Raw genomic sequence first — 227,306 nt, forward strand, 5'->3', positions numbered from 1 at the left:
GGATCAGCGCGCAGAGATCGCGTGCGCCTTCCTCGAACACGCCATGCGTCGAGGGATAGGTGAACATCAGCGCTGCGAGATTTTGCGCATGCTCAGTCGCCTTGGCCTTCATGTCGTTCATGTCGATGTTGCCGTCTTCGGTGCAGCGCACGACGACGACGCTCATGCCGGCCATCGCCGCGCTCGCGGGATTGGTGCCATGCGCCGAGGAGGGGATCAGGCAGACGGTGCGGTGGTTGTCGCCGCGCGAGCGGTGATAGCCGCGGATGGCGAGCAGTCCGGCATATTCGCCCTGGCTGCCGGCATTGGGCTGCAAGGTGACGGCGTCGAAGCCGGTGATCTCCGACAGCCAGCCCTCCAGCTCGCCGATCATGGCACGGTAGCCTGCCGAGTGCGCGGCCGGGGCGAAAGGGTGCAGATTGGCAATGCTCGGCCAGCTCACCGGCATCATCTCGGCGGCGGCGTTGAGCTTCATGGTGCAGGATCCCAGCGGGATCATGGCGCGGTCGAGCGCCAGGTCCTTGTCGGCCAGCCGGCGCAGGAAGCGCATCATCTCGGTTTCCGACTTGTTTTCGTGGAAAACAGGCTGGGTCAGGAACTCCTTGCCGCGCGGCTTGCCGGGCACCGTGCTGTCGGCGGAGGCACCAGCCTTGGCGCCGAACAGGGCCGCGATTGCGTCGAGATCGGCCTCGGTGGAGGTTTCGTCGAAGGCGATGCCGATGTGGTCGGCATCGACGGCACGCAGCAGTCTGCCGCCCTTTTCAGCGGCGGCGGCGATCGAAGCTGCCTTGCCCTTCACCTCGGCCGTCACCGTGTCGAAGCGGCTTGAACCGAGCACGGAGATGTTTGCTGCTTTGAGCCCGGCGGCAAGACGATTGGCCAGCGTGTGGATGCGCCCGGCAATCGCCTGCAGCCCGGCGGAGCCGTGCCAGATGGCATAGGCGGTCGCCATATTGGCGAGCAGCGCCTGCGCGGTGCAGATGTTGGAGGTCGCCTTGTCGCGGCGGATATGCTGCTCACGCGTCTGCAAGGCAAGCCGGTATCCGGGCCGGCCCTTGCTGTCGGTGGACTGGCCGACCAGGCGGCCAGGCATCAGCCGCGTCAGCCTGTCGGAGACGGCGCAATAGGCCGCGTGCGGGCCGCCAAAGCCCATCGGCACGCCAAAGCGCTGCATCGGGCCGACGGCGATGTCGGCGCCAAGCTTGGCCGGCGCGTCGGTCAGCGTCAGGCCGAGCGGGTCGGCGATGAAGACGACGAGAGCGCCGGTCGCGTGTGCCTTGTCGATCGCTGCCTTGTGGTCGCCATAGACGCCAAATGTATCCGGCCAGGAGACAAGCAGGGCGGCGGTGTTGTCGTCGATCGTCTCGCCATCGATCTCGATGCCGAGCGGCTCGGCGCGGGTGCGCACCACGTCCAGCGTCTGCGGGTGCGGCGTGCCGGCAAGTGCTACCTTGGTGCGCTTGTCGCGGTGATTGCGCAGCGCAATGCCGACCGCCTCGGCCACGGCGGTTGCTTCATCCAGCAGCGACGCCGATGCCACCGGCAGGCCGGTCAGTTCGGTGACCAGGGTCTGGAAGTTGAACAGCATTTCCAGCCGGCCCTGGCTGATCTCGGCCTGATAGGGCGTGTAGGCCGTATACCAGGCCGGGTTCTCGAACAGATTGCGCTGGATAACCGGCGGCACATGGACGCCGTGATAACCGGCGCCGATGAAGCTCTTCAGCACCGTATTCCCGGCCATGACAGCCGAAAGCTCAGCCAGCGCTTCCGCCTCGCTCGCTGGTGCCGGCAGGGCAAGCGGCCGATCGAGCCGGATCGACTTCGGGACGGACTGGCTGATCAGCGTCTCGATCGAGGGCACGCCGATGGCGGCCAGCATGGCTCTGGTATCGTTGAGGCCGGGACCGATATGGCGGGCCGAGAAGGGGTAGGGTGCTGCGGTCATCTCAATAAGTCCTGATATCAACCGATATGGGCTTTGTAGGCGGCCTCATCCATGAGACCGGCGAGCTGGCTTTCGTCGGCAAGCTTCATCTTCCACAGCCAGCCGGCCCCTGTTGCGGCCGAATTGACCAGTGACGGATCCGACGACAGCGTGCCGTTGGCCTCGGTGATCTCGCCGTCGACTGGTGCATAGACATCGGACGCCGCCTTGACGGATTCGACCACGACGGCGGTGTCGCCCTTGGTCAATTTCTTTCCCGTCTCCGGCAGTTCGACGAAGACGAGGTCGCCGAGCTGCTCCTGCGCGTAATCAGTGATGCCGACCGTGGCGATGCCGCCCTCGACGCGGAGCCACTCGTGATCTGATGTGAAATAGGTCGTTGCCATTGAGATCATCCTTTTCGGTAGCGATGCGGTGTGAAGGGCAGGGAGCTGATATCGACTGGGATTTTCGTGCCGCGCACATCGGCGAAAACCCGTGTTCCGGGCTTTGCCAGAGGTGTCGAGACATAGCCCATGGCGACCGGATGGCCGGCCGAGGGGCCGAAGCCGCCCGACGTGACATGGCCGGCCGGGTTGCCGTCGGCGTCGAAGAGCGCGGCACCGCCACGCACCGGCTGGCGGCCTTCCGGCTTCAAACCGACGCGCTTTTGCGCGGGTCCTCGTTCCACCGCGGCGCGGAGCGCATCGGCGCCGATGAAAGTGCCGGAAGCGCGGATGTCCTTTGGGATTGCCCACATCAAGGCGGCGCTGGCCGGGTCGGTTTCCGGTGTGATGTCCTGGCCATGCAGGCAGAGACCGGCCTCCAGGCGCAGGCTGTCGCGCGCAGCCAGGCCGATCCACAGCACGCGCTCGTCTCCGAGCAGCTTCGCGACGAGGTCGCGTGCATCGGCCTCCGGCAAGCCGATCTCGAACCCGTCCTCGCCGGTATAGCCCGACCGGCTCATGAACCAGTTCTTGCGCGGTTCGACCCCATGCATGAACAGCAGCGAGCCGGTCTCGATGCCGGCGCGGGAAAGGGCGGCCCAGGCTTCAGGACCCTGGATGGCCAGGAAGACGCGGTCGAGCGGCTCGATCCTGGCGTCGAAATCCGCGGCAAGTGCACGCAAATGCTTTTCGTCGGCTACGGCGTTGCCGGCATTGGCGACCACCATGAACCTGGCATCGCCAAGCCTGGTGACGATCAGGTCGTCGAGGATGCCGCCTGCTTCGTTGAGGAAAAAGGACAGTTTGGATTGCGAGATTTCGAGCGCGCCGGCATCCAGTGGGCAGGCACGGTTGAGCAGTGCCGCCGCTTCCGGTCCGCTGACCTCGAACAGCTTCATATGCGAGATGTCGAACAGGCCGGCCTGCTCGCGGGTGTGAAGGTGTTCCTTCATGACGCCGGCCGGATAGGTCAGCGGCATCGACCAGCCGGCAAAGGCGCCGAAGCGCGCACCGGCGGCCATATGGATATCTTCAAGGGGAAGGTGTTTTGTGTCGTCGCCCGTCATGTCGTCTCCAGAGTCGCACGCAATCGGTCGCGAATGGCGACCAGTCCGTGCCCCTCTGTCTGAAGCCTGAGAGACTCGCGCAGCCGGAACTCTGTCAGCGGCGCTTACACCTTCGGCGCGGGGGCAAGCCCCGACTTTCCAGAGTGTCTTTCCCGTCTACGGTTCTTTTGCCTGAGAGATTTCGGGCGATTTCCCCTTCGGCGACAGCTCTCGCTGTTCTCTCCCGCAAACAGGTAGGACTCAAGACCCTGAGTCCTCGACGCGCCATCCATAGCTTGCGCGCGACGGCTTGTCACCTGTCAGCAACATCTAAAGCGCGTGCATGTCGTTCTTCAAACCGCGGCACGCTGTCAGGCGACATGCGTTGGCGACAAGTCTTCACTAACCACGCCGTTTGCCGGTTTTTCAAGACACTGCTGATATGTTGGCTTGTATGACGCTATCGGGCCGGCGCTTGGCGACGGCGGACGGGGACGACAAATGGGCGAATTGATCATGAGCGCGCCGGTGGCCGGGCTGACCTCGAAAAGCCGCATCGCCGCGGAGGACGTGGCGATGTTGCGCCATGAAGTGTTCGGCGACGGCGTCGTGACGCGTGGCGAGGCCGAGGCGCTGTTCGCGCTCGATGCCACGGCGAAGGACAAATGCCAGGAATGGCCGCCCTTCCTCATTGAGGCGGTCACCGACTATATCGTCCACCAGGAAAAGCCATCGGGCTATATCTCGCAGGACAATGCCGACTGGCTGATCCGCACGATCTCGCGCGACGGCATGGTCGACAGCCGGACCGAACTCGAATTGCTGGTGCATGTGCTGGAACAGGCGAAATCGTCGCCGGCCCAGCTTTGTGTGTATGCGCTGGAGCAGGTGGCGCATGCCGTCATTGACGGCAAGGGGCCGCTGATGCTCGGCGGCGCGCTGGCTCCGGGCCTCGTCGCGCAGGCGGAGGTCGAGCTTTTGCGCCGGATACTCCATGCCCATGGCGGCGACGGCAACATCGCCATCACGCGCGCCGAGGCCGAGGTGCTGCTCAAGATCAACGAGCGGACTGCTCAAGGACAAAACGATCCGTCCTGGAACGAGCTGTTCGTCAAGGCGATCGCCAATTTCGTCATGTGCTCGGCCGGCTACGAAGCACCGACGCGCGACGTGGCGCTGCGCCATGACGCCTTCCTCGAACATGCCGATCCGGAAATCGGCGGCTTCTTCAGCCGCATGATCTCCGGCGGGCTTGCCGGCATCATGGAGGCCTACCGATCTCCTGGCGACATCGAAGCCGAATGGGAAGCCAAGAACAGGGCGGCCGAGGCCCTGGCCCGCCGTGCCGAGACGATCGATGCCGGCGAAGCCGGCTGGCTGATCGAACATATCGGCGTCGACAGGCCACTTTACGAGAACGAACGCGCGCTGCTGACCCTGATCAAGCACGCCTCGCCGGAAATTCACCCGGCGCTCAGGCCGCTGCTCGACAAGGTTGCCTGACCGGCCAGGGATTGCTTAATCGGATCCGGGATGCTGGTCAGATCTGATCGACGTCGACGTATATCCGGGCCAGGCCTTCCCGGACGGTCGACATGGCATCGGCGACACTGATGTCGATGTGGTCATGCATGAGCCTTGCGGCCGTGTCGGCATCGCGGGTTACCATGGCTCGGGCGATTTCGCTGTGTTCGGTGTAGGTTGTCGACAGTCGCCGGTGCTTCTCCACTTCGATCTTGCGAACGAAATGGATGCGCGTGTTGATGCCTTCGAGCATGCGCGCCAGTTCGGGATTGCCTGACAGCCTGGCGATGCGGATGTGAAACTCCTCGTCCCTGGCGGTCAGCTCGGCGCTGGAAAACGAGTCGGCGCGCGCCATGGTGAGCGTCCACCAGTCGACGAGCGCGGCGAGCTCTTCATTGGTCGCGCGCTGGATCGCCAGCCTGACGGAGCGCTCCTCAAGCACCGCCCGCACGTCGGAAAGATTGACGACCTCGTCGACATCGAAGCCGCGGCAAAAGAAGCCGCGATTGGTCTGGAAGGTGATGAGTTCCTCCGTGACCAGCCGCTGGAGGGCCTCCCTGATCGGGCTGCGGCTGACATTCAGCCTCGCGGCAAGCGCCACTTCGTTGATGCGCTCGTTCGGCTTGAAGCGATAGTCCATCGCCATGCGACGGATCTCTTCATAGACGCGCGGGCCGGTCTTGATCGGCTTGGATGCCAACGCCGCATCGTCGTCCTGGTTGCTGTGCCTGGTGGGTCGGAGCATGGCGTCGGTCAAGCCTTTGCGGCGCTTGGTTCGGCGAACCGCGCCTGTGTGGGAAGGATACCGTCGAGGGCGATCGGCGCAGCCCGGCCGGCGATCAGGTCGGCGACGATGCGGGCCGATCCATGCGCCATCGTCCATCCAATATGGCCGTGGCCGGTGTTCAGCCAGAGGTTCTTGATGTTGCGCAGGCCGAGGATCGGCAGATTGTCGGGCGTCATGGGTCTCAGGCAGGCCCGCATTTCGGCGCGATCATAGGCGATACCGCGCGGGAACAGGTCCTGCGTGACGCGCTTCATGAAGGCGAAATCCGAAGGCTTGTGGCTGCGATCATAGCCCGCGAATTCCGCGGTGGCGGTGACGCGGATGCGATCGCCCATCGGCGTGATGGCAACGAGATTGTGCTCATCGATGACGGGGAGTTTTGGAGCCAGCGCCGGGTCGACGATGGGAATGGTCAGGGAATATCCTTTGACCGGATAGATCGGCAAACCAAGGCCGATCTTGCGGGCGAGGATCGGGCTTTCGGCGCCGAGACACAGAACGTAGGTGTCGGCCAGAAATTCTCCCTTGTCGGTGACGACCCGGATGATCGCGTCATTCCTGCGTTCGATCCCGACGATCCTCGTGCTTGTCAGGATCTTGCCGCCCCTCGTTTCGACGATGGCCGCCAGCGCGCGCGTGAACTTGGCGGCGTCGCCGGTTTCATCGGTTGGACACATTATGCCGCCGGCAATGCTGCCGCGCGACGAAGCCAGCGCCGGCTCGCGGTCAATGATTTCCTGTGCGTCGACAATGCGGATCTCCTGGCCGTCGGCCTCCAGCAGGCGCATGTTGGCGACGCCCTTGTCGAGCGCCTGACGGCTGCGGTGGAAGTAAAGGATGCCGGCCGAGGTCCTGTCGTACTGGATCGATTCCTCCCTGACGACCGCCTGCAGGACCGATTGGGAATGGACCGCAAGCCGATGTTTGAGGAGGGTGTTGCGACGCGCTTTGGCGGCCGTGCATTCCCTGAGGAAGCGCAGCGACCAGCTGTAGAGATGCGGGTCGGCGGAAAGTTTGAAGCGAAGCGCCTGGTCTTTCAGGAACAGCGACTTCAGCAGGATTTTTGGCGCGGCTGGCGATGACCAGACGAAGGAGTGACCGGGCGCGATCATGCCTGCATTTGCCCAGCTCGCGCCCTCGGCCACCTGCGGTGCCTGCTCGAGAACAGTGACCGCGTGGCCGTCCTTTTGCAACTGATAGGCGGTGGTGATCCCGACCACGCCGCCGCCCAAGATCAATACGCGCATTGCTGTCCCGAAGGGCTGTGTTCCTATTGTCGACAATTCAATAGGAAGACGCCGATCCCTGTCAACGGTGAATGGGTCGGCGACGGACAAGCGATCCGCGCAAGCGCAAAATTCAGGCGTTTACCGGTTCCCAGGATCTGCACAGAGCCCTTGACAGTTTCGGCAATATCGCCGTTTCTATTGTCGACAATTCTGATTGGCATCAGGAAGGGGACTGCGCCATGGACGCCCCGGTTAGCCGCGCCGACGACACGCTCGTCCTCGATAAGGAACACATTCCCTTCAAGACCGATGACGGTATCGGCACGCGCGCCAATCTCGGCCTGCTCGTGCTGCGGACCGACCAGACCATCGAGGATGAATTCCGCTATGCGCTGCCCGCGCGCGACATCGCGCTGTACGAGGCGCGGCTCTACAGCGATGTCGAGATCACACCGGAAAACCTGATGAAAATGTCGGCGGTAATCCCGGCAACGGTGGGACTCTTGCCCGACGTCAAGTTCGATGTGATCGGCTTTGCCTGCACGTCGGGAGCGCTGGTCATCGGCGAGGATAAGGTTGCCGAGCGCGTTCACGAGGTGCTGCCTGGTGTGCAGGTGACCAATCCGGTGACCGCGGCACGCGCCGCGCTGAAGGCCCTGGGGGTCTCGAGGATCGCGCTGCTCACCCCTTACTTGGCGAAAATCAATCATTCGCTGCGGGCATCGCTGATGGCGCGGGGGATGGATATTCCGGTCATGGGCTCCTTCAACGAGGCGGACGACAATGTCGTCGCACGCATCACGCCGGCATCGGTCAAGCAGGCCATCTTGGAAATCGGTGCGTCGAGCGACTGTGATGCGGTGTTCGTTTCCTGCACCAGCATGCGCGTTGCCCGCATCATCGAGGAGGTCGAGAAGGAGTTGGGGAAACCGGTCACCTCCAGCAACCATGCACTTGCCTGGCATATGCTGCGGCTTGGCGGTATTAGCGAGCAGATTGCCGGAAAAGGCGAGCTGTTTCGCCGCTCGCTAGGCTAGCATCTTCAGCGCCGGATTTGCGGTGTGCAGCTCAGATCCCGCCGTACCAGTCATAGCCATTGTCTTCCCAATAGCCGCCCCTGCCACCGCCGACATCGGCAAAGCCGTCGACCAGTTCGATCTTGTAGAGATATTTCGGCATCTTGTAGCCGAGCTGGCGCTCGACGCGAACCCGCAGCGGCGCGCCGTTCTCGACCGGCAGCGGCTTGCCGTTCAGGCCGTAGGCGAGGATCGTCTGCGGGTGACGGGCATCGATGAGGTCGATGGTGCCGTAATATTTGATGTCGCCCGACAGGCTGCGGTCGATCGTGTCGAGGCAATGGAACATGACATAGCGCGCCTGCGGTTTGACCACCGCCTGGTCCAGCACCAGCGACAGCGGCGTGCCGGTCCATTTGGCTATGCAGCTCCAGCCTTCGACGCAGTCATGGCGGGTGATCTGGGTGCGGCTTGGCATGTTCTGGAGCTGCTCGCGGCTGAGCGACAGCGGCTTTTCGACAAGACCCGTCACTTCCAGACGCCAGTCGGCGAAATTGTTGGCGAGCAGGCCCTTGTAGACGTCGTCATCGGGAGCGGTGACGCCGTTCGGCCGCTGCGGCTGGCGGATATCGGCCTCGGTGAATTCCGGCGCCAGCGCGTCGCGTCCGGCCAGCAGGCGCTGTGCGCGGTAGGTCAGGCCATTGGCGTTTTCGAGGAAACTGCGCAGGCCGCTGCCGACGCTTAGCTGGCTGTCAAAGGCGTCGCAGCCCGACAGCATGATACCGGAAGCGCCAAGGCCGGCAGCGGTCAGGAATTTGCGGCGGCTGATCTCAAACTTCGCCATGTCAGGCACTCCTCTCGGCTGTATTGTCGTCCTGTGCGGGAGGATCGGTGCGGTACCAGCCGGTGATGATCGAGCGCAGCTCGTTGATCGGGCCGGCGGCCAGGATCATCAGGATATGGACGACGAAGAAGGCGACCAGCAGCACCATGACGGTGAAATGGATGGTGCGTGCCGTCTGCCGGCCACCGAGCAGATCGTTGAGGAAAGGCAGCACCGAGTTCATGCTTGGCGACATCGCCAGACCGGTGATGATCATCAGCGGCAGCAGCACGAACAGAACCCCGCCATAGGCCATCTTCTGCAGCGTGTTGTATTCGCGCGTGTGATGGAATTTGAGCTTGGCGTGGTCGACGATGTCTTGCGGCAACCGCTTCAAATCGTCGAGGCGTGGCGCGAGATCGCGCCGCAAATGGCCGTTCACGGTGCTGGCGACAAACCAGACGATCAACGTCGTGGTGAGTATCCAGGCAAAGAAGAAATGGATGACGCGCGCAGTGCCGAGATCATAGTAGGACGGGATGGTCGCCCAGGACGGGAAGGCGCGGGACGTCTCCTGGCCGGCCGGACCCGACCAGCCGAGCACCCCAGTGGTGTCGAAGCGCTTGCCGAAGATCTCCGTGTAGCCGCGCGGACCCGCATCGGAGTTCTCGGCGCCGATGGCGAAGATGGTGTTGTTGTAATCGAAGCCCGATTGCTTGCCGATATAGAGCTGCGGACGGGCATTGAAGATCTGCAGGCCTGAGAGCAGCATGAAGAACAGCGAGATGGCCCACAGCCAATGCGTCAGCCGCGTCCAGCGCGACTGCCGGTAAATCAGCGTTTTGTCGTTCGACGCCGAAGCGCCTGGATCGGCGGCGGATTGGCTTCTGGCAACGGATTCCATCGTGTTTCGTCTCCCGGCCTCGCGGCATGGCCTGCGCGCTCATTGTCCTCCTGATACGTCGCGATCCAAACCGATGTTTCATCCGATCACGGATTTATTACGGACCGCCCAGGCTGACGGCGAGATTGACGGCAGCGGCGACGATGACCGTGTTGAAGAAAAACGACAGGATCGAGTGGACAAGCACGACACGACGCATATGCGTCGTCGAGATGTTGGTGTCGGCGGTCTGCGCCGTCATGCCGATCACCGTCGAGAAATAGAGGAAGTCCCAACCCTCCGGCCGTTTGTCGCCCGGAAACAGCAGTCCGCCGACCGGGATTTTCTTCCTGGTCTCGGCATCCATCGCATCGCCATCCATCCAGTAGACATGGGCATAATGGAGCGCTGCCATGGCATGGATGGTGAACCAGCCGAGCGGGATCGACAGCAGCGCGAAGAAGAGCTCGATGGGATGGCTTCTGTCCTTCTGATTGATCAGCAGGAACAATGCGACAACGGCAACGCCGACGACGACAAGCGTCACGGCGAAGATGACCAGCACCGGCTGGTCGGTGGCGCGCGCATTCTTGCTCAGATACCTGCCGGTGAACTTCGGCATCTGGGCGACGACGAGAATGACATAGGCGGCAAAGAACGCGTTGGCGCCGATCGAATAGGCAAGCGGAGCGTGCAGCAGCAACGCCACCAGAAGCGCAAAGACGCCGAAGCAGGCAGACACAGCAAACAGCATGTGGCGCTGCATGGGTTTGTCTATCGGAGCTTCGGCGGCCATGGTGGTTCCAGCCCTGGATAGCGCTAATCCGGTGTGGCCGATTTCATGGCACGCCGCAAGATGCGATCGAGTTCGCCCAGAAACCGCGACCGGTCTTGCGGCGCGAAGCTGGCATTGTAGCCCTTGCTTTCGCCGGTCTCGCGCAGATGCTGCTTCAGGTCGCGCATCGCCACCGCCATGCCGATCGTTTCCGGCGTGAAGGGACGTCCGGTTGGCCCAAGCACATGGGCGCCAAGCGCTACCGCGCGGGCGGCCAGCGGAATGTCGGCGGTGATCACAATGTCGTTGGTGCGTGCATTGTCGACGATCCAGTCGTCGGCGGCATCAGCGCCCTTGGAGACCACGACATTGCGGACCATCGGATCGCGCGACGGCCGCAGGCCGCCATTGGAGACGTAGGTGACAAGGACGCCATGCCGGTCGGCCACTTTTTCGACCTCGGCCTTGACCGGGCAGGCATCTGCATCGACGAGAATGGCGGGGAGTTCGCTCATGTTTCTTTTCTCCTCCCATTGTGAACCACGGAGGCCGCGCGCCGGTTGGACCGCGGCCTGTGATCTTCCTCAGTAAACCACGACGCTTCTGATCGATTTGCCCTCATGCATGAGATCGAAACCCTTGTTGATGTCCTCGAGCTTGAGCGTGTGGGTGATCATCGGGTCGATCTGGATCTTGCCGTCCATGTACCAGTCGACGATCTTCGGCACATCGGTGCGGCCGCGCGCGCCGCCGAAGGCGGTGCCCATCCAGGTGCGGCCGGTGACCAGCTGGAACGGCCTGGTCGAGATCTCCTGGCCGGCGCCGGCAACGCCGATGACCACCGACTTGCCCCAGCCGCGATGCGAGGCTTCCAGCGCCTGACGCATGACCTTGGTGCTGCCGGTGCAGTCGAATGTGTAGTCGGCGCCGCCGATCTGGTCGGCGCCACGCTTGGTCATGTTGACGAGGTAGGGCACGACATCGCCGTCGATCTCCTTCGGATTGACGAAATGCGTCATGCCGAAGCGCTCGCCCCACTCCTTCTTGTCGTTGTTCAAATCGACGCCGATGATCATGTCGGCGCCGGCAAGCTTCAGGCCCTGGATGACATTGAGGCCGATGCCGCCGAGGCCGAAGACGACCGCGGTGGCGCCGATCTCGACCTTGGCGGTGTTGATCACGGCACCGATGCCGGTGGTGACGCCGCAGCCGATGTAGCAGATCTTGTCGAAGGGCGCGTCCGGATTGACCTTGGCCAGCGCGATCTCGGGCAGCACGGTGAAGTTGGAGAAGGTCGAGCAGCCCATATAGTGAAAGATCTTGTCCTTGCCGATCGAGAAGCGCGATGAACCATCGGGCATGAGGCCCTGGCCCTGCGTCGCGCGGATCGCCGTGCAGAGGTTCGTCTTTCTCGACAGGCAGGACGGGCACTGCCGGCATTCGGGCGTATAGAGCGGGATGACGTGGTCGCCCTTCTTGAGCGAGGTGACACCCTTGCCGACATCGACGACGACGCCGGCACCCTCATGGCCGAGGATGGCCGGAAACAGACCTTCCGGATCGGCGCCCGACAGCGTGAATTCGTCGGTGTGGCAAATGCCTGTCGCCTTGATCTCGACCAGCACTTCGCCCTCGCGCGGACCCTCGAGGTCGACCTCCATGATCTCCAGCGGCTTTCCGGCGGCAACAGCGACAGCGGCGCGGGTTTTCATCAGGCGTCCTCCAATGCGAATTTTTTTCCAAGGTTTCAGGTTTTGCCGACACGATCAACTGGCAGCTGGCTCCGCGACTGGGCCACAGCGATGAATTGGAATCGCAAGTCGATTGAAAGGCAGTGAATTGCATGGTCGGCTTGACCCTGCAAGCACAGGCCATAAAAGGAACGGCCGACCCGAGGGATGACATTTCGCATGTTCACCAAGATCCTGATCGCCAATCGCGGCGAAATTGCCTGCCGCGTCATCAAGACGGCGCGCAAGATGGGCATTGCCACGGTCGCGGTCTATTCCGATGCCGATCGCGACGCCGTGCATGTCGAGATGGCCGACGAGGCGGTGCATATCGGGCCTTCGCCAGCCGCGCTGAGCTATCTCGTCCCTGAAAAGATCATCGCCGCGTGCAAGGAGACGGGAGCCCAGGCCGTGCACCCCGGCTACGGGTTCCTGTCCGAGCGGGCGGCCTTCTGTGAGGCGCTGGAAGCGGAAGGCATCATTTTCATCGGCCCGAAGCCCAAGGCGATCAAGGCGATGGGCGACAAGATCGAATCGAAGAAGTTCGCCAACGCCGCCAAGGTTTCCACCGTGCCCGGCTGGCTCGGCGTCATCGAGAATGCCGACCATGCCGAAAAGATCGCCGGCGAAATCGGTTATCCCGTGATGATCAAGGCTTCGGCCGGCGGCGGCGGCAAGGGCATGCGCATCGCCTGGAGCGAAGCCGAAGTGCGCGATGGCTTCGACCGCGCGCGCTCAGAAGCCAAGAGTTCGTTCGGCGACGATCGTCTCTTCATCGAGAAATTCGTCGTCGATCCGCGCCACATCGAAATCCAGGTGCTGGCCGACGCGCATGGCAACGCGCTCTATCTCGGCGAGCGCGAATGCTCGATCCAGCGACGCAACCAGAAGGTCGCCGAAGAGGCGCCGTCGCCATTCCTGGACGCAGCGACACGCAAGGCCATGGGCGAGCAGTCTGTGGCGCTGGCCAAGGCCGTCGACTACCAGAGCGCCGGCACGGTCGAATTCATCGTCGACAATGACAAGAACTTCTATTTCCTTGAAATGAATACACGATTGCAGGTCGAGCACCCGGTGACGGAGCTCATCACAGGCATCGATCTGGTCGAGCAGATGATCCGCGTCGCCGCCGGCGAAAAACTTGGCCTGAAGCAAAGCGACATCGAGCTGAACGGCTGGGCGGTGGAAAGCCGGCTCTATGCCGAAGACCCTTACCGCAATTTCCTGCCTTCGATCGGCCGGCTGACGCGCTACCGGCCGCCGGAGGAAGGACAATTCGGCGATGTCGTCATCCGCAACGACACCGGCGTCACCGAAGGCTCCGAAATCTCGATGTTCTACGATCCGATGCTCGCCAAGCTGTGCACCTGGGCGCCGACGCGTCTGGAAGCCATCGATGCCATGTCGGAAGCGCTCGACAGCTTCGTCGTCGACGGAATCGAGCACAACATTCCGTTCCTGGCTGCCTTGATGCAGCATCAGCGTTGGCGGGAAGGGCGGATATCGACCGCTTTCATATCGGAGGAATATCCCGACGGTTTCGCGCCGGTCGTGCCGAACGACGACGAGAAAGCGGTGCTGGCGTCGATCGCGACCGCAGTGGAACTGCTGCGACGTGATCGGCTTGACCGGCTGGGCGGGCGCCTGGCGCCGCATTCGGGAGCGCTGAAGCGCGACTGGGTCGTGAAGATCGATGATGACTATCTGTCGGCGTCCATCATCGAGGGCATGATTTCCATTCCGATGGAAGTCGATCTGTCGATCGCGGGCGGCAAGGCGCTGACCGTTGCATCCGACTGGCGGCCGGGCGATCTGGTCTGGCGCGGTACGGTCGGCAAGCGCAAGGTTACGGCTCAGGTCAGGCCGGTCGCCAATGGCTTTCGCATCGCCTGGAAAGGCATGTCGGTGACCGCGCGCGCCATGCTGCCGCGCACCGCCGAACTGGAAAGGCTGATGCCCGAAAAGGTGGCGCCGGACACGTCGAAGCTGCTGCTTTGCCCGATGCCCGGCCTTGTCGTGTCGATTGCCGTTGCCGAAGGCCAGGAGGTCAAGGCAGGCGAGACATTGGCGGTGGTCGAAGCGATGAAGATGGAAAACGTGCTGCGTGCCGAACGCGACCTTGTCGTCTCCAAACTCAACGCCAAGCCGGGCGACAGCCTGGCTGTCGACGCCGTGATCATGGAGTTTGCTTAGGGCTAGCCGGGCAGGCAGCCTGCGATCAGCAGTGGTTTGTGCTGGACTGGCATCGCGCGGTCCCGGACAATACATCTCCATCGACTCAAGGACCTTCACGCAGCACCATGGCCGACGAAAAACTCCCCCGCGATCCCTTGAAGCGCGAAGCGGCGATTGCTGCGGCGCGGCCGGAGGCCCCGGCGCGGCCCTTCGTCCATTTGCGCGTGCATTCGGCCTATTCGCTGCTGGAAGGCGCCTTGCAGATCGGCAAGGTGGTGGCTCATGCGGTCAAGGACGAAGCCCCGGCCATCGCCGTCACCGACACCAACAACCTGTTCGGCGCGCTCGAATTCGCGCAGAAGGCGGTGAAGGACGGCATCCAGCCGATCATCGGCTGCCAGACGGCGCTCGCCTTTTCCGGCGAAAACAGCGATGGCCAGCGCGACCGCCGACGGCAAGGTCCCGATATGCGGCCGGTCGTTCTGCTTGCCGCGACCGAGGTGGGCTATTCCAATCTGGTCAGGCTGGTCAGCCGCGTCTACCTCGAAACGCCGCCGGGCGAAGCCGTGCACCTGACCACCGAAATGATGGAAGGCTATTGTGACGGGTTGATCTGCCTCAGCGGCGGACCGCGCGGACCGATCGGCACCGCGCTCAAGGAAGATCGCCGCGATCTGGCCGAAGCCCGGCTTTTGACTCTCAAGGATATGTTCGGCGACCGGCTCTATGTCGAGCTTGACCGGGTTTCCGGTTATGATCGCCTGATCGAAAAATCCTCGATCGATCTGGCCTATGCCCATGAACTGCCGCTGGTCGCCACCAACGAGGCGTTCTTTTCCTCTCGCGACGACTATGATGCACATGACGCGCTGATTGCCATTGCCGAGGGATCGGTCGTTGCCGCCGACAACCGCCGCCGGCTGTCGCCCGACAATTTCCTGCGCAGCCAGGCCGATATGGCAAGGCTCTTTGCCGACCTGCCGGAGGCGATCGACAACACTGTCGAGATCGCGCTGCGCTGCTCCTATTACCCGAAGAACCGCAATCCGATCCTGCCGCGCTTCACCGGCGGCGATGTCGCCGACAATGACGCTGCCGTGCAGGCGGAAGCCGACGAACTGGCCCGCCAGGCCCATGAGGGGCTCGACGCGCGCCTTGCCATGCATGGCCCGACCGCGGGCTATACGGTCGAGCAATACCGCGAGCGGTTGAACTTCGAGCTTGGCATCATCACCAAGATGAAGTTTCCCGGCTACTTCCTGATCGTTGCCGACTTCATCAAATGGGCCAAGGCGCAAGGCATTCCGGTCGGGCCTGGCCGCGGTTCGGGCGCAGGCTCGCTGGTCGCCTATTCGACCACCATCACCGACATTGATCCGCTGCGCTTCTCGCTGCTGTTCGAGCGCTTTCTCAATCCCGACCGCGTGTCGATGCCCGACTTCGACATCGACTTCTGCCAGGATAGGCGCGAGGAGGTCATCCGCTACGTCCAGCAGAAATACGGCCGCGACCAGGTCGGCCAGATCATCACCTTCGGTACGCTGCAGGCGCGCGCCGTGCTGCGCGACGTCGGCCGCGTCCTGCAGATGCCCTATGGCCAGGTCGACAAGCTCTCCAAGATGGTGCCGCAGAACCCGGCCAATCCGGTCAAGCTCGCCGACGCCATCGCCAACGAGCCACGTTTTGCCGAAGAGGCCGAGAGGGAGCCGATCGTCCAGACGCTGCTCGACATGGCGCAGAAGCTGGAAGGCCTCTACCGCCATGCCTCGACGCACGCCGCCGGCATCGTCATCGGCGACCGGCCGCTGTCGGAGCTGGTGCCGATGTACCGCGATCCGCGCTCGGACATGCCCGTCACCCAGTTCAACATGAAATATGTCGAACAGGCCGGGTTGGTGAAGTTCGACTTCCTCGGCCTGAAGACGCTGACCGTGCTGGAGACGGCGGTGAAGCTGATCCGCCGGCGCGGCATCGAGATCGACCTGGCAACCATCCCGCTCGACGATCCCGAGACCTACGCCATGCTGTCGCGCGGCGAAGTGGTCGGCGTGTTCCAGGTGGAAAGTGCCGGCATGCGCAAGGCGCTGATCGGCATGCGGCCCGACTGCATCGAGGACATCATCGCGCTGGTCGCACTGTATCGACCCGGCCCGATGGAAAACATCCCGACCTACAACGCCCGCAAGCATGGCGAGGAGGAGATGGCCTCGATCCATCCCAAGATCGACCATCTGGTGAAGGAGACGCAAGGCGTCATCGTCTACCAGGAACAGGTGATGCAGATCGCGCAGGAGTTGTCCGGCTACTCGCTCGGCGAAGCCGATCTGCTGCGCCGCGCCATGGGCAAGAAGATTCGCGCCGAGATGGACAAGCAGCGCGAGCGCTTCGTCTCCGGCGCGGTCGAGCGTGGCGTCGGCAAGCCGCAAGCTGACTTCATTTTCGACCTGCTGGCCAAGTTCGCTGACTATGGTTTCAACAAATCGCACGCCGCCGCCTATGCGGTGGTTTCATACCAGACCGCCTATCTCAAGGCGCATTATCCGGTCGAGTTCCTGGCGGCGTCGATGACGCTCGACATGGGCAACACCGACAAGCTCGCCGATTTCCGCCAGGACGCGCTGCGCCTCGGCATCGAGGTTCTGGCGCCGTCGGTGACATCGAGCTTTCGCCCCTTCGAGGTCGGTGAGAACCGCATCTATTATTCGCTGGCAGCGCTCAAGGGCGTCGGCGACGCGGCGGTCGAGCACATCGTTGCCCAGCGTGGCGAAAAGCCGTTCAAGAACCTCGCCGATTTCTGCGAGCGGGTCGATCCCAAGATCGTTGGCAAGCGCGTCTTCGAAAGCCTGATCATGGCCGGCGCGCTCGACTGCTTCGGCCACGACCGCGCGTCGATGATGGCGGGCGTGGAACGCATGATGGGGCTGGCGTCGCTGGCGCAGCAGAACGCGGTTTCCGGACAGCACGACATCTTCGGCGCCTCGCTCGGCGCCCAGTCGCAGGCACTCAATCTGCCGGCGACAGAGCCGTGGCTCGCCGCCGACCGGCTGCACCGTGAATTCCAGGTGGTCGGCTTCTACCTCTCGGCCCACCCGCTCGACGAGTACAAGGCGGCCCTGCAGAAGATGCGGGTGCAGACGTGGGCCGAGTTCTCGGCGGCCGTCAAACGCGGTGCCGCCGCCGGCCGTCTGGCCGGCACGGTAACATCCAAGCAGGAACGCAAGACGCGCACCGGCAACAAGATGGGCGTCATCGCCTTTTCGGATACGTCAGGCCAGTACGAAGCCGTGCTGTTTTCGGAAGGACTGGCACAGTATCGCGACCTGCTCGAGGCCGGCCGCTCCGTCGTCATCACCGTTGCGGCCGAGGACAGGCCGGAAGGCGTCAATCTGCGCATCAACTCGGTGCAGTCGTTGGAGGATGAGGCAAGTCGCATCCAGAAGGCGCTGCGTATCTTCGTGCGCAACGCCACGCCGATCAACACGCTGGCCGGCCAACTGACTGTCAGGGGCGAAGGCCAGGTCAGTTTCGTGCTGATCAAGGAAGAAGGCGAGGGTGAAATCGAGATAGAGCTGCCGAACCGCTACCGTATCTCGCCGCAGATCGCCTCGGCGATGCGCGCGGTGCCGGGCGTGGTCGAAGTGGAATTGGTGTGACCCCCGCTCTTTTCGGGGCGCGGCAATCAGCCGGGCGGTCGCTGCCGCCAACGCCGGCGCGGTCAGCATGAAGCCGGCGCAGAGGAATGGGTCGCAGGCGGTTTCAGTCTTGGCGCGGCTGCGTGACCGGCTGCGCAGGCTTTATCATGGGCGCACGCCGGCCGCTTTCCGGTTCCAGCTGGTGGCCGTCGTCATCGACCTCGCCATCATCGCCTTCTTCATCGCGACGCCGGTTCTCCAGGACAAGCCGTCATTCCTCTGGCTCGACTATTCGGCGGCCGCGCTGGTTGCCGCGGACCTCGCTGCCCGCCTGCTTGCCTCCAAGAACATGCTGCGGCTGATGAAGCAGCCGACGTCGTGGGTCGATGTCTTCATCCTCTTGACGCTGCTGATGCCAACGGCGTTCGCCAATCTCGCCTTCCTGCGCATCCTGCGGCTGTGGTCGCTGTCGCGCAGCGGTTCGCTCTGGCGGCATTTCGAGATGCGAGGACTGCGGCCGTGGCGAGAGGCCAGCCACGCGGTCATCAACCTTTTGACCTTCCTGTTCGTCATCACCGGCTTCGTCTACACGTTCTTCTTTCGCACTGGCGCCGGCCTGGAAAACTATATCGACGCGCTTTATTTCACTGTCGCCACGGTGACGACGACCGGCTTCGGCGACATCGTGCTGCCGGGCATGGCCGGCAAGCTGACGGCAATCGTCACCATGATCATCGGCATATCGCTGTTTGTCAGACTGGCTCAGGCGATCTTCCGGCCAGCCAAGGTGTTGTTTCCCTGTCCGCAGTGCGGCTTGCGGCGGCACGAGCCGGACGCCGTGCATTGCAAGGCCTGCGGCCATCTTCTCAACATACCCGACGAAGGGAACTGACGGCCGGCGGGACTACGACGCCGCCACTTCGGCCGGCTTTATCTGCCTGCGCTGCAGATTGAGCAGATTGCCCATCAGGATCAGCAGCGCGCCGCCGGCGGTGAAGGCGTCGATCTGCTCGCTATAGAGCAGCCAGCCGATCAGTGCCGATAGCGGCACGCGTAGAAAATCCATCGGCGAGACGATGGTCGCGTCGGCATAGCCAAGCGCGCGGGCCATGCAGAAATGCGACGACATGCCGGTGAAGGCGATCAGCACGATCCATGGCCATAGCTCCAGTGGCGGGTTGCGCCACGTATAGAGCGCCGGGATGAGACCGACCACCGACTGGACAATCAGCATCCAGCAGATGATGCGTACGACGCTGTCCGTCCGGGTCAGCGACTTGACGGTGACCACCGAGATGCCGAAGCATGCCGCGGCGCCCAGCACGACCAGATGTCCAGGATCGACCGAGCCGACACCGGGGCGCACGATGATCACCACGCCGATCAGCCCCAGCCCGATCGCTGCCAACTTCGGCCGGTTCAGCCTTTCGCCCAGAAAGATCACCGCCAGGATAGCTGTCCAGATCGGAGTGGTGAATTCGATCGAGATCAACACGGCCAGCGGAATCAAGGTGAGGGCGTAGAGCCATGCCGCCTGGCCCGTGTAATGGATGACGTTGCGGGCGATATGGGCAACCGGGCGCTGCGTGCGCATGGCTTGAAAGCCGCCACTCATCATCACCAGCGGCAGCAGGATGAAGAAGCCGATCACGGAGCGCAACTCCAGCACTTGGAAGACGTTGAGCTCCGCTGTCGTGGCCCGGCCGGCGACCGTCATGCCAAGGAACGAGGCGATAGACAGCGCCATCCAGAACGCGGCCTTGGGGATCGAGGGGGTGGGTGCCATTCGCGCTATGTCGCAGGCCAGCACCTCTGCCGCAACCGCTAGCCAAGGCATTCTTCTGGGCCAGTCGCGACTGGCTCGATGTTATAAAACAGTCATGTGGCGGGCGGAACCTGAAACGGTAGGTGGCGTTGAGTCCCGATGGTCAGCCGTGCTCGTGGACCGCCCCGCCTTTTTTCGAAAACGACAAGGAGAGCTTCGATGAGATCCTTCGCGCAATTCGCGCTTACCGGCGGTCTATTGGTTGCGGCAGGCGCAGCACATGCCGACGAGACCCAATTTCTCCAGTCGTTCAAGGGCAATTTCGCCGGCAAGGGCACTGTCCAGGTAACCACGGATGCTCCGAACGTCAGCGTATCGTGCAGCTTCAAGTCGAATGCGACCTCAACCTCGCTATCGCTGGATGGAAATTGCCGCGGTCTCATTGTGGTGTCGCGGGCCATCAGCGCCAATCTGAAAGTTACAGGTGCCAAATACAGCGGCACCTATGTCGGCTCTCGCACGGGGCCGGCGCAACTCAACGGCAGCCGTTCGGGCAATGCGATCAACCTGGGCATTCGCTGGGCCAAGGAGGTCAATGGCGACCGAAGGGCGCAGATGAAGGTCGAGAAACGCGGCGAGAACGGCATGCGGCTGACCGTCATCGACACCGACCCGAAAACCGGCAAGAGCGTGGTGACGAGCAGGATAGACTTGCAGCGCACCTAATCCTCGAGCGGCTCCGGCGGATGGGCATCGCGGCCCTTGCCGAATGTGTAGCCGGTTTCCACCGCCTTGCGGCCGAACTTGTCGCGCAAGGCATCGATGGCGCCTTCAGCCATGGCGCGCTTGCGCGACTGGATGTCGACCAGATCGGGCGGGTCGGCCTTGTCGTCGTCCGAGAGGTCGCTGACGCCGATGCCGAGCAGCCGATACTTCGTGCCGTCGGTTTCCTTGCGCAGAAGCTCCACCCCAGTCTGAAAGATGCGGTCGGCGAGCCGGGTCGGGTCGCCGAGCTGGCGATTGCGCGTGCGCAGCTTGAAATCCTGGCTCTTCAGTTTCAGCACCACGGTGCGCCCGGCAATGCCTGACTTTTTCAGCCGTGCCGAAACCTTTTCCGAAAGCCCCCTCAGCACCGCCACCAGCTCTTCCAGCGACGCGATGTCGGTATCGAAGGTGGTTTCGGCCGATACGCTCTTGGCGTCCTGATCGGGATCGACGCGGCGGACATCCTCGCCGCGCGAAAGGTGGTAGAGCCGGTCGCCCATCGTGCCATAGCGGCGCATGAGGTCGCCGCGATCCATCTGCTGCAGCTGGCCGATGGTGCGGATGCCGTCACGCTCCAGCGTTGCGTTGAACGCCTTGCCGACACCCCAGATCATGGTCACCGGCTGCGCCGCCAGAAAGCCGACCGCCTCGGCTTCGCCGATGACCGAGAAGCCGCGCGGTTTACGAAAGTCCGACGCTATCTTGGCGAGGAACTTGCAGTAGGACAGGCCGGCCGAAACAGTGATGCCGATCTCCTTCTCGACCGCCAGCGCAAAGCGCGCCAGCACCACAGCGGGTGGCAGGCCGTGCAGTCGTTCGGTGCCGGCGAGGTCGAGAAACGCCTCGTCGATCGACAGTGGCTCGACCAGCGGCGTCAGCGCCTGCATCATGGCGCGCACTTCGCGGCCGACGCGGACGTATTTTTCCATGTTGGGGCTGATGACCACCGCCTCCGGGCAGGCTTCGAGCGCCTTGAACATCGGCATGGCCGAGCGCACGCCCTGGATGCGGGCGATGTAGCAGGCGGTGGAGACCACGCCGCGCTTGCCGCCGCCGATGATCAACGGTTTGTCCTTGAGCGCCGGATTGTCGCGCTTTTCGATCGCCGCATAGAAGGCGTCGCAATCGATATGGGCCAGATGCAGTCGGTAAAGCTCGGGATGACGCGCAAGCCGGGGGCTGCCGCAGCGCTCGCAGCGGCGCGTCTGGCTGCGCTGAAGCATCAGGCAGTCGCGGCAAAAACCGTGATCGGGATTGTTGACAGGGGCCGCCATCGCTGCGAACATAAAGAGAACAGAAGCAATGGTACGACAGTGCAAGGCCAGCGACAAGGCTGGCCTGGGGAGAACGCATGAGCACGACCATAGCGCCGCTTGCGCCCGAGCTTTGGGCTGAATTCGAGGACCTCTTCGGCAAGCAGGGTGCCTGCTACGGCTGCTGGTGCACGCATTTCCGGCTGGCGCCGGCGATGCGTCGCGAGAGCAGCCGGGAACGCAACAAGGACCACATCAAGGCGCGCATCGAGGCCGGCCCGCCGCCGGGCCTGCTGGCATTCGAGGACGATCAGGCGGTTGGCTGGATGCAGATCGGACCGCGCGCCGACGTGCCCGAATGGAACAATCAGGGCAGGGGGTCGGCACCGGTCGATCCTGCCGACGCCACGGATCCGGCCGTCTGGGCCATCTCCTGCTTCTTCATCCGCACCAAGGCGCGCGGCAGGGGCATCACGCATCGCCTCGTCGAAGGCGGCATCGATTTCGCCCGCCAGAATGGAGCCCGGCTGCTCGAGGCTTGTCCGATAGATCTGTCTCGCGATTCGCGTTCGATCGGCCTGTTCGTCGGCTCGTCGCGGGTCTTCGAGAAGGCTGGTTTCGAGAGGCTGTTGGAACGCAAGGCCGGTCGGCCGCTGATGCGGCTGGTGCTTTGATCGAGATTGCCTGCCCGGGTGCCGTTGTCGATCTCACCTTGCGGTTGCAGCGGTAATTTCATACCAGACGGACAAAGCCTTTCTTCTCGGTCAAACGGAGAATTCGCGTGAACCGTGCCCTGCCATTCGTGTTCCTTCTTGCGTTGAGTGCCCCTGCTCTCAGTCAGACCGTCGACAGTCAGGGTGCGAAGCAATTGTCCGACGACTTGTCCCGCTATGTCGGCAAGCAGGCCATCGACAAAGGCATTTTGAAGGTTTCGCTGGAAGGTGGTGCCTACAAGATCCTGTTCGATTTCAAGGCACTTGCCGCATCATTTCCGGACCAGAAACTGCTGAAGTTCGACTTCGCGCCCTACGCCCTGATGCTCAAGCCGCGCAGCGACGGATCCTGGGATGTCTCGATGGATTTCTCCCAGAGCGCCTCCTTCGAGTTCAACGGACCCGAAGGCCTGCAAAGCACTCAGTTTTCGATCAAGGACGGCAAGGGCTCGGGCGTCTACGATCCAAATCTGGCGGCCTTCACCAGCGGCACCAGTTCGATGGCCGGCATGACGATGGCGTCGAAGGATGCCAAGCAGCACATGGAGGCCAGCACCGGCGCTGGCATCGCGACCGTTGCCGCGACCAAGTCGGCGACCGGGGGCGTCGATTTCACAACCTCGCAGAAGGTGTCGAGTTTTGTCGAAGCGATCAATTTCGATGACCCCGAGAGCGGGCTGAAATTCCCGGTCACCGTCAGGTCGCCGGAATTGTCGGTCGAAGCCAGCGGCAAGGGCGTGCAGACCAAGCCATTGCTCGATCTCCTGGCATTTGCTGTGGCCAACGAGGACGAGGCGACGCTGAAGGCCAACCAGGCGCAGCTCAAATCGCTTTTGTTCGCCGCCTTACCGCTTTGGCAGCGTATCGACGGGACCTATGGTTTCAAGGATTTCGTGGTGGAAAGCCCGGTCGGCAATTTCGGCGCCACCCAGCTCAGCACCGTGTTCGGCTCCGACGGCGTCGCCCAAAATGGCACGATCACCTACGGCATCAAGGCATCGGGACTGACCGTGCCGACCCAGCTTCTCCCGAGCTGGAGCGTGGGGTTGTTGCCCACCGATGTCGATTTGAACTTTGGCGGCGCCAATATCGATCTCGACAGCATGGCGAAGAAGGCGATCGAAGCCTTTGATCTCAATAAGAATCCGCCGCTGTCTGCCGAATTCGGCCAGCAGCTTAAGGCCGACTTCATGGCCAAGTCGCCGAAGGTCGTGCTTGGCCACAGCACCGTGAAGAACAAGGATACGGAGATCGTCCTGGAAGGCGAGATGACATTCCCAGGCGAAAAGCCCGAAGGTAGCGTGACCGTCGATGTCGCCGGCTTCGACAAGCTTGTCGAAGGCCTGCAGGAAGCGGCAAAGTCGGAACCGGAGGTGGCCCAATACGTGCCAGTCGCTCTCATGGCGAAGGGCTTTGGCAAGACGCTGCCCGATGGCCGGCTGGAATGGATCGTCAACGCCAAGGCCGACGGTTCGGTCACCGTCAATGGCGTCATGCTGAAGCCTGCCGATCCGGCCGTGGACGACAGCGTGGACGATGGTGACGGCGACGATGACAGCGGGGACGACAGCGGCGGCGCAGGTGCGAAACTGAACCCTTGAAGGCTGGAGTTTAGAGCCCCAGCGCGCTTGCGATCTTCGGCGCGGCTTCGTGCCAGTCCTGGACGACGACCACATCGTCCGTCACCGGGGGCAGGAATGCGCGCAGCGAATTGTCGGCCATCAGGTGGAACAGTTCGGCGTCGGCGACCGATTCCCGCACCGACGCCAGATTGTGCGGCTGATCGTCGACGAAGACCACCGGTCGGCCGGCCTTGCCGCGAAGCTTGGCCACTGCCGGTCCTTTGGCCATTTCAGTGGTCAGAAGCGGGTAGCTCAGTCCAAGCGCGTCGAGATGGACACGACGCACGGCACGGTGTTTGTGCGGCATGGCCGTCAGCAAGATGATTTCCGCGCGGTCGCCAAGCCCTGCCAGGGCCTCTGCCGCGCCGTCCGTAATGTTTTGCCAATCGGCTTGCGTGTCAAAGAAATCGCCCAGCAGTGCCGTGACTTCGGGCTGTTCGATCAGGCGGCCGCTGGCCGTCTCTGCGATGTTGCCGGTCAGCCGGAACGAGGCCAGCGTCAGGCCATAGCCACGCGTTTTGAGGAAATTCGGAAACGGGCGGATGAATTCGAGCACGACATCGTCGACATCGAGCACCAGCAACGGCCGGTTGTCGGCTGCCAGTTCTTCGATCTGGCGCGCTGTTTCTGGATCATCGCTCATATGGAATGCTCGTGATTGTCATCGCCCAGCGGCAGCGACCGCAGGGCCTTGCCGACAGCAGCCGGCGGGGTGCCGGTTTCCTCGGCAAAGCGCATCAGCGTCGGCTCGTGGGCGAGGATGAATTGCAGGACACCAGCCAGGAAACCCGGCTCACTGGCGGCTTTGCGGATCGAATGGACCTCTATGCCGGTGATAGCCAGAAAGCGCGGCAAAAGCTCCGGATCGGAGGCGACAAAGCCCAGGGCCTTCACGGCAATCGATTCCGCTTCTTCGCGCATTGACGCTGCGTTTGCCATCACTACCTTCGGTGTGTGGAATGAGTCTCTCCCGCAGTAATGGCAAGAGTTGCTTGCGGCAAGCCATTAGAGCGTGGCGCGCCCTTTGGACGCGCAGGCGACGAGGTGGAATTCGCGCTGTTTTCCAGCCGCGGATTTCCGTTTCGTCAATCATATTGCCGTAAAGTGAAGCAGGGTTTGGTGCGTTCAGACATGGGCGCATGACGGTCGCCTTCGAAGCGGAAGGGCGGCCGGGACGGGATATCGATGCCGAAGAAGGTTATGATCGTCGAGGACAATGAGCTCAACATGAAGCTCTTTCGGGACCTCATCGAGGCAAGCGGTTACGAGACCGTGCGCACCCGCAACGGTCTGGAAGCGCTCGATCTGGCACGCCAGCACCGGCCGGATCTCATCTTGATGGATATCCAGTTGCCTGAGGTGTCGGGGCTTGAAGTGACCAAATGGCTGAAGGAGGACGACGAACTGCACGTCATCCCCGTCATCGCCGTGACCGCCTTCGCCATGAAAGGCGACGAGGAACGTATCCGCCAGGGTGGCTGCGAGGCTTATATTTCGAAGCCGATCTCGGTGCCGCGTTTCATCGAAACCATCAAATCCTATCTGGGCGATGCGTGATGTGCCCCTTCAGCCGAGTCGGAGCGTTATGAAATGACTGCGCGGATCCTCGTCGTCGACGATATCCCTGCCAATGTGCGGCTGCTGGAAGTGCGGCTGCTGGCCGAATATTTCGAAGTGTTGACCGCCACCAACGGGCCGGATGCGATCGAGACCTGCGAGAACGGCAAGGTCGATGTCGTGCTGCTCGATGTGATGATGCCTGATATGGACGGCTTCGAGGTCTGTCGGCGGCTGAAGAGCGATCCGGCGACATCGCACATTCCGGTGGTGATGATCACCGCACTGGACCAGGTTTCCGACCGCGTCCGCGGGCTTGAGGCCGGCGCCGACGACTTCCTGACCAAGCCGGTCAACGACCTGCAGCTGATGACGCGCGTCAAGAGCCTGGTTCGGCTGAAGTCGCTGACCGACGAGTTGCGGCTGCGCGCCTCGACGACGCGCAATATCGGCATCGAGGAGTTGCTCAGCCGCAATTTCGCATCCGAGGACACGACGCCGAAAGTGCTTTTGATCGACGAGCGCAAAACATCCGTCGAGCGCATCCAGAAGATGCTGCGCGACCGGGCCGACCTCGACGTCACGCATGATCCGCATGCCGGTTTCTTCCAGGCCGCCGAGACATCCTATGAATGCGTGATGATCTCGACCGCGTTCGCCGATTTCGATCCGCTGAGGCTCTGTTCGCAGTTGCGCTCGCTCGATCGCACCCGCTTCGTGCCGATTATCCTGCTGGCGGAGGAGGGCGAGGAGGAACGCATCATTCGCGGCCTGGAACTCGGCATCAACGACTATCTCATGCGGCCGATCGACCAGCAGGAACTGACGGCACGGCTGCGCACGCAGGTGCGCCGTAAGCGCTACAACGACCAGCTACGGGCCAGCGTCACTCAGACAATCGAAATGGCGGTGACCGACGGTCTGACCGGGCTGCACAATCGCCGCTATCTGGACAGCCATCTGCAGACGCTGTTCGATCGCGCCGTGGCACGGCGCCGGCCGCTGTCGGTGATGATCACCGACCTCGATCGCTTCAAGGCGATCAACGACGCGCACGGTCATGATGGCGGCGACGAGGTGCTGCGGGAATTCGCACGGCGGCTGCGCAAGAATGTCAGGGGTATCGACCTTGCCTGCCGCTTTGGCGGCGAGGAGTTCGTCGTGGTGATGCCGGATACCGAGGGCGCGGTGGCCGAGAAGGTGGCCGAGCGCATTCGCGCCGAAATCGCCCAGGCGGCTTTCGCCATTGGCCAGGACGGCAAGGCGATCGAAGTCACGGTCAGCGTCGGCGTGTCGTCGGTGCTGAAGGGCGTGGACACGGTGGCGGCGCTGATGAAGCGTGCCGATCTCGCGCTCTACGAAGCCAAAAGCGGCGGCCGCAATCGGGTCGTCGCCAAGGCGGCGTAGTGATCCAGCCCCGATTATCCAGTCAACCCGACAGGGTTACCCGTTTACCTTAATCCAAGCGATTCGCGAGCCTTGGTTAAGAAACTGTTGATTTTTATAAGCTCTTGCGCGACTGTGCAGGCCAAGACGAAGCCGGCACGAGGATAGACCGCCGGCTCCGGTCCCTGGGAATACCCCATGATGCTCAGGTCCGCCGCATCTCCTGGGTCCGTGGGGTCGGCCGGCCGGCGCTGGCACATAGTGGCCTCCTCGTACCGCTGCCAAACGCCGACCGGCCCCCTTCTTTCCAATGAACATCAGAGCTCCGTGCCAAAGCACGGAAGACTCTGGGTTTTTGCGCCTGAAAATCTGGATATCGTTAGGGGAAATTGCCCCGAGCGCTTGTTCCGCGGCAACCAACAGGGGAAACAATACCGTTCCCTTCCATTTCATACATATGGCGCACAAGGGGCTTGCGGCAAGACCCGGCTCCTCCCGTAAAACCGACCCGAACCAAGGTGCGGAAAACGGGAGTGATGACAATGGTTTCAGATCATGCGGTGGTGATCGCCGGGGGTGGTCCGACGGGATTGATGCTGGCGGGCGAACTGGCGCTAGCAGGCGTCGACGTTGCCATTGTCGAAAGGCGGCCGGATCAGAAACTTGCCGGCCTGCGCGCAGGCGGCCTCCATGCACGCACCATCGAGGTGCTCGACCAGCGCGGAATTGCCGATCGGTTCCTCTCGCAGGGCCAAGTGAGCCCGGCCGTAGGTTTTCACATGATCCGCCTGGACATCAGCGACTTCCCAACCCGGCACAATTACCTGTTGGCGCTGCGGCAGAACCACATCGAGCGCATCCTGGCCGACTGGGTCGGCGAGTTGAAGGTGCCGATCTATCGTGAACACGAGGTTGCGGGGTTTATCCAGGACGACAGCGGCGTCGACGTCGAACTGTCCACCGGTCACCGCCTGAGGGCCGCATATCTGGTCGGCTGCGACGGAGGCCGCAGCACCATTCGCAAGGCGGCCGGTATCGAGTTCGCCGGATGGGATCCGACGATGAGCTGGATGATTGCCGAGGTCGCAATGTCGGAAGAACCGCCATGGGGCTTCCGCAGCAACGCCTCCGGAATTCATGCCCTGGGTAAGATCGAGGACGGCAAGAAGGTTGGCGTCGTGCTGACGGAGCCCCGCCTGGAGGCGCGCGGCGAACCGACGCTACGCGAGCTCAGCGAGGCGCTGGCTGCCATCTATGGCACCGATTTCGCGGTCCACAGCCCGACCTGGCTCTCCCGCTTCACCGACATGACGCGCCAGGCTGCCGCATATCGCGACAGACGCGTGCTCCTGGCCGGCGATGCCGCCCACGTCCATCCGCCGATGGGTGGACAGGGCCTCAATATCGGCGTGCAGGATGCGGTGAACCTTGGATGGAAGCTGGCCCAGGTCATCAAGGGGATATCGCCGGAAAGCCTTCTCGACAGCTATCATGCCGAGCGCCATCCGGTTGCTGCCCGCGTGTTGCGTAACACGATGGCGCAGGTCGCGCTTCGCCGCACGGATGACCGCAGCAAGGCCTTGGCCGACACCGTTGCCGAGTTGCTCGGCATGGATGAACCCCGCAAAAAGATCGCAGCCGAGATGTCCGGCCTTTGTGTCCACTACGACCTCGGCGAGGGGCACCCGCTGCTTGGGCGGCGAATGCCCGATCTCGATCTGACCACCGCCGGCGGACCGTTGCGGGTCTTCACCTTGCTGCACGACGCGCGGCCCGTGCTGCTCAACCTCGGTGAGCCCGGCAGACTGGACATCGCGCCCTGGGCAGAACGGGTTCGGCAGATCGACGCCGGTTACGCCGGTATCTGGGACCTGCCGGCTCTCGGGAGTGTCGTTGCGCCCGACGCGGTCTTGATCCGGCCCGATGGTTATGTGGCTTGGGCCGGGGCGGGAACCCAACGGGGCCTTGTGGACGCGCTGACCACCTGGTTCGGGCCGCCTGCTGCCGCAGGTTAGCAGACGCGATCGCGCGACCGCCTTGAGAATATTGCGTCGCTTCCTCCGACAGTGCTCCTGACAGTTGGTTGACAGGAGTTTTCAACTGTGCAGAATTGGTTGGACCATTGGACCACTCGGAGGAAATGTGGACCAGAACAGCCTGCCACCCATTCAAATCACGGCGCGCGACGACGCCGTGTTGAAGGCGTTGGTGGGATTTGTTCGCGCCGAAGCCCTGCAGCTGGGCGACAGACTCCCAACCGAACGCATCCTCGCCGAGCGGCTGAAGGTCAGCCGCAACACCGTGCGCGAGGCTCTGACACGCTGGGAAGGGCTCGGCCTCGTCGAACGCCGGCAAGGCAGCGGCACCTATCTCAAGGCGGCTGTTTCGCCTGATATGCTGCACATGCCGCTGACACTGGCCGGCGGCAATGATTTCACCAGCCTGATGCAGACGCTGGAGATCCGCCGCGCGCTGGAGGCGGAGGCAGCAGCCCTTTGCGCCGAACGCGCCAGCCAAGCCGATATTGCTGAGATCGCACGCAAGCTCGACATCATGGAACAGGCGTTCCGCACGCGCGAGGGCATGTCGTCGGAAGAGGATTGGGAGTTCCATCAGGCGATCTACCGGGTCTCGGGCAATCCGCTGTTCGAGCAGATCATCGCCGCCATGCATGAGCTGTTTCACCGCTTCTGGGAGCATCCGCTCGGCGTGCGTGACTTCGGCCACGCCAGCTTTCCCTACCACCGGACCATCTACGAACGCATTGCTGCCCGCGATCCGCAGGGCGCTCGCGCCGAGGCGCTCAAGCTGATCGCCACCGTCGAGGACGACCTCAAGCGCGGCGCGGCCAAACTCAAACTCTCGAGCCAGACATGAACGAGCATCCATCAGGTTTCGATTACGACTATCTCACCGAAGCGGCCACGCTTTTGGCGCATGACGAACCGTTCCCTGGCGGTGCGGTGGTGCCGCCGATCTACCAGACCTCGCTGTTCACCTTCGCCAACTATGCCGAGATGGCCGATACCTTTGCCGGCAAACGAAGGCAGCCGATCTACTCGCGCGGCGACAATCCCACGGTGATGGAGTTCGAGGCGCGCGTGGCAGAGCTCGAGGGCGCAGAAGCCGCGCGCGGCTTTTCCAGTGGCATGGCGGCGATCAGCGCCACAGTGCTTGCGTTCGTCGGTGCGGGCGAGCGCATCGTGGCGGTGCGCAATTGCTATGGCGATGCCTACCGTTTGTTCGAGCGGCTGTTGCCGCGCCTCAACATCAAGGTCGACTATGTCGACGGCTCCGACCCGGATGCGGTCGCGGCGGCACTTCCCGGCGCCAAGCTGCTTTATCTGGAAAGCCCGACCTCGATGATGTTCGAGCTGCAGGACATCGCGCATCTGACACGGTTGGCCAAGGAACAGGGCATCGTCACCACGATCGACAATTCCTGGGCGACGCCGGTGTTCCAGAAGCCGATCACGCATGGCGTCGACCTGGTGCTGCATTCGGCCTCGAAATACCTTGGCGGCCACAGCGATACGGTCGCGGGCGTCGTGGCGGGTTCGGCTGCCCACATCAAGCACATCAACGAGCAGACCTATTCCTATCTCGGCGGCAAGCTGTCACCGTTCGAGGCGTGGCTTTTGCTGCGCGGCCTGCGCACGCTGCCGCTGCGCCTGCCGCATCACATGAAGAGCGGCTTGACCATCGCCGAACGCCTGAAGGCGCATGCCGCTGTCGAGCGGGTCAACCACCCCGTCTACTCGAACCATCCGGGCAAGGCGACGCTGGCCGGCTATGCCGGTCTGTTCTCCTTCGAGGTGACGGACGATATCGACATCCCCGTCTTCGTCGACGCGCTGAAATATTTCCGCATCGGCGTCAGCTGGGGCGGGCATGAAAGCCTGGTCGTGCCGGCCAAGGCGTCGCTGGAGCAGACGCCGGGCCTGAATTCGATGGCGCGCTTCGGCGTCAGCCCCCGAACCATCCGCTTCAATGTCGGATTGGAGAGTGTCGAAGACCTGTGGGCGGATGTCGCCCAAGCCTTCGAAAAAGCCAGAAAATAACAAGCGGGTTCAAAATGGGAGTCTTGAACATGAAAAAACTGACCGTCATGCTTGCCACCGTTGCGGGACTGGCGATTTCCGCCGGAAATGCTGTGGCCGATTCGACCCTGAAAATGGTCGAAGTCATCACCAGCCCGCCACGCACCGAATTCCTGAAGAAGCAGATCGCCGAGTTCGAAACGGCCAATCCAGGCATCAAGGTCGAACTGATCTCGCTGCCCTGGGGGCAGGCGTTCGAGAAATTCCTGACCATGGTGCAGGCCGGCGATACGCCCGACGTGGTCGAGATGCCGGAGCGCTGGATGGGCCTCTATGCCAACAATGCCCAACTCGAGGATCTCGGCCCGTATATGGCCAAATGGGATGACGCCAAGACGCTTGGCGACCGCGCGAAACAGTTCGGCTCGACCGTCGACAACACCCAGTTCATGATCCCCTACGGCTACTATGTGAACGCGCTGTTCTGGAACAAGAAACTGTTCAAGGAGGCCGGCCTCGATGGCCCGCCGGCGACGCTTGAAGATTTCGTCGCCGATTCCAAGAAGATTTCCGCGCTCCCGGGCAAGTACGGCTACTGCCTGCGCGGCGGGCCGGGCGCCTTCAATGGCATGCACATGTTCATGAACATCGCCGCCGGCAAGGGCGGTTACTTCAACGAGGACGGCACTTCGACGATCAACGAGGAGGGCTCGGTCAAGGGCCTGCAGATGCTGGCCGACATGTACAAGGACGGACTGGCGCCGAAGGATGCGGTGAGCTGGGGTTTCAACGAAACGGTCACCGGCTTCTATTCCGGCACCTGCGCTATGCTCAACCAGGATCCGGACGCGCTGCTCGGCATCGCCGACAAGATGAGCGCCGACGATTTCGCGGTAGCGCCATTGCCGGTCGGGCCGAGCGGCAAATCCTATCCGACACTCGGCTATGCCGGTTGGGCCATGTTCGCCAACTCGCAGCACAAGGACGACGCCTGGAAGCTGATGGCGACCCTTTTGTCGCCGAAGGACAATCTGGAATGGGCCAAGGAAGTCGGCGTCGTCCCGATCCACAACGGTGCCGACCAAGATCCCCATTTCAAGACCGAGCAGTTCAAGGGCTGGTTCACAGAGCTCAGCGACAGCTCCAAATATGAAATGGTCACCCCGCCGACGCATCTGGAGAACCTCGGCAATTTCGTCGACCAGGTGGCGATCAAGAATTTTCAGGAAGTGCTGCTTGGCCAGAAGACGGCCAAGGACGTCGCCGACCAGTGGGCTGCCTTCCTGACCAAGGAACAGCAGGACTGGATGGCGAAGAACAAGAAGTAGTTTTTCTTCCCTTCTCCCCGTTTGCGGGGAGAAGGTGTCACGAAGTGACGGATGAGGGGCGGCGCTATGCCTCGATAGGTTCGCGCTGCCCCTCATCTGCCTGCCCGTCTTCCGCAGCAGCTGCGGAGGGTGGACCGGCATCTTCTCCGCGTGAAACGGGGAGAAGGACGCTTGTCATCAGCCCCGACGCCGTTCCAGGAGCGCCCCCGAGCCAATGACCTACGCCGTGTCCGAAATACGATCCGTCGGCAAGCCGCGTCGCAAGCGGCTATCCCATGCCGCTATCGAGCCATGGCTCTATCTCAGCCCGGCGATCATCCTGCTGGTCGTGGTGCTTCTGGTGCCGCTGGTCATCGGCATCAGCTACTCCTTCCGCAAGTTCTCCGCCTTCAAGTCCGAATATGTCGGGCTCGGCCAGTATCAGGCGATGCTGTCGGATCAGGTGCTGGGCCAGGCGCTGGTCAACACGTTGTGGTGGACGGTCGCCAGCCTTTTCTTCCAGTTCTTCCTCGGCCTTGGCCTGGCGCTTCTGCTCGACAAGCCGTTTCGCGGCCGCAAGGCTGTACAAGCCCTGGTGTTCCTGCCCTGGGCGGTGCCGTCCTTCCTGTCGGGCCTGACCTGGGCCTGGCTGTTCAATCCGATCATCGGCCCGCTGCCGCACTGGCTGTTTGCATTGGGGCTGAAGGCCGAGCCGACCAATGTACTGTCCGATCCGTCAACCGCCATGTGGGGGCCGATCGTCGCCAATATCTGGTTCGGCATTCCTTTCTTCGCCATCACGCTCTTGGCGGCGCTGAAGTCGATCCCGTCGGAACTGCATGAGGCGGCGGCGATCGACGGCGCTTCGCCCTGGCAGCGCTTCACCAAGGTGACGCTGCCATTCCTGGCGCCGACCATCGCCATCACCGTAATGTTGCGCACCATCTGGATCGCCACCTTCGCCGACCTGATCTTCGTCATGACCGAAGGCGGACCGGCCGGCTCGACCAACACGGTGCCGGTCTACATCTATGTCAGCGCCTTCAAATCGCTGGACAAGGGCTATGCCTCGGCGGTGGCCGTGCTGCTATTGGTCCTGCTCATTGCCTATGCGATTGCGCTGATCGGTATCCGCCGCACCCTGGTGAGGCACGTCTGATGATCGCAGGACGCACAGCCTCGCAGCGCTTCTTCGGCGGCATCGGCCTCTACGCGGCAATCGCGGCTTACGTGCTCTTTGCCTTGTTCCCGATCTACTGGACGCTGAAGATCTCGGTCACGCCGGAGCGGCTGCTTTATTCCGAAGGCATCACCTTCTGGCCGTCGCACATGACGCTGCAGAACTTCGTCACCGTGCTCGAGGCCACCGATTTCCCCCGCTATTTCCTCAACAGCGTCATCGTCTCGGTGTCGACGGCGGCACTGGTGACAATCATCGCCACGCTTGCCGGCTATGCCATGTCGCGCTTCACCTTTCGCGGCAAGGCAGCACTGGCGCTGATGTTGCTTTTGACCCAGACCTTTCCGCTGGTGATGGTCATTCCGCCGATCTACCGCGTGATGGGTCAGATCGGCTTGATCAACAGCCTGACCGGGCTGATCATCATCTACACCGCCTTCAACACGGCCTTTGCCACCTTCCTCATGCAGTCCTTTTTCGACGGCATCCCCAAGGATCTGGAGGAAGCGGCGATGATCGACGGCTGCACGCGTGCGCAGGCGATGCGCAAGGTGATTGTACCGCTGACGCTGCCCGGTATGGGCGCCACGCTCGGCTTCGTCTTCACCGCCGCCTGGAGCGAGCTTCTGTTCGCGCTGATGCTGATTTCCAGCGACGACCAGAAGACCTTCGCCGTCGGCTTGCTCACCTTCATCGGCAAGTTCGCCGTCGATTGGGGACAGATGATGGCGGCATCCATCCTGGCGTTGATCCCGGTCTGCATCTTCTTCGCCTTCCTGCAACGCTATCTCGTCACCGGCCTGACCGCCGGCGCCGTCAAAGGATAGATCGATGGCCTCTGTTACGCTCGAGAAGGTCCGCAAGGATTATGGCGCCGTCCGCGTCCTGCACGCGGTCGACCTTGAAATCGCCGATGGCGAGTTCGTCGTCCTGGTTGGGCCGTCGGGCTGCGGCAAGTCCACGCTTTTGCGCATGATCGCCGGGCTGGAGGAGGCTTCCGGCGGCGAGATCCGCATTGGCGAGCGGCTGGTCAATGACGTAGCACCCAAGGACCGCGACATCGCCATGGTGTTCCAGTCCTACGCGCTTTATCCGCATATGGACGTGTCGAAGAACATGGGCTTCAGCCTGCTCCTGAAGAAGGCGGAGAAGGCGACGATCGACTCCAGGGTGGACGGCGCCGCCAAGCGGCTCGGGCTCGACACCTTCCTGCAGCGCCTGCCGCGGCAATTGTCCGGCGGCCAGCGCCAGCGCGTCGCCATGGGCCGGGCGATCGTGCGCGACCCCAAGGTCTTCCTGTTCGACGAGCCGCTGTCGAACCTCGACGCCAAGCTGCGCGTCCATATGCGCGCCGAGATCAAGGCGCTGCACCAGCAACTGAAGACGACATCGGTCTATGTCACGCACGACCAGATCGAGGCGATGACCATGGCCGACCGGATCGTCGTCATGCATGACGGGCTGATCCAGCAGGTCGGCGCGCCGCTCGATCTCTACGACCGGCCGGCCAACATGTTCGTTGCAGGTTTCATCGGTTCGCCCGGCATGAATTTTCTGCCGGCGACGGTTCGCAAGGGCGCTACGTTGGAGGCCGTACTGGCCGACGGCCAGGCGCTGCGGCTGCCGGAAGGCTTGCCACTGACCCACGGTGACGCCATCACCGTCGGTTTGCGGCCCGAGCATATCAAGCTGGCGGACGAGGGTGCGTTGAAGGGCGAGGTGGGTGTGGTCGAGCCGCTCGGCCTTTCGACGCAGTTCTACGTCAAGCTAGCCAGCCAGCAGCTGTGCGTCTTTGCCATGGGCCGTGCCGGCGTCAAGTCCGGCGACGTGGTGCGGTTGGCGGCCGAACCGGACCAGCTGCATCTGTTCGATGCGAAAAGCGGCGAGCGCATCGGCTGAGGGGACGCAGCCGGGTCGGATGCGGGCAGCCGGATCAGGCGCCGCTATCGGGCGGGACATACACGGTAACGCTACATTTCAATTGGATAAAATAGCGGAACGTCCAAGAGACATTTCCGGAACCTAACAGGATCGCTCGGACCTTTGCGTCTAGGGCGCAAGACCTTAGTCCCGCCGTCTTCTCAAAAGAACGGAGGTCATTTTGCCGCGAACTAGGCCACCGTCGGAGTTAGTCAACACCGACGGTGGCCCTTGCAATATGGGCGAGTGGGTTGTGTGCGGATATGGTGTGATCGCGGAAGGCGATTGTAGACCGCTAACCGCGAGGGCTTCTTTTGGACAGCGGCGAGCTGTCCAACGGGTTTTCAGCCGATTTGGCCGATCGCCGCTCCTTCAGCCACAGGGACTTCTTTCTCCTTGCCAGGTTCTCGTCTCGAACGCTGTCTTCGGCGGTCACTCCGCCATGCATCGCGGCAATCACGTAGTCGGCTCTGTTGGTTCGAAAGTCGCCTTTTTGTACGGACATCGTTTTCTCCCAGTGCGAGGCATTTCCCCCCTTTTTGCCTGACGCTGAAACTAACTACCTATCCGTGGTGCAAGTCTACCAATTGGCGATTGTATTAAAACGATACACTCAGATGGTGCGATCGCACGAGAGGAGCCCATCCTGGCGAGGCTTCTTCATTGACCCTGTTGTGATCCTTGCGGGGGTGCCGCGGCGGGAGGTGTCGGAGCCTGCGGTGCGGGTTCCGTGGAAGGCGTACCGGGGCTGTCAGGCTGAGGTGCAGGCGGTGCGGCCTCTTCCTCAGTCAGAACCTGGTCAGTCCTGGCCTTGATCTCATCGGCCGTCTGCTGGCTTATCAGCCCGTTGCTGACGGCAAAGCCAGCAGCCAGAGCGACAAGGGCTGCAATGATTGCAGCTTTCAACTTCTTCGACATCCATAGGCGCCTTATTCGTGACACCCAACCCACGGCCAAGGGTGCCGCAACCATGGCTAAGGGTCAATCCTTTGGCTGGAGTCTCTGCTCGGATGCAACGAAATCAACTGTTACAAACGAAAAACGCCGCCCATTGGGCGGCGTTTCGGCATTGCGGCGGGAAACCCGGATTACTTGATCTTGGTTTCCTTGAACTCGACGTGCTTCTTGGCGACCGGGTCGTACTTGCGGAACGACAGCTTGTCGGTCTTGGTGCGGCTGTTCTTGCTGGTCACGTAGAAGAAACCGGTGTCGGCGGTCGACAGAAGCTTGATCTTGATGTTTGCGGCTTTGGCCATGATATCAGTCCGTTTGTTCGTGGGGTTTTGGCCGCTGGAGCACGGGGAAACACCCGGACGCGGGAAACTTGGCGCGACACATAAAGAACGCGCCCGGAAAGTCAAGCCCGGTAGGCCTTGTGCGACCCACCAGAGCCGGCTCGGGAGCGGAAATCATGCGGTTTCCGTCGCCGATGCCGCAACCTTCTTCCAGTCTCCGGTCGTGTTCCACCAGCGATTCGGATTGGCGCGGTCGTCCAGCCCCTTGGAACGGCTGGCGAGAATCGGCTGAATGCGGATCACTGGTTCCTGGTAGGAGTGCGCCTGGAAAATCGCCTCGACGACGCGGGCGGCCAGCGCCTGGTCGTCCGGCAGTTCGAAGGAAACCTCGACCGTGCCGGGGCGCCGCCGCATTTCGGTTTCGGCGCCGGCGGCCGCACCGTCAAGCGGCCTGTAGCGTTCGATGCCGTGCGCCGACTGATAGGCATTGCGGTCATATTTGCCCATGGCCAGCGGCGCGATCGCCACCACGGCATCCATGATGCGGTCGACGTCGGCGGCCGGAGCCTGGAAGGTCACGAGCAGAAGCAGTGTCATTCGTAGCGATGTGGTTTCAAAGCCGCTGTCGATCATGGAAGTGTCCTCAAGTGTTTTGGGACACCTTTTTAGCCCTGTGCTCCTGACACGGTTCTGTCAGCAGCCTGTCACCGTGCCGTGCCAAATGCATGGCAGGCCGCAGTCGCGCTACAGCAGGATCTTGCGAACCAACCTGACGGCGACCAAAGCGATATAGGCGGCGAAGAACAGGCCGAGCGACCAGCCGAAGCCGGACGGGCCGAACGCATCCATGCCGATGCCGATCGCCTGCGGCCCGAGCACCATGCCGACGCCGTAGCACAGCACGAAGGCGGCATTGGCCGACGCCAGTTCATGGCCGGAAAGCTGCGAGCCGAGATGGGCAAGGCCGATCGTGTACATGGCAGCGACGACGCCGCCCCAGACGAACAGAAGCGCGGCCATCAAATGCCAATTCTGGGCGAAGAAGGGCATGAACACGGTGCCGATAAGACCGACCGTCGCGCAGGCAATCAGCAGGTAGCGGCGATCGCTGACGCGGTCGCTGATCATGCCGATCGGGATCTGCAACAACACATTGCCGAGGCCGATCATGGTCAGCAGAAGGGCCGCATCGGCCTCGGAATAGCCGATTCGGCTGCCGTAGATCGGGAACAGCGCAAAGCCGCCGGTTTCCACCGCGCCGAACACCAGCACGGCAGCGGTCGCCGACGGCACCAGCCAGATGTAGCGCAGGAAATTGCTGGTTTCGCCATCCGAGGCGATCGACGGGCTCTCGTTGCGTGCTGCCAGCACGGGTATGGCCGCCAGCGTCACCAACGCGATGATGACGCCGAACGGCCTGAAGCCGGAACTGCCGAGATGAGCGAACAGCCACGGTCCGGCGGCAAAGCCGAGCGACAGGACAGTGGCGTAGATGCCAAGGACAAGGCCGCGCCGGTGCGGCGGCGCCGAGGTGCTGATCCAGAATTCAGACAGGATGAACAGCACCGTCAGCGCAATGTGCAGCACGATGCGCAGTGGAAACCACATCCAGAAATCGGGTGCGAAATGGAAGCCGACAAAGGCCAGCGCGCCGGCGGCGATCATGGCGATCATGGTCCAGGCAACGCCGAAGCGCATGGCGAGCGGGGTCGCCAGCGGCGCACCGGCGATCGAGGCGAGGCCGGCGACGGCGGTGTTGAGGCCGATCATCGAAGCCGAGTGGCCGCGTGTTTCAAGGATGACGCTGAGCAGCGGCATGCCGAGGCCGATGGCGATGCCGACGACGCTGATCGACGAGATCGCCGCCACCATCGGCAGCCAGTGTACGCGCTCGTCGCCCTTTGGTTGGGTATCGACCGTCATGGATGCTGAATACTCTGTCTGTTTGATCTTACGCAATTCGGACGGAAAACCGCGTCACACTTTCCTGGAATTGCTCTAGAGAAGTTCGCGGATGAAGCGGCTGCGGACCAGCCGGTAGAAGGGCACGGGACCGCCTGGACGCAACAGCGGATCATGGGCGAGGCGCTTTTCCAACTCGTCCAGGATCATTCGGGTGATGTCGGGTATGTCGGCTTCCCTGGCCTTGGCAAGCGGCAGCCAGACCAGCTCTTCCAGTTCGTTGGTCGGACCGCCACCGGGCAGCTCGACCGCGACGTCGTCACGCCAGGCGCTGAAGAAACGGGTGTCGAAGCGGCGCACCCGGTTGGGCGGCGTGATGGCGCGCGCGACAAAGCGCAGCATGTCGAGAGAGGGTTGCACGCCGTGTTCGGCAAAGCCTTGCCAGTCGGATCTGGGGGTTGCGAAAGCACCCTTGCGGCCGATCAGCAGCCCGGCTTCCTCATAGGTCTCTCGGATGGCCGACAGGGCGATGGCGCGGGCTCGTGCGGCGCTTGTGCGCCCCGGCCCGGCGATCAGCTTGGCTTCCTGCTCCGGGTGCAGGGCGGCGACGACCGGTATGCGGCTATCGGCCGGATCGGTGCGGCCGCCGGGAAAGACGAACTTGCCCGGCATGAAGGCGTGGCCGGCATGGCGGCGACCCATCAGAACCAGTACGTCGTCGTCCTTGCGGTCGAGCAGGATGAGGGTTGCCGCGTCGCGCGGGCGAATTGGCCGGTCGCTATGAGCGATCATGCTCCGCTCGATCCTGTCGACTTCCGCCTTGGTCATACCGTCCATGCGCAGGACCTAGCGGAAACTTCTGGCAAGCGAAAGTGGCCTTTCACGGTCGGTATGTTGCGCCAGGCAGCATTCTTGGCTGCGGCCTAGGCTCCGGGATGCGGCTCGATCACGTCGTGCTCGCCGCCGAAGCCGTGCATATAGAAGGCCCATTGCAGTCCGATGACGGCACCCTTGACCGGCTGCAGCAGCGCAACCGACAAAAGGATGGTCAGCGGCACCCAGATGGCGATGTGCTGCCATATGGACAAAGTCGACGTCGCCTCAACGCCCATGAAGGCGCCCAGCACGATGTGGCCGACAATGACGATGACGAGGTAGGCCGGCAGGTCGTCGGCCCGGTGGTGATGCAATTCCTCGCCGCAGACGCCGCATGTGTCGACGGTCTTGGTAAAAGCGCGAAACAGCTTGCCTTCGCCGCAATGCGGGCAGCGGCCGAGCAGGCCGCGCTTCATCGCCGTCCACAGCGGGCGTGCGGCCCGGCCCGAGTGATGTTCTCCGCCGAAAACCTGTTCTTCCATGGCTGTTGTCATCATCGTCTCCTGCCGCGCGAACCCGGTCGCGATTGCGACGCGCGGACGCGGCCCTTGGCCTTGTGAAACGACCGCTTGGAGCCCGGCAGAGGCTTTGGGTCGGTCAACATCTCGAAGCGCATTGCGCCGGCCATCGGCGCCACCTCGATAAGCCGGACCTCGACGCGGTCCGCGAGTTGGTAGCCTTTGCCAGAGCGTTCTCCGAACAGGGAGCGAGCCGTTTCATCGTATATATAGTAATCGCCGCCCAGAGTTGACACCGGGATGAAACCATCCGCGCCGTACTGCGGCAATTGGACAAATAGTCCTGATTTGGTGACGCCGGAGATGCGGGCATCGAAGCGGTCATCGACGCGTTCGGCGAGATAGGCGGCGATCAGACGGTCGACCGTGTCCCGCTCGGCCGCCATTGCGCGGCGTTCCGTGCCGGAGATCAGCACCGCGACATCTTCGAGCCGTGCCGCTTCGTCCTGCGTCAGTCCACCCGGACCCAGTCCGAGTGCGGCAATAAGTCCGCGATGCACGATCAAATCGGCATAGCGGCGGATCGGCGAGGTGAAATGGGCGTAGCGGCGGAGGTTGAGACCGAAATGGCCGATGTTCTTTGGCGAGTATTCGGCCTGGCTCTGCGAGCGCAGCACCACTTCGTTGACAAGGCCTTCATTGTCGGCGCCGCGCACGCGCTCCAAAATGCCGTTGAACTGGCTTGGCTGCATCTGCGCGCCGCGCGCCAGTGACAGGCCCAATGTCTGCAGGAACTCGCGCAGCGATTCCTGCTTGGCGAGCGACGGCGCGTCGTGGACGCGATAGACCAGCTCCTGCTTCTTCGCCTCCAGCGTCTCGGCCGCGGCGACATTGGCCTGGATCATGAATTCTTCGATGAGCTTGTGGGCATCGAGCCGCTCCGGCACGATGACGCGGTCGACGGTGCCGTCCGGCTTGAGTACGATCTTGCGCTCCGGCAGATCGAGTTCGAGCGGCTGGCGGCCATCGCGGCCGCGCTTCAGGATCGCATAGGCGTCCCACAGTGGCTTCAGCACGGTTTCGAGGATCGGGCCTGTCTTGTCGTCCGGCGCGCCGTCGATCGCCGCCTGAGCCTGTTGGTAGGCGAGCTTTGCCGCCGACTTCATCATGACGCGATGGAAGGTGTGCCTGAGCTTGCGGCCCTCGGCCGAAAAGATCATGCGCACTGCCAATGCCGGCCGGTCCTGGCCCTCGCGCAGCGAGCAGAGATCGTTGGAGATGCGCTCGGGCAGCATCGGCACGACACGATCCGGGAAATAGACCGAGTTGCCGCGCTTCAGCGCTTCGCGGTCGAGTGCAGTGCCATAGCGCACATAGGCGGCGACGTCGGCGATTGCGACAGTGGCAACCACGCCGCCGGGGTTCTTCTCGTCGGGATCCGGCGCGGCGAAGACGGCGTCGTCATGGTCCTTGGCGTCGGCCGGATCGATGGTGACCAGCGGCAGGTCGCGCCAATCCTCGCGATGGTCAAGCGTCGCCGGTTTGACGGCTTCGGATTCTGCGATGACGTCGGCCGGGAAGATATGCGGAATGTCGTGCGCATGGATGGCGATCATAGAGACCGCCTTTTCGCTGGTCAGAGAGCCCAGCACGTTGAGCACCTTGGCTCTCGGCAAGCCGAAACGGGAGGCTCGCGCCGGCTCGACCTCGACCAGGTCGCCATTCTTGGCGCCGTTCTGGAATTCCTTGTCGACGATCAGTTCGGGCTGGCGCCGTTCCACCGGTTCGATGCGGAAGGTGCCGTCCTGCAGGATGCGAAAGATACCGAGCACGGCATCGGTACGTTTTTCGAAAATCTTCACCACCCGCCCGGTGTAGGCGGGGCCGCCCAGGGCGACGTTCGTGTCGTCGGCCGGAAAGGTCTTGGCCAGCACGCGGTCGCCAATGCCGGGCGCCGGTCCACTGCCACTGCGCGACAGGCGGATGGAAACGATAGGCGGCGGCCCATTGGCTGTGTGTTCGGTTGGGCGCGCCAAGAGCACGCCATCGGCATCGCGGTCGAAAATATCGAGGACCGTGACATGGGGCAGGGCACCGACGCGGGCCAGCCCCTTGCGCTCCTTGGTGAGGACGCCTTCGTCCTGCAGGTCGCGCAAAATATCCTTCAGCCAGATGCGGTCGTCGCCGCGCAGCGCGAACGCCTTGGCGATGTCGCGCTTGCCGGCGCGATCAGGATTTTCGGCAATGTAGCGCAGGATTTCGTCACGCGACGGCCGATAGTCGTCCTTGACCTTGGCCCTGGTGTCGGCGGTGCGCGGATCGCCGTGGGTTCTGCCGGTGATCTTGCGCGCCACGCTGTCCTACCCTTTTTTCTTCGCGGCCGGCTTCTTAGCAGCCGGCTTCTTGGCGGCTACTTTCTTGGTTGCCGGAGCTTTGGCCGCGGCCGCCTTGCGGAACGGCTTTTTGCCGCCGCCGCCCTTGGCTTCCTTCTCGGCAATCAGCGCCAGCGCATCCTCCATCGTCACCGACTGGGGATCCTTGCCCTTGGGCAGCGTAGCATTGACCTTGCCGAAATTCACGTAAGGCCCGTATTTGCCGTCGCGCACGACGATCTTGCCGCCGCCATCGGGGTGGTCGCCGAGCTCCTTGAGCGCAGCGGCCGTGCCGCCATTGCGGCCGCCCTTGCCCTTCAGCTGCTTCTCGGCGATCACCGACACGGCGCGGTTGAGGCCGATCGAGAACACGTCCTCGATGCTTTCGAGATTGGCATAGGTGCCGTCATGCAGCACGAACGGGCCGTAACGGCCGAGCCCGGCCGAGATCATCTTGGCCGTTTCCGGATGCTGGCCGACATCGCGCGGCAATGACAGCAGCGCCAGCGCCTTTTCGTGGTCGATCGACTCTGCCGTCCAGCCCTTGGGCAGGCTGGAGCGCTTGGCTTCCTTGCCGTCGCCGCGTTGCAGATAGGGGCCGAAGCGGCCGCTGCGCAGCGTGATTTCCTCTGACGTATAGGGGTCCTTGCCGATGACCTTGGTGCCGTCTTCGCCGCCGCCATTCTCACCATTGGGGTTGGCGGCGTCGCCGAGCTGACGGGTGAAGGAGCATTCGGGATAGTTGGAGCAGCCGACAAAGGCGCCGAACTTGCCGAGCTTCAGCGACAGATTGCCGGTGCCGCATTTCGGGCAGATGCGCGGATTCGAACCGTCTTCGCGCGCGGGGAACACCAGCGGCGCCAACTCCTCATTCAGCGCGTCGAGCACGTCGGTGACGCGCAGTTCCTTGATGTCGGCGACTGCGCCGGAAAAATCCTTCCAGAAATCGCGCAGCACGTCCTTCCAGGCGAGCTTGCCGTCGGAAATCTCGTCGAGCTTTTCCTCGAGGGACGCGGTGAAGTCGTACTCGACATAGCGCTTGAAGAAGCTTTCGAGGAAAGCCGACAGCAGCCGGCCCTTGGCCTGCGGCACCAGCCGGCGCTTGTCGATGGTGACATAGTCGCGGTCCTCGAGCGTCTTCAGGATCGCCGTATAGGTAGAAGGCCGGCCGATGCCGAGCTCTTCCAGCTTCTTGATCAGCGACGCTTCGGAGTAACGCGGCGGCGGCTCGGTGGTGTGCTGGGTGGCGTTGATCGCCTGGCGGGCAAGCTGCTCGCCGGCACGGATCTCGGGCAGGCGACGATTTTCCTCGTCTTCCGCATCGTCGTCCTTCTGGTCGGTGTATGCGGCGATGAAACCGTCGAACCGAACGACCGAACCGATGGCACGCAGCTCCGCGGTGCGCGATCCATTGACCGCCTCGATCTCGGCGGTGGTGCGCTCGATTTCGGCCGGCTGCATCTGGCTGGCGATGGCGCGCTTCCAGATCAGCTCATAGAGCCGCATCTGGTCGGAATCGAGATACTGCCTGACCGATGCCGGGGTGCGCATGAAATCTGTCGGGCGGATCGCTTCGTGCGCTTCCTGGGCGTTCTTGGCTTTGGCCGTATATTGGCGCGGCTTTTCCGGCAGGTATTTCGGACCGAATTCCTTGGCAATGGCATCGCGTGCGGCGTCGATCGCCTCGGGTGCCATCTGCACGCCGTCGGTTCGCATATAGGTGATCAGACCGGTGGTCTCGCCGCCGATCTCCATGCCTTCATAGAGGCGTTGCGCCACCTGCATGGTGCGGCTGGCCGAGAAGCCGAGACCCGACGAGGCGGCCTGCTGCAGCGTCGAGGTGGTGAAGGGCGGGCCGGGATTGCGCTTGGTCGGCTTGGCTTCCACCGACACCGCCTTGAAGGTTGCGCCTTCGAGCATCGACTTGATGTCGTCGGCCTGCGCCTTGTTTGAAATGTCGAGCTTTTGCAGCTTCTTGCGATCGAAGGCGGTCAGCCGCGCTTCGAAATTCTCGTTGCGCGGCGTGCCCAGCAGTGCAGCGATCTGCCAGTATTCCTCGCGGATGAAGCGCTCGATCTCGGATTCGCGGTCGCAGACGAGACGCAGCGCAACCGACTGGACGCGTCCGGCCGAACGGGCGCCCGGCAGTTTGCGCCACAGCACCGGCGACAGCGTGAAGCCGACGAGATAATCCAGCGCCCGGCGGGCGAGATAGGCATCGACCAGCGGCGCATCGATCTGGCGCGGATTGGCCATCGCTTCCAGCACCGACGATTTGGTGATGGCGTTGAAGACGACGCGGCTGACCGGCTTGTCCTTCAGCGCGCGCTTCTGCTTCAGAACTTCCAGCACATGCCAGGAAATCGCTTCGCCTTCGCGATCCGGATCGGTGGCGAGGATCAGGCCGTCGGCGTCCTTGACCGCCTTGGCGATGTCGGCGAGGCGCTTGCCGGAGGCGGTGTCGACCGCCCAGGACATGGCGAAATCCTCATCCGGACGCACCGAGCCATCCTTGGCCGGCAAGTCCCTGATATGGCCGAACGAGGCCAGAACCTTGTAGTTCTTGCCGAGGTATTTGTTGATTGTCTTCGCCTTGGCCGGCGATTCGACGACGACGACGTCCATGAGGTCTCATATCAGCTGTGGTGCGGCAGAAGAATTCCGCTGCGCGCGACGAAATCTCGTTCTATTTGTCGCTCACATGGCCGCGCTTTTGCATCCGGTCAAGGGGAAGCGCCCAAATTGCGGGCCGGTCCGCAGCAATACACTCTTAGAGTGTATGGAGAAAATCACAGAATTTGGGAAAGGCAGATGGTGGGCCTGAGTCAGCGGAAACGACCCGATTCATTTTTCCGCCGAGTCGTTGAAATGCTGCCCAAACCGGGACGGGCGACATTCTAACGGGCTGTTCGATGCCGGCCGCCGGTGGCATGGAGATGCCCGGCGACCAGCCCTTGTCCCGCCAGCAGCGGGACTGGCGTGCTTAGTCGGCCTTGACGATATGCCAGACTTCGCCGACGCCGTCGCCGGTCACATCGCCGGGCTTCTTGTCCTTTATGAAGGTGTAGACCGGCTTGCCGTCATAGGCCCACATCTTGGTGCCGTCGGTGCGGTCGACGACGCTCCACTCGTCATCCGCCTTGGCGCCGGCTTCGGCTTTCAGCGGCGGCCAGTTGGTGGCGCATTTGTCGTAGCAGTTGCTCTTGCCCTTCTCGTCCTTGTCATAGGTGTAAAGCGTCATGCCATTGGCGTCGGTGTAGATCTTGGCGCCATTGACCTCGGCTTCCTTCCACGCGTCGGCAGCGAAGGATGCGGCGGTGCTGAGCAGAAGCGCTGCCAGTCCTGCGGTTATGGTTTTCATGGAAATCTCCTGACTGATATCTGGAGACGCGCGGGAAATCGCGGCCTCACAGCATCAACGCCTGCGGGCTGTCGTTTCTTCCTGGCAAGTGCGTCGGGCAATGGATGATCTTGCCAACACAATGGTGATTGGTGGACAAGGCTGCGCGTCGCTATATCGGCGTCACGACATTGGAGTTCTTGGAAATGGCATTGGACATCGGCTATGTCAGCGCGGTCGGGGCTGGGGCGATTTCGTTCCTGTCGCCTTGCGTGCTGCCGCTGGTGCCGCCTTATCTCTGTTATATGGCCGGCGTCTCGGTCGACGATTTCCGTGGCAATGCGGGTGCGACAGCGCGTGAAGGCGCACGCGGCGCGCTGATCTATTCTTCGATCGCCTTCGTGCTCGGCTTCTCGACCGTCTTTGTCGCGCTCGGCGCCGGCGCCTCGACCATCGGCCGGCTGCTGCGCGTCTGGCAGGAGCCGCTGGCCATGGGCGCAGGCGTGCTGATCATCCTGATGGGCCTGAATTTCCTCGGCGTCCTGCGCATTCCGCTGCTGTCACGCGAGGCACGCTTCCAGTCGCAAGGGAAGCCGGCAAGTGCAATCGCGGCCTATGTCATGGGGCTGGCTTTCGCCTTCGGCTGGACGCCCTGCATCGGCCCGGTGCTGGGACCGATCCTGACGCTGGCCGGCGGCCGCGAGACGGTGGGCGAGGGCGCGCTGCTGCTCGCCGCCTATTCGCTCGGGCTGGGCATCCCGTTCCTGATCGCCGCGCTGTTTTCCGGCGCCTTCATGCGCTTCCTCGGCAAATTCCGCGTCCATCTCGGCCGCGTCGAAAAGGCCATCGGCGCGCTGCTGGTGATCGCCGGTGTGTTTTTTCTGACTGGTGGCGTGCAGACCGTGTCGTATTGGCTGCTGGAGAATTTTCCAGTGCTGGGGCGGCTGGGGTAGTCTCCCCCCGCACGGGAACGATGCACACCAGCCCGCATTTGCAGTGCCGTTGACCAACACTTTTTCGAGCCGGGAGGCGAGAATGGTAGCCAAGGCGGATGTGCGAAAATTCTTCAAGGCCTATGAGAAAATCTACAATGACGCGATCGCCGACACCGTCGATCTCAACGACGTCGCGGACATGTATTCGGCGGGTTTTGTCTCGGTGACGCCGGCGGCGGTCATGGTTGGCGAGAATGGCGAGCAGTTGAAGGCCATTATGACAAAGGGTTTTGAGGCCTATCGTGCCCTCGGCAGCAAGAGAATGACCTGCGTCGATGTCTCGGTGATGCCAATCGATCAGGACCATTGCGTGGCTGAGGTAAACTGGTCCGGTGACTATGAACGCAAGGATGGGAGTCTCGTGACCATCGACTTTGCGATCAACTATCTCGTCGAAAAGCGCGATGGCAAGCTGAAGGTGTTTGGCTGGATATCGGGTGACGAGCAGGCGGAATTCAGGAAACACGGCCTGTTGTAGGGGTGCTGACTGCCGAATTCTGTCCTAAGACCCGCTGATTAAGAGTCAGCTGCTCCGCCATCTCACCGGAATTTAACCGCATTGGTGAAGCATGGGCCCACTGCTATCCTGTCTTGATTCCCAACCCTTTCATATGGTTGCCCATCCATGAGCCAGAGATCCTGCCTGTCCGTCATCCTCGCCGCCGGCGAAGGCACGCGCATGAAGAGCGTGCTGCCGAAGGTGCTGCACCAGATTGCCGGGCTGCCGATGGTCGCCCATGTGGTGAAGGCAGCGGAAGAGGCGGGTGCCGGCAGCCAGGCGCTGGTGATCGGCCATGGCGCCGACGAGATGCGCAAGGCGGCGGCAAAGTTCGCGCCCAAGGCTGAGACTTTCGTGCAGGAAAAGCGCCTTGGCACCGCGCACGCCGTGCTTGCCGCGCGCGATGCAATATCAAAGGGTTATGACGATATCCTGGTCATGTTCGGGGACACGCCGCTGATCGATGCAGATGCGCTGACCGTGGCGCGGCTGAAACTGGCTGAAGGCGCTGCCGTCGTCGTGATCGGCTTCCGCCCGCCCAGTCCGACTGGTTATGGCCGGTTGATCGAAAAGGACGGCAAGCTGACCGCCATCCGCGAGGAGAAGGACTGCTCCGAGGAGGAGAGGAAAATAACCTTCTGCAATGCCGGCATGATGGCGGTGGCCGGCGCCCATGCGCTGGCGCTGCTCGATCAGGTCGGCAACAAAAATGCCAAGGGCGAGTATTATCTCACCGACATTGTCGGGATCGCCAGTGCGCGAGGCCTCGATGTCGTGGCCACCGAAGCCAGTTTCGAAAGCGCGCTCGGCATCAACAACCGCGCCGAACTGGCGCAAGCCGAAGCCATCTGGCAGGCGCGCCGGCGGCATGAGACGATGCTGTCGGGCGTGACGCTGATCGCGCCGGAGACCGTGTATTTCTCGCACGACACCGAGATCGGCACTGACACGATCGTCGAGCCCCATGTCTGGTTCGGTCCGGGCGTGAAGATTGCCACGGGCGCCAAGATCCATGCGTTCAGCCATATCGAGGGCGCCACCATTGCGTCCAATTGCGATGTCGGGCCGTACGCGCGGCTGCGGCCGGGCGCCGATCTCAGGAACAAGGCCAAGGTCGGCAATTTCTGCGAGGTCAAGCAGGCGGTTATCGAAGAGGGCGCCAAGGTCAACCATTTGACCTATATCGGCGACGCCCGTGTTGGTGCTGGGGCCAATATCGGCGCCGGCACCATTACCTGCAATTATGACGGCTATTCGAAATTCTTCACCGACATCGGCGAGGGCGCTTTTGTCGGCTCCAATTCGTCGCTGGTGGCGCCTGTCACCATCGGCAAGGGCGGCTACATCGCCTCAGGCAGCGTGATCACCGAAAGCGTGCCCGACGACGCGCTGGCCTTCGGCCGCGCCCGCCAGAAGACCATTCCAGGCAAGGGCAAGGAGTTGCGCGAGCGCTTTGCTTCGGCGGCGGCGGCGAAGAAAAAGTAAGACCAGCCCGCAAACCGAACGATTGCAGTAACCGGATTGCAAGAGCGGCCTGTCATGGTGCATCGACAGAATGAGCGTTCCGTTATACGGGACGAAATGCAATGTGACTTTCCACGGCAGGCTGGCCATCCCTAAATAGCGCTGGTTTTCCGGGGAATCGGGGGCTTTCTGCATGTGCGGTATCGTTGGAATCGTCGGCCACTCGCAGGTTGCGCCGCTCATCGTCGATGCGCTGAAGCGGTTGGAGTACCGTGGCTATGATTCGGCCGGCGTCGCGACCATCGAGCGTGGCGAACTCGCCCGCCGCCGCGCCGAAGGCAAGTTGATCAACCTGGAGCGCCGGCTCAAGGACGAGCCGCTCGATGGCACGATCGGCATCGGCCACACGCGCTGGGCGACGCATGGCGTGCCCAACGAGACCAATGCGCATCCGCATTTTTCCGACGGCGTCGCCATCGTCCACAACGGCATCATCGAGAATTTCGCCGAACTGCGCGACGAACTGGTCCGCGACGGCTATTCTTTTTCGTCGCAGACCGACACCGAGGTCGTGGCGCATCTGGTGGCCCGCGAACTCGCCAAGGGGCTGAATCCGGTCGAAGCCGCGCACCAGGCGCTGAAGCGGCTGGAAGGCGCCTTTGCGCTGGCGATCATGTTCAAAGGCGACGAGGATTTGATCGTCGGCGCCCGCAACGGTCCGCCTTTGGCCGTCGGCCATGGCGATGGCGAGATGTTCCTGGGCTCCGACGCCATCGCGCTCGCCCCGTTCACCAATTCGATCACCTATCTGGAAGATGGCGACTGGGCGGTGGTGCGCCGTGGCGGTGTCACCATCTTCGACATTGACGGCACAAAGGTCGACCGCAAACGCCAGCAGTCGCTGTCGACCAGCTTCATGGTCGACAAGGGCAACCGACGCCATTTCATGGAAAAGGAAATCCATGAGCAGCCCGAGGTGATCTCGCACACCTTGGCGCATTACGTGGATTTCGTCTCCGGAGTGTCGAAGCCGCTCGACCTGCCGTTCGACTTCGCCAAAATTGGTCGGCTGGCGATCTCGGCCTGCGGCACGGCGTATCTGGCCGGCCTGATCGGCAAGTACTGGTTCGAACGCTACGCGCGCCTGCCCGTCGACATCGATGTCGCCTCCGAATTCCGTTACCGCGAAATGCCGCTCTCGAAGAACGATGCGGCGTTTTTCATCTCGCAATCGGGCGAGACCGCCGACACGCTGGCCTCGCTGCGTTATTGCCGCAAAGCCGGCATGAAGATCGGCGCGATCGTCAATGTGCGCGAATCGACCATGGCGCGCGAATCCGACGTCGTGCTGCCGACGCTTGCCGGACCCGAGATCGGCGTCGCCTCGACCAAGGCCTTCACCTGCCAGCTTTCCGTGCTGGCCGCGCTTGCGGTGCGCGCCGGCGTGGCGCGCGGTATGATTTCGAAGGAACAGGAGAAAACCCTGGTGCGCGCGCTTTCGGAAGCGCCGCGCTACGCCAACCAGGTGCTCAAGCTTGAAGAGCAGATCGAGCGGATCGCGCGCGAACTCTCGCGCTACAAGGACGTGCTCTATCTCGGCCGCGACACCAATTTCCCGCTGGCCATGGAAGGCGCGCTGAAACTCAAGGAAATCTCCTACATCCACGCCGAAGGCTATGCAGCCGGCGAACTGAAGCATGGGCCGATCGCGCTGATCGACGAGAACATGCCGGTCATCGTCATCGCGCCGCATGACCGGATCTTCGAGAAAACCGTTTCCAACATGCAGGAGGTGGCGGCGCGCGGCGGCAAGATCATCCTGATCACCGACAGCAAGGGCGCGGCGCAGGTGAGCGTGAAGACGATGGAGACGATCATCCTGCCGGACGTGCCGGAAATCATCTCGCCGATCATCTACGCGCTGCCGATCCAGATGCTGGCCTATTTCACCGCCGTGTTCATGGGCACCGACGTCGACCAGCCACGCAATCTGGCGAAATCGGTGACGGTGGAATAGGTATCGTCAAATCTTGCGCGCAATTGCCAATGCTGCCCAACTGAATGACCTTCGATCGCCGCCCGGAAATCATCTTGAAGCCCTGAACGGGAGCCGAGCCGGACAGCATTCAATTCGCATCAATGACCAGTGGCGCATCTGCTTCAAATGGACCGCTGCTGGCGCTGAAGACGTGGAGATCGTCGATTACCATTGAGCAGGCACTTGCCCTGAACCCTTGAGGACCCTGAACTATGCTCAAGTTCGCACGTCCAGTTCATCCTGGAGAATTCCTGCGTGAAGAATATCTCGTCCCGCTCGGCATGAGTGCAGGCGCGCTGGCGAAAAAGCTCAACCTTCCGCGCACCGGTATCGAACGCATTGCCAAAGAAGAGATCGGCCTGACTCCCGATACCGCTCTTCGCCTCGCCAGATTTTTCAACACCACGCCCGAATTCTGGATGAATTTTCAACAGGCCTATGAGCTTGAAACCGAAGCCAGAAAGCTGGCGCCGGAGCTCGAGAAGATTGAGCCGTTGGAAGTAGCGGCATAATCGGCTCTTTAAAAACTTCGCAGTTCCAAAGCTTCGTCCGGTTCACTAATGTTGCGCTGCAACCCGCGCTCCGGTGAACCATGTCCGATGCTCCCAAGACCTCCGGCATGACCCGGCTGAGGAACTATTTCCTCACGGGCTTCATCGTCTGCGCGCCCTTGGCGATCACCGCCTACATTGCCTGGTCGTTCATCGGCTGGGTCGATTCCTGGGTGAAGCCTTATATTCCGGCCCGCTACAGCCCTGACACCTACCTGTCGTTTCCGGTGCCGGGGTTCGGACTGATCGTGGCGCTTATCCTGATCACGCTGATCGGTTTCCTGACGGCAAACATCGTCGGCCGCGCCATCGTCAATTTCGGCGAGCGCCTGCTTGGCCGCATGCCGCTGGTGCGCGGCATCTACGGCTCGCTGAAACAGATTTTCGAGACCGTGCTGTCGAACAAGGGTGACATGTTCCGCCAGGTCGGGCTGGTCGAATATCCGCGCAAGGGCGTGTGGTCGCTGGTGTTCGTCGCCAGTGAAAAGGAAACCGAGATCAACCAGAAGCTCGACCAGGAAGGCGATCCGCTGATCGCCGTATTCATGCCGTGCACGCCAAACCCGACCACGGGCTTCCTGATGTATGTGCCGAAGTCGGACATCGTGCCGCTCGACATGACGATCGAGGATGGCGCCAAGCTGATCGTCTCCGCCGGTCTGGTGGCGCCCGAAGTAAAGCAAATGGTTGTCGTGAATGGCGAGCCGATCGAAGGGATGCTCGCCAACCCTTCGGTTGCCGCCCTGGCTCAGCCGGCGCGCAGAAGCCGCACGGCTTCGTCGCGACCGAACAAGTAAAGCAGCAGGCGCAACGCCTCACCACGCTGCGATTGCAGTTCCGGATCGCGTGACAGGATCAGCCTGGCATCGTCGCGGGCGGCCTCCAGAAGGTCGGCATGCGCCTCGATGCGAGCCACCTGGAAGCCCGGCGTGCCCGACTGGCGGGTGCCAAGCAATTCGCCTTCGCCGCGCAGCTTCAGGTCCTCCTCGGCGATCAGGAACCCATCCTCGGTCTCGCGCATCACCGACAGCCGGCGTTTTGCGGTCTCGCCGAGCGGGTCCTTGTAGAGCAGCACGCATGAGGAAGGCTTGTCACCGCGTCCGACCCGGCCGCGAAGCTGGTGCAGTTGGGCAAGGCCGAAGCGCTCTGCATGCTCGATGACCATGACGGTGGCGTCCGGCACGTCGACGCCGACCTCGATGACGGTGGTGGCGATCAGGATGCGTGTCTCGCCCTGCTTGAAGGCGCGCATCGCCTCGTCCTTCTCTGCACCCTTCATGCGGCCGTGAACGAGACCGATGCGATCGCCGAACAATGGTTTCAGCGAGGCGAAGCGGTCTTCGGCCGACATCAGTTTGATCTCTTCGGATTCCTCGACCAGCGGACAGATCCAGTAGATCTTCTGGCCGCCGGCGACGGCGTCCACCATGCGGTCGACCAGTTCGTCGAGCCGCTCGAGCGGCAGCGTAACGGTACGGATCGGCTGGCGGCCGGCCGGTTTTTCCGTCAGTTTCGACACGTCCATGTCACCGAAAGCGGTCAGCACCAGGGTGCGCGGGATAGGAGTGGCCGTCATCACCAGCATGTCTGGCGCGTCGCCCTTGGCGGTGATGGCAAGCCGCTGATGGACGCCGAAACGATGCTGCTCGTCGATGACGGCGAAGACGAGGTCTTTGAAGATGACGGTCTCCTGGAACAGCGCGTGGGTGCCGACGACGATGTCGATCTCGCCGCTTGCCAGGCCGGCCAGCGTATCCGCGCGTTCGCGGCCCTTCTCGCGACCGGTGAGGATGGCGATGCGAAGCCCTACCTTGGCGGCAAGCGGCGTGATGGTCGCCAGATGCTGGCGCGCCAGGATTTCGGTCGGTGCCATCAAGGCTGCCTGGCCGCCGGCCTCGACGGCACGCGCCATGGCCAGCAGCGCGACGACGGTCTTGCCGGAACCGACATCGCCCTGCAGAAGCCGCAGCATGCGCTCTGGGTCGGCGAGGTCGGCATTGATTTCGGCCAGCGCAAACTCCTGGCTTGATGTCAGCGAATAGGGCAGTGCGGCCCGCAGTTTTTCGACGATGCGGCCGTCGCCGACCAGGGGTCGCCCGGACAGCCTGCGGACTTTCGCTCGCACCAGCGCCAGCGAGACCTGGCCCGCCAGCAACTCGTCATAGGCGAGCCGCCGCCAGGCGGCACCATCGATGGAGACGTCAATCGGGTCGGCCGGATTGTGGATGCGGGCAAGCGCATCGCCAAAGGCCGCAAAGGTGTGCCGCCGCATGAAGGCGCCGTCCTGCCATTCGGGAAATTCAGGCACGCGCATCAGCGCCTGGCCGATCGCCCGGCGCAGCACCTTGCCCGAGAGCCCGGCTGTCAGGGGATAGACCGGTTCGACCAGCGGCAGGTTTTCCGCCTCGCTGGCCAGCGCAATATGGTCGGGGTGGACCATGCTCGGGCGGCCGTTGAACCATTCCATGCGGCCCGAGACCACGACATGCTCGCCCTCGGGCATCGCCTTTTCGAGATAGGAGGCGTGAGCATGGAAGAAGGTCAGCGCGATCTCTCCGGTATCGTCATGGGCGAAGACCCGGTAGGGCACCGACCTGTTGCCACGCGGTGGCGGCTGGTGGCGGTCGATGCGCACATCGAGCGTGACGATCTGGCCTTCCGCGGATCCCGCGATACCAGGCCGACTGCGCCAGTCGATGACGGTGTGCGGCAGCACGAACAGAAGATCGCCGGCACGCGCCGCGCGGTCGCCGAGATCGGCCGGAACAACCTTCTCGATCAGCGCGCCGACTTTCGGTCCGACGCCCGCAAGCGACGTGATCGGGACAAACAAGGGATCGAGGATGGTCGGGCGCATGATGTCAGCTTATGTTGCGACGGCGGCAGCGCAAGGCTGACAGCCCCTTCTATCCACGCTATATGCGCCGCAGCAAGCAAGGATGCGGTACGATGACCGGAACGACGAGATCAAGCGAGGGGCTGGACGTGCGCCGCCGCAAGCTTCTGTTTCGCTCCTGGCATCGCGGCATGCGCGAGATGGACCTGATCCTCGGCACTTTCGCCGACGCTGAGATCGGCGTCTTGACCAACGAGGAAATCGACCAATATGAGAGGCTCCTCGACATTCCCGATACCGAATTCCTGCCCATGGTCACCGGCGAACGCCCGGTTCCGGCCGATATCGATTGTGCCGTCCTGCGAAAGATCCTGGCTTTCCGCCGCTCTCTGACATTCTGAACACAAGCAATTCCAGGAAAAGTAACGAAGCGGTTTTCCGTTCGGAATTGCGATAAAACAAGACCGTGATTTCATGAGCCTCATTCCCACCATCGGTCTGCCGAAAGGCCGCGCCGGTCAGTTCATCGTCGATGGCGTCGCCGACGGCTACGAAGCCTTTGCGCTGGTGCAGGCGGCGCTCGAGATCGCGCCCGACAAGCCGGTTCTGTTCGTCGCGCGCGACGGTCAGCGCCTGCCGGCGATCATCGAGGCATTGTCCTTCGCGGCCCCCGGCCTGCCGGTGCTGGAACTGCCGGCCTGGGATTGCTTGCCCTACGACCGCGTCTCGCCCGGCTCCGATGCGGCCGCCAAGCGCCTCGATGCGCTGACCGCCATGATCGCTCTGGCGAAGAAGCCGCACCGCGCCGTCATCCTCACCACCGCCAATGCGCTGCTGCAGCGCATTCCGCCGTCCGAGTTGGTCGAGGCGCAGACTTTTCATGCCAGGCCCGGCAACCAGATCGACATGAACGCACTGGTCTCGCGGCTGGAAACGTCCGGTTTCGAGCGTGTGCCGACAGTGCGCGGCATCGGCGAGTTCGCGGTGCGCGGCGGCATTCTCGACCTGTTCGCTCCCGGCTGGACCGAGGCGCTCAGGCTCGATTTCTTCGGCGACACGCTGGAATCGATCCGTGTGTTCGACGCCGCCACGCAGCGCACCACCGGTCAACGCAAGTCGATGGCGCTGCAAGCGATGAGCGAGGTGGCGCTGACGCCGGAAACCATCAGCCGCTTCCGCCGCTCCTATATCGAAGCCTTCGGCGCACCGCAGCGCGACGACGGGCTCTATGCGGCGGTCAGCGAAGGGCGTCGCTTCGCTGGCATGGAGCACTGGCTGCCGTTCTTCTACGAACGGCTGGAGACGGTGTTCGACTATCTGCCTGACACGCCTGTCATCTTCGACCATCTGGCGCATGAGGCGCTGGCCGAGCGCCACACGCTGATCCTCGATCACTACGAGGCGCGCAGGAAGCAGGCCGACGGCGCGCTGAAGGATGCGGTGCCCTATAAGCCAGTCGCGCCGGACCTGCTCTATCTCTCCCCGGAAAACCTGATCACCTCGCTCGGGCCGCGCGAAGCGATCGACTTTACGCCATTCGACGCGCCCGACATTGGCGCCAAGAAGGTCTATCATGCCGGTTCGCGCCACGGCCGCAGCTTCGTCGAGGAGCGCGCCGATCCGAACGCCAACGTGTTCGATGTCGTCGTCAAACACATCGCCGATGAGCGCGCGGCGCGCCGCCGCGTCGTCATCGCCGGCTGGACCGAAGGCTCGCTCGACCGGCTTGGCCAGATCCTCGCCGAACACCATCTCGGCAACCTCAAGCAGGTCGTGACGCTGGCGGAAGCCGAAAAGCTCGAGCCGGGGCAGGCGGCCCTGGCCGTGCTGCCGCTCGAATCCGGCTTCGAGACCGAAAAACTGGTCGTCGTCGCCGAACAGGACATTTTGGGCGACCGGCTGATCCGGCGCTCGAAACGCAAGAAGCGTCCCTCGGATTTCATTGCCGAGGCCTCGGCGCTGTCGGCCGGCGACATTGTCGTCCATGCCGACCACGGCATTGGCCGTTTCATTGGCCTGCGCACCATCGAAGCGGTCGGCGCACCGCATGACTGCCTGGAAATCCACTATGCCGGCGACGACCGGCTGTTCCTGCCGGTGGAAAACATCGAACTCCTGTCGCGCTACGGTTCTGACACGGCCGAGGCGACGCTGGACAAGCTTGGCGGCGGCGCCTGGCAGTCGCGCAAAGCGCGGCTGAGGAAGCGCCTGCTCGACATGGCCGGTCAGTTGATCCGCATCGCCGCCGAGCGGCAGATGCGCTCGGCGCCGCCACTGGTGCCGGCAGAAGGCCTCTATGGCGAGTTCGCCGCCCGCTTTCCCTATGAAGAGACCGACGACCAACAGACGGCCATCGATTCGGTGCGCGACGATCTTGCTGCCGGCAAGCCGATGGACCGGCTGATTTGCGGCGATGTCGGTTTCGGCAAGACCGAAGTGGCGCTGCGTGCCGCCTTCATCGCGGCAATGGAAGGTTTTCAGGTGGCGGTGGTGGTGCCGACGACATTGCTGTCACGCCAGCATTTCAAGACGTTTTCGCAGCGGTTTTCCGGCCTGCCGATCCGCGTCGCCCAGGCGTCGCGGCTGGTCGGCGCCAAGGAACTGGCCGAGACCAAGAAAGGCATCGCCGAAGGCCAGGTCGACATCGTCATCGGCACGCACGCGCTGCTCGGTTCCGCGATCTCGTTCAAGAACCTTGGTCTGCTGATCATCGACGAAGAGCAGCATTTTGGCGTCAAGCACAAGGAACGGCTGAAGGACCTGAAGACCGACGTGCACGTGCTGACGCTGTCGGCGACGCCGATCCCGCGAACGCTGCAACTGGCGTTGACCGGGGTGCGCGAGCTGTCGCTGATCGCCACGCCGCCGGTCGATCGCATGGCGGTGCGCACCTTCATATCGCCCTTCGATCCGCTGGTGATCCGCGAGACGCTGCTGCGCGAACGCTATCGCGGTGGCCATTCCTTCTATGTGGTGCCGCGCATCAGCGATCTCTCGGAAATACATGATTTCCTGAAGGAATCCGTGCCGGAGTTGAAGGTGGCGGTGGCTCATGGCCAGATGCCGCCGGGCGAACTCGACGACATCATGAATGCCTTTTATGACGGCCAGTACGACGTGCTGTTGTCGACCACCATCGTCGAATCCGGCCTTGATATTCCGACCGCCAACACGCTGATCATCCACCGCGCCGACATGTTCGGCCTGTCGCAGCTCTACCAATTGCGCGGCCGCGTCGGCCGTTCGAAGGTGCGGGCCTACGCGCTGTTCACGCTGCCGGCCAACCGCAAGCTGACGGACACCGCCGAGCGGAGGCTCAAGGTGCTGCAATCGCTCGACACTCTGGGCGCCGGCTTCCAACTGGCCAGCCACGACCTCGATATCAGAGGCGCCGGCAATCTTCTCGGCGAGGAGCAGTCCGGACACATCAAGGAGGTCGGCTTCGAACTCTACCAGCAGATGCTGGAAGAAGCCGTCGCCGAGGTGAAGGATTCGGGCGAGGTGCAGGATGGCGGCTGGTCGCCGCAGATTGCCGTCGGCACGGCGGTGATGATCCCGGAAAGCTATGTTCCGGACCTGCAGCTCCGGCTGGCGCTTTATCGCCGTCTCGGCGATCTCGAAAACACCGAGGAAATCGACGCTTTCGGCGCCGAGCTGATCGACCGCTTCGGCCCGCTGCCGGAGGAGGTGAAGCATCTGTTGAAGATCGTCTTCATCAAGGCGCTCTGCCGCAAGGCCAATGTCGAAAAACTCGACGCCGGGCCGAAGGGCGTCGTCATCCATTTCCGCAAGCGCGAATTCTCCAACCCGGTCGGGCTGGTCAAGTTCATTGGCGAACAGGGATCGTTGGCCAAGATCCGGCCGGACCACAGTGTCGTCTTCGTGCGCGACTGGCCGACAGCCGAGAAGAGGCTGGCGGGCTCGGCGGTCGTCATGACGCAGTTGGCACGGCTGGTGGAGAAGGCGGCGTAGCTAGCCTCGGACCATTCGCCAGCGCTGAAATTCCGGTCTAGAATAGGAAATCGGCTTCGTGTATGGAGCCGCGATCCCCAATTGGGGCGGGAATGGCGGAGTATAGGCCGCTGGAAAGAGCGTTGGGTGCAGCGATGACGAAATGGTCGCCGAATTCGTGGAGAGCAAAGCCGATCAAGCAGGTTCCTGCTTATCCGGACCTCGCCGCGCTGAAGAACACGGAAGCCCAGCTCGCAACCTTTCCGCCGCTGGTTTTTGCCGGTGAGGCGCGCAAGCTCAAGAAGCAGCTCGCTTCGGTCGCTGCCGGTGACGCATTCCTCCTTCAGGGTGGCGATTGCGCCGAGAGCTTCGCCGAGCACGGCGCGGACAACATCCGCGACTTCTTCCGCGTCTTCCTGCAGATGTCGGTGGTGCTGACCTTCGCCGGCGCGCAGCCGGTGGTCAAGGTCGGCCGCGTTGCCGGCCAGTTCGCCAAGCCGCGCTCGTCCGACAACGAGACCAAGGGCGAGGTGACGCTGCCCAGCTATCGCGGCGACATCATCAACGGCATCGAATTCGACCCGAAGTCGCGCATTCCGGATCCCGCTCGCCAGGAGATGGCGTACCGCCAGTCGGCGGCGACGCTCAACCTTCTGCGCGCCTTCGCGCAAGGCGGCTATGCCAGCCTGGAGAATGTGCACCGCTGGATGCTCGGCTTCGTGTCCGACAGCCCGCAGGGCGAGAAATACGAGTCGCTCGCCAACCGCATCACCGAGACGATGGACTTCATGAAGGCCGTCGGCATCACTTCGGAAACCAACTACGCGCTGCGCGAGACCGATTTCTATACCAGCCATGAGGCGCTGCTGCTCGGCTACGAGGAGGCGCTGACGCGTGTCGATTCGACCTCCGGCGACTGGTACGCTACCTCGGGCCATATGATCTGGATCGGCGACCGCACCCGCCAGCCCGACCATGCGCATGTCGAATATTGCCGCGGCATCAAGAACCCGCTCGGCCTGAAATGCGGTCCGTCGCTGACGCCGGACGGCTTGCTGGAACTGATCGACTTGCTCAACCCCGAAAATGAACCCGGCCGGCTGACGCTGATTGCACGTTTCGGCTCCGACAAGGTCGCCGACCATCTGCCGAAGCTGGTTCGCGCGGTGCAGAAGGAAGGCCGCTCCGTGGTGTGGTCGTCGGACCCGATGCACGGCAACACGATCGAGGCCGCCGGCTACAAGACGCGGCCGTTCGACCGCATCCTGAAGGAGGTTCAGACCTTCTTCGAAGTGCACCGCGCCGAAGGCACGCATCCGGGCGGCATCCATGTCGAGATGACCGGCAAGAACGTCACCGAATGCACCGGTGGCGCGCGCGCCATCACCGCCGAGGAGTTGCAGGACCGCTACCACACCCATTGCGACCCGCGCCTCAACGCCGACCAGGCGATCGAACTGGCGTTCCTGGTGTCAGACCTGCTCAAGAAGAGCCACCCGGTGCAGCACAAGCAGGTTGCGAACGGTTAAGCTCGATTTCGGCCTGAACGGCTGACGGAAAAAGCGCTGGAGAAATCCGGCGCTTTTCTTTTGGTTGGTTCAGTGCCCGCGTTCCCAGCGCAGGCCGGCGAGTCTGGGGTCAGCAAACGCCGTCCTTGAAAACTCGATGCGCTTTTCCGGAAACTCGCAGATCGCCTGCACGCCGAACGCACCAAGCCGGATGCGCCAGGTCCGCGGCTCCAGCGGCTTTGCCTTGGCAAAGCCGCGGCAGGTCAGCAGCGCAATGTTGGCGCCCTTGGGATCGCGCGCCGAGCGGTAGCGGATCGCCTCCAGCCCGGCCTCGCGGGCAGTATCGGCAATGGCTTGGCAAGCGGCATAGTCGGTCGGATGCGTCCATGCCGTTGCGTCACGATCGAGCGGCGGCCGGGTGAGATCGATCACCTTGGCGCATTTGATCGCGGCCGCAAAGGCCGTGTATTCGGCGGCGTCGCTTGGCCAGGGTGTTTTGGGCGACTCGGCAAAGAACAGCAGCCGGTAGAAGGCCATTTCGGCCACCGCGGTCATCATGGTCTCGGCCGCATAGTAGACGCCCTTGGTCCTGCCGGCACGGCGGAAGCGCGAACCGTGCGGATAGACCGAGCCGTAGCGGAAGGGCGTCGCCAGGAGATAGTGGAGATGGCGGCATTCAATTGGGATCTGCGGCTTGGTTTCCTCGATCAGGTCTTCCAGCATCGCCTGTTCGTCGAGCGTGTCGACGATTTTCAGCGTCGAGACATGGTGCTGCGCTTCGACCATGCGCCAGTACTTGCTGTCGATGCCGACGGTCTCAGACGAGAGCGCGTCGGGAGTCCAGATAGGCAATGACATCGACGAGCCCGGTGATGGTGAGGATCTTTTCAAGCGGAGCAGCGTCGAACGCCGTGTTGGCGTTCTTCAGCCATGCCCGGGCGACGACCGCGTCGCCGCCGACAATGGCGTCGAGCGAGCGGAACAGCCTGACGAACAACACGGCAAGCTCGAATGGCTTGGTGCCGCGCTCGAGCAGGAATTCGTCCCTGCGCATGCGCGAAACCGTGGCCTCCGAAACTCCGATCACCGAGGCCAGCATTCTGGCGGTGATGTCCAGCAGATCGGCCGCGCGCAGCGTGGCCTTGGTCAGGACTGCATTCTCGGCTGTCTTGGCGGCGGTTTGAGATTGCATTGCGACGCCTTCCTGTTTCTGTGGAAAATATAGGCCACAAAAATTCATATGGAAAGGGACGGACGCAAAACAATCTGCAAACGGGAGACTCAGTCCTTCTTGTAGAGCAGCCAGCTCTTGCCGGCTCGGCCAGCCATCGTCGAGTGTCTGGTGACGCGGTTGCGGCCGCTGACCTTCGAGCGATAGAGCGCCCGGTCGGCCTTGGTGTAGAGATCTTCGGGTCCTTCGGCTTCGGACGCCATGCAGATACCCATCGAGACGGTGACGGTGCCGTAATTCGTGCCCGTCTGGCTGCTGGTGAACGGCGTCTGCTCGATCAGGGCACGAATACGCTCTGCAACGTCATAGGTGGCGTCCTCGCTGGCGCCCTCGACGATCAGCGCGAACTCCTCGCCGCCGGTGCGAGCAACGAACATGTCGCCGCGAATGCTGGTCTGGAAGATATCGGCGATGCTCTGGATGATCTTGTCGCCGACCGGGTGGCCGAAGCGGTCATTGATGTCCTTGAAGCGGTCGATGTCGGCAAGGACCAGGGCGTTGAACAGGATACCCCTGTTGCTGTTGTAGATCCTGGTGATTTCCTTGTCGAAGGCGCGGCGATTCCAGATGTGGGTCAAGGGATCGGTGTCGGCCAACCGTTTGTATTCCTCGAGCTTCGATTTGACGGTCTCGAGTTCGGCCGTCTTGTCGCTGAGCGTCGAGGCCACCTGCCGGCCGTGATCGATCGTCGAATTGGTGGCAACCGCCATGGCGTTGGCGATCTTGTGCAAAAGATCCTGGGAGAGAAGGCTGCGGCCGTTGAGGCCGCTCGATGTCTCATCGAGGATCCTGCCGTATTTCTCGATATGGCTGCGCTCGCTCCGCAGCAGTGAAGCAACCTCCTCGAGCTCCCTGGCAATGACGTCTCGGGCATGCTCGACGATGCCAGGACCATGGTTGTGGGCAAAGAAAGTGCGCCCGATCTGATCCAGTTCATCCTGTGTCGGCCGGCTGCTCAGCGAAACGACGGCCAGGCTGAGTTCGCGATTGGTGCCGCTCAGGGCCTCATAGAAGATCTCGTAATTGCGCGGCAGGCCGAGCACGCCCAACTGGCGCATTGTCGCGACAACAGTGGCTGCGATGTCGGTGCGTTCGGTCGGGACAGCTGCCGGCTGCATTATGGTTCTTCCCCCGGATGATCCGCGGAATTCGCGGATCCCCTTTTGTCGCCGAATCCTGGGGAATGCGACCGACGCTTCGGAACAACTTGCGAAGGGATGCGTCCCCACCCACGGCCTTCACTTGCAGGGTGACCATAAATGCGCTGTCGCTAAAGTTCTCTTAACTGGCGAAGGTTCCGCGGGTTTTCTCTGTCTGCGGGCTGTAAAAGCTCTGGTTCGCGCGTCCAACAGTTGGAAACAACGCCGGTGCAGCGGCCTGAATTCGCGATTCGCGCATCGCACGCTTCAAAATGAAACCGAATTTTCGGATTCTCCACGCCAGTACATGTCGCATTTGCTTGCGTGCGTGCGCCGCAAAGCTGGAATCCTGAAGGCGATGCCAGGCACTTTTCTTTCAAGGAGGATCGACGTGAGTGGTGGTCACCAAGGATCGTGTCTGTGTGGAGCCGTCCGCTTCAGAACGAACGGAGCGTTGCGTGGCCTCGTCTATTGTCATTGCTCGCAATGCCGCAAGCAGAGCGGACATTTCTATGCCGCGACCAATGTTGCCAATGTCGACATCGTGATCGATGGCGTGGAAAGTATCACCTGGTACGAAGCCTCTACCTTCGCCAGGCGTGGGTTCTGCAAGGCATGCGGGTCGGTGCTGTTCTGGAAGCCGCGAGACCAGGACTACGTTTCAGTCATGGCGGGATCGTTCGACAAGCCGACAGGTCTTGAGGGGGAATGCCATATCTTCGTCGGTGACAAGGGCGACTATTATTCGATCGACGACGGGCTGCCGCAGTTTGAAAAGTCGACATCGTCCATACCGGTTGCTGAATGAATCTTGGACAAGTCACCTTATTCCATTGATCTGGCCAGCCATTGCATTATCCCGTGCCGGTGATTCGCAAAGGGGTTTGGCATGCAGCGGCTGATCGACGCTTATTTCAATTCGGTGCGGGCGTTTCGCAAGCTGGCTGCCAGCGAGAAGGCTTTCCAGCAGGAGCTGATGCTGCTGGCGCTGGCACTGCCGCTCGGCTGGTTCGTTTCGATCTCGTGGCGCGGTTATGCCTTGCTGATCGGCGCGGTGCTGCTCTTGATCATGGTCGAGGTGCTTAACACCGGCATCGAGGCGGCATGCGACGCTTTCAGCCGCGAGTTCAATGTCGACATCCAGTTGGCCAAGGATTGCGGTTCGCTGGCGGTGCTGATTTCGGTGCTCATCGTCGCCGGTGTCTGGGGCATCGCCATTATCGAGCGGATCACTGGGCTACCGATCTAGCCTTTCGATGCCTATATGCCAGTCACCAAAGGAGACTGTCATGGCCGGGGCCGTCAATTTTCTGCTTCTCGAACGCGTGGGCCTGCCAGACGATCTGCGCTGGCTCGTCGAAAAATACCCGCGTGAAAACTGGCAGGACCATGCCAACGTCCACGGCATCGCCAATATGTGGCTGCAGCGGCACGACATGTTCCGCGAACTCGGCGGCATGCTGGCCAACGGCATTGACGACTTCCGTGAGGGACGGCTGACGGCGCCTGATTTCGCGCGCTGGTTCGCGCCGCGCCTCAATCATTTTCTTGGGCATCTCGACGGTCACCACAATGTCGAGGATTATCAATATTTCCCGGTATTCGCCAAGGCCGAGCCCCGTTTGAAGCGCGGCTTCGAGATTCTCGATGCCGACCACCACACCATCCATGAAGGGCTGGAGCGCAATGCCGAGGCGGCCAATGCCTTCATCAAGACGCTGCAGGAGAGCGAAGACAGACAGCGCTTTGCAGCCGACGCCTATGCCGACGAAAACAGCCGGCTGATCGCCATGCTGACAAGACATCTTGCCGACGAGGAAGACCTGATCGTCCCGCTCATCCTCGATCGGGGGGATCGGGCGCTCGGGGTGGATTGACGATCAGCCTTCCCTGGCGCGTTCCCTCCTGGCGATGTGACGGGCGACGAGCCATGCCAGAACGGCCACGGTCAGGCCGATGCCAAGACCGATCAGCAACCGTTCGTGATGCATCAGCGCCTGGCCGATGAAGTGCTCTGCGCCAAGTCCAAAGACATAACCGATCGTACCGAACAGCACCGCCCAGACCGCCGATGAAAGCGCGTTGAGGATGACGAAGCGCGGCGCTGTGATATTGGAGAGCCCGGCTGCAATGCCGCCGACGAGACGCATGCCGTAGATATAGCGGTTCGACAGCACGAAAATGTCGGGATGGGTGTTGAGCAGGCGAAAGGCGCGGCGAAAGCCGGGCCGCTTGCGCAATCTGACGACATAGGGATGGTCGGCAAAGCTTCGTCCGAGGATGAAGAAAAAAGTGTCGCCGACAAAGGCGCCGAGGCCGGCCGCAAGGACGGCGTGCCACAGCACGAAGACCTGCTGGTGGGCGAAGAAGCCGCCGAGAATGGCAGCACTTTCGCCCTCCGCGATGCAACCGACAAAGACCGCGAGCAGCCCGTATTGTTCGATGAAATGGTGGATCGCGTCGGTCATGAAGCCGACTGCTGCGAAGACAGCCTTTCGTCGATCCGCTTGATCATCTCGGTCAGTTGCACGATCTCGTCGCGCATGCCGAGAATCTGGCCGTGGCGCAGTTCATCCAGCTTTTCATGCAGCGCCATGATCTCGATCTCGGCTTTCAGGTTGACCTCGTAATCGTGGGCGGCGTCGATGCGGTCGCGTTCGGTCTGGCGGTTCTGCGCCATCATGATCACCGGCGCCTGCAAGGCGGCTACCATCGACAAAACGAGATTGAGGAAGATGAACGGGTAGGGATCGAAGGCGTCACGCGACAGGAGCCAGACATTGCCCGCCGTCCATAGGACCAGAAAGGCGATGAAGGTCAGGATGAAGGACCATGACCCGCCGATGCGGGCGATCGTATCGGCAAGCCGGTCGCCGAAGGTCTGGTGGAAGGCAACGGCCTTGTTGGTGTCGCGCGAGATGGTGGTGCGTTCGAGCGTCGATTGCAGCACCCGGCTTTCGAGCTGGCTGAGGCCGTCCGGCCGCCGCTTGAGCCAGCGGTTCGCCAGATCGTCGATCGTCTTGTTCATGGCCATCTCCAGGGTCTTAGGCTTGCCGTAAGAGGTAGAGGCTGCCGGCTCACACGGGAAGTGTTAGATTGATTCCAGTTGCCGAGGGACCAATGGCCGATTTCAAGAAAATTCGCGCTCGCGCCGCAAAACGTAAGGGCGGCGAAGAGGAACTGACGTCGCTGCTTGGTCCGGCGCCCGACAATGCCGCCGTGGCTGACATCCCCGATGACCGCATTCTCTCCATTATGGCTGAGCGCGTCTTCGCCGCCGGTTTCGTCTGGCGCGTCATCGAGCAGAAATGGCCTGGCTTCGAGGAGGCGTTTCTGCGCTTCGAGCCGAAGCGGCTGTTGTTCCAGCCCGATGATTTCTGGCACGATCTGACGGCCGACCAGCGCATCATACGCAACCCGCAGAAGATCAAATCCGTTCGCGACAATGCTGCCTTTGTCGAGCGTGTGTCGAAGGAATATGGCGGTTTCGGCAAATTCCTTGCGGAATGGCCCGATGATGACCAGGTCGGGCTGATGGCCTGGCTCGGCAAGCATGGCAGCCGGCTGGGCGGCAACACGGGCCAGTATTTCCTGCGCTGGCTGGGTTGGGATGCGTTCGTCATCTCGGGCGATATGGCCGCGGCGTTGCGCGACGCCGGCCTCGACATCGCCGAAAGCCCGACTTCGAAGAAGGATTTGGACAAGATCCAGAGGCAAATCAATCAATGGGCAGCGGAGACGCATCTGCCGCGCCGCCATATTTCACGCATCCTGGCGATGTCGATCGGCGAGAACCATTCGCCGCAAGCGCTGCGCGAATATATGGGCGACGACTGAAACGTGGTCGCTTGCCACGATCGGCATTCGTCGATCGGTCAACACGATCGAATCGATCGGTCCGGACACGAATGACATTCGTCATTTGCTCCGAATTGGTCCAAACGAACGCCATTGCCCGAGCAATTTTGCCGCGCTAAGTCAGCAGGCATGACCAAGAAGCTCGACATCCTGCGCATCGCCGTCGCCCAGCTCAATCCGACTGTCGGCGACATATCAGGCAATCTCGCCAAAGCCCGCGAGGCGAGGGCGGATGCCGCACGTCAGGGCGCCGATCTCGTGCTCTATACCGAGCTTTTCCTCGCCGGCTACCCGCCGGAGGATCTGGTGCTGAAGCCGGCCTTTTTGAAAGCCTGCGAAAAGGCGGCACAGGACTTTGCCGCCGACACCGCGGATGGCGGTCCCGGCGTCATCATCGGCACGCCGTTGAAGCGCAAGAGCGGCACGCACAATTCGATCATCTTCGCCGACGGCGGCAAGATCATCGCCGAACGCTACAAGCTCGATCTGCCGAACTACGGCGAGTTCGACGAGAAGCGCGTCTTCCAGGCCGGACCCGAGATCCAGGGGCCGGTCAATTTCCGCGGCGTGCGCATCGGAATTCCGATCTGCGAGGACATCTGGGGCGATGTCGATATCTGCGAGACGCTGGCCGAAAGCGGGGCGGAAATCCTGCTGGTGCCGAACGGCTCACCCTATTATCGCGCCAAGATCGATGTCCGCCACCAGGTCGTCATCCGCCAGGTCATCGAATGTGGGCTGCCGATGATCTATGCCAACCAGCTCGGCGGCCAGGACGAGCTGATCTTCGACGGCGCTTCGTTTGCCATTGGCGCCGACAAGACACTTGCCTTCCAGATGAGCCAGTTCGAGGAAGCGGTCGACGTCACCACCTGGAAGAGACAGGGCGATCACTGGGTCTGCTCGGAAGGGCCGATGTCGAAAATCCCGGACCGGGAGGAGGCCGACTATCGCGCCTGCATGCTGGGCCTGCGCGACTACGTCAACAAGAACGGCTTCAAGAACGTCGTGCTTGGTCTGTCCGGCGGCATCGATTCGGCGATCTGCGCGGCGCTGGCCGTCGATGCGCTCGGCGAGGAACGGTTGCGCGCGGTGATGATGCCCTACCGCTATACCTCGAAGGATTCGCTCAAAGATGCCGAGGATTGCGCCCGGGCGCTAGGCTGCCGCTACGACATCGTGCCGATCTTCGAGCCGGTCGAGGGCTTTCTGCACGCACTGACGCAGATGTTCGAAGGCACCAAGGAAGGTATCACAGAGGAGAATTTGCAGAGCCGCGCACGCGGCACCATCCTGATGGCGATCTCCAACAAATTCGGCTCGATGGTCGTCACCACCGGCAACAAGAGCGAGATGTCGGTCGGTTATGCCACGCTCTATGGCGACATGAATGGCGGCTTCAATCCGATCAAGGACCTCTACAAGATGCAGGTCTACGCGCTGTCGCGCTGGCGCAACAGCCACGTGCCGCCGGGTGCGCTGGGCCCCTCGGGCGAGGTGATCCCGAAAAACATCATCGACAAGGCACCGTCGGCGGAATTGCGCGAGAACCAGACCGATCAGGATTCGCTGCCGCCCTATCCGGTGCTGGACGATATCCTCGAATGCCTGGTCGAGAATGAGATGGGTGTCGACGACATCGTCGCGCGCGGCCATGACCGGGCGACGGTGACGCGCATCGAGCACCTGCTCTACATCGCAGAATACAAGCGACGGCAGGCGGCGCCAGGCGTGAAGATCACGAAAAAGAATTTTGGCCGCGACCGCCGCTACCCCATCACCAATCGTTTCAGGGATCGCAGCTAGGTACCGAAAGCGCACGCGGCGCGGCCGGAGACAACCATGCCCGATTGTGAGATCAGCTTCGACATGTCACGGATCGATTTCCGTGCGACATCGGACCTGTTGATGGCAAGCTATTGGGGCGCCGGACGCACTGACGAAGTCCATCGCCGCGCCTTTGCAAATTCGCTTTGCGTCGGCGCCTATGTCGATGGCAGGCAAGTCGGCTTCGGCCGGGCGATCACCGACCGCACCGTATTCGCCTATCTCGCCGATCTCATCATCTGGCCGGAGAATCGCGGGCAGGGCATAGGAAGCCGGCTCGTCCAGGCCCTGATCGATCATCCGGAGGTCAGGACCGTTTTCCATTGGAGCCTGTCGACCAGCGATGCCCATGGCATGTATGAAAAGTTCGGGTTCAAGCCATCGACCGATGGCCGCTACATGCGCTTGGATCGCGTTCCTGAATGAGGCGCGGCTTGCCCGCCATTGTTGCAAAATAATCGCAGTGGTTGGACCAGATACGCTTTTGGCGTCAGCCCGTCTTGGCGGTGCATCGGAGCGTCTCTATAAGAACCGCTCCGCAATTGTCTTGCGGGAGGTCCGAATGGCAGTATTTCACATGGTAATGCGAGGCCGCGAAGCCTAGGTCTCATCCGGCGCTCCGCGAAGGTTTGCCCTTCGTGCCGATGCCGAATCGAGCACAGGCTTTTGCCGATGCCGGTCGCCGCCCGATTATGGGCGAGACGCCAAATATGCCACTCCGCATTCCGGGCACTCATTGGCCCCTTGCGCGGCTTCTTCAATTTTCGACCTACTGGGATCGGGCTCGTTTGTGCCCGAATGACATCATGGCTCGTTTCAAGATCGATTTGCGCGCGAGCGCCTTTCGCGGCGTTCTTGGCTTCACGCTTACCCATTGGCGGCGCCAGCCGTGGCGGCTTTCGCTCATCATGGCCAGCTTCCTGCTGTCGACGCTGGCCGATGTGCTGACGCCGCTCTATTCCGGCCGGCTGGTCGACGCCGTCGCCAGCAGCGCCGGCGCCGACGCGATTGCCTGGAATGCCGCGCTGACGGCGTTCTCGATGTTGATGGCGCTGGCGCTGGCCGGCGTCGTGTTGCGCAACCTGGCGTTCATGGGCATCGTCGAGCTGACCTTGAAGATGATGGCCGACATCGCCGCCGATGCTTTCCATCGCGTTCAGCGCTTTTCCACCGACTGGCATGCCAACAGCTTTGCCGGCTCGACCGTCCGCAAGGTGACGCGCGGCATGTGGGCGCTCGACCTGCTCAACGACACCATCCTCATCGCACTGCTGCCGTCGGTCGTCATGCTGGTCGGGTCGACGTTGCTGCTCGGCTGGTTCTGGCCGTTGATGGGTGCGGTCGTTGCTGCCGGTTCGGTGCTGTTCATCACGGTGACGGCGCTGCTGTCACTTGGCTATGTCGCGCCGGCGGCAAGGCTCGCCAACACCTGGGATACCCGCCTCGGCGGCTCGCTGGCCGACGCGGTCAGCTGCAACGCCGTGGTCAAGGGCTTTGGCGCCGAGGAGCGCGAAGAACGCCGTCTGGCCAAGGTCGTCGCCAAATGGCGTGCGCGTACACGGCGCACCTGGGTGCGCGGCACCATCAACGGCACCACGCAAGGAGTGCTGCTGCTGGTCATGCGCGCTGCGGTGATCGGCCTGGCGCTGATGCTGTGGTCCTGGGGGCAGGCGAGCGCCGGCGACGTTGCGTTCGTGCTGACCTCGCTCTTTGTGCTGCAGGGCTATCTCAGGGACATCGGCACGCATATCCGCAACCTGCAGCGCTCCATCAACGATATGGAAGAGCTGGTCGATTTCCAGTCCGAACCGCTCGGCATCGAGGACCGGCCAGGTGCCAAGCCGATCCGGATCACCGAAGGACGGATCAGCTTCGACAACGTCACCTTTCACTATGGCCATCACCGATCCGCGCTTTACCGCGACTTTTTGGTCGATATCGCGCCGGGTGAGCGCGTCGGGCTGGTCGGCCATTCGGGGTCGGGCAAGACGACCTTCGTCAAGCTTATCCAGCGGCTCTATGACGTGAACGCGGGGAAAATCCTGGTCGACGGTCAGGACATCTCGCAGGTGGCGCAAGCCTCGCTGCGCGGGCAGATCGCCATCGTTCAGCAGGAACCGATCCTGTTCCACCGGTCGCTGGCCGAAAACATCGCCTATGCCAGGCCGAGTGCGTCGCAGGAGGAGATCGAGCATGCCGCGAAGCTGGCGAGTGCGCATGACTTCATCACCAACCTGCCAAAGGGCTACGGTACACTGGTCGGCGAACGCGGCGTGAAACTGTCGGGTGGCGAGCGTCAGCGCGTGGCGATCGCGCGCGCCTTCCTTGCCGATGCGCGCATCCTGATCCTCGACGAGGCGACATCGAGCCTCGATTCGGAATCGGAGGTGCTGATCCAGCAGGCGATGGAGCGGCTGATGGTCGGCCGCACCACGCTGGTCATCGCGCACCGGCTTTCGACAGTGCGGGCGCTCGACAGGCTACTGGTCTTCGATCGCGGCAACATCGTCGAGGAAGGCTCGCATGACGAACTGATCCGGCTGAAAGGCGGCATCTACCGTCGCCTGTTCGAACGCCAGGCGCTCGAACTGACCAAGGGACTTGTCAGCTGACCTGAGGCGGCCTCCAGCTTCGGCCGGAGGCCGCCTCTGTCAGGCACGGTCAGCCCAGCGGGCTGGAGCAGGAGATGCGATCGCAGGGAGGCAGTCGACCCGTCGATCAGCGCCGTGATGCTGGCCGACTTGATTTGCCTGTGAAGTCCTGTCCGGATAGTAAGTCTAGGGACCTCTGTTCATCATATTGACCGAGATACGTTGTTTCTACCATTGGTTGATATATATCCGATGGAGGCAACCCACGGACGTTCTTCACGATGCATCTTTCTGCGAATGCCGAGGAAAAGTTGGCTGCGCCGTCAGTGCTGGAATCTCAGCATGGCTCGGTTCGGCCGCTTGCTGCCGAAGATCTCGAGCGCGTCGCCGCACTCTTCCTGACGAAGTTTCGCCGGCGGCGCCGTCACCTCCTCGATCGCGCTATCGCCGAAACGGCCGCGTATATGAGAGAGATTTATCTCGACCCTGCCGGCCAGTCCGGTGAAAGCAACGCTCTTGTCCAGATCAACCGGCAGGGCCGCCTGGGTGGGTTCCTCGGCGTTTTGAAAGCCCGCTACGAGCTCAATGGTGCGCCATTGAATGCGGCGATCATCGGGCCGCTCATGGCCGACCCCGGCACCGATGACGGCTCGGCCGGACCGCAATTGCTGCGGGCATTGCATCAAGGCGAATTCGATCTGCAGCTGACCGATTCGGCCAACCGGACATCCTTGGCTTTCGCGCGCCCGATGAAGTATCAACTCCTGCCGGTGCATTGTCTGGGATGGACATATGTTTTCCGGCCGGCGGGAATGGCCGCCGCCGCACTGCACCGTAAATGGCCCGGCCTGCCTCACCTTGTACTCGACCCCTTTGCGCGAGCATTCGATGCTCTTGCGAAAAGAAGGTTCGAGCCCCCCGTCCAGCATTCATCGTCGCATCGCACCCACCGTGAGCCGATCAATGCCGTGCAATTTGCCGAGGAACTGCCGACCCTCCTGTCTGGTTACGCTCTTCGGCCGAGTTGGAAGGATGGGGAGTTGCCACGGCTGCTTGCGCTGGCGGCCGAGAAGCGGGCCGACGGCCCCCTTCATTTCGGTGGGATCTACGACGAAACGGGCAAAATGCTCGGTTGTTATGCCTTCTATGGTCAAGCCGGCGACATGGCGAACCTGTTGCAAATCCAGGCATTCGGATCGCATTGGGGCGCGACGCTGGATGCGCTTGTCGCCGCCGCATGGGAGATGGGCTGCGTGGGCATCACCGGGCAGACGCAGACCAGATTCATATCCCAACTCTTTGGCTACAAGAATGTCTTCTTCCGCTATGCCGGGGGAACGATGGTCCGCTCGCGGATCGCCGAGGTCACGGAAGCGGTCCGCTCCGGCGACATCTTTATCGGTGGATTGGTGGGCGACCGCTGGACCCGCCTCAGTTCCGATGATTTCGGCCGCTGATCGCCTTCAACCGGTGGTCGGCCCCAGCGGCTGGCAGCGCTCGGTTACAAAGGCCGCCTGCGGACTGGGTGCCTCCTGAGGCGTCCAACGCCCGGTCTTTTCATTCCAGCCGCCATGTTCTATGTCTGCCGGCGGCGCGGGGGCGCGTCTTGTCAATCGTAAAAGCATCCGGTACGCCCCGCTCATGACAGTTACCGTTCGTTTCGCCCCTTCGCCGACCGGCCGCATCCATATCGGCAATGCGCGCACGGCTCTGTTCAACTGGCTGTTCGCCGTGAACAACAAGGGTCGCTTCATCCAGCGCTTCGACGACACCGACATTGCGCGCTCGAAGCAGGAGTTTTCCGACGCCATCCTCTACGACCTGCATTGGTTGGGCATTTTTCCCGACGCCACCGAGTACCAGTCGCGGCGCTTCGAAGTCTATGACGCGGCCGTCGAGAGGCTGAAGGCGGCAGGCGTTCTCTACGCCTGCTACGAAACGCCGGAGGAGCTGGATCTCAGGCGCAAGGTGCGCCGCACGCGCGGTCTGCCGCCGGTCTATGGCCGCGAGGCGTTGACCCTGACGCACGAACAGATCGCCGAATACCAGACCGATGGCCGCCGGCCGCACTGGCGTTTTCTCCTGCCCAATTTCTCAGGCGATCCACAACAGTCCGAACGCACTGAAATCCACTGGAACGACTTGGTGCGCGGTGAGGAAACCGTCGATCTGGCCTCGCTTTCCGATCCGGTCCTGGTGCGCGAGGACGGCACCTATCTCTATACGCTGCCTTCCGTGGTCGACGACATCGAGATGGGCGTCAGCCATGTCATCCGCGGCGACGACCATGTCACCAACACCGGCGTGCAGATCGCCCTGTTCCAGGCACTGGCTGCCACGCCGCCAGTGTTCGGCCACCACAATCTCCTGACCACCGCATCGGGCGAGGGCTTGTCGAAGCGCACCGGCGCGCTCTCCATCGAAAGCCTGCGCGAGGACGGCATCGAGCCGATGGCCGTCGCATCATTGGCCGTCCTGGTAGGCACTTCGGAGAATGTCGCGGCGATGCCGACGATGGGCGAACTCGCCGAACGCTTCGATCCGGCGGCGACATCGAAATCCGCGGCCAAGTTCGATCCGGACGAGCTGTTCGTGCTCAACCGGTCGCTGCTGCACCACATGCCGTTCGCCGAGGCAGAAGACCGTCTGATCGTGCTCGGCGTCTCCGGCGAGCAGGCCGAACCGTTCTGGCTGGCGGTGCGCGGCAATCTCGACAGGCTGGCCGATGCGGTCAACTGGTGGCGCATCCTGCGCGAAGGACCGCAGGAGAAGCCGCAATTTTCCGACGACGACCGCGACTTTCTTCGACAGGCATTCGACCTGCTGCCGGAGGAACCCTGGACCGCGACGATCTGGAAGGACTGGACGGGCAAGATCAGGGAAGCGACCGGCCGCAAGGGCAAGGCGTTGTTCATGCCGCTCAGGACAGCCCTTACCGGACTGCCTTCGGGGCCGGAGCTTGCAGATCTATTGCCGCTGATGGGTCGGGAAGGAACGTTGGCCCGACGACCCTGACCTTGCGCTGTTCCGGCGGCAGCGCGGACACGGGCGACGTCACCGGCCTGGCGGAAAGCCGCTTGATCGCCTCGCGGTCGAGCCCACCTTCCAGATTGGCCAGCGTTTCGGGATCGGCGCCCGGATCAGGTTTTGCAACCGGGACTGGAATGAATGATGACGCGTCTGTCTCTGGCTGCGATTGCACCGGATTCGGCGGATTGCCGGCAATGATCTGGAAACCCTGCGCAGCGGCGTTGCAGCCGCAAGCCGGCGGCCGCGACACGCCGGGCCGCTTGTAGAGATAGGCGGTCGGCAATTCGCTGTAAGGCCGGCCGGTGACAGATGACGTCATCGACGCCGAATCGTCGTCCATGCCGCGCGAATAGAAAACCTGCATCTCGGTGCCGGGGCAGCTCGATTCGCAATTCTTCTGGTCGCGTTCGAAATCGCCTGCCGAGGCCGAGTTCGACATAGGGAAAAAGTAGCCGTCGCAGGTGCGCACACAGGACGTGTGGAATTCGCCACCGACGCTCGGAAAATCCGGTACGCCGGGCTGGTTGAGCACACGGCGGACATTGCGCTCCTCGCTGGGATCGTCGGGCTGGTTGGGTTCATCAAGCATAGTGAGCTGCTTGCTGTTGCCGCCGAAGAGCTGATCGAACAGGTTTGCGCTGCCGCCGTCGCGGTTCGCCTCCTGCAAAGGCGCACGCCGAGGCGCAACGGTGTCGTCGCGGCAGCCATTGGCGTCGAGCGCCGCCAGGATGCGTCCGCGATCGCGGCGAGAGCCACCGCCAGCCAGCCGCTCGCGCTTGTTTTGCAAGGCGTCGAGATTGGCATTCATGCGGTCGATGGTGGCGTTGAGCCCGGCGCATTGATTGAGGTTGCGGCCAAACAGCGAAAAACCGCACCCGGCCTGGCTCGCCTGGCTGCGAGCCTTCGAAATCTGCTCATGCTGCCTGGCAATCGCGGAATCGTATTTTCGGACTAGCGCCGGACCGCCACCGCCGCCGCGCGAGGACGCGGCAAGATCGGCTTCCAACTGGCGGCAGACCCGCGAAGCAGCCTGTGGCTCGGCTACTCCCCAGGTTGCGGACAACAGCAGGCCAAGCAGCACGACAGCATGCGCCTGCTTCCGCCCTCCGCTTGCCATCCGCCCAAACTCCGCCTTCCAAATCCGACTGTTAGCCCCGCAAGGCTACCGTGTTCGCGGTTAACTGCAGTTTACCGCGAAATCCGTGTTCAGCCCAGATTGACGACTGCTTGTGCCTTGTGGGCGGCTTCGACCACGGCAAGCGCCGTCATGTTGACGACGCCGCGCGAGGTGACAGACGGCGTCAATATATGCGCCGGCATGTCGGTGCCGAGCAGGATCGGCCCGACATGCAGCGCATCCGTCATGGTTCTGAGCGCCGTCAGCGTGATGTTGGCCGAATCGAGGTTGGGGAACACCAGCAAATTGGCTTCGCCCTTCAGCCTCGAATGGGGATAGACGCGCTGGCGCAGGTGCTCCGACAGAGCAGTGTCCGCATGCATCTCGCCATCGCATTCAAGGTCAGGCGCGATGCGCGCCAGGATCGCCGCTGCTTGCCGCATCTTCAGGGCGCTGGGCGAATCGCGCGAGCCGAAATCGGAATGCGACAAGAGTGCTGCCTTCGGCTCGATGCCGAAGCGCTGGATTTCTTCCGCCGCCAGCACCGTCATCTCGGCGATTTCTTCCGCCGTCGGGTCGACGGAGACGTGGGTGTCGGTCAGAAAGATGATGCCGCGCTGCGAGATCAGCATTGAAAGCGTCGACAGGTCGTGGTCCTTGATGCCGGCGCGGGGGCCGATGATCAAGGTGACGTTGCGCAGATGCCGCTCGAACCGACCTTCGAGGCCGCAGACCATGGCGTCGGCATCGCCGCGTTTCAGCGCAAGTGCTGCGATCACCGTGTTGTCGGTGCGCACCATGGTGCGCGCGGCCTCCGTCGTCACGCCACGCCGGCCGGCGTGTTCGATCAAAAGGTCGACATAGTGGCGGTAGCGCGGATCGTCTTCCGGGTTGATGAGGCCGAAATCGACGCCGGGCTTGATGCGCAGGCCGTAGCGCTTCAGGCGCACTTCGATGACGTGCGGGCGGCCGATCAGGATCGGCTCGGCGATGCCTTCCTCGAGCACCACCTGGGCAGCGCGCAGCACGCGCTCATCCTCGCCGTCGGCATAGATGACGCGCTTGGCGCTCGATGCCTTGGCGGACGAGAACACCGGCTTCATCACCAGGCCGGAGCGGAAGACGAAGCGGTTCAGCTTGTCGATATAGGCGGCAAAGTCGGTGATCGGCCGCGTCGCGACGCCGGTGTCGCAGGCTGCCTTGGCGACCGCGGGCGCTATGCGCAGGATCAGGCGCGGATCGAAGGGCGAAGGGATCAGGAATTCAGGGCCGAAGATCGGCGTCTCGCCGGAATAGGCGCGGGCCGCGACGTCCGAAGGTTCCTCGCGTGCGAGCGCTGCGATTGCCCGCACCGCCGCCATCTTCATCTCCTCATTGATGGCGCTGGCGCCGCAGTCGAGCGCACCGCGAAAAATGTAAGGAAAACACAGTACGTTGTTGACCTGATTGGGAAAATCGGACCGGCCGGTGCAGATCATCGCATCCGGACGCGCTGCACGCGCTATTTCCGGCATGATCTCCGGATTGGGGTTGGCCAGCGCCAGGATCAGCGGCTTCGGCGCCATGTGCTGGAGCAGTTCCGGCTTCAGTACGCCTGCCGCCGACAGGCCGAGGAAGACGTCGGCGCCCGAAATGACGTCGGCCAGCGTGCGCGCCTCGGTGTCCTTCACATAGGGGTCTTTCCAGCGATCCATCTCATCGGTGCGGCCCTTGTAGGCGACGCCGAAACGGTCGGTGACCCAGATGTTTTCGACCTTGGCGCCGAGCGAGACCAGCAGGTTGAGGCAGGCAAGGGCGGCAGCCCCGGCGCCGGAGGTGACGATCTTGATGTCCGATATGGTCTTGCCGGCGAACTCCAGCCCGTTGAGCACGGCGGCAGCGACGATGATGGCGGTGCCGTGCTGGTCGTCGTGGAACACCGGTATGCCCATGCGGGCCTTCAGCTGTTCCTCGACCTCGAAGCATTCCGGCGCCTTGATGTCCTCGAGATTGATGCCGCCGAAGGTCGGCTCGAGCGCCGAGATCGTCTCGACCATGCGCTCGATAGCGGGCGCGTCGATCTCTATGTCGAAGACATCGATGCCGGCGAACTTCTTGAACAGGACGGCCTTGCCTTCCATGACCGGTTTGGAGGCCAGCGGGCCGATATTGCCGAGGCCGAGCACGGCCGATCCGTTTGTGACGACACCGACCAGATTGGCGCGTGCGGTGTAGTCGGCGGCGGTCGCCGGATCGTCGCGGATTTCCAGGCAGGGGGCGGCGACGCCGGGGGAATAGGCGAGCGCGAGGTCGCGCTGATTGCCGAGCGGCTTGGTCGCCTGTATCTCGAGCTTTCCCGGCCTTGGGTGCTTGTGGAAGTAGAGGGCGGCTTCGTCGAGGTCCGAACGTGCCGTCTTTTTGCTCTCGCCTTCCATGCGGCCACTCCCTCGAAATCTGCCTGGAGATTCCCTTTTAGCATGCAGCCGTGGCTTTTCGCGACGCTAATTGACGCGCCGGCGGCAATACCCGGCGGCGCGTAGAAGATCTCGAATAATCAAATACTTATGACGATTTTCTGACGGACGGCTCCGACCGTTTCACGGATAAGTTGATCAAAAGGCGCTGACGTAAAGACCACCATCGACCGGTATGTTCTGCCCGGTCAGATAGCCGGCATGGACCGAGCACAGGAAGGCGCAGATCTGGCCGAACTCCTCCGGCGTGCCGAGCCGCTTGGCCGGAACATCGGCGCTGATGCGGGTCTTGCGCGCGGCTGCGGCCTCAGGGCTTTCGACTGTGCCGGCCTCATGCGGGCCGCGCAGCCGGTCGGTGTCGAGCTTGCCCGGCAGAAGGCTGTTGATGGTGACGTTGCGGTCGACAACCGTTCTGGCCACGCCGGCAAGGAACGAGGTCAGGCCGGCACGCGCGCCGGACGACAGGTCGAGGCCGGGAATGGGCACATAGACCGACAGCGAGGTGATGTTGACGATGCGACCGAAGCCGCGCGCCGCCATGCCGTCCAGCACGGCCTGCACGAGCTCGATCGGAGTCACCATGTTCTGGGTAACGCCTTCGAGGATCTTTTCGCGATCGAGCGTGCGGAAGTCGCGAAGCGGCGGTCCGCCATTGTTGTTGACCAGGATGTCCGGCTCGGGGCAAGCCACGAGCAGCGCCTTCTGCACCTCCGGCTTCGAGACGTCGCCGACGACTTCCGTCACCGTGACGCCATAGCGCTCGCGCAACTCAGCGGCGGTTTTCGCCACCAGCTCCGCATTGCGTCCGTTGACGACAATGTCGCAGCCGGCTTCCGCCAGCGCCATGGCGCAACCGCGCCCAAGTCCCTTGCTCGAAGCGCAGACGATGGCCTTCTTTCCGCGGATACCGAGATCCATGACGATTTCTCCTGTGATTTGGCCGGCAAGCTAGTCCTTCGACTGGACCAATCGCAACCGTCATACGGTTGTTGCATGAATCGGGGCATAGGCTCGCGAAAGCAACGGTGAAATCGCGATGTCCGGCCAAGAGCCCCGCACTTTCCGCAGCATGTTCATTTCCGACGTCCATCTGGGCTCGAAGGCGGCCAAGGCCGAGTTCCTGATCGATTTCCTTCGATATCACGATGCCGATATCATCTATCTGGTGGGTGACATCGTTGATGGCTGGCGGCTGCGGCGGAGCTGGCATTGGCCGCAAAGCCACAACGACGTCGTGCAGAAACTGCTGCGCAAGGCGCGCAAGGGCGCCACCATCACCTACATCGCCGGCAACCATGACGAGTTCGCCCGCCAGTTCCAGGGCGTGCATTTCGGTGGCATCGTCGTTGCCGATCGCGCCATCCACGAGACAGCCGACGGCAAGCGGCTGCTCGTCATCCATGGCGACCAGTTCGACACCGTGGTCCACAATGCGCGCTGGCTCGCCTATCTCGGTGACCACGCCTATGACGCGGCCATGCTGGTCAACCGCGTGGTGACGCGGCTGCGCCAACTGCTCGGCCTGCCTTATTGGTCGTTTTCGTCCTGGGCCAAGCACAACGTCAAGAAGGCGGTGAACTTCATCGGCTCGTTCCAGACCATGCTTGCGGATGAGGCGCGCCGCTCACATGTCGATGGCGTCATCTGCGGCCACATCCATCATGCCGTCATCGAAAATTTTGGCGATGTCCAGTACATCAACACCGGCGACTGGGTGGAAAGTTGTACGGCTGTGGTCGAGCATTTTGACGGCCGCATGGAAATCCTGACCTGGGCGCAGGTGCTGCCCGAGGCGCCGGACGAGCCCTTTATCCCGCTGCTCATCGAGGACCGGGTAGGGCAGGCGGCCTAGTCCGAAGTCCTTTCGGGCTTCGGAATCAATCAATTAGTCCAACCGGTTTCGTCCGGTTTTCGTCCATGTTAAGGGATCGATACGCGTTGCCCTCCGGCCGAATACAGCGCGATTGGATCGATTCATGTCCCTGCCGCAGCTCTCGCCCGAACAACTCGTCAAGCCGCGCCATTTCGAACTGCGCATGAGCCTGATGTTCGCGACGCTTTTCGTGCCGCTCGGAACGCATTTGCCGTATTTTCCGCTGTGGCTGCAGGCCAAGGGTTTTCATGCCGAGCAGATCGCGGTCATTCTGGCGGCGCCGATGTTCCTGCGCGTGGTGACGACGCCGCTGCTGACCGCGCTGGCCGACCGTGCCAGGGACCGCGCCGATGTCTATGTCGCGCTGATGGCTGCGTCGATGCTTTTGTCGGCAGGTTATTTCCTGACACCCACCTATGCGATGGTGCTGGCGGTCTCGCTGGCGCTGACCATCGTCTGGACGCCGCATTCGCCGATCGCCGATTCGCTGGCTCTTTCTGGTGTCCGCCGCTTCGGTTCGAACTACACAAGCATGCGCAAATGGGGCTCGATTTCCTATTTGTTCGCCAATATCGCCGGCGGCTTCATTCTGTCGGTAACCGGTTCACAAGCCGTTCCGGTTATCATTCTGGTGGCGTTTGCCGCCGCCCTTGCCGCTGGCCTGCTGGCGCCGCGCCTTGGCCGTCCGCGGCGCGCCTCGCCGCTGTCGGCCACCGACATCCAGCATTCAGCGCCGAAGCTTCTCAACCCGTATTTCCTGTATTTTTCCACGGGCGTCGGCGTCATCACCGCCAGCCACGCATTCCTCTACGGTTTCGTCTCCATCTACTGGAAGTCGATCGGCCTCGGCGATTCGGTAGTCGGTCTCTTATGGGCTTGGGGCGTGGTGTCGGAAGTCTGCATGTTCATGATGTTCACCCGCTTTTTCGACCGGTTCTCCGTCGTGTCGGTCATGGTGATGGCCGGAATCGGCTCCATCGTGCGCTGGATCGCCTTTCCGCTGGTCTGGCCGCTCGGCCTCGGCATTCCCGGCTTCTTCGCTGTCCAGTCGCTGCACTCGGTCTCGGTGGCGCTGGGGCTGATCGGGCTGCAGAAGATGATCGGCGAAACGATCTCCGAGGAGCGGACAGGTGCCGCGCAAGGCGTCGCCTATTTCTCCAACGGCTTCTTCATGGCGGTGGTGACGCTGGCGTCCGGCCCGCTCTACGACCGTCTCGGTGTCGACGGCTTCTTTGCCATGATCCCGATTGCGTTGATCGGACTGGCGCTGATCGGCCTTGCTGCGCGCTCAGCCCCAGAGCGCCGTATCGGGCGGTGACACCAGCGATCCCCGGTAGACAAGGCCCGGTACCCGGTCGCGGGCAAGCAGCAGCGGACCGTCGAGGTCGACGAAATCGGCGTGCTGGGCAAGCAGCACCGCTGGCGCCATCGCCAATGAGGTGCCGACCATGCAGCCGACCATCACGCCGAAACCGAGTTCGCGGGCGCGATCGCGCAGCACCAGTGCCGCCGTCAGCCCGCCCGACTTGTCGAGCTTGATGTTGACGGCATCGTAAAGACCGACAAGCGCTTCGAGATTCTTAGCCTCGTGCACGCTTTCATCGGCGCAGATCGGCACCAGATGGGCGATATGGCGCAGGATCTCGTCATGACCGGCCGGCAGCGGCTGTTCGATCAGCGCGATGCCTTGTTCGGCGGCAAAGGCGAGGTTCGCAACGATGTTGTCGTCGCTCCAGCCCTCATTGGCGTCGAGGATGATGCGGCTGTCTGGCGCTGCCTGCCTGACCGCCCGGATGCGGGCAATGTCGTTGTCGCCGCCGATCTTGACCTTGAGCAGCGGCCGCGCCGCATTGGCGCGGGCCTGCGCCGCCATCGCCTCCGGCTCGCCCAGCGACAGCGTGTAGGCGGTTTCGAGCGCCTGCAAGGGAACAGCGCCTATCGCAACCGCCACCGATGTTCCGCTGAGCTTCGCCTCCAGATCCCATAGGGCGCAGTCTATGGCGTTGCGGGCGGCTCCGGCCGGCATGGCATCGAGCAAGGCGCTGCGGCTGATGCCATCGGCGATCCGGCCGCGCATGGCGTCGATCGCCTCGCGCACGCCCTCAATCGTCTCGCCATAGCGCTTGTAGGGGACGCATTCGCCGCGGCCGAAGTGGCCGCCGTCGCTGATCGTGCAGGAGATCACTTCGGCTTCGGTCTTGGAACCGCGCGAAATGGTGAAGGTTCCGGCGATGGGAAAACGCTCGGCCTCGACCGAAATGACACGCGCCATATTTTTCTGCTCCTGCTATGCGACAAGCGTTGTCGGCAAATCGACAGGTCAGACCCGTCAGGCTAAACAGGACGCCATGTTGACCATCGGCAAGCGCGACGCAAGCGGCACGACCGCAGGGGAGGCTGACCACGAACCGCGCGTGGCGACCGGCGAGGAGGACGGCGTTCTTGGCTGCGCTTTCTCCGGAGTCTGGACGACAAGGACCGTTGCACTCGTCGACGCCGACATGCGCAAGATCGAAAAGCGAAGCGGCTTCAAAACCTTGGCGCTCGATGTTTCCAAAATCGAGAAGATGGACACTGCCGGCGCCTGGCTGATCGACCGGCTGGTCAGCGCCTTCGAGAAGAAGGGTGTCGAAATCCAGATGCAAGGCCAGAGCGAGATCGCTTCGATCCTGCTCGAAGCTGTCGGCGAGGCCGTGCGGCGCGAACCCGAATCCGGCCCGGTGCGACCGCCCAACATCGTCATTCGCGCGCTGGAGGCGGTTGGCCGCCGGGTCTACGAGATGCGCGACGATTTTCTCGCGTCGATGAACATCCTCGGCGCCACCATCCGTGGCGCGCAGATGAAGCTCGGCCGTGGCCATGCCGTCAACCCGGCGGCGATTTTCAACCAGATCGACCGTATGGGCGTCGGCGCCATTCCGGTGGTGGTGCTGATGTCGGCGATCGTCGGCGCCATCGTCGCCCAGCAGGGCGCCTATCAGCTCAGCTATTTCGGCGCCGATATCTTCGTCGTCGACCTCGTCGGCGTGCTGATCCTGCGCGAACTCGGCGTGCTGATGACGGCGATCATGATCGCCGGCCGCTCCGGCAGCGCGATCACCGCCGAGATCGGCTCGATGAAGATGCGCGAGGAGGTCGACGCGCTGAAGGTCATCGGACTTAACCCGATCGGCGTCCTGGTCTTTCCGCGCCTTGTGGCGCTGGTCATCGCCTTGCCGTGCCTGACCATCATCGCCAATTTCGCCGCACTCGGCGGCGGCATCCTGGCTGCCTGGCTCTATTCCGACATTCCACCCGCCGCCTTCATCGACCGGCTGCGTGTCGCCATCGATCTCAGCACCATCTTTGCGGGCCTGATCAAGGCGCCGTTCATGGCCATGATCATCGGCACGATTGCCTCGGTCGAAGGCATGAAGGTCGGCGGCAGCGCCGAATCGCTCGGCCAGCATGTTACCGCTTCGGTGGTGAAGTCGATCTTCGTCGTCATCATCCTCGACGGGCTTTTTGCCATGTTCTACGCAGCGATCGAGTTCTGAGATGAAGCTGCGAAACAGGAAAAGGGCGGGTGCATTGGCGGATGACGCGGGCGAGGGCGATATCGTGCTTTCCGCGCACGACATCAGCGTTTCCTTTGCCGACAAGCTTATCCTCGACAGACTGTCGCTCGACATAAGGCGCGGCGAAATCCTTGGATTTGTCGGCGCCTCGGGCGCAGGCAAATCCGTTCTGCTGCGCACCATTCTCGGCCTGACGCGCAAGCAGTCGGGCACCATCAAGCTGTTCGGCGTCGATATCGAGAAGGCTGATGATGCCGAGCGTCTGCGCATCGACATGCGGCTTGGCGTGTTGTTCCAGCACGGCGCCCTGTTCTCGGCGCTGACGGTGCTGGAAAACGTCCAGGTGCCGATGCGCGAATATCTCGACCTGCCGCGAAAGCTGATGGACGAACTGGCGATGCTCAAGATCGAGCTGGTCGGGCTGCCGCCCGACGCGGCGCAAAAATTCCCATCCGAACTGTCCGGCGGCATGATCAAGCGCGCCGCACTGGCGCGGGCGCTGGCGCTCGATCCCGACATCGTCTTCCTCGACGAGCCGACATCGGGTCTCGATCCGATCAGCGCGGCGGAGTTCGACGAGCTGGTGGTCAAGCTGCGCGACACGATGGATCTGACCGTCTACATGGTGACGCATGACCTCGACACGCTGTTCACCGCTTGCGACCGGGTGGCCGTGCTCGGCAAGAAGAAAGTGCTGGTCGAAGGCACCATCGACGACATGCTGAAGAGCGAGGAACCGTGGGTAAAATCCTATTTCCGCGGAAAACGCGCCCGGCAACTTGATCTTGCGGCGCGCGCATAGCCATAAGTGGGACAATGGAAACCAGAGCCAACTACGTCATTGTCGGCATCTTCACGCTGGCCGCGATCCTGGCGGCGTTTGCCTTCGTCTACTGGACGGCGGCGATCGGCGACAAGGGCGAGACGACGTTGCTGCGCGTGCGCATTCCGGGCTCGGCCTCCGGGCTCGGCCGCGGAAGTTTCGTGCTGTTCAACGGCGTCAAGGTCGGCGACGTCAAGCGCGTCTATATCGATGTCGACAATCCGACGGTTGCCATCGCCGATACCGAGATCGACCGCATGACGCCGATCACCAAATCGACGCAAGCCGATATCGGGCTTGCCGGCCTGACCGGGCAGGCCAACATCGAGCTCAAGGGCGCCGATCCCAAGGAGGTAAAGCTCCTCGACCAAGCGGAAAAGGAAGGCAAGGTCGCCGAGATCGTCGCCAACCCGTCGGCGGTGACCAACCTCTTGCAGACGGCGCAGAATATTTTTACCCGCGCCGACAAGGTGCTGACCGAGCTCGAAGGCTTCACCAAGGACGTTCGCGGGCCGCTGACGCAGACCGTCCAGAACGTCCAGACCTTCTCCGATGCGCTGGCCAAGAATTCGGACGGCATCGACAAGTTCCTGTCCGCCGCCAGCACGCTGGCCGATGAGCTGAAAGGCGTTTCCGGCAAACTCGACGGCACGCTGAAGGCGGCCGAAGGCCTTCTCAACGCGGTCGACAAGGACAAGATCAAGAGCATCGTCGCCAATGTCGACGCAGTAACCGGTAACCTCAAGCAGACGTCGAAGCAGCTCGACGGCGTGATCAAGAACGTCGATACAGCCGTGGGGTCGGTCAACGACTTCGCCAAACGGACGCAAGGCACGCTGGCCAAGGTCGACAACGTGCTCGACGGTATCGATCCCGCACAAGTGCGCTCGGCGCTCGCCAACATCCAAAAGGCCAGCGAGAGCGCCGACAAGGCCGCCGCCGACATCGCGGAGGTGACCCACAAGTTCGCCAACCGGGCCGACGACATCGACCAGACGATCAAGGACGCAAAGCAGCTCGCGCAACGGCTCAACGATGCCTCGGTGCGGGTCGATGGCATTCTAGCCAAGGTCGATACCTTGCTCGGGTCGGGGCAGGCCGACGGCGTGATGGCGGATGCCAGGGCGACGCTGAAGTCGTTCAAGCAGGTTGCCGACACGCTGAATTCGCGCCTTGGCGTCATCACCGACAATCTGGCGCGATTCTCGGGCCAGGGGCTTTCGAACGTCGAAGCGCTGGTGCAGGACAGCCGCCGTTCGATCAGCCGCATCGAGGAGGCGGTAACCGATCTCAGCCGCAATCCGCAGCGCATCCTGTCGGGTGGCGACGGCGAGGTTCGGCAATTCGATGGCAGGGCGCGGCGTTGACTTCGGCGTCGGCGCGCCCCAGAAACATGAGCCGCGAAAGCGGGTCGATCTTACGATCCGGGGACAACGGGGATCGCGCGTGAAGTCTGTGTGGGTGAAAACGGGCGGGTTGACATCGGCTGCGGCACTGCTTGCTTTGACGCTGGCCGGCTGTGCGGCGTTGGGCGGCAAGCCCGCGCCGCTCGATACGTTCGAGCTGTCGGCGCCGTCGGTCGACGCGCATGGCCACAGCCGCCGCCAGATCCTGATCGCGCAGCCGTCGGCGCTCAAGGCGCTGGACAGCCAGAACATCGTCATCAAACCGTCGGATCGTTCGATCCAGTATCTCAAGGGCGCGCAATGGGCCGACCGGCTGCCGCTGATCGTGCAGGCGCGGCTGGCCGAGACCTTCCAGCGCTCGGGCAGCTTTGCCGGCGTCGGCAAGCCGGGCGAGGGCCTGGCGATCGACTATCAGGTGATCGTCGAGATCCGCTCATTCGAGGTTCGGGTCGACGGCGGCGAACATGCCGAGGTCGATCTGTTCGTGCGGATCCTGAACGATCGCAACGGCGAGGTCCGTGCTTCCAAGAGCTTCACCGCAGCCGCACCCGTCTCGGGCAGCGGCAATCCTGCTTATGTCAGCGCACTCGACAAGGCGTTCGGCGACGCCGCCGGGCAGATCGTGCGCTGGACGGATTCGGTGATCTGAGCGCGACGCGCGCCGGAATCCCATCAGGCTTCTCTACCTACAAGTGGTCGAAGATCTCCGGCCGGAGCTTTCCGGTCTTCATCAGGTGCTGCAGGGTGTAGGTCACGGACAGCGCGTCATCGAGCGCATCGTGCCCCTGCAATGGCGGGTGCTTGACGCCGTAGTAATCCGCAAGCTTGTTGCTCGGCGTTCTCGCCAGATCCTCGATCGGCATTCCGGCTGCGATCAGCAGCTTGACGGTGTTGTCAAACCGGGTGGCCGGGATCGAAGGCTGAATGCCCGCGACATAGCAGCTGATGGCGATCATGCTCAATTCGTCCTTGCCCCAGGACCAGAATCGCGCCCCTTCGGAAAAATGATCGATGTCGGCGAGAGCATCCCCTAGTGCCACCCCTTTTGTCTCCAAATCTTCCTCGGTGATGCCGGTCAGTTTGGTGAAGAATGGGTCCAGGGCGTATCTCTGACCAAACCGGTCGACCGGTCTGATATAGGCCTTGTGTGTTCCGAGCAGGGGGAAGTCGCCTTCAAGTCCAAGCCTGACGGCGCCGATCTGTGCGATCACCGGGTCGGGATCGTGGGCCGCGCACCAGAATCTGCGTTGCGAGCCCTCCAGGCAAAGAAACTCGCAGTCGAAAATGATTGCCGTCTTCACGATCACACCCTGCGAGCGTTAGGGCAGCGGTACTGTGGATGAATTATGGCGCCGTCGGGAGATCGACTTAGGGCGGATTCCGAAGGCATCGATAGTCTTGCAAGACCTGTTGCGGGCAGGTTCAACGCGTGCCGGACGTTAGAGCAGGCACAGGCGGGACCATGGCCCGCCTGTTCAATTCCTGTCTTAGTGCAGGCGGCCGCTCGCATGCGCCAGCATGGTGTAGACCTTGCCGGTGTCCGACGTCAGGTAGGTCTGCGCCATGATGTTGTCGCGGTCGTTGCGCGAGACATCCTTGAGCAGCTTCTCGAAATCGTCGCAGTAGCGGTCGACGGCGGCGCGGAACTCGGCCTCGGCCTGATACTTGCGACGGATCTCGTCGAACGTCTGCTGACCCTTCAGCGTGTAGAGCCGCCTTGTGAACACGTCACGCTCGCCGCGCCGGTAACGGTTCCACAGCTCGATCGAAGCATCGTGGTCGATGGCCCGCGCGATATCGACGGAGAGCGAGTTCAGCGATTCGACGACATGCAGGGGCGAGCGCTGGGCAGGCGTAGCGCGGGGCGCTTCCGCAGCCGCTGGGGGAGCTGCCGACCTGAGGTCCTCCTCGTTCGATGCCGCGGTCAGCAGATCGCGCACCCAGCCGCCCTGCGGCGTGCGGGCGCTGGCATCGCCGCGCGGACGCGGTGCCGCCTCGGTCGGACGGTCAAGGTCGAGCGTGCCGCGCAATGCAGGGCCGCCCAAGGGCGCCTGAGGCGTGCGCAGGTCCGGCTGCGGTGCCGGTGCTCGGCGCGGCGGCTCGGCAGCGCGTGCGGCCGGCGCTTGCGGCGCCGGACGCAGGTTGCGTGGTTCGGACCCGTCACCGCCGCGGCCGGACTTGGCCACGATGTCCGAAAGCTCCTTCAGGGCGTTGATCTGCTCGGAAACGGCGCGGCGGATGGCCGAAGTCGATTCCTTGGCCTCTTCCGGCATTTCGATGACGCCCTTCTTGAGCTCGGCGCGGGTCAGGTCGAGTTCGCTCTTGATCGAACCCGCTGTGCGCCGCATCTCCTCGGTCGCATCGGCAAACCGCTTGGTTGCCGAGTCGACGACGTCGGTGATGGCGTTGCGGATCTTGTCGGCCGACTCCATCGTCTTGCCTTCGGCGTTCTGCAGCGTCTGGCCAACGAGATTTTCGAACGAGCGCATGACCCTTTCGAGATCTTCCGACTTCTTGACCAGGCCGACGGCGAGGTCTTCGAGCGACGACTGCCGTTCGAGCGTGTGCTCGAGGTTGCTCTGGGCCGAGCTCAACAGGTCCGAAGCACTGGAGAGCAGGCGGCTGTGCTCGTCGAACTTGGTGGCAATCGACGCGACCTCGCGCAAGGTGGACGACGACAGTTCCGTCAGCCTAGTCGTGTTCGAATCAACCAGACGTGCCGAGCTGGCAAAGGTCTGCGCGGCCTTCTCGGTGGTGGCGGCGAAGCTTTGCGTGCTGCCGCTCAGGCGTTCATCGACCTGGCCGAGATTGACCGCGGCCTGCTCGATCAGCTGACCGAGCTGCGAACTGGACTTGGTCATCCGGCCGATGAGGTCGGCGACGCTGTCGGACAGCGACGAGCGGGCACCCTCGACCGCCGACAAGGTTTCGGCGGTGCGGTTGGCGAGCGCGTCGACAAGTGCGGCATTCTCGCTGCGCAGCTTCTCGGTGGCGCGTTCTGTGACCTCTTCCATGCTCTTTTGCAGGTCCGAGCCGCCCTGGGCGAAGCGCTCGACCAAAGGCCGTGCGGTTTCGTCGAGGATCTTCGACATTTCGGCCGAACGCGCCGCGAGCATGGTGTTGAGTTCGCGGGTGTTGGCGCCGATCGTCTTGGCGGCATCGTTGGTGCTCTGGCCGATATGCTGGCCAACCGCGGTGAAGGTCTCGGCGATCACATTGGCGCGCGAGACGAGTTGCGCCTCGGCGTTCGACACCTGCTCGTTGAGCTTCTGGCCCATCGTCTCGGCCGTAAAGGCGAGGCGGTTCTCGACGCCCGAGATCTGCTCTTCGACACGGGCTGCCGCGGCCGCCGCGCTCGAGGCGAGACGCTCGTCGGCGCCGGCAAGCGCCTGCTCGATTTCGCGGGCATGCACGGCCATTTCCTGGCCGGTCCGCCTTGCGCGTTCGGCAACCCGTTGCTCGGTATCGGCAAAGGCGCCGACGATCGTCTCGGCATGCTCGCCGATCGTGGTGGTGCTGCTGGCGATGCGCGACACCAGACGCTGATCCGCGTCGTCGAAGATACGGCCGATTTCCGAGGCGCGGCTCGACAGCGCTTCCGAACCCTCGGCGATGCGCGAGACGAGCTGCTGGTCGGCGGCATCGAAGATGCGGCCAAGGTCCGATGCGCGTGCGGCAAGCGCTTCGGCCGATTCGCCGATCCGCATGCCGAGCCGCTGGTCGGCGCCTTCGAAGTTGCGCAGGATGTCGCCGGCGCGCGCGGCCAGCGACTGGGCCGTTTCGATGGCGCGGGCGACCAGCTTCTGGTCGGCGGCATCGAACGTGCCTGCAATTTCGCTTGCACGAGCTGCCAGATGGTCGGCGGTGTCCTGAGCCCGGGCGGTCAGCTGATCTGCGGTTTCCTGGGCGCGGGCGGCAAGCTTCTGGTCTGCCGCCTCGAAGGTGCCGGCGATCTGATTTGCGCGAGCGGCCAGCTGATCGGCGGTTTCATGGGCACGGGCCAGCAGCGAGCTGGACGTGTCGTCCGCGCGGGCAAGCAAGGCGTTCGACGTATCTTCTGCACGGGCGTGCAGGCGACGGTCGGCCTCCTCGAAGGTGCGGGCGATGTCTTCGGCCCGCGCCAGCAGGGCGGCGGAGGTCTGCTCGGCGCGCTCGGCGATCTTCCGGTCGGCGTCGCTGAACGCGGCACCGGCCTGCTCGTGCAGGGTGCTGGTGACTTCCAGCACCTTTTCGCGCAGGGCGCCGGCGACAAACACGGCGCTCTTCTCGAGCACGGCGCGGACGTTGTCGACGCCTGTCGAGAGCGCACGTTCCATGGTGCCGGCGCGCTCCTCGATGATGCCGGTCTGGCGACTGAACGCCTGCTCGATCTTCTCGACATCGGCAGCGATCGCGTCGGAAATGCCGGTGCTTCTGGCAGCGATCTGGTCGATATGGCCCGACAGCGAGCGGTCAACGTCCTTGCGGGTCTCGGCGAGCTTGCCGAGATCGTCTTCCAGCGCGCGGGTCAGCATATTGCGGCCTTCGGACAGCTTGCCGACATGTCCGGCGATGACGTCGTCGATGTCGCTGCGGCTTTCGGTCAGCTTCTGCAGGTCGGCTTCGAGGGCGCGTTTGAGAATGTCGCGGCCCTCGGCCAGCTTCTCGACCTGGCCGGCAACCAGACCGTCGATGCTGGAGCGGCTTTCGGCCAGCTTGGCGAGATCGGCTTCCAGCGCGCGCTTGAGAACATCGCGACCTTCGGCGAGTTTCTCGACCTGGCCGGCGACCAGACCGTCGATGCTTGAGCGGCTCTCGGCCAGTTTGGCAAGATCGTCCTCGAGCGCCTTGGACAGGGTCGAGCGCTCCTGGACAAGCCTTTCCGCGTGGCTGTTGACGAGGCCACCGACGTTTTCGAGGTCGGCTTCAAGCGCTTTCGACAGCGTCGAACGATCCTGGACGAGCCTTTCGGAATGGCTGTTGACCAAGCCATTGACGCTTTCGAGGTCAGCCTCGAGTGCCCGGGCGAACTGTGCCCGGTCATCGACCAGTTTCTGCGACTGGTCGGCAATGGTCCCCTTGATCGCATTGAGGTCGGATTCCAGAGCGCGCCGCAGAATATCTCGGCCCTCGGACAACTTCTCGACCTGACCCGCAACCAGCCCGTCGATGCTGGAACGGCTGTCGGCCAGCTTGGCGAGGTCGTCCTCAAGGGCCCTGGACAGGGCGGAGCGGTCTTGGACAAGCTTGTTCATGTGATCGGCGATGACGCTGTTCACATTCTGCAGGTCGGCTTCCAGGACCCGGGAAAGCTGACCGCGATCCTCGGCCAGCTTTTCCGACTGGCTTGAGATAACGCCCTTGATCGTGTTCAGGTCGGATTCCAGCGCGCGCTTGAGAATGTCGCGGCCTTCCGCCAGCTTCTCGACCTGACCGGCGACCAGACCGTCGATGCTCGAACGGCTTTCGGCCAGCTTGGCAAGGTCGGCTTCAAGGGTCTGCGACAGCAGGCTGCGGTCCTCGGCCAACCGTCCCGAATGGCTTTCGATCAGGCCGCGTATGCCGGACAGATCATTGTCGAGCGAATGGGAAAGCTGCGTGCGGTCTTCCGCCAGTTTGGCGGAATGGGTTTCGATGAGGCTCTTGATGCCGACGATGTCGTTTTCCAACGCCTTGGCGAGCACGGCGCGGCCTTCGGCGATTTTTTCCACCTGACCGGCGACCAGACCGTCGATGTCGGCGCGGCTGTCGGACAGTTTTCCGAGATCGGCTTCCAAAGCGCGCGACAGAATGTTGCGGCCCTCGGCGAGTTTTCCGACATGTCCGGCGACCATTTCATCAATGATCGTACGAGCTTGCACCAGCTTCCCGGAGTCTTCATTCAAGGCAATAGAGAGCCTGTTGCGACCTTCTTCCAGCCTTTCGAGATGGCTGCCGAGCGATGCATCGATGGCCGCCCGCGATTCATTGACCTTGCGCAGATCCTCTTCGAGAGCGCGCGAGATCAGGCTGCGGCCTTCGGCCAGCTTCTGCACCTGGTTGGTTACTGCCGCATCGATGCCGGCGCGGCCCTCGGCGAACTTCGCCAGGTCGGCCTCCATGGCCGCGGCCATGCGCTCGCGGCTTTCGGACAGTTTCCTGCTGTGGTTCTCGACAGCTTCCTCGATGCCGACGCGGGCGTCGGCGAGCCGCTGGATGTCACTGTCGAACGAACGCGACACGACGTGACGGGCGGCTTCCATGCGTCCGGCGAAGTCGCTGGCGCGGGCTTCGAGCATAGAGGAGGTCGAAGTGACGATGTCGGCCATGTCGGCGCCGATCTGGGTCTTGCCCTGATCGATCATCGCCGACAGCGTGTCCTTGCTCTCGGCGAAGGTGTGCGCGATTTCGCGGGCGCGCTCGACCAGCGTTTCATTGATCTGGCGGGCGCGGGCCTCGAGTGCCGCATTGAGCTTCTGCGTTCCGGTGTCGAGCGCCTCGGCGCGGGTCTGGAACTCGCTGATCAACGCCTGGCCGCGTTCGGCGAGCGTGCGCTCGATGCCGTTGAGGCTGGCCTCGAATTCGGAATTGAGGGTGCGCGCGGCGCCGCCAAGCAGCGACACCATGCCGGTGGTGCGATCGTCGAGCAGATCGGTCAACGACCGCGTCAGTCCGTCCGTGGTGTCCGTCAGCTTGGCAATGCGGGTGTCGAGAAGGCTGGCGAAGGCCTCGCCCGAGGTCGACAGACGGTCGGTGATCGAATCGAGCCGGCCTTCGACGGAATCGAAGATCGACATCGAGCTTTCGTTGATGCGGTCGATCAGCGTGTCGCCGGAATTGGTGATCGTCATCGACAATTTGGTCGATGCATTGAGGATCGAGTCGCGAATGATGTCGGAAGCCGCGCCGATCTCGTCCTTCAGCGTCTCATGCGCGCCGGTAATCGAGGCGCGGACGCGCTCGGCATGGGTGACGACGGCTTCGCGCTCGCTGCCGAGCCCGTCGACCAGCGAGCGGATGCGGGATTCATTCTCGGAATAGGAGCGTTCGATCTGGTTGACTTCGCTGTGGACAAGCGTTTCCAGTTCGACGGCGCGGGCAAGCGTGCGTTCGATGCCTTCGCCCATCGCCGCGACCTCGCGACGAACGGCCTGGCCGATCATCATGACGCGATCCTGGGCAAGGTTTTCCGGCTCGGTCAGGCGGAAGGCCACTTCGGTCATCGACTGTGCGGCGATGCGCATTTCCTGGGCGCGGCGAATCATGGCGGCGAAGGCCCAGAACAGGATGACGGGCACGATGGCCGCGACGGCGAGGCCGATCAGTTCCGGACGGGCGAGGAACTGGTCGAGCGTGCGGATTCTCCAGATGCTCGGTCCGAAAAGCAGATTGGCCAAACCACCGGCACCGGCGAACCAGGCGAGCGAAACGAAGGCGACGACCCAGTAAATGGTGTTCGAGGCACGCCTGTTGAGGCTGTGCAGGAGTGTCTTGTAATCCTTCTGGCGATCGTCATTGGCCGGCGCGAAACCTGCGGGCTGGGCGCCATTGCGCGGTTCCACGGGGCGCAATTCGGCAGGTTTGGCCTTGGGCGCGGGTTTCGCGGCCTGGTTTTGGTTGACCACCGGCTCCGGGTTCTGTTCCGGCTTATGATTGCGTCCCTCGCGCGCCAGCTCGTCGGCCGCCTGGGATATCTGCGCTTCAAGATCCTCCATCGAAGCCGCGATATCGAGGTCGCCGCTGCCGATCTCATTGCTGAGGTCGAGATCGAGCGCCTTTTCCAGTTCCCTGGCCACTTCGCTGTCGAGAGTTCTCGTCGTCGGTTTCTTTGCCATGCCTTCGCTACCCTGTACTAGCTGCCGCGGGCTTATAATTCTGTTTGTCTTGCCCCGCGCAGGAGGCTGAAAATGGACCCCTCGTATCGTAATGACACAGGGGGGTAAAGAAAACATGCATTCCGCGGGATACGTAAAACTTTAAATATAAGGTTAACGGAGCTGTGATTTGGACGCCGCTTTGGCAACATTTTTCCGGGCCATTCATTAACCCGTTGTCCATTGGATTCGCCTAGGTTTTTGGGCGAGTCGAAGAAACGGAGTTCGAGTTCATGCGTGGCGAAAGCGGCATCGCCTTCTCAATGCCCGGGGGAGATGTATCCGGACCAAGACGGTCACGGCCGGTCGATTTGGCACACCTTGCCCGCCAGACGATGGGTGACCGCAGCCTTGAGCAAGAGGTTCTGGCGCTATTTGTACAGCAGGCGCTGTCCGTGCGCGACAGAATAGTCGACGCCGATATCAAGGACCGGCTTCTGCTCGCCCATGGATTAAAGGGTTCGGCACGGGGCGTGGGCGCCTTTGCCATCGCCGATTGCGCCACCGAGATCGAGCACCGGCCGGAAGACGGCCAGACGCTCAAGCGGCTTGGTACGCTGATCGACGAAGTGCGCGATTTCATCGCCGCCATCAACCGCTGAATCCGCGCCGAATCCGATTTGCGGAAAAACGTCATCGGGCGGCGCTTTCATGCGGCAGTTGACTTGTCAGCCGGAGTGATTATCTCGGCTGCAACTCCCTTCAGGTGACAAATGACCAAGCTGACTTTCATTGCCCATGACGGCACGCATTTCGACATGGACGCCGAGAACGGCTCTACGGTCATGGAGAACGCGATCCGCAACGCCGTGCCCGGGATCGAAGCCGAATGCGGCGGTGCCTGCGCCTGTGCCACCTGTCACGTCTATGTCGACGAAGCCTGGACGGCTGAAGTCGGCGAGCCGGAAGCGATGGAAGAGGACATGCTGGACTTCGCCTACGACGTCCAGCCCAACTCGCGCCTGTCATGCCAGATCAAGGTCCGCGATGCGCTTGACGGCTTGGTCGTGCGGGTGCCTGCCCGCCAGGGATAAGCGCAACCTTTTTGCCAACTGATTTTTCCCGCTGTGGCTTGGCAGCGGGGCGATGGTCATGCAGTGTCCTGCTGTTTCACCACAGCGCCGCGTGTCCTCTTGGACGCGCAAAGGACGCTGTAGCACTTTTATTTGCGCGTGATCCTTTCCGAAAATCGATCCGATTTTCGGGGTCATGCGCAGCGAGGCACAGGCATGACCGACATCACCAGGACAGACGTGCTTATTGTCGGGGCAGGGCCGGTTGGCCTGTTTGCCGTGTTCGAGCTCGGCCTGTTCGACATGAAGTGCCACCTGATCGACATTCTCGATCGGCCGGGCGGCCAATGCGCGGAGCTCTATCCGGAAAAGCCGATCTACGACATTCCAGGCTGGCCTTCGATCTCGGCGCAGGGGCTGGTCGACAAATTGCTCGAGCAGATCGCGCCGTTCAAGCCCGATTTCAGCTACAACCGAATGGTTTCCAGCCTGGAAAAACTGGAGGACGGCAGTTTTCGCGTCACCACCGACGAAAACGAGGTGTTCGAGGCCAAGGTGGTGGTGATTGCCGCCGGCGGCGGCTCCTTCCAGCCCAAGCGTCCGCCGATCCCCGGCATCGAGCCCTATGAAGGCAAGAGCGTCTTCTATTCGGTGCGCCGGATGGAGGATTTTCGCGGCCACGACCTCGTCATTGTCGGCGGCGGCGACTCGGCGCTCGACTGGACGCTGAACCTGCAGCCGGTGGCAAAGAGCGTGACGCTGGTGCACCGGCGGCCTGAGTTCCGCGCCGCTCCCGACAGCGTCAACAAGATGTATGCCATGCAGGAGATGAAGCAGCTCGAATTCCAGGTCGGCCAGGTGACCGGATTGACCGGTGCCGACGGCCAGTTGTCATCGGCCACCATCAAGGGACCGGATGGCGACGTCGAGGTGCCTTGCACGCGCATGCTGCCGTTCTTCGGCCTGACCATGAAGCTCGGACCGATCGCGGAGTGGGGTCTCAACCTTCACGAGAACCTCATTCCGGTCGATACCGAAAAATTCCAGACATCGGTGCCCGGCATCTTCGCGGTCGGCGACATCAACTGGTATCCGGGCAAGCTGAAGCTGATCCTGTCGGGTTTCCACGAAGTGGCGCTGATGGCGCAGGCCGCCAAGCGCATCATCAGCCCCGGCGAGCGCATCGTTTTCCAGTACACGACCTCATCGACCAGCCTGCAGAAGAAGCTCGGCGTCTCCGGCTGAACTTTACTCGGCCAGCATCGGCGCCGCATTGTCGGCGTAGCCGCGAAGCTCCTTTTCGGGCATCAGCGTCAGCGTGATCAGCCCGAGCAGCAATGTAGCGGCGGCGACGGCAAAGATCATCACGAACGGCTCGATCGTCGCGCTATGGCCAGCGATCCGCACGCCTTCACCGGCAAGCGGCAAGCCGTAGCCCAGAGCGACCGCGCCGAGCATGGCGACTCCAAGCGCACTGCCAAGCGAACGCAGGAATGTCAGCACGCCCGTCGCGACGCCGAGATGCACGCGATCGACGGCGTTCTGGACCGACACGGTGGTGACCGGAAACGTCGTTCCGGTTCCAAACCCGATGCAAATCGTCAAGACCTCGACCTCCAGCAGCGTTGCATATCCTGCGACGACGGCCAGCAGGCAGAGGCACAGCATGCTGAAGACGACGCCCACCATCGCAATGCGCTTGTAGTGGGTGAAATGCGGGATCATACGCCCGCTGAATGCCGCGCCGCCGACGGTCCCCAGCAGAAGCCCAAGCATCGCGATGCCCGACTCCGCTGCCGACAAGCCGAGCACCGCCTGAAGATAGACGGGCAGGTACACAGCCATGCCGACGCTTGCGGCCTGAAGCAGGAACATCGAAAGCGTGCCCGCCAGAACGATTGGATTGCCAAGCACTTCGAGTGAGATGAGCGGCTCGGCGGCGCGCATGAGCCGCAAGGCAAAAGCGCTCCAGAAAATCGCCGAACCGCAGAGAACGCCGATGACTTCAAGCGAAGTCCAGGGATAGGCGCTGCCGCCCCAGTTCAAGGCGAGCAGCAGCAGCGCCGTGGCAATTATCAGAAGCAGCGCGCCCAGGCCGTCGATGCGATGGCGCTTTGCGGCAACAGGCAGTTTCTTGAGCGGCTTGTTGATGATCGCCATCGCAAGAAAACCAAGCGGAATGTTGATCCAGAAGATCAGTGACCAGTGCAGGTGCTCTGCGAAAGTGCCGCCGAGCAACGGACCGGCAATGCTGGCGACAGCCCATGTGCCGGAGAACCAGGCGGCATAGCGTGCCCGCTCGCGCGGCGGCACGAGATCGCCGACGACGGTCTGCGTCAAAGCGAACAAGCCGCCGCCACCGGCGCCCTGGATCGCCCGCCCGACAACCAGCACAAACATGTTGGGAGCCATCGCACTGACCACCGATCCCGCCAAAAAGATCAGGATCGCGGCATAGACGGTCGGCCGGCGGCCGTAGACATCGGAAATCTTGCCGTAGAGCGGAGCCACGGCTGTAGCGGTCAGGAGATAACCGGTGACGATCCATGGCAGATAGTGTGCGTTTCCGAGCGCATGCCCGATGGTCGGCATGGCCGGCGCGACAATGGTCTGATCGAGTGCCGCCAACAGCATCGACAACAGCACGCCGCCGATGATGGCGTTCTTTTCGCGCTCTGTTATCGGCGTGCCGGTTTCCGCCATCGTTTTCTCATCGACAGCCTGGTCCATGATCGTTCATCCATAAGCTTGCGATTTGACCGGCGCTGTTCAGCCGCTCCGGCTTCATGACCGTTTGGATCGCATTGGTGTTTTAAGCTCGTCTGGCGAGCCTGATATATGTCGTCCCATATAGGCCGGTTTCGACGGCGGCTCGAAAGTTTTTCGAATCTGGCACTACGCTTCGGCGAATTTGGCTTTCAGTTCGGGTGCGTTCAGGCCGGCGGCAGTCGGCCGTTGCCGATGCGCTCCATGCGGTAGCGCAGCAGCCGCAAGATGCGGCTTTCGAAATTGACGCTTTCGACGCGGTCGAACTGAAGCTGGGCGCGGTCGTGCCTGGCCAGAACAGCCGCGGTGATCGCGGCCGCCTTGGCCTTGGCGGCGTCGCAGTTCTTTTGCGGGTAGGTGGCTTTCAAGGCCTCTTCGAGTTCGCCGCCATGGTTCTTGGCGATTTCGACATGGCGCTCCTCATGGCGCTTGATGTCGGCCGACAGCGTATCCCAGAACAGCCTGACATCGGCATCGGCCTTGCGCGGCCGGCGCCACTCGGGAAGGATCACCTTCACCTTGACGGTCACCACCGCGTCGGCAATCCGGCAGGAACTCGGTGTCTGCGCATAGCTGATACGGGTGGTGAAGGCCATTTGCGTGGCGCCCGGGTGCCGCGTGCCGGTGCTTTTCACCTCCGGCCCGCGTTTGGAGAGTTGTGCCTCGATGTCGTCGAGGGTGCTGCCGCCAATGGCGAAATAGCTGTACGTCTTGACGAGATTGGCCGCCGCCGCCGGGTGCGGCGTTATGGCGAGCAGCAGCGCGCAAGCCAAGGATTGTTTCACGCCCAAGGACTGTTTTTTCATGCCAAGCATGGATCGTTTCATCATGTTGCCTCTTCGACCACCTTGCTTTACGGCCGTTGCCGGCGCAATGAAATTGATCCGCCAGGGATCACACATGATTGATGAACTCCATGGTCGATGAGCAATGACGGCCAGGCGATGGCAGTTGGCGCATGGACGCCATCTCGACCTTGGCGGCAAGGCCGTGGTCGTCGGCATCCTCAATGTCACGCCCGACAGCTTTTCCGACGGCGGCCAGTTCGACGCCCCTGAAAAGGCGCTGGCCCAGGCGCGCCGGATGATCGGGGAAGGGGCACTGGTTGTCGATGTCGGGGGAGAATCGACGCGCCCAGGTGCTGCCGCGGTATCGGCCAGCCAGGAACAGGCCCGCATCCTGCCGGTGATCGAAGCGCTGGCGGGCGTGAACGAGGTGCTGATTTCGGTCGATACCTATCGCGCCGACACGGCGCGGCTGGCGGTCGCCGCCGGCGCGCATATCGTCAACGATGTCTGGGGTTTGCAGCGCGAGCCCGATATTGCTCGTGTCGCCGCCGATACCGGCGCCGGGGTTGTCATCATGCATACCGGGCGGGATCGCCAGAAGCTGCCGGACGCGATTGCCGATCAGTTGGCATTCCTGCGAAGGTCGCTGGAAATCGCCCGCCAGAACGGCATCGCCGATGATCACATCGTGCTCGATCCCGGTTTCGGATTCGCCAAGGAGACGGCGGAGGAAAATCTCGACCTGATGGCACGCTTTTCGGAATTGCATGCACTCGGCCTGCCGCTGATGGCCGGCACGTCGCGAAAACGCTTCATCGGCACGGTCACCGGCCGTGATGCCGCCGACAGAGGGGTCGGAACAGCGGCGACCAGCGTCATTTTGAGGCTCCAGGGCGCCGATCTGTTTCGCGTCCACGATGTCGCATTCAACGTGGACGCATTGGCGCTCGCCGATGCTATGCTGGCGCGTCAAACCGACCGGGCGAGAAACTGATCGATGTATGTCATCCGCATGAAGAACTGCGCTTTCTTTGCCCGGCACGGCGTGCTGGACGAGGAGGAACGGCTCGGCCAGCGCTTCTATGTCGATGCCGTTCTGACCGTTGATCCAGGCCGGGCGCTTGCCGAAGATTCGATCGAGGATACAGTCCACTACGGCGTTGCATTCAGCGTCATTGAAAAGATCATCACCGGGCAGCGCCGTTTTCTGATCGAGTCGCTGGCGCTCGAAGTGGCCCGTGCGCTGACGGCGCGTTTTCCGCAGATAAAGAAAGCCGAGATCACGGTGCGCAAGCCGAACGCACCAGTGCCCGGCGTGCTCGATTATGTCGAGGTGACCGTTGTCTGGCCCGAATAGTACCGTTTATCTCAGCCTTGGCGGCAATCTTGGCGATCCGGCGAAATCCATGAGCGCGGCGCTGCGCATGCTGGATGCCGACGCGGATACGCGTGTCACCGGCGTCTCCTCGCTTTATCGCACACCGCCCTGGGGCAAGCTCGATCAGCCGGATTTTCTCAATGCGGCCGCCGAAATTTCCACCGTGCTTGCACCGCGTGCCTTGCTCGACCTCTGCCTCGATGCGGAGCGCAAGCTGAAGCGGGTGCGCGAGGAGCGGTGGGGGCCGCGGCTGATCGACATCGACATTCTGGTGTTCGGCGACCGCGTCATCCACGAGACCGGGCTGGAGGTGCCGCATCCGCGCATGCTGGAGCGCGCCTTCGTGCTGGCGCCGCTGGCCGAGATCGCGCCCGGCCTGGTTGTCAGCGGTCGCAGTATCACCGATCGCCTGGTCGCCGTCGATACCTCAGGCATCGAGCGATTGTCGTCCGGCCGGGATTGGTGGCTGGCCTAGGTGCGTTGATATTCAGGTGATACCGGCCTGCAAACGGCGCAGCGAGGCCTCTAACCCGAGAAGCCGCCACCATCCAGGAACGTCTGCTCCTGCGAGGTGGTTTCGCGGCCAAGCATCTTGTTTCGATGCGGAAAACGGCCGAATTGCTCAATGATATCACGATGTTCGACAGCATACTTCAGATAGGGCTCGGCTCTGGCCTCCGTCAGCTCGACCGAAATATCCTGGTCGGCCAGTAGCTCCGAATGCTCATAAGGCAGGTAGAGGAAAACGCGGAGTTCTTCCTCGAGTGCCAGGTCATGACCAGCCGCGATCGCCTTCTCTGCGAAATATCTGGCGAGCGGATCGGTCGCGTACATATGGCCGGTGCCGCGAAAGCAGTTCCGCGGAAACTGGTCGAGCAGGATCATCAGCGCCAGCGCGCCTTCGGCATGTTCCAGCCAGTCGTCGCATTCACGCCGCGCGGCGGCGTAGTGCAGGTCGAGAAAGCGGTCGCGGAACTCGGCATCGAATGCTTCGTTCTTCTCGAACCAGGCATCCTCGCCGGCATCGCGCCAGAATTTGGTGACCGACAGGGCTCTGCTGTCCAATTCCATACCTAATTCCTTGCTCAATCGGCGGGTTCGGACTTGTGCAGCACACCCGCGGTCTCTTCGTTGAGTGCCTGACCAGGCCGGCGCGGCGTCGAGAGCGGTGTCGGAATCGGCGTGCCGATATTGCCTCTCAGGAAGCGCTGTCCGGCGCGAATGCCTTCGGCGAGCTGGGTTTCGAAGCGGTCGGTGTCGCGGCGCCTGACATCTTCGATCGTTTCAGCCACGTCTTCGGGATCGACGCCCAGAGATTCCAGGGCCGAGCCGCCGAAAACAAGTGCGGATTCGAAGGTTTCGCGCAGTTGGTAGTCGACGCCGGCACGTATGAGCTGCAGCGCCGTTCCACGGTCGAATGCGCGGGCCAGCACGGTGAGCAGTGGGAATTCGGCCTTGATCAGCTGGGCGATGCGAACAGCCACATCGGCCTTGTCGACGCAGATCAGCACGGCGCGCGCCCGGCCGGCACCGGCGGCATGCAGGATGTCCAGCCGCGTGCCGTCGCCATAGTAGACCTTGAAGCCGAAATCGGCCGCCGCCTGGATCATTTCGACGTCATTGTCGATGATCGAGACGTCGATGCCGCGCAGCAGCAGCGGCTGGCTGGCGATCTGGCCGAAGCGGCCGAAGCCGATGATCAGCACGCTGCCGGTCAGGCCATCGGCGACGTCGACGCCGTCGAGCGACTGCTCGTCGCGCGGCGTCAGATAGCGCAAGGCGATGATGGCCAGCGGCGTCAGCACCATGGAGATGATGACGATCGCCGTCAGCGTCGCATTGGCGTTGCCGTCGATGATGCCGACCGCCGCGGCCGCCGAATAAAGGACAAAGGCGAACTCACCGCCTTGCGCCATGAAGACCGCGCGCTCAAGCGCCTCGCGGTGGCTGGTTTTCAGGATGCGGGCGACGATGTAGATGCCGAATGCCTTCATCACCATGTAGGCGACGACATAGATGGCAATCAGCCGCCAGTTCGCCGCGACCACATGCAGGTCGAGCGACATGCCCACCGCGAGAAAGAACAGACCGAGCAGGATGCCGCGAAACGGTTCGATATCGGCTTCGAGCTGATGGCGGAAGGTCGATTCGGACAAAAGCACACCGGCCAGGAAGGCGCCCATCGCCATCGACAGGCCGCTGAGCTGCATGGCGAGCGCGGATCCGAGAACGACCAGAAGTGCCGCCGCCGTCATCACCTCGCGGGCACGGGCATCCGCCAGGATGCGGAAGAACGGATTGAGCAGATAACGGCCGGCCACAACCAGGCCGACGATCGCGGCGAGGCCGATGCCGACCTCGGTCAGCCGCTCCGATAGGCTGGTGTCGGCACCGCCGGGCGCCAGAAACGCGATCAGGGCCAGCAGCGGCACGATGGCAAGATCCTCGAGCAGCAGGACCGATACGATGCGCTGACCTTTCGGCGCGGCGATTTCGCCGCGTTCCTCGAGAAGCTGCATGACGATCGCTGTCGAGGTCAGCACGAAGCCGGCGCCGGCGACGAAGGATTGCGCGATTGGAAACCCTCCAGCCATGCCGACCCCGGTCAGCAGGAGCGCGCAGACGCCGACCTGCAACGCACCGAGGCCAAAGATCTCGCGGCGCAGGCCCCAGAGCCGCGATGGCTGCATTTCCAGCCCGATGATGAACAGGAACATCACCACGCCGAGTTCGGCGACATGAAGAATGGCTTCCGATTCGGAAAAGACGCCGAGGCCGAACGGGCCGATCACCACGCCGGCAGCCAGATAGCCGAGGATCGAGCCGAGGCCCATGCGCTTGAAGATGGGAACGGCGACGACACCGGCAGCAAGCAGCGCCACCACCTGAACCAGATCACTGCCCGATGCTTCCGCCGCCATGCCTCTTGTCCCTGTGTCTTGCAGCACTCCTTGCATGCAGTTGGAGCGGGAGGCAAGGCGAGAAATCTGCCGGGAAGGGTAGTGTGCCGTTGCAGTGATTGACCTGGTGGAACAACGGTCCCCGCTTGCTTGCCGGACGTTCGGCATCTATATTGCGTATATGTTTGACCATTCGTCCCGACCGTCCTCGCCGCCACATATCCCGATGGATGCGCTCAGCGAAGTTCTGCAAGACTTTCGCTTGAGTGGTGTCAACTATGGCCGCTGCGAACTCCGGCACCCATGGAGCATAGACTTTCCGCAACAACAGCTGCTTCGGTTTCACTTTGTCGGCCAGGGCCCATGCTGGATTCATACTGAATCGCAAGGCTGGCAGGAGCTGCGCGATGGCGATCTGGTGCTGCTGCCGCAAGGCATCGCCCATCGGCTGGCGAGCGCGCCGGACGTTGCAGGGGGCTCGCTCGAAGGTTGCCAGGTAATCAAGTTGGGGGGCAACGTCTGCGAAGTGGTACGGCAAGGAACGGGCGCGACGAGCACCCTTTTCTGCGGCTCCATGGCCTTGGACTCCTATGCGCTCAACCCATTGATCACGTTGATGCCGCCTGTCATCAAGGGTTGCGACGTGGCCGGCAATGACCCGGTCGTCGGTCCTTTGCTGGCGGCCATGACGGTGGAGGCCTCGCAGCCGCAGATGGGCAGCGCCACGATTCTGTCGCGTATGGCCGACTTGCTGACGGCCCGGCTCATACGCTGCTGGGTCAATTGCAACGGAGCCTCGACCACCGGTTGGCTCGCAGCCATCCGCGACCCCCATATAGGCCGCGCTTTGGCGGCCATGCACCGCGACCCCGGCCACAACTGGACGCTGGGAAGCCTGGCCGGCGTAGCAGGCCAATCGCGTTCGATTTTCGCCGAGCGTTTCAGTGCGGTATTGGGGGAGGGTGCCGCACACTATCTCGCCCGCCTGCGCATGCAGCTTGCCCGCGAATTGCTGGGCCAAAACGGCTTGTCGGTTGCCGAAGTCGCTACCCGTTTGGGCTATGATTCGGAGGCATCCTTCGCGCGCGCGTTCAAGCGCATCACCAATGTCTCGCCGGGCGTTGTGCGTCGCACAATTCCCGGACGAATGGATATGAATTTCGGATTCTAAGATACATATCATCCGAGCGGACTCGCCTATTTAAGACCTCCAAACTTTGGAGATCTTTCCGTGACTGACACAACATTACAGCTTGAAGACGCCGCGACTGGCCTTGATGCCGATGCACCAGCCGCGTGGAGCGCAGCCACCTGGTTCGCGGTCATTTCATTGGCGGCCACCAGCTTTGCCTTGGTGTCGGCCGAATTCCTGCCCGCAGGTCTGCTGACGCCAATGGCACGCGATCTCGGCATCAGCGAGGGGACGGCCGGACAGGTCGTCACCGCCACCGCTTCCGTCGGCGCCGTGACGGCCATGTTGAGCAATGTTCTCATCGGCCGCTTGAACCGCAAGGCGGTGCTGGTTGGTCTCAGTGCTCTTGCGGTCGGTTCCAATGTCCTGGCGGCGCTGGCGACCGATTTCTGGCTGTTGCTGTTGGGCCGGGCCGGGCTGGGAATCGCTCTCAGTGCTTTCTGGGCACTTTCGGTCGCCGTTGTGGCGAGGCTGGTTGGCGCCAGCGCGACAGGTCGGGGCATGGCGATCGTCACCCTGGGCGTCTCGCTCGCAACCATTGCCGCACCGTCGATGGGCGCGTTGATCAGTGACTGGATAGGGTGGCGCAGTGCCATGGCCATGACGGCGGGGCTGGCCGCGCTTGCCATGCTGCTGCAGTTTCTCAGCCTGCCGACCTTGCCCGCAACGGCAAGCAACAGCCTTGCAGATGTATTTCGGCTGACCCGGCGGCGCGGCATCCAACTCGGCATGCTGGCTATCCTTTTGCTGATGACGGGGCATTTTGCCGGCTCGGTCTATGTGCGTCCCTTCCTCGAACAGGTGACACTCCTTACAACCGGACCGATTGCCTTGGCTCTGCTCGGGTTTGGCGTCGCTGCCGTGATCGGTAATGTTGCCGGCGGCCGCATGGCCGACACCAACATCCACATGGCCCTCGCAGTCACCGCGGCGTTAATGGCGGTTGCGGCACTTACTTTGGTGCTTTGGGGCTCGCATATCGGCGTTGCCTTCGGTTTCGTTACGCTGTGGGGTTTCGCCTTTGGCATGGCGCCGGTGGTGCTGCCGACCAATATGTCGCGCGCGGCGCCTGATGCGCTGGAGGCAGCGGGCAGCCTGATGGTCACCTCTTTCCAAATTGCCATCACCATCGGCGCGGTTGTCGGCGGCTATGTCGTGGACACCTACGGCGCGACTGGGCCTTTGACTCTGACTGCTATCCTTGCCGCATCGACCGCTGTCTTGGCGCTGCTGCAGCCTCGCAGCTGAACTTTGCAGCCGCCGACACAGTAGCCTCAAATCCTGCCGCCAGCGATGTTGCAGGCGCGATACACAAGTTGAGGCCGGGAACACGTTGCATCTTGCCGCAATCGAAGGCTAAGGACGCTCGGCTTCGGCCATTGGAGGGTGATCGACGATCAAGTCGCGCCCTTTTTGAGGAGATGACTGACATGAAGAAGTTTTTGTTTGTTGCCGTCGGCCTGGCGGTGCTTGCCGGTTCGGCTTGCTCGAAGGCGCCTGAGTGCACGGCGGAGATCGCAACCAAGAAGGCGCAGGACATGGCTGCAGCACTTCAGGACGCGATCACCAAGGACCCGGCCAAGTCGGCTGATCTGACCGCCAAGGTCCAGGCGGTGACAACCAAGTATCAGGGCGCCACGACATTGGCCGACGCCTGCAAGGCCTATGACGAAGTGACGGCCGCGATCAAGGGCTGACACCCTGATTCGAGATCAAGGCCTAAGCGCCTGATTCGATGGGCTCAAGTGAGAGGGCGGTGACCGTTGGGTCGCCGCCTTTTTCCTTGGTTTTTCAGTTCGGCGCGATGGAGCCGACTTCGACCGCGTCGACCCGCTTCAGGCTCATGCCGATCACCGGCACCAATTGGTCGTTGACGCGCACGGCAATAGTCACCGTCATCGAATTATCGTCAGGGATGCGAGCCTGCATGACGCCGCGCAGCTGGTTGCGGTTGATGGTGAAGACCACCTTGCGGGGATCGACGACGTTGCCGCCGATGATGTCGAGGCCGGAACCGGTCGCGCCACCCATGAAGCTGCCCTTGTAGCCCTCGCGCCCCTTGCGCTCGATCTTGGCCGACATTGGCTGGGTGAACATACCGACCCGGCAGCCGCCGTCGAGCGACATGCCGACCTTGCCGTCGGGCGTCGAGCCGGTGAAGCTGCAGTTGAACTTGGTGCCCTTGTACTTGCCGGCGACGATTTCGCCGGGACCGATCCACTTGCCTTCAGCAGACTGGAAGAACTGCTTGTCCGGCTCCGCCGCAGAGGCCACTCCGGCAATGCCGACGACTGTCGTAATCACCGTTGCCAGGGGCAGGACGCTGGATAGAATTACGCTTTTCATCGACGACACCCGGCAACAAAGATGCTGTTTGGAACCCGTCTGACCATGAACAAGATTGGTTAATGCTTCGTCACCGCGGGGCCGCCGCAGAGCAGTCCGGTAACGATTCCGAATGCCCGGACACTCCAGCCCGGCTCACTTGCCGGAGGGGGTCGTTGCACCGTCTTTCCTGGTTGCGAACGATGTCAGCGCCGAGAGGAAGTCGCCCAATCCGGGACGTTTGGCGGCGCTGAAGGGCAGGGGTCGAGCCGTCTCCATCGCGGCGATGCCGATGCGCGCCGTCATCATGCCGTTGACGACGCCCTCGCCAAGCTTGGCCGAAAGGCGCGCAGCCAGGCCGTGGCCAACGATCTGCTGGACGAAACTGTCGCCGACCGCGATCGAACCGGTGACCGCCAGATGCGCCAGAACGCTGCGCGCCAGGCGGAAAAAACCCAGCGTCCCCGGCCGTCCGCCATAGAGTTCCGACAGGCGCCGAATGAGCCGCCCGGCCTCGAACACGACATAGGCAACATCGACCAGTGCGCGTGGACTGACCGCCGTCACCAGCGAGACGCGTTTGGCAGCTTCGAGAATCATCACTTTCGCCCTGGCATCGAGTGGTCCGAGAATTTCAGCCTCCGCCAGACGCACGAGATTGCCGCCGTCGATGATTTCGCCGCGCAATTCGGCCAGCGCGCGCCGGCCGGCCGCGGTCTCGGGTTTGGCCGAGACAAAGGCCGATAGTTCGTCGACGACCGATCGTGCCGCCTTGGGATCGTCGCGGGCGATCGCATCGAGCGCCCGCTTCTGCAGCTTTTCGACCTCGGCGAGGCGGGCGATCGCCAGGAATTCGCGAATCAGGATCACCACAAGCGCCAGCACGGCGATGGCGGCCATGCCGGCGGCCAGCCAGCCCAGCCACTCAGCGCGCGCAAAGAGGTCGCGTATGAGCTGGTCGGTCCACAGGCCGACCGCCAGCGAAACCAGCACGCCGAAGGCGCCGAAGAAGATGCTGCCGAGCAGCGAGCGTTTCCTGGGGGCGACGGCTGGTGGCGGCTCCGCGGCAATGATGTCGGGCTCGTCGAAGACATCGACTTCCGCCGGTATGACCATCGCGACATCGGTTTTCATCGCGCGGGGTTTGCGCTGGGTGTCGGTCTGGATGTTGCGCGGCTCAGGGGCCGCTTGTCTCGGTGGGGCTTCCGGTTCGATGCGGAATGCCGCCGGCTTGCGGGGCGCGGTCATGCCAGATGATCTCCGATCAGGAACTGCAAGGCACGGTCGAGCCTGATATGCGGCAGCGACAGCGTGACGCCTTCGGCCGTGCGTTCGAGCTTTGGGGGACGGAAACGGACGAAGCGGATTGCCGGGTCCGCGGAGTCCTGCCTGTGATCGGCTCCCGAAACATCGAACACCGCATCAATTTTCTCCGGTAAATCACCGGGAAATATGGCTGTTTCGGTCTTTCCGTCGAAGATTTCGCCATTGATCTTCTCGCCGGCGATCGGCGTGCCGATGATGACTGGCAACGTCTCCCGGCCTTGCTTGACGGTGCCTTCGCGCGTCGCGCGCACCGCCGCCATGGCGACCACATCGACATCGGCGCCGGTGAAATTCGCCCGTGCCACGGCGCGGTCGGCAAGCCGCCGCACGATCGCCTGCAGGCGGTCATGGCTTTCGTGGTGCAGATGGTCGGCCTTGGTCGCCGCAACCAGGATGCGGTCGATGCGCCGCGAGAACAGATCGGTGAGGAAGCTGCCCCGGCCGGGGCGAAAACAGCTGAGGATCTCGGTCACCGCGCGTTCCAGGTCGGCCATGGCGCCTGGGCCGGCGTTCAGCGCCTGCATAGCGTCGATCAGCACGATCTGGCGGTCGAGGCGGGTGATGTGTTCCCGGAAAAAGGGTTTGACGACATGCGTCTTGTAGGCCTCATAGCGCCTGTCCATCATGGCGTGCAGCGAGCCTGCGCGCGGGCGCTTGTCGTCGATCCCGGCCAGTGGCGCGAAGGTCAGGGCCGGCGAGCCTTCGAGATCGCCCGGCATCAGGAAGCGGCCGGGCGGCAAGGTCGAAAGCGCCCGCTCGTCGAGCTTGCAGGCCTTCAGATAGGCGGCGAAACTCTCGGCCAGGCGGCGCGCCGTCATCTCGTCGGCATCGGCGTTCGGGTCGATCCCGGCCGATAGTGCCCGCCAGGCTTGCGACAGGTCCTCGCGCACCGGCAGAACAGCCATTTCAAAGGCTTCGTGGGAAAAATCGGCGAAGGATTTGCCGAGCAGCGGCAGATCGAGCAGCCATTCGCCGGGATAATCGACGATATCGACCGACAATCTGCCCGAGGAAAACATGCGGCTCCAGCCGGAAGCCGATTCATATTCGATGGTCAGCCGCAGCTCCGAAATGGCGCGCGTCGAATCGGGCCAGGCGCGGTCGTTGACCAAGGCTGCGATGTGGTCCTCGTACTGGAAACGCGGCACCGCGTCGTCGGGCTGCTGCTCGAGGAAGGCGCGCGCGATGCGCCCCGATTTCTGCGCCTCGAACAGCGGCAGGCGCCCGCCATGGATCAAATTGTGGACAAGGGCCGATATGAACACCGTTTTGCCAGCGCGGGACAATCCGGTCACGCCGAGGCGCAGCGATGGGGAAAAAAGCCCGGTGGCGCGGCCCGATAGCGTGTCGAGGGCAATCCTCGCCTCGTCGGTGAAGGTGGTCAGCGATGATGCCAAAATATGCTCTCTCGAACTTCGGTCCGTCCGATATAGGCGCTGCAAAAAGGCTTTGAAATGGCTTCAGAGATCGGCCGGCGTCAGGAACGCTTCGAGATAGCCGGTGCCTTGGGCGGCGCTGGCAAGATCGCCGTCGAAGCGGACGACCGCCAGGCCCGCGGTCGGGAACCCATGGTTCAGTGTGGCCCGCGCAGCCTCGTCGCCGCCGCCCGAAACTGCCATGGCAAGGTCTTCCATCATCGGGTTGTGGCCGATGACCAGCAACGAGCCCGATCCGCCATTGTTCTTGATAAGGTTGAGATAACCGGCCGCGTCCGCGCTGTAGAGCCCGTCGAAGAACAGGACCCGGCCGGTGTCGGTCTGGCCGGCCAGGCCTTCCAGCGTCTCTTTGGCGCGTTTGGCGTTGGAGCACAGCGTCCGGTCCGGAACATAGAGGCGGGAGCGCATGGCGGCGCCCATCATTTCGGCATCGGCGCGGCCGGACGCATCGAGCGGACGGTCGAAATCGCGCATGCCGGGCAATGCCCAGCCAGCCTTGGCATGTCGCAACAGATAAAGCCTGCTCACCCAACCTCCGAATGCCGAAGCCTTCCGGGATTAGCCACGAGAACGGCGTCGCGCACAATGGCCCGTGCTCTTCAAACACGGCGAATCAGCCAACGCTGGCTGCTGCAAAAGGCGCTTGCATATCGGCCCCGGGGTCACCGCGATCAGGGAAAATATGCGTCACCGGATCCAAAGTGTCGCGGCGGAGTTTGTACCAAAGCGACCGTACGCGGCTGCAAAGACGCGTGCCCAGGTACTTTAACAATTGCGTGAAACAGCGGCCGATTGCGCTTGTGCAGGCGTCGGACGACGAATATATAGGCGCCAAATTTGGGGCAGTTTGGGTGAGTCGAATGAACGACATCGTTACCGCCGATTACGTACCCTCCGAAGACGAGCCGTTCATGAACGAGCGGCAGAAATCCTACTTCCGCTCAAAGCTCGTCACCTGGAAGAATGACATATTGCGCGAAGCGCGCGAAACACTGGAAATCCTGCAGCAAGAAAACGCCAACCACCCCGATCTGGCCGATCGCGCCTCTTCGGAAACCGACCGTGCCATCGAACTCAGGGCCCGCGACCGTCAGCGCAAGCTCATTGCAAAGATCGATTCCGCCCTGCAACGCATCGACGAAGGCACCTACGGCTATTGCGAAGAAACCGGCGAGCCGATCGCGCTGAAGCGGCTCGATGCACGTCCGATCGCGACATTGTCGATCGAAGCGCAGGAGCGGCATGAGCGCCGCGAAAAAGTCTATCGCGACGACTGAAGCTCACGGCCGGCTGTCTCGAACGATTCTGAAAATGGCCGGTTTTCCGGCCATTTTCATTGGTGCGGCATCCACCGCTCAGGGCGCGCGAAGATCGAAAACGCTCGGGGCTTCGGACGAGGTGGTTCGGCAGCCGGACCGGCGACGGTGTTTCGCGGGGATAGCGACCCGGCGGTCGCTCATTTCTTCTGGCTGGAGAGTTCACCGAGAAGCTTGGTCATCTCGTCGTCGAGCGACTGCGGCGCCGCCGGCTTGCCCACCTGGCCGCCCGAACGGGGCTGGTCCAGTGATACTTCAAGTTCTCTCATCAGCGTGTCGTCGATGCTGTCCTGCACCGGCTGCGGTGGTGGCGGGGCGTGCCGGGCGGTGTTGGCGTTGGCGGAGCCGTAGGCGGGCAACGGCGTGACATTGGTCGGCTGGTAGCTTTGCGTTGCCGGCTTCGGTGCAGGTGCCGGCGGCGCTGTCGGACGGGGGCGGGCGGGCGGCGTCGTATTCACCGGCTGTGGAGCGGGTGCCTGTCTCAGCGGCGGCGGAGCGGGTTGCGGCGGACGCGGCCTTGTCGGAGCGGTGGCCGGAACCGGCTGCAAGCCGCCATCTCCAGTCAATGCCGGCCGGCGCGGCGCCGAAAGCCGGATATCGCGCTCGACGACGACGTCGGTCGGACCGCCGATCAGAAGCAGATGTTCGATGTCGTCGCGGCGTATCAGCACCAACCTGCGATGGCTGTCGACGGCGGTGGCATCCATGACGGCCAGTCGCGTCTTGCGGTTCCGGCCGCCGGCGACGAAGGTTCCGAATGTCAGGTTGCGCACCAGCTTGACGATGACGAGAACGATGACCAGCAGGACGAGCGCTGCAAACGTCCACAACAATGCTGCGGCATAACCGGGACCTGCCACGCTATCGAGCCATTGCATTGGTTTCCCCTGATCGCCCCTTGGAAGTGATAAGACACTAGACCGTTGCAGCGGGCCACCGCAAGTTGCGTTTCACGCTGTTGAACAGCTTGAAAAACTCCGAAGGCCGGAAGACATCATTTTTATCCGACATTTGCCGCCCAGGCCTTTTCCGGACTAGGAGAATGTGATTCAACCCGGTACGGGGCGGGTGTCGGAACACCGGAATTCACGAGCAGGGGGCACATGGCCAAGGAAGCGCGCGGCGATTTCTATCCGGTACCGATCGTCGACCAGAATACGCGACCGGGCGCGGTTACCCGGCTTATCATTTTCATCGTCGTTCTGACGGGGGCCGCGATCGTCTTCGGTCTTTTCCGCGAGCGCCTCGGCGATCCTTTCCTGCTCGGCATGCTCGGCGTGCTGGCGATGATCGGCGTCGGCTTCCTGTTCGCGACGGCGATCGGCTTCGTGCAGGTCACGCCACGCTCGATAGGCGACGAACTGTCGAAATCCTTCGTCGATTCGATGTCGCAGGGGCTTCTCGTCACCGACACCAAGGGCCGCGTCGTCTACGCCAACCGCGCCTATGCGGATATGACCGGAGCATCGTCCGCTGCCGATCTGAAGACCGTCGAGGGATTGCTCTCGGATGTCCCCGAAGCCTCGGTGACGATCTATCGCCTGGCGTCCGGCCTTCGCGACGGCCAGCCGGGCGACGGCGAGTTTAGGCTCGCACAGTCCATTCGGCCCGGTGCCGAGCCGGGCGCCCGCTGGTACCGCGCGCGCGCCCGCGCCTTCAGCGTTCCAGGCCAGCGGCTGCCGATGCTGGCCTGGCAGCTTGCCGATATCTCGCAGGAGCGGGCCGAGCAGGAGCGCTTCTTCCTCGATCTGCAGAAGGCGATCGATCACCTCGACCACGCGCCGGCCGGCTTCTTTTCGGCCGACCAGGAGGGCCGCGTCACCTACATCAACGCCACGCTCGCCGAATGGCTGGGCATCGACCTCACCAGCTTCACGCCCGGCGCCGTGTCTCTGTCGGAGATCGTGGCCGGCGACGGCATGGCGCTGGTCCGCTCGGTCAAGGCCGACCCCGGCACCACACGCAACGCGGTGATCGATCTCGATTTGACGACCATGACGGGCGAAGCGCTGCCGGTGCGCTTCATGCACCGCGTTTCGGCCAGCCGCGAAGGATTGAATGGGCCGACACGCACGATCGTGCTCAACCGCACGCAAGGCGAGGATGCCTCTGCCGATTTGCGGGCTTCGGAAGTGCGCTTCACCCGCTTCTTCAACTCGACACCGATGGCAATCGCCGGCGTCGACCACAACGGACGCATCCTGCGCACCAATGCGCCGTTTTTGTCGTTGTTTTCGTCTGTCGTCGATCGCGACGCCGTCGACCGTCGCGTGCGGCTCGACACGGTAATCCACGAACGCGACCGGCCGGCCTTCGCGGCTGCCTTCGAGAAAGCGCAGCAGCGGCAGGCCGACATCGAGCCGATCGACACGCTTCTGCCCGGCAACGACGAACGGCACATCCGCTTCTACGTCAATGCCGTCGCCGACGGCACCGGCGGCGAGGGCGCCGAGGAGTCGGCCATCGTCTACGCCGTCGAGACAACGGAGCAGAAGGCGCTGGAAGGGCAGATGGCGCAAAGCCAGAAGATGCAGGCGGTCGGCCAGCTTGCCGGCGGCATCGCGCATGATTTCAACAATGTGCTGACCGCCATCATCATGGCGTCCGACCTTTTGTTGACCAATCACCGCCCGTCGGACCCGTCCTTCCCCGACATCATGAACATCAAGCAGAATGCCAACCGGGCGGCTTCGCTGGTGCGGCAGCTTCTGGCCTTCTCGCGCAAGCAGACATTGCGGCCGGAAGTGCTCAACCTGACCGACGTGCTCGCCGATCTCAGGATGCTGCTGGCCCGCCTTGTCGGCAACGACATCAAGCTGAAGGTCGACCATGGCCGCGACCTGTGGCCGGTCAAGGTCGATATCGGGCAGTTCGAACAGGTGGTGGTCAACCTTGCGGTCAACGCGCGCGATGCTATGCCGGCGGGCGGCGATCTGACCGTGCGCACCCGCAATGTAACCGCCGAGGAGTGCAAGGCCTTTTCCTACCGCGAACTCGCCCCGGCGGACTATGTCGTGGTCGAAGTCGAGGACACCGGCAGCGGCATCGCGCCCGACGTGCTGAAGAAGATATTCGAGCCCTTTTTCACCACCAAGGAAGTCGGCAAAGGCACCGGCCTTGGCCTGTCGATGGTCTACGGCATCATCAAGCAGACCGGCGGCTTCATCTTCTGCGATTCCGAAGTCGGCAAAGGCTCGACTTTCCGCATTTTCCTGCCGCGTCACATCGCCGAAGCGAAAAAAGCAGGCGAGCCCGGCGATGCGCCGGCGGCGCCGGCAAAGGTCGCCGATCCGGCCAAGGATCTGTCGGGCTCGGCCACGGTGCTGCTCGTCGAGGACGAGGATGCCGTGCGCATGGGCGGCATGCGGGCGCTGACCTCGCGCGGCTACACCGTGCACGAGGCATCGTCGGGCGTCGAGGCGCTGGAAGTGTTCGAGGCGCTGGGCGGCAAGGTCGATATCGTCGTTTCCGACGTGGTGATGCCGGAAATGGACGGGCCGACGCTGCTCGGCGAATTGCGCAAGCGCCAGCCCGACATCAAGTTCGTCTTCGTGTCCGGCTATGCCGAGGACGCATTCGCCAGAAACCTGCCGGCAGATGCGCATTTCGGCTTCCTGCCGAAGCCGTTTTCGCTCAAGCAACTGGCCACGATCGTCAAGGACGTGCTGGAGTCCTAGAGCCTTCCCCATGTTCCTCCTTGCGCAACGCCGTGACAACGCCATGATTGAGGGGTGAACGGCAGGAAGGCTTAGGGGAGCAACCGGTGACGCCGCACAACGAAGCGGACAAGGACGACTATGCCGACACGGTGTTGTTGCCGGGCGACCCGCAGCGCGCCGAATGGATGGCGCAAACGTTCCTGGAAGCGCCGCGCTGCATCAATCGCCGACGCGGCACGCTTGGCTTCACCGGCTTGTTTCGTGGCAAGTCCATCAGCATTCAGGCGACGGGCATCGGCGTTTCATCGTTTCTGATCTATGCGCATGAACTGCTGGACCATTATGGCGCCCGGACGCTGATCCGTACCGGCACCTGCGGCAGCCTGACCGCAAAGGCAAAGCTGCGCAGCCTTGTCATCTCGCAATCGGCACAGGCGGAAAGCGCCCAGAGCGGCCAGGTTTTCGGCCTTTATGGACCGGCTGGCCCGGACCCGGCGCTCCTCGCATCATCACGGGCCAAGGCGGTAGAATTTGGCATCGACCATCATGTCGGCCTGACGGTCTGCAGCGACATCTTCTATCACCCGGATGGGCGTGCCCGTTTTGCCGATGCACGGGCGCAAGGAGCCCTGGCCGTGGATATGGAAACCAGCGCGCTCTATGGCATATCGGAGCATTTCGGAGCACGTGCCTTGTCGATGTGTGTCGTGGTGGACAACATCGAGACCGGCGAACAGACCGACTATTCCGAGCGCCAGGCGCTTTTCACCGACATGAGCCGTCTGGCGCTCGCTGTCGCAGCAGAGAGCTAGAGTACGGGTCTACTGGGTCAATTCCTTGCGTACGGCGGCGACATCGCCGGACGAGACTGCAGGAGCCGCGTTGCCCCAACTGGCGCGCACATAGGTCAAGACGTCGGCGACCTCCTGGTCTTTCAGGCGCCAGGCCAGGGAAGGCATGGCGGGCGTCGTCGGTGCATCGGCCGTGTGCACGGCCTGGCTGCCGGCAAGGACGAGCCGGGCCAGTGTTTCGGCACTGCCCTGCACGACGATCGAATTGCCGGCAAGGGAAGGGAAAAGCGCGCCTGACCCGGCACCATCTCCACCATGGCAGGCCGAGCAATTGTCGCGATAGATTGCCTCGCCCGCGGTCATCCGTGTTGCGTCAGGCTTTGCCGGTTGGGCACTGTCGACATCCGAGCCCAGGCTCTTGAGGTAGACTGCAACCGCCTTGAGATCGGGATCGGTCATTTTCGACGTGGAGTTCTCGATTGCCTCCGCCATCGGACCGGAGGCAATCGAATGCGCATTGACGCCGGTCTTGAGGTATTTCACCAGATCCTCTTCCGACCATTTGCCCAGGCCCGATTGCGCATTGTTGGTGATGTCGGGGGCAAACCAGCCCTGCAGGGAGGCGCCTTGCAGGAACTCGCTGTCCTTATCGGCACCAAGGAAAGATTTGGGCGAGTGGCAGGTGCCGCAATGGCCCGCGCCCTGGACGATATAAGCGCCGCGATTCCACTCCGCCGACTTGGAGGGATCCGGCTGAAAGCTTGCTTCGGTGAAGTTGAGGGCATTCCAGCCCAGCATCGCCAGCCGGATGTTCAACGGGAACGGCAGCTGATTGGCTTCGACCTTGTTCGATACCGGTTGAACCGTCGTCAGATAGGCCCACAAGTCGGAAATGTCCCGATCGTTCATCCTGGTATAGGCGGGGTAGGGCATTGCGGGGTAGAGCCGCACACCATTGTGGCCGATGCCTGACTTCATCATGCTGCGGAAGTCGGCTTCCGACCAACTGCCGATGCCCGTCTCGCGGTCAGGCGTTATGTTGGGCGGCACAAGCGCGCCGAACGGCGTTTCGAGCGGCAGGCCGCCGGCCAGCGGTTTGCCCTCGGCTCGCGTATGACAGCCTGCACAGTCGCCGAGCACCGCCTGATACTGTCCACGTATGATCTGGTCCGCCTGGTCGGCACTCCATGCCGGGCCGCCAGTGAGGGCCGCAGCACCGATGGCGAGCGTGAGAACGAGCTTGTTCATGCCTGCACCAGGGGTGCACCGGGATTGCGCAGATATTGATTGCGGATGGCATCGGCGGCGCGGAAAGCGAGCGCGCCGACCGTTCCTGTCGGATTTTTGCCGGCATTCTGCGGGAAGGCCGACGCACCGATGACAAAGACGTTGGGGACGTCCCAACTCTGGAGGAAGGTGTTGACCGCGCTCTTCTTCGGGTCCGTTCCCATGATGGCGCCGCCCGTATTGTGGGTGCTCTGGTAGGGGACGCTGTCCCAGCCTTTCTTGCGGCGGCTGACGGCGTACTGCTTTCCGCCGAGCGCCTTGGCGATTTCCTCCATCCGGTCGCAGACATAGTTCGACATGCGGATGTCGTTGTCAGGAAAATCGAACGTCATGCGCATCAGCGGCCGCCCGAAACGGTCCTTGTAGGTCGGGTCGAGGTCGAGGTAGTTGTTGCGCGTCGCGTAGCTGCTTCCCTGGGACGAGTAGCCAAGCGTGCTCTTGTAGCCCTCGACCGTTGCCTTCTTCCAGGCGCTGCCCCATTTCGGCGTGCCGGGCAGGGTCGGCCTGGTTCCGATCGGGCGCCCGTTGGTGGGAATGCAGTTGATGCCCGCACCGCCGACGAAGTCCAGCGCGCCGTGGTCGAATGCGTCACCATTGTAATCGTCGATCGTCTGGCCGAGCGCGCCTGCGGCGATGAACGGGTTGAAGTTCTTGTCGTCGAAAAACACCTGCACGCCGGCGTTTGTCTGGTAGCAGTAATTGCGCCCAACCGTTCCTTCGCCGCTGCCGGGGTCGTAGATCTTGCCGATGCCGGACAGCATCATCAGCCGGGCATTGTGCAGGCCGTAGGCGCACAGCAGCACCAGATCGGCCGGCTGGAAGTACTCCTCGCCTGAGGTATCGACGTAGGTCACGCCGCGCGCCGACTTGCCTCCGGGAGCCAGATCGACATGCAGTACCTCGCTGTCGGTGCGGACTTCGAAATTGGACTTCTTCATCAGCACCGGAAGGACGGTGGTCTGGGCGCTCGACTTCGAATAGTTGGCACAGCCGAAGCGTTCGCAGAATCCGCAATAGGTGCATTGACCCATGGCGATGCCGAGCGGGTTGACATAGGCCCGCGACATGTTGGCGGATGGGGTCGGGAAGGGATGCAGGCCGATCGACCGGCCGACCTCGGCGAACAGGGTTGGCGCGTAGGTCATCTGCATCGGCGGGTTCGGATAATCCCGCGACCTTGGATCCTCGAACGGATTGCCGCCTTCCTGCAACTGCCCCTTGATATTGCCGGCCTTGCCCGAGATGCCTGCCAGATACTCGAACTGGTCGTAATAGGGCTCCATCTCCGCGCCGGTCACGCCCCAGTCCTCGACCTGGAGATCGGCGATTCTCGATGCACCATATTTCTTGGTCAGATTGGTCTTTATCTGAAAGTCTGAATCCCAGAACCGCCAGGTGTGGCCGTTCCAGTGGACGCCGGCGCCGCCGACGCCGTTGCCGGGGAGGAAGGAGCCGAAATCGCGCATCGGCAGCGCCTTCTGCGACGGGTCGTTGCGCACCGTCATGGTTTCCACGGCCGGCTGCAGGAAGAGGTCGCGCCGGATGCTGTAGCGCAACTCATCCTGCGCGTAGCCGATGTTGAAATCGGTTGCCGTATCGCGCCAGGGGCCGCGTTCTATAGCCACCACGTCCAGGCCCTGATCGGTCAATTCGTGGGCCAGAATGGATCCCGTCCAGCCGAGGCCGACGATCACGACGTCTTTGCGAGGCAGTATGTTGGTCATGATCAGGCGCCTTTGCCGAGCCATTCGGGGCGCCCGATGATCGAGACAGGCGGCTGCGGATATGGCTGATTGTGTTTGCTGACATGGTCGCGGTAGTCGTAGCGGGCGCCTGGAAAACCAAGCATGCGCCACGAGACCATGTCCTTGTTGCCGCCATAGACGGGGTCGGCAAAGAACCCCTCCATGGTGTTCTGCAGCAGAAGCCCGAAGAAACCCGGCCCCTTGACGCCATTGGGCAGGTCGACCTTCCCGGCCTCCATAGCCGTCAGGAAGGCATCCTGTTCGGCCGGTGCGAGCTCGACGAATGTCTTGCCGTCCCGCTGTTTCAGGAAAGCGTCGATGGCGGCAAGCCCGGTGCGGTAACGCTGCGCCGGATTGGCCTCGCCCTGATAGCCCTGGGTGGGCAGTCCAGGCAGAAAGGGGCCTTGCGTGTAAAGCCGGCTCGACGCACCGAACGCCCCCATCAACTGCCTGTCGATATAGACGGCGCAACCGGCTTCCTTGCCGCCCATGCTGAGCTCGTCGGCCGGAATGATGCGGTCGACGATCGCCTCGACTAGGGCTGCTTCCTGGGCCGAGAAAAAGTGCCAGCCGCCTGCCACGACCTGCGTCGGTGGATCGGATGCCATTGGCGTCCAGGGCAAAGTGCCCGAGAACGATCGCGCAAAACCGGCCGATGTCGCGGTTGCCGTAAACATTGCGACCGAGGACAGGAAAAGACGCCGATTCATTCGGACAGGGTTGCGACGGTTCATATTAGGAATCTCAAAAATAAGAGAGCACGCTTGGGAAGTGATTCCCAAGTATTCATGACAACGATAGTTAGGTTACGCCGCAGATCGAATGCCGATAGACTGCGAGATGAAAATGACCTCGTCAACCACATCACAAAATCGTTAGCGAGGGTTTGGTCTACTGTCGACCAGGTCTGCTTGTGCTGTTGGAAGCCGGTTTTCGCCCGGAACTTGGGCTGCAGCGTCGCCTCTTGCAGAGCGTCCTGGCATACGCGGCCGGATACTGGACCGATAGAAACAGCATCGTGCCATCAGGCATGAATCAGGGACAGCCACAGACCGGCTGGCGTTCGAGGTAGTGGTCGACACCAGGGCGCCACCGCGACGTATCACGAGGCGTTCCGGACCCCTTGATCATACCTGCTCAGCTGGCAAGCAGCCTGATGAGTTTACGACCTGGACGACGCCTTGTAGACTGAACACATGGCGCTCAAACGGATGGACAACATAGGAATCGTCGTCGATGACCTCGAAGAGACGATTGGTTTCTTTGGCGAGCTCGGCCTTGAGCTCGAAGGGCGGGCCACGATCGAAGGAGAATGGGCCGGACGTGTCACTGGACTGGGCGATCAACGCGTCGAGATTGCCATGATGCGGACGCCGGACGGCCACAGCCGGCTCGAACTGTCCCGCTTCCTCACGCCGCCTGTCGTCTCGGATCACCGCAACGCCCCGGTTAACGCCCTCGGCTACCTCCGCGTCATGTTCGCCGTGGACGACATTGACGGGACGCTTGAAAGGCTCCGCAATCGCGGTGCGCGGCTCGAAGGCGAAGTCGTCCAGTATAGAGACGTGTACCGGCTCTGCTACATTCGAGGGCCCGGAGGGCTTCTCATCGGGCTCGCGCAAGAACTCAGCTGAGCGCAATGCGCTAAGCAGCCTCCCGTTTCGGCACCATCTGCTCATCCATCCCCGGCCGATGGCCGCGCAGATAGAGCGCGCAGGTGGTGCGCAGCATCGACGCAAAGTTCGGGATGGCGCCGTTGATCTCTATAGCTTCGTCATAGAGCTTGGAGATGAATTTCGGCGTCGTCAGGTTCTGGTTTTCGGCGATCTCGTCAAGCAACGCCCAGAACGTCGCTTCGAGCTGGATGCTGGTCGAGTGACCGTCGATGCGAATCGAGCGGTTGATCTGGCGATAGCCTTCGGGGTCCTGGCCCGCAAACACCCTGCACATCCGACAAACCTCCCATGATTGTTGGTCTTGGGTGGACGGCGTGCAGTTTGATACTGCTTGACCTGTCCCCACACGTATTCTCGGGCAAAATTGCCGGTCCGGCAATCGGACTTTCGTCCCGTTCGCGGCTGCGGGCGTGGTAACCGGCTGCCACCACCTTTTGTCCGCGCCGCGCATAATCGCCTCCACACCAGCGCGGAGACTAATTTGGCCAAGGCGATCCACAGTATGATCCGGGTTCTCGACGAGACCCGATCGGTCGATTTCTACAGAAACGCCTTCGGGCTCAATGTCGCCGACAGGCTGGATTTCGAGACGTTCACGCTCCTTTACCTCAGCAATGCCGAGGCAGGGTTCGAGCTCGAACTGACCGTGAACAAGGATCGGCAGGAAGCTTACGGGCTCGGCGACGGCTACGGTCACTTCGCTGTCTCCGTCGCCGACCTCGACAGCGAACATGACCGTCTCGGTGCGCTTGGCCTGAATCCGAAGAAGATCGTCGAGTTCAACCGCGACGGATCGCTGATCGCCCGCTTTTTCTTCATCGAGGACCCCGACGGCTACAAGATCGAGGTTCTGCAGCGCGGAGGTCGCTTCCAATAGGAGACATAGCAGTCGCGCCGGCAGGTGCGGCGCCAGCAAACGCACTCTCAACAGTGCACATAGCAAGCAGGGAGGAATAAAATGGTCACGATCTATGACGCGAAGCCCGGGCTTTCCCGTCGTGAGCTTCTCAAACGCGGCGGCATCGGCGCGCTGCTCGTCATCTCCGGTAGCGCCGTCATCAGCCCTGAACATGCCTGGGGGCTCGAGACATCGGCACTCAAGCCCGAAACCATGGCGACGCTGATCCAGATGGCGCGTGACATCTATCCGCACGATCAGGTGCCGGACAAATACTACGCCATTGCCGTGAAAGGTCATGACGAGCAGGCCGGCAAGGACGCCGCCTACAAGGCGATGCTCGAGGATGGCATCGCCGACCTCGACAAGAAATCCGGTGACGGCGGCTATCGCGGCCTCGGCTGGGAAGACCAGCGCGTCGGCGTGCTGAAGCAGATCGAGGCGACGCCCTTTTTCCAGGCCATCAGAGGCGGCCTTGTGGTCGGCCTCTACAACCAGAAAGAGGTGTGGCCGATCTTCGGCTACGAGGGCGAGTCCTATTCCAAGGGCGGCTACATCGCGCGCGGTTTCGACGACATTGAGTGGCTCTGAGCCCCGTCGTTCCTGAACCCGCAAACAGAAATCATGGGAGGAAACCATGGCAGCTTCATTTGATCTGAACAACGACGGCGTGGTCGTCATCATCGGTTCGGGCGCCGGCGGCGGCACGCTCGGCAACGAACTTGCCCAGAAGGGTGTCGACGTCGTCATCCTGGAAGCCGGCGCGCGCCACGAATACGAGGATTTCGTCAATGACGAGTGGGGTTCGTTCGCCCAGCTCGCCTGGACCGACAAGCGCACCACGTCCGGCGACTGGCGCGTGGCAAAGGATTTTCCGAACCTGCCGGCCTGGATCGTCAAGTCGGTCGGCGGTTCGACCACGCATTGGGCGGGAGCCTCGCTGCGCTTCCAGGAGCACGAGTTCAAGACGCTCTCGACCTATGGCAAACTGGAAGGCGCCAACCTGCTCGATTGGCCGATCACGCTGGCCGAGATGGAGCCCTACTACGCCAAGGCCGAGGCCAAGATGGGCGTCACCGGCACCAATGACTGGCCGCGGCTGCCGGGCAACAACAATTTCAAGGTGTTGAAGGCCGGCGCCGACAAGCTCGGCTACAAGGAATGCCACACCGGCAACATGGCCATCAACTCGGTCGATCGCGACGATCGTAATTCCTGCCAGCAAACCGGCTTCTGCTTCCAGGGCTGTAAATGGGGCGCCAAATGGTCGACGCTCTACACCGAGATCCCCAAGGGCGAGGCGACAGGCCATCTCGAAGTCAGGCCGAATGCCATGGCGATCAAGATCAACCACGACGCCAGCGGAAAGGTGACCGGCGTCGTCTACGCCGACAAGGACGGCAAGCTGCAGGAGCAGAAGGCGCGCATCGTCGCGGTTGCCGGCAACTCGATCGAGAGCCCAAGGCTGCTGCTCAATTCGGCGTCGGGAAAATTCCCCGATGGGCTTGCCAACTCGTCGGGCCAGGTCGGCAAGAACTACATGCGCCACACCACCGGCTCGGTCTATGCCATCTTCGACAGGCCGGTGCATATGTATCGCGGCACCACCATGGCCGGCATCATCCGCGACGAGGCGCGGCATGATCCGTCGCGTGGGTTCGTGGGCGGCTACGAGTTCGAGACGCTGTCGCTCGGCCTGCCGTTCATGGCCGCATTCCTCGATCCGGGCGCCTGGGGGCGCTCGTTCACCACCGCACTCGATCACTACGACCACATGGCCGGCCTGTGGATCGTCGGTGAGGACATGCCGCGCGCGGAGAACCGCATCACGCTGCATGCAGACGAGAAGGACGCGCACGGCATGCCGATCGCCGACGTGCATTTCGACGACCATCCGAACGACACGGCGATGCGTAACCACGCCTACAAACAGGCTACGGCACTTTACGATGCGGTCGGCGCCACCCGTACCTTCCCGACGCCACCCTATCCGTCGACTCACAATCTCGGCACCAACCGGATGAGCGAGAAAGCGGAAGACGGCGTCGTCAACAAGCACGGCCAGGCGCACGACATCAAGAACCTGTTCGTGTCGGACGGCAGCCAGTTCACCACCGGGGCCGCCGAAAACCCGACCCTGACGATCGTGTCGCTGGCGATCCGCCAGGCCGACTACATCGCCGCGCAGATGTCGGCAAAGACGATCTAGTCACATCCTCCCGACGGGCTGCTGGCGCGGAACCCGCAAGGTTCCGCGCCTTTTTCTTGCCGCCTTATTGCTTGGTGCAGGTCGATGCGGTGAAGGCGCCGTCGGGTTGCTTCATGATGATGTCGAAGGAGGGCACGGTTTCGCCGTCCAGCGTCGCCTGGGTCAGCGACAGCGAGTTGCCGCCGGCGGAGTAGCCGCCCAGTGGTCCCAGCCAGGAAATCACGCCGTTCGCATCCATTTGGTAGTTGTACCCTTGCTGAGCGGGGCCGAAGACGCCGAGGCTGGTGTAGACAGGGCCGCTGTAGACGTTCCCCTTGATGGTGATGTCGCCGAGGCTGAGGAACATGCCAAGCAGGTACACTTCGCAATGATAGGTGCCGTCAGGCATCTTGCCATCGCTGAAATCGGCTCGCGCGGCTCCGGTTGCTGCGGCCAGAAGCAGTATGCCGATGAAAAAGCGTGAAATCCCTGAAATCATGACGTCGCTCGTTTGAAGAGCGAGCTTGCCCTATTTTTGCACCGCGCCGCAACATCGGTCGCCCAAGGCGCCGCTATTCAGATCAAAATCTAGGCAGTCTGGGAGAATGAGCGAAAATTAGGCAAAAACTGTGTAAGCTGCGCAAATTTCCCTCAATCGATTTCTGGCCGGCTCTCTTTGTTTTGGAAGCCCCTATATTCCAAGCTGCTGATATCTATGAACTATTTGCACCCTTTCAGGATCGCTGGAGCGGTTGGCATGGGGGTTGCATTGTAGTGTTGCGGTGCAATCAACTAGCTTGGGAGTCCGTAATATGAGGGGTAATTTCTCGACAATAACAAAAATGTTTTCGGCTGGTGCGGTCGCCGCCGGCCTGTTGATGTCGGCTCCGGCCAAGGCCGCCGACGACACGATCAAGGTCGGCATTCTTCATTCGCTCTCGGGGACCATGGCGATTTCGGAGACGACACTGAAGGACGCCATGCTGATGCTCATCGACGAGCAGAACGCCAAGGGCGGCCTGCTCGGCAAGAAGCTCGAGGCGGTGGTCGTCGATCCGGCTTCCAACTGGCCGCTGTTTGCCGAAAAGGCGCGCGAACTGATCTCCAAGGACAAGGTTGCGGCGGTGTTCGGCTGCTGGACCTCGGTGTCGCGCAAATCGGTGCTGCCGGTGTTCTCCGAACTCGACAACATCCTGTTCTATCCGGTCCAGTATGAGGGCGAGGAGAGCGAGCGCAACGTGTTCTACACGGGGGCGGCGCCGAACCAGCAGGCGATCCCGGCGGTCGACTATCTGATGAGCGAGGACGGCGGTTCGGTTAAGCGCTGGGTGCTGGAAGGCACCGACTACGTCTATCCGCGCACCACCAACAAGATCCTCGAGGCCTATCTGAAGGCCAAGGGCGTGGCGGCTGAAGACATCATGGTCAATTACACGCCGTTCGGCTTCTCCGACTGGCAGACCGAGGTTTCGGCGATCAAGAAGTTCGGTTCGGCCGGCAAGAAGACCGCCGTCGTCTCGACCGTCAACGGCGACGCCAACGTGCCGTTCTACAAGGAACTCGGCAACCAGGGCATCAAGGCCGAGGACATTCCGGTCATGGCCTTCTCGGTCGGCGAGGAAGAGCTTGCAGGTCTCGACACCGCGCCGCTGGTCGGCCATCTCGCCGCCTGGAACTATTTCGAGAGCATCGATACGCCCGAGAACAAGAAGTTCATCGCCGACTGGCACAAGTTCATCAAGAACGACAAGCGCACCACCAACGACCCGATGGAGGCCCATTATATCGGCTTCAACATGTGGGTGAAGGCGGTCGAGAAGGCCGGCACCACCGATCCGGACAAGGTCATCGACGCCATGATCGGCGTGTCGGTGCCGAACCTGACCGGCGGCTATTCGACGATGATGCCGAACCACCACATCACCAAGCCGGTGCTGATCGGCGAAATCCAGGCCGACGGCCAGTTCGAGACCGTGTCGCGCACGCCGGGCCTGGTGATGGGCGACGAATGGTCCGACTATCTGCCTGATTCCAAGGACCTGATCTCGGATTGGCGCGCGCCTCTGTCCTGCGGCAACTTTAATGTTGCCACCGGCAAGTGCGGTGGCAAGGGCACGAACTGATCCCTCCCAGGGCTGACCCAGTCAGACCGCGCGCGTCCGGACGGCTTCCTCCGCCGTCCGGACGCCCACTTCAACCTTCAGGGGTTACCAGAAACCGATGACCTTAATCCGCACGGGTTTGATGCTGTTGTTCCTGCTGGCGACACTGTCGTCATCGGGCGCTGGCGAAACCGATCTGCGCGGCATGATCGCCAAATTCGCCACGGCCAAGGGCTTTTCCGAGATCGGAGCCGTCGTCCACGAACTGGCAGCCGCCGGCGACCCGGCGGTGGAGCGGCCGCTTGCGGCACTTGCCGACGGCAACCTCTATGTCCGCAAGGCCGATTCCCTGGTGTTTGTCGGCAAGGAAGCGGGCGAGAGCGTCCAGCTTTCCGACCCGTTGAGCGGGGAGGCATCGGGTGAGGCGGCCAAGGACGGCATCACCAAGATCAAGGTCAACAACACGCTGCGTCGCGTCATCCGCGATGCGTTGGGCACGCTGACGCTCGGCGCCAAGGATCCGGCTGTCCGCATCGCCGCCGCCGACACCATGTTCAAGACACCTGACGCCGCAAATATCGCCCCCCTCGATACGGCGATCGCCGGTGAGGCCGTGGCCAGCGTCAAGGCTCTGCTCGAACAGGCCCGTGCCGCGTCAGTTCTTGTCTCGGATCGGCCCGAAGGCGACAAGCTCGCCGCCATCGCGCTTATCGGGGCACGGGGCGATCGCGATGCTGTTTCGCTGCTCACTTCGGTCGTGGCGAATTCCACCGACGCGGTTAGGCAAGCGGCGACAGCCGCGATCGCCAACATCAATTCGACGCTGGCCTTCTGGGACGCCGGGCAGAACGTCTGGTACGGCATCTCGCTGGGCTCGGTGCTGCTGCTGGCGGCAATCGGCCTCGCCATCACGTTCGGCGTCATGGGCGTCATCAACATGGCGCATGGCGAGATGGTCATGCTTGGCGCCTACACGACCTTCGTCGTCCAGCAGGTGATCCGTACATCCTTCCCGGACCTGTTCGACTGGTCGCTGGTCATCGCACTGCCGCTCGCGTTTCTCGTCGCGGCCCTGGTTGGCCTGATCATCGAGCGCGGTGTCATCCGCTTCCTCTATGGCCGGCCGCTTGAAACGCTGCTGGCGACATGGGGCGTCTCGCTGATCCTGCAACAGGCCGTGCGCTCAATCTTCGGGCCGACCAACCAGGAGGTCGGCAACCCATCCTGGATGTCGGGCTCGTTCAATCTCGGGCAACTTGCGATCACCTGGAACCGCCTGTGGATCCTGTTTTTCGCGCTCGCTGTCTTCGGCATCCTGCTCTACGTGATGAAGCGCACACCCTGGGGCCTGCAGATGCGCGCCGTCACCGCCAACCGGCGCATGGCTGCCTCGATGGGCATCAGGACGCCGTGGGTCGACGCGCTGACCTTCGCGCTCGGCTCCGGCATTGCCGGCATTGCCGGCGTCGCGCTGAGCCAGATCGACAACGTCTCGCCCAATCTCGGCCGCGGGTACATCATCGACAGCTTCATGGTCGTTGTCTTCGGCGGCGTCGGTAATCTGTGGGGCACGCTGGTCGGCGCCTTCTCGCTCGGCATCGTCAACAAGTTCCTCGAGCCTTATGCGGGCGCGGTGCTCGGCAAGATCGTCGTGCTGGTGCTGATCATCCTGTTCATCCAGAAACGCCCGCGCGGCCTGTTCGCGCTCAAGGGGAGGGCGGTGGAAGCATGATCACGGGACGCTTCTTTGCCGCCGGCGCGGACCGCCGCATCGCCATTACGATCTCCATCCTGCTGGCGGTGGCCGTCATCGTGCCGTTGCTCAACCTTGCGGTGTCTCCTACCAGCGCCTTCTACATCCCATCCTACATCGTCGCGCTGACCGGCAAATATCTCTGCTATGCGCTGCTTGCCTTGGCGCTCGACCTGGTCTGGGGCTATTGCGGCATCCTTTCGCTCGGCCACGGCGCCTTCTTCGCGCTCGGCGGCTATGCAATGGGCATGTATCTGATGCGCCAGATCGGCTCGCGCGGCGTCTATGGCAATCCCGTCTTGCCCGACTTCATGGTGTTCCTGAACTACAAGGAACTGCCATGGTTCTGGTATGGCTTCGACCATTTCTGGTTCGCCGGCCTCATGGTGCTCGCGGTGCCTGGCCTGCTGGCTTTCGTCTTCGGCTGGTTCGCCTTCCGCAGCCGCGTCACCGGCGTTTATCTCTCCATCATTACCCAGGCGATGACGTATGCGCTGCTGCTTGCCTTTTTCCGCAACGACATGGGTTTCGGCGGCAACAACGGCCTGACCGATTTCAAGGATATTCTGGGCTTCAACGTGCAGGCCGACGCGACGCGCTCGGCGCTGTTTGCCGCCAGCGCGGTGATGCTGGCACTTGCCGTCTTCGTCACCTGGGCGATCGTCGGCTCAAAATACGGCAAGCTCTTGATGGCGGTACGCGATGCCGAGAGCCGCACGCGCTTTCTCGGCTGGCGGGCGGAGAACGTGAAACTGTTCGCCTTCACCGTCTCGGCCGTCATGGCCGGCATAGCCGGTGCGCTCTACGTGCCGCAGGTCGGCATCATCAATCCGGGTGAATTCGAGCCGGCCAATTCGATTGAAGTCGTCGTCTGGGCGGCTGTCGGCGGGCGCGGCACCATTGTCGGGCCGATCATCGGTGCGTTGCTGGTCAATGCCGGAAAATCCTGGTTCACCGGTGTGCTGCCGGAGTTCTGGCTGTTTGCACTGGGTGGGCTGTTCGTTGCCGTCACGCTTTTGCTGCCCAAGGGCATCATCGGCATGTGGGACAGCTGGCGCGGCAACGCCAAGGCGTTGCGAGCTGCTTCGATTGCCGAGGAAGCCGGCACCGATGCCGATGTCTCGCCGCCGGCGAAAATCGTTCGCAGTGAAGCAAGAAAGCCAGGTGACTGGTCCGCCAGCAACCCCGAACCACAGCCGGCGGAGTGAGCGACCATGTCAAAGTCGAACACGATCCTTTATCTCGACGGCGTCTCGGTCTCCTTCGACGGCTTTCGCGCCATCAACAATCTGTCGCTGGTGCTCGACAAGGGCGAGATGCGCGCCATCATCGGCCCCAACGGCGCCGGCAAGACGACGATGATGGACATCGTCACCGGCAAGACGCGGCCCGACGAGGGCGAAGTGTTCTTCGACGGCCAAGTCGATCTGACCAAGCACGACGAGGCCGAGATCGCCATGATGGGCATTGGCCGTAAATTTCAGAAGCCGACCGTCTTCGAAAGCCACACGATCGAGGAAAACCTGATGCTGGCGCTGAAGGGTCCTCGCTCGATCTTCCCGGCGCTGTTTCACCGCCGCTCGGCCGCCGAGACGCGGCAGATCGATGACATCCTCGGCATCATCCGGCTTGGCGACAAGCGTGACGAACTGGCGGCCAATCTCAGCCATGGGCAAAAGCAGTGGCTGGAGATCGGCATGCTCTTGGCGCAGGACCCGAAACTGCTTCTGGTTGACGAGCCGGTCGCCGGCATGACCGATGCCGAGACCGAGGAAACCGCGCGGCTGCTCAAGGATATCGCCCGCGACCATTCGGTCATCGTCGTCGAGCACGACATGCATTTCGTGCGCGAGCTCGGCGTCAAGGTCACCTGCCTGCACGAGGGCTCGGTGCTCTCGGAAGGCACACTCGATTTCGTGTCGGCCGACGAGCGTGTCGTCGAAGTCTATCTGGGGAGATGAGCATGGTCTGGCGGGTTCAGTTCCATCACTTCGATCTGTCGTTTCTCAGGTTCTGGAGACGGCGCTGACATGCTCGAAGTTTCCAATGCCACGCTGCACTACGGCGCCGCCCAGGCGCTGCGCGGCGTATCGCTGAAGGCGGGCGCCGGCAAGATCACCTGCGTGCTCGGCCGCAACGGCGTCGGCAAGACCAGTTTGATGAGATCGATCGTCGGCCACCACCGGCTGACGAGCGGAAGCGTTGCCTTCGAGGGGAAGGCGCTCGACCGGAGCGCGGCGTATGACCGCGCCCGGTCGGGCATCGCATTCGTACCGCAGGGCAGGGAGGTCTTTCCGCTGCTCACCGTGCGGGAGAACCTGGAATCAGGCTTTGCGCCGCTGAGGCGAGCCGACCGCAACATTCCGGCGCATGTCTTCGAATTGTTCCCTGTGCTGAAGCAGATGCTCGGCCGTCGCGGCGGCGATCTTTCCGGCGGCCAGCAGCAACAGCTCGCCATCGGGCGGGCGCTGGTGATGCGGCCGAAACTGCTCGTGCTCGATGAACCGACCGAGGGCATACAGCCGTCGATCATTAAGGACATCGGCCGCGCCATCCGCTATCTGCGCGACCAGGCGGGCATCGCCGTGCTTTTGGTCGAACAATATCTCGATTTCTGCCGCGAGCTCGCCGACGAGGTCAACATCATGGACCGGGGCGTGATCGTCCATACCGGCCCGGCTGAAGATTTGGACCGGGCTGATGTGCGGAAGTTCCTTACCGTCTAGAATTGGCGGTGAACTTCAGTTGGCGATCCGAAGTTCTTGCCAAGTCCAATATTTCTCCATCCGATCACCTGCGTCTCTGGCACGCTCAATATCGCGTGCTAGTCTTTTCCATGGCTTTGTGAGTCGGCCGCTTCCGTATCAGTCTGGTTATCGCAGATCGAGGACCACGGCCAATGCCGGGCAAGTTTCACGCAAGCAAGGCTGCCTAGCTTCCCTCCTGCGATCTCTGTCGTTCAAACGCGTTTGGGCACACAGGCTAAAGGACAGCCATGGAACGTTACGTCGAGGATTACCAGAAGCGGCGGCTTACCGAACGCGTCGACATCATCGCTGCCATCAATATCTTGAGATCACAGGGCTGCGACTACGACGATCTGATCGAGGAGATCACCAAGGTCTTCTATGTCGATCTCGATACCTTCAATGAGATTGTCATGGCGGCCTAGGAGCCGCATTCGTCTCCCCACGATCAGAGGCCGGTGTTGCGCGATTAGCTTGCGCGCCTGAACGGAGACGCGGTGACGCGGTTACGGCCTCCGCGCTTGGCGTCGTAGAGCGCCTTGTCGGCGGCGTTGAGCACCTTGTCGAAGCCGAGGCCTTCCTTGGTGCCGAAAGCAAATCCGGCACTGACGGTGCATATCAGCGAGCCTGTCTCGGTTTCGATGCGGTGCGCGGCGAAAGCTGCCCGTATGGCCTCGGCGGTGGCCTCCACCGTTTCGGGCAAGGTCCGCTTCAGCACCAGCGCGAACTCCTCGCCGCCCATGCGCGCGGCGACGTCGACCGGGCGGCGATTGCTGGCGAGTTCCCGTGCAAACACCCTCAGCACTTCATCACCGGCGGCGTGGCCGAATTCGTCGTTGATGGCCTTGAAGTTGTCGAGATCGAAGACGACCACCGCCGTGAAGGCGCCGACCGGCGCATCGCCGTGCAGGTCGAACAGGGCGCGGCGGTTGAGCAGGCCGGTCAGCGGGTCGGTCAGGGCATTGTGGCGGTGATGCCGGGCCAAGCGTCCCTGATTCAGGGCCAGGGAAAGCGCTCCAATCCCGGTCATGCTGGCGATGACGATGATGAGGCTCAGTTCCTCGGCCCAGTTGCTTGGCGCATGTCCAAGGACCAGCTTTCCATCCAAGGCTAAAACCATGGCGCAGAGAGCGAAGGATGCGGCCGTGGCAGAATAGAGCGCGGTGATACCGATCGTCAGGGCAGGGGCTTCGTCGCGGCCCTTCCAGTATTCGACCGCCGTTGCGAACAGAAGCAAGGCGGCGAAGGCATTTTCGAACATGAAGCCCAGCCCGTCATAGCCTAGAGCCATGGGAGGCAACGTCACGGCCAGCGAAATGGCGCTGCCAAGTACAGTTCGGGGCACTGGCGAGCCGCCGGTTCTGAACTGGTAGGCCGCGCCCAGCATTGTCGAGAAACCGAGCAGGAGGAAAGCCAGCGTGGCGATGCCCAGCAGGCGCCCGGGCATGTCGATATAGGCGTCATAGACAAAAATATCGCCGACCACGAACACCAGGCTGATCGCCCATGTCAGCAGGAATTTCTCCGAGCGAGCGGTCAGCCACATGCCGAACAATGTCAGGCTCAGGCAGGCCGCGGAAAAACCGACAGCCAGGAGAAGTGAAGTGTAGTCGAGCGACATGCCCCTCGTCCTTGCCCGTGGCGGCCCAGATCTGCGACTGGTCTGGCTGGATTCATGCAGCAAGGAGGTATCGATAAGGTTACGACGGTGGCGAAGATGCCATGATTCCGCTGCGTCAGGGCACCGGTTGACCCTGGTCCACTCGCTTCATCAGTGCCATGGCGCCGAACGGCGCGCGCACCTTGCCCTCGGTGATGAAGTAAACGAACACGTCGCGCGGCTTGACCGGCGCATCGGCGGCGGGGTCGGCGCGCCGCAGGTCGGCCGGCTGCTTGCCTTGCGCCCAGGTCTTTACCCGCGCGGCCCATTCATCGAGGCCTTTCGGCGTATAGCAGTCGGGATTGTCATCGCTGCCGGTCTGCAGTCGGGCGTAGACGAAATCGGCGGTGATGTCGGCGATATCAGGATATTTGGCATGGTCGGCGTAGACGATCGCGGCCTTGTATTTTCGGGCAAGTACTGCGAATTCCGGCACGACAAAACTGTCGTTGCGGACTTCGAGCGCATGGCGCAGCGCAACGCCGTCCTGCTTTTCCGGTAGCAGCTTCAGGAAGGCTTCGAAATCGTCCGGATCGAATTTCTTGGTCGGCGCGAACTGCCACAGGATCGGCCCGAGCTTTTCGCCGAGCGCCGCCACGCCGGAGCCAAGGAAGCGCATCATCGATTCGCCGGCCTCGCCCAGCACGCGCCGGTTGGTGACGAAGCGGTTGCCCTTCAGCGAATAGACAAAGCCGTCCGGCGCCTCGCTGGCCCATTTGACGAAGGTCGGCTCCTTGAAGCTGGAATAGTAAGTGCCGTTGACCTCGATGCTCGGCACCTGGCGAGTGGCGTAGTTCAACTGCTTGGCCTTGGAAAGCTTGTCGGGATAGAAGGACGTATCCCAGGGTTCGAAGGTCCAGCCGCCCATGCCGGCGCGGATTGTTCCCGATGTGGTCATTGTCATCCTCCCAATGCAGAAAAAGATCAGGCCGCGGTGATCTGATCGACGGTTTTGGCCATGTCGACGAGCACCCATCCTGGCCGGTAGGGATTGGGCCGGCGACCCGTTTCGTGGAAACCATAGGCAAGATAGAGCGCAATGTTCCGCTCCATCCTGGCGTTGGTGTAGAGCCGCACTTCTGGCAGACCCCAGAGATGGGTCTGCTCATCCGCGTGTTTCAGCAGCGCAATGCCGAAGCCCTTGCCTTGAAAGTCGGGGGAGACCGCGACGGAGAAGATCATCGCGTGGTCGTCATGTCGCTCCAGCGTGATCAGCCCGGCAAGCTCGCCGCCACTTTCCAGCAACCAGACCTCGCCGCGCACGATGCGCGGTGCATAGTCCTCGGTGACCGGGATCGGCGGTGCACCGAACAGGGCGATGTAAGGCGCATAGGCCGCTTCCGTCAGCGAGACGACGGTTTGGAGATCACCGGCAAGCGCTCTTCTGATTGTCATTCAAAAGCTCTCCAGGCGCCAACCGGTCGATCACTCCGCCGCTTCGCGTTTGCCTCCGGGACGTCGCTCCAGAAGCTCCTTGAGGAACTGGCCGGTGTAGCTGCGCTTTTCGCGCACGATGGCTTCCGGCGTGCCGGAGGCGACCAGTTCGCCGCCGCCGTCGCCGCCTTCGGGGCCGAGGTCGAGCACCCAGTCCGCGGTTTTTATCACTTCGAGATTGTGCTCGATGACCACCACCGTGTTGCCCTGGTCTACCAGTTCGTGCAGCACTTCCAGCAGTTTGGCAACGTCGTGGAAATGCAGGCCAGTGGTCGGCTCATCCAGGATGTAGAGCGTCTTGCCGGTCGCCTTGCGCGACAGTTCCTTGGCCAGCTTGATGCGCTGCGCCTCGCCGCCGGACAGCGTTGTCGCCTGCTGGCCGATATGGATGTAGCCGAGGCCGACCTGCTTCAGCGTGTCGAGCTTGTCGCGCACGCCGGGCACGGCGGCGAAGAAATCGACGCCTTCCTCGACCGTCATGTCGAGCACGTCGGCGATCGACTTGCCCTTGAACAGGACATCGAGCGTCTCGCGGTTATAACGCTTGCCGTGACAGACGTCGCAGGTGACGTAGACGTCGGGCAGGAAGTGCATCTCGATCTTGATGACGCCGTCGCCCTGGCAGGCCTCGCAGCGGCCGCCCTTGACGTTGAACGAGAAGCGTCCCGGCTGATAGCCGCGCGCCTTGGCCTCCGGCAGGCCAGCGAACCAGTCGCGGATCGGCGTGAAGGCGCCGGTATAGGTGGCCGGGTTTGAACGCGGTGTGCGGCCGATCGGCGACTGGTCGATGTCGATGACCTTGTCGAGGAATTCGAGGCCCTCGATGCGGTCGTGGTCGGCCGGATGTTCGCGCGAGCCCATGATGCGTCTCGAGGCGGCCTTGAACAGCGTCTCGATCAGGAAGGTCGACTTGCCGCCGCCGGACACGCCAGTGACGGCGGTGAAGGTGCCGAGCGGGATTTCGGCGGTGACGTTCTTCAGATTGTTGCCGCGCGCGCCGACGATCTTGATGCGGCGGTTCTTCTTCGCTTCACGCCGCACGCCGGGCGTCGCCACTTCGAGCGCGCCCGACAGATATTTGCCGGTGATCGAATTGGGATTGGCCATGACCTGCTGCGGCGTGCCCTGGGCGATGATCTCGCCGCCATGGATGCCGGCGGCCGGGCCCATGTCGACGACATAGTCGGCATGCAGGATGGCGTCCTCGTCATGCTCGACGACGATCACCGTGTTGCCGATGTCGCGCAGGTGCTTCAGCGTATCGAGCAGGCGCGCATTGTCGCGCTGGTGCAGACCGATCGACGGCTCGTCCAGCACATAGAGCACGCCGGTCAGGCCGGAGCCGATCTGCGATGCCAGCCGGATGCGCTGGCTCTCGCCGCCCGACAGCGTGCCGGAATTGCGCGACAGCGTCAGATAGTCGAGCCCGACATCGTTGAGGAAGCGCAGCCGTTCACGGATTTCCTTGAGCACACGCACCGCGATTTCGTTCTGCTTGTCGTTGAGCGACGCGGGCAGGTCGGTGAACCACTGGTCGGCCTTGCGGATGGAAAGCTCGGTGACTTCGCCGATGTGCCTGCCGGCGATCTTCACCGCCAGCGACTCGGGCTTCAGCCGATAGCCCTTGCAGACCGGGCAGGGTGTGGCCGACATGAAGCGCTCGATCTCCTCGCGCATCCAGGCGGATTCGGTCTCTTTCCAGCGCCGCTCGAGATTGGGGATGACGCCTTCGAAAGTTTTCGTCGTCTTGTAGGAGCGCAGGCCGTCATCATACTGGAAGGTGATCTCGCGCTCGCCGGTGCCGCGCAGGACGGCTTCCTTGGCCTCTTCGGTTAGATCCTTGAACTTGTCGCCGAGCTTGAAGCCATAGGCCTTGCCCAATGCCTCCAGCGTCTGCGCGTAATAGGGCGAGGTCGACTTCGCCCACGGGCTGACGGCGCCGTCGCGCAGCGAGATGTTTTCATCCGGCACGATCAGATTGCCGTCGATGGCGCGCTGGCTGCCGAGACCGTCGCAGGTCGGGCAGGCGCCGAACGGGTTGTTGAACGAGAACAGCCGCGGTTCGATTTCCGGAATGGTGAAGCCGGAGACCGGGCAAGCGAACTTTTCCGAGAACAGGATGCGCTCGTGCGTCTCGTTCTTCGACTTGTTGACCGAATCCTCGCCGGTCTGGCTGGAATCGAGCGGCTTGTCGGCGAATTCGGCGACCGCCAGCCCATCGGCCAGCTTCAGCGCCGTTTCGATGGAATCGGCAAGCCGCGTCGCGAGATCGCCGCGCACGACGATGCGGTCGACGACGACATCGAGGTCATGCTTGTACTTCTTGTCCAGCGCCGGCACGTCGGCGATCTCATAGAAGACGCCGTCGACCTTGACGCGCTGAAAGCCCTTCTTCTGCAGTTCCAGCAATTCCTTGCGGTACTCGCCTTTGCGGCCGCGCACCATCGGCGCCAGAATGAACAGGCGCGTGCCTTCCTCGATCGCCAGCACGCGGTCGACCATCTGCGAAACCGTCTGGCTCTCGATCGGCAGGCCGGTGGCCGGCGAATAGGGGATGCCGACGCGCGCAAAAAGCAGGCGCATATAGTCGTAGATCTCGGTGACGGTGCCGACCGTCGAACGCGGGTTCTTCGATGTGGTCTTCTGCTCGATGGAAATGGCAGGCGACAGGCCGTCGATCTGGTCGACGTCAGGCTTTTGCATCATTTCGAGGAATTGCCGCGCGTAGGCCGACAGGCTTTCGACGTAGCGGCGCTGGCCCTCGGCATAGATCGTGTCGAAGGCAAGCGATGACTTGCCGGACCCCGACAGGCCGGTCATGACAATCAGGCTGTCACGCGGCAGGTCGAGATCGACATTCTTCAGATTGTGTTCGCGCGCCCCGCGAATGGAAAGATATTTATGGTCGGCCATAGCCGGTCGCCGCCTCAGAATCTGGAATTTCCTGGAATGGCGGGTTTTCCCGGCCATCCCCTATGTAGGTAGTTTTGCCGCCACGTCGAGAGACGCCACAATTCCCGACAAAAGCGTTTAAGCGTCTTTCACGTGAACGGGCAAGCGGAAAGAACAAAGGCCGAACACGCTCCTGACAAAGCTGTGCAAAAACTGACTTGTACGTAACCTCCCGGCGATCACGTTTTTCGGTAACCGGCTATTGATGGTTGACGCGGGCAACCCAGGAGCGCAGTCTCCGGAAGTCAACGAAGCCGGCCGTCTTTCGATGGCCTCGCCGCCCAAAGGCGGCCTGCGAGACGCCGCAGGCATTTGCGATTTGTGCTTCGAATTGACAACAATCGCAACGGACAGAGGAGCGGAGCTATGACGCCACCGGATCGTCCCCTAGGGTTCCAGTTGTCACTGGAGCCGCGGCAGGCATAAGTGCCAGGGTTTAGCGTCTGCGCCACCCGGCAAACCGTGACCTGCCATATCTCCTAAAAATCAGAGACTGCTAGTCGGATCGTCGGCCGAACGCCGCGGTGCATCCGAAATCAAACGCCGGCAGTACACTCCCGGCAAAGTTGGATTTGAGATCCAGAAGGCCCCGTCCGTTTGCCCAAGGCACGGCGGGGCCGTTTTATGTGGGGAACGCTCATTTCCGCGCGCACTCAGTGACGCGGCGGCCCGATCGAGCCGGCGCCGACATCGACGGTGATGCTGCCGGAAATCCTGACATCCGTATCGCCGATCTTGAATGTGCCGTTCTCGCCGGCCGGCAGCGCATCGTCCGGCTCGGGAGCCGGCTTGGCGATGCGGTAGTCGCCGGTCACGCCGGGCAGGGCGCTTTTTTGCGTCGACGGCGAACTGTCCTCTGCAAGAGCCGCGCCACTCACGAGACTGGCAAAAGCGAGCACCACGACGGCGATGACGGGGCGCAGTGGTCTGGAAGGATGAGTGTCGGTCATCCCAGGACTATAGTGGCGCGCCGCCGATGGAACCAGACCGGCATCGTCAAATCTTCGGCAGCCGGCCGGACTCCGCTCCGGCCCTGGCTTACGCCGCCTTTTTGCGCGTGTCGAAAACATGGTCGACGATGCCCCATGCCTGCGCCTCGCGGGCGGTCATGAAGTGGTCGCGGTCCAGCGTGCGCTCGACCTCTTCATAGGTACGGCCGCAATGCTGCGCGTAGAGCTCGGCCATGTGCCGTTTCGTCCTGCCGATGCGCTCGGCATGGCGCTGGATGTCGGAGGCCTGGCCCTGGAACCCGCCCAGCGGCTGATGCAGCAGGATGGTGGCGTTCGGCAGGGAAATCCGGCGCCCCGGTGTGCCTGCCATCAGCAGGAACGAGCCCATCGATGCCGCAAAGCCCATGCATACGGTCGACACCGGGCAGCTGATATATTGCATCGTGTCGTAGATGGCGAAACCACTGGTCACTACGCCGCCCGGCGAGTTGATGTAGAGCGAGATCTCCTTGTCGGGATTGTCCGATTCCAGCGACAAAAGCTGCGCGCAGACCAGCGCCGAGATGTCGTCGTTGATCTCGCCGTTGATGAAGATGATGCGCTCGCGCAGCAGCCGCGAAAAGATGTCGAAGGCGCGTTCGCCGCGGCTCGATTGCTCGATGACCATCGGCACCAGACTGGCAACACCGCTCATTTTTCTTCTCCGATTTTCTATTATGCCGCGCGCAGAAGGCGCGGTGCGTTCGCGGCGATGGGCTTTCCAATTGCGCGCAAACCGAGCGAAAGACGGCAGCCGGCGCCTGCCATGGCGATGGCCGGCATGGCCTTGCGGGCAAAACCGTCGTGGACGATGCGCAGATGCGTGCCGCCGGAAGCGGTGCGGGCAAGCGTGAAGGTGACGGTACTGTCGAGCGGATCCTGCCTGGCTGCGTCGCCCGGCTGCTCCCGCCAGGAATAGCGCAGCAACTTCTCGGGTTCGGCGTCGAGGATTTCGCATTCGATCGGCGCGCCCGTCCCGGCGAAGGCAAAACGGTTGCCGATCTCGGGTCTCATGTCGTTGGGCATCATCCAGGCGGCGAGCAATTCCGGTACGGTCAGGGCCCGCCAGACCTTTTCCGGCGGCTCGGCAAGGTCGTACTCGAACTCGAGCGCATCCGCGGCGTCGATTTGGCCCTCGTTGGTCGTTGATCCCGCCTTCTTCATTGATCCATGTCCTTCAAAACCGCCTTCAGCCTTTCGATGCGTTCCGGCCAGAAAGTCCGGTAGCGCTCGATCCAGGAGAGCAAGGGAGCGAGCCCTTGCGGATCGGCGCGGTAATAGGCGTTGCGGCCGGCTCGCCGCTCGACCACCAGGCCGGCGCCACGCAGGACGGCCAAATGCTGCGACACCGCGGGCTGCGACACCGTCATACCGGTGCGCAATTCCGACACGCTCATCTCGCCTGCGGCCAGCCGCTCAAAGACGGCGCGGCGCGTCGGGTCGGCCAGTGCGCGAAAAATCTCTGCTTCGATCATGTCAAAAGCATAAGTGAATACTTATTGATTTGGCAAGCACTGTTTTACGAGATTGTCGGAAGCCAGCGTCTCACCATTCCGGCAGGCCCATCGAACGTCGCCTCGAAAATCGGCGACGCAAGGACGGCGTGGATGTGAAGCGTTCCAGTGCCGGCGTTCTTGAACCCGTGTTTCCTGTTCGCGGGGACAACGAGAGACTGGCCCGATGTCACGACTGTATGCTCATCGTCGATCCACATCTCAGCCCTACCGGCGATAACGGTCAGCACTTCCTCCACGGGATGCCAATGCGTTGGGGCGCCGACCGTGGGCTCGACCCATTGCTCGAATATGCAAAGTTGCGATGCACCATTGCTGGCCGACACATGCATGCGTGTTTCCACACCTGCTCGCCATTGCTCGCGCTGCTGGTCCTCATGTGCGACAGACTTCATTTGATCGCCCCCGGTCAGATCCGATTTCATGGAAATTTCCGGCCGGGACACTACATCTTGCTGACAAACATTGACAGAACGTCATCTGCACCATAGAACGGACAGGGAACAAAAACCTTGTGGGTAAAGGCAGCCACGGCAAGCGGCTGACGCCTGCAGCCTGTAAGGTGCTGCGACAAAAAAATTTGTTTCGGATGAGCGCGGAGAAATATCATGGCGGGTAGCGTCAACAAGGTCATTTTGGTCGGCAACCTCGGCGCGGATCCCGAAATCCGTCGCCTCAACTCGGGCGAGCCGGTCGTCAACATTCGCATTGCGACGTCGGAAAGCTGGCGTGACAAGAATTCCGGCGAGCGCAAGGAAAAGACCGAATGGCACAACGTCGTCATCTTCAATGAGGGCATCGCCAAGGTGGCGGAGCAGTATTTGAAGAAGGGCATGAAGGTCTATGTAGAGGGCCAGCTGCAGACGCGCAAATGGCAGGACCAGACCGGCGCCGACAAGTACACGACGGAAGTCGTGCTGCAGAAATTCCGCGGTGAGCTGCAGATGCTCGACGCACGCGGGCAGGGTGAGGGCGGTCAGGTCGGCGGCTATACCGGTGGCAGCAGCCGTGGTTCCGATTTCGGCCAGTCCAGCCCGAGCGAAGGCTTCAATCGCGGTGGTGGCGGTGCCAAGAGCGGCGGCGGTGGCGGTTCGTCGCGCGAACTGGACGACGAAATCCCGTTCTGATCGCAACAGCAGATGTTATTTTTGGCTTAAGTCAAACATTGCGCCCCGAGAGTCCCTCATGGACTTTCGGGGTTTTGCATTGTCGAACTGAACGCTGACATGGCGATCAACGAAATATGGCGAAGGACGAGTTCGATGAAAGCACGCGTAAAATGGGTCGAGGAACGCACTTTCGTCGGCGAGTCCGGTAGCGGCCACAAACTGGTGCTGGGAACCGCGCCCGGATCGGAAGGCAGGACGCCGGGACCGAGCCCGATGGAGCTGGTGCTGATCGGCACCGGCGGCTGTTCGGCCTATGATGTCGTGCACATCCTCGAAAAGGGGCGCGAGGCGGTCGAGGACTGCGTCGTCGAGCTCGAGGCCGACCGGGCGGAAACCGAACCCAGAGTGTTCACCCGCATTCATATGCATTTCGTCGTCAAGGGCAGGCAACTCTCCAGCGACAAGGTGAAACGCGCGATCGACCTTTCGATCGAAAAATATTGCTCGGCCTCCGCGATGCTTGCCAAGACCGCCACGATTACCCACGATTTCGAGATCGTCGACACGACGGCGAGATAGAGCCGGCTTTGAGATTCTCGCCGCGTCAGCCTGTCAGCCCGCTATCAGCGCCTTGATGCCGTCGGCGACGAATTGCACGGCCAGTGCTGCCAGGATGACGCCGAGCAGGCGGGTCAGGATCGAGCGGCCGGTCTGGCCGAGGATGCGGTCTATGCGTTCCGACAGCACGAACACCAGATAGGTGATGGCAAGGCAGACGAAGATGATGCCGACCAGCGCCGCCTGCGCCGCAAAGCCTTGAAAGGAACCTGAGAGCAGCACAGTTGCCGAAATGGCGCCGGGACCCGCGATCAGCGGGATTGCCAGCGGGAAGGCGGCGATGTTGTGGATCATGTCCTTGGTGATGGCGACGTCGCCGATCTTCTCCTTGCGGTCCTGCCGGCGCTCGAACACCATTTCGAAGGCGATGAAGAACAGCAGGAAGCCGCCGGCGACGCGGAAAGCCGGCAGCGTGATGCCGAACACCGACAGGATCGAGGCGCCTGCAACCGCAAACAGCGCCATCACCAGGAAACCGATGATCGACGCGCGGACGGAAACCTGCTGGCGCTCCTCGCGATTCATGCCGCGCGTCACGGCGAGGAACAGCGGCGCCAGGCCGGGCGGATCGATGGTCACGAGAATGGTGACGAAGGCGTTGAACAGGCTGTCGAAACTCGGCATCTCTGACCCTCCCGCCGGGCCGTGCCCGTACCAGGATAATTGGTAGAGCAAAGCCCGTTCGGTGGGAACTGTTCGTGAGAAAGTGGTTGATGCCGGCGGGACAGCGGAGGGCGCAAAGGGTCGCGACGCCTTTATTCCGGGCTGCTGCATTCTTCGGCGATCAAACCGCTCGGCGCGCCAGGAACTCGACCTCCAGCCGCCATGTCGCGCCATTGTCGTGCGAGCGCTCGCCCAGCCATCGGAAAGAGTTTTCGGTGATGCGTGAAAAGCCCCAGCGTACTGAGCTGCCGGTGCCGTCGGCGCCCACTTGCACGATCGTGTCACCCTCGGCGCGGCCGAGCTGGCGGCTGAAATACTGGTTGGGCGGGTCGCTCCAGAAGATGTGCCAGGCATCCGCGCCGGGATCATAGACGCGCAGCGTCGTGCCATAAAAAGTCCATTTGCCGAGCGAGGGCTGGGAACCAGTGTCCCGCGCGGGCAGGATCCAGACGTCCTGGATCGCCCGGCCTTCCAGCACCCAGCCGAAATGCACCTCGCCACGCCCTGTCAGCACCGTTCCGTCCTCGAGGTGGCGCGAGGCCTCGAAAGTCCAGGCGCCGACGAAGCGGCCGTAAAGGCTCAGTTTTTCGGCAAGGCCTTCGATCGGTCCGGGGCTGTGCAGGGCATCGGCAAACGAAGATTGATCGAACATGGTTGTGGCCTCTTCTTGTCAGGAGATTGGGAGGGAATAGGCGGTTACGGGGTTCTGGGCTTGGGAAAAATTGCTATATTTCGACCATGACGACGACCACGCATAGTCTCGCATCCGGAGCCGGTTGGCATGTGACGGATGTGATCTGCACGGCCGGCGCCGGCCGGCCGTTCGAGGAGGCGCATCAGGATTTCTGTGTGGCTGCAGTCACCAGCGGCACGTTCCGCTACCGCGCCCAACAAGGAACGGCGATGCTGGCGCCCGGCGCGCTCCTGCTCGGCAATCCCGGCACATGTTACGAATGCGGGCACGAGCATGGCGGCGGCGATCGTTGCCTCTCGTTCCATTTCAGGCCGTCCTACATGGAGCGGATCGCGGCTGGCGTGCCGGGCGCCAGGAAGCTGGCTTTCGAGGCGGCGCGCCTGCCGCCTTTGCCGGTCCTGGCGCCACTCCTGGCCGAGGCGGAAACCGCTCGCGAGATGGCCGACATCGACGCCTTCGAGGAACTTTCCCTGCGCATGGCCGGTGCTGCCGTAGCTACAGCCTCCGGCGCTACGCATGTCAGGCGCGCGCCGAGCCGCCGCGATCAAAAACGGGTTGCCGAAGCTGTGCGGCGCATCGAACTCGATGCAGACGGACCGGTCTCGCTTTCAGCACTTGCCGATGAGACGGCGACCAGTCCGTATCATTTCCTGCGCATCTTCCGGCAGGTAGCGGGCATGACCCCCTACCAATTCCTGCTCAAGACGCGATTGCACAGGGCCGCGGTGCGGCTACGCATGTCGGACGATACGGTTTCCGCGATCGCTTTCGGCGCTGGCTTCAGCGATCTGTCGACCTTCAATCGTCGTTTTCGGCGGATCATGGGGCAGACGCCAAGCCAGTATCGCAGCCGCCGTGGCGCATAGGTCGTTTCTGCTTGGTGAATCGGCCCGGTGCACCGCAAGGCAGACACGCAGGCTTTTGCGTCAGGGCGGCGAAACCCGCCTTGGCCATATCGTCGCAATCATCGGTATCCATTTGAAATTACCATCAAAAATGACACTGGAAAAGTGCCGTGAAGGTTGGAGTTTCGGGCTTGCTTCCTATATAAGCACCAAGTGATTCCTGATTAGATTGTGATCCGATTTGACCGACCAGAAGACACCGCGCGGCGCCGACGGCGGTCCCACCGGCATCGAGCCGATATCCATCGTCGAGGAGATGCAGCGCTCCTATCTCGATTACGCCATGAGCGTGATCGTCAGCCGTGCGCTGCCGGACGTGCGCGACGGCCTGAAGCCGGTGCATCGCCGCATTCTCTTCGCCGCCCATGAGAGCGGCTACCATTGGAACCGCAAATATGTGAAGTCGGCGCGTCCTGTCGCCGACGTGATGGGTAAATACCATCCGCATGGCGATGCTTCCATCTATGACGCCTTGGTGCGCATGGCGCAGGACTGGTCGTTGCGCGTTCCGTTGATCGACGGGCAGGGCAATTTCGGCTCCATCGACGGCGATCCGCCTGCGGCGATGCGCTACACGGAAGCGCGGCTGACCAAGGTCGCGCACGAGCTCCTGGAGGATATCGACAAGGATACCGTCGATTTCCAGGACACGTATGATGCTTCCGGCAGCGAACCGAAGGTTCTGCCGGCACGTTTTCCCAACCTTCTGGTCAATGGCTCGGGCGGCATCGCCGTCGGCATGGCGACCAACATCCCGCCGCACAATCTCGGTGAAGTCTGCAATGGCGCCATCGCCATCATCGACAATCCGGCGATCGACCTGCCGGCGCTGATGGAGATCATTCCTGGCCCTGATTTTCCGACCGGTGGCATCGTGCTTGGCCGTTCGGGCATCTACAGCGCCTATTCGACCGGCCGCGGCTCCATCGTCATGCGCGGGCGCGTCAACATCGAACAGCGCGGCAACGACCGCGAGTCCATCATCATCACCGAAGTTCCCTACCAGGTGAACAAGTCGTCGATGATCGAGAAGATGGCTGAACTGGTGCGCGACAAGCGCATCGAGGGCATTTCCGATATCCGCGACGAGAGCGACCGCCAGGGCTACCGGGTCGTCATCGAGCTGAAGCGCGACGCCGTTGCCGACGTCATCCTCAACCAGCTCTACCGCTTCACGCCGCTGCAGACCTCTTTCGGCGCCAATATGGTGGCGCTGAATGGCGGCAAGCCGGAAGTGATGAACCTGACCGATATGCTGAAGGCTTTCGTCGCCTTCCGCGAGGAGGTGATCACAAGGCGGACGAAGTTCCTGCTGCGCAAGGCGCGCGATCGCGCCCATGTGCTGGTCGGTCTCGCTATCGCAGTCGCCAACATCGACGAAGTCATCAAGCTGATCCGCACCGCGCCGGATCCGCAGACGGCGCGTGAGCAGTTGATGGAGCGGCGCTGGCCCTCTGGCGACGTGGAATCTCTGATCCTCCTGATCGATGACCCACGCCACCGGATCAACGAGGACGGTACCTACAATCTGTCCGAGGAGCAGGCGCGCGCCATCCTCGAGCTGCGCCTGCAGCGCCTGACCGCGCTCGGCCGCGACGAGATCGCCGACGAGTTGAACACGATCGGCGCCGAAATCATCGATTATCTGGACATTTTGTCTTCCCGCGCGCGCGTCCAGCAGATCGTCAAGGACGAGCTTGCCGCCGTGCGCGACGAGTTCGGCACGCCGCGCCGCACCGAGCTCACCGACGGCGGTTCGGACATGGAAGACGAGGATCTGATCCAGCGCGAAGACATGGTCGTGACGGTCAGCCATTCCGGCTACATCAAGCGCGTGCCTCTGTCGCTCTACCGGGCGCAGCGCCGCGGCGGCAAGGGCCGCTCCGGCATGTCGACCAAGGAAGAGGATTTCGTCACCCGGCTGTTCGTCGCCAACACCCATACGCCGGTGCTGTTCTTCTCCTCGCGCGGCATCGTCTACAAGGAAAAGGTCTGGCGGCTGCCGATCGGCAATCCGCAGTCACGCGGCAAGGCGCTGATCAACATGCTGCCGCTGGAGCAGGGCGAGCGCATCACCACCATCATGCCGCTGCCGGAGGACGAGGCCAGCTGGGGCGAACTCTACGTCATGTTCGCCACCACGCGTGGCACCGTGCGCCGCAACGATCTATCCGACTTCGTCCAGGTCAACCGCAACGGCAAGATCGCCATGAAGCTGGAGGAAGAAGGCGACGAGATCCTCGGCGTCGAAACCTGCACCGACAAGGACGACGTGCTGCTGACCGCCAGTTCCGGCCAGTGCATACGCTTCTCCGTCGGCGACGTGCGCGTCTTCCAGAGCCGCAATTCGGTCGGTGTGCGCGGCATAACCATGGCCGAGACCGACCGCATCATCTCGATGTCGGTGATCGAGCATGTCGATGCTTCGCCGGCGGAACGCGCCGCTTACCTGAAGCGCGCGGCGGCGGAGCGGCGGCTTGCCACGGAAACGGCCGGAGAAGAGGAAGAGATCGCGCTGACCAATGAGGAGATCGGCGAGGAGACAGAGCTTTCCGACAGCCGATACGAAGAACTCAAGGCGCACGAACAGTACGTGCTGACGGTGACCGAATTCGGCTACGGCAAGCGTTCGTCGTCCTATGATTTCCGGCTGACCGGACGCGGCGGCAAGGGCATCCGCGCCACCGACGTGTCGAAGGCAGCCGAGATTGGCAGGCTGGTGGCGACCTTCCCGGTCGGCAATGACGACCAGATCATGCTGGTGTCGGACGGCGGCACCGTCATCCGGGTGCCGGTCAACGGCATTCGTTTCGCCAGCCGCGCCACCAAGGGTGTGACCATCTTCAACACGGCTGAAGGCGAAAAGGTGGTTTCGGTCGAGCGGATCTCTGAACCGCAAGCGGACGAAGAAAGCGAAGAAACCGTCGAGGGCGGTGCCGATGCCGCTGCGGCGTCTGACGCCGGTCCGGAGGGTGCGGACTAAGTCCGGCACCCAGGTTTTGACATGGCAACGCCGGCCAGCTGGCCGGCGCGGCAGCAAGTCCAGGCTTTATCAGTAGTGGCGATATGGCTTACGCGGGCCGAAGCCTTCGAAGCGCTTGGTGTTTGCCTTGACGCGGATGCGTTGTGCCTCCTGATGCAGCCCAAATACGGTGGCGATCAGCATGGCGACGGTCATTGCGGTGGCGAGCATGTAGATCAGCATGTGCGTGTTCTCCTGCGCCTAACAACGGATAGATGGGATTTTGGTTTCATCTAATTAAGGTGCAACCTAGTGAACGCTGCGTGAAGGCTTCGTGATCAGCGTGTTCATCTGTCGTTCATGTGCCGGAAAAGGTTCACGGCCGGCGCGCCGATCGGATTTGCCTTTGCGAGAGAGGCTCGTTAGAGCCTGTTCCATCTTGGTGGACGGAAGATGGAACAGGCTCTAGCTTTCATTTGAGCATGATCTCTAGGACAAACGAAAAACCGTTTGTCCGCAAAAACCGGTTTCCACTTTTTGGGATCATGCATTAGAAGCACCTGCCATGACCGAACGCATCGCCCTCTATGCCGGCTCCTTCGACCCGCTGACCAACGGCCATCTCGATGTGCTGAAGGCTTCGCTGGCCGTGGCCGACATCGTCTATGCGGCGATCGGCATCCATCCGGGCAAGCAGCCGCTGTTTTCCTTCGAGGAGCGGGTGAAGCTGATCGAGACGGCGGCGAAGGCGGAATTCGGCAGCGATGGTGCCCGTATCAAGGTCGTCGCCTTCGACGGGCTGGTCATCGACGCCGCCAGGAAGCACGGCGCCTCGATCATGATCCGCGGCCTGCGCGACGGCACCGACCTCGACTATGAGATGCAGATGGCCGGCATGAACGAGACTATGGCACCTGAGTTGCAGACGGTTTTTCTGCCCGCCAGCCCGTCCGTGCGCACCATTACCGCCACACTTGTCCGCCAGATTGCCTCTATGGGAGGCAACATCCGCCCCTTCGTGCCGGCGGCGGTTGCCGGTGCGCTCACCGCCAAATTCGCGAAATAAGATTCCGGAGATAGATATGCAGCTGAAAAAGCTCGCCTCGTTCCTCGTTGTGCTTGCCGGCCTTGTGACCGCATCGGTCTCGGCCTTCGCCGCCGACCCGGAAAACACCATGATCATCACGCTGAAGGACGGAGACGTCACCATTGCGCTTCGGCCCGATCTGGCGCCAAAGCATGTCGAGCAGATCAAGAAGCTGGTGCGCCAAGGCGCCTATGACAACGTCGCCTTCCACCGCGTCATAGACGGCTTCATGGCGCAGACCGGCGACGTCAAGTTCGGCAATATGAAAAAAGGTTTCAGCGCCGAGGCCGTCGGCACCGGCGGTTCCGACCTGCCCGACCTGCCCGCCGAATTCTCGCAGACCGAACATTACAAGCGCGGCGTGGTCGGCATGGCCCGCTCGCAGGACCCCAATTCGGCCAATTCGCAGTTCTTCATCATGTTCGCTCCGGCACCGCCGCTCGACGGCCAGTACACCATCGTCGGCAATGTCGTCAGCGGCATGGAACTGGTGGATCACATCAAGAAGGGCGACCAGGCGGATAACGGCACGGTCTCCGACCCCGACCGGATGATCAAGGTGCGCATCGCCGCAGACAAGTAAAATTGTCAAATAACTCTGTTTTCTCAAAAGGATATCTGACATGGCCGAAATCAAGGACCGCGAGAACGCGCTCATCATGGAAACGACCAAGGGCACGGTCGTCATCGAACTTTTCCCCGACCTGGCGCCGGGCCACGTCTCCCGCATCAAGGAACTGGCTAGGGAAGGCGCCTATGACGGCGTGGTCTTCCACCGCGTCATCGAAGGCTTCATGGCCCAGACCGGCGACGTCAAGTTCGGCAATTCGAGCAAGCCTTCCTTCGCGCCGTCCCGCGCGGGCATGGGCGGCTCTGAGAAGCCGGACCTGAAGGCCGAATTTTCCAACGCCAACCATGGCCGCGGCACCTGCTCGATGGCCCGTTCGCAGAACCCGAACTCGGCCAATTCGCAGTTCTTCATCTGCTTCGACGATGCCGCCTTCCTCAACCGCCAGTACACGGTCTGGGGCCAGGTCATCGAAGGCATGGACAATGTCGACAAGATCAAGCGCGGCGAGCCGGTGCAGGATCCCGACAAGATCGTGTCGCTGAAGGTCGCGGCCGACGTCAAGTAAGGGCAAACGACAATGATGGGCGTCGTCTGGTCGCTTCTCGGCATCCTGTCCGGCGCCTTCATTGCCATTCAGGCGCCGATCAATTCGCAGCTGGCGCGCGGCCTGGGTCTCCCGGTCGCGGCGGCTGCGTTTTCGTTCCTGTCGGGCGCGATCGTGCTCGGCATCATCTCCGTTACGGTGGTGAAGCTGCAAGGCATCTCGCTCGACTGGAAAGCGCCGGCGCCCTGGCTGTTCGTGGCCGGCGGCATGCTCGGCGGTTTCTATGTCACGCTGTCGACGATCCTGACGCCACGCATAGGTGCTGCCGCGCTGATGGCGTTTCTGGTCGCCGGCCAGTTGCTGGCCGGCATGCTCATCGACCGCGTCGGCTTCCTCGGCGTCGCGGTGCGTGAAATCTCGCTGGGACGCGTTGCCGGCGCGGTGCTGCTCTTGGCCGGAGCGCTGCTCGTCCGGCTCTACTGATGCGCGTCGATGTCTTTGACTTCGACTTGCCGGAGGAGCGCATCGCGCTCCGCCCGGCGCAGCCGCGTGACAGCGCCAAGATGCTTCTGGTCAAGCCCGGCGAAGGGCTCGAGGACCGGACGGTTGGCGACCTGCCGTCCTTGCTCAGTGCCGGCGACGTGCTGGTGTTCAACGACACCAAGGTCATTCCGGCGCAACTCAAAGGCATAAGGCGGCGGGGCGAGGCGACGGCGCAGGTCGAAGCCACGCTGCATATGCGCATGGCGCCGGACCGCTGGCTGGCCTTCATGCGGCCGGGCAAGCGCATTGCCGCCGGCGACCGCATCCATTTCGGCCATGACGGCAATTCCTGTTTCCTCGGTCAGCTCGACGCCACGGTGATCGAGAAAGGCGAGGGCGGCGAGGCGCTGCTTGGCTTCGATCTGTCGGGGCCGTTCCTCGACGAGGCGCTGCACGCGGTAGGCCATATTCCGCTGCCGCCCTATATCGCCTCGAAACGCGACGACGACGAACGCGACCGGGCCGATTACCAGACCATCTATGCAAGCGAGGAGGGCGCCGTCGCGGCTCCGACAGCGGGCCTGCATTTCACGCCGGAGCTTTTTGCAGCGCTTGACGCCAAAGGCGTCGAACGCCGCTTCGTCACCTTGCATGTCGGCGCCGGTACGTTCCTGCCGGTCAAGGCGGACGATACCGCCGACCACAAGATGCATGCCGAGACCGGGTCGGTCAGCGAAGCCACTGCGGACGCCCTGAATGCCGCAAGGGCAAGGGGCGGGCGCATCGTTGCTGTCGGCACGACCTCGCTGCGTCTGCTGGAGAGTGCGGCGCGTGAGGACGGTACTCTGGCTGCGTGGTCCGGCCCGACCGATATCTTCATCACGCCCGGCTACCGTTTTCGCACCGCCGACATGCTGATGACCAATTTCCATCTGCCGCGCTCGACTCTGTTCATGCTGGTTTCGGCCTTCAGCGGCCTCGACACGATGCGCGCGGCCTATGCCCATGCGATCGAGAACCGTTACAGATTCTATTCCTATGGCGACGCAAGCCTGCTTTTCCGAGCGGAGACGAGCGATGGACGATGATCTGCAAGCCTTTGACCGCGATGCGCTGATCGCGGAAGTGAAAAAACTGCGCGCCGGCATTCGCCAGCACCGCGATTCCACCGGCCATGAATTGTGCTGGCATCACCCCGATCTGTGGGACCTGCTGCCGGAAAAAACCGAACCATCGATCGCCGTGCCGCCCTGGCCAAAATTCATGCGCGGCTGCATCCACTACCGCCAGTCGCTCGACAAGCAGGCGCCGGACGCCCCGGTCCACGACAAGGAATTCAATGGCTAAGCAGTTCAGCTTCAAGGTTCTGGCAATCGACGGCAAGGCGCGGCGCGGCGTGATCGACATGCCGCGCGGCGAAATCCGCACGCCGGCCTTCATGCCGGTCGGCACCGGCGGTACCGTCAAGACGATGTATATGGACCAGGTGCGCGGCGTCGGCGCCGACATCATCCTTGGCAACACCTACCATCTGATGCTGCGGCCAGGCGCCGAGCGTGTGGCGCGGCTCGGCGGCTTGCATGAATTCGCCCGCTGGCCGCATCCGATCCTGACCGACAGTGGCGGTTTCCAGGTAATGTCGCTGTCGAAGCTGAGAAAGCTGACCGAAAAGGGCGTCACCTTCCGCTCGCATATCGATGGCGCCGCCTACGAGATGTCGCCGGAGCGGTCCATCGAGATTCAGGGGCTGCTCGATTCCGATATCCAGATGCAGCTCGACGAATGCACGGCGCTGCCGGCCGAAATGAAGGAGATCGAGCGCGCCATGGATCTGTCGCTGCGCTGGGCCGAGCGCTGCAAGACGGCGTTCGGCGACCAGCCGGGCAAGGCGATGTTCGGCATCGTGCAAGGCGGCGACAACGCAGCGCTGCGGGTGCGTTCGGCGCAGGCGCTGAGCGCGATGGAGTTGAAGGGCTATGCGGTCGGCGGCCTGGCCGTCGGCGAACCGCAAGCGGTGATGCTCGAGATGCTCGACATCACCTGTCCGGAGCTGCCGGCGGACAAACCGCGCTATCTGATGGGCGTCGGCACGCCTGACGATATCCTGAAATCGGTGGCGCGCGGCATCGACATGTTCGACTGCGTGATGCCGACACGGGCCGGCCGCCACGGCCTCGCCTATACAAGGCGCGGCAAGGTAAATCTGCGCAACGCCCGCCATGCTGACGATCCGCGCCCACTGGACGAGGAAAGCGACTGCCCGGCCGCCCGGGACTACTCACGCGCCTATCTGCATCATCTGGTGCGCTCGCAGGAAGCGCTCGGCGCCATGCTTTTGACGTGGAACAACCTGTCCTACTACCAGAAACTGATGCAGGACATCCGCGCTGCGATCGAAGCTGGCACCTTCGAGGCGCGCGGCGCCGAAATCACCGAGGGCTGGGCGAGGGGCGATATCCCGTTGCTGTAAGGCCTCAAGTGCTGAGCGAATTCGAGGCGCGCAGGCTGCAGCCGGTGATCTGGAACGTGCCGTTGGGCTGCTGCTGCAGCGTATAGACCGCCTCGTAATCCTTGCCATCGGGGCCGACGATCAGCACCTGCTGGACGATCGAACCCGGACCGGTCTCCTCGACCTTGCCGAAGGAATAAGTCTGCGGCTTGCGCACCGGCGGATAGCCGTTGGTCACCATGTTCATGAAGGCATCGACGGTCGGGAAGATCCGCTTCACATTCGGGGCGGCGAAGCTGTAGGCGGTGGCGCCGTCATTGGCGATGAGGGCCTTTAGCTGACCGTCGATGACGGACTGGCCTGCCTTGATCTCGGCATCGCCGGCCAATGGCGACGACACGCAGAGGAATGGAACGACTGCGAATGCGAAAAAGGCGCGGCGCATGGCCTGTCTCCGTTGTCCCGCGAAAAATCTTCCCTTGAAATGGTGCTGTCCGAAGACGCATCATAACATACGCTTGGCAGCGCATCGCGGTTTCAGCGATCGCGAATAATCGCTGGCGCTCGGCGGCAGGTTGCATGCTGGCGGAGAGCTGCGGCAGGTCGCAGCCCAGGCCTGGGCCGGCAGAGTACGGATTCCAGCGCTTGAAAGCCCGCCTCCAGTCTGCCAGAAGGGCCGCTGGACTTGGACGTTTAGCGGGACGAAGCCATGAAGGCGTTTTTCGTGCAGATCAAATGCGAGCTCGGCAAATCCTATGAGGTTGCCAGCGCGCTTGCCGATGCCGAGATCGCCTCGGAAATCTACTCCACCGCCGGCAACTACGATCTGCTCGCCAAATTCTATGTCGACGACGAGGAAGACGTCGGCCATTTCGTCAACGAAAAGGTGCAGATTCTCCCCGGCATCAAGGACACGTTCACCGTCGTCACGTTCCGTGCTTTCTAGCTGGTAAACGCATTTGCCCGGGCACGAGGCAAAGGCTGATCAAGGTCATATTTCAGCTGCCTCAATTTTAGGCAGGCGCAACATACTGATCGCCCGTATCTCCCAAATCACCGATTGCGCTTGATTTTCTCCGGCGACGCCAGTGAAATGGCGTCACAGGGGAGTATGCGATTGGCAGCGTTCGATGAAATGCTTCCGGAAGTCTCCGGATTGAGAAGACCGTATTCGGCGTATGATCGCTGGCTGAAGGAGCAGGATCCAGCCAGGCTGACCGAGAAGATGCAGGACGCTGAGCGCGTCTTCCGCAAGACCGGCATCACCTTCGCCGTCTATGGTGAGCAAGAAGCCTCCGAGCGGCTGATCCCGTTCGACATCGTTCCCCGCATCATTTCAGGCAATGAATGGCGGCGCCTCACGCAGGGCATCGAGCAGCGCGTGCAGGCGCTGAACGCCTTCCTCGACGACATCTACCATCGCCAGGAAATCCTGCGGGCAGGGCGCGTCCCCAGGGAATTGATCGCCAGGAATGAGGCATTCCTGCCGGAGATGATCGGGGTCAGGCCGCCGGCCGGCGTCTATACCCACATCATCGGCGTCGACATCGTCCGCATCTCGGAGGACGAGTTCTACGTGCTGGAGGACAATGCGCGCACGCCGTCGGGCGTCTCCTACATGCTGGAGAACCGCGAGACGATGATGCAGCTGTTCCCCGAACTGTTCCAGAAGATCAAGGTGCGGCCGGTGGAAAACTACCCGCAGCTTCTGCGTCAGTCGCTGGCGGCGGTGCGGCCGCAAAGCACCAAAGGTGCGCCGACCATTGCGGTGCTGACGCCCGGCAGCTTTAACTCCGCCTATTTCGAACACGCCTTCCTTGCCGACCAGATGGGCGTGCAGTTGGTCGAAGGCCAGGACCTGCGCGTGGTCGACGGCCATGTCGCCATGCGCACGACGGAAGGCTACAAGCAGATCGATGTGCTCTACCGCCGCGTCGATGATTCGTTCCTCGACCCGTTGACGTTCCGTCCGGATTCCGCACTTGGCATACCCGGCATCATGGATGTCTATCGCGCCGGCAACATCACCATCGCCAATGCGCCGGGCACCGGAATAGCCGACGACAAGGCGATCTATTCCTACATGCCCGAGATCATCGAGTTCTACACCGGTCGCAAGGCAATCCTGGGCAACATTCCGACCTGGCGCTGCTCGGAGCCCGACAGCCTGAAATACGTGCTCGAACACATCGACGAGCTGGTGATCAAGGAAGTGCACGGTTCCGGCGGCTACGGCATGCTGGTCGGGCCTGCGGCAACCAAGAAGGAATGCGAGACCTTCGCCAAGAAGTTGGCGGCCAAGCCATCGAATTACATTGCCCAGCCGACGCTGGCGCTGTCGACATGCCCGATCCTGACGGAAAAAGGGCTGGCGCCGCGCCACGTCGATCTCAGGCCCTATGTGCTGGTCTCCGACCGCATCCAGATCGTGCCTGGGGGCCTCACACGCGTCGCGTTGAAGGAAGGTTCGCTGGTTGTGAACTCGTCGCAGGGTGGCGGGACGAAAGATACTTGGGTGTTGGATGATTGAGACGAGTGAGTAGGGAATAGTCAGTAGTCAGTAGCGGAAATAGAGGGACAGGAAATGCCATATTTCATTGAGATTCAATTGCTTAATATTCACTGCTCACTATTCGCTACTCACTAGCCCGAAGGGCCACTTCATGCTTTTAGGCCGCACCGCAAACGGGCTCTATTGGATGAACCGCTATATCGAGCGGGCGGAAAACATGGCGCGCTTGGTCGATGCCGGCCTGCGCATGGCGCTGACCCGCACCCAAAGCGCCTCGGAAGAGTGGAATTCGGTGCTGCTCAGCGCTGGTTCCGACGTCACCTTCAGCCAGAAATATTCCGACTATACCGCCGCCAATGTCGCCGACTTCCTGTTGCGCGACACGTCGAACCCATCGAGCACGATGTCGTCCATCGAGACAGCCCGCAACAATGCCCGCATGGTGCGCACCGCGCTGACGCGCGAGACCTGGGAAAGCATCAACGAAGCCTGGATGGCGCTGAAGCGGATGCTGGCCAAGCCGATCGACGAGCGCGACCTGCCAAGCGTGCTCGACGCCATCAAGCGCGAGACGGCGCTGATCCGCGGCTCGTTCTACGGCACCATGCTGCGCAACGAGATCTTCGACTTCTCGCAACTCGGCACTTACGTCGAGCGCGCCGACAACACGGCGCGCATCCTCGACGTGAAATATTATGTGCTGCTGCCGTCGATCTCCTGGGTTGGCTCGACGCTCGACAATTATCAGTGGGAATCGATCCTGCGTTCGGTCTCGGCGCATCGCTCCTATCGCTGGGTCTACGATGCTGATTACAAGCCGACCAACATTGCCGACTATCTGATCCTCAATGTCCGCATGCCGCGTTCGCTGATGTTCTGCTATCGCTTCCTGTCGGAGCATCTGAAATTCCTCGGCGACGATTACGGCGAGCGCCATGCCTGCCACGCAACGGCCGAGAAGACGCAGACAATGCTGAGAGCCGGGTCGATCAAGGATATCTTCGATACCGGGCTGCATGAATTCCTGGCCAATTTCATTCGCGACAACACCAAGCTGGGCGACGAAATCGCACAAGATTATCGGTTCAATTGAGCATGGTCCCGAAAGGTGGAGCCGGTTTTCTTAGACAAACGGAAACCGTTTGTCCGGAGATCGCGCTCACAAACGGAATAGAAGCATGCGGCTGAAGATTACCCACCGAACTGAGTACCGTTACGATACGCCGGTGCACTATCTGTTGCAGCGGCTGCGGCTGCTTCCGGTCAGCGGGTCGACGCAGACCGTTCTGTCCTGGGCTCTGGCGATCGAAGGCGCGCGCGAAGAGGTCCGCTTTGTCGACCATTTCGGCAACGACACAAGGCTGTTGAGCGTCGAGGGCGAGCGCGACTTCATCACGGTGGAGGCGTCGGGCGAAGTGGTGACGCGCGACACCGCGGGCGTCTCGGGGCCACACCAGGGCTTCACGCCGCTCTGGCTGTACAGCCATGAGACACCATTGACGGTGATCGGCAGCGGTATCCGCGAACTCGCCGCATCGGTTGGCAAGGGCAGCGACATCGAACGGCTGCACCGGCTGATGGCTGTCATCGGAGAGCGCGTCGCCTACACGCCCGGCACGACCAATGCGACGACGCCGGCGGAGGAAGCCTTGGCGCTCAAGACCGGGGTCTGCCAGGATCATACCCATATCTTTGCCGCCGCCGCCCGTGCCATGGGCTTTCCGGCCCGCTATGTCAGCGGCTATCTGATGCTGGATGCGACGGTCGAGCAGGCGGCCAGCCATGCCTGGGCCGAAGCGCATGTTTCTGGACTCGGCTGGGTTGCCTTCGATGCCGCCAATGGCATCTCGCCCGACGAGCGTTATGTAAAGGTGGCGACGGGCCGCGATTACCGCGACGCCACGCCGGTGTCGGGAATTCGGCTGGGACAGGCGGAAGAACAGCTTGCGGTCACCGTCACGGTGGAGCAGTAATCCTCCGCAAGATTGCTGCCGAGCGATTCATCGTTTCAAGAAACCCCGAACCGCTCTATCCCTTTGTTTTAACGCAGTTCCGGACGGAAAACCGCTTCACACTTTTCCTGGAATTGCTCTAGAAGAGATTCCATGACCTATTGCGTTGGCCTGAAGATCGATCGCGGGCTCGTGTTCATGTCCGACACGCGCACCAATGCAGGCATGGATTCCATCTCCACCTTTCGCAAGATGCATGTCTGGGAAGAGCCGGGCGAACGCGTCATCGTTTTGATGTCGGCGGGCAATCTGGCGACGACGCAGGCCGTGGTCAGCCTGCTTGACGAGCGCACCAAGGCAATCTCTGAAAGACATTCCACACTGCTCGAAACGCCGTCGATGTACCAAACGGTCCGCATTGTTGGCGACACGGTCAAGGAGGTTATCGCCAATTCGTCACCCGCTGGCGAGAAGGCGGATTCCTATTTCAATGCGTCCTTCATCCTCGGCGGTCAGATCAAGGGCAGCGAGCCGCGCCTGTTCATGATCTATCCCGAAGGCAATTTCATCGAATCGACCGATGACACGCCGTTCTTCCAGATAGGCGAGACCAAATACGGCAAGCCGATCATCATCCGCGCCTACGAAAAGACGATGAGCCTCGCCGAGACGGTGAAGCTGCTTTTGGTGTCTTTCGATTCGACGTTGAAGTCGAACCTGTCTGTCGGCTTGCCGCTCGACCTGCTCTTCCTGGAGAAGGACGCTTTCAAGGTCGGATTGAAGAAGCGGATCGGCCAGGACGACCAGTATTACCGCACGATCTCCGACGGCTGGTCGAATGCGCTGAAGACGGCTTTTGCCAGCCTGCCGGATTTCCCTGGCTGAGGCGTGCGGCATCCGTTGCTGGTTGCATATATTTCACGCGTTAATTAATAAGAGATCAACCGCGACGGATGGTAGCGATGGATCATGTCGGGAGGACAGGATGAACAATGATGATTTCCGGCAATGGTCGCGGCGCGCCGCCGACTGGGGCGCTGACTATCGCAACAATCTGCGCGACCGCCCCGTGCGGCCACTGGTAGAACCCGGCGCCATTTCTAGAAGCATCGAGGTTTCGCCGCCCGAAGACGCCGAACCGATGGACCGGATCTTCGCCGATTTCGAAGAGAAGATCCTGCCGGGAATGACGCATTGGCAGCATCCGCGCTTCTTCGCCTATTTCCCGGCCAATGCGGCGCCGGTTTCGGTGGTGGCGGAATATCTGGTTTCGGCGATGGCCGCGCAATGCATGCTGTGGCAGACGTCGCCGGCGGCGACCGAACTCGAAACGCGCACCGTCGACTGGATGCGCCAGGCGCTCGGTCTGCCGGAAGGCTTCTCGGGCGTAATCCAGGATTCAGCCTCATCGGCGACGTTGGCCGCGGTGCTGACCATGCGCGAACGGGCACTCGACTGGCAAGGCAACAAACAGGGCCTGGCAGGGCAGGCGCGGCTGCGCATCTACTCCTCCGACCAGGTGCACACTTCGATCGACCGGGCGATCTGGGTGTCCGGCATCGGCGAGGACAATCTCGTGCGCATTCCCGTCAGCGGCCGCTTTCGCGCCATGGACACGGCCGCGCTCGAGGCGGCAATCGTCGCCGACCGGGAAGCCGGCATGCTGCCGGCGGGCATCATCGCTTGCGTCGGCGGCACCAGCACTGGCGGCACCGACGACATTGCTGCGGTTGCCGAGGTGGCACGGCGGCATGGGCTTTATCTCCATGTCGATGCCGCCTGGGCGGGATCGGCGATGATCTGTCCGGAATATCGGCATTTCTGGACAGGCGTCGAAGGCGCCGATTCGATCGTTTTCAATCCGCACAAATGGCTGGGCGCTCAGTTCGACTGCTCGATCCAGTTCCTGCGCGACCCTGAAAGCCATGTCAGGACGCTGGCCATCAAGCCGGATTATCTGAAGACGCACGGTCATGACGGCATCATCAACTATTCCGAATGGTCGGTACCGCTCGGCAGGCGATTTCGCGCGTTGAAATTATGGTTCCTGCTGCGCGCCCATGGCCTGGAACGCCTGCGCGCGATGATCCGCAATCATGTCGCGTGGAGCGAAGGGCTGGCGGCGCGGCTGGCAAGGGAGCCGGATTTCCAGATCGTCAGCGAACCGATGCTGTCGTTGTTCTCGTTCCGGCACAAGACCGCAACCGACGGGGACGAGCACAATCTGCGCCTTGTCAATGCGATCAACGACGATGGCCGCATCTACCTGACGCAGACGAAGGTTGATGGACTGATCGCAATCCGGTTCCAGGTCGGACAGTTCGAGGCGACCGCCGCCGATGTCGAAACGGCTTTTGTGGTGATTACTGAAATCGCACGTGGCCTGGGTCGCTGATTTCGTTAGCCGGCTTATGCCTTTTCATCGGTTTCGTTTTCGACTATAGACAAGAAAAACGAAAACGGGAGGTTGCCCATGTATCTGTCGCCGCGCCATGCCGAGATTATCCAGATGGCCAAGGATCACGGCCGCGTGCTGGTCGATGATCTGGCCAACCACTTCAATGTGACGCCGCAGACCATACGCAAGGACCTCAACGATTTGTGCGATCAGCGGCTGCTCTCGCGCATCCATGGCGGCGCGCTGTACCCCTCCGGCATCGAGAACATGGAGTATGAGGCGAGACGCAAGATTGCCGCCGACGAGAAGGAGGCGATCGGCCGTGCGGCAGCCAGGCTGATCCCCGACAACGCCTCGCTGTTCATCAACATCGGCACCACGACCGAGTCGGTCAGCAAGGCGTTGCTCGATCACAACGGTCTCATGGTCATCACCAATAACATCAATGTTGCCAATAGGATGCGGATATATCCGTCGATCGAAGTGGTGATCGCCGGTGGTGTCGTGCGCGGTTCCGATGGCGGTGTGGTCGGCGAGGCGGCGGTCGATTTCATCAGGCAGTTCAAGGTCGATTACGCGGTGATCGGCGCATCCGCCATCGACCATGACGGCGCCTTGCTCGACTTCGATTTTCGCGAGGTCAAGGTGGCGCAGGCGATCATCGCCAATGCAAGGCATGTCATCCTAGTTTCCGACCAGACCAAATTCGAGCGAACCGCACCGGTGCGCATCGGCCATCTGTCGCAGGTCAACACCTTCATCACCGACCGCTGCGACATCCCCTCGGTGCGCAAGATCTGCCAGGAGGCCGAGGTTCAGCTGATCGAGACGTCGCTCGCCTAGGCGGTTTTCAGCTGATATCACGCGCCCGTGATATTTCGTTTGACATTCGTTATCATTTCGAAATAATTCCGACACGGTTTCGTAAAAGCCCAAAAATGGTGCAATGCGAAATCGCTGGAGGAATTTGTGGACGCATCTCCGATCCGTGACATTTTCGTCATAGGCGGCGGCATCAATGGCTGCGGTATCGCCCGCGACGCCGTCGGGCGTGGCTTTTCCGTCTTTCTCGCCGAGATGAACGACCTCGCCAGCGGGACCTCCTCGGGCTCGACCAAATTGATTCATGGCGGCCTGCGCTACCTCGAATTCTACGAATTCCGCCTGGTGCGCGAAGCGCTGATGGAGCGCGAGGTTCTGTGGAAGAACGCGCCGCACATCATCTGGCCGATGCGCTTCGTGCTGCCCTATGCCAAGGGCCTGCGCCCGGCCTGGCTGATCAGGCTCGGTCTCTTCCTCTACGACCACATTGGCGGGCGCAAATTGCTGCCGGCGACCCGGACGCTGGACATGGCCAGGGATCCGGCCGGCAAGCCTTTGAAGCCGCTATTCAAGAAGGCCTTCGAATATTCGGATGGCTGGGTCAATGATGCGCGGCTGGTGGCGCTGAATGCACGTGATGCGGCCGACCGCGGCGCAACGGTCCGCACCCGTACGAAAGTGGTCGGCGCGCGCCGCGAAAACAGTCTGTGGACGGTCCAGGTCGAGGATCTGCAGACCGGCGAGACCGAGGAGATCAAGGCGCGACTGCTGGTCAATGCCGCCGGCCCCTGGGTCGATCATGTGCTTTCCGGCGTCGTCGGCCTCAACGATGTGCACAATGTCCGCCTCGTGCAGGGCAGCCACATCGTCATCGCCAGGAAATTCGACGATCCGCGCGCCTATTTCTTCCAGAACAGGGATGGTCGCATCATCTTCGCCATTCCCTATGAGGAAGAGTTCACCCTGATCGGCACCACGGACCAGGATTATCCCGGCGATCCGCATGACGTGAGGATCAGCGACACCGAGATCGACTATCTCTGCGCCGCAGCAAGCGAATATTTCGCTGAAGCCGTCAAGCGCTCGGACATCGTCTGGACCTATTCCGCCGTCCGTCCGCTCTATGATGACGGAGCCTCCAAGGCGCAGGAAGCGACGCGCGACTATGTGCTCAAGGCCGATGGCGGCGAGGGTGCCGCCCCGATCGTCAACGCCTTCGGCGGCAAGATCACCACCTATCGCCGGCTGTCGGAATCGATGCTGGAAAAGATCGAGGGTTTTCTGGGTAAACGCGGCAAGCCGTGGACGGCAAACGCGCCGTTGCCGGGCGGCGATTTCCCGGCCACCGGTTTCGATGCCGAAGTGGCGAAACTGAAGACTGCCTATCCGTTCCTCGACGCGCGCCTGGCTCGCCGGCTGACCCGGCTCTATGGCACCCGCGCAAGGATGCTGCTGGGGCTGGCCAAATCGAACGTCGATCTCGGCCGCAACTTCGGCGCCGATCTCTACGAGGCCGAGGTGCGCTATCTCGTTCAAAACGAATGGGCCGTCACATCGGAAGATGTATTGTGGCGCCGTACCAAGCGCGGTCTGCATCTCAGCCGCGAGCAGGTGGCGGCTCTCGATGAATTCATGCACGGCATAAGCCGGCGCCATGTCGCGGCTGCCGAATGAAGAGGGGTTTGAGCTGATGCGGAAGGCCTGGGAGGAGGCGTCATGCTGGAACTGAGAAACGTCACCAAGACGGTCGGTGCTGTCGCGCATATAAGCGATGTGTCGCTGACGCTCCAGCACGGCTCGCTCAATGTCCTGCTCGGACCGACGCTTTCGGGCAAGACCAGCCTGATGCGGCTGATGGCCGGCCTCGACGTGCCAACCTCCGGTTCGATCTGGTTCGACGGCCAGAATGTCACCGGCGTGCCGGTGCAGAAGCGCAAGATCGCCATGGTCTACCAGCAGTTCATCAACTATCCGGCGATGACCGTCTACGAGAACATCGCCTCGCCGCTCAGGGTGGCGGGAACCGATCAGGCGAAGATCGACAAGGAAGTGCGCCATGCCGCAGCACTTCTCAAGCTGACGCCCTATCTCGACCGCACGCCGCTGAGCCTGTCCGGTGGCCAGCAGCAGCGCACCGCACTGGCGCGCGCCATCGTCAAGAACGCCAGCCTGGTGCTGCTCGACGAACCGCTCGCCAATCTCGACTACAAATTGCGCGAGGAACTGCGCGCCGAATTGCCCAGGATCTTCGCCGCCGCCGGCACCATCTTCGTCTACGCCACGACCGAGCCGCACGAAGCGCTGCTGCTCGGCGGCAACACGGCGACGCTTTCCGAAGGGCGCATCACCCAGTTTGGACCGACCATCGACGTGTTCCGCAAACCGGTCGATCTGGTGACGGCCAAGACTTTCGCCGACCCGCCGCTCAACACCATCGTGCTGGCCAAGAAAGGGGGGGATTTCCTGCTGGAAGGTGGGGTCAAACTGCCGGTGCCCGCCGATCTCGCCGGCATTGCCGATGCCATGTACACGGTCGGTTTTCAGCCGCATCACCTGTCGCTCGATCGGCCCAATGCCGCCGCTGTCCCGGTGCGCGCCAAGGTGACGATCACCGAGATCACCGGCTCGGAAAGCTTCATCCATCTCGATTTCGCGGACGCGCGCTGGGTGATGCTGAGCCACGGCATCCGCGACTTCGAACCCGACGCCGAGATCGAGGTGTTCATCGATCCGCGCCACATCATGGTCTTCGACGAGCACGGCCGTGCCGTGGCCGCGCCGAAGCTGGCGGCTTGAGGGGAAAGATATGGCACGCATAGACGTCAACCATGTCAGGCATTCCTATCTGCCGAACCCTCGGAAGGATGCCGATTTCGCGCTCAGGGAAGTGCACCACACCTTCGAGGACGGCGGCGCCTATGCGCTGCTCGGGCCATCGGGCTGCGGCAAGACCACGCTGCTCAACATCATTTCGGGATTGCTGCACCCGTCGCACGGTCAGTTGCTGTTCAACGGCAAGGACGTGACCAATTTGTCGACGCAGGAGCGCAATATCGCGCAGGTGTTCCAGTTCCCGGTCATCTACGACACCATGACCGTCTACGACAATCTGGCCTTCCCGCTGCGCAATCGCGGCGTGCCGGAAGCCGATGTCGACCGCAAGGTGCGCGAGACGCTGGAGATGATCGACCTGGCGTCCTGGGCGAAGAAGAAGGCGAGGGGCCTGACCGCCGACCAGAAGCAGAAGATCTCGCTCGGCCGCGGGCTCGTGCGCTCCGACGTCAACGCCATCCTGTTCGACGAGCCGCTGACCGTCATCGACCCGCATATGAAATGGGTGCTGCGCTCGCAGCTGAAGCAGCTGCACCGCCGCTTCGGCTACACCATGGTCTATGTGACCCACGACCAGACCGAGGCGCTGACCTTCGCCGACCAGGTCGTGGTCATGTATGACGGCGGCATCGTCCAGATCGGCACGCCAGCCGAACTGTTCGAACGGCCACGCCATACCTTTGTCGGTTATTTCATCGGCTCGCCCGGCATGAACGTCATGCCGGTGGCCATCGACGGCAAGACGGCGACGCTCGGCTCGCAGCGCATCGAACTGCCGGGCGCGCCAAAAGCGGGCAGCGGCGCCATCGAACTCGGCATCCGTCCCGAATATGTCCGGCTTGGCCGCGACGGCATGGCCGTGCAGGTGAGCAAGGTCGAGGATCTCGGCCGCCACAAGGTGGTCCGCGCCAAGCTCGAAGGCCGCGAGATTGCGGCCGTCATCGGCGAGGACGAGACCGTGCCGGCCGATCCGAAGGTGCGGTTCGAGCCGGCCGGCATCAACATCTATGCCGATTCCTGGCGCGTCGAGATGGGGGCATAGATGGAAAAGACCTGGAACAACAAGGCCTGGTTCCTGGTGCTGCCGGTGCTGGTGCTGGTGGCGTTCTCGGCGGTCATCCCGCTGATGACCGTGGTCAACTATTCGGTGCAGGACACGTTCGGCAACAACGTCTTCTTCTGGGCCGGCACTGAGTGGTTCGAGGAACTGCTGTCTTCCAGCCGTTTCTGGGAAGCGATGGTACGCAACCTGATCTTCTCCTTCATCATCCTGGCCATCGAAGTGCCGCTCGGCATCTTCATTGCGCTCAACATGCCGAAAAAGGGGTGGGGCGTGCCGGTCTGCCTGGTCCTGATGGCGCTGCCGCTGCTGATTCCGTGGAACGTCGTCGGCACCATCTGGCAGGTCTTCGGCCGCAACGACATCGGCCTGCTCGGCTACTACGTCAACGCGCTCGGCATCGACTACAACTACGTGCAGGATCCGTTCGATGCCTGGGTCACCGTCATCATCATGGATGTCTGGCACTGGACCAGCCTCGTCGTGCTGCTCTGCTATGCCGGCCTGGTCTCCATTCCGGATGCCTTCTATCAGGCGGCCAAGATCGATGGCGCCTCGCGCTGGGCGGTGTTCCGCTACATCCAGCTGCCGAAGATGAACAGGGTGCTGCTGATCGCCGTGCTGCTTCGCTTCATGGACTCATTCATGATCTATACCGAACCCTTCGTAGTGACGGGAGGCGGTCCCGGCAACTCGACGACATTCCTGTCGATCGACCTCGTCAAGACCGCACTCGGCCAGTTCGACCTCGGTCCGGCCGCAGCCATGTCGCTGGTCTACTTCCTCATCGTCCTTCTGCTGTCATGGGTCTTCTACACCGTGATGACCAACTACGACGCGGAGCGCTGAGATGACCGGCGCCAACGAAAGAGCCGATAGAGTGAGCGAGACCACAGCAGCGGGCAAACTGGCGAGCACACTGTCGCAGGATCAGGTCGCCCGGCTGATGCGCAAACGCGGTGAGGAATCGCGCTGGTGGTGGATCGTGCCGACGGTCTACATCGTCGTGCTTTTGCTGCCGATCTACTGGCTCATCAACATGAGCTTCAAGACCAATGCCGAGATCGTCTCCTCGCTGACGCTCTATCCGCACCAGCCGACGCTCGCCAACTACGTCACCATCTTCACCGACGCCTCCTGGTACTCGGGCTACATCAACTCGATCACCTATGTGGTGATGAATATGGTGATTTCGGTGGCTGCCGCGCTGCCGGCAGCCTACGCCTTCTCGCGCTACCGCTTCCTCGGCGACAAGCACCTGTTCTTCTGGCTCTTGACCAACCGCATGGCGCCGCCGGCGGTGTTCGCGCTGCCGTTCTTCCAGCTCTATTCGGCCTTCGGCCTGATCGACACGCACATTGCGGTGGCGCTGGCGCACTGCCTGTTCAACGTGCCGCTGGCGGTGTGGATCCTCGAAGGCTTCATGTCGGGTGTGCCGAAGGAAATCGACGAAACCGCCTATATCGACGGCTATTCGTTCCCGCGCTTCTTCGTCAGGATCTTCATGCCCCTGATCGCCAGCGGCATCGGCGTGGCCTGCTTCTTCTGCTTCATGTTCTCGTGGGTGGAACTGCTTATCGCCCGTACGCTGACCACCACCGACGCCAAGCCGATCGCCGCCACCATGACCCGCACGGTTTCGGCCGCTGGCATGGACTGGGGCCTGCTCGCCGCCGCCGGCGTGCTGACGTTGATCCCCGGCGCGCTCGTCATCTGGTTTGTGCGCAATTATATCGCCAAGGGCTTCGCCTTGGGGAGGGTTTGACGATGAATTTCGACCTCACCTGGATGGCGTGGACGTGGCCGACGGCGGCCTTTTTCGGGACCATCCTTCTGCTGCTGTGCGGCATGGCGGCTTGGGAATACGCTTCGCCGGGCGGCAATCCGCGCGTCGGCGTGCTGCGCTTCGAGACAACGCGCGGCGACCGTCTTTTCCTGTCGCTGCTTGGCAGCGCCTTTATCCATCTCGCTTGGTTGGGTCTTGTCGGATCCAACCTGTGGTGGGCTCTCGCTCTCTCCGTGGTCTACGCCATTGGCGTGTTCCGCTACGTATAGAGGGGGAAACTGTTGGAGCGACCGCGTGCCGGCGGCCGCTCCAGATCGCACTTGAACCTTAAAACTGTGGAGGAAACACATGCGAAGGCAATTTTTAACATCAACGACGGCCCTTGTCCTGTTGCTGGGCGTGGGCAATGCCTATGCCGGGATGGACGAGGCAAAGGCTTTCCTGGACAAGGAAATCGGCCCGCTCTCGACGCTCGACCGCGCTGGCCAGGAAGCCGAAATGCAGTGGTTCATCGATGCCGCGAGGCCTTTCGCCGGCATGGACATCAAGGTCGTTTCGGAAACCATCGCCACGCACCAGTATGAATCGCAGGTGCTGGCGCCGGCCTTTACCGCCATCACCGGCATCAAGATCACGCATGACGTCATCCAGGAAGGCGACGTCGTCGAGAAGATCCAGACCCAGATGCAGACGGGTCAGAACCTTTATGACGGCTGGGTCAACGATTCCGACCTGATCGGCACCCACTGGCGCTACCAGCAGGTGCGCAACCTGACCGACTGGATGGCGGGCGAGGGCAAGGATGTCACCAACCCGAACCTCGACCTGAAGGATTTTATCGGCACCTCGTTCACGACCGCTCCGGACAAGAAGCTCTACCAGCTTCCCGACCAGCAGTTCGCGAACCTCTACTGGTTCCGTTACGACTGGTTCAACGACGAGAAGAACAAGGCGGACTTCAAGGCCAAGTACGGCTACGACCTTGGCGTTCCCGTCAACTGGTCTGCCTATGAGGACATCGCCGAGTTCTTCACCGGCCGCGAGATCGACGGCAAGAAGGTCTATGGCCACATGGACTACGGCAAGAAGGACCCGTCGCTCGGCTGGCGGTTCACCGACGCCTGGCTGTCGATGGCCGGCAATGGCGACAAGGGCCTGCCGAACGGTCTGCCGGTCGATGAGTGGGGCATTAAGGTCGACGAGAATTCGCGTCCGGTCGGCTCCTGCACGGCGCGCGGGGGCGACACCAATGGCCCGGCCGCCGTCTACTCGATCCAGAAATACCTCGACTGGCTGAAGGCCTACGCTCCGGCGGAAGCCCAGGGCATGACCTTCTCCGAATCCGGCCCGGTTCCGGCGCAGGGCGCGGTTGCCCAGCAGATCTTCTGGTACACCGCCTTCACCGCTTCGATGGTCGATGCCGGCGCCAAGGCGGTGCTGAACGACGACGGTACGCCGAAGTGGCGCATGGCGCCGTCGCCGCATGGCGTCTACTGGAAGGACGGCATGAAGCTCGGCTATCAGGACGTCGGTTCCTGGACGCTGATGAAGTCGACGCCGACCGACCGCGCCAAGGCCGCCTGGCTCTACGCGCAGTTCGTCACCTCGAAGACCGTCGACGTGAAAAAGAGCCATGTCGGCCTGACCTTCATCCGTGAGAGCACGATCCACGACAAGAGCTTCACCGAGCGGGCTCCGAAGCTCGGCGGCCTGATCGAGTTCTACCGTTCGCCGGCCCGTGTCCAGTGGTCGCCGACCGGCACCAACGTGCCTGACTATCCGAAGCTGGCACAGCTCTGGTGGCAGGCGATCGGCGATGCGTCGTCGGGCGCCAAGACCGCGCAGGAAGCGATGGACTCGCTCTGCGGCGAACAGGAAAAGGTCATGAGCCGCATCGAGAAGTCGGGCGTTCAGGGCGATATCGGCCCGAAGATGGCCGAAGAGCATGACCTCGCCTACTGGAACGCCGACGCGGTCAAGAAGGGCAATCTCGCTCCTCAGTTGAAGATCGAGAACGAGAAGGAAAAGCCGATCACCATCAACTACGACGAATTGGTGAAGAGCTGGCAGAAGTAGCCTTGGTGTCGGCGCTCGCGCCAGCATCATGAGAATAGGGGGAGGCGGCATCTTGCCGTCTCCCCTGTTTGTGTAAAAGACTAAAGCGCGTCGCGTTGAGACGGATTCATGCAACGCGCTTTAGGTCTTTGTTTTTGTGCATGTCGTTCTCCCAAAACCGAGGTCACCTTTGGGCGACATGCATTAAGCGGGGAAGCAGAATGACCGGATACATCCTTGCCATCGACCAGGGCACGACTTCGACCCGGGCGATCCTGTTCGACGGCGATATGAAGGTCGCCGGCAGCGGGCAGAGGGAATTCATCCAGCACTACCCGGCCTCCGGCTGGGTCGAGCACGATCCCGAAGACATCTGGGCGAGCGTGGTGACGACCGTGAAGGCGGCGCTGAAGAAGGCCGGCCGGGCTGCATCCGAAGTGGCCGCGCTCGGCATCACCAATCAGCGCGAAACCGTCGTCATCTGGGACAAGGCGACCGGCAAGCCGATCCACAATGCCATTGTCTGGCAGGACCGGCGCACCACGCCGCTGTGCCAGAAACTGAAGAAGCAGGGACTGGAGAAAAAGTTCACCAAAAAAACTGGCCTGCTGCTTGATCCGTATTTTTCCGGTACCAAGATCGCCTGGATGCTGGACAAGGTAAAAGGGGCGCGGCGTCGTGCCGAGAAGGGCGAGTTGCTCGCCGGCACCATCGACAGCTTTCTGATCTGGCGGCTGACCGGCGGCAAGGTCCACGCCACGGACGCCACCAACGCCTCGCGCACGCTGGTTTACAACATCGCTGAGAATGCCTGGGACGACGAACTGCTGTCGATACTGAACATCCCGGCAAAAATGCTACCCGAGGTAAAGGACTGCGCCGATGACTATGGAATCACGGAGAAAAATCTCTTCGGCGCCGAGATAAGAATCCTTGGCGTTGCCGGCGACCAGCACGCGGCGACCATCGGCCAGGCCTGTTTCGAGCCGGGCATGATGAAATCCACCTACGGCACGGGCTGCTTTGCGCTGCTCAACACCGGCAGCGACCTTGTGCGTTCGAAGAACCGGCTCTTGACCACTATTGCCTACAGGCTGAACGGCAAGACCACTTATGCGCTGGAGGGCTCGATCTTCATTGCCGGCGCCGCGGTCCAATGGCTGCGCGACGGCATCAAGGTGATCGGCAAGGCCGAGCAAAGCGGTAAGCTGGCTGCCGAGGCTGATCCAACGCAAAACGTCTACCTGGTGCCGGCCTTCGTCGGGCTCGGCGCGCCGCATTGGGACGCCGAGGCACGCGGCGCCATTTTCGGGCTGACGCGCAATTCCGGGCCGGCGGAATTCGCCCGCGCCGCACTCGAATCCGTCGCCTACCAGACGCGCGACCTGCTCGACGCCATGCGTAAGGACTGGAAGGGAGCTTCGGCCAAGACCGTGCTGCGGGTCGACGGCGGCATGGTTGCGTCGGACTGGACCATGCAGAGGCTGGCCGACATCCTCGACGCGCCGGTCGACCGTCCGACCATCCTGGAGACGACGGCGCTGGGTGCCGCGTGGCTCGCCGGGTCGAAGGCAGGCGTGTGGCCGGATGCCAAGAAATTCGCGAAGAGCTGGGCGCTGGAGCGGAGGTTCCAGCCGGCCATGGATGGCTCCGCGCGCGCAGCCAAACTTGCTGGTTGGCGCGATGCTGTGCGCCGGACGCTGAGTGTGTAGTGAGCAGCCAGCAGGGTGAGGGGAGAATGAAGCCAGACTGGTATCCTGCTTGGCGCGACGGCCGTTGAGCAACTGCATGCCAAGAATGACCGCTTGCATAGAGATTTTCGCCTCGGCAGTTGGTCACGCTATGACTATGACCTCACGGCCGGAAAGCTTCTGTTCTCGGATGAAGGAGGCGTCAAGATCGTCACTGAGATCCAGATTGCAGGCTCCACGAGCGCCAAGGCCAGCAATTGGCTGTGGGCTTGGGCAAATTCGAATTTGCCCAGCGAGCTTCTCAGCGACGCCAAGCTGGTTCGCTCCTTCGGCGAGAAGAACAGCATAGATGAGTTGGCCCAGGCCTATGTGCCCAACGCCGGCAATGACCTGGAAGCGCTGGGTTGGGAATTGACGGGAACAATGGTTCGAATTTGCCATGCTCTCGGTGCGTATCGCTCACCGCGTGGTGAGGGTGGAGCGCTCTATTTGATTTTCAAAAGTATCAGCTGGGCGAACTGACCAGCACTCTCGCGCCTGGACACGTCGAAAAATGGCCCGCGCTGTTGCCGGCGCAGGCCATTTTTACTCGGTACTCACACTTCGGATCAGTAAGGCGAACGGCACTCTTTGCGAGGGCCGTAATTCGGCTGGAACGTGTTGTCCGAAGCACGGTAGCTGCGATAGTGGTCGTAGCACCACTGGACGTGGGCGTTGCCCCCGTAGACGCGGTTGTTTTCGTTGTTGATGATTGCCCCGGTAATCAGCGCGCCGGTAGCGAAGGCCGCAAGCGGGAACCAATAATCGCCGTGACGACGGTAGCCGGGGCGATATTCACGATAGCCCCGATGGCCGTTCCAATACGCGCCGCGATTGCGGGAAAAATTGCGGTCACGCGAAAAACTGCGGTCACGCGAAAAATTGCGATTGTAGCGGTCCTTGCGCCACTCCCGGTACTGGACTGTCTGTACATCCGGCACCGCGACCTGGGACTGCGGCACATAGTTCGGTTGGGCATTAACCGACACCGCCTCCGCCGCAACGAATGTGGCGGAGAGAGCGGTCGCCAGCAGGCTCGTTGTGATTCTGTTCATTGGTCTTCTCCTCGATGGTTTGGCGGACGTCCCTGTGCCCGAAAAACGAGCGGCGCATACAATTGTTCCCCAGACTGGATGCCACCGTCAGGCATAAATGGCAGCGTTCCTTGGCCGTTCTCCCCCCGACAGCGCGTGGGACAAGTGCCGCGACAGGGCGAAGCCGCCCGTGTTTGCGAGACCTCTTTTTCCGGTTGACCGGTCGAGGCACTCTCCCTATGTTCCGCGCAATTTCGAGGGCCGCCTTTCGCCCGCGGGAGCGCGTAGCTCAGCCGGTAGAGCAACTGACTTTTAATCAGTAGGTCATGGGTTCGAATCCCATCGCGCTCACCATTGTTTTAGCGTTAAATATCAGCCACTTAGGATCTTTGAGTCTTTGAGAAAAGCAGCGACTGTGCGAGTTTTCACGGTCTGCACGCCCTTCTCAAGGATCTCGCCACGGGCAATGCATGACAAGATCGTCCGACTTCGGATCGTTGATTCTACAAGTCTTTGATTTTGTTGAACGGCGGCGGTGGCTCCCACCGCGATCCGACAGTCACTGCTGCCATTGATCGACCTTACCAACCGGGACGAAGCCGTCAGCGCTTCCAGAAATCGCGGTGCGGTGCGAGCATCTCGTCGGCGATGTCGGGGAAGGGGCCAAAGACCTCGATCTTTTTCTGGCCGGAGCCGAGGACGGTGCGCGAAGAGAGGCTCATCGTCGGATTCTCCGCGTGATCCCCGGTGAGCGCCAGGAGCTCGGTCTCCTCGACCCCGTAAACCAGCCGCCCGATATTGGCCCAATACATCGTGCCGGCGCACATCGCGCACGGCTCGAAGGTTGAGACCAGCGTGCATTGCCACAGGAACTCCGGCTCGTAGGCAGCCGCGGCGCGCCGGGCGAGCTCCGTCTCGGCATGGCGCACCGTGTCGAGATTGCCCTGCCGCATCAGCACGCGGTCATCCGGCCCGACCAGAACGCAACCAAAGGGATGATGCCCATGTGCCGCCGCCTCGCGCGCGACCGCGTCGGCGGATCGAAGGTGGGCGAGCATCTGATCGCGTGTCATGGCAAAACCCCGGGACGCCGACATCCACCCGATGAGCGGCTCTTTGATCCGAGATTGCTGCCAAGCGATGCGAGTGGCAAGAGCGAACCGTGGCTTGAGACCTTTGCGCGGGGATATCAGACCTTTGCGCTAGAATCGCCGACCGGTCTTGGCGTCGAACAGATGAGCACAGGCGCGGTCGATCTCGATGCGCATCTGCGCGCCTTGCTTTAGCGCAAGCCGCTCCCGGAATAGGCAGGAGATTTCCTCGCCGGCGCAGTCGACCTTGGCGAAGATTTCCGAACCCGTGGCTTCCAGAAGCACGATCGTGCCGGCAATACCCTGGGAAATCGTTGCTCGGATATGTTCGGGACGGATGCCGTAGATGAGTTCACCCGCGGGAATTTTTGCCAGGTTGATGCCTTCCGGCAACGGTAGGGTTAGCCCGCTGGCGCTGCGGAAAACGCCTTCCTCGACGCGGCCGGCAATGAAGTTCATGGCCGGCGAGCCAATGAAGCCGGCAACGAACAGATTGGCCGGACGGTCATAGAGGTCGAGCGGCGCACCGATCTGCTCGACAAGGCCGTCATGCAGCACGACGATCTTGTCGGCCATGGTCATGGCCTCGATCTGATCATGCGTGACGTAGATGGTGGTGGTGCCCAGCCGCTGGTGCAACGCCTTGATCTCGCCGCGCATCTGGACGCGCAATTTGGCGTCGAGATTGCTGAGCGGCTCGTCGAACAGGAAGACTTGCGGGTCGCGCACGATGGCGCGGCCCATGGCGACGCGCTGGCGCTGGCCGCCGGAGAGCTGGCGCGGATAGCGGTCGAGCAGCTTGTCGAGGCCCAGGATGCTGGCGGCCCTGCCGACGCGGCTTGCGGTGTCGGCCGGATCGGCTTTCTTGATCTTGAGGGCAAAGCCCATATTGTCGGCCACCGTCATGTGCGGATAGAGCGCGTAGTTCTGGAACACCATGGCGATGTTGCGGTCGCGCGCCCGCAGATTGTTGACGGTGCGATCGCCAATGGCGATCCTGCCGCCCGAGATCGTTTCAAGTCCGGCAATCATGCGCAGCAGCGTCGACTTCCCGCAGCCCGACGGGCCGACCAGGATGACGAACTCGCCGTCAGCGATATCGACGCTGACATCGTGGATAATCCTGGCCGTTCCGAAAGCCTTTTGCACGTTGTTGATTGTGACCGATGCCATTGGGTTTTCCTCGAAAAAGAGTGCGATGCCGTAGCGTGCCTTCAGCCGCCCTTGACGGCGCCCGCGGTCAGTCCGGCGACGATCTGCCTTTGTGCGAACATGGTCAGGACCAGTACCGGCAGTGTCACCACCAGGGCCGCGGCGGCGAGCGGCCCCCAGCTCACTTGCTCGTAGGAGAGCATGTTGTAGACGGCGACCGGCAGCGTGCGCGTCTCACGGCTGGCGAGCACCACGCCGAAGACGAAATTGTTCCATGAGAAGATGACGGACAGGATAAAGGCGACCACTATGCCCGGCTTGGCGATGGGCAAGGCGACCAGCCGGAACACCTGCCAGGAACTGGCGCCGTCGATGTTGGCGGCCTCTTCCAGTTCCATCGGGGTGGTCTCGAAATAGCCGATCATCACCCAGACGACGATCGGCACGGTCACCACCAGATGGATGATGATCTGCGGCCACAGCGTGCCGAGAATGCCGACCCATTGGAACAGCAGGAACAGCGGGATGAGATAGGAAAGCCCCGGCGTCATGCGGGCGATCATGATGACCACCGCCGATCGCTCGGCCTTGAGCCGCGCGATGCCATAGCCGGCCGGCACGCCGATCAGCAGCGCCAAAAGCGTCGCCGTGCCGGTCACCAGAACCGAATTCCAGAGATAGAGCAGGAAATTGTTCTCCTCGAACACTTTTGCATAGTTCGACCAGGCGAGATGTTCGGGGATCAGGATCGGCGGATAGGCGCCGTTGTCGATCTCGAATTTCAGCGACAGCGAGATCATCCAGAGGAAGAACAGGATCGCCGGCGAGACGAAGACCAGGGCCGCGAAGAACAGCCCGATCCGGTTGAGCAGTCGTGAACTCATCTATTTGCCCTCCACGCCGATCCACTGGGAGCGCTGGCGCAACATCAGGAGGATGAAGGACAGGGCGACGATGACGATGAAGAACACCACGGCCATGGCCGAGCCATAGCCGATGTCGTAGTAGGAGAAGGCGGTGTTGTAGAGATAGATGTTGATGGTCTCCGAGGCCGTGCCCGGCCCGCCCTGGGTCATCGCGTAGATGATGTCGAAACTCTTCAGTGCGTCGATGGTGCGGATGATCACCGCGATCATCAGGAACGGCGCGATCATCGGCAAGGTGAGATAGCGGAATTGCTGCCAGGCATTGGCGCCGTCGATCTCGGCGCTTTCGAACGGCTCGCGCGGCACGGACGCCAGGCCGCCGAGCACGATCAGCATCACCAGCGGCGTCCACTGCCAGGTCTCGACCGCAACCAGCGACGGGATGACCGTGTTGGCGTTGAAGATCCATTCCTGCGCCGGAATGCCGACCAGCGACAGAAGATAGTTGAGGACGCCGAGCTGGGGGTGGAACATCATCGTCCAGACCAGCGCCACGGCGACGGGCGTTGCCATCATAGGCATCACGAAGACGCCGCGCAGCAGGCCACGCAGCGGAAACCTGGCGTCGAAGATCAGGGCGGCGATGGTGCCGAGCAACATCGGCGCGGCAACCGAAAGGAAGGTGTAGCTCAACGTATGGAGAAGCGATTCCCAGAAGCGTTGGTCGTACGCCAGCCGCAGATAATTCTCCATCCCGGCAAAGCTTCGCGACTGGCCGAGCGTCCAGCGGTTGACGCTCATCCACAGCGTGAAAGCCCAGGGAAAGACGATCACGGCGCCGACGACGACGAGCGCCGGAACGACGAAAGGCCAGTAGTTGGGAGCCAGCCGGATCGTCTGGCTCCCTTCGATGGCTTGCGTCGTCACCCCGGTGCGTTCTGGGGTGGTGGCGGACATCAGCCTTGCTCGCTCCTGTCGAGGACCGGCTGGAATTGGTCGGTAGCCTTCTTCAACTCCTCGGCGGGATCGGCGCCGGCGATCAAATTGGTCAGCGCCACGCCGTAGATGTCGCGGAACTCTGTGACCGGGATGATGACCGGCAGCGACAGCCGGCTCACATTGCCGGAGCCGACCACCGCATCGAGCCAGCTTGCCGGCATTGTGACGCCTTCGCGCACCTTTGGATCTTCGAGCACCGATTTGCGGAACGGTACGCCGGCGCCTGCCTGCAGCAGGCGCGCGCCCATGACCGGCGACACTGCCCACTGGCAGAACAGATAGGCGGCCTCCTTCTTCTCGCTGGTGGCCGTCACGCCGATACCGTCGCCGAAGGTGCCAGCTGCGTGCGCCTTGGGACCCTTGGGCATGACGCCATAGCCGACCTTGCCGACCACCCGCGATTTTTCCGGATTTTCCATCGGCGGGGCAAAGCCGACGCCATCGAACCACATGCCGATCTTGCCTTGCAGGAAGGCGGACTGCGCTTCGGCCCAGTTGAAGCCAGTGACGCCTGGAGGCGCGGATTTGGTCATCAGCCGCTGGTAGAGGCCGGCGGCCTCGATCGCCTCGGGCGACGTCGTGCGCAGCTTGCCCTGAGCGTCGAGTGGCGTCATGTCGTAGCCGAGCATGAGCGATGTCCACACCGGCGTGTTGGCGTTCTTGATGCCGCGGGCGACGAAACCGTAAGTATTGGTCGACGGGTCGGTCAGCGCCTCGGCCGCGGCCACCAGCTGCTCGAAGGTTTCGGGATATTTGAGGCCCTTGGCCTCGAACAACTCCTTGTTCCAGTAAACGATCCAGTAGTCGACCGAGAAGGGCAGCGAGCGCAGCACGCCCTGACCGTCCTTGGCGAACAGCATGCCGGCGTCGGCGAAATCGTTTTCGACCAGACCCGGATCGGTAAGGGTGGGGTCGGCGAGATAGCCTGATATGTCGGCAAGCCAGCCGCCTTTTTCGAACTGCCGCTTCTGCACATGGTAGCTCAGATGCACGACGTCGAAGCTCGGCTTGCCGGAGCTCAATTCGATCACCGTCTTCTGGCGCTGCTGCTGCTCAGGCGTTGCCTCGGCATTGACTTTGATCCCGGTCAACTCCTCGAACTCGGCGAGATATTTTATCAGGGTGTCGCTGCGCGGGCTTTTCACCAGATTGACGTCAAGCGTCGTGCCGGCAAAGCGCTTCCAGTCGACGGCCGCGGCAAAGCCTGGGCGAACACCCACAAGGCCGGCGGCGGCAAGTGCCGCGGTTCCCTGGAGGAGTTGCCTCCTGGTTGGGTTGAACAGATTGGACGACATTTCTTCCTCCCGGTTGCTGTCGTTGTCGAATGCGTCGCGACCGCGACGCGGCTCATGCTTCCTCAGATTTGCAGCGCCAGCCGGCGCGCCTTGTCGATGTGCAGGCTGATCGCCTCGACCGCCTTCTGCGGGTCGCGGCTTTCCATGGCTTCGATGACCGCAAGGTGCTCACGCATGACCGGCACGACGCGCCCGTCGATGCGGAAGCGCTCCTGATGGATCAGCCGGATCTTCACCGAGTTGACCAGATAGGCCTTGGCGATGATCTCGTTGCCCAGCGCATCGATGAAAGTGCCATGCATCGCCCAGTCGATGCTCTGCGCCCTGGCTTCCATTTCCGGCGTCGGCGCCTGCGAAAGGGCTTGAGCCAGCATCTCCTCGTGTTCGCGCCGCAGGCGGGCAAGTTCGTCATCGGAAGCGCTGGCGGTGAACAGCGCCACCGCTTCGCGCTCCATGAACAGGCGGAACTGAAAAGCCTCGCGGATCAGGCTGATGTCGATATGGGCGATCTGCATGCCGCGCTGCGGGATCGTCGTCAGAAGCCCTTCGGCCTCGAGACGCGGCACGATTTCGCGAATGGCGCCGAGCGGCAGACCGGTGAAGGCGACCAGTTCGCGCTGCGATACGAACTGGCCCGGCAGCAGGTCGCGGGCCAGCAAATGCCGCGTGAAGCTGGCATAGGCTTTTTCCCTAAGCGTGGTCGGTTCGCTGCCGTCTTCCATTTCAGCGCATATCCCTTCGCCGGTCAGGCTGACTCCCTGGCAAACAGCCCGTCATAGGCTTCGGCAAGCTGTTGGCGCCCCTGCGAAGCGATCGGCTCCAGGGGCGGGCGGACCGCCAGCCAGCGGTCGTCGCCGGTTTTGCGCGCCACCATGACCTTCACCGCCGGCGTTACCGGGTGTTTGAGCAATTCGAGCACGAAACGCTCGACGCGTGTGTCGTCTCGCCCGTCCTCGGCCATGGCCCGGATTTCGCTGGTAACGAAATTGGCCATGCCGGAGATTGCGCCTTGAGCGCCAATTCGCACGGCTCGTGCCAGATGCCGCTCGTCACCGATCAAGATCACCAGATCGCCATGGGCGCCGAGCAGCGCCTCGCTGTAATCCCAATCCCCGCCGGAATCCTTGACCCCGGCAACGACATCCGGAAAAGCCGTACGCAATCGGCCGATCAGGTCAAGCGAGAGCTGCACCATGGTGACCGACGGGATGTTGTAGAGCAGAACGCCACGGGCGAGGGGACCGAGCACGGCAAAGACAGTCGAAAACCAGCCGAAAAGACCATCGTCGCCGACATTCTTGAAGTAGCTCGGCGGCGCCAGCAGAATGTTGCGGGCGCCGCGCTGCAAGGCATGCCGGGCCTGCTCAGCGGCGTCTTCGGCCGCATCGACCAGCACGCCGGCAACAAGCTGATGCGGCAGGATGCCGGCAGCCAGCATGGCTTCGGTCACCGACCGCCGCTCCCCGGTGCCAACCGATGCGCCTTCGCCGGTGGTGCCAAAAAGCGTAACACTGGTGCACCCCTCCGCCAGGCAACGCCTGGCCTGGGCGACCATGAGGGCGGTGGCGATCTGCCCGGAGGCATCGAAAGGCGTGGCGAGGGCGGCCGAAAGGCCAAAACGTGATGTCACCGGGGGTCTCCGAAAAGAAGTTCGAAGGCAGTGATATCTCACTAACATGTCAGTTGTAAATCGGTCTGGTGCGAATTTTCTGTCCCGGATGACGTGGGCGAATCTTCTTGCTGGGAAGCGAACAGCGTCACACCGGAGATGTCGGTCAGACAGAAGAATCCCCCAACACCAGCGAAACATTGCCGCCGGCATGGCGTTCTAGCCGGCCGGCGAGGTCGAGTTCCAGCAGCACCATGAACACTTGGGCCGGGTGCAGGCCAGTGTGGCGGATGATCTCGTCGACCGAGACGGGCGTCGGGCCGAGTGCCTCGATGACGCGGGCGCGATCGCTTTCGCCGGGCGGTGGTGCGGCCAAGAAGTCGGGCGGCTCTTCGAACGGCGGCACGTCGGGCGCCCGCATGCCGGTCAGCGGCGCGATTGCCCTGGAAATATCCGATGCCTCGGTGACCAGGGTGGCGCCATCCTTGAGCAGGCCATTGGCGCCGGCGGCGCGTGGATCGAGCGGTGAGCCCGGTACAGCGAAGACCAGTCGGCCCATTTCGCCGGCAAGCCTGGCGCTGATCAGGGACCCAGAGCGTTGCGCTGCCTCGACCACCACCAGCCCAAGGACCGCACCCGCGACAAGGCGGTTGCGGCGCGGAAAATCCTGAGCGCGCGGCTGCCAGCCGAACGGCATCTCCGAAATGATGGCGCCACGCTCGGCAATCTCTTCGCACAGGCCTGCATTTTCAGGCGGATAAGGCTGGTCGAGGCCGCCGGCCAGCACGCCGATCGTGCCGGTCGCAAGACTGCCCTGATGCGCCGCTGTGTCGATGCCGCGCGCCAGGCCGGAGACGATTGCGTAGCCGTCGCGGCCGAGGTCGGCTGCCAGCATGCGCGCCATCTTGATGCCGGCCAGCGACGCGTTGCGTGCCCCGACTATGGCGACACCCGGCAGCCGGAAAACAGCTGCGTTGCCCTTTACCGCCAGCAGGGGCGGCGGATGATCCATGTTGCGCAAGAGGGGTGGGTAGTCTGCTTCACCGATGCCGACAAAGCGGGCGCCGGCCTTTCCAGCTGTTTCCAGTTCGGCCTCGGCCTCGGCAACGGACGGGATGCGGGCGATGCGGATGGCGCCGCCCGAAATCATCAGTTCCGGCAGTATTTCAAGCGCCGCTTCGGCTGAGCCGAAGCGGTTGATCAGGTCGCGAAAGGAGGCAGGGCCGACATTCTGGGTGCGGATCAGTCGTAGCCAGCTCAGCCGCTGCCGGTCGCTGAGGCGCGGCCCGGCGGTCGGCTCGCTCATCCCTTGGCTCCGATCTTGCCCTCGGTGCCGGCAAGCAGGCGAGAAATATTTTCCCGGTGCTTGATGAAAACGATGACGCTCATCACCACGAACAATCCGGCAATTTGCGGCGTGCTCAGGACATAGAGGGCGATCGGCACGATGACCGCCGCCGTCAGCGCCGCAAGCGAGGAATAACGGAAGAGGAATGCCATCACCAGCCAGACGACGGCGAAGATCAGCGCTACCTGCCAGGCAAGGCCGATCAGCACGCCGAGATAGGTGGCGACGCCCTTGCCGCCCTTGAAGCCCAGCCATACCGGGAAGAGATGACCGAGAAAGGCGCCGAGACCGGCCCAGATCGCCAGGTCAGGCGCGAAATAGCCAGCAATCAGCACGGCGGCCGTGCCCTTCAGCACGTCGAGCAACAGCGTCGCCGCGGCTAGGCCCTTGTTGCCGGTGCGCAGAACATTGGTGGCGCCGATGTTGCCCGAGCCGATCTGGCGCACATCGCCAAGGCCGGCCGCGCGGGTGAGCAGAAGCCCGAACGGAATCGAGCCCAGGAGATAGCCGAACACAAGCGCTGGGATGAGGCTGTAAGTCATTGTTTCCCCCGCATTTCCCCCAGTTTGGCCGGATCAGGCGCGGTGCGCGGGTTGTCCGGCTCAGACGGAGAACACTGTGCGGCCCGCAACCAGCGTTTGCAAGACCTTGCCTTGCAGGCGCGCACCTTCGAAACAGGTGTTTTTTGAGCGCGAACGAATGCCGCTTTCGCTGACGATCCAGGGTTCGTCGAGGTCGACAAGCGCAAGATCGGCGACAGCGCCGGGCTTCAGTGTGCCACCGGGCAGTCCGAACAGTTTTGCCGGGGCCGTGGACAGGGTCTCGATCAGCCTCAGCAACGGCACGTGGCCATTGTGGTAGAGCCGCAAGGCCGCGCCCAGCAGCGTCTCCAACCCGATGGCGCCGGCCGCCGCATCGGCGAAGGGCAGGCGCTTGGTGTCGACATCCTGCGGATCGTGCGAGGAGACGATGATGTCGATCGTACCGTCCCTGACCGCCTCGATCATCGCCAGCCGGTCTTCCTCGGCACGCAATGGCGGCGTCAGGCGAAAGAAGGTGCGGTATTCGCCGACATCGTTTTCATTGAGCGACAGATTGTGGATCGCCACGCCCGACGTCACCGTCGCCCCGTCGGCCTTGGCACGCGTCACGGCGTTTGCCGCCATCGCCGTCGAGATCTTCGCTGCATGGTACGAACCGCGCGTCAGCCGCGCCAGCGCAAGGTCGCGTTCCAGCGGGATGGATTCGGCTTCTCGCGGAATGCCGGAAAGGCCGAGCCAGCTTGCATAGAGCCCCTCGTTCATCACGCCTGACGAACCGAGGTCGGCATCCTGCGTTTCATGCACGATGGTGGCGCTGAAGTCGCGCGCATAGGTCAGCGCACGGCGCATCACCAGCGCGCTTGGTATGGTGTGGCGGCCATCGGTAAAGGCGACGGCGCCGGCCTCGCGCAGCAGGCCGAACTCGGTCATTTCGCGGCCGTCGAGGCCTTTGGTGATCGCCGCCGCCGGAAAGACGTTGACGATCGCCGTATCCTTGGCGGTGCGCAGCACGAACTCGACCAGCGCCACATTGTCGATCACCGGGTCGGTATCGGGCATCATGACGACGGAGGTGACGCCGCCAGCCGCCGCCGCGACACTCGCCGACGCAATGGTTTCGCGATGCTCGCCGCCCGGTTCGCCGATGAAGACGCGGCCATCGACCAGGCCTGGAATGATCGCCTTGCCGGCACAGTCGATAATGGTGGCGCCCTCGGGCGCGCCCTGGTTGAGCGCTGGCTTGCCGGCGGCAACGATCTTGCGGCCATCGACGATGACGGCGCCGACTTCGTCGATGCCGCGCGAGGGGTCGACGATGCGGGCGCGCTCAAAGACCGTTATGCTCATGCGCCGCGGCCCTCTTGGTTGCGACGGGGATCGAGCAGCGCTTCCATGACCGCCATGCGCACAGCAACGCCCATTTCGACCTGTTCCTGGATGACGCTTTGCGGGCCGTCGGCGATTTCCGAAGCGATCTCGACGCCACGGTTCATCGGTCCGGGGTGCATCACCAACGCGTCGTCCTTGGCCGCCTTCAGTTTTTCCGCATCGAGGCCGAAATAGCGGAAATACTCGCGCACCGAAGGCACGAAGGCGCCTTCCATGCGCTCGCGCTGCAGGCGCAGCATCATCACCACATCGGCGTCCTTGAGGCCTTCGGCCATCGAACGGGTGACGATGACGCCCATCTTCTCGATGCCGGTGGGCAGCAGCGTCGACGGCGCAACGACGCGCACCTGCGCGCCGAGCGCGTTGAGCAGCATGATGTTGGAGCGCGCCACGCGCGAATGCAGGATGTCGCCGCAGATCGCCACGATCAGCTTCGACAGCGGGCCTTTGGCGCGGCGGATGGTCAGCGCGTCGAGCAGCGCCTGTGTCGGGTGCTCATGCGCGCCGTCGCCGGCATTGACGACGGAGCAGCCGACCTTCTGCGCGAGAAGCGCGGCCGCACCGGCCGACTGGTGGCGGATGATCAATATGTCGGGCCGCATGGCATTCAGCGTCATCGCCGTGTCGATGAGCGTTTCGCCCTTCTTCACCGAAGAGCTTGCCACCGACATGTTCATGACATCGGCGCCAAGCCGCTTTCCGGCCAGTTCGAACGACGACTGCGTGCGCGTCGAGGCTTCATAGAACAGGTTGATCTGTGTGCGGCCGCGCAGCGTCGAGGTTTTCTTCTCGGACTGCCGCGAGATCGCGACCGCCCGGTCCGCCCTGTCGAGCAACAGCTCGATGTCGGCAGGGGAAAGGTCGCGGATGCCCAGAAGATGGCGATGAGGATAGGGGGACGAAGCGTCGGTCATCTCAAGGGGCTGCTATAGGGTGGAGACTTTGCGGCTGCAAGCGCCAGCTTTGCATTGGAACCGTTCTCCTCATTTTTTTCGTGTAGATGGCCGATTGTATCGGCCGGTATTTTCATCGCGCGCGCTGCATGGCTTGGCTATATCTAGCCGACAGCCTCGGATTCGTGGCTTTCTGACGATAGAAGGATTGGGCGTGACCGACGACGTGACGAACCAGCCGCCGCCGCTGACAGGCGGCAACGCCTGGCGGGGCGATCCGTTGCTGATCCAGCTCGCGGAGCGTTTTTCCGATCCGGTGCGCCGGGAACTCGACGGTCTCGGCCGTTTCGTGCTGACGCAGGAGGCGCAGGAACTGGCGCGCCTCGCCAATGTCGAGACGCCGAAGCTGAGGACGCATGATCGCCAAGGACGGCGCATCGACGTGGTCGAGTTCCATCCCGCCTATCACGCCTTGATGCGCCGCTCCGTGGCCAATGGGCTGCATTCCTCGGTGTGGGAAAACGGCGACACCGAGATCGGCCGCCGCCATCAGGTCCGTGCCGCCCGGTTTTATCTGACGGCGGAGCTCGAGACCGGGCATCTGTGCCCCATCACCATGACCAACGCTTCGCTGGCGGCCTTGATGGCAAGCCCGAAACTGTTTCGTGAATGGGCGCCGCGCGTGACGACGCGCAAATATGACCAGAGCCAAAAGCCGCCGGTCGAGAAAACCGGGCTGACGCTCGGCATGGGCATGACCGAGAAACAGGGCGGCACCGATGTGCGCGCCAATGTGACGAGGGCGGAACGCGCCGGCAGCGGTTTTTATCGTCTGACCGGGCACAAATGGTTCATGTCGGCGCCGATGTCGGATGCCTTCCTGGTGCTGGCGCAGGCGCCGGAGGGGCTGTCGTGCTTCCTCGTACCGCGCGTTCTCGGTGACGGCTCGGGCAACGGCTTCCGCTTCCAGCGGCTGAAGGACAAGCTCGGCAACCGTTCCAACGCATCCTCCGAAGTCGAATTCGTCAATGCCATCGGCGAGATGGTCGGCGAACCCGGTGCCGGTGTGAAGACGATCATGGACATGGTGACGCTCACCCGGCTCGATTGTGCCATCGCCTCGTCGGCGATCATGCGCGCGGGCCTCGCCGAGGCCGTTCATCATGCCCGCCATCGTCAGGTGTTCGGTTCGACCCTGATCGAGCAGCCGTTGATGCAGCGCGTCCTGGCCGACATGGCACTCGATGTCGCCGCCGCCACCGCACTGTCGTTCCGGCTGGCGCGGTCCTTCGACGAGGCGGCCAGCGACCGCGGTGAAGCGGCGTTTGCCCGCGCCATGACGCCGGTCGTCAAATACTGGGTCTGCAAGATCGCGCCGCCTTTGCTCTATGAGGCGATGGAGTGCCTCGGCGGCAATGGCTATGTCGAGGAGGCGCCGCTCGCCCGCTATTATCGCGAGGCCCCGGTCAACGCGATCTGGGAGGGCTCGGGCAATGTCATGGCGCTCGACGTGCTGCGCGTGCTTGGCCGTGCGCCCGGCCTGTTCGAGGATGTGCTGGCCGGCATCGACCGCGATCTCGGCGCCGGCGGACGCGGCACGATCGGCGTGCTGAAGGCGGCGATGCAGGTCGCTTCAACCGACGAAGGTTCGGCTCGGCTGCTCACCGAGCAGCTGGCTCTGTCGGCTGCGGCGGCGGAATTGCGCCGTCTGGGGGCAGGGCGGATCGCCGACGCTTTCGTCGAGACGCGATTGGCCGGCCAATGGCGCAACACCTATGGCATGATCGATTCGCGCCACGATGCACGCATGATCATCGACACGCTCTATCCGCCAGTGAACTGAGCCGCGAGCATCGCAAAAACCGGCGCCATCCACAGTTTTGAGGCGTTGGTCCGTATCCTCTCGCATATGGCTAATTTCCGTTAACCTTAACAAATGGTTTCCGTTGCGATGGCGAGCGGCAAGGCCCACTGTCCCGGCGCAAGCAGGCAATGGTTCAGATTGGCCGTCTCCTGCTTTGCGAAGCAGGAACACCGATGCGACAGGTACTGACCTCTTTTCTGACCTTGCACTGGACGATTGTTTTCGCCCTGCTTGCGCTCATCTGCATCGACGGAAACCGTGGTGTGGCGGCGGCGCTCGGCGTGATCGGTGCCACAATCGAGAGTACCCGCTTCGTCAACCTCGACAATTTCGTTGTCGTGGCGCCGCTTGCCACCGCATTGCTGGTCGTCGCGGTTCTGTTTTTCTGGGCCTTTGTCGAAGCCCTGGTCAACGACGCGACCAGCCCGGACACCGACAGCGTTGCCCGCATCGCCTTCATCTGCGCGTCCGGCGTGTTGTCGCTGATCGTCATCGGGGGTGCTGCGCAAGGCATAAACGGGCTGTTCATGGCTGTTGCCGTGCAGCTGGCAGCACTTCTGGCATCCTATGTCGCCATGCTTGCCGAACGGCGGTCCGTGGTTGCGGCAGCGGCTTCGGGCGAAGGCGAGATCCATGCCGTCGCGCACGGCATGGCAAAAGCCGCAGCCCACAATTCGCTGCTTTCACTCATATCAGGCCGAACGGTGTCCAAAACCGGCTCCAATCCCAGGGGAGGCCGCTGATGCGCTACATCTTCGGATTCTGGGCGGCGCCGATGGCGATTTTCTGGGGCTGGTTCTATCTGTCGGCCAATGACATCAATTTCGGCTACGCGATGCTCAGCCGCCAGATGCACGACTTCTTCTTCCAGCTCTACGGTCAGATGCTCGGCATCGATCCGGCGATCATCCCCGGCATGGTGGCGAAGACGTGCGTCTTCGACGGGTTGCTGCTGATGGCGCTTTGGGCATTCCGCCGTCGCCGCGAAATCGCCGGCTGGGTCAGACAGCGCTGGGCGGGTCCGGTTCCGTTCGAGCGGATGCGTGGAGCGACTGAAGCCGGTCCAAAACTCCCTGCAGAATAAACGCGGCTGCCGCCGAATCGATCTTGCCGGCGCGCTTGCGGCGCGAGAAATCCATCTCGATCAGCGTCCTTTCGGCCGCGACCGTCGATAGCCTTTCGTCCCAGAGCACGAAGGGCAGGTCGCTCATCTGCGCCATGTTACGGACGAAGGCGCGCGATTTCTGCGCACGAGGACCTTCCGAGCCGTCCATGTTGATCGGCAGCCCAATCACCACGGCGCCGGCATTCTCCTTCTGCAGCAAGGCGAGCAGCACCGCCGCATCGAGCGAAAATTTCCTTCGCATGATGACCGGACGCGGATGGGCGAAGGAAAACCTCTGGTCCGAGACCGCGACGCCGATCGTCTTGTCGCCGAGGTCAAGCCCCGCCAGCGTCTTACCGCCGGCTAACCGCGCCGGCAATTCTTCGATCGTGATAATGCCCACCGGCCGTCCTTCGCCTTTCACCACCAGGTGTTTTGTCAAACGCGTGGCGGACAAGTAACCCTTTGATCTCGGGGCCACTGGCGTTCTATCCTTTGGCAAGTCAAAAATCGAGGAATGCATTCATGAAACTGACCTGGTACGGCCACTCGGCCTTTCGGATCGATACCGCTGATGCCAAGATCCTCATCGATCCCTATCTGATAGGCAATCCGTCATGGACGGGTGGCTGGGAGGGCCCGGCTGAGGGTGTCACGCATGTGCTGCTGACGCATGGCCACAGCGACCACATCAGCGGCGCGGTGGAAGTGCTCGGCAAAAGCGGCGCCCAGCTCGTCGCCAATTTCGAGATCTGCATGTATCTGGTCGGCAAGGGCGTCAGCGACAAGAAGATCAATCCCGGCAACATCGGCGGCACCGTCGATTGCGGCAGCTTCACCACCACTTTTGTCCAGGCGCTGCACTCATCCTCGTTCCCAGGCGAGGGCGGCCAGAACACCTATCTCGGCAATCCGGGCGGCCTCGTCCTGCATTTCCCGGAAGACAAAACGCTCTATCACATGGGCGACACCGACATCTTCTCCGACATGGCGCTAATCAACGAGTTGCATGAGCCGAAGATAGGCCTGGTGCCGATCGGCGACCGCTTCACCATGGGCGGCGCGGTGGCGGCACTTGCCTGCCGGCGCTTCTTCAAATTCGACACCGTGGTTCCCTGCCACTTCGGCACGTTTCCGATGATCGACCCGACCGCCGATAAGTTCGAGGCCGGCCTGGAAGGATCCGGTGTAAGGCTGGCGTTGCCGAAAATCGGTGAGACGATTACGATCTAGAAACAGCTAAAGTGGAATAAATCCATGGTATTGGGGCGATCTCTTTGCGTTTCCATGTTTGTCGCGGCGTCGCCCGCGCTCGCCGCGGATGATTTCATCGAAGGCGTCTACCTTCAGTCCGAAGAGCTTTGCACGCAGGCCAAAAAGGACACGCTGCAAACGCTGATCGACGCCGGCAACATCGTGCTTTCGGCGCACGGCCTGCAGAGCGTCGAATACAATTGCGAGTTTCTGCAGGTCAGCAAGGCGACCGCTTCGCCGAGCTGGGCGGTGACGGCCATCTGCCAGGAACCGGGCTATGTCTTCCCGGATGTCCTCTCGGTGACGCAAATGAATGAGAAGCAGATCGATCTCGTGTCGGTCCGGCCCGTCAACGACGAAAGCGAAGCAAGCGGCAACAGCGGCAGCTACTATTTGTGCGAGGGCGTTGCCCTGCCGTAGACATCATCCTGTGCGTGGATCGATGGCCGAAGACTAGGCCGCCGCCGCAGCCTGGTCTCTCGCACGATGCATGTTGCGCAGCGCGCGCGGCGCCGCTATAGCCCGAACTGGTTTTCCCCGAGGCAAAAACATGTCCGTAGATCTTCAGACAGTGAAGCGCGTCGCGCATCTCGCCCGCATTGCAGTGAGCGAGGAAGATGCCGAACGGATGACCGGCGAGCTGAACGCCATTCTGGGCTTCGTCGAACAGCTGAATGAGGTCGATGTTTCCGGCATCGAACCGATGACCTCGGTGACGCCGATGGACATGAAGAAGCGTCAGGACGTTGTTACTGACGGCGGCAAGGCAGCTGACATCGTCGCCAACGCGCCGGCGACCGAAGAGAATTTCTTCCTCGTGCCGAAGGTCGTGGAGTAAACCGGCCGATGGCAATCGACATCGCCATTGAAACGCCACTGCAGGACGACGTGCGCGGCCTGGTCGAGGAACTCAACCAGACCTTGCTCGAACTGACGCCGCCGGAGCATTGCTATCATCTGACGGTCGAGCAGATGGCTGGTGAGGACACGACTGTCTTCATCGCCCGCGACAACGGCATGGCCATTGGCTGCGGTGCGCTGAAACGCCATGACGGCGCTGTCGGCGAGGTCAAGCGCATGTACACGCGGCCCTCGCATCGCGGGCAGAAGATCGGCGCGAAAATCGTCGAGCATGTCGAGGCGCTGGCGCGCAACGAGGGGCTGAAGCGCCTGGTGCTGGAGACGGGCGACCGTCACCCCGCGGCGTGGACGGTCTACGAACGCGCCGGGTTTTCGCGTTGCGGCCCGGTGCTGGATTATCCCGATTCCGAGTGGTCGGTGTTTTACGAAAAGAGCCTTTGATGAGCGACCTGACCCAGCTGACGATTTCACAGGCCCGCGCCAAGCTGCACGGCAAGGAAATCACCGCGACCGAGATCACCGAGGCCTATCTCTCGGCCATCGATCGCGCCAATCCCGCGCTCAATGCCTATGTCGCGGTGACAGGCGACAAGGCGCGCGACATGGCCAAGGCGTCCGACGCAAGGCTGGTCAAGGGCGAGGGCGGTGCGCTGGAAGGCATCCCGCTCGGAATCAAGGACCTGTTCGGCACCGAAGGCGTCCATACGCAGGCCTGCAGTCATGTGCTGGACGGGTTCAAGCCGCGCTACGAATCGACCGTTACGTCAAATCTGTGGGCCGACGGCGCCGTCATGCTCGGTAAACTCAACATGGACGAGTTCGCCATGGGCTCGTCCAACGAGACGTCCTACTATGGCCCGGTCATCAATCCGTGGCGGCGCTCGCGCCTAGACACGGTGGTGATGCCGACGACGCATCAGGGTGATGGCGGCTTCGTCTCGGCCGGCGGCACCAGGACCGCGCGCAGCCTGGACAATGCGCAGCTGGTGCCGGGCGGTTCTTCCGGCGGTTCGGCAACCGCAGTGTCGGCCTTCCTGTGTGCCGGCGCGACCGCGACGGATACTGGCGGCTCGATCCGCCAGCCGGCCGCCTTCACCGGCACGGTCGGCATCAAGCCGACCTATGGCCGCTGCTCGCGCTGGGGCATCGTCGCCTTCGCCTCGTCGCTCGACCAGGCCGGCCCGATCGCTCGTGACGTGCGCGATGCCGCGATCCTGCTGAAGTCGATGGCCTCCGTCGATCCGAAGGACACGACGTCGGTCGACATGCCGGTACCGGACTATGAGGCCGCGATCGGCAAGCCGATCAAGGGCATGAAGGTCGGCATTCCCAGGGAGTACCGCGTCGAGGGCATGCCCGAAGAGATCGAAGCGCTGTGGCAGAAGGGCATTGCCTGGCTGAAGGACGCCGGCGCCGAGATCGTCGATATTTCCCTGCCGCATACGAAATACGCGCTGCCCGCCTATTACATCGTGGCGCCCGCCGAGGCTTCGTCCAATCTCGCCCGCTACGATGGCGTCCGCTACGGCTTGCGCGTGCCGGGCAAGGATATCGTCGACATGTATGAGAAGACCCGTGCCGCCGGTTTCGGCCGTGAGGTCAAGCGCCGTATCATGATCGGCACCTATGTGCTGTCGGCCGGCTATTACGACGCCTACTATCTGCAGGCGCAGAAGGTGCGCAATCTGATCAAGCGGGATTTCGAGACTGTCTTCGCCGCCGGCGTCGATGTCATCCTGACCCCGGCAACGCCATCCGCCGCCTTCGGCATCGCCGACGAGGACATGGCTGCCGATCCGGTCAAGATGTACCTGAACGACATCTTCACCGTCACGGTGAACATGGCCGGCCTGCCGGGCATCGCTGTGCCCGCCGGGCTCGACGCCAAGGGTTTGCCGCTCGGGCTTCAGTTGATCGGCCGGCCGTTTGACGAGGAAACCCTGTTCCAGACCGCCGCCGTCATCGAGCAGGCCGCCGGCACATTCCAGCCGGAGAAATGGTGGTAGCATGCCGCCCCCGTCTCGCATTTCCATCGTCGAGACGGAAGACGAACTGCTGATAACCAACCCACCGCGCATCTCGGATTTCAGGATGGGCTTCGTCCTGGTTGGGGCCGCGATCATTGCCTACACCGGCTACATGGGATTGACCGACACGTCGCCCGCAAACGTCGCCAGCGGCACTCTCGGACTGCTGTCGTTCACTGCGATCATTGCCCTCTTCACCTACTTCCTCGGCAAGGATTTCATGTGGCTGGTGTTCGGCAAGGAAACCCTGCGGCTAACCGACGTGGCAGCCGTGCGCGACGTCAGGGGTTTTGTGCGAAATCGTTCCTCATTGCCTTTGAAAGGGCACCTTGAGGCCGAAATCCTCGACCATGCCTATCCAACGGATGAAGCGGGGCTGTCGGAAGTCATCAGGTTGACCAACACCAACGGCGTCCTTGTTTTCGGCAGGGAGTTGAGCCGGCCCGAGGCCGAGGCTGTGACAAGTGCCGTCGAGCACTTCATCGGTCGTGAGAATTCGAGCCGACGATAGGCAGCCAATGTTCTTCTACCTTTCCAAGATCTTCTGGTTCTTCATCCAGCCGCTCAACCTGGCGATCTTCCTGCTGCTAGCGGGACTGCTCGCGGTCACGATCGGGCGCCGACGGTTAGCGGCCGCCGGCAGCGTGCTGGCATTTTTGATCCTTGCACTGTCAGCATGGACGTCGCTCGGCGCCATGATGCTCAATCCGTTGGAAGAGCGCTTTCAACGCCCGCCGCTGCCGGAAAAGGTCGACGGCATCGTCGTGCTCGGCGGCGGCTTCGAGGGCGCCATCAATCTGGCGCGCGGCGGCTATGAGCTGAACAGCAGCGGCGATCGGATGGTCGAGACCGCGATTCTCGCCCGGCGCTTTCCCACCGCCAAGGTGGTCGTCTCCGGCGGCACCGGCGCGTTGTTTCTCGATGGCGAGGGCGATGCCGCAACCGCGCCGCGCCTGCTCACCGCGCTTGGCGTGGCCGCCGACCGGATGATCCTGGAGAACAAGTCCCGCAACACCTATGAGAACGCGGTCTTCACCAAGGAGTTGGTAACGCCGAAGCCCGGCGAGACCTGGCTGCTGGTGACCTCGGCCTTCCATATGCCGCGCGCCAAGGCGCTGTTCGACAAGGCCGGCTTTGCAACCGTTCCATGGCCGGTCGACTATCGCACCTCGGGACGGGAAGGCGTCGGCCTGTTCCGCGACAATCCAGCCGATTCGCTGCAGGCCACCACCATGGCCATCCGGGAATGGATCGGGCTTTTTGCCTACTGGCTGTCAGGCCGGATCGATCAGCCTTTTCCGGGTGGCTGACCGATCACCGCCTGCCTGGCCGCCGAGAAGAACTGGCGCCGCACCAGCACCGCCAGCAGCAACAGCGTCGACAACACAAACACCATGGGGTCGACGAACCAGCCGAGATAACCGATCGAGAAGAACACGCCGCGCAGGCCGGAGTTGAAGTGCTTTCCGGCCAGCATGTTCATTTGCGCCGCACGCCACACCGCCGTTTCGGTGACCGGATTGCGCGAGGCTTCGCCATGCGGGATCGGTACGGCGCCGATCAGGATCGTGCAATAATTGAACAGCCGGTACGCCCAGCCGAATTTGAAGAACGAAAACGCCAGGATCAGCACCAGCCCAAACACCTTTATCTGGAAGGCCGCGCGCGACGGCGCGCCACCCAGAGGCAGATCGCTGAGCACTTCAAGAACCCGGTCGGACGCGCCGAGCAGGGCAAAGCAGCCGCCGATCGCGATCAGCGAGCTGGAGGCGAAGAAGGCGGTGCCTTGCTGCAGCCCGCTCATGATGGCGGTGTCGACGATGCGGATCTCGCGCTCGGCCATGGTCCGCATCCAGGCTTGCCGCTGTGCATTCATCGCCGTCGTCAGCGACACCCGGCTGACAAGCTTGCCGTCGGAGGCAAACGTGTGCAGCAGCCACGCGACGAGGAAGAAGGCCAGCGCCGCGAGATCGGCTGTCGAAAGATCGAGGGAATCGCCCATGGCCTGAATTTATCACATTCAGGGCGATCGCTTCGATGTCCGCATTCAGCGATCGTGCCAATGTCGCTGCCGGAGCAAACAAGGTCGGCGGGTGCAGCGCCGCGATTTCCAAAAGAGCGGAAACATCGTGGGAATTCCTATATGTAGTCCTCGACCTGACTCTAGGAGACAACGCCGCGTGTTCCTTTCGGTTTTCGACCTGTTCAAGATCGGCATAGGACCCTCGAGTTCGCACACGATGGGACCGATGACCGCCGCGGCGCGGTTTCTCGACGAGGTCGCGGGAAATGACTGGCCGCGCCCGGCGGGTGTGAAGGTCGACCGCCTTGGTGCCAGCCTGCACGGGTCACTCGCCTATACCGGCATCGGCCACGGCAGTGACCGCGCCGTCATGCTCGGCCTTGCCGGTCTGACGCCGCAGACGGTCGATCCCGACCAGGCTGATGGCATTGCCAGTCGCATCGCCGCCGAAAAGCGTATTTCGCCGCCCGGCCATCCCACCTATCGCTTCGATCCGGCCACCGATCTGGTGCTGGACCGCAAGACGCCGCTCACCGGCCACGCCAACGGCATGGCGTTCTACGCCTATGATTCCGGCGGCCGCCTGCTGCTCAAGCGCATCTATTATTCGATCGGCGGCGGCTTCGTGGTTTCCGAAGAGGAACTGCAGCGGATGAAGGCCAAGGGATCGGTGACGACGGAAGGCAAGAAAGTGCCTTATCCGTTCAAGAATGCGGTCGAGATGCTGGCCATGGCCGGCAAAAGCGGCCTTTCCATCGCCGACATGAAACGCGTCAACGAGGAGACGCAGATGACGCGCGAGGCGCTCGACGCCGGCCTCGACGGCATCTGGAGCGCCATGAAAGGCTGCATCGACCGTGGCCTGTCGCAGGACGGCATCATGCCGGGCGGGTTGAAGGTGCGCCGCCGGGCCCGCATGCTGCATGACAAGCTGCAGGAGCAATGGCAGCAGAACAAGCCCAATCCCTTGCTCGCCAATGACTGGCTGTCGATCTACGCCATGGCGGTGAACGAGGAAAACGCCGCTGGCGGCCGGGTCGTCACAGCGCCGACCAACGGTGCGGCCGGCACGCTGCCGGCGGTGCTGCGCTACTGGCTGCATTTCCATCCCGAGGCGGACCAGCCGAGCATTCGTGATTTCCTGCTGACGGCTGCTGCCGTCGGCGGCATCATCAAGACCAATGCTTCGATCTCCGGCGCCGAAGTCGGCTGTCAGGGCGAGGTCGGGTCGGCATCGGCAATGGCGGCGGCCGGCCTGTGCGCCGTCATGGGCGGTACGCCCGAGCAGGTCGAGAATGCCGCCGAGATCGCGCTCGAACACCATCTCGGCATGACCTGCGATCCGGTTGGCGGGCTGGTGCAGGTGCCGTGCATCGAGCGCAATGCGCTGGGCGCGGTCAAGGCGGTGACGGCAGCGTCACTGGCCATCAAGGGCGACGGCACCCATTTCGTACCTCTCGATGCAGCGATCGAGACTATGCGCCAGACCGGCCTCGACATGAACGAGAAGTACAAGGAAACCAGCCTGGGTGGGCTCGCCGTCAATGTCGTGGAATGCTGAAGGCTGGCCTAAACTGCCACTGTGGAGAAGTCGATCCGGTCGTTGACGCGTCCGCATGCGGGACTAACCTTAAGCGATGTCTCTCAATCTCATAAAACTCTGTGTCGGCTGCGACAGCGTCGAAGATCTCGAGGAGTGGATCGCCTTCCGCCTCGACGAGCGGCGGCGCGCCGGTGAGCCGGTCGAGCAATATCACACCACGCGCATGATGCCGACGCGCGGCGCCGAGGTCACCGATGGCGGTTCGCTCTATTGGGTGATCAAAGGAAATGTGCAGTGCCGCCAACTGATCACCGAGATCCGGCCGTTCACCGATAGTGAAGGCATCGGCCGCTGCCACCTGATTCTCGACCCGAAGGTTGTTCGAACCGACTGGCAGCCGCGCCGGGCGTTTCAGGGCTGGCGCTATCTGAAGCCGGCCGACGCGCCGCTCGATCTGGGCAAGGGCAAGGCCGGACTGATCGAGATGCCGCCGAAACTCAGGCGCGAGCTTGCCGATCTCGGCCTGCTCTGACCCGAGGTGGCATCACCGTCTGGCCCTTTGTGCCACCCGATGTGGGGCTTGCAAGCGATCTGGCAACGCCACATCTTGTTTTTTATGAGCGATAAGAAGCAACCTGTGCCAGCGAGGACCAATCCTGCGCCGATCAAGCCTCAATCCAACGCCGGCGAGATCGACGCCTTCATTCGCCAGGCGAGGACACTTGCCGCATCGGCGACCGGTTCGGGCAGGCTGATCCTTGCTCTCGACGCGACGATGAGCCGCCAGCCAACCTGGGATCTGGCCTGCACGCTGCAGGGCCAGATGTTCGACGCCGTCGGCAAGGCAGGAACCCTCAGCGTGCAACTGGTTTATTTTCGCGGTATTGGCGAATGCCGTTCGTCCGCTTTCGTGAGCGACACCAATGCCTTGAAGCAGCTGATGACGCGGATCGAGTGCCGCAGCGGTCATACCCAGATCGGCAAGGTGCTGGCGCATGCGTTGAAACAGACGGCAACCGCTAAGGTCAATGCGCTGGTCTATATCGGCGATGCGATGGAAGAGGATATCGACGATCTGGCCGAAAAGGCCGGCAGCCTCGGCCTTCATGGCGTTCCTGTCTTCGTCTTTCAGGAAGGCCATGATTCCAGCGCGGAAAAGGCGTTCAAAGAGGTTGCGCGGCTGTCCAAGGGGGCCTGGTTCCGGTTTGATCGGCGGGCTGCCGCGACCCTGGCCGGACTGCTTTCGGCTGTCGCCGTGTTCGCGACCGGCGGGTTGAAGGCGCTCGAAGCCAGAGGCAGGCCGGAAGACCGGCTGATGATCGAGCATCTGCGGGGCGGCGGAAAATAATGGGCACAATCATCGCTTTTGTAGCGTTGCTTTTGCTGCTGCTCGGCGCGGTGACGATCTTTCTGCGTGCCGAGCCAGCGAAACTGGCGGGCACGCTGCGAACGCTTGGGCCGGCTCTTCTGGCAGTTGTCGGCGTCGCCGTGCTGGTGGTCGGCCGTGAAGGCATCGGCGGCATGATCCTCACCGCGGCAATTGCCTGGTATGGTTCCATGCGAATGAAACGCCAGCCGGCGGGGCTTGCACCGGGCAAACGCTCGACGGTGCGCACAGCGGCATTGGAAATGGAGCTCGATCACGATACCGGCGGCCTCGAAGGACTGGTCCTGGCTGGCCGCCACGAAGGCAAGATGCTTGGCGCGATGGGGCTGGTGGAATTGCAGCACCTCTACCGCGAACTCTCCGGTGATCCGGAGAGCCGGCAGTTGCTAGAGACGTATCTTGACGGCAGATTTCCCGTCTGGCGCAAAAACACTGAGACGAACGGTGGCGAAGGGCTGGGTGTTGCGCCAGGTCCGGGCGCCATGACTAAGGAGGAGGCCTACAAGGTCCTTGGTCTTGAAGCGGGGGCCGCCGCGGCGGATGTCCGCAAGGCGCACCGCCGCCTGATGCAGCGCCTGCACCCCGATGTCGGCGGCACGTCTTTCCTGGCGGCGCGGATTAACGAAGCCAAGGACGTCTTGCTCTCCAATCACAACTAGTCTCCTTCGACGCAGAATTTTTCCGGGAGATGATTTCCACGCCGTCCTACTGCTGGACGGCGTAGCACTCGATGTTCTTCTTCTTCAAAGCGGTGCAGGCCTTCCAGGCGGCGGTCTTCGAACCGAAGCCGCCGAAGCGGGCGCGATAGTAGGTGACGCCGTCCTTGTCGAAGGCGACGGTGAAGCCGGAGGCGTCGGCCAGCACCTTGGGCGCCTGCTTGGTGGTCTTGTCGAGGAAGGCCTGTGCCTCGGACTGCTTTGGCGACGAGGCGACCTGAATGGCCCAGCCCGACGGCACCGACGCCGTGTTGACCGGATCGACGGCCGCTGGTGTTGGCTCGGCATAGGCAGCGACGACCTGGGCCGTCGCGACCTGGGGGGCTGAAACGATGACGGTCTTGACCTTTCTGGTCTTGACGACGGGGGCTGCTTCTTCGGCCTGCGGGGTATCGTCTTCCGCGACCGTGGCGTCCTCGGCGACGGTGGCGTCGTCCTGCGCCACAACAGGCTTGTCATCGGGCGTCGGAGCGTCATGCTTGGGCAGGAGAACCTGGGCGAGGGCGGTGACCGGGTTGTTGCCGCCGGCCTTGGCCACCAGATCGCCACCGCCGCGAGTCGATGCCCTCGGCAGATAGGTGTTGATCAAGCTGGCCATCTGATTGTCGCGGCTGCGGCCGGAACTGCCGCCCATGACCACGCCGACGATGCGGCGATTGCCGTCGGAAACCGACGAGACGAGGTTGAAGCCGGAGGCGCGGGTGTAGCCTGTCTTGATGCCGTCGACACCCTTGATGCGTCCGAGCAGGCGATTGTGACCGTTGATGCGCTGACGCCCGTAGAGAAAGGAGCGCTGCGAGAAATAGCCGTAATACTGCGGAAAATGCTCGCGCAGCGCGATGCCGAGCGTCGCCATGTCGCGCGCGGTGGTGAACTGGCCAGGGTCTGGCAGGCCATTGGCGTTGCGGAACACGGTGCCGTTCATGCCCAGCGCACGCGCCTTGGCGGTCATCATGCGGGCAAAAGTGGTTTCATTGCCGCCGAGCATTTCGCCGAGCGCGGTGGCCGAGTCGTTCGCCGACTTGGTGACGATCGACAGGATCGCGGTCTCGACCGTGACCGAACCGCCCGGCTTCACGCCAAGTTTCGTCGGCGCCTCGGCGGAGGCCTTGGCGGAAAACACCACTGGCGTATTCCTGCTGATCTTGCCCTTCGCCATCGCTTCGAAGGTCAGGTACAGCGTCATCATCTTGGTCAGCGAAGCTGGATAGCGCCTGCCGTTGGCATCTGCGGAGTAAAGCACCTTGCCAGTCTTGGCATCCACGACGATGGCCGCCTGCTTGGCCGCCAGCGACGAGGCAACGTCTCCAAAAACGAATGCCATCGCCAAGGCGATGATCATCATCGTTTTGAGAGGGGAGGTGGATTTGGAAACGATGCCCAACAACGCCTTACGCACTGGTACTTCCCTTGGATTTCTTCGTTGCGTTGGAGGCGGCAAAGGGTCCTGCCTCGCTTCCGGCCAAGCTACCGGCGCAGCGTTACCAATCCGTTTATGGTAACCGCCGCGTTCACCATTTTCTTCGTGCTTGAAGCTCTCTTTATTCGATTTTTAGCCATTGGCTGCGCAGGCGGGTCCGCAAGCCCGCGAAATCTTGACTTTTGTGCGGCGCACAATATATTATCTTGCATTGCACAAGGGCGCCCCGAAGAAGGACGCCTCAACCGTCAAGGGAATCGTGAAATGACCCAGACCTATGAGGACTTCAGCAAATACGGCAAAGAGTTCGCCGACACCGGATTGAAGAGCTTCGCGTCGCTCTCCAAGGGCGCACAGGCGATTGCCACCGAGGCTGGTGAATACACCAAGAAGAGTTTTGAAACCGGCAGCGCCACTGTGGAGAAGCTGTTTTCAGCCAAGTCGCTGGAAAAGGCCATCGAGATCCAGTCGGACTATGCCAAGCAGTCCTATGAGGCTTTCGTCGCCGAGGCCACCAAGATTGGCGATCTCTATGCCGAACTCGCCAAGGAAGCCTACAAGCCATTCGAATCGATCGTTGCCAAGGCGAAGTAATTTCGCCCGGGCGAACTGATTTCGCCTGACGTGACCCAGATTCAGCCTTTTGACCCGAGAAAAAGCCCGGCCGTGGAAACGTGGCCGGGCTTTTTCGTGTCAATTTCCGTTCCAGAGCCTCGCGCCCCTTCACGATTGCGAAAATCGTCCAAGTTTGGTGACCTAGCCATATTGTCAGCTAACCAGAAGGGCTTAAAATCGTACATCGAACACCTACATGTCGAACTCGCATGGGGAATCGAAAGAGGCAGGAATACGTGACGATCGGTTTGACTGCCACGAGACGCGTGGTGCGAATGCAAGACGGCGACGGTAACGGCAATGGGGCCGGCCGTGGGACGGCCGTTATCACGCGCACCAAAACCAAGACCAAGAAGCCCAGCCTTTATCGGGTCCTCATCCTCAACGACGACTACACTCCGATGGAGTTCGTGGTTCACGTGCTGGAGCGTTTTTTCCAGAAGGATCGCGAAGCCGCCACACGCATCATGCTTCATGTTCACAATCATGGAGTGGGCGAGTGCGGGGTCTATACATTCGAGGTGGCCGAGACCAAAGTGTCCCAGGTCATGGATTTCGCCCGACAGAATCAGCATCCGCTGCAATGCGTGATGGAGAAGAAGTGAGGTAACATGCCGGCTTTCTCCCAAGGCCTGGAAAAGGCGCTTCACCAGGCGCTGACGCTCGCCAATGAGCGGCACCATGAATATGCAACCCTAGAACATCTGCTGCTCGCGCTCATCGACGACACCGAGGCGGCCGCCGTCATGCGCGCCTGCAATGTCGATCTCGATGAGCTCAAGCATACGGTTCTCACCTATATCGACACCGAGCTGGACAACCTCGTCACCGGCTACGACGAGGACTCCAAGCCGACGGCCGGTTTCCAGCGCGTCATCCAGCGCGCGGTGATCCATGTGCAGTCTTCTGGCCGCGAGGAAGTGTCGGGCGCCAACGTGCTCGTCGCTATCTTCGCCGAGCGCGAGAGCCATGCCGCTTATTTCCTGCAGGAACAGCAGATGACCCGCTACGATGCGGTCAACTACATCTCGCACGGCATTGCCAAGCGTCCGGGCGCGTCGGAGACACGCTCGCCGCGCGGCGCCGATGACGAGCAGGGCGGCCAGAACGGCGCCGAGCCGCAAGAGGAAGGCGGCAAGAAGAAGCAGCAGCAGGACGCGCTGACGGCTTATTGCGTCAACCTCAACAACAAGGCCAAGGCCGGCAAGATCGATCCGCTGATCGGCCGCGAGTCCGAGATCAACCGCACCATCCAGGTGCTGTGCCGCCGCTCCAAGAACAACCCGCTCTATGTCGGTGACCCCGGCGTCGGCAAGACGGCGATCGCCGAGGGCCTGGCCAAGCGCATCGTCGAGGGCGACGTTCCCGAAGTGCTGCACAATGCCACCATCTTCGCGCTCGATATGGGCACGCTGCTCGCCGGCACGCGCTATCGCGGTGATTTCGAGGAACGGCTGAAGCAGGTCGTCAAGGAGCTCGAGGATTATCCTGGCGCCGTGCTGTTCATCGACGAGATCCACACGGTGATCGGGGCAGGGGCGACTTCAGGCGGCGCCATGGATGCGTCCAACCTGTTGAAGCCGGCGCTGTCGTCGGGTGCGATCCGCTGCATCGGCTCGACCACCTACAAGGAATTCCGCCAGTTCTTCGAGAAGGACCGTGCCTTGGTGCGGCGCTTCCAGAAGATCGACGTCAACGAGCCGACCATCGAGGACGCGATCGAGATCATGAAGGGCCTCAAGCCCTATTATGAGGAGTTCCACAAGGTGAAGTTCACCAACGAGGCGATCAAGGCCTCGGTGGAACTGTCGGCACGCTACATCAACGACCGCAAGCTGCCGGACAAGGCGATCGACGTGATCGACGAGACCGGCGCCTCGCAGATGCTGGTGCCGGAAGCCAAGCGCAAGAAGACTATCGGCATCAAGGAGATCGAGGCGACGATCGCCACCATGGCCCGCATCCCGCCGAAGACGGTTTCGGCCGACGACGAGAAGGTGCTGCAGGGCCTCGATATCGAGCTGAAGCGAGTCGTCTATGGCCAGGACACTGCGATCACCGCACTGACCTCGGCGATCAAGCTGGCGCGTGCCGGCCTGCGCGAACCGGAGAAGCCGATCGGCTCCTACCTGTTCTCCGGCCCGACCGGCGTCGGCAAGACCGAAGTCGCCAAGCAGTTGGCCGCGTCGCTCGGCGTGGAGCTGATCCGCTTCGACATGTCGGAATATATGGAGCGCCACACCGTGTCGCGGCTGATCGGTGCTCCTCCCGGCTATGTCGGCTTCGACCAGGGCGGTCTTCTGACGGACGGCGTCGACCAGCATCCGCATTGCGTGCTGTTGCTGGACGAGGTCGAGAAGGCGCATCCGGACCTGTTCAACATCCTGTTGCAGGTTATGGACCATGGCAAGCTGACCGACCACAACGGCAAGCAGATCGACTTCCGCAATGTGATCCTGATCATGACCACCAATGCGGGCGCGTCGGATGCGCAGCGTGCGGCGATCGGCTTCGGCTCGACCAAGCGCGAAGGCGACGATGTCGAGGCGATCAACCGGCTGTTCACGCCGGAGTTCCGCAACCGTCTCGATGCGATCATCCCGTTCGGCTCGCTGCCGGTGCCGGTCATCCATCAGGTGGTGCAGAAGTTCGTCATGCAGCTCGAGGCCCAGCTTTCCGAGCGTGGCGTCACCTTCGACCTGTCGGCGGACGCGATCGCCTGGCTCGCCGACAAGGGCTATGATGAGCGCATGGGCGCGCGGCCGCTCGGTCGTGTGATCCAGGAGCACATCAAGAAGCCATTGGCCGACGAGGTGCTGTTCGGCAAGCTCAAGAAGGGCGGCACGGTGCGCGTCACCGTCGAGAAGAAGGAAACCGGCGAGACCGGCCTGAAGCTCGAATCGCTGGCCGACGAGGCGCCGGTGAAGCCGAAGAAGGAAGAGCCGGAAGAAACGCCGAAGTCCAGAAAGGCCGTGGTGAAAAAGCCGACGGCCAAGAAGCTGGTGGCGCAGAAGCCCGAAGCCAAGGGCAAGGACGGCGGCAAGCGCAGCCTGGTGCCACAACTGCCCCGAAAGAACTGAACCTTACGAAAGTCAAGAAAGCCCCGGGCACGGGGCTTTTTTATTGGAGCGAGGGTAGGCATAATCGGCCAGATCATCACCCTGAACGGTGCGCCGCGATCGAAAAACAAGCATCGCCAAGGCTGTTCAGGGGTGCTTCGATGGCGTCTGGATCAATCTCGGTGTCGACGTTTGCGATCAGGCCATGCCGCCGCGCTATCGACCCGGGATGGGATTGCGGCCCGGTGGCGCGCCTGTGGCAGGAAGAGGTGCACCGGCCCGGTGTGTACGATCTGGAAGTCGACACGTCGCTCCTGAGCCCTGGGCAATGCGCGGACACGCTCGCAGAGCAGCTTCGGCAAGGACCGTATCCAACAGCGTTTCGGAAATTGTCCAACCCATCCAGCGCCGCCCTTGAGGCGTTTTGACCGGCATGCCGCCGCAGGCGAGTTCGTCCAGATCGGCGAATTTACATCCCGCAAAGGGCCGGCGATTGCATGGTGGAGCTCTCAGCGGCCGCGCTGTCCGACTCGAAACGGGTCAGCAAATATCCGCACGCCTTCCAGATCGCGACCATCAGGGATGCGCCCGCATAGCCATCCACGGCATAGTGCCAGCCAAGCACGACGGCTCCGACCATAATGACGCCCGCGAATAACCACATCACAACACCGGCCAGCCGAGACCGCCGCGTTGCATAGAGAGCGAACAGCACCGCCATCGCAACGTGCAGGGATGGGAAGGCGGATATACCGACGCTGCCGGTAGTTGCGCCGGTGTAGCCACCCCACAGCATATCCTGCGTGTTGAGCGCCCAGATTGGATAGATGCGATCGGCGGTGGCGAGTGCTTGCATGAGGGCGTGAAAGTCGTTGCCGAACCCCAATCGCTCGTAAAAGCAAGGGCCAGCCGACGACAGGCCCATCGCGAGGAAGAAGCCACCCAGCGTCCACACCGTCATGAAGCTCATCAGGAACTGGTGACGCAGCTTCGTATCCTTGCGTGCGATGCACACGGTGAAAACCGCGGTAATGAGCACGACGAACCAGAAATTGTAAGCGATGTTGATGATCTTCAATGCAAGCGGCGACTGGACGATAAACCACAACCATTCGTGCGGGGCTCGACCGAAATGCAGGATGCGGTCGGCCTGAGCCAATGCCTTGTCCCATGCAAACGGAGAGAGGATTGCAATGGCTCCCTTCAACACACCGATCGCGGATATGAAGGCAAGACCCGCACCCAGGCCATTCAGGCTGTTGGCAATGCGTTCGGCGTCGCCAAAGAATCTACCCAGTGACTTCAGGAAGGTGTGCAGCGGTTCGGTATCCCGCTGGACCAGCGCAAGATGGAGAAGCGTCCCAAGTGCAAAGGCTGAGCCGCAAATCCAGAAGGCGATGAAAAGATACTCAGCGTATTCCTCCAGAACGCCGAAATCCGGCATGTTTCCAGTGTGCCACCCGACTGCGCTTGCCAGAAGCAGCGCAGCGGCAGCCACAGCGTGCAGCAGCCGGTGTCGCCAAAAGGCATCCGCCAAGATGCCAAGAAAAGCACGCTCGACAATTGCCCCCGCCAGTGGGGCCGATGCCGCAACCGAATGTTCCATGGTTTTGAAGCCCCACAGCTCGCCACGCGTTAGCATTTTACCGTGAGATGGTTCGATATTTCCTAATCAGACGATTAGAGTTGCAAACGGTTGAGTCGGCACTGGGCACGGCCGGGCATTAGAATCGGCTTCTGGACTGAACGGCGCTTGTTAGTCCGATATTCTCGACCAGGTCCACCACATCATTGGCGGACCTCCCGCTCTCAATTTTTGAGTGCAGTCCGTATCTTTTCGGCGTTCCCGACCAGAATCTCCGGCTTCTCCATCTCGCCCGTGTGCGGCTTCAGCGGGATGCCGTCGAAGCGCGGAATGACATGCACATGCAGATGATAGACGGTCTGCCCCGAGGCCGGCTCATTGAACTGCATGACGGTGACGCCATCGGCGCCGAAGGCCTTTTTCACCGCCAGCGCCACTTTCTGAACGGCGCTCAAGAGATGGCCGAAAATTGACGGATCGGCATCGAGAAGGTTGCGCGACGGCGCTTTCGGCACCACCAGCGTATGGCCGGGCCCCTGCGGCATCACATCCATGAAGGCGATGACCGCGTCATCCTCGTAGACACGGTGCGAGGGAATTTCGCCGCGCAGGATCTTGGCGAAAATGTTGTCGGTATCGTAGGCGGCCTCGGTCATGGCGAACGCTCCGGATTGTGCCTTCGTGTAGCGAAGGCGTCGAAATTCGGCAAGATAATCGTCGCCCCCCAGCCGGCCAACCGGGGCTACTCCTCGAGATCCTTGCGGAACGGGGTATGCTCTTCCAGATATTCGCTCATCCGCTCCACCTCCTGCCGTTCGCGCCGAAGATAGTCGGCGACGGCGTTGCGCAGGCCTGGGTGCGCAATGTAGTGCGCGGAATGCATGGTCACCGGCCGGTAGCCGCGCGCCAGCTTGTGCTCGCCCTGCGCTCCCGCCTCGACCACCTTGAGCTTGCGCTCGATGGCGAAGTCGATCGCCTGGTGATAGCAGACCTCGAAATGCAGGAAGGGATGGGCCTCGATGCAGCCCCAGTTGCGGCCATAAAGTGCATCCGAACCGATGAAATTGATCGCGCCGGCGATATAGCGCCCGTTGCGCCTAGCCATCACCAGGAGGATGTCGTCGGCCATGCGCTCGCCGATCATCGAGAAGAATTGACGATTGAGATAGGGCCGGCCCCATTTGCGACTGCCGGTGTCCATGTAGAAGGCGAAGAAATCGTCCCAGGCTTTCTCCGTGAGGTCCTTGCCGGTCAGCCGGTCGATTGAGATGCCTGGGGCAAGCGCTTCGCGCCTTTCCTTTTTCATCGCCTTTCGCTTGCGCGAGGCAAGGGTGGCGAGGAAGTCGTCATAGGTTGAAAAGCCTTCGTTGAAGAAATGGAATTGCTGGTCGGTGCGGTGCAGGAAACCGGCTGCTTCCAGCACCTCCACATCGCTCTCTTGCGCGAAGGTGACATGTGCGGAAGAGACACCGAGCTTTTGCGTCACCGCCTTCAGGCCCGCCGCGAGACCGGCCTTCACCTTGGCACTGTCCTCGCCCCTGGTGACCAGCAGGCGAGGGCCGGTGACCGGGGAGAACGGCACGGCACTTTGCAGTTTGGGATAGTAGCGGCCACCGGCGCGTTCGAACGCATCCGACCAGCCATGGTCGAACACATATTCGCCCTGGCTGTGCGATTTGAGATAACAGGGCACCGCGCCCAGCAATCTGCCCCGCCCATCCTCCAGCCTGAGATGGTGGCCCTGCCAACCAGTGCGGCGCACGGCGCATCCGGAATCCTCAAGGGCGCTCAGGAAAGCGAATGAAACCAAAGGATTGTAGCTGGTTTCTAAATCGCCGCGCGCAGTTCCCGCAAAGCCATTCCATTCATCACAGGTGAAGGCGCCGATGCCGGCGGCGACGCGGATCGAATAGTCCGCATTGGCCGTTTGTCCGTCACCCTCGTCGCCCTGATCCATGAGGCTTATTTAAGCTCCGTCCGGCCTGGTGCAAGTCACGTTTCAGACACTCAGGCGACTTTGACCAGATCGGGTTCGAACCCTTCGAACGTCATCTGATCGGCATATCTGAAGGTCAGGTCGACCGCCGGCTGGTCATGCACCGTCCAGGTGATAACAGGCATTTTCAGCCTTTCACGCACGAAGCTGACAAATGGGTTTGGCAGGTCGCCGGCGGCGTAGGAGGTGAAGGCGATCTCATGCGCCAGCATGGCGAAATGCGCCTCGATCAACCCGACGTCCTTGCCGTAGGCGGTGAGACCCCCTGGGATACCCGGCGCGTCCTTTGGAAAATCGCGGACCAGCCAATGGTCGAACGACATGATCGCCGCCTTGCCCTTGTAGCGCTTGAGCATCTTGCCGACGCTTGCCACCAGGCCTTCGTCATAGCCGGGCGTGCCTTTCAGCTCGACGACCAGTGGCACGCGGCCATCGACCAGGTCGAGCGCTTCCTGCAGCGTCGGCACATGGTCCGCCGTGCCACCGACCCTGAGCGCCGCGAGTTCAGCTGCGGTACGCTGCCAGACGAAACCATCCTGGCCGGTCAGGCGCTTGAGATCGCCGTCATGGATGATGACGGGAACGCGGTCGGACGACAGGTGCACGTCGCATTCGATGGCGTAGCCGCGTTCGGCGGCTGCGGCGAAGGCCGACAGCGTGTTTTCCCAGCGCGTCTTGTTCATGTCGTGGAAGCCGCGGTGGGCAACGGGCCGGGCGGTCAGCCAGGATAGGTCGGTCATATCTGTCCCCTGGCTCATGCGACTTCGAAGATGGCTTCGATTTCCACTGCGGCATTAAGCGGCAGGCAGGCCGTGCCGACGGCGGAGCGTGCATGCTTGCCGCGCTCGCCAAGGGCGGCGACCAGGAAATCGGAGGCGCCGTTGGCAACCAGATGCTGCTCGACGAACTCGGGTGTCGAGGCGACGAAAACGGTGATCTTCACCAGACGGCTGATCTTCTCGAGGTCGCCGAGTGCTGCCTTGGCCTGCGCCAGGATGTTGATCGCGCAGTATTTTGCCGCGTCCTTGCCGCCTGCCGTGTCGACGTCGCGGCCGAGCAGCCCGCTCGCCTGCAGCTTGCCGTCCTTGAGCGGCAATTGCCCGGCAGTGAACAGCAAATGGCCGGTCCTGCAATAGGGCACGTAGTTGGCGGCGGGCGCGGCGGCGACGGGAAGCGTCACGCCCAGATCGCTTAGCCGCTTTTCGATTGTTTCACTCATGGTATTTCCCTATTGCTTGGTGACGCCGCGCCGGCCGGGCCGAAATTGCTATTTTTGCCTCGCTTCCGCCACGACTTTTTTTAAGCTGGACCATCTTTCCCTGCGGCCTGCCATCAGTCGCGACGATCGGAGTACCTCATGCGCGCAACGCGCCTCGCATTCCATGCCGTCCTGTTGTCGGGGATATTCTCGATAGGCCCTGTCCTCGCAGCGCCGGCACTGCAAGCCCACCGCGCCGTCTACGATCTTACCCTGAAAAAGGCTTCCGATCAGTCCGGCATCACGGGCATATCCGGCCGCATGGTCTATGAGTTCAATGGCTCGGCCTGTGAAGGCTATACGGTGAAATTCCGCTTCGTCACCCAGATCGTCACCGCCGACAACACCAGGTTGACCGACCAGCAGACGACCACTTTCGAGGATGCCGAGGGCAAGACTTTTTCGTTCGTGACAAAATCCTTCGTCGACCAGAATCTCGACAAGGAGGTCAAGGGCATCGCCACGAAAGAGACCAAGGGCCTCAAGGTCGACATCGACAAGCCTGAAAAGAACAGCGTCGAGCTCGCGACAACCCAATTCCCGACCCAGCATCTGGTCGAATTGATCGGCAAGGCCGAAAAAGGCGAGAATTTTTACGAAACCAACCTGTTCGACGGTTCCGAAGACGCCAACAAGGTGATGACCACCACCGTCGTTGTCGGCAAGAAAACCGATGCCGACAAGGCCGACCCGGAAGCTTCGGCACTGGCAAAGCTCGCCACCGACAAATACTGGCCGGTCGACATCGCCTATTTCGACGACACCAACAAGACCGGCGAAGAGGTTCCGGAATACCGTATCAGCTTCAAGCTGCATGAGAACGGCATCACCCGCGATCTCGTCATGGACTATGGCGACTTCTCGATGACCGGCAAGCTGGTCAACCTGTCGCTGTTCGACCAGACGAAACCTTGTCCCGCCAAATAGTGCCTGTCTAGGCAGCTGATTTGCCACGGCACGGCGTGGTCGTAACGAACGACTTGAACGTGCCGCAATCGTCCCTCAACCTCTTCCAGCGTCCAGGCGCGAGGGGGATCAGCTTGAGCAGGATCGATACGTTCGTCGCGCCGCGGCCCAACCCGGCACTGATCAGGGCCATGACATCCGTCAACCGGATCGTCATGCTGCGCGGCATTCCCGGGTTTCGGGATCTGTTGCCGTTCAATCGCCTGGCCGGTCTGCGCGGCGTCTCAAATGTCCGCCATATCGACTTTCCCGACGCCGATCTTGAGCGGCTGAAGGCCAGTTGCGGGGCAGGGAAGGCGACCTTCATCACGCCCAATCATCCCGAGTTCTTCACCGACTGGATGATCGACAAGGAAATCGTGTCGCAGGTCAGCCCGCTCACGGCCTCATGGGCGACCAATGGTGTCGTCAACGGCCTTGGCCGGCTGATGCAGAAGTTCTGGCTGGCCAACAATCTGATCGCCCAGATACCCGGCAACAGCGGGGCAGCGAAGGAACACTCGATCGCCTGGGCCTTGAAAGGCCATGGCGTGCTGCTGCATCCCGAAGGCGGCGTCGGCTGGCATGCCAATGTCGTTGCGCCTTTGCTGCCGGGTGCGGTCGAGATGGGACTGGAGGCCCTCAAGCGCGGTCGGGCCACGGATCCCAATTTCAAGGTCTGGATCGCGCCCGTCGTCTGGAAGCTTGCCTTCACCGGCAACGTCGAAGCGGCACTGGCGAAGGAATGCGCCTATGTCGAGAAAAACCTCAAAATAGAACGCCAGGCGACCGACACGCTGCCGCAGCGCATTCACCATGTCTATTCGACACTGCTGGCCCGCGATGAAGCTGCCAGGGGCATGCCGTTCGACCAAGGCGCTTCCTATGCCCAGCGTCAGAGGGTTTTGGTCACCGAGCTCAGCCGCCAGCTCGGCAAAAGCATCTCAGCCGACATTGATGTCGCCGACATCACCGAGCTTCTGCGGCGGGCGCGTCGCTGGCAGCGCGAAAACACCGGCGATGCCGAACGGCAAAGGCAGGTCCGCGCGCTCGTCGATAGGGTTCAGAGGCTGCAACGCGTCGGACCCTGGGCCTGCGCCAATCCGCGCATTAGCCAGGAGGAGATCGCCGAACATCTGAAGCGGATCCGCAACGACTATTGTCGGGGCGGGCTGCGCGACACGATGAACCGGTTCGTTCCGCAGCCGGCCGGGCCGCGTTGCGCCCACATCCGGGTGCCGGAGGCACTGGGCTTGCATGAGCATACGGGCTCGATCGACGATGCGGTTGCCGATCTGCACCGTCGCATGCAGGATACAGTCACCAACATCGTCGCCGAGCTTGCAGCCAATGGCGGCTTCATTTTCTATCCGAATCCATTCTATCGTCACTGACATCAGCCGGGCCATGTGGCCGACTGTCGTGACGGATGGAAGGCAGACAGCAAGCTTTATGGCAGCCTATGTCGACGCAGCGATCTGGAACTGGGCCGGCCATCGCTGGTGCCATCTGTTGGCCGACGACACCGACGAGTTGCATCGCTTTGCCGCGCATCTTGGCGTTAAGCGCTCATCCTACCAGGGGCCGCCCAAGACATCGGCGCCGCATTATGACATAACCGGCTTCGAGCGTGACCGTGCGGTGCGGCTCGGCGCCATCGAATGCAGCCGCGAGGAGATCGTCGCGGTCTTCCGGCGGGTGCGGGTGCCGAACGGCAAGATAAAGCGCTGACGGCAGCGCGCGGATCGTCGCACGCCGCACACAGGTCCCGCGGCACTTGCGTTTATCGCGCATCCCCTCTATATGCGCGCTCATTCCACACACGGACTTTGGTGTCTGCCCGGGAGAAATCCGGCTGAAACCTCCGGTGGCGTTCGAGGACAAAGTCCAAAAATGCCTGTGTCCGTGGAGGCTAACCGGAAAGGAACTTTGAATGGCACTGCCTGATTTCAGCATGCGCCAGCTTTTGGAAGCTGGCATTCACTTCGGCCACCAGACCCATCGCTGGAACCCGAAAATGGCGCCCTACATCTATGGCGCCCGCAACAACATCCACATCATCGACCTCTCGCAGACGGTGCCTTTGCTGCACCAGGCGCTGAAGCAGGTTTCCGACACCGTCGCCAAGGGCGGCCGCGTGCTGTTCGTCGGCACCAAGCGCCAGGCGTCCGACATCGTCGCCGATGCGGCACAGCGTTCGGCCCAGTACTACGTCAACTCGCGTTGGCTCGGCGGCATGCTGACCAACTGGAAGACGATCTCGAATTCGATCCAGCGCCTGCGCAAGCTCGACGAGATGCTGGCCGGCGAGGCGCAAGGGTTGACCAAGAAGGAACGCCTGAACCTCGACCGCGAGCGCGAGAAGCTCGACAAGGCGCTGGGCGGCATCAAGGACATGGGCTCGACGCCCGACCTGATGTTCGTGATCGACACCAACAAGGAAGCGATCGCCATCCTCGAGGCCAAGCGCCTCGGCATTCCGGTCGTCGCCATCATCGATTCGAACTGCGATCCGGACAAGATCGACTTCCCGATCCCCGGCAATGACGACGCGGCCCGCGCCATCCAGCTCTATTGCGATCTGATCGCCAAGGCTGCGATCGACGGCATCGCCCGTCAGCAGGGCGCGCTCGGCGTCGACATCGGCGCTTCGATCGAAGCTCCCGTCGAACCGGCGCTCGACCCGGCTCCGGCCCCGGCTGCAGACGCTCCGGAAGCTTGATAATCGAAGGCCGGTTGCGGCCTTCATCTTTCTCATATTCTGGCACGCTAAACAGACGCACCATCGAATACCGATGGTGCGTCGGTGCATTTAAAACAAAGAGGCGACAATGAGCATTTCGGCTGCACAGGTCAAAGAACTCCGCGACTTGACCGGCGCGGGCATGATGGATTGCAAGGCGGCGTTGACCGAGACCAACGGCAACATGGAAGAGGCCGTCGACTGGCTGCGCAAGAAGGGTATCTCCAAGGCTGACAAGAAGGCTGGCCGCACCGCGGCTGAGGGCCTGATCGGCGTCGACAACGGCGTGCGCGAGGCTGCCGTCGTGGAAGTCAATTCCGAGACCGACTTCGTTGCCCGCAACGCCGCGTTTCAGGAAATCGTCGCCAATGTTGCCAAGGTTGCGCTGGCCTACGGCACGACGGAGGCTGTGGCCGCCGCAAAGTATCCAGGTTCCGACAAGTCGGTTGCCGACACCATCAAGGACGCTGTCGGCACCATCGGCGAAAACATGGGCTTCCGCCGCTCGGCCAAGCTCACCGTCCCGCACGGTGCTGTCGCCACCTACGTCCACAACGCAGTTGCCGATGGTCTTGGCAAGCTCGGCGTTCTGGTCGCGATCGAGACCACGGGCAATGAGCATGCCGCCAATGCCTTTGGCCGCCAGGTTGCCATGCATGTCGCCGCCACCAACCCGCTGGCGCTGACGGCCGAGCAGATCGATCCGGCTGCGGTCGAGCGCGAGAAGGCGATCTTCGCCGATCAGGCGCGCCAGTCCGGCAAGCCGGAAGCGATCATCGAAAAGATGGTCGAAGGCCGCCTACGCAAGTTCTATGAGGAAGTCGTGCTCCTGAAGCAGGCCTTCGTGCTCAATCCCGACATCACTGTCGAGCAGGCACTGAAGGATGCCGAGAAGGAAATCGGCGCTCCGGCCAAGATCTCCGCCTATCTGCGCTTTGCGCTCGGCGAAGGCATTGAAAAGGAAGAGACCGATTTCGCGGCGGAAGTCGCGGCTGCGGTGAAGAAATAATCCTTACAAATAGCCCCTGAAGGGGCTTCTCAGCTCAGGCAACTCGGCCGGGTGTCCGCAAGGATGCCCGGCCGATTTCTTGTGCGGTGTCGATAAAGGCCCTGAGCTTCGGCGCCATTGACGCCCGGCGCGGGAAATAGAGGAATAGCCCCGGTTCCTCGATCGCCGTCTGCGGCAGCACCTGGACCAGGCGGCCCGCGGCAAGATCGGCGCGCGCCAGCGGCTCGAAGACATAGGCAAGCCCGACGCCTGCAAGCGCAAGATCGATTGCTGCGAGCGAGTCCGTCACGACAACGCTGCCCCGCGTCTCCATGGCGATGTCCTTGCCATCCTCGATCAGATCCCAGCGATAGAGCGCACCGGAGCGGACGAGCCGGTAGCCAATACAATTGTGATTCGCCAAATCGGCAACGCTGCTGGGACGGCCGTGCCGTCCGACATAAGCGGGCGAGGCCACGATGACGACGGAGAACGGCGGCGTCAGCCGGACCGCGACCATGTCCTGGGCGATCATCTCGCCAAGCCGGATGCCGGCATCGAAGCCTTCGCCGACGATATCAACCAGACCCTGGTCAGCGAAGACCTCGACCGTAACCTCCGGATAGCGCTCGGCCATCGCGGCGACCACCGGCGTCACCGCCAATGGTATGGCGATGTTGGAGGCGTTGATCCTGAGCAGGCCAGACGGCCTGCCTTTGACGCTGCGGATACGGTCCATCCGCTCGGCAATATCCTGGAGGGCCGGAGCCGCCGTTTCCACCAGCGCCTTGCCGGCCTCGGTGAGCGAAACGCTGCGCGTCGTCCGTGCGAACAAAGGCTGGCCGATCCGCTCTTCGACAATGCGCACCGCATGGCTGACTGCCGAAGGGCTCATGCCGAGTTCGGCGGCGGCAAGCGCAAAGCCGCCGCGTCGGGCCACGGCGACGATCACAGGCAGGTGGGTGAGCAGGTCCCGGTACATTCATGCATGATATCGCATGGTCCATGCGAACAATGCAATCTTATCGATGTCGGCCGAGCGGTCCACATTGCCGGCCGCACGTCGGCGATGGGCTGATGGCATCGAGGAGAAAGAACATGAATGCGTTGAAGCGCGTAACTTTCGCGGCAGGCATGGCGTTGGCGCCGATGGACGCCGGCGGGGCGGAGCCATCAGACTGGCGGGCCCTCGCAGACGAACGCGCGGTCATTCGCATCGCCGATGCCATCGACCGGGCCGTCGACGCCCAGGACTGGAAGCTTGCACGCAGCTATTTCGCGGATCGGGTCACTGCCGATTTCAGCAGCCTTTCCGGACAGCCGGCGGCCAACATCGCTTCCGACGACCTGATTGGCGCCTGGGCGGCCAACCTCAAGGGCAGCAAGACAAGCCTGCATCTGCGCACCAATCACCAGGTCGTTCTCGAGGCGGACACGGCGACTGTCCTGTCGACCGGCTATGCCTGGAACCGGATGGAAGGCAATGGCGACCCGCTTTGGGAGGTCTGGGGCACCTATGAGCATCACCTGACGCGTTTTGCGGATGGCTGGAAGGTCGATGGCTTTGCGTTCCGCATGACACACGAGCGCGGCAATCCCTGGGTCAAGACCACTCCGGGCCAGTGACGCTCGGGCATCTGTCACCAAGCATTGGAAGACGATTATGACCATGACCTACTACACTCTTGGCAACAGCGGCCTCAGGGTCAGCCGGCTGGCGCTGGGCACGATGACTTTCGGCACGGAATGGGGCTGGGGAGCCGACAGGGATACGGCGCGGGCGATGTTCGACGCCTATGTCGAGGCGGGCGGCAATTTCTTCGACACGGCGGATCTCTACACAGACGGCACGGCCGAATCCTGGCTTGGCGAATTCATCGCCGAGCGCGGCTTGCGCGACATGGCGGTGATTGCCAGCAAGTTCACCATGAACATGCAGCCCGGCAATCCGAATGCCGGCGGCAATGGCCGCAAGAACATCATGCGGGCCGTAGATGCTTCGCTGAAACGGTTGGGGACCGACTATATCGATCTCTATCTCATGCATGTCTGGGACAGGCTGACCCCGGCCGAGGAGGTCGTGCGCACGCTGGACGACCTGGTTCGGATGGGCAAGGTGCGCCATGTCGGGCTTTCCGATGTGCCCGCCTGGTATGCGGGCCGCGCACAGGCGATCGCCGAATTGCGCGGATATGAGCCGGTTTCGGCGTTGCAGCTCGAATATTCATTGGCCGAACGCGCGATCGAGAATGAGTTCGTGCCATTCGGCACGCGCCATGGCGCCGGCATCATGGTGTGGAGCCCGCTGGCCAGCGGACTGCTGAGCGGCAAGTATCGGCCGGCTCAGGCCGGAAACGCGGGCCGGCTCGACGGATTTCGCAACTCGACACATCCGGGTTTCCAAAAGTTCACGCAACGCAACTGGGCTATCGTGGCCGAACTCGAGAAGGTCGCATCCGAGATCGGCCGCAGCATGCCTCAGGTCGCGCTCAACTGGGTGGCGACGCAGCCGGGGATCGCGACCGTCATTCTCGGCGCGACGACGCTCAGCCAAATGCAGGACAATCTTGGCGCGCTGGATTTCGAGATTCCGAAAGCGCATCGCGACCGGCTGGAGAGGGTCAGCAGAACTCCAGCGCCGTTTCCCTTTTCCTATTTCGGCTCGCAGATACAGGCGCGCGTCACCGGCGGCGCGACAACCGGCGACAAGCCCTCCAACTACGTGTCACCGGTGCTTATCGAAGGAGAGTCGGCCAGCGTGTCCACCAATTGATTGATGGGAAGGAAACCGGCGAATTTGCCGTTTGGGCGCCGCGTGACATCGCGGCGCCCTTCGTGTATCGGAACGCCATTGTTTCGAGGCGGCGCCTGCGCGAGGGTAGCCACCGGAACGCGCCACATGCAAATGAAGAGGCCCAGATGACGGTGAAGCCCCTCTACCGACGTGTCTTGTTGAAAGCGTCGGGCGAAGCGTTGATGGGCGAGCAGCATTTCGGCATCGACGTTTCAGTGGTGGATCGCATCGCCGGCGACATCGCCGAGGCGCGTGCATTGGGCATCGAGGTCGGTGTCGTCATCGGCGGCGGCAACATCTTTCGCGGCGTGGCCGTTGCCTCCAAGGGCGGCGACCGTGTCACCGGCGACCACATGGGCATGCTTGCCACGGTGATCAACTCGCTGGCGCTGCGCACGTCGTTGAACAAGATCGGCGTCGACGCCGTGGTGCTTTCGGCGATCGCCATGCCCGAACTTTGCGAGAGCTTTTCGCAGCGCCAGGCGACTGCTTACATGAACCAGGGCAAGGTGGTGATCTTCGCCGGCGGCACTGGCAATCCGTTCTTCACCACTGATTCGGCCGCCGCCCTCCGCGCGGCTGAAATCGGCGCCGACGCACTGTTCAAGGGTACTCAGGTCGACGGCGTCTACTCGGCGGACCCGAAGAAGGACCCGAATGCGACGCGTTTCGAGCGCATCAGCCATGGCGAAGTCATAAATCGCGGCCTTTCCATCATGGATACTGCAGCGATTGCACTTGCGCGCGAAAACAACATTCCGATAATCGTCTATTCGATCCACGAAAAAGGTGGTTTCGGCGATATTTTGAGGGGCGGCGGCCGCTGCACGGTCGTCGCGGACGATTGATCGGCGGCCTGGCCCGAAGGGAAACCGGTTTTCGAAGGTCCGATTCGAAGACGGCCCCGAAGCAGTGAGCCCGCATTAGACGGGTCGAGGAGATAAAGATGAGTGGTGAGTACGACGATCTCAAGCGGCGCATGGATGGGGCCATCGCCGCGTTCAAGCATGATCTGGCTTCGCTGCGGACCGGTCGCGCCTCCAGCAATCTGCTTGATGCGATCCAGGTGCAGGCCTATGGCACCACCATGCCGATCAACCAGGTCGCCAACGTCTCGGTGCCGGAGCCGCGCATGATCTCGGTATCGGTATGGGACAAGTCGATGGTCGGCGCGGTCGACCGCGCGATCCGCGAATCCAATCTGGGTTTCAACCCGATCGTGGACGGCACCAACCTCAGGATTCCGCTTCCCGAACTCAACGAACAGCGACGCAAGGAACTGGTCAAGATCTCGCACACCTACGCCGAGAACGCCCGGGTCGCCGCGCGCCATGTGCGCCGCGACGGCATGGACTTCCTGAAGAAGGCGGAGAAGGACGGCGACATCAGCGAGGACGATCAGCGCAAGCGCTCGGACCAGGTTCAGAAACTTACCGACGAGACGATCAGCACCATCGACCACCTGCTTTCCGATAAGGAAGCTGAAATCATGCAGGTTTAGGGTCTTGGCCTCCGGCTGACCCGAAAGCGAGAACATGGCAACGCCCGCGCATGTCGCGATCATCATGGACGGAAACGGACGCTGGGCCAAGGCGCGCGGCTTGCCTCGTCTTGCGGGCCATCGTGCCGGCGTCGAGGCGCTGCGCAAGACGGTGCGCGCAGCACCCGGGCTCGGCATCTCCTACCTGACCGTCTACGCTTTCTCGTCGGAGAACTGGTCGCGGCCGAAATCCGAGGTCAGCGACCTGATGGGCCTTCTGAAAATGTTCATCCGCCGTGACCTCGCCGAACTGCACCAGAGCGGTGTGCGGGTTAGAATCATCGGCGACCGGGCAGGGCTGCAGCCCGATATCAGGGGACTGCTCGACGAGGCCGAAACGCTGACGGCCGCAAATGAATCTCTGACGCTGGTGATCGCCTTCAACTATGGCGGACGCGACGAGATCGTTCGCACGGCGCAAAAGCTCGCTTTGGCCGTGGCGCGTGGCGAACTCGACGCCGAGGCGATATCAGCCGAAAGCTTTGCCGTTGCGCTTGATACGCAAGGCATTCCCGACCCGGAACTGGTCATTCGCACCAGCGGCGAGCTTCGGCTGTCGAATTTCCTCCTGTGGCAGGCCGCCTATAGCGAGCTCGTCTTCCTGCCTTGCTACTGGCCCGACTTCAGCCGCGAGCACCTTGCCGAGGCTTTGCGTGAGTTTGCTGGCCGCGAACGCCGTTTCGGCGGACTTGGAGGCCAGGACGTCGCTTCGCGACCGGCCGCGGGATGAGCAATCTCCAGCTGCGTGTCGTTTCGGCGATCGTGCTCGCCATCATCACTCTCGGTCTGACCTGGATCGGCGGTCTGCCGTTCCGGCTGCTGTGCGCCGTGATATCGGCGGCGATCTTCTATGAATGGACCCGCATGTCGCGCCCGACCGGGGCCACGGGCCTGGGTTTCCTGCCGGAAGCTCTGCTGGTTGTCTTCATTGGCGCCTTGATTGGCGGCCTGGCCGCCTCCTGGCTGCTGCCGCTTGTGGCGGCCATTGTTGCCGCAACGGCGATAGCCGCCTCGCTTCGCAAGACCGGACAATGGGATGCGAGCGGCCTCGCCTATGCCGCGGTTTCAGGCCTGTCGCTCGCCTTGCTGCGCGATGGCGATCGTTCGGGCCTCATTGCCATCCTGTTCCTGTTTGCGGTCGTCTGGGCCACCGATATCCTTGCCTATTTCGTTGGCCGTGCCGTTGGGGGGCCGAAACTGGCGCCCTCTATCTCGCCCGGCAAGACGCGCAGCGGCGCGCTCGGCGGTGCGCTCGGCGGCGTCGTCGCCGGGCTGGTCCTCGCCGTAGCTGCCGGTGTCGGCAATCTGGCATTGCTCGGCCTGGTGGCGCTCGTGCTGTCGATTGTCTCGCAGGCAGGCGACCTGTTTGAATCCTGGGTCAAGCGCCGCCATGGCCGCAAGGACTCAGGCGCGCTCATCCCGGGCCATGGTGGCGTCATGGATCGTGTCGATGGGCTTGTCGCAGCTGCATTCGCCCTATACGTCATCGGCTGGATTTCGGCGAACGCCGATCATCCGGCGCAGGGTCTGTTTCCCGTTTGAGTGGTGTCATTTCAGGTCCTTTGCGCGATGCGCCTTGGATTCGCCCGGATTGGTGTCACAGTCACGGCGCAGTCTGCGCCGTGGAAGAATTTGAGGGTTTGTCTTGAACGAGATTCTTCACGCGCTTTTCAGCACACAAGGCTTTGTCCTCGGCACGCTGGTGCCATTCCTCTTCGTGCTGACCGTGGTCGTGTTCGTCCACGAAATGGGCCATTACCTTGTCGGGCGCTGGTGCGGCATCGGCGTCAGGGCCTTCTCGATCGGCTTCGGCCCGGAACTCTTCGGCTTCAACGACAGCCACGGCACGCGCTGGAAACTGTGTGCGATACCGCTTGGCGGCTATGTCAAATTCGTCGGCGACATGAACGCCACATCGAGCCAGCCGACGTCGGAAGAAATTGAAACGCTGACCGCGGAAGAGCGCAAGGTCGCCTTCCACACGCAGCCGATCTGGAAGCGCGCGGCAACGGTGGTGGCCGGACCGCTGTTCAATTTCCTGCTGACGATCGTTGTCTTTTCCGTGCTGTTCACCGCCTATGGCCGCTATGTCGCCGAGCCCATGGTGGCCGAGGTGACCGCCGACAGCCCGGCGGCGAAGGCCGGCATCCTTCCCGGCGACCGATTCGTCAGCGTCGACGGCAACAAGGTCGAAACCTTTGGCGACGTCCAACGCCTGGTCTCGGGCCGTGCGGACGACGCAATCACTTTCGTCATGCTGCGCGACGGCCGGGAGGTCACTGTGACCGCGGCACCGCGGCTGATGGAACAGGAAGACGCGCTCGGCAACAAGGTCAAGGTCGCTGTAATCGGTGTCGTCAACAACAAGGAACTCGGCCAGCCACGGCTCATCACCTACACGCCTGTTGGAGCTGTCGCGGCAGCGGTCGAGGAAACCGGTCACGTCATCCAGCGCACCGGCCAGTTCCTGCAGCGCTTTGTTGTCGGGCGCGAAGACAAATGTCAGCTGGGCGGTCCGGTGAAGATCGCCGACATGGCGGGCAGGGCTGCGAAACTGGGATTCGAATGGCTCGTGCAGCTGGTTGCACTGCTATCCGTTGGCATCGGAATTCTGAACCTTTTGCCGATTCCCCCCCTCGACGGCGGTCACCTCTTGTTCTACGGGGTGGAGGCTGTCATTCGCCGTCCGGTGTCGGAACGGATGATGGAAATGGCCTATCGGGCCGGGTTGCTTCTGGTGCTGTGCTTCATGGGGTTCGTTTTTTGGAACGATCTGTTTGGGTGCTGAAATCATGAAGAAATTTGGCTTCTGCATGGACGATGTTGAGACGCCGTTTACCATGCAAGGGGATATGAGTGACGCGAAAGCCACGCCGCAGGGTTAAGTAAATACAAATTAACCAGAAGCCTTGCGTGTAGGGAAAATCCGGTTAATACGGTAGGGGAAATTACCGCACGTCCGGTTTTCTCGCCGTGGGGACTACGAGAAAAGGTTATTAAGCCCGATGAAGGCAGCATCCAAGTTTCTAAGCGCCGCGTCCGCGGTGACCCTGTCCGCGGCCATGGTCGTGCCAGGCGCGCTCGCAGTGCAGTTCGTTGCCACATCGGCGGCTGAAGCCGCTGTCGTCAGCAGAGTCGAAGTAAGCGGCAACCAGCGTATCGACGCTGAGACCATCCGTAATTACATCACCATCAAGCCGGGCAAGGCTTTCTCCAGTTCCGATATCGACGGTGCGGTCAAGGCACTGTTTGGCACCGGGCTGTTTTCGGACGTGCAGATTAACCAGGTCGGCCCGACGCTGGTTGTCAAGGTTGCCGAGTACCAGGTTGTCAACCAGGTGCTGTTCCAGAACAACAAGAAGCTCAAGGACAATGCGCTCGCGGCGGCGGTGCAGCTGAAGCCGCGCGGAACGTTCTCGCAGGCGACGCTCGATGCCGACGTGGAATCGGTCAAGGCTGCCTACAAGCGCATTGGTCGCGACGACGTGACCGTGACCACGCAGGTCATGCAGCTTGGCGACAATCGCGTGAATGTGGTCTTCAACATTGCCGAAGGCGATCGCACGCAGATCGCGGCGATCAATTTCGTCGGCAACAGCGCCTATTCCAGCCGCCGCCTGTCGGATATCATCAACACCAAGCGTTCGTCCTGGGTTTCCTTCATCCTGCGCGACGACGTCTACGACGATGACAAGCTGCGCGCGGACCAGGAGCTGCTGCGCCGCTTCTACTACAATCACGGCTATGCCGACTTCCAGGTCGTGTCCGCTGTCGGCGAGCTCGACAGCGCGACGAACAAGTACACGGTCACCATCACCGTCCAGGAAGGCGACCGCTACACGTTCGGCGATGTCAGCGTCGAGAGCACGATCCCTGAAGTCGACGGCAAGTCGCTGGAATCGGTGATCGAGACCCACAAGGGTGACGTCTACAACGCCAAGAACGTCGAGGATTCCATCATCGCGCTGACCGAGAAGGTGGCCGGTTCCGGCTATGCCTTCGCGCAGGTCACGCCGCGCGGCGACCGCAATTTCGAGAACCACACCATTTCGGTGGTCTATACGATCGACCAGGGCACCAAGGCCTATATCGAGCGCATCGAGATCCGCGGCAACGATCGCACGCGTGACTATGTCATTCGCCGTGAGTTCGACGTCAGCGAAGGCGACGCCTTCAACCAGGTGCTCATCCAGCGTGCGAAAAAGCGCCTGGAAAACCTGAATTATTTTGAGAAAGTCGACATCTCGACCGTGCCGGGCTCTCAGCCCGACCAGGTCGTTCTGGTGGTCGATGTGGTCGAGAAATCGACCGGTGAGTTCTCGGTGGGCGCTGGTTATTCGACCGGTGGCGACACGGCCGGTCCGTCGGTCGAAGGCTCGGTGACCGAGCGCAACTTCCTCGGCCGCGGTCAGTTCATCAAGCTGTCTGCGGGCGGCGGCAAGAATTCACGCGACTACAGCCTGTCCTTCACCGAGCCTTATTTCCTCGGACGGCGCATCGCCGCCGGTTTCGACATCTTCAAGTCGACGCGGGAATACAACAACAACTATGACAGCGATACCACGGGCGCGACGATCCGTTTCGGCCTGCCGATCACCGACAGCATCTCGACCCAGTTGGCGTACAACATCTCGCAGGAAAAATATAAAGTTGACGACGGCTGCAATCCCACCGATTCAGATCCCAGCGGTACCTGCGATATCTCAACCGCAATCCTTGATGGCATCGAACAAAGCCCCTGGATCAAATCGTCGGTCAGCCTGGGACTGGTCTATAATACCATCGATGACATGAAGAACCCGCACGAGGGCATCTACGCCACCACGACGGTAGAGGTCGCGGGCCTCGGTGGTGATGCCAAGTTCGTGAAGGTCACGGGGCGCGGCAGCGTCTATCAGACGTTGTCCGAGTCGCTTGATCTTGTCGGCCTTGTTTCGGGCGGCGCCGGTCATGTCGAGGGTTATGGCAGTGACGGCCTGCGTATCTTCGATCAGTTCCAGAGCACGGACCGCATGATCCGTGGTTTCGCCTATGGCGGTATCGGGCCTGTGGATCCTCTCACGGGTGACCATCTCGGCGGCACGACCTACTTCAATGCCTCTGCTGAAGCCCAGTTCCCGCTGCCAGTCGTTCCGGAAAGCTTCGGCCTTCGCGGTGCTGTGTTTGCTGACGCGGCGACTCTCTATGGCAGCAAGGTTACGAGCGTTGCTCAGGAGTCAACGGACATGCAGCTGCGTGCCTCTGTCGGCGTTGGTCTGATGTGGGCGTCGCCGTTCGGTCCGATCCGTATCGACTATGCGATCCCGGTCAAGAAGGAAGCGCGCGACGACGTGCAGGAATTCAACTTCGGCATATCGACCCGCTTCTGATCGGCGGCCAACGATGCTCCCGGGTCTTCAGGGTCCGGGAGAAATGTTCCGACCTAGCTGGATATAGCTTCTGGAATGACCGATCCGGTGTTCTTCGCGCCATCACGCCGGTATACGGCGGGCGAAGTCGCGAATCTGACCGGCTCGGTGCTTGTCGATTCCGGCCACTCCAATATTTCGATCGAAGCACTCGCGCCGGCCAGCGAGGGCGGCGAGAATGCGCTCGTCTTTGTCGACGGCAAGCGTAATTCCGCGCTGATGCCGTCGCTGCGGGCTGCCGCGGTCCTGTGCCCGGCGGAATTTGCCGGCAAGGCGCCGGCAAGCGTTGCCGTTCTCATTCATCCGCGCCCGCAACAGGCCTTTGCGCTGATCGGGCGTCTGCTGTTTCCGAGGGCGGCGACACCAGGGCCGATGACCAGTGAAACCGGCGTCTCGCCGCACGCTCATGTCGATGCGACCGCGCATGTCGAAGCCGGTGCCGTCATCGAGGCCGGCGCGGTTATCGGGCCAGGCGCTTCGATCGGCAGCGGTACTGTCATCGCCCCGAATGCGGTCATCGGACAATCCTGCCAGATCGGCCGCGACGGCTATGTCGGTCCGGGCGCCAGCATCCAGTATGCCTTGATCGGCAATCGCGTCATCATTCATGGCGGCGCCAGGATAGGCCAGGATGGTTTTGGCTTCGTCGGCGGGGCCAAGGGTCCCGAACGCGTGCCGCAGATCGGTCGTGTCGTTATCCAGGACGACGTCGAGATCGGCTCCAACACCACCGTCGATCGCGGCGCCATGTCCGATACGATCATCGGCCAAGGCACCAAGATCGACAATCTCGTGCAGATCGCCCATAACGTCCGCATCGGCCGCAATTGCATAATAGCCGGGCTTTCGGGTATTTCGGGTTCTGTGGTCGTGGGTGACAATGTCACCATGGGCGGCGGCGTGGGGCTTGCGGATCACCTGACCATAGGGACAGGGGCCAAGCTTGCCGCCAGAAGTGGATTTATGAGCAATGTCCCTGCAGGCGAGATCTGGGGCGGCTATCCGGCACAGCCGATGGCGGAAGCCATGCGGGAGATAGCCATGCTGCGCAAGCTCGCCAGGACCCGCAAACAGGGCGAGGGAGGCAATGGCTGACATGATCGCGTCGACGACGCTGGAAGCGGTCGACATCATGGGGCTGATGAAGCTCCTGCCGCACCGCTATCCGTTCCTGATGATCGATCGTATCGTCGACATCGATGGCGACGAATCCGCCATCGGCATCAAGAACGTGACCATAAACGAGCCGCATTTTCAGGGCCATTTCCCTGAGCAGCCGGTCATGCCGGGTGTGCTCATCGTTGAGGCGATGGCGCAGACGGCCGGCGCCATCTGTATCCGCAGCCTGGGTACCGAAAAGCCGTCGCTGGTCTATTTCCTGACCATCGACAACGCCAAATTCCGCAAACCGGTGGTTCCCGGCGACCAGTTGAAGATCTATGTCAAGAAAATCAAGAAACGCGGCAACCTGCTCAAATTCGCTTGTGAAGCCATGGTCGACGGCGCCAAGGCGGCCGAGGCCGAGATTTCAGCCATGATGGTCACCAGCGACTGACGATCGAGTGCTTATGAAAATCAAGACATCCATCCATGCTTCCTCCATTGTCGAGGAAGGCGCCAAAATCGGCCAAGGTGTGCGCATCGGGCCGTTCTGCCATGTCGGCGCCGATGTGGTGATCGGCGACGACGTCGAACTGGTCAGTCATGTCTCGGTGATGGGCGCGACGTCGATCGGCGCCTCGACCAAGGTCTACCCGATGGCGACATTGGGCGCGCCGCCGCAGAACACAAAGCACAAGGGCGGCCGAACCACCCTGGTCATCGGCAGGAACTGCACGATCCGCGAAGGCGTGACCATGCATCTCGGTACCGATTCCAGCCGCGGTGAGACGACGGTTGGCGACAACGGCAATTTCCTCGCCTACGCCCATATCGCCCATGATTGCGTCGTCGGCAACAATGCGACGTTCGCCAATGGCGCAACGCTGGGCGGCCACTGCGAGGTCGGTAACAACGTCTATATCGGCGGCCTGACCGCAGTGCATCAGTTTGTCCGCATCGGCGACAACGCCTTTCTGGGCGGCTGCTCCGCGATCGTCGGCGATGTCATCCCCTTCGCCATAGCGGTCGGCAACCGCGCCAGTTTGCGCGGTCTCAACATCATCGGGCTCAAGCGCTCCGGCCTGCCGAGGTCCGAAATCCTTGTGCTGCGCAAAGCTTACAGGATGATCTTCGATCGTTCCCGCACTGTTGGCGAGAACATCGAGTTCGCCAAGGCGGAGTTCGCGTCGTCGCCGACCGCCATGAAGATCATCGATTTCATCACCAGTCGCGGCAAGCGGCACTATGCTGTGCCGTCGCTCAAGGGCGGCGATGGCGACGATGTCGATGACGAAGACTGAGACAGCGGCAGCGCGTCTTGATCTTCCGCCGGGCTCCAGGGTCGGCATCATTGCCGGCGGCGGCAGTCTGCCGGTCGAAGTCGCGGCCGGTTCGGCTGAACAAGGCTATCCGCCCTTCGTCATCCTGATGGAAGGCGAGGTCGACCGCATCGCGGAGCTCTCCCGATACGATCATGAAAGCCTCGCTCTGGAAGGTATAGGCTCGCTGGTCCCATTGCTACGGCGGCACCGGATCACCCATCTGGTGCTTGCAGGCGAGATCAAGCGCCGGCCGCGATTGCTTGCGCTGCGCCCCAGTCTCAGCCTGCTCGCGGTAATTCCGCTGGTCGTCATGGCGCTCGCGCGCGGCGACGATGGCCTGCTGAAGGTCTTGGCGAGGGGCCTCGAAGCCCGTGGAATAAAAGTTGTCGGCGCCCATGAAGTCGTGCCGAGCCTTGTCGCCGCCGAAGGCGTCCTGACCAACGCCGCGCCACAAAAGTCGGACTGGCGTGACATCGAGGCAGGCCTTGACGCAGCAAAGGCCATCGGGGCGCTGGACATCGGCCAGGCCGCGATCGCCATCGGTGGCCGGACCATTGCGCTGGAAGGCATCGAAGGAACAGCCGGATTGCTTGAGCGGGCAAAGCTTTTACGCGGCCACGGCCGTATTGCGGGCAAGACCCGCGGCGTCCTGGTCAAGTGCGCCAAGCCTGGCCAGGAACTGCGAGCGGATCTTCCGTCCATCGGCCTGCAGACGGTCGAAGCAGCGCATGCAGCCGAGCTTGCCGGGATTGCCGTCGAGGCGGGACGTTCGCTGGTTCTCGAAGGTCCTGAAACCATCGCGCGCGCCAACGCACTCGGCCTGTTCGTCATTGGCCTGCCTGCCACGACGGAGCCGCACAGTGGCTGACAGGGCATTGAAGATCGCGATTGTTGCCGGCGAGGAGTCCGGCGACCTGCTCGGCGCCGACATAGTACGCTCGCTCAGGCAGGCGGCCGGGCGCGAGGTGCAACTCGTCGGCCTCGGCGGCCGTCATTTGCAGACGCTGGGACTGGTCTCGCCATTCGATGCCGGTGAGATCGCCCTCATGGGGTTCAGTGCCGTCCTGCGCGACCTTCCGCGCCTGATGCGGCGGATCAGCCAACTGGCCAAGACCGTTGCCGACGAAAATCCGGATTGCCTCGTCACCATTGACAGTCCGGACTTTTCGTTGCGCGTCGCCAAAAAGGTGCGTGCGGCCAACCCGTCGATTCCGATCATCCACTATGTCTGCCCGAGCGTGTGGGCGTGGCGGCCGGGCAGGGCGGTCGCGATGAAGCCCTATGTCGACCACATCCTCTGCATCCTGCCTTTCGAGGTTAAGGAGTTGGAGCGGCTCGGCGGGCCACCGGGCACCTATGTTGGGCATCGCCTGACGCACGATGCGGGCTTGCTTGCTGCAGCCAAGGCGCAGGAGCTGCCACGCGACCTTTCTCCTGATCGTGTCAAAACCCTGCTCGTCCTGCCCGGTTCGCGGCGTGGCGAGGTACGGCGGCTGCTCGACCCGTTCGGCGAGACGGTGTCAATCCTGCGCGCGCGCGGCCACCGCCTGCGGCTGCTGCTGCCGACCGTCCCGCATGTCGCCGACCTCGTCAAATCTTCCGTCAACCGCTGGGATGAAAAGCCTGAGATCATCGTCGAGCCCCAGCGCAAATGGCAGGCTTTCGGCAGGGCCGATGCGGCGCTGATCGCGTCCGGGACGGTATCGCTGGAACTGGCGCTGGCCGGCGTGCCGATGATTTCCTGCTACAGGCTCGACCCGGTCGCGCGCATCTTGGCGCCGTACCTCGTTTCCGTCTGGTCGGCGCTGCTGCCCAATCTGATATCGGATCGAGCGCTTATTCCCGAATTCTACGACGGCTATATCAAGCCGAACAATCTTGCCCGGCAATTGGAGGCACTGTTCGCCGACAGCGGCATGCGTGCCTGGCAGAAGGATGGATTTGCAGAGATCAGGCGGCGCATGGCTACGGGCAGACCGTCCGGCGAGATCGCCGCGCAGGTGGTGATGCGGTATGTCAAGAGAGTGAGTAGTCAGTAATCAGTAGAAATGGTCGACTTCACTACTCACTACTCACTATTTCCTAATTCACCGCTTTGCGATCGGCACGTAATCCCGCTCCGGTGCACCGGTATAGAGCTGGCGCGGGCGGCCGATCTTCTGGCGCGGATCCTCGATCATCTCTTTCCACTGGGCGATCCAGCCGACGGTGCGGGCGACCGCGAACAGCACGGTGAACATGGTGGTGGGGAAGCCCAGCGCCTTCAGCGTAATGCCGGAATAGAAGTCGACATTCGGGTAGAGCTTCTTCTCGATGAAATAGGAATCGGTCAGCGCGATCTTTTCCAGCTCCATGGCGATGTCGAGCAGCGGATCGTCCTTGATGCCGAGCTCGCCCAGAACCTCATGTGCCGTCTTCTGCATGATCTTGGCGCGCGGATCGTAGTTCTTGTAGACGCGGTGGCCGAACCCCATCAAGCGGAACGGGTCGTCCTTGTCCTTGGCGCGGGCGATGAATTCGGGGATGTGATCGACATGGCCGATCTCGCCAAGCATGTTGAGCGCCGCTTCATTGGCGCCGCCATGCGCGGGTCCCCACAGGCAGGCTATGCCGGCGGCGATGCACGCAAACGGGTTGGCGCCCGACGAGCCGGCGAGGCGAACGGTCGAGGTCGAGGCATTCTGCTCGTGGTCGGCGTGCAGGATGAAGATGCGTTCCATGGCGCGCGCCAGCACCGGGTTGATCTTGTATTCCTCGCAAGGCACGGCAAAGCACATATGCAGGAAGTTGGCGGCAAAGTTCAGCTCGTTCTTCGGGTAAATGAAGGGCTGGCCGATGTGGTATTTGTAGGCCATCGCCGCGATCGTCGGCATCTTGGCGATCAGCCGCATGGAGGCAACCATGCGCTGGTAGGGGTCGGAAATGTCGGTGGAGTCGTGATAGAAGGCCGACAGCGCGCCGACCACGCCGCACATCACCGCCATCGGATGCGCGTCGCGGCGGAAGCCGGTGAAAAAGCGCGACATCTGCTCATGCACCATGGTGTGGCGCGTCACGCGGTAATCGAAATCGTCCTTCTGCGCCTTGGTCGGCAATTCACCGTAGAGCAGGAGATAGCAGACCTCGAGGAAGTCGCCATGTTCGGCCAACTGGTCGATCGGATAGCCGCGGTGCAACAGGATGCCGGCGTCGCCGTCGATGAAGGTGATTTCGGACTCGCAGCTTGCCGTCGAGGTGAAGCCGGGATCGTAGGTGAAAGCGCCGGTGGTTGAGTAGAGCGAGGCGATGTCGATCACATTAGGCCCGACCGAACCGCTTCGCACCTTGAATTCATGGGTCTTGCCGGCGAATTCAAGCGTTGCGGTGGCCTCTTGGGTCTTGCCCAAATCCAGTTTTTTCGCAGCTTCGGTCATTGCAAACTCCTTCTTGTTTCCTCATGCCGGCAAAGGCAAATTTCGCAGAGCGACACGTCGAAAATCACCGCAATGCGCGTATTCGCCACCGCATTTCAGGAGGTGCGTGCCAGATTGGGCCAAGGCCTAATGTTGCACTGCGAAACCCGCCTTTCAATGCCAATCTTCTTGGGCCAGTTTGCTCCTAATCGATTTGATCTGAGATGCGCGCCAGGCTTTCCTCGCGGCCGAGCACGGCGAGCACATCGAACACGCCCGGCGAGGTGCTTTTGCCGGTCAAAGCGGCGCGCAAAGGCTGGGCCACTGCGCCGAGCTTGTGGCTGCCGGCCGCCGCCACCTCGCGGATCGCCGCCTCCGCCGAGGCGGCTGTCCAGTCATCCGCAAGCCCGTTCAAAGCTTCGTGAGCACTGCGCAGGATCTTGCGGGCGTCATCGGTGAGCAGAAGGGCCGCCTTGTCGTCGATCGGCAGCGGTCGGGTGGCAAACAGGAAAGCCGCGCCGTCGACGAGCTCCACCAGCGTCTTGGCGCGCTCCTTCAGGCCCGGAAGCGCTGCCAGCAACTGCGCCTTGGTGCTGTCGTTCAGGCGTGCGGCGATCGCCGGGCCACCTTCGAGGTAGGGCAGGGTGGCGATGAAGATGTCGAACAGTTCGGCATCGCTCATGCGGCGCATATGCGCGCCGTTGATTGCCTCCAGCTTGGCGAAGTCGAAGCGCGCCGCGCCCTTGTTGACGTCGCCGATGTCGAACCAGGAAATCATGTCCTTGATCGACATGATCTCGTCGTCGCCATGGCTCCAGCCGAGACGCGCCAGGTAGTTGAGCAGCGCCTCCGGCAGGTAGCCCATGGCGCGATAAGCCTCGACGCCAAGCGCGCCGTGCCGCTTCGATAGCTTGGCGCCATCGGCGCCGTGGATCAGCGGGATATGCGACATGGACGGCACGTTCCAGCCCATGGCGTTGTAGATCACGGTCTGGCGAGCGGCGTTGGTCAGATGATCATCGCCGCGAATGATATGGGTGACGCCCATATCATGATCATCGACGACGACGGCATGCATGTAAGTGGGATTGCCGTCAGAACGCAGGATGATGAAATCGTCGAGATCCTTGTTGGGAAAGCGCACGTCGCCCTGGACCCGGTCATGGACGACGGTCTCGCCTTCGGTCGGCGCCTTGATGCGGATGGCGCCCTTGGCGCCTGCGGGTGCCTCTGAGGGGTCGCGGTCGCGCCAGCGGCCATCATAGCGGGGTGGCAGCCCTTTGGCTCTGGCGGCCTCGCGCATGGCCTCCAGTTCGGCTGGCGTGGCGTAGCAATAATAGGCCTTGCCGATGCGCACGAGCTCCTCGGCCACCTCGCGGTGGCGCGGCGCACGCTCGAACTGCGACACCGGCTCGCCGTCCCAGCTCAGGCCAAGCCAGGAAAGCCCGTCGAGGATAGCAGCCGTCGCGGCTTCATTGGAGCGTTCGCGATCGGTGTCCTCGATGCGCAGCAGCATCGTGCCGCCGGTATGCTTTGCATACAGCCAGTTGAACAGCGCCGTGCGCGCGCCGCCTATGTGCAAATAGCCGGTGGGCGAGGGGGCAAAACGGGTGACGACCTTGTCGGACATGGAACTCTCGGAAACCATCTGAAGCGGGGTGCGGTCGCGCGGACTTTCGCGCTTTGCGCGTTCATGTAGCATAGGGTGTCGAGGGCGCAAGGGGCAGACCCGATGGCTGGACGAGGCTGGGGCTCGGATCAGGGCGAGGACGCTGCCATTGGCGTCAGCGAACGGTCCCTGTTTGCGCCTCTGCCAGCCTCATTGCCGCCGCCGTCGCCCCTCGTGCCGGATTACGGCAAGCTGCCCTTGCAAACGGGTATCGCCGCCTCTGTTCCTGTTGCCGAAACCGGCAGGATCGTGCGCGTGCGCCGGCAGATCGGCCTGATATCACTGCCTCGCCTGCGCCACAGCGTGAACACGGCGGCGAGCCTGGAACTCGACCGGGGCGTGGCCTTCCTGCTGGTACCGGTCTGCCTTGCGATCGGAGCGATCGGCTATTTTTCGCTGACGGCTGAACCCGACTTTGCGAGACCTGTCGCGGTTGTCATCTTGACGGGGATCTGTGCGCTGGTCTCGCGCTCATGGCCAAAGACCCATCTGTGTTTCATGGCGGCGCTTTTGTGCGCCCTAGGACTGCTTGCTGCCAAGGTCGAGACGTGGCGTGCGGGCACACAAATGTTGGGCTCGGAAATCTCGACGCAGGTGACCGGCCGCGTCGTCTCGCTCGACCGGATGGAAACTGGCCGTATCCGGCTGACCATCGACGTGACATCGACCGCAAGACCGAAACTGCGCTATGCGCCGGAACGGGTGCGGCTTTCGGCACGCAAGATCCCGGCTGACGTGACCGCAGGCTCCCTCATCACTGGATATGCCAAGCTTTTGCCGCCGACCGGGCCGGTGCGGCCGGACAGCTATGATTTCTCCTTCGACAGCTATTTTGCCGGCATCGGCGGCAGCGGGTTCTTTCTCGGCAACCCCAAGCTTGTCGTCAGCGATGATGGCGACATGCCGCTGTCGGCCCGAATTTCCTCCAGCGTGGAAAATGCCCGTGAAGGCATTGCCGACCATATCAGGGCGAGCGTCGGCGGCGCCGAAGGCGAGATCGCCGCGGCGCTGATCGTCGGCGTGCGCGCCGGCATTCCCGATGACATCAATGAGGCGATGCGACGTACCGGCATCTACCACATCATCTCCATTTCGGGACTGCACATGGCTCTGGTCGCCGGCACCATCATGGGGTTGCTGCGCGGCGCCTTCGCCTTGTTTCCCGATTTTTCCGCGCGTCGCCCGGTCAAGAAGTATGCCGCTGCCGCCGCACTGTTCTCGATCGCAGCCTACCTCGTCATCTCAGGTATCGTCGTCGCCGCCGAGCGCAGCTTCATCATGCTGGCAGTGATGCTGATTGCAGTTCTGTTCGATCGAGCAGCACTCACCATGCGCAATCTGGCGATCTCGGCGATCGCCGTCATCGTGGTGTCGCCGCATGAGGTGGTCGGCCCGAGTTTTCAAATGTCGTTCGCCGCGACCGCGGCTCTGGTCGGCGCTTATGCCGGCTGGGCGGATCACCGCGCGGGAAAAGCAAGACCGCCGCCGCCGAAGCGATCCTTGCCCGGGTTCCTGACACGAAAATTCCTGCTGGCGGCAATCGGTCTGGCCATGACCTCGATCATCGCCGGCAGCGCCACGACGCTGTTTGCCATCTGGCATTTTCAGCGTGTGTCGCCGCTCAGCCTGTTCGCCAATCTCGCGGTTATGCCGATCGTCACCGTCGTCATGTTCCTGGCCGTCGCCAGCGCGCTGCTGATGCCTTTCGGATTGGATTGGCCAGCTCTCTACCTGATGGGCAAGGGCCTGACGATGATGATCGCCATATCGGGCTGGATCTCCGAGCGTTCGCCTGTCGATGGGGTCGGGTTGATTTCGCAGCAGTCGGTCCTGCTGGTGGCCATTGCCCTGGTCATCGCGACGATGGCGACGACATGGCTGCGGCTCGCGGCTCTGCCATTCGCGTTGGCAGGCTTGCTGACCGTCTCGGATACGCGCACGCCCGATGTGCTGATCTCAGAAGACGCCCGGCTGGTGGCGTTGCCGATCGGTGGCGGTGAGCTTGCCGTCAGCCGGCAACGGCCGAACGAATTCACCGTCGACAACTGGAAACGCGCGCTGACATCGGAAACCATCGTCGTTCCGGAAGTGTTCGACAACAGCGATGGGCAATTCGACGTCGCGGATGCCGTTGAGCTACCGCCGGGATCGCCGTTCTATTGCTCCTCAGGCGTTTGCGTGGCCAGGCACATGTCCGGTGCGATCATTGCCTATGTCGAGGACCGCAAGGACACCTGGAAAGCCTGCGGCTTCGCCGAACTGATCGTCGTCAAGGACGCCACCGCCTATGACGCCTGTCACAACCCGCTGGTTCTCGTCATCACCAAGCGGCAACTGGCTCGCAAAGGCAGTGCCGCGGTCTTCTTCGATCGCCAATCGGCGACCACGCCGGCGACGATCAGCTTCGCGGTGGACAGCCCATATCGGCCCTGGCACACGCAACGCAGATACTCTCGCGAGGCGAGGGGGCTGGCACCCTTCAAGAAACCCGAGAAGCCAGTGGTCAACCCACAGCCGTCTCAGTAGCGACGGATCAGGCCGACGAGCTTGCCTTGCACCTTGACCCTGTCCGGCCCGAAAATCCGTGTCTCATAGGCTGGATTGGCGGCTTCGAGGGCAATCGAGGCGCCCTTGCGGCGGAACCGCTTCAGCGTCGCTTCCTCTTCATCGACCAGCGCCACGATGATCTCGCCGGGGCTGGCCGTGTCGGCGTTACGGATGATAACGGTGTCGCCGTCGAAGATGCCGGCCTCGATCATCGAATCGCCCTTGACCTCCAGCGCATAGTGCGCGCCGCCCATGATCATGTCCGGCGGCACCGAAATCGAATGCGTCTGATGCTGGATGGCATCGATCGGCACGCCGGCGGCGATGCGACCCATGACCGGGATCGAAACGGCAGAGACCGCATCGTCGTCATTGCCGGGCGAAGGCATCCGCGAAGGCGCCGGCTTGATCTGCCGGCCAAGAGCACCACCCTGACCAAGACTGCCCTGGATGACGCTTGGCGAAAACTTCTTTGCCGCATTGAGGCCTGGCGCGATCGAGTCCGGCAGCCGCAGCACTTCCAGCGCGCGGGCCCGATTGGGCAGCCGGCGGATAAAGCCGCGCTCCTCAAGGGCCGTGATCAGCCGATGAATCCCGGATTTGGAGGCAAGGTCGAGCGCCTCCTTCATTTCGTCGAAGGATGGCGGAATGCCGCTCTCCTTCAGGCGTTCATGGATGAACATCAGCAGTTCATGTTGCTTGCGTGTCAGCATGGCGGCCCCCAGGTTCCCTGAAACCAGAATCGAAAAACAAACCCAGAACAAACACTATCTGTTCCAGTTGTGTTCTGCAACCGTTTAAAGTTTAATGAATTTGTTAAGGCTGCTGAAATTATTTGGCGCTTGCCAGCGGGTTACGATCGACGGGCGCCACCTTCGGCAATGCGCCTGCTCACATTGAAATTGTTATGGTTAATGACCTGTGGCTTATCCTCTACCAAAGCTTGGCATTATCTGTCGATCGACCTCGACAAGGGGCGATTGCAACCTTCGGGACGTTCGTTGGCCGTGAACGAAACGGAGCCAAAACGCCAACGTCAGTTGGGCATTTTGGCTGGAAATTCAGCTCTCCGTTATTTGCCAGGCAGTGAGGGCAGCGACGGCGGATCGCCGGGATCGGTGCGTCAGGTAACGGCTTCCTTGACGGCGAAACGCTGGTCCTTCCATGCACCCGTGCGCAGAATGTCTTCCAGAACCTCAACCGCCAGCCACACATCCTTGTAGCTGACATAGAGCGGCGTGAAGCCGAAACGGATGGTCGACGGTGCGCGGAAGTCACCGATCACCCCGCGCTCGATCAGCGCCCGCATGATTTGATAGCCGTGGACGTGAAGGAACGACACCTGGCTGCCGCGCCTGGTCGCGTCGCGGGTAGTCTCCAGCGCGAGACCGTAGGCGCCGCACTTGGCTTCGACGAGCTGGATGAACAGTTCTGTCTGCGCGACGCTCTTCTTTCGCAATGCCGCCATGTCGACGTCGCTCCAGATGGCAAGCGCGCCTTTGAGCGCCCGCATCGACAGGACCGGTTGCGTACCGCACAGAAAACGGCGGATGCCGGTGCCGGCAACATAACCCCGTTCGAAGGCAAAGGGCCGCGCATGGCCCCACCAGCCGCTGAGCGGCTGGCTGATATCGCCGTGGTGGCGCTGCGCGGCATAGATGAAGGCCGGCGCGCCCGGACCGCCGTTGAGGTACTTGTACGTGCAGCCGACAGCGAAATCGGCATTTGCCTGATCGAGCTCGACGGGCAGGGCGCCGGCGGTGTGGCAGAGATCCCAGACGATCAGCGCTCCGGCCGTATGAGCCCTGCGCGTCAGCGCCGCCATGTCGCGCAGTTCACCCGATTTGTAATTGACGTGGTTGACCAGCACCACCGCCACGTTTTCGTCGATCAGCTCTTCGATGGTCGGCGCGTCGACGCCCGCGAGGCGCAGCAGGACGCCATCCCGGGTCGAGGCCACGCCTTCGGCGATGTACAGGTCGGTGGGAAAACTGTCACCTTCGGCGACGATGGCTGACCGGCCGGGCCGCATCTCCATCGCTGCGTGCAGCACCTTGTAGATGTTGGTCGATGTCGTGTCGCAGACAACGGTCTGGCCGACCGCGGCTCCTATCAGGCGTCCGAGCTGGTCGCCGAGTTCGATCGGCATCTCGAACCATCCGGCCGTGTTCCAGGCTCGGATAAGATCTCGGGCCCATTCCTGCGTCGCCGCCTGCTGCAGCTCGCCGAAAACGGCATGAGATGCTGCCCCCAGTGAATTGCCGTCAAGATAGATCACCCCCTCCGGCAGAATGAAACGGTCGCGCATGGCCCGCAGCGGATCCGTGGCATCCATCGCTTCGACTGCGGCGAGATCAGGAATTCCACTCATGGTCAGTCCCCGGTTGTTCGCGAAGGGTTTCCGCCACAGAGCGTCCCTTCAGTGAGCCTGTTCTCATTTCGATGATGTCAGAGCCGGGTGCGGACCGTCCACAGCTCCGGAAACAGCACGACCTCGAGCATTTTCTTCAGATACGAAGCGCCCGACGTGCCGCCGGTGCCGCGCTTCAGACCGATGATTCGCTCCACCGTGGTGACGTGGTTGAAGCGCCAGCGGCGG

The 227,306-nt window shown here is 62.4% G+C and carries 214 protein-coding genes, 1 tRNA gene, 1 pseudogene and 1 riboswitch (2 of these 217 cut by a window edge); of the genes and pseudogenes, 129 read left to right on the forward strand and 87 right to left on the reverse strand.

Annotated elements, in window-relative coordinates; all coding sequences use genetic code 11:
* The 3 genes in view from gcvP to gcvT are tightly spaced (at most 17 nt apart) and all read right to left on the reverse strand, a layout consistent with a single transcriptional unit that may run on beyond the window.
* A protein-coding gene (gcvP, locus tag A4R29_RS12550) for an aminomethyl-transferring glycine dehydrogenase (protein ID WP_063172035.1) crosses the window boundary here: on the reverse strand, positions 1–1,945 show its 5' portion. It extends 866 nt beyond the left edge of the window; only the first 1,945 of its 2,811 coding nucleotides appear in the window; it begins with the start codon at positions 1,943–1,945; its stop codon lies off the left edge, out of view.
* Between the two features lie 17 nt (positions 1,946–1,962).
* Positions 1,963–2,331, reverse strand: coding sequence for a glycine cleavage system protein GcvH (gcvH, locus tag A4R29_RS12555; protein WP_013531953.1), 369 nt, complete (start codon positions 2,329–2,331; stop codon positions 1,963–1,965).
* A gap of 5 nt (positions 2,332–2,336) precedes the next feature.
* A complete protein-coding gene (gene gcvT / locus A4R29_RS12560) occupies positions 2,337–3,437 on the reverse strand; it encodes a glycine cleavage system aminomethyltransferase GcvT (RefSeq protein ID WP_063172036.1) in 1,101 nt (366 codons plus the stop codon).
* A gap of 149 nt (positions 3,438–3,586) precedes the next feature.
* Positions 3,587–3,673, reverse strand: a riboswitch (glycine riboswitch).
* 244 nt (positions 3,674–3,917) lie between these two features.
* Between gcvT and A4R29_RS12565 the strand changes: the two genes are divergently transcribed.
* Positions 3,918–4,919 carry a hypothetical protein gene (locus A4R29_RS12565; RefSeq protein WP_063172037.1) on the forward strand — a complete coding sequence of 334 codons (1,002 nt, stop codon included), beginning with the start codon at positions 3,918–3,920 and terminating at the stop codon, positions 4,917–4,919.
* Between the two features lie 37 nt (positions 4,920–4,956).
* Here A4R29_RS12565 and A4R29_RS12570 read toward each other — a convergent pair whose 3' ends face one another.
* Positions 4,957–5,685 carry a GntR family transcriptional regulator gene (locus A4R29_RS12570; RefSeq protein ID WP_024505339.1) on the reverse strand — a complete coding sequence of 243 codons (729 nt, stop codon included), beginning with the start codon at positions 5,683–5,685 and terminating at the stop codon, positions 4,957–4,959.
* 8 nt (positions 5,686–5,693) lie between these two features.
* Positions 5,694–6,974, reverse strand: coding sequence for a D-amino acid dehydrogenase (locus A4R29_RS12575; RefSeq protein WP_027162560.1), 1,281 nt, complete (start codon positions 6,972–6,974; stop codon positions 5,694–5,696).
* Positions 6,975–7,195: 221 nt separating this feature from the next.
* On the opposite strand from A4R29_RS12575, the gene A4R29_RS12580 reads away from it, so the two are divergent.
* A complete protein-coding gene (locus A4R29_RS12580; RefSeq protein ID WP_063173665.1) occupies positions 7,196–7,993 on the forward strand; it encodes a maleate cis-trans isomerase family protein in 798 nt (265 codons plus the stop codon).
* 31 nt (positions 7,994–8,024) lie between these two features.
* Here the strand turns inward: A4R29_RS12580 and A4R29_RS12585 are convergent, their stop codons facing one another.
* The 5 genes from A4R29_RS12585 to A4R29_RS12605 form a co-directional block, all read right to left on the reverse strand.
* The gene (locus A4R29_RS12585) at positions 8,025–8,816 is read right to left on the reverse strand and encodes a molybdopterin-binding protein (protein WP_024505336.1); all 792 of its coding nucleotides are present in this window, start codon (positions 8,814–8,816) and stop codon (positions 8,025–8,027) included.
* 1 nt (position 8,817) lies between these two features.
* A complete protein-coding gene (locus A4R29_RS12590; protein WP_024505335.1) occupies positions 8,818–9,699 on the reverse strand; it encodes a cytochrome b/b6 domain-containing protein in 882 nt (293 codons plus the stop codon).
* A gap of 97 nt (positions 9,700–9,796) precedes the next feature.
* On the reverse strand, positions 9,797–10,474 hold the full coding sequence (locus tag A4R29_RS12595) for a DUF1345 domain-containing protein (RefSeq protein WP_013531945.1): 678 nt from the start codon (positions 10,472–10,474) through the stop codon (positions 9,797–9,799).
* A gap of 23 nt (positions 10,475–10,497) precedes the next feature.
* Positions 10,498–10,968, reverse strand: a complete 471-nt coding sequence (locus A4R29_RS12600; protein WP_024505334.1) for a YaiI/YqxD family protein — start codon at positions 10,966–10,968, stop codon at positions 10,498–10,500.
* Positions 10,969–11,037: 69 nt separating this feature from the next.
* Complete coding sequence (locus A4R29_RS12605; protein ID WP_063172038.1) at positions 11,038–12,165, reverse strand: S-(hydroxymethyl)glutathione dehydrogenase/class III alcohol dehydrogenase; 1,128 nt, start codon at positions 12,163–12,165, stop codon at positions 11,038–11,040.
* Positions 12,166–12,363: 198 nt separating this feature from the next.
* Between A4R29_RS12605 and A4R29_RS12610 the strand changes: the two genes are divergently transcribed.
* The 3 genes from A4R29_RS12610 to A4R29_RS12620 all read left to right on the forward strand — a co-directional run bounded on the left by A4R29_RS12610 (position 12,364) and on the right by A4R29_RS12620 (position 18,882).
* Entirely contained in the window at positions 12,364–14,376 is a 2,013-nt protein-coding gene (locus A4R29_RS12610; RefSeq protein ID WP_063172039.1) for an acetyl-CoA carboxylase biotin carboxylase subunit, read from the forward strand.
* Positions 14,377–14,483: 107 nt separating this feature from the next.
* The gene (gene dnaE / locus A4R29_RS12615) at positions 14,484–18,011 is read left to right on the forward strand and encodes a DNA polymerase III subunit alpha (RefSeq protein ID WP_063172040.1); all 3,528 of its coding nucleotides are present in this window, start codon (positions 14,484–14,486) and stop codon (positions 18,009–18,011) included.
* Positions 18,012–18,078: 67 nt separating this feature from the next.
* Positions 18,079–18,882: a potassium channel family protein gene (locus A4R29_RS12620; protein ID WP_027161463.1), complete on the forward strand. Its 804-nt coding sequence runs from the start codon at positions 18,079–18,081 to the stop codon at positions 18,880–18,882.
* A 12-nt stretch (positions 18,883–18,894) separates the two neighbouring features.
* On the opposite strand, the gene A4R29_RS12625 is transcribed toward A4R29_RS12620, so the two are convergent.
* Positions 18,895–19,776: a DMT family transporter gene (locus A4R29_RS12625; RefSeq protein WP_063173666.1), complete on the reverse strand. Its 882-nt coding sequence runs from the start codon at positions 19,774–19,776 to the stop codon at positions 18,895–18,897.
* Positions 19,777–19,974: 198 nt separating this feature from the next.
* On the opposite strand from A4R29_RS12625, the gene A4R29_RS12630 reads away from it, so the two are divergent.
* Positions 19,975–20,481, forward strand: a complete 507-nt coding sequence (locus A4R29_RS12630; RefSeq protein WP_024503586.1) for a hypothetical protein — start codon at positions 19,975–19,977, stop codon at positions 20,479–20,481.
* Here the strand turns inward: A4R29_RS12630 and A4R29_RS12635 are convergent.
* The gene (locus A4R29_RS12635; RefSeq protein WP_027161464.1) at positions 20,478–21,806 is read right to left on the reverse strand and encodes a DNA polymerase IV; all 1,329 of its coding nucleotides are present in this window, start codon (positions 21,804–21,806) and stop codon (positions 20,478–20,480) included. The two genes, A4R29_RS12630 and A4R29_RS12635, sit on opposite strands and share 4 nt — an antisense overlap.
* Before the next feature lie 65 nt (positions 21,807–21,871).
* Here A4R29_RS12635 and A4R29_RS12640 point away from each other — a divergent pair, with 65 nt between their 5' ends.
* A complete protein-coding gene (locus A4R29_RS12640; protein WP_063172041.1) occupies positions 21,872–22,447 on the forward strand; it encodes a GNAT family N-acetyltransferase in 576 nt (191 codons plus the stop codon).
* Between the two features lie 107 nt (positions 22,448–22,554).
* The gene (locus A4R29_RS12645; RefSeq protein ID WP_063172042.1) at positions 22,555–24,087 is read left to right on the forward strand and encodes a hypothetical protein; all 1,533 of its coding nucleotides are present in this window, start codon (positions 22,555–22,557) and stop codon (positions 24,085–24,087) included.
* A 10-nt stretch (positions 24,088–24,097) separates the two neighbouring features.
* Here A4R29_RS12645 and A4R29_RS12650 read toward each other — a convergent pair whose 3' ends face one another.
* The gene (locus A4R29_RS12650) at positions 24,098–24,751 is read right to left on the reverse strand and encodes a hypothetical protein (protein WP_013531934.1); all 654 of its coding nucleotides are present in this window, start codon (positions 24,749–24,751) and stop codon (positions 24,098–24,100) included.
* Positions 24,748–25,047 (reverse strand): DUF3572 domain-containing protein, encoded by a 300-nt coding sequence (locus A4R29_RS12655; protein ID WP_024503583.1) that lies wholly within the window; start codon positions 25,045–25,047, stop codon positions 24,748–24,750. The genes A4R29_RS12650 and A4R29_RS12655 overlap by 4 nt, the downstream gene beginning before the upstream one ends.
* A gap of 246 nt (positions 25,048–25,293) precedes the next feature.
* Between A4R29_RS12655 and A4R29_RS12660 the strand changes: the two genes are divergently transcribed.
* The 9 genes from A4R29_RS12660 to A4R29_RS12705 all read left to right on the forward strand — a co-directional run bounded on the left by A4R29_RS12660 (position 25,294) and on the right by A4R29_RS12705 (position 35,477).
* A complete protein-coding gene (locus A4R29_RS12660; protein ID WP_013531932.1) occupies positions 25,294–25,665 on the forward strand; it encodes a response regulator in 372 nt (123 codons plus the stop codon).
* 33 nt (positions 25,666–25,698) lie between these two features.
* Positions 25,699–27,072 carry a PleD family two-component system response regulator gene (locus A4R29_RS12665; RefSeq protein WP_024503582.1) on the forward strand — a complete coding sequence of 458 codons (1,374 nt, stop codon included), beginning with the start codon at positions 25,699–25,701 and terminating at the stop codon, positions 27,070–27,072.
* A gap of 521 nt (positions 27,073–27,593) precedes the next feature.
* The gene (locus A4R29_RS12675; protein WP_063172043.1) at positions 27,594–29,066 is read left to right on the forward strand and encodes an FAD-dependent monooxygenase; all 1,473 of its coding nucleotides are present in this window, start codon (positions 27,594–27,596) and stop codon (positions 29,064–29,066) included.
* 127 nt (positions 29,067–29,193) lie between these two features.
* Complete coding sequence (locus tag A4R29_RS12680; RefSeq protein WP_013531928.1) at positions 29,194–29,928, forward strand: FadR/GntR family transcriptional regulator; 735 nt, start codon at positions 29,194–29,196, stop codon at positions 29,926–29,928.
* Positions 29,925–31,112, forward strand: a complete 1,188-nt coding sequence (locus tag A4R29_RS12685) for a PLP-dependent transferase (protein WP_063172044.1) — start codon at positions 29,925–29,927, stop codon at positions 31,110–31,112. Before A4R29_RS12680 ends, A4R29_RS12685 begins: the two co-directional genes overlap by 4 nt.
* A 29-nt stretch (positions 31,113–31,141) precedes the next feature.
* Positions 31,142–32,419, forward strand: coding sequence for an ABC transporter substrate-binding protein (locus tag A4R29_RS12690; protein WP_063172045.1), 1,278 nt, complete (start codon positions 31,142–31,144; stop codon positions 32,417–32,419).
* 214 nt (positions 32,420–32,633) lie between these two features.
* Positions 32,634–33,557, forward strand: coding sequence for a carbohydrate ABC transporter permease (locus A4R29_RS12695; protein WP_013531925.1), 924 nt, complete (start codon positions 32,634–32,636; stop codon positions 33,555–33,557).
* Positions 33,557–34,405 (forward strand): carbohydrate ABC transporter permease, encoded by an 849-nt coding sequence (locus tag A4R29_RS12700; RefSeq protein WP_013531924.1) that lies wholly within the window; start codon positions 33,557–33,559, stop codon positions 34,403–34,405. The genes A4R29_RS12695 and A4R29_RS12700 overlap by 1 nt, the downstream gene beginning before the upstream one ends.
* A gap of 4 nt (positions 34,406–34,409) precedes the next feature.
* Positions 34,410–35,477 carry an ABC transporter ATP-binding protein gene (locus tag A4R29_RS12705; RefSeq protein WP_013531923.1) on the forward strand — a complete coding sequence of 356 codons (1,068 nt, stop codon included), beginning with the start codon at positions 34,410–34,412 and terminating at the stop codon, positions 35,475–35,477.
* 1,109 nt (positions 35,478–36,586) lie between these two features.
* Here the strand turns inward: A4R29_RS12705 and rpmG are convergent.
* From rpmG to A4R29_RS12745, 8 genes are all read right to left on the reverse strand, one after another.
* Positions 36,587–36,754 carry a 50S ribosomal protein L33 gene (gene rpmG, locus A4R29_RS12710; RefSeq protein ID WP_006201775.1) on the reverse strand — a complete coding sequence of 56 codons (168 nt, stop codon included), beginning with the start codon at positions 36,752–36,754 and terminating at the stop codon, positions 36,587–36,589.
* A 153-nt stretch (positions 36,755–36,907) separates the two neighbouring features.
* Positions 36,908–37,366, reverse strand: coding sequence for a YqfO family protein (locus tag A4R29_RS12715; protein ID WP_063172046.1), 459 nt, complete (start codon positions 37,364–37,366; stop codon positions 36,908–36,910).
* A gap of 111 nt (positions 37,367–37,477) precedes the next feature.
* The gene (locus A4R29_RS12720; protein WP_024503576.1) at positions 37,478–38,656 is read right to left on the reverse strand and encodes an MFS transporter; all 1,179 of its coding nucleotides are present in this window, start codon (positions 38,654–38,656) and stop codon (positions 37,478–37,480) included.
* Positions 38,657–38,731: 75 nt separating this feature from the next.
* Positions 38,732–39,472: an NUDIX hydrolase gene (locus A4R29_RS12725; protein WP_027161472.1), complete on the reverse strand. Its 741-nt coding sequence runs from the start codon at positions 39,470–39,472 to the stop codon at positions 38,732–38,734.
* Positions 39,473–39,558: 86 nt separating this feature from the next.
* Complete coding sequence (locus tag A4R29_RS12730) at positions 39,559–39,993, reverse strand: DUF983 domain-containing protein (protein ID WP_024503574.1); 435 nt, start codon at positions 39,991–39,993, stop codon at positions 39,559–39,561.
* Between the two features lie 11 nt (positions 39,994–40,004).
* Complete coding sequence (rnr, locus tag A4R29_RS12735) at positions 40,005–42,323, reverse strand: ribonuclease R (protein ID WP_027161473.1); 2,319 nt, start codon at positions 42,321–42,323, stop codon at positions 40,005–40,007.
* Positions 42,324–42,329: 6 nt separating this feature from the next.
* The gene (topA, locus tag A4R29_RS12740; RefSeq protein WP_013531916.1) at positions 42,330–44,966 is read right to left on the reverse strand and encodes a type I DNA topoisomerase; all 2,637 of its coding nucleotides are present in this window, start codon (positions 44,964–44,966) and stop codon (positions 42,330–42,332) included.
* A gap of 358 nt (positions 44,967–45,324) precedes the next feature.
* Positions 45,325–45,702 carry a COG4315 family predicted lipoprotein gene (locus A4R29_RS12745; protein WP_024503571.1) on the reverse strand — a complete coding sequence of 126 codons (378 nt, stop codon included), beginning with the start codon at positions 45,700–45,702 and terminating at the stop codon, positions 45,325–45,327.
* Between the two features lie 185 nt (positions 45,703–45,887).
* Between A4R29_RS12745 and A4R29_RS12750 the strand changes: the two genes are divergently transcribed.
* The 7 genes from A4R29_RS12750 to A4R29_RS12780 all read left to right on the forward strand — a co-directional run bounded on the left by A4R29_RS12750 (position 45,888) and on the right by A4R29_RS12780 (position 52,025).
* The gene (locus A4R29_RS12750) at positions 45,888–46,634 is read left to right on the forward strand and encodes a cytochrome c biogenesis CcdA family protein (protein WP_063173667.1); all 747 of its coding nucleotides are present in this window, start codon (positions 45,888–45,890) and stop codon (positions 46,632–46,634) included.
* Positions 46,635–46,716: 82 nt separating this feature from the next.
* Complete coding sequence (locus tag A4R29_RS12755) at positions 46,717–47,154, forward strand: hypothetical protein (RefSeq protein WP_013531913.1); 438 nt, start codon at positions 46,717–46,719, stop codon at positions 47,152–47,154.
* Positions 47,155–47,301: 147 nt separating this feature from the next.
* Positions 47,302–48,660, forward strand: coding sequence for a bifunctional UDP-N-acetylglucosamine diphosphorylase/glucosamine-1-phosphate N-acetyltransferase GlmU (glmU, locus tag A4R29_RS12760; RefSeq protein WP_063172047.1), 1,359 nt, complete (start codon positions 47,302–47,304; stop codon positions 48,658–48,660).
* 172 nt (positions 48,661–48,832) lie between these two features.
* Positions 48,833–50,656 carry a glutamine--fructose-6-phosphate transaminase (isomerizing) gene (gene glmS, locus A4R29_RS12765; protein WP_063172048.1) on the forward strand — a complete coding sequence of 608 codons (1,824 nt, stop codon included), beginning with the start codon at positions 48,833–48,835 and terminating at the stop codon, positions 50,654–50,656.
* A gap of 10 nt (positions 50,657–50,666) precedes the next feature.
* Entirely contained in the window at positions 50,667–50,852 is a 186-nt protein-coding gene (locus A4R29_RS12770) for a type II toxin-antitoxin system RelE/ParE family toxin (protein WP_063172049.1), read from the forward strand.
* A gap of 37 nt (positions 50,853–50,889) precedes the next feature.
* Positions 50,890–51,189: a HigA family addiction module antitoxin gene (locus A4R29_RS12775; RefSeq protein WP_063172050.1), complete on the forward strand. Its 300-nt coding sequence runs from the start codon at positions 50,890–50,892 to the stop codon at positions 51,187–51,189.
* A gap of 80 nt (positions 51,190–51,269) precedes the next feature.
* Entirely contained in the window at positions 51,270–52,025 is a 756-nt protein-coding gene (locus tag A4R29_RS12780; RefSeq protein ID WP_024503567.1) for a DUF502 domain-containing protein, read from the forward strand.
* On the opposite strand, the gene recG is transcribed toward A4R29_RS12780, so the two are convergent.
* Complete coding sequence (gene recG, locus A4R29_RS12785; RefSeq protein ID WP_063172051.1) at positions 51,977–54,085, reverse strand: ATP-dependent DNA helicase RecG; 2,109 nt, start codon at positions 54,083–54,085, stop codon at positions 51,977–51,979. The two genes, A4R29_RS12780 and recG, sit on opposite strands and share 49 nt — an antisense overlap.
* A 92-nt stretch (positions 54,086–54,177) precedes the next feature.
* Here recG and A4R29_RS12790 point away from each other — a divergent pair, with 92 nt between their 5' ends.
* The 3 genes from A4R29_RS12790 to A4R29_RS12800 all read left to right on the forward strand — a co-directional run bounded on the left by A4R29_RS12790 (position 54,178) and on the right by A4R29_RS12800 (position 59,544).
* Entirely contained in the window at positions 54,178–54,465 is a 288-nt protein-coding gene (locus A4R29_RS12790) for a succinate dehydrogenase assembly factor 2 (RefSeq protein WP_013531907.1), read from the forward strand.
* Positions 54,466–54,538: 73 nt separating this feature from the next.
* The gene (gene mfd, locus A4R29_RS12795) at positions 54,539–58,036 is read left to right on the forward strand and encodes a transcription-repair coupling factor (RefSeq protein WP_013531906.1); all 3,498 of its coding nucleotides are present in this window, start codon (positions 54,539–54,541) and stop codon (positions 58,034–58,036) included.
* A 134-nt stretch (positions 58,037–58,170) separates the two neighbouring features.
* Complete coding sequence (locus A4R29_RS12800) at positions 58,171–59,544, forward strand: class II 3-deoxy-7-phosphoheptulonate synthase (RefSeq protein WP_013531905.1); 1,374 nt, start codon at positions 58,171–58,173, stop codon at positions 59,542–59,544.
* Between the two features lie 69 nt (positions 59,545–59,613).
* On the opposite strand, the gene A4R29_RS12805 is transcribed toward A4R29_RS12800, so the two are convergent.
* The 3 genes from A4R29_RS12805 to A4R29_RS12815 form a co-directional block, all read right to left on the reverse strand.
* Complete coding sequence (locus A4R29_RS12805; protein WP_013531904.1) at positions 59,614–60,381, reverse strand: RES family NAD+ phosphorylase; 768 nt, start codon at positions 60,379–60,381, stop codon at positions 59,614–59,616.
* Positions 60,341–60,715: an MbcA/ParS/Xre antitoxin family protein gene (locus tag A4R29_RS12810; RefSeq protein WP_027161480.1), complete on the reverse strand. Its 375-nt coding sequence runs from the start codon at positions 60,713–60,715 to the stop codon at positions 60,341–60,343. The genes A4R29_RS12805 and A4R29_RS12810 overlap by 41 nt, the downstream gene beginning before the upstream one ends.
* A gap of 89 nt (positions 60,716–60,804) precedes the next feature.
* Positions 60,805–61,872 (reverse strand): GGDEF domain-containing protein, encoded by a 1,068-nt coding sequence (locus tag A4R29_RS12815; protein ID WP_027161481.1) that lies wholly within the window; start codon positions 61,870–61,872, stop codon positions 60,805–60,807.
* Positions 61,873–62,284: 412 nt separating this feature from the next.
* On the opposite strand from A4R29_RS12815, the gene A4R29_RS12820 reads away from it, so the two are divergent.
* From A4R29_RS12820 to A4R29_RS12830, 3 genes are all read left to right on the forward strand, one after another.
* Positions 62,285–62,701, forward strand: coding sequence for a GFA family protein (locus A4R29_RS12820; protein WP_063173668.1), 417 nt, complete (start codon positions 62,285–62,287; stop codon positions 62,699–62,701).
* 81 nt (positions 62,702–62,782) lie between these two features.
* The gene (locus A4R29_RS12825) at positions 62,783–63,142 is read left to right on the forward strand and encodes a diacylglycerol kinase (RefSeq protein WP_024503562.1); all 360 of its coding nucleotides are present in this window, start codon (positions 62,783–62,785) and stop codon (positions 63,140–63,142) included.
* 40 nt (positions 63,143–63,182) lie between these two features.
* Positions 63,183–63,770, forward strand: a complete 588-nt coding sequence (locus A4R29_RS12830; protein ID WP_027161483.1) for a hemerythrin domain-containing protein — start codon at positions 63,183–63,185, stop codon at positions 63,768–63,770.
* A 3-nt stretch (positions 63,771–63,773) separates the two neighbouring features.
* On the opposite strand, the gene A4R29_RS12835 is transcribed toward A4R29_RS12830, so the two are convergent.
* Complete coding sequence (locus A4R29_RS12835) at positions 63,774–64,361, reverse strand: DedA family protein (RefSeq protein ID WP_013531898.1); 588 nt, start codon at positions 64,359–64,361, stop codon at positions 63,774–63,776.
* On the reverse strand, positions 64,358–64,921 hold the full coding sequence (locus A4R29_RS12840; RefSeq protein ID WP_024503559.1) for a DUF1003 domain-containing protein: 564 nt from the start codon (positions 64,919–64,921) through the stop codon (positions 64,358–64,360). The genes A4R29_RS12835 and A4R29_RS12840 overlap by 4 nt, the downstream gene beginning before the upstream one ends.
* A 92-nt stretch (positions 64,922–65,013) precedes the next feature.
* Between A4R29_RS12840 and A4R29_RS12845 the strand changes: the two genes are divergently transcribed.
* From A4R29_RS12845 to gltX (A4R29_RS12870), 6 genes are all read left to right on the forward strand, one after another.
* Positions 65,014–65,730 (forward strand): DNA-3-methyladenine glycosylase I, encoded by a 717-nt coding sequence (locus A4R29_RS12845; RefSeq protein ID WP_063172052.1) that lies wholly within the window; start codon positions 65,014–65,016, stop codon positions 65,728–65,730.
* A gap of 150 nt (positions 65,731–65,880) precedes the next feature.
* Entirely contained in the window at positions 65,881–67,557 is a 1,677-nt protein-coding gene (locus A4R29_RS12850) for an NAD+ synthase (protein WP_013531895.1), read from the forward strand.
* Positions 67,558–67,593: 36 nt separating this feature from the next.
* Positions 67,594–68,004: a GNAT family N-acetyltransferase gene (locus tag A4R29_RS12855; RefSeq protein ID WP_063172053.1), complete on the forward strand. Its 411-nt coding sequence runs from the start codon at positions 67,594–67,596 to the stop codon at positions 68,002–68,004.
* Between the two features lie 380 nt (positions 68,005–68,384).
* Positions 68,385–70,190 carry an ABC transporter ATP-binding protein gene (locus A4R29_RS12860; protein WP_063172054.1) on the forward strand — a complete coding sequence of 602 codons (1,806 nt, stop codon included), beginning with the start codon at positions 68,385–68,387 and terminating at the stop codon, positions 70,188–70,190.
* A gap of 260 nt (positions 70,191–70,450) precedes the next feature.
* Entirely contained in the window at positions 70,451–71,626 is a 1,176-nt protein-coding gene (locus tag A4R29_RS12865; RefSeq protein ID WP_024503554.1) for a hypothetical protein, read from the forward strand.
* Positions 71,627–71,810: 184 nt separating this feature from the next.
* Positions 71,811–73,184 (forward strand): glutamate--tRNA ligase, encoded by a 1,374-nt coding sequence (gene gltX, locus A4R29_RS12870; RefSeq protein WP_063172055.1) that lies wholly within the window; start codon positions 71,811–71,813, stop codon positions 73,182–73,184.
* Here the strand turns inward: gltX (A4R29_RS12870) and A4R29_RS12875 are convergent.
* From A4R29_RS12875 to A4R29_RS12885, 3 genes are all read right to left on the reverse strand, one after another.
* Positions 73,102–74,316 (reverse strand): DUF2865 domain-containing protein, encoded by a 1,215-nt coding sequence (locus A4R29_RS12875; RefSeq protein ID WP_063172056.1) that lies wholly within the window; start codon positions 74,314–74,316, stop codon positions 73,102–73,104. The genes gltX (A4R29_RS12870) and A4R29_RS12875 overlap by 83 nt on opposite strands.
* A gap of 89 nt (positions 74,317–74,405) precedes the next feature.
* Positions 74,406–76,730 (reverse strand): NADP-dependent malic enzyme, encoded by a 2,325-nt coding sequence (locus tag A4R29_RS12880; RefSeq protein WP_063172057.1) that lies wholly within the window; start codon positions 76,728–76,730, stop codon positions 74,406–74,408.
* Between the two features lie 177 nt (positions 76,731–76,907).
* Complete coding sequence (locus A4R29_RS12885) at positions 76,908–77,687, reverse strand: SDR family oxidoreductase (protein ID WP_027161489.1); 780 nt, start codon at positions 77,685–77,687, stop codon at positions 76,908–76,910.
* Positions 77,688–77,805: 118 nt separating this feature from the next.
* Between A4R29_RS12885 and A4R29_RS12890 the strand changes: the two genes are divergently transcribed.
* Both A4R29_RS12890 and A4R29_RS12895 read left to right on the forward strand, forming a co-directional pair.
* Complete coding sequence (locus A4R29_RS12890; protein WP_027161490.1) at positions 77,806–78,621, forward strand: UDP-2,3-diacylglucosamine diphosphatase; 816 nt, start codon at positions 77,806–77,808, stop codon at positions 78,619–78,621.
* 124 nt (positions 78,622–78,745) lie between these two features.
* Positions 78,746–79,960: an MFS transporter gene (locus tag A4R29_RS12895; RefSeq protein WP_063172058.1), complete on the forward strand. Its 1,215-nt coding sequence runs from the start codon at positions 78,746–78,748 to the stop codon at positions 79,958–79,960.
* Here the strand turns inward: A4R29_RS12895 and dgcA are convergent.
* The gene (gene dgcA / locus A4R29_RS12900; RefSeq protein ID WP_063172059.1) at positions 79,931–80,914 is read right to left on the reverse strand and encodes an N-acetyl-D-Glu racemase DgcA; all 984 of its coding nucleotides are present in this window, start codon (positions 80,912–80,914) and stop codon (positions 79,931–79,933) included. The two genes, A4R29_RS12895 and dgcA, sit on opposite strands and share 30 nt — an antisense overlap.
* Before the next feature lie 76 nt (positions 80,915–80,990).
* Here dgcA and A4R29_RS12905 point away from each other — a divergent pair, with 76 nt between their 5' ends.
* The 4 genes from A4R29_RS12905 (at position 80,991) to A4R29_RS12920 (ending at position 85,077) form a co-directional block, all read left to right on the forward strand.
* A complete protein-coding gene (locus A4R29_RS12905) occupies positions 80,991–82,178 on the forward strand; it encodes an MlaE family ABC transporter permease (RefSeq protein WP_063172060.1) in 1,188 nt (395 codons plus the stop codon).
* 1 nt (position 82,179) lies between these two features.
* Complete coding sequence (locus tag A4R29_RS12910) at positions 82,180–83,001, forward strand: ABC transporter ATP-binding protein (RefSeq protein WP_013531884.1); 822 nt, start codon at positions 82,180–82,182, stop codon at positions 82,999–83,001.
* Positions 83,002–83,015: 14 nt separating this feature from the next.
* Positions 83,016–84,389: an MlaD family protein gene (locus tag A4R29_RS12915; RefSeq protein ID WP_063172061.1), complete on the forward strand. Its 1,374-nt coding sequence runs from the start codon at positions 83,016–83,018 to the stop codon at positions 84,387–84,389.
* 79 nt (positions 84,390–84,468) lie between these two features.
* A complete protein-coding gene (locus A4R29_RS12920) occupies positions 84,469–85,077 on the forward strand; it encodes an ABC-type transport auxiliary lipoprotein family protein (RefSeq protein ID WP_407067818.1) in 609 nt (202 codons plus the stop codon).
* 37 nt (positions 85,078–85,114) lie between these two features.
* Here A4R29_RS12920 and A4R29_RS12925 read toward each other — a convergent pair whose 3' ends face one another.
* On the reverse strand, positions 85,115–85,729 hold the full coding sequence (locus tag A4R29_RS12925; protein WP_063173669.1) for a 3'-5' exonuclease: 615 nt from the start codon (positions 85,727–85,729) through the stop codon (positions 85,115–85,117).
* Positions 85,730–85,915: 186 nt separating this feature from the next.
* A complete protein-coding gene (locus A4R29_RS12930; protein WP_063172062.1) occupies positions 85,916–92,221 on the reverse strand; it encodes a kinesin in 6,306 nt (2,101 codons plus the stop codon).
* Between the two features lie 272 nt (positions 92,222–92,493).
* Here A4R29_RS12930 and A4R29_RS12935 point away from each other — a divergent pair, with 272 nt between their 5' ends.
* The 3 genes from A4R29_RS12935 (at position 92,494) to A4R29_RS12945 (ending at position 94,518) form a co-directional block, all read left to right on the forward strand.
* Positions 92,494–92,862, forward strand: a complete 369-nt coding sequence (locus A4R29_RS12935; protein WP_023813039.1) for an Hpt domain-containing protein — start codon at positions 92,494–92,496, stop codon at positions 92,860–92,862.
* A 111-nt stretch (positions 92,863–92,973) separates the two neighbouring features.
* Positions 92,974–93,294 carry a 2Fe-2S iron-sulfur cluster-binding protein gene (locus tag A4R29_RS12940; protein WP_013531878.1) on the forward strand — a complete coding sequence of 107 codons (321 nt, stop codon included), beginning with the start codon at positions 92,974–92,976 and terminating at the stop codon, positions 93,292–93,294.
* Between the two features lie 195 nt (positions 93,295–93,489).
* Complete coding sequence (locus A4R29_RS12945; protein WP_013531877.1) at positions 93,490–94,518, forward strand: NAD(P)/FAD-dependent oxidoreductase; 1,029 nt, start codon at positions 93,490–93,492, stop codon at positions 94,516–94,518.
* A 3-nt stretch (positions 94,519–94,521) separates the two neighbouring features.
* Here the strand turns inward: A4R29_RS12945 and A4R29_RS12950 are convergent, their stop codons facing one another.
* Both A4R29_RS12950 and A4R29_RS12955 read right to left on the reverse strand, forming a co-directional pair.
* Entirely contained in the window at positions 94,522–96,003 is a 1,482-nt protein-coding gene (locus A4R29_RS12950; RefSeq protein ID WP_063172063.1) for an MDR family MFS transporter, read from the reverse strand.
* A 203-nt stretch (positions 96,004–96,206) separates the two neighbouring features.
* The gene (locus A4R29_RS12955; RefSeq protein WP_013531875.1) at positions 96,207–96,866 is read right to left on the reverse strand and encodes a DUF922 domain-containing Zn-dependent protease; all 660 of its coding nucleotides are present in this window, start codon (positions 96,864–96,866) and stop codon (positions 96,207–96,209) included.
* Between the two features lie 103 nt (positions 96,867–96,969).
* Here A4R29_RS12955 and folP point away from each other — a divergent pair, with 103 nt between their 5' ends.
* The 3 genes from folP to folK are packed head-to-tail and all read left to right on the forward strand — an operon-like array spanning position 96,970 to position 98,680.
* Complete coding sequence (gene folP, locus A4R29_RS12960) at positions 96,970–97,821, forward strand: dihydropteroate synthase (RefSeq protein ID WP_063172064.1); 852 nt, start codon at positions 96,970–96,972, stop codon at positions 97,819–97,821.
* Between the two features lie 3 nt (positions 97,822–97,824).
* Positions 97,825–98,184 (forward strand): dihydroneopterin aldolase, encoded by a 360-nt coding sequence (folB, locus tag A4R29_RS12965; protein WP_013531873.1) that lies wholly within the window; start codon positions 97,825–97,827, stop codon positions 98,182–98,184.
* Entirely contained in the window at positions 98,168–98,680 is a 513-nt protein-coding gene (folK, locus tag A4R29_RS12970; protein ID WP_013531872.1) for a 2-amino-4-hydroxy-6-hydroxymethyldihydropteridine diphosphokinase, read from the forward strand. The genes folB and folK overlap by 17 nt, the downstream gene beginning before the upstream one ends.
* Before the next feature lie 50 nt (positions 98,681–98,730).
* Here folK and A4R29_RS12975 read toward each other — a convergent pair whose 3' ends face one another.
* On the reverse strand, positions 98,731–99,276 hold the full coding sequence (locus tag A4R29_RS12975) for a DUF924 family protein (protein ID WP_024503540.1): 546 nt from the start codon (positions 99,274–99,276) through the stop codon (positions 98,731–98,733).
* Positions 99,277–99,290: 14 nt separating this feature from the next.
* Positions 99,291–101,126 (reverse strand): monovalent cation:proton antiporter-2 (CPA2) family protein, encoded by a 1,836-nt coding sequence (locus A4R29_RS12980; protein WP_013531870.1) that lies wholly within the window; start codon positions 101,124–101,126, stop codon positions 99,291–99,293.
* Between the two features lie 160 nt (positions 101,127–101,286).
* On the opposite strand from A4R29_RS12980, the gene A4R29_RS12985 reads away from it, so the two are divergent.
* From A4R29_RS12985 to A4R29_RS12995, 3 genes are all read left to right on the forward strand, one after another.
* Positions 101,287–102,276 carry an AraC family transcriptional regulator gene (locus A4R29_RS12985; protein ID WP_063170228.1) on the forward strand — a complete coding sequence of 330 codons (990 nt, stop codon included), beginning with the start codon at positions 101,287–101,289 and terminating at the stop codon, positions 102,274–102,276.
* Positions 102,277–102,336: 60 nt separating this feature from the next.
* A complete protein-coding gene (locus tag A4R29_RS12990; RefSeq protein ID WP_063172065.1) occupies positions 102,337–103,545 on the forward strand; it encodes an MFS transporter in 1,209 nt (402 codons plus the stop codon).
* A 182-nt stretch (positions 103,546–103,727) separates the two neighbouring features.
* The gene (locus A4R29_RS12995; protein WP_063172066.1) at positions 103,728–103,994 is read left to right on the forward strand and encodes a hypothetical protein; all 267 of its coding nucleotides are present in this window, start codon (positions 103,728–103,730) and stop codon (positions 103,992–103,994) included.
* A gap of 94 nt (positions 103,995–104,088) precedes the next feature.
* On the opposite strand, the gene A4R29_RS13000 is transcribed toward A4R29_RS12995, so the two are convergent.
* The 4 genes from A4R29_RS13000 to A4R29_RS13015 all read right to left on the reverse strand — a co-directional run bounded on the left by A4R29_RS13000 (position 104,089) and on the right by A4R29_RS13015 (position 107,912).
* Positions 104,089–104,643: a hypothetical protein gene (locus A4R29_RS13000; RefSeq protein WP_063172067.1), complete on the reverse strand. Its 555-nt coding sequence runs from the start codon at positions 104,641–104,643 to the stop codon at positions 104,089–104,091.
* Between the two features lie 135 nt (positions 104,644–104,778).
* Positions 104,779–105,870: a YcjF family protein gene (locus A4R29_RS13005; RefSeq protein WP_063172068.1), complete on the reverse strand. Its 1,092-nt coding sequence runs from the start codon at positions 105,868–105,870 to the stop codon at positions 104,779–104,781.
* Positions 105,867–107,345 carry a YcjX family GTP-binding protein gene (locus A4R29_RS13010; RefSeq protein ID WP_063172069.1) on the reverse strand — a complete coding sequence of 493 codons (1,479 nt, stop codon included), beginning with the start codon at positions 107,343–107,345 and terminating at the stop codon, positions 105,867–105,869. Before A4R29_RS13010 ends, A4R29_RS13005 begins: the two co-directional genes overlap by 4 nt.
* A 63-nt stretch (positions 107,346–107,408) precedes the next feature.
* Positions 107,409–107,912 carry a SixA phosphatase family protein gene (locus A4R29_RS13015; RefSeq protein ID WP_063172070.1) on the reverse strand — a complete coding sequence of 168 codons (504 nt, stop codon included), beginning with the start codon at positions 107,910–107,912 and terminating at the stop codon, positions 107,409–107,411.
* 332 nt (positions 107,913–108,244) lie between these two features.
* Between A4R29_RS13015 and dksA the strand changes: the two genes are divergently transcribed.
* Complete coding sequence (gene dksA, locus A4R29_RS13020; protein WP_013531862.1) at positions 108,245–108,661, forward strand: RNA polymerase-binding protein DksA; 417 nt, start codon at positions 108,245–108,247, stop codon at positions 108,659–108,661.
* A 179-nt stretch (positions 108,662–108,840) separates the two neighbouring features.
* Here dksA and A4R29_RS13025 read toward each other — a convergent pair whose 3' ends face one another.
* Positions 108,841–109,578: a flagellar biosynthetic protein FliO gene (locus A4R29_RS13025; RefSeq protein WP_013531861.1), complete on the reverse strand. Its 738-nt coding sequence runs from the start codon at positions 109,576–109,578 to the stop codon at positions 108,841–108,843.
* Between the two features lie 225 nt (positions 109,579–109,803).
* On the opposite strand from A4R29_RS13025, the gene cckA reads away from it, so the two are divergent.
* Both cckA and A4R29_RS13035 read left to right on the forward strand, forming a co-directional pair.
* Positions 109,804–112,377 (forward strand): cell cycle histidine kinase CckA, encoded by a 2,574-nt coding sequence (gene cckA / locus A4R29_RS13030; RefSeq protein ID WP_063172071.1) that lies wholly within the window; start codon positions 109,804–109,806, stop codon positions 112,375–112,377.
* Positions 112,378–112,463: 86 nt separating this feature from the next.
* Complete coding sequence (locus A4R29_RS13035) at positions 112,464–113,171, forward strand: purine-nucleoside phosphorylase (protein ID WP_013531859.1); 708 nt, start codon at positions 112,464–112,466, stop codon at positions 113,169–113,171.
* 9 nt (positions 113,172–113,180) lie between these two features.
* Here A4R29_RS13035 and A4R29_RS13040 read toward each other — a convergent pair whose 3' ends face one another.
* The 3 genes from A4R29_RS13040 to A4R29_RS13050 are packed head-to-tail and all read right to left on the reverse strand — an operon-like array spanning position 113,181 to position 116,790.
* A complete protein-coding gene (locus A4R29_RS13040; RefSeq protein WP_063172072.1) occupies positions 113,181–114,398 on the reverse strand; it encodes a c-type cytochrome in 1,218 nt (405 codons plus the stop codon).
* Positions 114,395–116,161 (reverse strand): GMC family oxidoreductase, encoded by a 1,767-nt coding sequence (locus A4R29_RS13045; protein WP_063173670.1) that lies wholly within the window; start codon positions 116,159–116,161, stop codon positions 114,395–114,397. The genes A4R29_RS13040 and A4R29_RS13045 overlap by 4 nt, the downstream gene beginning before the upstream one ends.
* A gap of 2 nt (positions 116,162–116,163) precedes the next feature.
* A complete protein-coding gene (locus A4R29_RS13050; RefSeq protein WP_224619294.1) occupies positions 116,164–116,790 on the reverse strand; it encodes a gluconate 2-dehydrogenase subunit 3 family protein in 627 nt (208 codons plus the stop codon).
* Between the two features lie 588 nt (positions 116,791–117,378).
* Between A4R29_RS13050 and A4R29_RS13055 the strand changes: the two genes are divergently transcribed.
* Positions 117,379–117,816, forward strand: a complete 438-nt coding sequence (locus tag A4R29_RS13055) for a VOC family protein (protein ID WP_024503525.1) — start codon at positions 117,379–117,381, stop codon at positions 117,814–117,816.
* A 10-nt stretch (positions 117,817–117,826) separates the two neighbouring features.
* Here A4R29_RS13055 and A4R29_RS13060 read toward each other — a convergent pair whose 3' ends face one another.
* Positions 117,827–118,132 carry a ribbon-helix-helix domain-containing protein gene (locus tag A4R29_RS13060; RefSeq protein ID WP_013531854.1) on the reverse strand — a complete coding sequence of 102 codons (306 nt, stop codon included), beginning with the start codon at positions 118,130–118,132 and terminating at the stop codon, positions 117,827–117,829.
* A gap of 207 nt (positions 118,133–118,339) precedes the next feature.
* Between A4R29_RS13060 and A4R29_RS13065 the strand changes: the two genes are divergently transcribed.
* The 3 genes from A4R29_RS13065 to A4R29_RS13075 all read left to right on the forward strand — a co-directional run bounded on the left by A4R29_RS13065 (position 118,340) and on the right by A4R29_RS13075 (position 120,965).
* Positions 118,340–118,735, forward strand: coding sequence for a VOC family protein (locus A4R29_RS13065; protein WP_027161507.1), 396 nt, complete (start codon positions 118,340–118,342; stop codon positions 118,733–118,735).
* Positions 118,736–118,816: 81 nt separating this feature from the next.
* Entirely contained in the window at positions 118,817–119,347 is a 531-nt protein-coding gene (locus tag A4R29_RS13070) for a hypothetical protein (protein WP_027161508.1), read from the forward strand.
* 46 nt (positions 119,348–119,393) lie between these two features.
* Positions 119,394–120,965, forward strand: coding sequence for a GMC family oxidoreductase (locus A4R29_RS13075; protein ID WP_013531851.1), 1,572 nt, complete (start codon positions 119,394–119,396; stop codon positions 120,963–120,965).
* Positions 120,966–121,029: 64 nt separating this feature from the next.
* Here A4R29_RS13075 and A4R29_RS13080 read toward each other — a convergent pair whose 3' ends face one another.
* Entirely contained in the window at positions 121,030–121,443 is a 414-nt protein-coding gene (locus A4R29_RS13080; RefSeq protein WP_063172074.1) for a hypothetical protein, read from the reverse strand.
* A gap of 313 nt (positions 121,444–121,756) precedes the next feature.
* Between A4R29_RS13080 and urtA the strand changes: the two genes are divergently transcribed.
* The 6 genes from urtA (at position 121,757) to A4R29_RS33065 (ending at position 127,971) form a co-directional block, all read left to right on the forward strand.
* Positions 121,757–123,067: an urea ABC transporter substrate-binding protein gene (gene urtA, locus A4R29_RS13085; protein WP_013531849.1), complete on the forward strand. Its 1,311-nt coding sequence runs from the start codon at positions 121,757–121,759 to the stop codon at positions 123,065–123,067.
* A 97-nt stretch (positions 123,068–123,164) separates the two neighbouring features.
* A complete protein-coding gene (urtB, locus tag A4R29_RS13090; RefSeq protein WP_027161510.1) occupies positions 123,165–124,778 on the forward strand; it encodes an urea ABC transporter permease subunit UrtB in 1,614 nt (537 codons plus the stop codon).
* Positions 124,775–126,007: an urea ABC transporter permease subunit UrtC gene (gene urtC / locus A4R29_RS13095; protein ID WP_027161511.1), complete on the forward strand. Its 1,233-nt coding sequence runs from the start codon at positions 124,775–124,777 to the stop codon at positions 126,005–126,007. Before urtB ends, urtC begins: the two co-directional genes overlap by 4 nt.
* Positions 126,008–126,013: 6 nt before the next feature.
* Positions 126,014–126,760: an urea ABC transporter ATP-binding protein UrtD gene (gene urtD, locus A4R29_RS13100; RefSeq protein WP_013531846.1), complete on the forward strand. Its 747-nt coding sequence runs from the start codon at positions 126,014–126,016 to the stop codon at positions 126,758–126,760.
* Positions 126,761–126,829: 69 nt separating this feature from the next.
* Positions 126,830–127,525 (forward strand): urea ABC transporter ATP-binding subunit UrtE, encoded by a 696-nt coding sequence (gene urtE, locus A4R29_RS13105; RefSeq protein WP_013531845.1) that lies wholly within the window; start codon positions 126,830–126,832, stop codon positions 127,523–127,525.
* Positions 127,526–127,794: 269 nt separating this feature from the next.
* On the forward strand, positions 127,795–127,971 hold the full coding sequence (locus A4R29_RS33065) for a hypothetical protein (RefSeq protein ID WP_013531844.1): 177 nt from the start codon (positions 127,795–127,797) through the stop codon (positions 127,969–127,971).
* Between the two features lie 44 nt (positions 127,972–128,015).
* Here the strand turns inward: A4R29_RS33065 and A4R29_RS13110 are convergent, their stop codons facing one another.
* From A4R29_RS13110 to A4R29_RS13150, 9 genes are all read right to left on the reverse strand, one after another.
* On the reverse strand, positions 128,016–129,167 hold the full coding sequence (locus tag A4R29_RS13110; protein WP_063172075.1) for a GGDEF domain-containing protein: 1,152 nt from the start codon (positions 129,165–129,167) through the stop codon (positions 128,016–128,018).
* Between the two features lie 115 nt (positions 129,168–129,282).
* Positions 129,283–130,104: a DUF72 domain-containing protein gene (locus tag A4R29_RS13115; RefSeq protein ID WP_063172076.1), complete on the reverse strand. Its 822-nt coding sequence runs from the start codon at positions 130,102–130,104 to the stop codon at positions 129,283–129,285.
* 26 nt (positions 130,105–130,130) lie between these two features.
* Entirely contained in the window at positions 130,131–130,601 is a 471-nt protein-coding gene (locus tag A4R29_RS13120; protein ID WP_063172077.1) for a GNAT family N-acetyltransferase, read from the reverse strand.
* A gap of 30 nt (positions 130,602–130,631) precedes the next feature.
* The gene (gene uvrA / locus A4R29_RS13125; RefSeq protein ID WP_027161515.1) at positions 130,632–133,553 is read right to left on the reverse strand and encodes an excinuclease ABC subunit UvrA; all 2,922 of its coding nucleotides are present in this window, start codon (positions 133,551–133,553) and stop codon (positions 130,632–130,634) included.
* Between the two features lie 692 nt (positions 133,554–134,245).
* Positions 134,246–134,542 (reverse strand): hypothetical protein, encoded by a 297-nt coding sequence (locus A4R29_RS13130; RefSeq protein WP_063172078.1) that lies wholly within the window; start codon positions 134,540–134,542, stop codon positions 134,246–134,248.
* Between the two features lie 88 nt (positions 134,543–134,630).
* The gene (locus A4R29_RS13135) at positions 134,631–135,236 is read right to left on the reverse strand and encodes an ATP-dependent Clp protease proteolytic subunit (protein WP_063167934.1); all 606 of its coding nucleotides are present in this window, start codon (positions 135,234–135,236) and stop codon (positions 134,631–134,633) included.
* Positions 135,237–135,256: 20 nt separating this feature from the next.
* Positions 135,257–135,745 carry an SRPBCC family protein gene (locus A4R29_RS13140; protein WP_063172079.1) on the reverse strand — a complete coding sequence of 163 codons (489 nt, stop codon included), beginning with the start codon at positions 135,743–135,745 and terminating at the stop codon, positions 135,257–135,259.
* Complete coding sequence (locus tag A4R29_RS13145; RefSeq protein ID WP_013531836.1) at positions 135,742–136,056, reverse strand: ArsR/SmtB family transcription factor; 315 nt, start codon at positions 136,054–136,056, stop codon at positions 135,742–135,744. The genes A4R29_RS13140 and A4R29_RS13145 overlap by 4 nt, the downstream gene beginning before the upstream one ends.
* A gap of 44 nt (positions 136,057–136,100) precedes the next feature.
* Positions 136,101–136,520, reverse strand: a complete 420-nt coding sequence (locus A4R29_RS13150) for a cupin domain-containing protein (protein WP_013531835.1) — start codon at positions 136,518–136,520, stop codon at positions 136,101–136,103.
* A gap of 183 nt (positions 136,521–136,703) precedes the next feature.
* Here A4R29_RS13150 and A4R29_RS13155 point away from each other — a divergent pair, with 183 nt between their 5' ends.
* Positions 136,704–137,222 carry a single-stranded DNA-binding protein gene (locus A4R29_RS13155; protein WP_013531834.1) on the forward strand — a complete coding sequence of 173 codons (519 nt, stop codon included), beginning with the start codon at positions 136,704–136,706 and terminating at the stop codon, positions 137,220–137,222.
* A gap of 135 nt (positions 137,223–137,357) precedes the next feature.
* Positions 137,358–137,783 carry an OsmC family protein gene (locus A4R29_RS13160; RefSeq protein ID WP_063173671.1) on the forward strand — a complete coding sequence of 142 codons (426 nt, stop codon included), beginning with the start codon at positions 137,358–137,360 and terminating at the stop codon, positions 137,781–137,783.
* Positions 137,784–137,816: 33 nt separating this feature from the next.
* Here the strand turns inward: A4R29_RS13160 and A4R29_RS13165 are convergent, their stop codons facing one another.
* Complete coding sequence (locus A4R29_RS13165) at positions 137,817–138,446, reverse strand: MarC family protein (RefSeq protein ID WP_013531832.1); 630 nt, start codon at positions 138,444–138,446, stop codon at positions 137,817–137,819.
* 160 nt (positions 138,447–138,606) lie between these two features.
* The gene (locus A4R29_RS13170; RefSeq protein WP_063172080.1) at positions 138,607–139,137 is read right to left on the reverse strand and encodes a hypothetical protein; all 531 of its coding nucleotides are present in this window, start codon (positions 139,135–139,137) and stop codon (positions 138,607–138,609) included.
* A gap of 86 nt (positions 139,138–139,223) precedes the next feature.
* Here A4R29_RS13170 and A4R29_RS13175 point away from each other — a divergent pair, with 86 nt between their 5' ends.
* Both A4R29_RS13175 and gyrA read left to right on the forward strand, forming a co-directional pair.
* Positions 139,224–140,045 carry a helix-turn-helix transcriptional regulator gene (locus tag A4R29_RS13175; protein ID WP_063172081.1) on the forward strand — a complete coding sequence of 274 codons (822 nt, stop codon included), beginning with the start codon at positions 139,224–139,226 and terminating at the stop codon, positions 140,043–140,045.
* 220 nt (positions 140,046–140,265) lie between these two features.
* A complete protein-coding gene (gene gyrA / locus A4R29_RS13180; protein WP_013531829.1) occupies positions 140,266–143,067 on the forward strand; it encodes a DNA gyrase subunit A in 2,802 nt (933 codons plus the stop codon).
* 69 nt (positions 143,068–143,136) lie between these two features.
* Here gyrA and A4R29_RS33070 read toward each other — a convergent pair whose 3' ends face one another.
* A complete protein-coding gene (locus tag A4R29_RS33070) occupies positions 143,137–143,289 on the reverse strand; it encodes a hypothetical protein (RefSeq protein ID WP_081714296.1) in 153 nt (50 codons plus the stop codon).
* A 322-nt stretch (positions 143,290–143,611) separates the two neighbouring features.
* Between A4R29_RS33070 and coaD the strand changes: the two genes are divergently transcribed.
* The 7 genes from coaD (at position 143,612) to tgt (ending at position 148,201) form a co-directional block, all read left to right on the forward strand.
* Complete coding sequence (coaD, locus tag A4R29_RS13185) at positions 143,612–144,112, forward strand: pantetheine-phosphate adenylyltransferase (protein WP_013531827.1); 501 nt, start codon at positions 143,612–143,614, stop codon at positions 144,110–144,112.
* A gap of 109 nt (positions 144,113–144,221) precedes the next feature.
* Positions 144,222–144,716, forward strand: coding sequence for a peptidylprolyl isomerase (locus tag A4R29_RS13190; protein ID WP_244506973.1), 495 nt, complete (start codon positions 144,222–144,224; stop codon positions 144,714–144,716).
* A gap of 40 nt (positions 144,717–144,756) precedes the next feature.
* Positions 144,757–145,269, forward strand: coding sequence for a peptidylprolyl isomerase (locus tag A4R29_RS13195; protein WP_013531825.1), 513 nt, complete (start codon positions 144,757–144,759; stop codon positions 145,267–145,269).
* Positions 145,270–145,281: 12 nt separating this feature from the next.
* Complete coding sequence (locus tag A4R29_RS13200) at positions 145,282–145,731, forward strand: DMT family transporter (RefSeq protein ID WP_013531824.1); 450 nt, start codon at positions 145,282–145,284, stop codon at positions 145,729–145,731.
* Positions 145,731–146,819 (forward strand): tRNA preQ1(34) S-adenosylmethionine ribosyltransferase-isomerase QueA, encoded by a 1,089-nt coding sequence (queA, locus tag A4R29_RS13205; RefSeq protein WP_063172082.1) that lies wholly within the window; start codon positions 145,731–145,733, stop codon positions 146,817–146,819. Before A4R29_RS13200 ends, queA begins: the two co-directional genes overlap by 1 nt.
* Entirely contained in the window at positions 146,809–147,078 is a 270-nt protein-coding gene (locus A4R29_RS13210) for a hypothetical protein (RefSeq protein WP_013531822.1), read from the forward strand. Before queA ends, A4R29_RS13210 begins: the two co-directional genes overlap by 11 nt.
* Positions 147,071–148,201 (forward strand): tRNA guanosine(34) transglycosylase Tgt, encoded by a 1,131-nt coding sequence (tgt, locus tag A4R29_RS13215; RefSeq protein ID WP_063172083.1) that lies wholly within the window; start codon positions 147,071–147,073, stop codon positions 148,199–148,201. Before A4R29_RS13210 ends, tgt begins: the two co-directional genes overlap by 8 nt.
* A gap of 4 nt (positions 148,202–148,205) precedes the next feature.
* Here tgt and A4R29_RS13220 read toward each other — a convergent pair whose 3' ends face one another.
* The gene (locus A4R29_RS13220) at positions 148,206–148,625 is read right to left on the reverse strand and encodes a DUF4864 domain-containing protein (RefSeq protein ID WP_063172084.1); all 420 of its coding nucleotides are present in this window, start codon (positions 148,623–148,625) and stop codon (positions 148,206–148,208) included.
* A 264-nt stretch (positions 148,626–148,889) separates the two neighbouring features.
* On the opposite strand from A4R29_RS13220, the gene A4R29_RS13225 reads away from it, so the two are divergent.
* The 16 genes from A4R29_RS13225 to A4R29_RS13300 all read left to right on the forward strand — a co-directional run bounded on the left by A4R29_RS13225 (position 148,890) and on the right by A4R29_RS13300 (position 165,810).
* A complete protein-coding gene (locus A4R29_RS13225; protein ID WP_010909609.1) occupies positions 148,890–149,126 on the forward strand; it encodes an Lrp/AsnC family transcriptional regulator in 237 nt (78 codons plus the stop codon).
* A 171-nt stretch (positions 149,127–149,297) separates the two neighbouring features.
* Complete coding sequence (locus tag A4R29_RS13230; protein WP_024503502.1) at positions 149,298–150,710, forward strand: circularly permuted type 2 ATP-grasp protein; 1,413 nt, start codon at positions 149,298–149,300, stop codon at positions 150,708–150,710.
* 133 nt (positions 150,711–150,843) lie between these two features.
* Positions 150,844–151,785 (forward strand): alpha-E domain-containing protein, encoded by a 942-nt coding sequence (locus tag A4R29_RS13235; RefSeq protein WP_024503501.1) that lies wholly within the window; start codon positions 150,844–150,846, stop codon positions 151,783–151,785.
* Positions 151,786–151,870: 85 nt separating this feature from the next.
* The gene (locus tag A4R29_RS13240; protein ID WP_063172085.1) at positions 151,871–152,665 is read left to right on the forward strand and encodes a transglutaminase family protein; all 795 of its coding nucleotides are present in this window, start codon (positions 151,871–151,873) and stop codon (positions 152,663–152,665) included.
* Positions 152,666–152,797: 132 nt separating this feature from the next.
* Complete coding sequence (locus tag A4R29_RS13245) at positions 152,798–153,529, forward strand: proteasome-type protease (protein ID WP_013531816.1); 732 nt, start codon at positions 152,798–152,800, stop codon at positions 153,527–153,529.
* 100 nt (positions 153,530–153,629) lie between these two features.
* Positions 153,630–155,039 (forward strand): pyridoxal phosphate-dependent decarboxylase family protein, encoded by a 1,410-nt coding sequence (locus A4R29_RS13250; protein WP_063172086.1) that lies wholly within the window; start codon positions 153,630–153,632, stop codon positions 155,037–155,039.
* 78 nt (positions 155,040–155,117) lie between these two features.
* A complete protein-coding gene (locus A4R29_RS13255) occupies positions 155,118–155,885 on the forward strand; it encodes a DeoR/GlpR family DNA-binding transcription regulator (protein WP_013531814.1) in 768 nt (255 codons plus the stop codon).
* A gap of 126 nt (positions 155,886–156,011) precedes the next feature.
* Entirely contained in the window at positions 156,012–157,538 is a 1,527-nt protein-coding gene (gene glpD / locus A4R29_RS13260; protein WP_063172087.1) for a glycerol-3-phosphate dehydrogenase, read from the forward strand.
* A gap of 42 nt (positions 157,539–157,580) precedes the next feature.
* Positions 157,581–158,660 carry an ABC transporter ATP-binding protein gene (locus tag A4R29_RS13265; protein WP_024503497.1) on the forward strand — a complete coding sequence of 360 codons (1,080 nt, stop codon included), beginning with the start codon at positions 157,581–157,583 and terminating at the stop codon, positions 158,658–158,660.
* Positions 158,661–158,670: 10 nt separating this feature from the next.
* Positions 158,671–159,738, forward strand: a complete 1,068-nt coding sequence (locus tag A4R29_RS13270; RefSeq protein WP_013531811.1) for an ABC transporter ATP-binding protein — start codon at positions 158,671–158,673, stop codon at positions 159,736–159,738.
* Positions 159,739–160,605: a carbohydrate ABC transporter permease gene (locus A4R29_RS13275; RefSeq protein WP_013531810.1), complete on the forward strand. Its 867-nt coding sequence runs from the start codon at positions 159,739–159,741 to the stop codon at positions 160,603–160,605.
* 1 nt (position 160,606) lies between these two features.
* The gene (locus A4R29_RS13280; protein WP_063167946.1) at positions 160,607–161,521 is read left to right on the forward strand and encodes a carbohydrate ABC transporter permease; all 915 of its coding nucleotides are present in this window, start codon (positions 160,607–160,609) and stop codon (positions 161,519–161,521) included.
* Between the two features lie 2 nt (positions 161,522–161,523).
* Complete coding sequence (locus A4R29_RS13285) at positions 161,524–161,811, forward strand: DUF2160 domain-containing protein (protein ID WP_013531808.1); 288 nt, start codon at positions 161,524–161,526, stop codon at positions 161,809–161,811.
* A 79-nt stretch (positions 161,812–161,890) separates the two neighbouring features.
* Positions 161,891–163,618, forward strand: a complete 1,728-nt coding sequence (locus A4R29_RS13290) for an ABC transporter substrate-binding protein (protein WP_063172088.1) — start codon at positions 161,891–161,893, stop codon at positions 163,616–163,618.
* A gap of 200 nt (positions 163,619–163,818) precedes the next feature.
* Positions 163,819–165,309, forward strand: a complete 1,491-nt coding sequence (gene glpK, locus A4R29_RS13295; RefSeq protein ID WP_063172089.1) for a glycerol kinase GlpK — start codon at positions 163,819–163,821, stop codon at positions 165,307–165,309.
* 93 nt (positions 165,310–165,402) lie between these two features.
* Entirely contained in the window at positions 165,403–165,810 is a 408-nt protein-coding gene (locus tag A4R29_RS13300) for a DUF6882 domain-containing protein (RefSeq protein WP_224672845.1), read from the forward strand.
* A gap of 86 nt (positions 165,811–165,896) precedes the next feature.
* Here A4R29_RS13300 and A4R29_RS13305 read toward each other — a convergent pair whose 3' ends face one another.
* Positions 165,897–166,382 (reverse strand): BA14K family protein, encoded by a 486-nt coding sequence (locus A4R29_RS13305; RefSeq protein WP_013531805.1) that lies wholly within the window; start codon positions 166,380–166,382, stop codon positions 165,897–165,899.
* A 257-nt stretch (positions 166,383–166,639) separates the two neighbouring features.
* Between A4R29_RS13305 and A4R29_RS13310 the strand changes: the two genes are divergently transcribed.
* Positions 166,640–166,715, forward strand: a tRNA-Lys gene (locus A4R29_RS13310).
* A gap of 248 nt (positions 166,716–166,963) precedes the next feature.
* Here A4R29_RS13310 and A4R29_RS13315 read toward each other — a convergent pair.
* From A4R29_RS13315 to A4R29_RS13365, 11 genes are all read right to left on the reverse strand, one after another.
* On the reverse strand, positions 166,964–167,434 hold the full coding sequence (locus tag A4R29_RS13315; protein WP_063173672.1) for a nucleoside deaminase: 471 nt from the start codon (positions 167,432–167,434) through the stop codon (positions 166,964–166,966).
* A gap of 129 nt (positions 167,435–167,563) precedes the next feature.
* Entirely contained in the window at positions 167,564–168,625 is a 1,062-nt protein-coding gene (locus A4R29_RS13320) for an ABC transporter ATP-binding protein (protein WP_063172090.1), read from the reverse strand.
* Positions 168,626–168,666: 41 nt separating this feature from the next.
* A complete protein-coding gene (locus A4R29_RS13325; RefSeq protein ID WP_013531802.1) occupies positions 168,667–169,488 on the reverse strand; it encodes a carbohydrate ABC transporter permease in 822 nt (273 codons plus the stop codon).
* On the reverse strand, positions 169,489–170,427 hold the full coding sequence (locus A4R29_RS13330; RefSeq protein WP_013531801.1) for a carbohydrate ABC transporter permease: 939 nt from the start codon (positions 170,425–170,427) through the stop codon (positions 169,489–169,491).
* On the reverse strand, positions 170,427–171,764 hold the full coding sequence (locus A4R29_RS13335) for an ABC transporter substrate-binding protein (RefSeq protein ID WP_027161536.1): 1,338 nt from the start codon (positions 171,762–171,764) through the stop codon (positions 170,427–170,429). Before A4R29_RS13335 ends, A4R29_RS13330 begins: the two co-directional genes overlap by 1 nt.
* Before the next feature lie 62 nt (positions 171,765–171,826).
* On the reverse strand, positions 171,827–172,486 hold the full coding sequence (locus tag A4R29_RS13340; protein WP_063172091.1) for a GntR family transcriptional regulator: 660 nt from the start codon (positions 172,484–172,486) through the stop codon (positions 171,827–171,829).
* A gap of 23 nt (positions 172,487–172,509) precedes the next feature.
* A complete protein-coding gene (locus A4R29_RS13345; RefSeq protein WP_063172092.1) occupies positions 172,510–173,394 on the reverse strand; it encodes a dihydrodipicolinate synthase family protein in 885 nt (294 codons plus the stop codon).
* Positions 173,395–173,539: 145 nt separating this feature from the next.
* Positions 173,540–174,679 carry a DNA-processing protein DprA gene (gene dprA / locus A4R29_RS13350; protein WP_063172093.1) on the reverse strand — a complete coding sequence of 380 codons (1,140 nt, stop codon included), beginning with the start codon at positions 174,677–174,679 and terminating at the stop codon, positions 173,540–173,542.
* Complete coding sequence (plsY, locus tag A4R29_RS13355) at positions 174,676–175,263, reverse strand: glycerol-3-phosphate 1-O-acyltransferase PlsY (protein ID WP_024503489.1); 588 nt, start codon at positions 175,261–175,263, stop codon at positions 174,676–174,678. The genes dprA and plsY overlap by 4 nt, the downstream gene beginning before the upstream one ends.
* Positions 175,264–175,323: 60 nt before the next feature.
* Positions 175,324–176,610 (reverse strand): dihydroorotase, encoded by a 1,287-nt coding sequence (locus tag A4R29_RS13360; RefSeq protein ID WP_063172094.1) that lies wholly within the window; start codon positions 176,608–176,610, stop codon positions 175,324–175,326.
* Positions 176,607–177,566, reverse strand: a complete 960-nt coding sequence (locus A4R29_RS13365) for an aspartate carbamoyltransferase catalytic subunit (RefSeq protein WP_013531794.1) — start codon at positions 177,564–177,566, stop codon at positions 176,607–176,609. The genes A4R29_RS13360 and A4R29_RS13365 overlap by 4 nt, the downstream gene beginning before the upstream one ends.
* A gap of 193 nt (positions 177,567–177,759) precedes the next feature.
* Here A4R29_RS13365 and A4R29_RS13370 point away from each other — a divergent pair, with 193 nt between their 5' ends.
* The 3 genes from A4R29_RS13370 to A4R29_RS13380 all read left to right on the forward strand — a co-directional run bounded on the left by A4R29_RS13370 (position 177,760) and on the right by A4R29_RS13380 (position 180,493).
* Entirely contained in the window at positions 177,760–179,388 is a 1,629-nt protein-coding gene (locus A4R29_RS13370; protein WP_013531793.1) for a DNA alkylation response protein, read from the forward strand.
* 194 nt (positions 179,389–179,582) lie between these two features.
* The gene (locus A4R29_RS13375; protein ID WP_063172095.1) at positions 179,583–180,152 is read left to right on the forward strand and encodes a hypothetical protein; all 570 of its coding nucleotides are present in this window, start codon (positions 179,583–179,585) and stop codon (positions 180,150–180,152) included.
* The gene (locus tag A4R29_RS13380; protein WP_013531791.1) at positions 180,152–180,493 is read left to right on the forward strand and encodes a DUF6105 family protein; all 342 of its coding nucleotides are present in this window, start codon (positions 180,152–180,154) and stop codon (positions 180,491–180,493) included. Before A4R29_RS13375 ends, A4R29_RS13380 begins: the two co-directional genes overlap by 1 nt.
* On the opposite strand, the gene ruvX is transcribed toward A4R29_RS13380, so the two are convergent.
* Positions 180,411–180,917, reverse strand: a complete 507-nt coding sequence (gene ruvX / locus A4R29_RS13385; protein WP_013531790.1) for a Holliday junction resolvase RuvX — start codon at positions 180,915–180,917, stop codon at positions 180,411–180,413. The two genes, A4R29_RS13380 and ruvX, sit on opposite strands and share 83 nt — an antisense overlap.
* A 122-nt stretch (positions 180,918–181,039) precedes the next feature.
* Between ruvX and A4R29_RS13390 the strand changes: the two genes are divergently transcribed.
* The 7 genes from A4R29_RS13390 to A4R29_RS13420 all read left to right on the forward strand — a co-directional run bounded on the left by A4R29_RS13390 (position 181,040) and on the right by A4R29_RS13420 (position 185,966).
* Positions 181,040–181,747, forward strand: coding sequence for a metal-dependent hydrolase (locus A4R29_RS13390; RefSeq protein WP_013531789.1), 708 nt, complete (start codon positions 181,040–181,042; stop codon positions 181,745–181,747).
* Positions 181,748–181,801: 54 nt separating this feature from the next.
* Entirely contained in the window at positions 181,802–182,188 is a 387-nt protein-coding gene (locus A4R29_RS13395) for a hypothetical protein (protein ID WP_063172096.1), read from the forward strand.
* A 130-nt stretch (positions 182,189–182,318) separates the two neighbouring features.
* Positions 182,319–182,606, forward strand: a complete 288-nt coding sequence (gene gatC / locus A4R29_RS13400) for an Asp-tRNA(Asn)/Glu-tRNA(Gln) amidotransferase subunit GatC (protein WP_013531787.1) — start codon at positions 182,319–182,321, stop codon at positions 182,604–182,606.
* Positions 182,607–182,614: 8 nt separating this feature from the next.
* Positions 182,615–183,070: a GNAT family N-acetyltransferase gene (locus A4R29_RS13405; RefSeq protein ID WP_063172097.1), complete on the forward strand. Its 456-nt coding sequence runs from the start codon at positions 182,615–182,617 to the stop codon at positions 183,068–183,070.
* A complete protein-coding gene (locus tag A4R29_RS13410; protein ID WP_063172098.1) occupies positions 183,070–184,635 on the forward strand; it encodes an amidase in 1,566 nt (521 codons plus the stop codon). Before A4R29_RS13405 ends, A4R29_RS13410 begins: the two co-directional genes overlap by 1 nt.
* 1 nt (position 184,636) lies before the next feature.
* Complete coding sequence (locus A4R29_RS13415) at positions 184,637–185,167, forward strand: hypothetical protein (protein WP_063172099.1); 531 nt, start codon at positions 184,637–184,639, stop codon at positions 185,165–185,167.
* A 7-nt stretch (positions 185,168–185,174) separates the two neighbouring features.
* Entirely contained in the window at positions 185,175–185,966 is a 792-nt protein-coding gene (locus A4R29_RS13420; RefSeq protein WP_024503482.1) for a YdcF family protein, read from the forward strand.
* On the opposite strand, the gene A4R29_RS13425 is transcribed toward A4R29_RS13420, so the two are convergent.
* The gene (locus A4R29_RS13425; protein WP_013531782.1) at positions 185,945–186,658 is read right to left on the reverse strand and encodes a DUF599 domain-containing protein; all 714 of its coding nucleotides are present in this window, start codon (positions 186,656–186,658) and stop codon (positions 185,945–185,947) included. The two genes, A4R29_RS13420 and A4R29_RS13425, sit on opposite strands and share 22 nt — an antisense overlap.
* A gap of 178 nt (positions 186,659–186,836) precedes the next feature.
* On the opposite strand from A4R29_RS13425, the gene A4R29_RS13430 reads away from it, so the two are divergent.
* From A4R29_RS13430 to A4R29_RS13445, 4 genes are all read left to right on the forward strand, one after another.
* Positions 186,837–188,240 (forward strand): L-serine ammonia-lyase, encoded by a 1,404-nt coding sequence (locus A4R29_RS13430; protein WP_013531781.1) that lies wholly within the window; start codon positions 186,837–186,839, stop codon positions 188,238–188,240.
* A gap of 76 nt (positions 188,241–188,316) precedes the next feature.
* Positions 188,317–188,754 carry a DUF1489 family protein gene (locus tag A4R29_RS13435; protein WP_027161545.1) on the forward strand — a complete coding sequence of 146 codons (438 nt, stop codon included), beginning with the start codon at positions 188,317–188,319 and terminating at the stop codon, positions 188,752–188,754.
* Positions 188,755–188,838: 84 nt separating this feature from the next.
* A complete protein-coding gene (locus A4R29_RS13440) occupies positions 188,839–189,570 on the forward strand; it encodes a hypothetical protein (protein ID WP_063173673.1) in 732 nt (243 codons plus the stop codon).
* Positions 189,570–190,268 carry a DnaJ domain-containing protein gene (locus A4R29_RS13445; RefSeq protein WP_063172100.1) on the forward strand — a complete coding sequence of 233 codons (699 nt, stop codon included), beginning with the start codon at positions 189,570–189,572 and terminating at the stop codon, positions 190,266–190,268. Before A4R29_RS13440 ends, A4R29_RS13445 begins: the two co-directional genes overlap by 1 nt.
* Positions 190,269–190,314: 46 nt before the next feature.
* Here A4R29_RS13445 and A4R29_RS13450 read toward each other — a convergent pair whose 3' ends face one another.
* Positions 190,315–191,724 carry a D-alanyl-D-alanine carboxypeptidase gene (locus A4R29_RS13450; protein ID WP_063172101.1) on the reverse strand — a complete coding sequence of 470 codons (1,410 nt, stop codon included), beginning with the start codon at positions 191,722–191,724 and terminating at the stop codon, positions 190,315–190,317.
* 285 nt (positions 191,725–192,009) lie between these two features.
* On the opposite strand from A4R29_RS13450, the gene A4R29_RS13455 reads away from it, so the two are divergent.
* From A4R29_RS13455 to A4R29_RS33075, 4 genes and pseudogenes are all read left to right on the forward strand, one after another.
* Positions 192,010–192,339: a phasin family protein gene (locus tag A4R29_RS13455; protein WP_013531776.1), complete on the forward strand. Its 330-nt coding sequence runs from the start codon at positions 192,010–192,012 to the stop codon at positions 192,337–192,339.
* A gap of 296 nt (positions 192,340–192,635) precedes the next feature.
* A complete protein-coding gene (clpS, locus tag A4R29_RS13460; protein ID WP_023812950.1) occupies positions 192,636–192,965 on the forward strand; it encodes an ATP-dependent Clp protease adapter ClpS in 330 nt (109 codons plus the stop codon).
* 6 nt (positions 192,966–192,971) lie between these two features.
* A complete protein-coding gene (clpA, locus tag A4R29_RS13465) occupies positions 192,972–195,440 on the forward strand; it encodes an ATP-dependent Clp protease ATP-binding subunit ClpA (protein ID WP_063172102.1) in 2,469 nt (822 codons plus the stop codon).
* Positions 195,441–195,500: 60 nt separating this feature from the next.
* Positions 195,501–195,847, forward strand: a pseudogene (locus tag A4R29_RS33075) (phosphotransferase-like protein).
* Positions 195,848–195,888: 41 nt separating this feature from the next.
* On the opposite strand, the gene A4R29_RS13470 reads toward A4R29_RS33075, so the two are convergent.
* From A4R29_RS13470 to A4R29_RS13490, 5 genes are all read right to left on the reverse strand, one after another.
* Positions 195,889–197,025: a phosphatase PAP2 family protein gene (locus A4R29_RS13470; RefSeq protein WP_244506956.1), complete on the reverse strand. Its 1,137-nt coding sequence runs from the start codon at positions 197,023–197,025 to the stop codon at positions 195,889–195,891.
* 203 nt (positions 197,026–197,228) lie between these two features.
* Positions 197,229–197,660, reverse strand: a complete 432-nt coding sequence (locus A4R29_RS13475; RefSeq protein ID WP_013531772.1) for an HIT family protein — start codon at positions 197,658–197,660, stop codon at positions 197,229–197,231.
* A gap of 86 nt (positions 197,661–197,746) precedes the next feature.
* The gene (locus A4R29_RS13480; protein WP_063172103.1) at positions 197,747–198,961 is read right to left on the reverse strand and encodes a GNAT family N-acetyltransferase; all 1,215 of its coding nucleotides are present in this window, start codon (positions 198,959–198,961) and stop codon (positions 197,747–197,749) included.
* A 50-nt stretch (positions 198,962–199,011) separates the two neighbouring features.
* A complete protein-coding gene (locus tag A4R29_RS13485) occupies positions 199,012–199,740 on the reverse strand; it encodes a glycerophosphodiester phosphodiesterase (protein WP_024503355.1) in 729 nt (242 codons plus the stop codon).
* Between the two features lie 14 nt (positions 199,741–199,754).
* Positions 199,755–200,219: a RidA family protein gene (locus A4R29_RS13490; RefSeq protein WP_063172104.1), complete on the reverse strand. Its 465-nt coding sequence runs from the start codon at positions 200,217–200,219 to the stop codon at positions 199,755–199,757.
* Between the two features lie 138 nt (positions 200,220–200,357).
* On the opposite strand from A4R29_RS13490, the gene A4R29_RS13495 reads away from it, so the two are divergent.
* The 5 genes from A4R29_RS13495 (at position 200,358) to tsf (ending at position 204,955) form a co-directional block, all read left to right on the forward strand.
* Positions 200,358–201,185, forward strand: coding sequence for a cell envelope integrity EipB family protein (locus A4R29_RS13495; RefSeq protein WP_063172105.1), 828 nt, complete (start codon positions 200,358–200,360; stop codon positions 201,183–201,185).
* 113 nt (positions 201,186–201,298) lie between these two features.
* The gene (locus A4R29_RS13500) at positions 201,299–202,597 is read left to right on the forward strand and encodes a lysophospholipid acyltransferase family protein (protein WP_063172106.1); all 1,299 of its coding nucleotides are present in this window, start codon (positions 201,299–201,301) and stop codon (positions 202,595–202,597) included.
* A 58-nt stretch (positions 202,598–202,655) separates the two neighbouring features.
* A complete protein-coding gene (locus A4R29_RS13505; RefSeq protein ID WP_013531766.1) occupies positions 202,656–202,934 on the forward strand; it encodes a DUF4031 domain-containing protein in 279 nt (92 codons plus the stop codon).
* Positions 202,935–203,136: 202 nt separating this feature from the next.
* Entirely contained in the window at positions 203,137–203,925 is a 789-nt protein-coding gene (gene rpsB / locus A4R29_RS13510) for a 30S ribosomal protein S2 (protein ID WP_013531765.1), read from the forward strand.
* Positions 203,926–204,034: 109 nt separating this feature from the next.
* Complete coding sequence (tsf, locus tag A4R29_RS13515) at positions 204,035–204,955, forward strand: translation elongation factor Ts (protein WP_013531764.1); 921 nt, start codon at positions 204,035–204,037, stop codon at positions 204,953–204,955.
* 34 nt (positions 204,956–204,989) lie between these two features.
* Here tsf and A4R29_RS13520 read toward each other — a convergent pair whose 3' ends face one another.
* Positions 204,990–205,916, reverse strand: a complete 927-nt coding sequence (locus A4R29_RS13520; protein WP_063172107.1) for a LysR family transcriptional regulator — start codon at positions 205,914–205,916, stop codon at positions 204,990–204,992.
* A gap of 116 nt (positions 205,917–206,032) precedes the next feature.
* Between A4R29_RS13520 and A4R29_RS13525 the strand changes: the two genes are divergently transcribed.
* The 13 genes from A4R29_RS13525 (at position 206,033) to lpxB (ending at position 219,138) form a co-directional block, all read left to right on the forward strand.
* A complete protein-coding gene (locus A4R29_RS13525; protein ID WP_024503351.1) occupies positions 206,033–206,560 on the forward strand; it encodes a nuclear transport factor 2 family protein in 528 nt (175 codons plus the stop codon).
* A 37-nt stretch (positions 206,561–206,597) separates the two neighbouring features.
* A complete protein-coding gene (locus A4R29_RS13530; protein ID WP_063172108.1) occupies positions 206,598–207,707 on the forward strand; it encodes an aldo/keto reductase in 1,110 nt (369 codons plus the stop codon).
* A gap of 146 nt (positions 207,708–207,853) precedes the next feature.
* Positions 207,854–208,576: a UMP kinase gene (pyrH, locus tag A4R29_RS13535; protein ID WP_013531760.1), complete on the forward strand. Its 723-nt coding sequence runs from the start codon at positions 207,854–207,856 to the stop codon at positions 208,574–208,576.
* Between the two features lie 98 nt (positions 208,577–208,674).
* A complete protein-coding gene (gene frr, locus A4R29_RS13540; RefSeq protein WP_013531759.1) occupies positions 208,675–209,229 on the forward strand; it encodes a ribosome recycling factor in 555 nt (184 codons plus the stop codon).
* 34 nt (positions 209,230–209,263) lie between these two features.
* Complete coding sequence (locus A4R29_RS13545) at positions 209,264–209,998, forward strand: isoprenyl transferase (protein ID WP_013531758.1); 735 nt, start codon at positions 209,264–209,266, stop codon at positions 209,996–209,998.
* The gene (locus A4R29_RS13550; RefSeq protein ID WP_063172109.1) at positions 209,995–210,810 is read left to right on the forward strand and encodes a phosphatidate cytidylyltransferase; all 816 of its coding nucleotides are present in this window, start codon (positions 209,995–209,997) and stop codon (positions 210,808–210,810) included. Before A4R29_RS13545 ends, A4R29_RS13550 begins: the two co-directional genes overlap by 4 nt.
* 103 nt (positions 210,811–210,913) lie before the next feature.
* Positions 210,914–212,056 carry an RIP metalloprotease RseP gene (gene rseP / locus A4R29_RS13555; RefSeq protein ID WP_024503348.1) on the forward strand — a complete coding sequence of 381 codons (1,143 nt, stop codon included), beginning with the start codon at positions 210,914–210,916 and terminating at the stop codon, positions 212,054–212,056.
* A 217-nt stretch (positions 212,057–212,273) separates the two neighbouring features.
* Positions 212,274–214,637: an outer membrane protein assembly factor BamA gene (gene bamA / locus A4R29_RS13560; RefSeq protein ID WP_063172110.1), complete on the forward strand. Its 2,364-nt coding sequence runs from the start codon at positions 212,274–212,276 to the stop codon at positions 214,635–214,637.
* A gap of 75 nt (positions 214,638–214,712) precedes the next feature.
* Positions 214,713–215,771: a UDP-3-O-(3-hydroxymyristoyl)glucosamine N-acyltransferase gene (lpxD, locus tag A4R29_RS13565; RefSeq protein WP_013531754.1), complete on the forward strand. Its 1,059-nt coding sequence runs from the start codon at positions 214,713–214,715 to the stop codon at positions 215,769–215,771.
* On the forward strand, positions 215,764–216,231 hold the full coding sequence (gene fabZ, locus A4R29_RS13570; RefSeq protein ID WP_013531753.1) for a 3-hydroxyacyl-ACP dehydratase FabZ: 468 nt from the start codon (positions 215,764–215,766) through the stop codon (positions 216,229–216,231). The genes lpxD and fabZ overlap by 8 nt, the downstream gene beginning before the upstream one ends.
* A 13-nt stretch (positions 216,232–216,244) precedes the next feature.
* Positions 216,245–217,078 (forward strand): acyl-ACP--UDP-N-acetylglucosamine O-acyltransferase, encoded by an 834-nt coding sequence (gene lpxA, locus A4R29_RS13575; protein WP_013531752.1) that lies wholly within the window; start codon positions 216,245–216,247, stop codon positions 217,076–217,078.
* Positions 217,050–217,967 carry an LpxI family protein gene (locus tag A4R29_RS13580; RefSeq protein WP_013531751.1) on the forward strand — a complete coding sequence of 306 codons (918 nt, stop codon included), beginning with the start codon at positions 217,050–217,052 and terminating at the stop codon, positions 217,965–217,967. Before lpxA ends, A4R29_RS13580 begins: the two co-directional genes overlap by 29 nt.
* A complete protein-coding gene (lpxB, locus tag A4R29_RS13585; RefSeq protein WP_063172111.1) occupies positions 217,960–219,138 on the forward strand; it encodes a lipid-A-disaccharide synthase in 1,179 nt (392 codons plus the stop codon). The genes A4R29_RS13580 and lpxB overlap by 8 nt, the downstream gene beginning before the upstream one ends.
* Before the next feature lie 48 nt (positions 219,139–219,186).
* On the opposite strand, the gene gltA is transcribed toward lpxB, so the two are convergent.
* Together gltA and gltX (A4R29_RS13595) are read right to left on the reverse strand one after the other, a co-directional pair.
* On the reverse strand, positions 219,187–220,512 hold the full coding sequence (gltA, locus tag A4R29_RS13590; RefSeq protein ID WP_063172112.1) for a citrate synthase: 1,326 nt from the start codon (positions 220,510–220,512) through the stop codon (positions 219,187–219,189).
* Positions 220,513–220,696: 184 nt separating this feature from the next.
* On the reverse strand, positions 220,697–222,121 hold the full coding sequence (gltX, locus tag A4R29_RS13595) for a glutamate--tRNA ligase (RefSeq protein ID WP_063173675.1): 1,425 nt from the start codon (positions 222,119–222,121) through the stop codon (positions 220,697–220,699).
* A gap of 102 nt (positions 222,122–222,223) precedes the next feature.
* Here gltX (A4R29_RS13595) and A4R29_RS13600 point away from each other — a divergent pair, with 102 nt between their 5' ends.
* On the forward strand, positions 222,224–224,686 hold the full coding sequence (locus tag A4R29_RS13600) for a ComEC/Rec2 family competence protein (protein ID WP_063172113.1): 2,463 nt from the start codon (positions 222,224–222,226) through the stop codon (positions 224,684–224,686).
* Here the strand turns inward: A4R29_RS13600 and lexA are convergent.
* From lexA to kynA, 3 genes are all read right to left on the reverse strand, one after another.
* Positions 224,680–225,420, reverse strand: a complete 741-nt coding sequence (gene lexA / locus A4R29_RS13605; protein ID WP_013531746.1) for a transcriptional repressor LexA — start codon at positions 225,418–225,420, stop codon at positions 224,680–224,682. The two genes, A4R29_RS13600 and lexA, sit on opposite strands and share 7 nt — an antisense overlap.
* Positions 225,421–225,830: 410 nt before the next feature.
* Complete coding sequence (gene kynU, locus A4R29_RS13610) at positions 225,831–227,078, reverse strand: kynureninase (RefSeq protein ID WP_063172114.1); 1,248 nt, start codon at positions 227,076–227,078, stop codon at positions 225,831–225,833.
* 77 nt (positions 227,079–227,155) lie between these two features.
* On the reverse strand, positions 227,156–227,306 hold the 3' end of the coding sequence (gene kynA / locus A4R29_RS13615) for a tryptophan 2,3-dioxygenase (RefSeq protein WP_082827393.1). The gene runs 686 nt beyond the window's last position; the window shows 151 of its 837 coding nt (coding positions 687–837); its start codon lies beyond the right edge, outside the window; it ends in the stop codon at positions 227,156–227,158.

It is taken from the genome of Mesorhizobium ciceri biovar biserrulae, from assembly GCF_001618845.1.
GTDB classification, from domain to species: Bacteria; Pseudomonadota; Alphaproteobacteria; order Rhizobiales; family Rhizobiaceae; genus Mesorhizobium; species Mesorhizobium ciceri.

Bases quoted from the DNA above. Each gene is read 5' to 3' on its own strand.
- gcvH (WP_013531953.1), bottom strand. From the start codon at position 2,331: ATGGCAACGACCTATTTCACATCAGATCACGAGTGGCTCCGCGTCGAG.
- gcvT (WP_063172036.1), bottom strand. From the start codon at position 3,437: ATGACGGGCGACGACACAAAACACCTTCCCCTTGAAGATATCCATATG.
- A4R29_RS12565 (WP_063172037.1), top strand. From the start codon at position 3,918: ATGGGCGAATTGATCATGAGCGCGCCGGTGGCCGGGCTGACCTCGAAA.
- A4R29_RS12570 (WP_024505339.1), bottom strand. From the start codon at position 5,685: ATGCTCCGACCCACCAGGCACAGCAACCAGGACGACGATGCGGCGTTG.
- A4R29_RS12575 (WP_027162560.1), bottom strand. From the start codon at position 6,974: ATGCGCGTATTGATCTTGGGCGGCGGCGTGGTCGGGATCACCACCGCC.
- A4R29_RS12580 (WP_063173665.1), top strand. From the start codon at position 7,196: ATGGACGCCCCGGTTAGCCGCGCCGACGACACGCTCGTCCTCGATAAG.
- A4R29_RS12585 (WP_024505336.1), bottom strand. From the start codon at position 8,816: ATGGCGAAGTTTGAGATCAGCCGCCGCAAATTCCTGACCGCTGCCGGC.
- A4R29_RS12590 (WP_024505335.1), bottom strand. From the start codon at position 9,699: ATGGAATCCGTTGCCAGAAGCCAATCCGCCGCCGATCCAGGCGCTTCG.
- A4R29_RS12595 (WP_013531945.1), bottom strand. From the start codon at position 10,474: ATGGCCGCCGAAGCTCCGATAGACAAACCCATGCAGCGCCACATGCTG.
- A4R29_RS12600 (WP_024505334.1), bottom strand. From the start codon at position 10,968: ATGAGCGAACTCCCCGCCATTCTCGTCGATGCAGATGCCTGCCCGGTC.
- A4R29_RS12605 (WP_063172038.1), bottom strand. From the start codon at position 12,165: ATGAAAACCCGCGCCGCTGTCGCTGTTGCCGCCGGAAAGCCGCTGGAG.
- A4R29_RS12610 (WP_063172039.1), top strand. From the start codon at position 12,364: ATGTTCACCAAGATCCTGATCGCCAATCGCGGCGAAATTGCCTGCCGC.
- dnaE (WP_063172040.1), top strand. From the start codon at position 14,484: ATGGCCGACGAAAAACTCCCCCGCGATCCCTTGAAGCGCGAAGCGGCG.
- A4R29_RS12620 (WP_027161463.1), top strand. From the start codon at position 18,079: ATGAAGCCGGCGCAGAGGAATGGGTCGCAGGCGGTTTCAGTCTTGGCG.
- A4R29_RS12625 (WP_063173666.1), bottom strand. From the start codon at position 19,776: ATGGCACCCACCCCCTCGATCCCCAAGGCCGCGTTCTGGATGGCGCTG.
- A4R29_RS12630 (WP_024503586.1), top strand. From the start codon at position 19,975: ATGAGATCCTTCGCGCAATTCGCGCTTACCGGCGGTCTATTGGTTGCG.
- A4R29_RS12635 (WP_027161464.1), bottom strand. From the start codon at position 21,806: ATGTTCGCAGCGATGGCGGCCCCTGTCAACAATCCCGATCACGGTTTT.
- A4R29_RS12640 (WP_063172041.1), top strand. From the start codon at position 21,872: ATGAGCACGACCATAGCGCCGCTTGCGCCCGAGCTTTGGGCTGAATTC.
- A4R29_RS12650 (WP_013531934.1), bottom strand. From the start codon at position 24,751: ATGAGCGATGATCCAGAAACAGCGCGCCAGATCGAAGAACTGGCAGCC.
- A4R29_RS12655 (WP_024503583.1), bottom strand. From the start codon at position 25,047: ATGGCAAACGCAGCGTCAATGCGCGAAGAAGCGGAATCGATTGCCGTG.
- A4R29_RS12660 (WP_013531932.1), top strand. From the start codon at position 25,294: ATGCCGAAGAAGGTTATGATCGTCGAGGACAATGAGCTCAACATGAAG.
- A4R29_RS12665 (WP_024503582.1), top strand. From the start codon at position 25,699: ATGACTGCGCGGATCCTCGTCGTCGACGATATCCCTGCCAATGTGCGG.
- A4R29_RS12675 (WP_063172043.1), top strand. From the start codon at position 27,594: ATGGTTTCAGATCATGCGGTGGTGATCGCCGGGGGTGGTCCGACGGGA.
- A4R29_RS12685 (WP_063172044.1), top strand. From the start codon at position 29,925: ATGAACGAGCATCCATCAGGTTTCGATTACGACTATCTCACCGAAGCG.
- A4R29_RS12690 (WP_063172045.1), top strand. From the start codon at position 31,142: ATGAAAAAACTGACCGTCATGCTTGCCACCGTTGCGGGACTGGCGATT.
- A4R29_RS12695 (WP_013531925.1), top strand. From the start codon at position 32,634: ATGACCTACGCCGTGTCCGAAATACGATCCGTCGGCAAGCCGCGTCGC.
- A4R29_RS12700 (WP_013531924.1), top strand. From the start codon at position 33,557: ATGATCGCAGGACGCACAGCCTCGCAGCGCTTCTTCGGCGGCATCGGC.
- A4R29_RS12705 (WP_013531923.1), top strand. From the start codon at position 34,410: ATGGCCTCTGTTACGCTCGAGAAGGTCCGCAAGGATTATGGCGCCGTC.
- rpmG (WP_006201775.1), bottom strand. From the start codon at position 36,754: ATGGCCAAAGCCGCAAACATCAAGATCAAGCTTCTGTCGACCGCCGAC.
- A4R29_RS12715 (WP_063172046.1), bottom strand. From the start codon at position 37,366: ATGATCGACAGCGGCTTTGAAACCACATCGCTACGAATGACACTGCTT.
- A4R29_RS12720 (WP_024503576.1), bottom strand. From the start codon at position 38,656: ATGACGGTCGATACCCAACCAAAGGGCGACGAGCGCGTACACTGGCTG.
- A4R29_RS12725 (WP_027161472.1), bottom strand. From the start codon at position 39,472: ATGGACGGTATGACCAAGGCGGAAGTCGACAGGATCGAGCGGAGCATG.
- A4R29_RS12730 (WP_024503574.1), bottom strand. From the start codon at position 39,993: ATGGAAGAACAGGTTTTCGGCGGAGAACATCACTCGGGCCGGGCCGCA.
- topA (WP_013531916.1), bottom strand. From the start codon at position 44,966: ATGGACGTCGTCGTCGTCGAATCGCCGGCCAAGGCGAAGACAATCAAC.
- A4R29_RS12745 (WP_024503571.1), bottom strand. From the start codon at position 45,702: ATGAAAACCATAACCGCAGGACTGGCAGCGCTTCTGCTCAGCACCGCC.
- A4R29_RS12750 (WP_063173667.1), top strand. From the start codon at position 45,888: ATGGCATTGGACATCGGCTATGTCAGCGCGGTCGGGGCTGGGGCGATT.
- A4R29_RS12755 (WP_013531913.1), top strand. From the start codon at position 46,717: ATGGTAGCCAAGGCGGATGTGCGAAAATTCTTCAAGGCCTATGAGAAA.
- glmU (WP_063172047.1), top strand. From the start codon at position 47,302: ATGAGCCAGAGATCCTGCCTGTCCGTCATCCTCGCCGCCGGCGAAGGC.
- glmS (WP_063172048.1), top strand. From the start codon at position 48,833: ATGTGCGGTATCGTTGGAATCGTCGGCCACTCGCAGGTTGCGCCGCTC.
- A4R29_RS12775 (WP_063172050.1), top strand. From the start codon at position 50,890: ATGCTCAAGTTCGCACGTCCAGTTCATCCTGGAGAATTCCTGCGTGAA.
- A4R29_RS12780 (WP_024503567.1), top strand. From the start codon at position 51,270: ATGTCCGATGCTCCCAAGACCTCCGGCATGACCCGGCTGAGGAACTAT.
- recG (WP_063172051.1), bottom strand. From the start codon at position 54,085: ATGCGCCCGACCATCCTCGATCCCTTGTTTGTCCCGATCACGTCGCTT.
- A4R29_RS12790 (WP_013531907.1), top strand. From the start codon at position 54,178: ATGACCGGAACGACGAGATCAAGCGAGGGGCTGGACGTGCGCCGCCGC.
- mfd (WP_013531906.1), top strand. From the start codon at position 54,539: ATGAGCCTCATTCCCACCATCGGTCTGCCGAAAGGCCGCGCCGGTCAG.
- A4R29_RS12800 (WP_013531905.1), top strand. From the start codon at position 58,171: ATGACGAAATGGTCGCCGAATTCGTGGAGAGCAAAGCCGATCAAGCAG.
- A4R29_RS12805 (WP_013531904.1), bottom strand. From the start codon at position 60,381: ATGTCATTGCCTATCTGGACTCCCGACGCGCTCTCGTCTGAGACCGTC.
- A4R29_RS12810 (WP_027161480.1), bottom strand. From the start codon at position 60,715: ATGCAATCTCAAACCGCCGCCAAGACAGCCGAGAATGCAGTCCTGACC.
- A4R29_RS12815 (WP_027161481.1), bottom strand. From the start codon at position 61,872: ATGCAGCCGGCAGCTGTCCCGACCGAACGCACCGACATCGCAGCCACT.
- A4R29_RS12825 (WP_024503562.1), top strand. From the start codon at position 62,783: ATGCAGCGGCTGATCGACGCTTATTTCAATTCGGTGCGGGCGTTTCGC.
- A4R29_RS12830 (WP_027161483.1), top strand. From the start codon at position 63,183: ATGGCCGGGGCCGTCAATTTTCTGCTTCTCGAACGCGTGGGCCTGCCA.
- A4R29_RS12835 (WP_013531898.1), bottom strand. From the start codon at position 64,361: ATGACCGACGCGATCCACCATTTCATCGAACAATACGGGCTGCTCGCG.
- A4R29_RS12840 (WP_024503559.1), bottom strand. From the start codon at position 64,921: ATGAACAAGACGATCGACGATCTGGCGAACCGCTGGCTCAAGCGGCGG.
- A4R29_RS12845 (WP_063172052.1), top strand. From the start codon at position 65,014: ATGGCCGATTTCAAGAAAATTCGCGCTCGCGCCGCAAAACGTAAGGGC.
- A4R29_RS12850 (WP_013531895.1), top strand. From the start codon at position 65,881: ATGACCAAGAAGCTCGACATCCTGCGCATCGCCGTCGCCCAGCTCAAT.
- A4R29_RS12855 (WP_063172053.1), top strand. From the start codon at position 67,594: ATGCCCGATTGTGAGATCAGCTTCGACATGTCACGGATCGATTTCCGT.
- A4R29_RS12860 (WP_063172054.1), top strand. From the start codon at position 68,385: ATGGCTCGTTTCAAGATCGATTTGCGCGCGAGCGCCTTTCGCGGCGTT.
- A4R29_RS12865 (WP_024503554.1), top strand. From the start codon at position 70,451: ATGCATCTTTCTGCGAATGCCGAGGAAAAGTTGGCTGCGCCGTCAGTG.
- gltX (WP_063172055.1), top strand. From the start codon at position 71,811: ATGACAGTTACCGTTCGTTTCGCCCCTTCGCCGACCGGCCGCATCCAT.
- A4R29_RS12875 (WP_063172056.1), bottom strand. From the start codon at position 74,316: ATGGCAAGCGGAGGGCGGAAGCAGGCGCATGCTGTCGTGCTGCTTGGC.
- A4R29_RS12880 (WP_063172057.1), bottom strand. From the start codon at position 76,730: ATGGAAGGCGAGAGCAAAAAGACGGCACGTTCGGACCTCGACGAAGCC.
- A4R29_RS12885 (WP_027161489.1), bottom strand. From the start codon at position 77,687: ATGGATCTCGGTATCCGCGGAAAGAAGGCCATCGTCTGCGCTTCGAGC.
- A4R29_RS12890 (WP_027161490.1), top strand. From the start codon at position 77,806: ATGTCCGGCCAAGAGCCCCGCACTTTCCGCAGCATGTTCATTTCCGAC.
- A4R29_RS12895 (WP_063172058.1), top strand. From the start codon at position 78,746: ATGTCCCTGCCGCAGCTCTCGCCCGAACAACTCGTCAAGCCGCGCCAT.
- dgcA (WP_063172059.1), bottom strand. From the start codon at position 80,914: ATGGCGCGTGTCATTTCGGTCGAGGCCGAGCGTTTTCCCATCGCCGGA.
- A4R29_RS12905 (WP_063172060.1), top strand. From the start codon at position 80,991: ATGTTGACCATCGGCAAGCGCGACGCAAGCGGCACGACCGCAGGGGAG.
- A4R29_RS12910 (WP_013531884.1), top strand. From the start codon at position 82,180: ATGAAGCTGCGAAACAGGAAAAGGGCGGGTGCATTGGCGGATGACGCG.
- A4R29_RS12915 (WP_063172061.1), top strand. From the start codon at position 83,016: ATGGAAACCAGAGCCAACTACGTCATTGTCGGCATCTTCACGCTGGCC.
- A4R29_RS12930 (WP_063172062.1), bottom strand. From the start codon at position 92,221: ATGGCAAAGAAACCGACGACGAGAACTCTCGACAGCGAAGTGGCCAGG.
- A4R29_RS12935 (WP_023813039.1), top strand. From the start codon at position 92,494: ATGCGTGGCGAAAGCGGCATCGCCTTCTCAATGCCCGGGGGAGATGTA.
- A4R29_RS12940 (WP_013531878.1), top strand. From the start codon at position 92,974: ATGACCAAGCTGACTTTCATTGCCCATGACGGCACGCATTTCGACATG.
- A4R29_RS12945 (WP_013531877.1), top strand. From the start codon at position 93,490: ATGACCGACATCACCAGGACAGACGTGCTTATTGTCGGGGCAGGGCCG.
- A4R29_RS12950 (WP_063172063.1), bottom strand. From the start codon at position 96,003: ATGGACCAGGCTGTCGATGAGAAAACGATGGCGGAAACCGGCACGCCG.
- A4R29_RS12955 (WP_013531875.1), bottom strand. From the start codon at position 96,866: ATGAAACGATCCATGCTTGGCATGAAAAAACAGTCCTTGGGCGTGAAA.
- folP (WP_063172064.1), top strand. From the start codon at position 96,970: ATGACGGCCAGGCGATGGCAGTTGGCGCATGGACGCCATCTCGACCTT.
- folB (WP_013531873.1), top strand. From the start codon at position 97,825: ATGTATGTCATCCGCATGAAGAACTGCGCTTTCTTTGCCCGGCACGGC.
- A4R29_RS12975 (WP_024503540.1), bottom strand. From the start codon at position 99,276: ATGGAATTGGACAGCAGAGCCCTGTCGGTCACCAAATTCTGGCGCGAT.
- A4R29_RS12980 (WP_013531870.1), bottom strand. From the start codon at position 101,126: ATGGCGGCGGAAGCATCGGGCAGTGATCTGGTTCAGGTGGTGGCGCTG.
- A4R29_RS12985 (WP_063170228.1), top strand. From the start codon at position 101,287: ATGTTTGACCATTCGTCCCGACCGTCCTCGCCGCCACATATCCCGATG.
- A4R29_RS12995 (WP_063172066.1), top strand. From the start codon at position 103,728: ATGAAGAAGTTTTTGTTTGTTGCCGTCGGCCTGGCGGTGCTTGCCGGT.
- A4R29_RS13000 (WP_063172067.1), bottom strand. From the start codon at position 104,643: ATGAAAAGCGTAATTCTATCCAGCGTCCTGCCCCTGGCAACGGTGATT.
- A4R29_RS13005 (WP_063172068.1), bottom strand. From the start codon at position 105,870: ATGACCGCGCCCCGCAAGCCGGCGGCATTCCGCATCGAACCGGAAGCC.
- dksA (WP_013531862.1), top strand. From the start codon at position 108,245: ATGAACGACATCGTTACCGCCGATTACGTACCCTCCGAAGACGAGCCG.
- A4R29_RS13025 (WP_013531861.1), bottom strand. From the start codon at position 109,578: ATGCAATGGCTCGATAGCGTGGCAGGTCCCGGTTATGCCGCAGCATTG.
- cckA (WP_063172071.1), top strand. From the start codon at position 109,804: ATGGCCAAGGAAGCGCGCGGCGATTTCTATCCGGTACCGATCGTCGAC.
- A4R29_RS13040 (WP_063172072.1), bottom strand. From the start codon at position 114,398: ATGAACAAGCTCGTTCTCACGCTCGCCATCGGTGCTGCGGCCCTCACT.
- A4R29_RS13045 (WP_063173670.1), bottom strand. From the start codon at position 116,161: ATGACCAACATACTGCCTCGCAAAGACGTCGTGATCGTCGGCCTCGGC.
- A4R29_RS13050 (WP_224619294.1), bottom strand. From the start codon at position 116,790: ATGGCATCCGATCCACCGACGCAGGTCGTGGCAGGCGGCTGGCACTTT.
- A4R29_RS13055 (WP_024503525.1), top strand. From the start codon at position 117,379: ATGGCGCTCAAACGGATGGACAACATAGGAATCGTCGTCGATGACCTC.
- A4R29_RS13060 (WP_013531854.1), bottom strand. From the start codon at position 118,132: ATGTGCAGGGTGTTTGCGGGCCAGGACCCCGAAGGCTATCGCCAGATC.
- A4R29_RS13070 (WP_027161508.1), top strand. From the start codon at position 118,817: ATGGTCACGATCTATGACGCGAAGCCCGGGCTTTCCCGTCGTGAGCTT.
- A4R29_RS13075 (WP_013531851.1), top strand. From the start codon at position 119,394: ATGGCAGCTTCATTTGATCTGAACAACGACGGCGTGGTCGTCATCATC.
- A4R29_RS13080 (WP_063172074.1), bottom strand. From the start codon at position 121,443: ATGATTTCAGGGATTTCACGCTTTTTCATCGGCATACTGCTTCTGGCC.
- urtA (WP_013531849.1), top strand. From the start codon at position 121,757: ATGAGGGGTAATTTCTCGACAATAACAAAAATGTTTTCGGCTGGTGCG.
- urtB (WP_027161510.1), top strand. From the start codon at position 123,165: ATGACCTTAATCCGCACGGGTTTGATGCTGTTGTTCCTGCTGGCGACA.
- urtC (WP_027161511.1), top strand. From the start codon at position 124,775: ATGATCACGGGACGCTTCTTTGCCGCCGGCGCGGACCGCCGCATCGCC.
- urtD (WP_013531846.1), top strand. From the start codon at position 126,014: ATGTCAAAGTCGAACACGATCCTTTATCTCGACGGCGTCTCGGTCTCC.
- urtE (WP_013531845.1), top strand. From the start codon at position 126,830: ATGCTCGAAGTTTCCAATGCCACGCTGCACTACGGCGCCGCCCAGGCG.
- A4R29_RS33065 (WP_013531844.1), top strand. From the start codon at position 127,795: ATGGAACGTTACGTCGAGGATTACCAGAAGCGGCGGCTTACCGAACGC.
- A4R29_RS13110 (WP_063172075.1), bottom strand. From the start codon at position 129,167: ATGTCGCTCGACTACACTTCACTTCTCCTGGCTGTCGGTTTTTCCGCG.
- A4R29_RS13115 (WP_063172076.1), bottom strand. From the start codon at position 130,104: ATGACCACATCGGGAACAATCCGCGCCGGCATGGGCGGCTGGACCTTC.
- A4R29_RS13120 (WP_063172077.1), bottom strand. From the start codon at position 130,601: ATGACAATCAGAAGAGCGCTTGCCGGTGATCTCCAAACCGTCGTCTCG.
- uvrA (WP_027161515.1), bottom strand. From the start codon at position 133,553: ATGGCCGACCATAAATATCTTTCCATTCGCGGGGCGCGCGAACACAAT.
- A4R29_RS13130 (WP_063172078.1), bottom strand. From the start codon at position 134,542: ATGACCGACACTCATCCTTCCAGACCACTGCGCCCCGTCATCGCCGTC.
- A4R29_RS13135 (WP_063167934.1), bottom strand. From the start codon at position 135,236: ATGAGCGGTGTTGCCAGTCTGGTGCCGATGGTCATCGAGCAATCGAGC.
- A4R29_RS13140 (WP_063172079.1), bottom strand. From the start codon at position 135,745: ATGAAGAAGGCGGGATCAACGACCAACGAGGGCCAAATCGACGCCGCG.
- A4R29_RS13145 (WP_013531836.1), bottom strand. From the start codon at position 136,056: ATGATCGAAGCAGAGATTTTTCGCGCACTGGCCGACCCGACGCGCCGC.
- A4R29_RS13150 (WP_013531835.1), bottom strand. From the start codon at position 136,520: ATGAAATCGGATCTGACCGGGGGCGATCAAATGAAGTCTGTCGCACAT.
- A4R29_RS13155 (WP_013531834.1), top strand. From the start codon at position 136,704: ATGGCGGGTAGCGTCAACAAGGTCATTTTGGTCGGCAACCTCGGCGCG.
- A4R29_RS13160 (WP_063173671.1), top strand. From the start codon at position 137,358: ATGAAAGCACGCGTAAAATGGGTCGAGGAACGCACTTTCGTCGGCGAG.
- A4R29_RS13165 (WP_013531832.1), bottom strand. From the start codon at position 138,446: ATGCCGAGTTTCGACAGCCTGTTCAACGCCTTCGTCACCATTCTCGTG.
- A4R29_RS13170 (WP_063172080.1), bottom strand. From the start codon at position 139,137: ATGTTCGATCAATCTTCGTTTGCCGATGCCCTGCACAGCCCCGGACCG.
- A4R29_RS13175 (WP_063172081.1), top strand. From the start codon at position 139,224: ATGACGACGACCACGCATAGTCTCGCATCCGGAGCCGGTTGGCATGTG.
- A4R29_RS33070 (WP_081714296.1), bottom strand. From the start codon at position 143,289: ATGCTGATCTACATGCTCGCCACCGCAATGACCGTCGCCATGCTGATC.
- coaD (WP_013531827.1), top strand. From the start codon at position 143,612: ATGACCGAACGCATCGCCCTCTATGCCGGCTCCTTCGACCCGCTGACC.
- A4R29_RS13190 (WP_244506973.1), top strand. From the start codon at position 144,222: ATGATCATCACGCTGAAGGACGGAGACGTCACCATTGCGCTTCGGCCC.
- A4R29_RS13195 (WP_013531825.1), top strand. From the start codon at position 144,757: ATGGCCGAAATCAAGGACCGCGAGAACGCGCTCATCATGGAAACGACC.
- A4R29_RS13200 (WP_013531824.1), top strand. From the start codon at position 145,282: ATGATGGGCGTCGTCTGGTCGCTTCTCGGCATCCTGTCCGGCGCCTTC.
- queA (WP_063172082.1), top strand. From the start codon at position 145,731: ATGCGCGTCGATGTCTTTGACTTCGACTTGCCGGAGGAGCGCATCGCG.
- A4R29_RS13210 (WP_013531822.1), top strand. From the start codon at position 146,809: ATGGACGATGATCTGCAAGCCTTTGACCGCGATGCGCTGATCGCGGAA.
- tgt (WP_063172083.1), top strand. From the start codon at position 147,071: ATGGCTAAGCAGTTCAGCTTCAAGGTTCTGGCAATCGACGGCAAGGCG.
- A4R29_RS13220 (WP_063172084.1), bottom strand. From the start codon at position 148,625: ATGCGCCGCGCCTTTTTCGCATTCGCAGTCGTTCCATTCCTCTGCGTG.
- A4R29_RS13225 (WP_010909609.1), top strand. From the start codon at position 148,890: ATGAAGGCGTTTTTCGTGCAGATCAAATGCGAGCTCGGCAAATCCTAT.
- A4R29_RS13235 (WP_024503501.1), top strand. From the start codon at position 150,844: ATGCTTTTAGGCCGCACCGCAAACGGGCTCTATTGGATGAACCGCTAT.
- A4R29_RS13240 (WP_063172085.1), top strand. From the start codon at position 151,871: ATGCGGCTGAAGATTACCCACCGAACTGAGTACCGTTACGATACGCCG.
- A4R29_RS13245 (WP_013531816.1), top strand. From the start codon at position 152,798: ATGACCTATTGCGTTGGCCTGAAGATCGATCGCGGGCTCGTGTTCATG.
- A4R29_RS13250 (WP_063172086.1), top strand. From the start codon at position 153,630: ATGAACAATGATGATTTCCGGCAATGGTCGCGGCGCGCCGCCGACTGG.
- A4R29_RS13255 (WP_013531814.1), top strand. From the start codon at position 155,118: ATGTATCTGTCGCCGCGCCATGCCGAGATTATCCAGATGGCCAAGGAT.
- A4R29_RS13265 (WP_024503497.1), top strand. From the start codon at position 157,581: ATGCTGGAACTGAGAAACGTCACCAAGACGGTCGGTGCTGTCGCGCAT.
- A4R29_RS13270 (WP_013531811.1), top strand. From the start codon at position 158,671: ATGGCACGCATAGACGTCAACCATGTCAGGCATTCCTATCTGCCGAAC.
- A4R29_RS13275 (WP_013531810.1), top strand. From the start codon at position 159,739: ATGGAAAAGACCTGGAACAACAAGGCCTGGTTCCTGGTGCTGCCGGTG.
- A4R29_RS13280 (WP_063167946.1), top strand. From the start codon at position 160,607: ATGACCGGCGCCAACGAAAGAGCCGATAGAGTGAGCGAGACCACAGCA.
- A4R29_RS13285 (WP_013531808.1), top strand. From the start codon at position 161,524: ATGAATTTCGACCTCACCTGGATGGCGTGGACGTGGCCGACGGCGGCC.
- A4R29_RS13290 (WP_063172088.1), top strand. From the start codon at position 161,891: ATGCGAAGGCAATTTTTAACATCAACGACGGCCCTTGTCCTGTTGCTG.
- glpK (WP_063172089.1), top strand. From the start codon at position 163,819: ATGACCGGATACATCCTTGCCATCGACCAGGGCACGACTTCGACCCGG.
- A4R29_RS13305 (WP_013531805.1), bottom strand. From the start codon at position 166,382: ATGAACAGAATCACAACGAGCCTGCTGGCGACCGCTCTCTCCGCCACA.
- A4R29_RS13315 (WP_063173672.1), bottom strand. From the start codon at position 167,434: ATGACACGCGATCAGATGCTCGCCCACCTTCGATCCGCCGACGCGGTC.
- A4R29_RS13320 (WP_063172090.1), bottom strand. From the start codon at position 168,625: ATGGCATCGGTCACAATCAACAACGTGCAAAAGGCTTTCGGAACGGCC.
- A4R29_RS13325 (WP_013531802.1), bottom strand. From the start codon at position 169,488: ATGAGTTCACGACTGCTCAACCGGATCGGGCTGTTCTTCGCGGCCCTG.
- A4R29_RS13330 (WP_013531801.1), bottom strand. From the start codon at position 170,427: ATGTCCGCCACCACCCCAGAACGCACCGGGGTGACGACGCAAGCCATC.
- A4R29_RS13335 (WP_027161536.1), bottom strand. From the start codon at position 171,764: ATGTCGTCCAATCTGTTCAACCCAACCAGGAGGCAACTCCTCCAGGGA.
- A4R29_RS13340 (WP_063172091.1), bottom strand. From the start codon at position 172,486: ATGGAAGACGGCAGCGAACCGACCACGCTTAGGGAAAAAGCCTATGCC.
- dprA (WP_063172093.1), bottom strand. From the start codon at position 174,679: ATGAGCGAGCCGACCGCCGGGCCGCGCCTCAGCGACCGGCAGCGGCTG.
- plsY (WP_024503489.1), bottom strand. From the start codon at position 175,263: ATGACTTACAGCCTCATCCCAGCGCTTGTGTTCGGCTATCTCCTGGGC.
- A4R29_RS13360 (WP_063172094.1), bottom strand. From the start codon at position 176,610: ATGAGCATAACGGTCTTTGAGCGCGCCCGCATCGTCGACCCCTCGCGC.
- A4R29_RS13365 (WP_013531794.1), bottom strand. From the start codon at position 177,566: ATGACCGACGCTTCGTCCCCCTATCCTCATCGCCATCTTCTGGGCATC.
- A4R29_RS13375 (WP_063172095.1), top strand. From the start codon at position 179,583: ATGCGACAGGTACTGACCTCTTTTCTGACCTTGCACTGGACGATTGTT.
- A4R29_RS13380 (WP_013531791.1), top strand. From the start codon at position 180,152: ATGCGCTACATCTTCGGATTCTGGGCGGCGCCGATGGCGATTTTCTGG.
- A4R29_RS13390 (WP_013531789.1), top strand. From the start codon at position 181,040: ATGAAACTGACCTGGTACGGCCACTCGGCCTTTCGGATCGATACCGCT.
- A4R29_RS13395 (WP_063172096.1), top strand. From the start codon at position 181,802: ATGTTTGTCGCGGCGTCGCCCGCGCTCGCCGCGGATGATTTCATCGAA.
- gatC (WP_013531787.1), top strand. From the start codon at position 182,319: ATGTCCGTAGATCTTCAGACAGTGAAGCGCGTCGCGCATCTCGCCCGC.
- A4R29_RS13405 (WP_063172097.1), top strand. From the start codon at position 182,615: ATGGCAATCGACATCGCCATTGAAACGCCACTGCAGGACGACGTGCGC.
- A4R29_RS13410 (WP_063172098.1), top strand. From the start codon at position 183,070: ATGAGCGACCTGACCCAGCTGACGATTTCACAGGCCCGCGCCAAGCTG.
- A4R29_RS13415 (WP_063172099.1), top strand. From the start codon at position 184,637: ATGCCGCCCCCGTCTCGCATTTCCATCGTCGAGACGGAAGACGAACTG.
- A4R29_RS13420 (WP_024503482.1), top strand. From the start codon at position 185,175: ATGTTCTTCTACCTTTCCAAGATCTTCTGGTTCTTCATCCAGCCGCTC.
- A4R29_RS13425 (WP_013531782.1), bottom strand. From the start codon at position 186,658: ATGGGCGATTCCCTCGATCTTTCGACAGCCGATCTCGCGGCGCTGGCC.
- A4R29_RS13435 (WP_027161545.1), top strand. From the start codon at position 188,317: ATGTCTCTCAATCTCATAAAACTCTGTGTCGGCTGCGACAGCGTCGAA.
- A4R29_RS13440 (WP_063173673.1), top strand. From the start codon at position 188,839: ATGAGCGATAAGAAGCAACCTGTGCCAGCGAGGACCAATCCTGCGCCG.
- A4R29_RS13445 (WP_063172100.1), top strand. From the start codon at position 189,570: ATGGGCACAATCATCGCTTTTGTAGCGTTGCTTTTGCTGCTGCTCGGC.
- A4R29_RS13455 (WP_013531776.1), top strand. From the start codon at position 192,010: ATGACCCAGACCTATGAGGACTTCAGCAAATACGGCAAAGAGTTCGCC.
- clpS (WP_023812950.1), top strand. From the start codon at position 192,636: ATGCAAGACGGCGACGGTAACGGCAATGGGGCCGGCCGTGGGACGGCC.
- clpA (WP_063172102.1), top strand. From the start codon at position 192,972: ATGCCGGCTTTCTCCCAAGGCCTGGAAAAGGCGCTTCACCAGGCGCTG.
- A4R29_RS13470 (WP_244506956.1), bottom strand. From the start codon at position 197,025: ATGGAACATTCGGTTGCGGCATCGGCCCCACTGGCGGGGGCAATTGTC.
- A4R29_RS13475 (WP_013531772.1), bottom strand. From the start codon at position 197,660: ATGACCGAGGCCGCCTACGATACCGACAACATTTTCGCCAAGATCCTG.
- A4R29_RS13480 (WP_063172103.1), bottom strand. From the start codon at position 198,961: ATGGATCAGGGCGACGAGGGTGACGGACAAACGGCCAATGCGGACTAT.
- A4R29_RS13485 (WP_024503355.1), bottom strand. From the start codon at position 199,740: ATGACCGACCTATCCTGGCTGACCGCCCGGCCCGTTGCCCACCGCGGC.
- A4R29_RS13490 (WP_063172104.1), bottom strand. From the start codon at position 200,219: ATGAGTGAAACAATCGAAAAGCGGCTAAGCGATCTGGGCGTGACGCTT.
- A4R29_RS13495 (WP_063172105.1), top strand. From the start codon at position 200,358: ATGCGCGCAACGCGCCTCGCATTCCATGCCGTCCTGTTGTCGGGGATA.
- A4R29_RS13505 (WP_013531766.1), top strand. From the start codon at position 202,656: ATGGCAGCCTATGTCGACGCAGCGATCTGGAACTGGGCCGGCCATCGC.
- rpsB (WP_013531765.1), top strand. From the start codon at position 203,137: ATGGCACTGCCTGATTTCAGCATGCGCCAGCTTTTGGAAGCTGGCATT.
- tsf (WP_013531764.1), top strand. From the start codon at position 204,035: ATGAGCATTTCGGCTGCACAGGTCAAAGAACTCCGCGACTTGACCGGC.
- A4R29_RS13520 (WP_063172107.1), bottom strand. From the start codon at position 205,916: ATGTACCGGGACCTGCTCACCCACCTGCCTGTGATCGTCGCCGTGGCC.
- A4R29_RS13525 (WP_024503351.1), top strand. From the start codon at position 206,033: ATGAATGCGTTGAAGCGCGTAACTTTCGCGGCAGGCATGGCGTTGGCG.
- A4R29_RS13530 (WP_063172108.1), top strand. From the start codon at position 206,598: ATGACCATGACCTACTACACTCTTGGCAACAGCGGCCTCAGGGTCAGC.
- pyrH (WP_013531760.1), top strand. From the start codon at position 207,854: ATGACGGTGAAGCCCCTCTACCGACGTGTCTTGTTGAAAGCGTCGGGC.
- frr (WP_013531759.1), top strand. From the start codon at position 208,675: ATGAGTGGTGAGTACGACGATCTCAAGCGGCGCATGGATGGGGCCATC.
- A4R29_RS13545 (WP_013531758.1), top strand. From the start codon at position 209,264: ATGGCAACGCCCGCGCATGTCGCGATCATCATGGACGGAAACGGACGC.
- A4R29_RS13550 (WP_063172109.1), top strand. From the start codon at position 209,995: ATGAGCAATCTCCAGCTGCGTGTCGTTTCGGCGATCGTGCTCGCCATC.
- bamA (WP_063172110.1), top strand. From the start codon at position 212,274: ATGAAGGCAGCATCCAAGTTTCTAAGCGCCGCGTCCGCGGTGACCCTG.
- lpxD (WP_013531754.1), top strand. From the start codon at position 214,713: ATGACCGATCCGGTGTTCTTCGCGCCATCACGCCGGTATACGGCGGGC.
- fabZ (WP_013531753.1), top strand. From the start codon at position 215,764: ATGGCTGACATGATCGCGTCGACGACGCTGGAAGCGGTCGACATCATG.
- lpxA (WP_013531752.1), top strand. From the start codon at position 216,245: ATGAAAATCAAGACATCCATCCATGCTTCCTCCATTGTCGAGGAAGGC.
- A4R29_RS13580 (WP_013531751.1), top strand. From the start codon at position 217,050: ATGGCGACGATGTCGATGACGAAGACTGAGACAGCGGCAGCGCGTCTT.
- gltA (WP_063172112.1), bottom strand. From the start codon at position 220,512: ATGACCGAAGCTGCGAAAAAACTGGATTTGGGCAAGACCCAAGAGGCC.
- gltX (WP_063173675.1), bottom strand. From the start codon at position 222,121: ATGTCCGACAAGGTCGTCACCCGTTTTGCCCCCTCGCCCACCGGCTAT.
- A4R29_RS13600 (WP_063172113.1), top strand. From the start codon at position 222,224: ATGGCTGGACGAGGCTGGGGCTCGGATCAGGGCGAGGACGCTGCCATT.
- lexA (WP_013531746.1), bottom strand. From the start codon at position 225,420: ATGCTGACACGCAAGCAACATGAACTGCTGATGTTCATCCATGAACGC.
- kynU (WP_063172114.1), bottom strand. From the start codon at position 227,078: ATGAGTGGAATTCCTGATCTCGCCGCAGTCGAAGCGATGGATGCCACG.